A 227,273-nucleotide genomic window follows, 5' to 3' on the forward strand; every position below is an offset into this window, starting at 1 on the left:
ACATAATGGACTGCAATTATTACCCTTCAGGTAACACAACATGAAAGCGCACTTTGATATTGGTTCTGTGAGGTCTTGTCGCTAAATCAAAACTGGTGAGTGCGCTTCCAGGTGTGAGCAGTACGGCATCTGGCACATGTGTCGTAGCGGTCCGGCGGGGTTCCTTGGTGTTCCTTATCCCCGAGCGGGTTCCCGGAATGTGCAAGTCAGTGTTATCGGTATGCACGACATGACGACTCACCATCGTGGCGATACGGTGTGACACCTCGGAAGAGACGAGGATACAACGATGAGAGCATTGGGGTGACCGGTTAATCCCGTGACGCTAACCGATACAGGCGCAGTGCTCTCAATGTTGTGGTGAATGCGCAGGCTGATGCGCGAATTTAGCGTCGACAGTTTCTATCTCCTTCCGGACTCGAGCGGAAAAACTGACTGACTAAGGGTGGAGAATGCCGGAGATCAGCACCGGCCACCACAACCCAATCACGCCTTAGGACCGTGATACGGCAGTACCAGGCAATGCGTGTAGCTTTGGCGGTGGCAGTTGCTCCCACTTCTGACCACCGCCCTTTTTACAGCAGAACGCCATTCCGATGACGTTGCGCTGTAAACCCTGCATCACCCGCCAAGGAAGGCACTCCGTAGTCCTTTGCTTCCAGTTAGCCCGGTTCGTCCGGGCATTTTTTTAAGGTGAAAATCATGAATCAGACAGTCGTTAATGTTCAGAAACAATCTCCTGCCGAAGAGATCCGCCGCGAGAATCTCTATCACACCAAATTGCAATGCCTGGCTGAAGTGCTTAGTAAAAGAGCTGTACTTGATGAGCGAGGTGCTGTTCAGGATGCCAAAGCCATCAACGCCGCATTCGATAAAATTACTTTCTGAGGTAAGCAACCATGGTATCAACAGCATCCCCAGCACCATCCTGCATGGCTATTGAGCAGGAAATTCAGGCCAAAGGCTTAACCGCGCCGCGCGTTACGCGAGACGACATGATCGCAAACATTGCTCACACTGAAATCGTTAAGCACGTTTCTGTTACCGGGCAGGTTCTGCGCTGGGCGATCATTACGACAAAGAATGGCTTTGCGGTTACCGGAAAGCCATCATGTGCAGTCTCAGCTGAAAACGACAATGAGGCGATCGGTAAACAGATTGCTCTGACGAATGCAGAGAACGAGCTGTGGCCGCTAATGGGTTACGCTTTGAAAGAGAAGTTGAGCCAACAGTGAAAGACGAATTCGACGGCTTTTAATGCCGTGACATGTCACAATCAGCCCGCCGATGCGCGGGCTTTGTTATTTCCACGGGTCGTAATCTGTGACCGCTTTCCCCTGCTGGTTCTCCTGCCCGGGAATGCGCAGGCGTTTCGTAACAGGGAAAGCAAACGTCAGCAGCAGCGCGTCACCTTTGCCCGGAGAGCGGCCTAAGCGCTCTTTTATATCTTCCTTCGGCTCAATGACGATCTTGCCGTCTACCCTGACTTTGTACTCTGCCGCAGACAGGTCGTCCGCCGTCTCCTGGTCGTCCAGCGCACCGCCGAGCTTCAGCCACGTCTTGCAGCTGTTGAACATCTCGCCGCGCTTGTTGAGCATCTGCGGGTCAGTAGAGCCGCCGCCGAACGGAATTAACTGCCACGTCCGGCCCCAGCCGTCACCGATTGACTTCAGCCCGGTACCGTAGCCAAAGTCGATAAACACCGCATCAGCCTGGTACTGATCTTCAAAGTCGGCGATACGCTTCGCCATAATCAGATCGTCAGTGGTCTTGTTGCCGGTCCATAGCACTTTGCTGTGCAGACCCTGACGCAGGTATATCACCGCGTCATCCACGCCGGAATAAGCCGGGTCGACGCCGATAATCACCGGAGCGTGCGCCACCTGCCCGGCGGTCACCACGCGCTTCATCGCCTCGTCAGTGAGCCCTGTCGGGATAAACTGGAGTTCGGACGCGTCAGGGAAGATCCCACGCACACGGACCTTCACGAAGTCGCTGTCCTCGCCGTAGTCGTCCACCCATTTCTGGAGTTGCTGTTTGTTCGTGCCTTCTACGGTACGGCTGTCAATCTGCGCACACTTCCAGCGGTGTTTATATTTTCGGAAGCATTCGCGGAAACGGCCAGTGTTACGCGTCGGGTTCCCGAACGCCACCCAGATGATTTCAGTGTCTTCGTCCGTCAGCGCGCCCTCTGCTACCTCCCACACCAGATCTGCAATGTTGGATGCTTCGTCGAATACCACGATGATGCGCTTGCGCTCGTTGTGCAGGCCAGCGAACGCTTCGGTGTTGTGCTCAGACCACGGGATTGCGTCAGCGCGCCAGCGTTTATCGTGGCCCGGATCGTTGCTGTACATCGCCGTGGCGGTGCAGGTGAACCACTCTTTCGTGATAGCCAGATTCGACCACTTTATGATTTCCGGCCAGGTCTTGGTGCGGAGCTGGTTGTCGGTGTTGGCGGTCACCACCACCTTGCAGTCCTCGCAGGTATCCATTCCCCATTTAATCAGCATCGAAATGAATGCAGATTTCCCCACGCCATGACCTGATGCGCGGGCGATCATGATAGGCTGGTAACGAGTGGTTGGGTTCTGAAGGTGATCCCGTATCTCGCGGAATCCCTCCGCTTGCCACTTACGCGGCCCGGTGGCGTGCGCCAGCTCTGTGCCATCTTCGCCCCACGGGAACGCATAAAGCGCATAGCCCAGCGGGTCATACGTGAACGAGGCAATATCCTCGACGAGCTGCTCTTCTGGCGACATGGCTGCTGCTGTCATTCTTCACCACCAGCCTGTTTCTTAACGCGAGCCCGAGCCTTGGCCATCTTGTCTGCTATGGTCATTCTTACGTCGATTTCCAGGCGCTCTTTGAACGCGTTGACGTCGACGTGCTTACCAATCAGCTCGAGGTTCTTCACCTTGTCCGGCCATTTGATTTTTTTGAGGATGGTCTCTATCGAATCCTCTTTCATGTTCATGATGGTTGAGGACAGGTCGAACCCGCTGAGCGTGGTACGCCAGATTTTAGGCCAATCGCGGATCGGTTTCAGGCTGCCGTCATCGTTCAGGATATCCAGCACATCCATCTGGTCGATCTCCACCAGGCGCATGAGGACGTAATCAGCGCTGACGCGGTTTCGCTTGTTGCGCTCCTCCATCAGTTCGGCGATTCGTTTCTGGATTCTTTCGTCGCGCATCATCACGCTGGCTTTGACCGCCGCCGTATTAGGCGAATACCCTGCGTCTATCGCTGCCTGAGACTGGTTTTCTGGTGTCTTAATGTAGGACTGGCAGTAAGCCTCCTGCATCGCTGTAAGAGGCTTATATTGCGTTGATTTGCGTTTGTGGGTTTTTGGTGTCGCGGGCATCATTACCACCTGAGTAATTTTATTACCATTCAGGTAATACTATCACGCCCGCGCAGATGTTACATGACTGGTATCGGATCGTCTTCCTGGCTGCCGGCACGGTTGAGGAAATGTGTAACCACTCCCAGCACCGTTGTGTCGTCCAGCGCTTCACCTTCGATTGACTCACCCTCCGGAACGATAAGCGCCCGCCCCTGCACGATGGCGAACTCAGTGCGGCCGCAATACGATATCAGCACGGTATCACCCGGATGTGGTTTAGTTGCGACGTTGATGATTGCGTATCCAGCCGACGTCTCAACGGTGCGGCAGTTGCCGTCGTAGCCGCACATGCTGGTGATGGTAAGGCGGGATTCTGCGTAGTCTTTTGCCGGAGATGGAAAGCCCATAATGGAACCTCACATAAAAATACTGTACATTTAAACAGTATAATCATGTGAGGATTTAGTCAATACGCCGTGACAGGTCACACCGCAAGTTTCGTTTCATGCCAGCCCTGCGTTACCCAGCAAGCCGAATCACCGGCGCACGGGCAGGACTTCACCGGCAGGCTGTCGCCACATTTGCCGCACTGGTTGGCGCTGATAGCTTTGATGCGACCGCGTACCCGGGCATCATCCTGGCGGATCAGCAGAGCAATGTACTCGCTCATTTCGTATGGCTCACGGCCCGGGCGACGCTCCGCGCAGTTACGCGCCAGCATCTCCATTTCCTGCTCGTCGAGCACCAGCTCCAGCTTGCGTTCACCAGCTTCCGCCTGGCGAGCGCGCTGCGCTGCCTTGCGTTCTGCTGCGGTTTTAGCCATTGCCTTTCTCCTTTTTCGCCAACTTCAGCATCGCATCACCATAGCGTTCGATTCCCATCGCAAACGCGCCCTTCACGTTAATTCCCTGGATGATATCCGCCGGCACCACCACCGGCATCGGCACGCGGATGACCAGCCTGCGGAGTTCGGCTATTTCGTCGGCCTGCTCCATGACTCTGGAGTACAAGTCAGAGGCTTCGCCTTTCCACCATGCCACGTCGGCTTTAAGGCGGCGCAGGCGTCGCTGTTTGAGTTTGCTCACGACTTCACCTCATCCTTCGGCGCTGACGTTTCAAAGACCAGATCATTCCCACCGCATGCAGGGCATTTGACGTTCTCAATCAAGTTACCTTTCACGAATTCCGTGTGCTTGCACTGCTGGCAAGTCATCTTCATTTCAGAGTGGAATGAGTAAGCGGTTTCGCTGTTTGATATGTTATTGCCGTAAATTTTTAAGCCCATCACTTCACCTCCTGCTGCGGTGCTGCTGGATATGCACTGCCTTCCTGACCTGGATCGTTGCTTCCGGTGCATGCATTCCTGTGGTCATTGGCGCGCGGGCAGCGTTTGTTGCCACAGTCAGGGCAGACGACAAATCGCATATCAGTAAGCGTTATTGGTCGGCATGTTCGGCACCAGCAGTCTGGAGCGTTGAGAGCATCACGCTCGGCAAATATTTTCTCAGCGTCGATTTCAATGCCAGAGTTGCGAATGGTTTCCACAGCATCCCGCAACTTGTAAGCCGTCGTTACAGGTTCGGCACCCTGAAGCATGGCGGCGCGGTAGACATCAGGGCGAGATAACATGGAGACGTTATTCCATGTTTTCACATCGATCAGATTAAACGCATCATCCGGCAATACATCCTCAAGATGATTCAGAAGCACATTGACTTCATCAGGCACAGACACCGGAACTGGCGGGGCGGTGTAAACAACACTTTCAATCCAGTGCGCGCCATCCTCATTGCAATTGCACTTCGACTCTAATGGCTCGTCCAAACCCTCTGCGCCACACGCGCTACAGGTAAAAAGTTTGCGGCCCCTTGCTTCGAGCGATGCCAGCGCCAGTTTCATCGCCGCCAGAGACATCGCAGCATCTTCGTTTACGATGCCAGGCACAGCATCTCGCTCTTCTTCGAGCTCCGCGATGGTCTTCAGTAGCCATTCTTTGGTAAGAGTGTTCATGATGCCTCTCCTTTACCGACTGCGGCGCGGTCGATTATTTTTATGAACTCAGCAGCGCCAACATCACCAAGACCAGCGTACTCGCTGATGAACTTCCTCGCCGATGCGATGATTCCGCACTGGTCAGCAATCCGTTTCTCTGCGGCTTCAGCCCTGGCTTCCTGTCTATGCGCCTCCGTCCATCCAGCATTGGAATGTGCCGCCGTTGCTTTCAGATCGTCGATCTGCTTGTCTTTGGCTTCCAGCTCATCCAGCAGCGCCATCACAGTGGCGGGATTGGCTGAGGCGATGAATTCAGCGTTGCACTTAGCCGTTTCATCCCATGCCATGTGGTAATCATGATCCCATTCAGTGTGGATGCACGCAGCAGTTGAATTGGTCATGTCGAGCAATGATTCGTGACCAACATACACCGCATATGAGTGGTAGCCAGAAACCCTATCTTCGCCCTCGCCATATTCGCCGTCAGTCTCGACAACATCAGACCACCACTCGCCTTTTGTCGCCTTCTCCGCCGCTTCACGAAGCGCCTTTTTGTCGATGTTGCTCATTGGGCGGCCTCCGGTCTTTTTCTTGCGCTGAAGCGAGGTACATGTTCCATTTCAACCGCAAATACACCTACGCTCTCGCCGTCAACGAACAGCTCGATATCCAACGGCCAGTCAGATTCCCAGCCGTCATGGTTGTCGAAATAATCAAGGGCGGCATCCTGAGACAAGCATTCCAATTCCCACTTAGAAGTGAGCTCATCGATGTGTCGAGGATCGAGAAAATATGCATCCTCAGGAAACGTGCCTGCATCGCTAACTACGTACTGGATTACGCTCATGACTGCACCCCTTTGCGAAGCTGGGCGGCTATGTCTTCGAGTACGCCATCAGCGAACGAGCGGTCGAAATCATCCACTGGCGCACCAGCCATAAACTCTGTTGACGTCAGGATCATCCGCGCGATATCTGCCGCGTTCTTTGCTGTGTCGTCGATAAAACCAGCATCCCATGCGGCCAGCATCCTGTTAGCAACAAAGTGAGCGCCTTCCTTGTGGGCCTGCGCCCGCACTTCAGCCAGGCATTTGCGGAATTCAGCAACGTATTGTTCGACACTCATTCCCCAGGTTAACGGGCATTCTTCGACGGTTTCGCCTTCGTATTCTTCATCAGGGACTTCTTTGGTAAAGAATTCGCGCTCGATGGCATGGAGCGTGTCAGCGAAGCGGCGTAGGTTTCTCTGACCTTCCGTGATAGAAAATTCAGGAGCCTCGCAGCCAGCGCCCATCTGCTGATATACGGCGGTTTTGAAGGCCTTCAGCCCCGCATTCTCCGCAGCCAGCGCATTACTACGAGCCAGTTGCACATCCAGATGCGTAGCCAGATCGCTTATCAACTGCGATACAGCACCGCCTGATGATTTAAGTTGTGCGGCCTTGTCATGACCGCGCTTTACCAACTCACTCACATTGCATTCCATCTTTACCCCCGCTTACCCGTATAAGTTATTGATTACGTTGATATCAAAAAGGATGGTTATTTAACGCCTATCCCGAACCTTGCGATTAACAGCGCATCCGCGATGGCCTGGCCTTTCGCTTTGGCATCCAGCGCCCTGAGTTCCGGGTAAAGCTGAATGGCCCGGCTACGCGCTGCGTCCTTGTCGCTGCCGATAAGCCCGGCTGACTTCTTCCAGGCCTGCGGCGTTACCAGCGTGTACGGAATGTTGAGCCCCTGGAGGATCCCCTCCGCTACACCAGCTGCATGCCCGAACGTGAACATGCTCGCCGTTCCCTGTCCTGGCATGGCTCCGACCTGCTCAAGGTACGCATGAGTGATTCCGTACTGCCGAAGCCATGCAGATACCGCTGCGCCGTTCACCCTGGACTTTGTGCCGACCTTGATGGTTGGCATTGCCAGGTGGTCGATGTAGCCGCCCTGCTCAGTTACGAGAACCAGCGCGCCGCTGCATCCCGGGTCAATCCCTAAAACTGCCGTCATGATTTACCCCTTAGGTAATTTAAATCCACATTAGAGTTAAAATCAATAGCTATGCGCATATTTTGTTACCTGCAAGGTAATTATGCAGGCGTAAAAAAATGCGCTGCCGCGCCGGTGCTACTGCTTTGCTACTTCCCTTTCCCGTATTGCCTTGAAAACCTTTCCATATCGAAATCAATCGTGGCCCTGTAATCCCTGAACAGGCCGCATTTCCCGTGACGTATTACCTCTCCGCTCCTCTCTGCATCTCTGAAATATTTCTCTACAGTGTTGAGGTGGAGGCCGAGGATTTCTGCTGCCTGCCGGGTAGTTATCCTGCCGCGCTCTTTTGCAGCGGTGATTATCCGCCTGACGGCTGTCTTACGTTCTGAGTACGTGTTTGGTCTTGCCATGGAAACCTCACTATGTGGCCTGGTAGCCCCTGAACCCCTCCGGAATGGTCTTGTCCGGCTCCGGAACGTCGTTGATATCCCTTCGCTGCTGCTGGGCGACTGGCCTTGCCCTGGACTGCTGCACGCTTCTCGCCAGCTTCTGTTGCCACTGGTCGTGGTGGAATGCCTTGCCCTCCGCTTTCCAGTACGTGATGAAGTCTGCCAGCTCGAACGGTGTGATCTCCGTCTTCAGAGCTATGCCCCACAGCGCAGCGCGCTGGATGAACTGTGGATCTGGCTTCCAGTTGTCGTGCATCTGGAATTTTCCAAACTCACCCATTCCGCCAGGCGCAATGTAGCCATTCAGCATCGCGTTGTTCGCATCCGGATCTGGTTCACCGCCAACAGCAGAGTTATCCACAGGTGAATTTTGCTCGCTCCCTGTGTGGGGTTTATCTTTTATATCTTCTCTTCTCTTTATCTCTTCTTTATCTGTCGTGACATTTCGTGACTTGTCGTGACATTGCCGTGACTCATTGCTTTCTTGTTGTCGCATCCGCTGCCTTTCACGCTGCTCTCTTTTTCTCTGAGTTGCTGATTTTGCTCCTGTTTCATCATTGCCACGGTCCTCCTTTTTAGGCTGTCTCCGCTCCCACCCTGTAAGGTATGTTCCATCCAAAACACGGCCCTGCATGGCGTTAATAACAGCGTCTATGTCACACTCAGTCACGTCAAAATGTGACGCTAAGTCCTCGTTCGTGACATCAGCGTGACCTCGCGTGACATTTTGTGACCCGCTAACAAGAAGGTGGACATAAACGGCCTGAACGAGAGCTATCGGTTGACCGGATATTCTCGCTATGGTTCTCCACTTCGGGTCATTAGGCATATCATGCCAAAGACGTAGCCATTGATTAGCCATATGAACCTACTCTTTCTCGAGATCAGTGATTCCACAAAGGCGCAACCCAGCGAAGCAACCAGTATTAACCATGTCGCAGTACATTGTCTGATCTGAAATGTTCAGCCGGTGCCACATAATGAGCATCGCCTTTTCTTCTTCTGACTCTGCTTCAATGCATAATTGAGCACTGGAACCGGAGAAAAAAATCTTCATGCTGCCTCCCGCGCCTTTCTGGCTGCCTTTAATTTATCTGAACGCAACTGCTGCTGGCGTCGAGCCCGCTCGTTGTTGCACTTAACGCATTCACCACTGAGGGTGTAGCGCTCACTGTCATGCCCGTGAATGCACTTCTTGCCGGTGTAGAACCTGGCGAGGCCCATTTCGAGAGCTTCACGCTGAGTTAATCGCTTCATTTGCACCTCTCTTTGAAATTTATCTTTGGTAATTTTGTGCGATGGCCGAAAAAAGATCAACCATATTTGGATCATTATTACCTGAGAGGACTGAATAGATATGAAAAGACCGCCAGAAGGCGGCCTGATGGGGGTTTGAAGGAGGTTTTATTCGTAGAAGAAGATAGCCAGTTCCGGCTTTGTTCTGACCCAGCCGCGTTGTTTGCATGCCTTAAATAACCCATTCATCAATGTCTTACCGGGCATTTTACGACGGCCTGTCAGATGAGTCTGGATGTAGTGGCTGGTCGTTCCGGCCTCGTCAGCAAAGGCATTTCGCTCATCAGGAGTGAGTTGCAACCAGTGTTTTTTGAAGTCGAATTTTTCGTTCTCGCTCATAGCTATTGCCTGATATTAATTTCAGATAACAAATATTCACCCAGAAGGTAATAAAAATCAAGGTTTGTTACCTGTGAGGTGCATTTACCTGTGAGGTAAATTCGCTTTTAATTGAACCACTAACTAATTCATATATGAGGCGATTCACCAGAGCATGAAAAGTATTCAGGATATCCGCAGGCAGAATATTAACGATATCATCGACCGTGACTTTAACGGGGTGCAGACTCGTCTGGCGGAAAAACTGGGAACTCAGGCAAACCTGGTGAACCGCTGGGCCCGCGGGCAGAAGGTTGTTGGCGACACGGTGGCGCGCAAGATTGAGAAGGCAGCGAACAAGCCGTCGAACTGGCTGGACGTCGACCACTCATTATCTGCTGTTGCAATCCCCCAGGAGGAGATCACCGCCTCCGATATCGGCCAGTTGGCGGCGCATAACCTCGAAGCGTGGATGCAGAACAACCGCGACCTGTCCTCCCAGGGTAAGCTGTCGAAGGCGTCCGGCGTTGCCCAGGCGACAATCAACCGCATGCTGAACAATGAGGTTAGCGTTTCCATCTCCACCCTGGAGGCGATCGCCAGCGCGTTCGGGCGCCGGGGATATGAGCTGCTCATCCATCCTCGCGACCCGGCGACCATCCATTACGACCGGGCCCGCTACGCATTGTTACCTGAGAGCGAGAAAAGTAAGATCGAGAGCTACGTCGATTTCGTGATTGTTCAGAACGGTAAAACGCAAGAATAACTTTATAAATTTCAGATACTAAGCCGCCATTGAGCGGCTTTTTTATTGCCCTTAGAATTACCTTACGGGTAATTTTTTATAATCATACCTATTGACTTCAAACCACATAAGGATAATTATTACCTCAACGGTAACACTGAGGTAACGAATTATGCAGTGGAAAATCATCAACGGCTGGTACTGCGTTACGGCGTGCGGGCTGATGAGCACCAAGTGCCGCACTCTGCATGAGGCCATCAACTGGGCGTTTGTCACCAAGATGGCAGTCAAAACTGAAATGGATATGGGGGTGAGCAAGTGAGTGAATTAGCAATCATCGAAATCGCGCCGGACCTGGCGCCAAGCATTTACGTTGAAAACGGTCTGGATAAGTTCCTTGAACAGATCCGTGATGGCGTTAACGAGGTTCCTGACCTGAGCACAGCCAAAGGCCGCGCCCGTATCGCATCCCTCGCCGCCCAGGTATCACGCAGCAAGACGGCAGTTGAAAAGCCAGGCCGTGATTACCTGAAGCGCCTGAAGGAGCAACCAAAAGTGGTCGAAGCAGAACTGCGACGCTTCGTGACCGAATGCGATCAGCTTCGCGACGAAGTTCGCCGCCCACTTACCGAATGGGAAGACGCTGAAAAGGCACGCACCGAAGCATTGCAGCAGCGCCTTGTGGATTTGCGCGCACTGGCTGAAGTGATCGACACCACCGGAAATTACCTGCCATCCACTGATATTCAGGCTCGCATTCTGGAGGCTAAATCCGTGGTGCTGGATGACAGCTGGCAGGAGCGTGCAGCAGAGGCGGGAGTGGCTAAAGACTCAACCATTCAGCAACTGGAAGCGTCGCTGGTAGTAGCGCAAAAGCGCGAGCACGAAGCGGCTGAGCTGGAACGCCTGCGCAAAGAGGCAGAGGAAAAAGCACGTCTAGAACGTGAAGAAGCTATACGCCGCGAAGCAGCAGAACAGGCTAAGCGTGATGCAGAAGCAAAAGCACAGGCCGAGATTGATGCTTCTGCACGCCGTGAAGCTGAAGCCAAGGCTGCAACTGAACGCGCAGAGCGCGAAAAAATTGAAGCCCAGCAGAAAGCAGAGCGTGAAGCAAAAGCCGCTGCGGAAAAAGCTGAGCAGGAAAAGAACGACGCTATCGCAGCGGAGCGCCGCCGTCAGGAAGAAGCGGAAGCAGTTCGACTGGCAGAACAGAAACGCATCGCCGATGAAGAAGCGCGCCGCGCAGCTGACAAAGAGCATCGCCGCACCATCAATCGTCAGGCTATTGCAGACCTGATTGAAAGTGGTCTTCCGCAGGAAATGGCTGAGAAAGCGCTGATAGCCATCGCCAGCGGGAAGGTTTCTGCAATCTCTATCAAGTACTGAGGTGCGTATGAACATCCAGCAGATTAATAACCTGAAAAAAATCATGACCAGCATCGACAGCGACTACCAGCTGAGTCAGTTGCACTACGCGCGCCAGGTGGAGCTGATCGACGCTATCAAGTTCCACCAGCTGCAAAAGCCTTTCTATGAGCTGGAACGCAAAGGCGTGCGCACCGAAATTCTTGAAGAACTGATGATGAGCACGGAATTCGAAGAGGCTCTCGCAGCTTACCAGGCCGCGATGACCAGCATCATCGCGAAGTGGGATCTGGCTGACCAGCTGGACACGGCGAGGACTGCGGCATGATGCCAGGAATTTACTTCGACATCAGCAACGAGGATTACCACGCCGGCGACGGCGTGAGTAAGTCGCAGCTGGATATGGTGGCGTTGAGCCCGGCCCTGTTGCCGTGGCAGAAATCCGCGCCGGTCGACACAGAAAAGCTGAAAGCGCTTGACATGGGTACCGCCCTGCACTGCCTGCTGCTGGAGCCGGAAGAATTCGATAAGCGTTTTATCGTGGCGCCGCAGTTCAACCTGAGAACCAATCAGGGGAAAGCAGATCAGGAAGCCTTCCTTAAAGATGTTGAGAACATGGGCATGACGGTGATGGATGCCGAACAGGGCCGCAAGCTGAAACTTATGCGCGACAGCGCGATGGCACACCCGGCTGCGCGCTGGCTGCTTGAAGCGGAAGGATTCTGCGAAGCATCGCACTACTGGACGGATCCGGAAACCGGAGAGCTGTGCCGCATTCGCCCGGATAAGCGCCTGAAGTATCACCCGGTCCTGCTGGACGTGAAGAAGGTTGCAGACATGGAGCGCTTCGCACGCCACGTCGAGGAATTCCGGTACCACGTTCAGGACGCCATGTACCGCGAAGGCGCACAGCAGACCACCGGAGAGCCGCACGGATTCTTCTTCCTGGCTGTGAGCGAAACCATCGACTGCGGGCGCTACCCGGTTCGTGTGTTTGAACTGGATGCGCCGGACGTAGATGCCGGGCACGCACTGTTCCGCCGGGATCTGAATACCTACCACCAGTGCCGGGAGTCTGGCGAATGGGGTGGATTTGAAATTATTAAACGCCCTGAGTGGGCACGCAAACAGGATATGCACGTATGAGCAACGACATCGCAAACATCAACGCACCAGTAGACACAGCAATCGCTGGAACTGCTGCAACAATTTTCAGCCCTGAGGGTTTGAACCAACTGATGAAGTTCGCCGAAGTAATGGCGCAAAGCCGTGTGACGGTACCGGCTCACCTCGCCGGGAAGCCAGCTGATTGCATGGCTGTAGCAATGCAGGCTGCGCAGTGGGGAATGAACCCATTCGCCGTTGCGCAGAAAACCCATGTTGTGAGCGGCACGCTCGGCTATGAAGCCCAGTTAGTAAACGCGGTTATCTCAACCATGTCTCCAACCAAAGATCGCATCAACTATGAGTGGTTCGGGCCGTGGGAACGCGTGATCGGAAAGTTTGTTGAGAAAACATCCAAAAACGGCAACCCGTATATCGCACCTGGATGGACCCTTAAAGACGAAGAAGGCTGCGGTGTTCGCGTATGGGCAACTATGAAGGGTGAGGATCATCCTCGAGTTCTCGAGTTAATGCTGTCTCAGGCACAGGTAAGAAACTCCACGCTTTGGGCTAGCGATCCGAAACAACAACTCGCATACCTGGCGACAAAGCGCTGGTCACGCCTGCATTGCCCAGACGTCATCATGGGCGTGTACACCCCTGACGAATTGCAGGAAACGGCACCGCGCGTTGAACGCGATATCACGCCGACACCTGCAACCGCGACCGGCATGAACAAGCTGATCAACTCCAAGCCTGAGCAAAAGCAGGAAGAGAAACCAAAGAGCAGCGATGACCGCGATCCAGAAGAGATTCTGTGCGCTTTCACTGACGCAGCGATGAACTACAACACCCTGAAGGATCTGGATAACGCCTACAAATACGTCGCCAAAAAGCTCGCTAACGATGATGAACGCCTGGCTAAAGCTACTGATGTGTACACCATCCGTCGCGATGAGCTGAACGAAGTCCCTATGTAATCACCACCGTGGCGCCACGGCGCCACACCTGCAACCAGGAGAGATAGTTATGAAAGGTGCATTGAGTAAGAAAAAACTCCTTGAGGTGGTGCCACTGTCATGGAGCACGATTGACCGCCTTGAACAGGCTGGCGAATTCCCGTCCCGTTTCTGGATCACCGATCGCCGCTGCGCGTGGGACCAGAGCGAAGTTGAAGCCTGGCTGGATAAACGTAAGGCGGCAAGTCCGGCGACGTTCACCGGAAAAAAGCCGCCAGTTGACCGCCGCGTTTATCGCCCGGTGAGTGCGGCAGCATGACGGCGCTGAAGAAGCATATCGGCAGATGGTCAGATGTATACCTGTATCTGGCCGTGGTCGCCTACCTGATGTGGCTGGCGGCGGTAATCAGTTGAGAGGATCCTGGGAATGAGAAAATTAACCCGCCTTGAAAAATATCACATGAACAAAGCATCGCAGCGCGGAACTGAAAAAGTTGTGGCAGTAACGCCGGAAGCAATGGAGATCGAAAGCCGGGCCATCGAGCGCGAGCGCCGCGGGCACTACAGAATCGCAGCCCGTCTCTGGCTCCAGTGCCTGGACGCTGCCGTCGGTGAAGTTGAGCGCGCCCGCATCGCGGTGCGCCGCCAGCAGTGCATCACCAAAGGGAACCGCACCCCGCATCTGGACTACAGCGGGATCGGATGTCGCGGGGTGGTGTATGACTAATCCGCACGACGGAATAACCGTGGGCAGTGTCACGCTGCCCTATTCCATCATTCGCCGTGGATGGGTAGCACCGAACGGCGACGTTATCAGAAACCCATTAAAGGCTCAGCGCCTGGCTGAGCTGATGAACAGCAAGAAGGTGGCGGCATGAACAAAGCAGCACCAGCAGATTTAAGAAAGTGCCTTGAGGCTGCAAATATGCTCGCCTCGTTCGGCATCCGATTTGTTCCAATGCCAGCAGCCACAGACGCGGAATACGCAATGCTGTCCGCAATGTTTATGGATAAGCTGGAGTCTCTTGCTGTAGAAGCTGAGAAGTCGGAAGGCGGTGCAGCATGACCGGAAAATACACTCTTATCTACGCAGATCCGCCGTGGGTATACCGCGACAAAGCAGCAGACGGCGAGCGTGGCGCCGGATTCAAGTATCCGGTTATGAACGTGCTGGACATCTGCCGCCTGCCTGTGTGGGATTTGGCTGCCGATGATTGCCTTCTGGCTATGTGGTGGGTTCCAACACAGCCGATTGAAGCGTTGAAGGTAATCGAGGCGTGGGGCTTCCGCCTCATGACCATGAAGGGTTTCACCTGGCACAAGACGAACAAGCATAAAGGCACCAGCGCGATCGGCATGGGCCACATGACCCGGGCGAACAGCGAAGACTGTCTGTTTGCGGTGCGCGGGAAACTCCCGGCGCGAATGGACGCTTCGATCTGCCAGCATGTCACGGCGCCGCGCCTGGAGAACTCGCGCAAGCCGGACGTGATCAGAGAGAAACTGGTGCAACTGCTTGGCGATGTGCCGCGCATTGAGCTTTTCGCCCGCCAGTCGTCACATGGCTTTGACGTATGGGGAAACCAGTGCGAAGGTCCGGCGGTGCAACTGCAACCCGGATACGCGCTGGATATAGCCGGTTTGACGCGGGCATTTGAACATGCTCCGTTGACATCAACAGACAACCAGGGCCGGGAGCGTGCAGCATGACTATATCTGACCATGCGGATTTAATCCGTCAACTCGAAGAGTGCCGCGCCGTGATACATCAAAAAACAGCACAGGTGAAATGGTTACAAACTGAAAATAGCCATTTGCATAAGAAGTGTGAAGAGTTGCAAATGGCTGTAGAAATACAGAGGGAGTTTATTAGATCGCGAAATTAACAGATCTGGTTCATCCACCTCTCAAATTTAGACGGGGAGAACGGCACCAGATCGGTGTGCTCCCCGTTAATCCAGGCATCAACCATATCCGCCCACTGCTGCAACATATAGGCACGCTGCCGGGCATACTCCGCTTTGTTATAAACCGCCCGGACTCCTTTCTGCTCGTGCGCCTGTGCCTTCTCTATCCAGTCTGATGGATAATCCGCTTCGTGCAGCAGCGTGCTGGCCGTCCGGCGCAGGTCATGCACAGTGAAATCATGTATTTTCTCGCCGTCTTTGTTTATGGCCTGCACGGTCCGGTCTATCAGCGAGTTCAGCGCGGCATTCGATAATGGCTTGCGGAAGTTGTAGCGCCCGGGCACCAGGTATTCACTGCCACCAGCGCACATTTGCAGGCCGACCAGCAGATCCTGCGCCTGCTTCGGCAGGTAAATCACATGCGCGCGCCTTGCCTTCATTCGGTCGGCGGGGATCGTCCATGTCCAGTTCCTGAAATCGATCTCTGCCCACGTCGCGTAGGTAAATTCGCCTTTTCGCACAAGCGTCAGCAGTACCAGCTTCAGCGCCATCTTCATGGTGCCCATCGCACCGACGTCATCCAGCGCACGGAAGAATATTCCAATTTCCTCAGGCGACAGCGTGCGCTCACGCGGCTTAAACATGGCGATCGATGATGGCTTAATGTCGGCAGCAGGATTGAACAGACCATGCCCGCGGTCGTTGGCGTACCGGTATACGCTGCTGATTATCTCCCTGACCTGAATCGCCGTCGCCCGTCCGCCACGCTCGACGATACGATCGCAAAGGTCGCGCACCATCCTGGTGGTTATCTCAGTCATCATTTTGTTTCCGAGCGCCGGGAGGATATCCCTGTCGATCACTGCCTGCTTCATGGCGCGGGTGCTGTCTGCCAGGGTGACGTGTTTCATGTAGGTGTCGGTATATACCGCGAATGTTTCGGCCCCGGCGATTTGCCTGATACCGTCACGTTTTGCCGCAGCAGGCGACTGGCCTGCCTTCAGCAGCTTTTTGGCGGCAATGAGTTCCTCGCGCGCTTCCGCCAGGCTGATACCGTCACGACCGTACTGGCCGATCACCAGCGTTTCCCGTCGGCCGTTGATGCGGTAGTCGTAGCGGAACGAGACAGAGCCTGACGTAAGCACGGCGACATACAGCCCGTCACGGTCGGAAACCTTATACAGTTTCTCCTGCGGCTTGAGGTTTTTCAGTTTGGTATCGGTAAGCACAGTTCACCCGTAATGCATCCATATTTTTGTCGGTATGAGAGTATACCTTTCGGGTAATACCGTCACCTGTACCGTCGAAAAATGTGGTGTAGAGTGAATAGATATGAGTAGATATAAACAAAAACCCTCTGCAATTACAGAGGGCTAGAGATGATATTGAATAGATATGATGTGCTATGAACTAGCTATACATCATTCCCACTCAATTATTTACGGCGTGCATAACCAATTGACTGATAACAACTTTCCGTAACATGATTTTCACCGTACCGTTTTATATACCGTCACCGGAAATCAGTACCATGAAAAATTCCATGTCACCTGGTCAGCGAATCGTACTGCTTTTCACAGACTCGTCCGGCTTCAGCGGCCCGGTCAGCGTACTCTGCCAGTTGTCGGTTTCGCTCGAGAGATTTGCTGAGCACGTCGGCAAGCAAAACTCCGGTGTCTGCGGCTGACGTCCCAGCGCCGACAGTGGCGTTATACTGCCTGAGCTGCTCACGGATGGCAACGAGCTGTTGCTGCAACCGGCCAGCGCGAGCGGCAGCATCAAGAGCATCATTGCGCGCCTGGTCGATCCTCTGCTGCGCTTCACGTTCATTGGTAGCTTTCTCCTGCTCGTCCTGCTGACGAGCTTTATCATCTTCGGCTTTGCGATCTGCCTTTGCCTGCGCATACCCGGCATCGTACTGGTGGCTGCCGTGTACATTCCAAGAAACCACTCCGACGATGACCAGAGCAGCAAGCATCAACACGATAAGCAACTGTTTCCAGTACGCTTTGACGAATGCCCAGATCATAAAAGTACCTTGCTGGCGGTGATGTACCGCGCGCGCCGGTCGTCGATACCGTTCTGCCCGCCATTGATGATCTGCGTGACGCGCACCAGGTCGCCAGTGTACTTCATGCAGCCTTTGGTTGCGAAGAACCACGCCGCACTGCGGGCCGCATATTCGTCCTGCGCCAGCAGTTCAGGCTGGCTAACCAGCTCAATTTTGAGCCCGTTGCCACAGTCGCGGTAGTTGTTCAGGCCGGTGATCTGGATAAGCCCGCGCCCGCGATAGAACCAGCCGTCAGTCGGGCCATTGTTCCCATTACGTTTGCTGTATACCAGGTTGGCGATCGCACGCTGGCGCTCCAGCGGTAACGATGGCTCACCAGCACGGCGGCCCAGCGCGTTGGCCTGGCCCTGAGTGAGACGCCCGGCACGGACGAATCCTGCCAGCCCGGTTACGCTGTAGTTGAAGTTCTCCTGAAGCCGTGTGAACCCTGTCGATTCATGGCCCACCTGCGCGATAAACATCGCCTGGTGCGCTGGCGCTTCAATGCCAAACTCTTTCATGGCCGCAGTGATATGCAGATACCAACGCGTGGCCAAAACGTCGCTGATGCCAGCTGCACGCTGGAATTGTTTAATGTCCATGCTGGGACCTCGTTATCTTGAAAATTTGCACCACGTTCCCTTTTGTCTTGATGAGAGCAGCCAGGAACACAGCTTTAATGATGACTTCTGACCAGTCGGCGCTGACGTAGTACCCATAGAACGTCCGTATAGGTACGCTGGCTGCCACAACGATCAGCAGATAGGCGAGCCAGCCGCCCCACCAGCGATGGCGTGACCCGTCACGGCGGAACAGAAGGACTCGGATAGCAATGCCGCCGCAGATAGCGGCATTCAGGATGAGAAGCAGTTCAGGACCGGTCATCGTCTTTTCTCCCCGGGATCAGGTCGCGTGGATTTCCAGAACGGTGATACAGCCAGGTACCGATACCAACAGCAACGATTGAAGAAACAAACGCCCCTGCTGAGTAAGCAACCCCTTTCTCAAACATATCTGTGGTGATGCCAGGGAAAGCGGATGCAAAGCCTATGAGAAGTGTTGCTGTCGGTTTGTAGAAGAGAAGGCCGCAGAAGAAGCTGAGGAACGCCAGAAGTAACCGCCGCTTTATGGGATACTCCACCGCTGAGGTAACAAAAATTACCGCACCAGCAAGCGCCCCTAAAGCCACCTCCGGCGGCACACCCGCGACCACAGACATTAGCGCGCTCAGGCTAAGCCCCTGATTCAGCGATTCCGTGGTTAACGAGTGCGACATAGTGACCACCGTTTAATGTGCATAAAGAACCCCCTTAGTTGGTGAGTTCATCATACACAATAAACCATATGTGGTTTAAAAAACCTCAGACAACTCTTAACGAAATTACCCAAAAGGTGATAAAGTAAGGTTTTATATTTTTCGGGCGTAAAAGTGCTTAAGTTATTCGCAAAGTACACATCGATTGGCGTCATTAACACGCTCATTCACTGGGTTGTGTTCGCTATTTGCATATATGCATTTCACACAGGGCAGGCACTTGGTAACTTCGCTGGGTTCGTCGTGGCAGTGTCATTCAGCTTCTTTGCAAATGCCAGATTCACTTTCAAGTCTTCCACCACAACCATGCGCTACATGCTTTACGTTGGATTTATGGGCTCGCTGAGCGCTGCTGTTGGTTGGGCTGCTGATAGGTCCGGAATGGCTCCGATCGTGACCCTTATTCTTTTCTCCGCCATCAGCCTGGTGTGCGGATTTATTTATTCAAAGTTCATTGTCTTTAGGGATGCGAAATGAAAATTTCTCTGGTCGTTCCCGTCTTCAACGAAGAAGACGCAATACCGATTTTTTATAAAACGGTTCGGGAATTTGAAGGGCTTCAGCAGCATGAGGTCGAGATAGTATTCATAAATGACGGCAGCAAAGACGCGACAGAATCAATTATAAACGCGCTTGCTGTTTCAGATCCGCTTGTGGTGCCGCTGTCGTTCACTCGCAACTTTGGAAAAGAGCCAGCTCTATTTGCCGGGCTTGATCGTGCCACCGGAGAAGCGATTATCCCGATTGACGTCGACCTTCAAGACCCCATCGAAGTTATTCCTCACCTGATTGAGAAGTGGCAGGCCGGCGCTGATATGGTTCTGGCTAAACGCTCTGATCGCTCTACAGATGGACGACTGAAGCGCATGACCGCTGAGTGGTTCTATAAGCTGCACAACAAAATCAGCAATCCAAAGATCGAAGAAAACGTTGGCGATTTCCGCCTGATGTCTCGTGAGGTAGTGGAAAACATTAAGCTCATGCCAGAGCGTAACCTCTTTATGAAGGGCGTATTAAGCTGGGTCGGTGGCCGCACTGATGTCGTGGAATATGCCAGGGCAGAGCGCGTGGCGGGTAACACGAAGTTTAACGGCTGGAAGTTGTGGAACCTTGCTCTTGAGGGGATCACCAGTTTCTCTACCTTCCCCCTGCGGATGTGGACTTACATCGGCCTGTTCGTCGCCGGTGCTGCATTCCTGTATGGCGCGTGGATGATTTTGGATACCATCTTTTTTGGGAATGCTGTCCGCGGATATCCTTCCCTGCTTGTTTCAATACTTTTCTTGGGAGGAATACAGTTGATAGGAATTGGAGTCCTCGGTGAGTACATTGGCAGGATTTACGTAGAAGTGAAGAATAGACCTCGTTACGTGCTGAAGGGAAGAAAATGATAAGAAATCTTAAAAATGATAAGTCTATATTTTTAATATCGCTGGCTCTATCATTTGTATATATATTGCCATTTATCATTAATAACAACTATGTTGTAGATGATTGGCTTAGGACTGATACCGGAGTTACTGCTTGGGAGGGTAACGGGAGGCCTCTTTCCTCTGTCATAATGGCTGCGATTAGCATGTTTGGCGGAGGTTTAAATTTCTTTGGGGATGGTGTTTTATATGATGTTTTCCCGCTTACCATTATATTATGCGCTTTTGTGATGATCTTTTGCGGGTATCTTATCTCTGTTGAGCTAAGCCTGAAATCCCCAATTGCTAAAGCAGCATGCATGTTACTACCACTGACTTCAACTTTATTCATTGGTAATATTTATTTCAGGTTTGACTCTTTAATAATGTCATTATCCTGTCTCGGGGCTATTTTACAGGCAAGGATGAGCGCAGAGAGAAGTATTGTCTGCTGGATTAGTTCGGTGGCGATTGGGTTTATTTCAATATCAATATACCAGGCATCTATACCATTCGTTTTATCTTACCTTGCATTAATGTGCTTTATGAGGTTCTGCAATGAAAATAAAAATGATGTTATTAACTTAATCTTAAAGGTATTTTCATCTCTTTTCTTTTCGTTCTTGCTTTATAAATTAATGATGCTGGTATTCTTTGATGGAGATTCCTATACCTCCGGATACACGGACACTCACTCTGAGTTAATACCACTTTCAGTTGATGGATTAAAGATATTTGTAAATAACTTCTCATTGTTTATAAATATGCTTTTCAAGGTTACTGCATTTGCCCCTAGTATTATTTTGTTAACATTGATAATTGTTATGTTGGTAATCTCATCAATAGAAAGAAATAAAACTACTGCATTTTCAGTGCTTGTATTTGTAGCAATAATAGTTCTCGGATTTGCTCCTTATCTAGTTTTGAAAAGCCCTATAGTAGAACCTAGAGTGATGATAGCCGCTGGATTATCATTTTGTGCACTACTAAAGGGTGCGGAAATGATGAGTAAATTAGGTGCTTTATCAAAATCATTGATTGTGGTAATTATTACATTCAATTTTAGCCAAGCATATGGAGTATCGAATGCTTTCAAAATCTATCAGCGTATAGACAGAGTGGTCGCTCAGAATATTGCCTACGACCTAATTGAATGTGGTTATAAAACAGGTGATAAGATAGTAATTTCTGGCTTCCCTTCTTATCCAGATTCTGTCAAGAGAATATACGATGCTATTCCGGTATCGCAATATCTAGTAGGTTCTGCCTTTGCAAACTACAGGTTCAAGTATAGCCTTATGAAACAGTATGGCATATCATCACCTATACCAAAAGATGAAAGGTTTAAAGGAGATGGAGAGATTATAAAAAACAATAGCCTTATTAAATTAATTAAATACGAAGATGGATACAGAATATATATAAATAGAATGTAAAATAACGCCCCCTTAGAGGGGCGTTATTATTTATAGCACTGAGTCATATTGAACCAGAGGTTTAAGACTGATGGTTACATCTGTTTGATTTGTTATCGCTGGAATAACAACACCAGATGGTCCGACCGCAATGTTAGCGATAACACCTGTCGTAGATGACCTCACAACATCTGTCGATGTGCCAGTAGTGCCTGTGTTAGCTAGTTGTACCTGCCTTGCTCCAAATGCATCTCCAGATCCTGCAATGGTTGCCTGCCAAACCCCTCTAAATAAGCTGGCTGGAATTGAAGTAGACGCCGATCCTGCTGGAATAGATATTCTTGTATTGTCGTAGAAAATTATGTCTGAGGCTGACATTGTGCTACGAGAACCAATGCTTAATGCTTGGTTTCCAGAAAATGATATATATGTCCTACCATCCAAAACAAACGATGATAGCAAACCCGCCTGGTTTAATGTGTTTAAATCAACAATGTTTCCATGAGCGATGATTGATTTGGGAATTCCAGAAATTTTATACCCAATTACACGATAGTTAAGCGACAGGTTGTTCAGTTGCTTAACGCTGTTTCCCACCAAACGTATGCGCTGACCTCTGTAAACTTTGTTAGTCCCCGCTCCAGCATTCACAGCTATGCCCTCAGTCGTATTGTTGACTGTGTTGCACTTCATGACAACACTATTGTGGCTGATATCAATATCCTGGAAAACGGCGTAGTTGTCGTCACCAGCACCTGTGCTTATTGCTACCCCATCGTATGCACGGAGTTCACAGTAGTTATTGTGTATCTTGACAAAAGGGTCTGGGTATGTGGCTTGCGTGGCTTCGCCACCACCACCAACATCAATGCATCGTGTATACTTAGCACCGATCAGTAGGCCTGTAGTTTCACTGGCAGGTACATCACGGGAACGGACATAGTTATCAGCGACAATCAGGTTATATGGTTCATAGTTGGGTGCCCAACCTGGTCCACACTTAGCGTAGATACCTACAACCCCATGCTCAAGGCAATGGTTGTTTGCGATGATAGCCTGGCCTCCACCATGGAAGTCAATACACTTGCGGCGGCAGTTACGAATCATATTCTCAGTAATTGTTACATTACGGATTCTTCGGTTTCGACCATGTGTGATACCGTAGCCTGGGTCGTAACTTGCGTTCAGTACATCATCCCCATCAGGGTGACCGATGTCTTCGATGTTATTCGCCATGTAGTTCAGGCGATATCCAGAGAGGACGTAGATGCCTGCACTGTAGCACTTGCGAATACGTGTATTAATAACCATCACGCCATCAGGTACATCTGCATCTGTGGTGTAATCACTTGCACCATAGGCTGCTGCTGTGTTACGGATGCCAATACCTACCGCACCAAAGTTAAACCCAGAGATGTCACAGTCATTGATAAGAATACCACGGCATGCACGTTGAACCTTCACACCGCAAGCCCAGCTACCGATGTTGCCGCCAAGGAACTTGCCCCACGTGTTCTGCCAACCTGAAGCTTGGCTGCCGTCTGCATTGTATTTAGGGAATTGACCTGTAACACCAGCGTATGCTCCGCCAGTATATGCGCTGGTATCAAGGGCATTATTTGGTGCAAGAACTAGAGCAGAATCGTACCCGAATCTGGCTTCTCCTTTCTCTGCATACCCAGTTGTGGTATCAATTGCAGGGAAGATTCCCGGACCCTTGATAGTTAAATCAACAGTAACATGCTCACAGGCTATGAGGCTTAACGCATCAAGGCCATGCGTCTTAACCAGCAATGTTCCATTGTGAATTTTGATACCCTTCTTTCCAACCAATGCAAGGCATGGGCTATAGTTATAAGTACCGTCAGAAAAGTCGGCTTCATTTGGATATTGAATAGCTAGGGCATAATTCTTACTTATTAGAAATGTGCCACCAGCAAGATCAAGATCACCATCAGTTTCGTCTATAAATTTTTGAAGTGCTAATGTGTCATCATCTTCACCATTGCCTATTGCTTCAAAATCGAAAGGACTTTTCCGCTCATTAAGTTTATCTTCTACAGTGCGATCGCCGTAACCAATCTTTGATGAGCCTGTTGGCTTCGCCAGCTCAATAAGAACGTCTGATGCTGATCCTGATGGTGGAAGAACAGGGAATGGATTGCCTGCACTATCAAAGGCGACAATTTTATTAGCCCTTGTAGCTGCATCTGGCAATGAAGGTATTGCCTCAGGAACGCGTAACGTGCGATTTAGATTGTTGTTTGCCAGCGTATCAACATAGTTTTTGGTGGCCGCATCTTGCGGGTCTCTCGGATCGCGTAAATTGCGAATGTAGTTGTTCAGCGCGTCATACCAGTTCGCGATGCTCGATGGCTTGCGAAGAGCCAGGCGGAACAAGCTGTATGCCTGCTGGATCAGCATAGTCAGCTTGTCAAAGGCATCTTCATGTACCTCAGCGAAGAACTTGCCCTGGTTGCGCAGGTCGGTTTCCTGCGTCGGCTCCAGTTCTCTGGCAATGGAAATCTTCCAGCCATTTGTCAACGGAGTGGTGAGAACCACATTACCGCCGCTGTATCCTCCTGCGTTCGTAACCGTATAGTCAGTATCCAGAACCAGGACTGTGATGTTTTCGTTGAGATCTACAACTGATACAGCAAGATCTGTTTTTTTGAATATGCGGAACGTGTACGGGAAGGATGTCGTAACGCCGTTCCCCGTGTAATCGTTATGGTCAACTACGGTTGATACCGTCATGGCCTGTCTCCAGTTAAGCAGCGCCCGGCGCGCGTGCATCATCTGGACAGTTTATTACCTAGCAAACCTTATATGAATTGAATGAATAACAATCAGGAAAGTTATTACCTTTTAGGTAAATGGCAATTCGTGCTGGATAGTATTTCGAACATTTGCTACTGTACATATATACAGTGAATGCATGGAGATTATCAGATGCAACGTCAGTATCATCACCCGCTGGAAAAAGGATTTGCCGAACGAATACACACGCCGGGAGGCGTCCGCTCCCTTGTTGAAGATTCTCACCTGATGACGTTGCTGCGCCAGCTTGGTGAGGATGGGTTTAACGTTGATGGTCCGATGGCTGAGTTGACTGCTCTGGTTAACTATGTCACCAGCTCGCAGATGTCCATGAAAGATCTGCAAATGCATCTTGATTACTGCGTGGAAAAACTGAAGCAGGAAACGACATAAAGTAAAGGCCGCATGCGCGGCCTCGTGACATGTCACAGTAAAGGAAGTTTAAAGATTATTGCGGCAATGATGACGAAGGTCGAGAAGTAAACGACCTTCGCCGACCACTCTCCTAACCACTTTTTCCTGATGGCAATTACAGTCACCCACAAATAGGCAGTACCGCATACAACTACGGAAGCAAACCAGAACAACATCAATCCAATACTGACTAAGATGTCCATCATTGGCCCACCGCCTTCCCGAGATCTGGAGCGCGCCGCGGTGTTGTTTCGCCGGGCTCCCACCAACTCGTTGTGTTAAATTCCCGCTGCGCGCGGTCCCTTACCCGATCGTTGTACCCAGGGTTCGCCATCTCCTGAAGCTGTTGCAGGATCAGGTGATTGGTAATGGCTTTTGCATACCAGAGGTTTGCGAACGGGGTGATCATTCGAGCCGTCTTAAGCGCGTCGGCACCGAATGAAGTTTCTTCCCCCTGCAATGCCTTCTGCGGGTTAGTGATCAGCAGTTTAGTTAACTGTTCTGCAAAGCTGAGCACTGGTCCGCCGATGGTAGCCGCGATACTGGAACCATATTGCGTATGGTCCTGGAAAAGGAAATCGCCGTAGATACCGAATGACCCACCTTTCAGAAGAGCCTGTACCCATGTAGTTGGCTTCGTCATATCCAGTGGATCATTACCGGTCAACAGGCTATTCATCTGGTTTGCAAACATCCCGGCCAGAGTCGTGCCTGCAATGTATGAAGCGAGGAATTTAAGAGCTGGTACCGTGTCCAGATCATTAGCCCGGTTTACCAGCTGGCGGAACCCAGCGAATGGCGTTGTCTTAAAGAGCATGAAACTCTTGATCAGCTGTCCGGCATCGTCTCGGGCATAGGTGTCAAGGCCGGTAGCGGTCGTTACGGCGCTGGTCATCTCGCCGTGCGTGATACCAAGAAGTTTCTGAGCGGCCTCGGCTCTGGCGTTACGTACCATGCGCGTGATGGTCTGCTCTGCTTCTGCGTCGAACGCCTCTTTCATTTTCTTCAGGCGCTCTGGTGGCATATCGCCAAGCGCGGCCAGCGCTGCATCACTACCTGCACGCACCTGCGCGATACGGTCAGCCATGATGTCGGCGATCACTTCATCAGGCACGGCGTAGATCGCATCAGGAGTCATACCCATGTGACCGGAGGTAGTCATTGGCTGTAGGTCTGCCGCTGCCATGATCGCCCAGTCTTCATTGCTCCAGCCTTTGTTAGCAAGGATGGTTTTATCTGACCCTTTTACGTCATCCAGAGTCTTAAATTTGCGGGTCAGTTCGCCAATGTTTTTATACATCAGCAGGCCAAAAGCCGCCTTGTTGGCGCGGTCCATGGCGATCAGACCTGACCATTTCAACGTTTTTTCTGCGAACCAGCCGGTGATTCCGCGCGACAGGTCAAAGCCGCCCATCTTCGATACGACAGCAGCATGCGAGTCCACAAGCAGGCCGAGCTCGGCATTGGCCTTTTTGGCATCACCGCTGAACAGGTTGCGAATGGTGTTTGCAGACAGGCGCATGCCGTCTCGGGTAAAGCCAAGAGCCTGGGCATTGGCGCGCATGATCGCCTGGTCGCTGGTTGCGGTCAGTACGCTGGTGCCGAGCATGGCGCTGGTCATCAGGTTGCGCAGGCCGCCAACCGCCGACGTGAATACGCTCGATGTGGCCGCACCGTTAAGCCCCGCCATTGAGTTAAACATGCGCTCAACCATCTTGCGCTCATCGTTCATCTTGCCGACTTCCTTTCCGCCGGTTACTGCACGCTGATATACGCGGTCCAGAACCAGCGAAAAGTTGCGGGTTGCGTCCGGGCCGAATGCTTTAACGACACCCAGATCGCGGGAGGAGGATTGCAGGTGCGACATCATTACGCCCACCACCGGCTGCTGCGTATAACGCTCCATGTAGGCGAAGTGCGACTGCGCATCCTTGAACGCCATCACCCTGCTCTGGGAACCGCGATTCTTTATCCCGCCGGTGCCCATGAACGCGCCCGGGTCGATTTTGTTGGCGCCATCGGTGGCCTTCGTTTCAAAGATCGCTTCCAGCGCCTGGCGATACTCGATGTCATTCATCGGGCTGCCGTCTGGATTAACGTAGTTGCTGCGATCCTGCGTGTTGTAAACGTCGTCCACCCATGCCTGGCGGGCAAACTCAATCGGAGGCTGACGGCCTGACAGTCGCGCTTTGGCCTGTTCTGCCACCGGCAATGATGCCAGCCATTCATCTCGCCCGGCGTTGCGAATAAAATCAGCGTCGTCCACATACGGCAGATGCCAGTCTTCTCGCAGGCCGATATCGAAACCGTTGTCGTTCATTTCCTGCCGGGCCCGGCTGGTGACGTCATTCCATACCTGGGCGATTTTTTTCGCCTGCGGGTTCCCGGTGTCCTCGCCATATAACTCTTTCAGGATCTGGAGCTGTGCAGACTTTGCCGCCTGCTGGTCGAACAGACTGCGGAAACGCTGCTCACCGAGTGCTTTGCTCTGCTCGAAGAATTTACGGACGTCATCACCGGCTTTGAGCAGTTCAGCACTGAGCTGGCGTGACCAGTCCTGATATGCTCCGGTTGCCAGTTCCTCGGCCGAGGTCACGGCAATATCCTTACCGTCAGTTGTGCGCCGTCCTGCGAAGATAAACTGCTGCAAATTGGCGGGTGTTTGCTGCTCTGGCGGGATATTAGCGTCGAGGGTATCTGTCACCCTGCTGATGGCGATCGCGTTCTGAGCGACGCGCTGACGCTTCTTATAAACGTCATGCACAACGCGCTGTCGCACAAGATCAGCGGCCTCCATGTACGTCTGCGCATCAGGGATGCCAGTCTTGCCTTCCCTGGCATTTTTTTTATGTACCTGGCGCACGGCCTCTTTGATACGGTCCTCAATACCTTTCAGCTCGTCAGCCTTTGGCTGGCGGCCCAGGGTCTGCGCAATGGCTTCAACACATGCCTGTTTCATTATGGATTCCTCAGGAAGCACGCGGCGGCGACTGAATAAACTTTCGATTCGTTCTGCACGGTCTGGATTTGTTCATCAAATTCAGCCAGAACATCGGAGAGTTTCGCCGGTTGCCCGGTGTCGGGGTGCGTAATTGTCAGGTCCGGATTAGTGGTCGCCATATCGCGCGCCGCCATCAGGTCGTAACTGTTGGATGAAATAGCCTGTCCGGTATCGGGATCCACACTGACCTGCCCGCCAGTTTCGTCTGCTGCCGTGAATGCGCTTTCGGCACGCGGAGCAGGAGCCTCTCCAGCCAGTTCTGACGGCGTTTCATACCTGACACCATTCTCTTCGAAAACCTGCTGCATTGCATGGTACTGCTCGCTTGCAGATTCCAGCATGCCAGGCCGGGCCGGACCATCCAGCCCGCGCGCCATCATACCGACGTTAACAGGCTGGCCGTCATTCAGCTGTCGATACGCTTCGTCCATGGCTGCCACATGGCTGTTGATGCTCTCGTTGCTGGCATGCAGCACCGGGGAGGATTCCAGATCGTAATAGAGCCCCTCATTCAGAGTGTGGGCGGCATCGATATCGCTTGGCTTAATAGCAGGAATATCTGTCGTGGCGGCAGGCTCTGTCACTGGTGACTGAGAATCCGAGCGAACCGGTGATCCTGGCGCGTCTGTCACTGGCGCTACTTCGGCCACAGGCGATGGCTCTGCGCTTGCATCAGGTGCGCTCTGCACTTCCGCCGCCGGGATCGGCGCTTCAGTATCTGCTGGAGGCGGCACGTCAGCATTTCGCGCGGCAAGGTGATGGGCACCACCAAAGGCGCCACCCAGCACTGCATCCACCAGAATCGCCTGGCCGTCGAATACCCGGTACTGTTTCGCCATCTCGGTGTAGCCTTTCTCCTCCAGTGTTTCGCCGACGGAGTAACGGTTCAGGCCACCGAACCCGGTGTTTATTGCCACACCTGAGGCAATGCGCGTTGCCAGAGTGGTGCCGATGGCAGCAGGTAAGGCCATGCCCGCTGCGTTGAAAAGGCTCTGCTGAGTTGCCAGGTTGCGCGCCGTCGACTCGTCTACACCCTTCCCTTTGAAATCCTGATAGGACTGTTCATACGTAGAGCTGAATGCCGTAGCTGCGCCGACCGCGGGGCCGCCGACAATGGTCGCACCAATGGCCGGCACGAACTGACCGAGGCCATAAAGAACCTCAGCAGCGGTGCCCTGGCTACCAACATCCGGCTTCACATACCCGCGAGCATCCTGCAACTGTTTGCCAATCGTGTCGTATGTTTCATTCAGCGCTTTATCGGCATCAGGAAACATCACACGGAAGATATTGACCGTTGGCGCCACGTCTGCGGTGAATGCCGGATCGCTGATCAGGCGTTTACTGAATCCGACGGCAGACTGTGCAAGGCCGAGAGTGCCCTCAGCCACGCCGCGCACCGGTGCGGCGATTGAACCCTGGAAGAATGTCGGCTCATAGTCTTCTGGTCGTGCCGGATTGGCCGCTGCTTTATCGTCGGTCCACGCCTGGCCTTCCGGAGCCAGAGAAAATACATCAGACATTATTCGACCCTCACAACGATAGCTTCATTGGTTTTCGGATCCGTCGCCCAGCGCCCGCTGCCGCTTACCAGTCGATACTGGTTGTTGCCAATGTTGACTGGCGTGAAGTTTGATGCGGAGTTTACGTTCAGACCGGCATCTTTCAGCGCCTGCTGTGCAGATGCGGTGTAGCGGTCCTTGAAGGTGGATTTATCCATGCCGAACGGCATTACCACATCGCCACCATTAAAGCCCTTGTACACGCCCCCTGTGGCGTATTGCGCCGCCTTTTCCACTACGTCGGAGTTGGCTGCATCAGTGCGCGTCATGGAGGCATCACCTGACTGATAAGCGATCCCGGCGTAAGCTGCCTTGAAAAGGTTATAACTGAGCTGGCGCGCCTGCGCGTTATTGGCGAATGCATTACCCACCTGATCGTCGAATGCTCGTTTCAGCTTATCTTCGCTCGGCAACTGCACCGGGGTTATACCAGCATCTTTCATTGCCTTCGTTGGATTGAGCAACTGATCGCCAGCGAGGATCACCTTCGATACGTCGTACTTATTCATGGTCGGCTTGTAGCCAATGAACTGACTGTATGCGATCGATGGTTTTTTGTTGTCGTACTGGTTATCCGGCGTCCCCAGCAGCAGCGCGGAATATGCAGTTGCTGCGTTGTTAGGCGCAATGGCAGACGCGACCTGGCGCATTGCCGGAGCGGACAGCGTTTCCCCCATGCTCTGTAACAGGCTGATTGTCTGGTTTACGTCTTTGGTACCGCGTACCTGTTCAGACAGTGCCGCAGCCTCCTCACTGGACAGAATAGGCGCATTGATGCCCAGCGCGCGCAGGCTTTCCTGTGAAGAGAAACGGTTAGCAACCTCAGCTGTGATGTCGTTAGGGTTGTTGCTGGCGATCGGCTTATAGGCTCCAATCTCCACCGCGGCGTTGAACGGGTTGTTCTGCCTCTGGCTGATCACCTTTGAGGCCGCCGCCGATACCTGATCGAATAATTCAGCGCGGGATGCATATCCCTCGCCTGTTTCCTCGGTTCCTGGCTTCAGCTGATTGACGTAGGCTGTGATGCTGCTCGTCGGCATGTTGCGGAATGAGCCAATGTACTGCCCGGCGATCTGCGTATTCCGAAACTCGGTATAGCGGAGATTACCTTCCCGCACCCCATAGGCAACCAGGAAGTCGGTCTGCGTTGGTGCATCAGGGAAATCAACACCGCGCATGTATGCCGCGCTGGCATCGCGAACCCGACTGTCGATACTGGTGCGATATTCCGCCTGCTGCTGCTTGCGAATTTGGTCAGCCTGGCGAAGGAAGGTTGCCTGCGCTTCAGGAGATGCAGCGTCGAATGCAGCATTGCCGGTATATCGCTTGGTGCTGGTCGGAAGCTGTGACAGGCCAATAGCTGCACTGACACCGGTGGCGAGCTGCTGGTCGCTGTATGGCTGGCTCCCGTTCTCATGCTGGATGATTGCAGCACATAGAGCCTTCAGCGTGTCAGGGTTTGATGCGTCAAGCTGCTGATCCGCAGTTACGCCGAGCTGTGCACATACTGCCTGAATGTAAGCATCGGTGTTGTTATTGTCAGATGGCGGCGCCCAGCGGTTGATAATGTCACTGACGGTATCGATGCCCTGGCGCTGATAAGACAGCAGGTTGCGGCCCAGCGCGCGAATGCCATGCTCCGGAGTTTCGAATTTAGCAAATCGACCATCATCACCGGTCTGCCCAACCCACGGATTAGTTTTGCTGTACTCGAGGTTTCCGGGGTTGTTATTGCGAATGCCGCGAGCGCTGTCGCCTGAACCGCCTTCCGATACCGCACGACGTGATCCAACAGCCGTGTCGCTCAGCTCACCATTGCTCTGAATGAACTCGATAGAGTTGTTAGCAGACCACTGAGAGAGAGCCGTATCAGCGACCTTCTCTTTAAATTCGGTCTTTTTCGCCTGAATCTGCTCGGCACTCCAGCCATGCGCGGCGCCATAGGTTTCGATCTGCTGAAAGGTCTGCTGGTTGTACAGCACGTAGTTGGCGTTATCGCCGTACGCAGATGCTGCCAGTTTCCCGTTGTTCGCCAGCGTCGCCTGGAACTGTCCTTCTTCATAGGCGTTAAGCTGGCTGATCTCGTGGCGTCCGGCCTGCGTCGTGAACTGAATGCGCTGCTGCTGTGCTTGCTGAAGGAACCCGGCACGGGCACCTTCTGGCAGGGTCATGGCGATCTGCTCTGCCTGGGAATCAAACTGTTGGGTGTACTCCTGGCCCTTACCCAGTGCATTCTTACCCTGAAGATTCAGCAGACCGGTATCGGGATTCGTCAGCAGATCACTCGATACCTGACTCAGTTGCAGCGATGCATCTTGCGCCTGGGCGACATCCGCCCTCTGCTTGGCCTGCGCGAACATGTCGATCGCCTTTGGCGCGACCTGAGAAATGACGTCGCCGACATTCGGCTGTTCGAACGCCTGAAATCCAGGAGACTGGAATCCGCGGCTTTCAACCTGGCGCCCGCTGACTGTTGGTACTGTTGGCATTTCGATATCTCCTTATCGACCGGTTGGCGTGCCGACGGCTGCGCTGATAGGTGCGGCCTTCTGTGAGAATGGCGACCACGTCCCACCAGCCATTTGATAGGCTCCGTAAGCCTGTAGCGGCGTTGTGAGCAGCGTTGTCATCGCCCCCATATTCCCCTGCTTACGCGCGGATACCGCCTGGGCGTCATAGTTGGCGGACTGCACCTGATAGCCGTAAGCCTCGCGCTGGGCGTTGTTAACGGTCGTCAGAGCATCCAGCGTGCCGAACTGAGCGGTATCTCCGAAGATATCCAGAGCATTACCGGTTGAGAGGTCTGCCCCGGTGGCCCCCATGGTTGCAGCCTGGGTGCCGGCTGCCTGGCGATTACGGCGGCGCACTTCCTCGGCCTGGGCATTGCCACGGTTAATCGAGTCCTGCGCCTGAGCTTCTGCCACATCCGCATTCTGCTCAGCAACAGCGGCAGAATATTTCCCTGTCTCATACTGGTTGTAAGCTGACAGCGCGCCTGCTGCGAGAGTCGCACCGGCTAAGATTGTGGTGGGTTCGCACATTATTTTTTCTCCATGTGGAAGCGATGAAACAGAAGACCGTGAGCGCCGTACGGCTGTGGTTCTTCAATGGTGAATCCCAGCCAGTGCAGCCAGATACGCGCTGTGTGGTTGCGGGCATCTACATAGTTTTCAAGATACGGGTAAACAGCCAGCATTGCATTGACCACTTTCCCGCAGCGGCGCAGGAAAGTGCGTTGGTATTTCTCCAGCGCATCGGTGCCCACCAGCCACGGGATACCGTTGCCGCCGATCATTGATGCCGGGGCCACGCCGAAGATGGTCACCCCTTCCCCGTTGATAAGCCCGGCGCAGGCGAAAGTTGACGTGCGCAGACCGGTTTCCAGAACGCGGCGCGGGCTCCATCCGTTTGTCGCCATAAATTCATCAACGTCAGCCTGGCGGACATGCGGGAGCATAGCTTCGATATGTTCCTGGGTTGCCGGTACGATCTGAGCTTTAATCATCAGAATCCCCCGACCGTCATGCGCGGCAGGACCGCCAGAACAGAAAGCGGCAGTGGGTCGAGCTGGCGCACCTTAACGCGTCCGTTCTTATCCCAGTTGCTGTCGAGCTTCACTTCCACCTTCCCGGTAGCGTCATCAACCGGATCGTCGTAGAACTCAAACTCACGCTGAGGATACTCGTACCATTCTCCGCCCGGAGTGGTTGCCCAGATGCCGCGGCTGGCGTTGACCACCATCGTCACAGTGGGGATCACCTGCTTTTTATCCAGCAGCGTTTCCTGCCCGTTGATATTGATGTCCAGCGTTTCGAATTCAGCGGTGATCGGCAGCCCGATATGCACCACTGCGCCCGGTGATTCCAGCGTGACAGCACCACCGGTTACGGTTTTCTGTGGCTCTACGCTGGCATCGGAGAGGATGTTGACTGTCTGGCCTTCGAGGTGTGACAGACCGCTGAAAGTCTGGCGGGCCATCTGCCAGTTAGTTGTGGCCGCAGTGCGCAGTACCGCGGGTACGTTACGGTTGAAGCGCACAACCACGGCGGTATTACTCGTTACGGAGATAATGTCGCCACGCAATTCTTTCGCCACCACTTCGCCGGTATCAGGATCCGTTTCTGAGTACGGGAACTGGATCTGAGCGCCAACGTCAGTGCCCACGAAATACGCCCCGCCGCTTATCGTCACCGGGTAGTCAACCTGATAGCTCCAGTCACCACTGCCGCCGCTGATGGTCATAGTACGTGTTGAGGTATTGCGTCCGTCATAGCTCAGTCCGCAATCGACAAAGAACGCATCTTCATCACTGGTAAACAGGCGGCTGGACAGGCGCTCTATGTAACGTTTCGTCTGTCCGTTGATGGTGCGGTTAACCACGAAGTAAACAGCGTCCTCGCTTCCTTCGCTGATGGAGCAGGTGCTTTCGTACTTTCCAGTGCTGGACTGCGGTGCCCAGGCAAATACCTGTTGGTCGCGCAGATAGGTCAGCACCAGCAGTTTGCCGTCATCGCGGATGCAGAACGCGCTGCTGTACGGCACGATGCAGAATGACCAGTCGACAATGCTGCGCTTCTGGAACAGGTGGTTTGCCAGTATGGTCAGGTCAGTGCCCTGGTATCCGTCCACGTCGAAGGAGTAAGCCAGATCACGGACCACGCTCCCCTTCTCCTGGATGAACAGCGCGATGTTTGCCACCGCGATCGGCGGCACATTGCTGGAGCCGTTGTTTCCCTGCGAGCTGAACGAAAACGCCGACGGCGTGAGGACCTTATTCTGGTCTCCGGATATCGTATATTCCCCGCCGGATGTCAGCGCGACCAGGTTGCCGACGTCGATAAGATGGCGTATCTCATTCACCTGTCGCCCGGCGTAGGTGTAGATGATGCGATCGTCATCCTGAATAGGGTTATTCTTGCCGAAGTCTTTATAGTCACCGGTCCGGCTCGCCCAGATCGTTTGTGGGTACGCGGTGGACGCGGCGAAATACAGGCGCTGCTGATAGTAAACAACCGTGCTCGGGTAGCCGTTGACACTGTTCCATGCGTACCGTGCCCACTTGTAGCTGCCATTAGCCGATCCGACAACCTGCGACGGGATATAGCTCACCACCGTAGCAGTGGCTGTCAGGCCGTCGCTGGCTACGGCTGTAATGCGCGCAATGCCGAAACCGCTGTGCAGGTATTCCCACTGGATTCCGGTATCACTATCCCCGGTTCCGCCCCATCCATCCCAGGACATGCCTTCCGTGTGAGAAGGCCGCAGGGCCCCGGTCTTGCCGGAAGTATTGGCACGGTAGTAGTTGCTGTCGGCGCGGCGTACATCGTTGATAGCGGTGGTCTTGCTGGTCTCCCATACGGGAACGGAATCAACCGCAGGCTGTTCGAGGTAAAACAATTTACCTACCTGCTCAGATCCGAATATGGCGGAGCTTGCCGTCAGCGTAATAGTACCGGTGCTGGCGCTGGCGTATACCTTCACTGACTCGTCAACGTTGATATCTTCGAACGGTCCGTTTTTGGTGGTGACATCAACGATCTGCCAGTTGTCGTGCGCGTAACGGCGCAACTCCTTCGGCGGATAGGCCGGGTGAACCAGCGTAAGCACGTCTGCGCTCTGCGTGAATTTGATGCGGAACAGGTCAGTCTCAGCATACGGCATCGCCAGTTCGTAGATCACATTGCTGCTGTTCAGCACATACGCGCCGTTTTTGATGACGCGCATATAGTTGTGCCCGAACTCCAGCGCATAAGTCTGGACGGTCGAGAACTGGAAAGGGATAAGGCGGCATTTTCGCGTCGGATATTTGGCTTCGCCGACGAAGCGCGTGCCCGGGCGATTCTCCACCCCGCCATACTGACGGACAATAAAGTTGTCGCACTTGCGCAGCGCCACCTGATACTTCGACATATCGATGCGCCCGTACAGCGACGGGCCAATTTCACCGCCGGCAAAGCTCGGCTGAATCCAACTGAAAGCCATTATGACAACCTCGCTGCGGTGAACTCATCAACTGGCGGCTGCGGCTCCTGGGATTCGTTCTGGCTGTGCGAGCCAGCGCTCAGGATGACGCTGCGGTACATGGTCAGTGCGTTGTTACCGAGATCTGCGCTGCCGGTCAGCGGCATATTGATGGCGGCGGCCAGACGCCAGGACAGCGCTTCCATGAAGATTGCATCGAACATGTTCACGTCGGTGACGCGCGCGATATACTTCAGCCATGCCTGAGGCTGATCGGTGTAGATCAGCTTTCCGGTGCCGTCGGTATCAGCCCCAACCTCATAGTTGATGCGCATGGCCGCCGTGGGATTACGTATGCCGGGCACCATAATTTCGGTGATGCGCAGGCAGTCAGTCGGATACTGGTAGGAATAAGCCCAGTCCGGCGGCGGATTGTTGGTATCGGCCAGCGCCAGGCGTTTGGTGGCAAAGTTCCAGTCGAAGTCCGCCAGCGCAGCATCGCGGCAGGAATCGAAATGCAGGGAGCACTGCCCGGCTTCTTTGCTGGCCTCGGTCAGGCTGTTAATGCTGCGGCTGTTCCCGATATTGCTCAGCGCGCGGTTACAGATCTCGATAACGGAGGCCATTAATCATCCTCCCCGCCGTAGAGAGTTTGGGCGGCAGTTTTGGGCTGCTCACCAGATACCGGGCTGAGTGCCATGTCAGTAATCTGCAAGCTGGCGTTATGCTGCATGCCATCTTCCGTTTCTCGGGTAGAGGTGGAACGAATTATGGCTTTCGCGGTGATCATCACTTCAGTACCAGCGGATTGTGGCGTTGCCTTGAGCTTGGCGAGCGTCTCGTTGTTCAGCTCAATGCAAAGGCCCCATGGATAATCATCGCGAGTCTGGGTTTTACCATCCTCATCCTGATAGGTGTCAGTTCCAGTTTTGAGGTTTACCAGTTCCATAGCGGACTCCTGCAATAAAGGGGCCGAAGCCCCTTGTTTTATTAGCGAGGCTTAGACGCCCAGTTTTTGCCGTTCTTCCGCAATACGCTCTTTGATCGTTTCAACATTCATGTTGCCAGGTTTCTTGTTGAAAAGTTCTTCGTACTGCTGGCGTAGCGCGGCTTCATCTTCACTGAAGGTATTGGCATCTTTACCGCCGGTATCTTCCTGGCCATCATCTTCATCCTGTGGTTCAGGCTGAGAGTCAACCGGCACGATTCCGCGCTTCTTATCTGCCTTCTTATCTGCCTTCTTCTTTGCCGCCTTCGCCGCTGCGTTGATCGGCTCCAGCGCAGATCCTGGCTCGCCGTCATATTCAATTTCTGAGCCTTCAGGCCAGAGGTTGTTATGAATATGGGATAAGCGCAGGACGCGGTATTTTGCTTTTTCCATTGCCATCACCTTAGCCAGTCACTTTGGAACGGATCGGGTAATAAGGAGTGTTGTTGTCAACATCCAGATTAATGCCCGAGGTGAACGCGCCAGCAGTCAGCGGACCGGTGCCGACTGAATAGTTAACGCGCAGATAACGCTGGACGCCCGCCGGAACTTTGGTTGAGAACAGGCGTTTGCCAACTGTCAGTGCAGACAGCGCCAGAGCACCGCTGTCGTAGATAGTGGTCCAGGTGGAGTTGTCAGGGCTGGTCTGCAACTGAACGTTGAGGGTCGCAGCACCAGCAGCGGTTGCAGTGGTGTCAACGGTTGCCCAGAACTCCAGCGGATAACCAACGCCGATATCGCGGCGGGTGCCGTCGATAGGGCCGAGGTCAATCACGTCCGTAGAAGCAGCAGAAGCTGTAACCGCCTGCTTCTCGGAGAACATCAACAGTTTGTCGAGGATCATTTTCTTTCTCCATTTATGGGCCGGTTAAGGCCCATCAGTTAATGACAGGCGTTAAACAACGCGCGCTTCTGTTTCGAGAATCGCATCGGTTTCACGGATTGGGATGCCACGGAACGTGGTCCAGAATTCGCCTTCAGTCTCTTTTACGGACAGAGCCAGAGAGGCTTTATCCAGAGATTGCAGATCCAGCGCCTGGGCAACGGTACGGTTCATGTAGAACACCGCGCGGCCCATTTTCAGGTTAGGGACGCGGTGCAGCGCTTTAACCATCAGGCTGACGATATTTGCAGCTGAACCTGGTACTGACAGATCGCTCACATCGATGTTGGCGATGCGCACAACGTAGCGCCAGTCACGGAGAGCCAGGCCGTTATCCCACTTATAATGGGTGCGGTAACCCTGGTATTTGCCGCCATTGGCATCGGTAAGCGTCTGCTCGCCGAGGTTCTGAGTCTGCAAACCAGCCTTCTGCCCTTTAGGGAAGATGCCGTGCACAGTGTTTTCACCCCAGACCACCAGCCAGATAGAGGTGTTATCTGTACCGGTGCCGCCAGCATCAATGATGTTCTGGCCGTTGCCTGCGGATTTGCTGGAGTAGCGGGATGACAGGCCCATGAACTGCTGCGGATTCACACTGGTGTCGCCGTAGAACAGGGTCTGAGCCATCTGCTGGTTCATTCCTTCGAGGAATGCACGATCTTCAGACAGGCGGAATTCAGCAGTGTTACCGTTAAGATCTGCCAGTGACTTATCTACTTCCGCATAAGCCTCCAGCATGCCGACAGTGTCAGTGACCTGTACGGTAGTTGATTTTGTCGGTTGCACACCGTAGTTCAGCAAACGCCAGGTAGGCTGCGGGAGCCCCGAGCGAACGGTGGTACGGTGACCAGTTGGAAGGTTACCCTCTACGAACATCATATCCGTCAGGATTTCGTTGGTCTGGGAAAGAAGTTCGACAATCTTATCGACCTTTCCGTTTGGATCAGTACGCTTAGCCCAGTCAGCCAGCGTCAGCGCATTTACGCCTTTAACAGCCATGGTTATATCCTCTCTTATTAGCCATAAAGCACTTCGGCCGCACTACGCTGGCCTTGATTACTGCCATCGACCATGCCGTCTTCCGACATGGCTTTACCGATCTTCACGAACGTTTTAACCAGGTCTGGATGGTTACCAAGCCCGGTAGCGTTCAGATATTCTTTCAGTTCCGGCGTGCCGAACTGGTCGAGTGCACGCTGCGCAGCACTGAGGTTTGCGGTCAGTTTGTCGCCGCCGATCTCCTTGTCTGCCTTCACGGTCTCTGCCCAGCCTTCGGTCTGCTTCTGCCAGGCTTCTGCCTGACGCTGCTGCACACCGGCCAGAATTTTTGGATATGCGTCCACCAGCTTTTGCGCCTGCTCGTTGGTCAGGTTCAGATCACGGGCAACGGGTTCGAAGTCCTTCAGCGCTTCGGTATCCAGCTCTACGCCTTCACCAGCGGTAAATTCGTATTTCTCCGGCGCACCTTCCTGCTTCTGCTTTTCGTCATCCGACTCCTCCGCTGGCTTTTCACCATCAGCGGGTTTGTCTTCCTGAGGCTTGTCACCTTCAGCGCCAGACTGTGGCTTATCGCCTTCTGGTTTCGCTGGCTCGCCTGCAGGTGCTGGAGCATCGGCAGCAGGTGCAGATTGCTCAGACGGTGCAGGTGCAGTGCCACCATCAGCAGGTTGCTCATTGCAAAGACGGCGATGCAGCAAACGTTCAAATAAATTCATGGTTACTCCTGTTCACTGGCCTCTGCGGCCATCTTCAGATACTGATCGGGGCAGTGCGTCATGACGCGCTGGAATAGCTCCAGAGCCAGATTGCGCTGCCCTTCGTTGAAAGCCATTGCCAGGGCATCCATCGGCGGTATGGCGGCGAATACGCGCCCACTCTCCAGCACTCTCCACACGACGCGGCGGCCCTGTTCGCTATCCATGACGAACTTGATGTCGTCCTTTTCGCGCTGCTCCAGATCGTGCTTCTTCCGCTCGTTCTGAATGCGCAGTTCTTCTTCGTCAAAGTCAGTCATTGCTGCGCCGCTCCTGCTGCGTTAGTGATTGCTGTCAGTGCGCTTGGATCTGCGGTTTGCGTATCGCTGAGCGTCTTCGCGCCCTGCGCTACGGCCTGACCCATTGCCAGCGCCTGAGCTGCCTGCTGTTGCTTGGCGCGCTCTTCACGAATGCCCTGCACCTGCTCCTGCGGAACGATGACGGTTGGCGATACGCCGGACATTTCGGAGAACGCGTCAATTGCCTGATCCACGTCGAGCTTGTCGAGCGCTTCAGGTTTGAACTGTGCGAGCTGGCCGATAAACCCAACGGTCTGCGACAGGCTGGTGAGCCCGATAGATTTCTGCGCCTGCGCCATAACGGAGATGTATTCGATGCGCAGCGGCATGCCCTGCATAACGTCAGGAGGTGGCGGAAGCATGTTCTTGCGCGCCATGATGGAGAACACGCGGTCGATAAGCGGATTGAGCGCTTCGTCGTTCAGGCGTTCCAGCACCGGGCCGAGCATCAGCAGTTTCTCTTCTTTCATCTCGATCACTGCTTCCACCGGCATTGAGCGGGTGTTGATGTTTTGCAGCATCATGAAGAGGTCGACAAAGTAGGCGCTGTTGATGGTCTGGCGGGTATCCTGAATGTCGGCCAGCAGGTCGGCGGTATTCGGATTTACCAGGTACGCAGGTTTGAAACCGTCCTGACCGCTCAGCACATCGAGATAGGTCACGTCACCAGGCAGCAGAGAAACGCGCTGATTTTTCAGCGACGCCGGCGCGACCATCGGCGGGTTAGTGGCTTTGTCGATCAGCTGAGCTTTACGTTTCTGCTCAACCTGAAGCGCTTTAACCTGTCCGAGTGCCAGCATGCCAGGGCAGGAGGATGCGTAAACGTCCTCGCCGTTAACTTCCCAGCGCGGCGCCAGAATCGGGAATTCATCGAAGCCGGATTCACGCAGCAGCTTGTCGGAGTCGCCTCCTGTCTCGAAATAGACAGAACGATACGGCTTGTTCTTGCTGTCCATCCTCCCGCTGTCGCGGTTGATGTTTGGCGTGATGCAGTGGTTTACTTCGATCCAGTTTTCATACGAGCCGCTTTCCCACTGGCTCTTCACGGACGCGCTGACATTGTCCAGGCCAAACTCTTGCACGAGCTGGCGCACGGTCATGGAGAACTGACGGAAGGATGTGTCGACGCTGCCACGCGGGCTGTTAGCCAGGTAGTAGCTGCCAATCGGGAATGGCATTGTGCGGATCACGTCCTGGTCATCTTCCAGAACAGCCATAGCGGCAGTACCGAAAGTACCCAGACTGGCGTACATGACGGGCAGAGACTGATAAAGATTCGACTTGTTGAACACTTCGTTCATGCGGCGCTGCACGACTTCCAGCCAGACCTTAACCGGGCCGTAATCCATCATGTCAGGGTCAGGCGTTGCCAGCTTGAACCACGGGCGCGCAGGGCTGGTGATGCCGGACATCATGCCGCTGGCGAGAATGCGCTGAGCGAGTGAACCGGTAGGGTCAACAATTTTGGTGTTGCGGCGATCGTCACGGTTAACATCAGACGTCAGGAAGCGGGAACCGCGCGGATTGATAAAGTCGCTCAGGTCGCGCCAGTGCGGCTCGAACGATGTGCGCTCATTCTTCAGCTGTGCGAGCTGCTTCAGCAGCCGCTCTTTTTCGGTTTCCACCATCTCTGCGCGCTCCGTTACTGACCGAGCAGCGTTTTACCGCTGGTATTGGCGGCGGAAGTGTCGCCCTGGGCACCGGTGAGCATGGTCGAGTTACGACCGGCGGCAGCACGGCGGCGGCGCTCTTCATCATCGCGCGCACTGACCACAGCGGCGTCCTGCTCCTGAGGTGCGGCCTGAACTTCTGGTGCCGCTGGCACTGATGGCTTGCTGCCGATACACATAGCGATAACCTCACACACGATTAAATTATTACCAATTTAACCATATACGGATTATTTTACGTAGTGTATTGACATAATGGACTGCAATTATTACCCTTCAGGTAACACAACATGAAAGCGCACTTTGATATTGGTTCTGTGAGGTCTTGTCGCTAAATCAAAACTGGTGAGTGCGCTTCCAGGTGTGAGCAGTACGGCATCTGGCACATGTGTCGTAGCGGTCCGGCGGGGTTCCTTGGTGTTCCTTATCCCCGAGCGGGTTCCCGGAATGTGCAAGTCAGTGTTATCGGTATGCACGACATGACGACTCACCATCGTGGCGATACGGTGTGACACCTCGGAAGAGACGAGGATACAACGATGAGAGCATTGGGGTGACCGGTTAATCCCGTGACGCTAACCGATACAGGCGCAGTGCTCTCAATGTTGTGGTGAATGCGCAGGCTGATGCGCGAATTTAGCGTCGACAGTTTCTATCTCCTTCCGGACTCGAGCGGAAAAACTGACTGACTAAGGGTGGAGAATGCCGGAGATCAGCACCGGCCACCACAACCCAATCACGCCTTAGGACCGTGATACGGCAGTACCAGGCAATGCGTGTAGCTTTGGCGGTGGCAGTTGCTCCCACTTCTGACCACCGCCCTTTTTACAGCAGAACGCCATTCCGATGACGTTGCGCTGTAAACCCTGCATCACCCGCCAAGGAAGGCACTCCGTAGTCCTTTGCTTCCAGTTAGCCCGGTTCGTCCGGGCATTTTTTTAAGGTGAAAATCATGAATCAGACAGTCGTTAATGTTCAGAAACAATCTCCTGCCGAAGAGATCCGCCGCGAGAATCTCTATCACACCAAATTGCAATGCCTGGCTGAAGTGCTTAGTAAAAGAGCTGTACTTGATGAGCGAGGTGCTGTTCAGGATGCCAAAGCCATCAACGCCGCATTCGATAAAATTACTTTCTGAGGTAAGCAACCATGGTATCAACAGCATCCCCAGCACCATCCTGCATGGCTATTGAGCAGGAAATTCAGGCCAAAGGCTTAACCGCGCCGCGCGTTACGCGAGACGACATGATCGCAAACATTGCTCACACTGAAATCGTTAAGCACGTTTCTGTTACCGGGCAGGTTCTGCGCTGGGCGATCATTACGACAAAGAATGGCTTTGCGGTTACCGGAAAGCCATCATGTGCAGTCTCAGCTGAAAACGACAATGAGGCGATCGGTAAACAGATTGCTCTGACGAATGCAGAGAACGAGCTGTGGCCGCTAATGGGTTACGCTTTGAAAGAGAAGTTGAGCCAACAGTGAAAGACGAATTCGACGGCTTTTAATGCCGTGACATGTCACAATCAGCCCGCCGATGCGCGGGCTTTGTTATTTCCACGGGTCGTAATCTGTGACCGCTTTCCCCTGCTGGTTCTCCTGCCCGGGAATGCGCAGGCGTTTCGTAACAGGGAAAGCAAACGTCAGCAGCAGCGCGTCACCTTTGCCCGGAGAGCGGCCTAAGCGCTCTTTTATATCTTCCTTCGGCTCAATGACGATCTTGCCGTCTACCCTGACTTTGTACTCTGCCGCAGACAGGTCGTCCGCCGTCTCCTGGTCGTCCAGCGCACCGCCGAGCTTCAGCCACGTCTTGCAGCTGTTGAACATCTCGCCGCGCTTGTTGAGCATCTGCGGGTCAGTAGAGCCGCCGCCGAACGGAATTAACTGCCACGTCCGGCCCCAGCCGTCACCGATTGACTTCAGCCCGGTACCGTAGCCAAAGTCGATAAACACCGCATCAGCCTGGTACTGATCTTCAAAGTCGGCGATACGCTTCGCCATAATCAGATCGTCAGTGGTCTTGTTGCCGGTCCATAGCACTTTGCTGTGCAGACCCTGACGCAGGTATATCACCGCGTCATCCACGCCGGAATAAGCCGGGTCGACGCCGATAATCACCGGAGCGTGCGCCACCTGCCCGGCGGTCACCACGCGCTTCATCGCCTCGTCAGTGAGCCCTGTCGGGATAAACTGGAGTTCGGACGCGTCAGGGAAGATCCCACGCACACGGACCTTCACGAAGTCGCTGTCCTCGCCGTAGTCGTCCACCCATTTCTGGAGTTGCTGTTTGTTCGTGCCTTCTACGGTACGGCTGTCAATCTGCGCACACTTCCAGCGGTGTTTATATTTTCGGAAGCATTCGCGGAAACGGCCAGTGTTACGCGTCGGGTTCCCGAACGCCACCCAGATGATTTCAGTGTCTTCGTCCGTCAGCGCGCCCTCTGCTACCTCCCACACCAGATCTGCAATGTTGGATGCTTCGTCGAATACCACGATGATGCGCTTGCGCTCGTTGTGCAGGCCAGCGAACGCTTCGGTGTTGTGCTCAGACCACGGGATTGCGTCAGCGCGCCAGCGTTTATCGTGGCCCGGATCGTTGCTGTACATCGCCGTGGCGGTGCAGGTGAACCACTCTTTCGTGATAGCCAGATTCGACCACTTTATGATTTCCGGCCAGGTCTTGGTGCGGAGCTGGTTGTCGGTGTTGGCGGTCACCACCACCTTGCAGTCCTCGCAGGTATCCATTCCCCATTTAATCAGCATCGAAATGAATGCAGATTTCCCCACGCCATGACCTGATGCGCGGGCGATCATGATAGGCTGGTAACGAGTGGTTGGGTTCTGAAGGTGATCCCGTATCTCGCGGAATCCCTCCGCTTGCCACTTACGCGGCCCGGTGGCGTGCGCCAGCTCTGTGCCATCTTCGCCCCACGGGAACGCATAAAGCGCATAGCCCAGCGGGTCATACGTGAACGAGGCAATATCCTCGACGAGCTGCTCTTCTGGCGACATGGCTGCTGCTGTCATTCTTCACCACCAGCCTGTTTCTTAACGCGAGCCCGAGCCTTGGCCATCTTGTCTGCTATGGTCATTCTTACGTCGATTTCCAGGCGCTCTTTGAACGCGTTGACGTCGACGTGCTTACCAATCAGCTCGAGGTTCTTCACCTTGTCCGGCCATTTGATTTTTTTGAGGATGGTCTCTATCGAATCCTCTTTCATGTTCATGATGGTTGAGGACAGGTCGAACCCGCTGAGCGTGGTACGCCAGATTTTAGGCCAATCGCGGATCGGTTTCAGGCTGCCGTCATCGTTCAGGATATCCAGCACATCCATCTGGTCGATCTCCACCAGGCGCATGAGGACGTAATCAGCGCTGACGCGGTTTCGCTTGTTGCGCTCCTCCATCAGTTCGGCGATTCGTTTCTGGATTCTTTCGTCGCGCATCATCACGCTGGCTTTGACCGCCGCCGTATTAGGCGAATACCCTGCGTCTATCGCTGCCTGAGACTGGTTTTCTGGTGTCTTAATGTAGGACTGGCAGTAAGCCTCCTGCATCGCTGTAAGAGGCTTATATTGCGTTGATTTGCGTTTGTGGGTTTTTGGTGTCGCGGGCATCATTACCACCTGAGTAATTTTATTACCATTCAGGTAATACTATCACGCCCGCGCAGATGTTACATGACTGGTATCGGATCGTCTTCCTGGCTGCCGGCACGGTTGAGGAAATGTGTAACCACTCCCAGCACCGTTGTGTCGTCCAGCGCTTCACCTTCGATTGACTCACCCTCCGGAACGATAAGCGCCCGCCCCTGCACGATGGCGAACTCAGTGCGGCCGCAATACGATATCAGCACGGTATCACCCGGATGTGGTTTAGTTGCGACGTTGATGATTGCGTATCCAGCCGACGTCTCAACGGTGCGGCAGTTGCCGTCGTAGCCGCACATGCTGGTGATGGTAAGGCGGGATTCTGCGTAGTCTTTTGCCGGAGATGGAAAGCCCATAATGGAACCTCACATAAAAATACTGTACATTTAAACAGTATAATCATGTGAGGATTTAGTCAATACGCCGTGACAGGTCACACCGCAAGTTTCGTTTCATGCCAGCCCTGCGTTACCCAGCAAGCCGAATCACCGGCGCACGGGCAGGACTTCACCGGCAGGCTGTCGCCACATTTGCCGCACTGGTTGGCGCTGATAGCTTTGATGCGACCGCGTACCCGGGCATCATCCTGGCGGATCAGCAGAGCAATGTACTCGCTCATTTCGTATGGCTCACGGCCCGGGCGACGCTCCGCGCAGTTACGCGCCAGCATCTCCATTTCCTGCTCGTCGAGCACCAGCTCCAGCTTGCGTTCACCAGCTTCCGCCTGGCGAGCGCGCTGCGCTGCCTTGCGTTCTGCTGCGGTTTTAGCCATTGCCTTTCTCCTTTTTCGCCAACTTCAGCATCGCATCACCATAGCGTTCGATTCCCATCGCAAACGCGCCCTTCACGTTAATTCCCTGGATGATATCCGCCGGCACCACCACCGGCATCGGCACGCGGATGACCAGCCTGCGGAGTTCGGCTATTTCGTCGGCCTGCTCCATGACTCTGGAGTACAAGTCAGAGGCTTCGCCTTTCCACCATGCCACGTCGGCTTTAAGGCGGCGCAGGCGTCGCTGTTTGAGTTTGCTCACGACTTCACCTCATCCTTCGGCGCTGACGTTTCAAAGACCAGATCATTCCCACCGCATGCAGGGCATTTGACGTTCTCAATCAAGTTACCTTTCACGAATTCCGTGTGCTTGCACTGCTGGCAAGTCATCTTCATTTCAGAGTGGAATGAGTAAGCGGTTTCGCTGTTTGATATGTTATTGCCGTAAATTTTTAAGCCCATCACTTCACCTCCTGCTGCGGTGCTGCTGGATATGCACTGCCTTCCTGACCTGGATCGTTGCTTCCGGTGCATGCATTCCTGTGGTCATTGGCGCGCGGGCAGCGTTTGTTGCCACAGTCAGGGCAGACGACAAATCGCATATCAGTAAGCGTTATTGGTCGGCATGTTCGGCACCAGCAGTCTGGAGCGTTGAGAGCATCACGCTCGGCAAATATTTTCTCAGCGTCGATTTCAATGCCAGAGTTGCGAATGGTTTCCACAGCATCCCGCAACTTGTAAGCCGTCGTTACAGGTTCGGCACCCTGAAGCATGGCGGCGCGGTAGACATCAGGGCGAGATAACATGGAGACGTTATTCCATGTTTTCACATCGATCAGATTAAACGCATCATCCGGCAATACATCCTCAAGATGATTCAGAAGCACATTGACTTCATCAGGCACAGACACCGGAACTGGCGGGGCGGTGTAAACAACACTTTCAATCCAGTGCGCGCCATCCTCATTGCAATTGCACTTCGACTCTAATGGCTCGTCCAAACCCTCTGCGCCACACGCGCTACAGGTAAAAAGTTTGCGGCCCCTTGCTTCGAGCGATGCCAGCGCCAGTTTCATCGCCGCCAGAGACATCGCAGCATCTTCGTTTACGATGCCAGGCACAGCATCTCGCTCTTCTTCGAGCTCCGCGATGGTCTTCAGTAGCCATTCTTTGGTAAGAGTGTTCATGATGCCTCTCCTTTACCGACTGCGGCGCGGTCGATTATTTTTATGAACTCAGCAGCGCCAACATCACCAAGACCAGCGTACTCGCTGATGAACTTCCTCGCCGATGCGATGATTCCGCACTGGTCAGCAATCCGTTTCTCTGCGGCTTCAGCCCTGGCTTCCTGTCTATGCGCCTCCGTCCATCCAGCATTGGAATGTGCCGCCGTTGCTTTCAGATCGTCGATCTGCTTGTCTTTGGCTTCCAGCTCATCCAGCAGCGCCATCACAGTGGCGGGATTGGCTGAGGCGATGAATTCAGCGTTGCACTTAGCCGTTTCATCCCATGCCATGTGGTAATCATGATCCCATTCAGTGTGGATGCACGCAGCAGTTGAATTGGTCATGTCGAGCAATGATTCGTGACCAACATACACCGCATATGAGTGGTAGCCAGAAACCCTATCTTCGCCCTCGCCATATTCGCCGTCAGTCTCGACAACATCAGACCACCACTCGCCTTTTGTCGCCTTCTCCGCCGCTTCACGAAGCGCCTTTTTGTCGATGTTGCTCATTGGGCGGCCTCCGGTCTTTTTCTTGCGCTGAAGCGAGGTACATGTTCCATTTCAACCGCAAATACACCTACGCTCTCGCCGTCAACGAACAGCTCGATATCCAACGGCCAGTCAGATTCCCAGCCGTCATGGTTGTCGAAATAATCAAGGGCGGCATCCTGAGACAAGCATTCCAATTCCCACTTAGAAGTGAGCTCATCGATGTGTCGAGGATCGAGAAAATATGCATCCTCAGGAAACGTGCCTGCATCGCTAACTACGTACTGGATTACGCTCATGACTGCACCCCTTTGCGAAGCTGGGCGGCTATGTCTTCGAGTACGCCATCAGCGAACGAGCGGTCGAAATCATCCACTGGCGCACCAGCCATAAACTCTGTTGACGTCAGGATCATCCGCGCGATATCTGCCGCGTTCTTTGCTGTGTCGTCGATAAAACCAGCATCCCATGCGGCCAGCATCCTGTTAGCAACAAAGTGAGCGCCTTCCTTGTGGGCCTGCGCCCGCACTTCAGCCAGGCATTTGCGGAATTCAGCAACGTATTGTTCGACACTCATTCCCCAGGTTAACGGGCATTCTTCGACGGTTTCGCCTTCGTATTCTTCATCAGGGACTTCTTTGGTAAAGAATTCGCGCTCGATGGCATGGAGCGTGTCAGCGAAGCGGCGTAGGTTTCTCTGACCTTCCGTGATAGAAAATTCAGGAGCCTCGCAGCCAGCGCCCATCTGCTGATATACGGCGGTTTTGAAGGCCTTCAGCCCCGCATTCTCCGCAGCCAGCGCATTACTACGAGCCAGTTGCACATCCAGATGCGTAGCCAGATCGCTTATCAACTGCGATACAGCACCGCCTGATGATTTAAGTTGTGCGGCCTTGTCATGACCGCGCTTTACCAACTCACTCACATTGCATTCCATCTTTACCCCCGCTTACCCGTATAAGTTATTGATTACGTTGATATCAAAAAGGATGGTTATTTAACGCCTATCCCGAACCTTGCGATTAACAGCGCATCCGCGATGGCCTGGCCTTTCGCTTTGGCATCCAGCGCCCTGAGTTCCGGGTAAAGCTGAATGGCCCGGCTACGCGCTGCGTCCTTGTCGCTGCCGATAAGCCCGGCTGACTTCTTCCAGGCCTGCGGCGTTACCAGCGTGTACGGAATGTTGAGCCCCTGGAGGATCCCCTCCGCTACACCAGCTGCATGCCCGAACGTGAACATGCTCGCCGTTCCCTGTCCTGGCATGGCTCCGACCTGCTCAAGGTACGCATGAGTGATTCCGTACTGCCGAAGCCATGCAGATACCGCTGCGCCGTTCACCCTGGACTTTGTGCCGACCTTGATGGTTGGCATTGCCAGGTGGTCGATGTAGCCGCCCTGCTCAGTTACGAGAACCAGCGCGCCGCTGCATCCCGGGTCAATCCCTAAAACTGCCGTCATGATTTACCCCTTAGGTAATTTAAATCCACATTAGAGTTAAAATCAATAGCTATGCGCATATTTTGTTACCTGCAAGGTAATTATGCAGGCGTAAAAAAATGCGCTGCCGCGCCGGTGCTACTGCTTTGCTACTTCCCTTTCCCGTATTGCCTTGAAAACCTTTCCATATCGAAATCAATCGTGGCCCTGTAATCCCTGAACAGGCCGCATTTCCCGTGACGTATTACCTCTCCGCTCCTCTCTGCATCTCTGAAATATTTCTCTACAGTGTTGAGGTGGAGGCCGAGGATTTCTGCTGCCTGCCGGGTAGTTATCCTGCCGCGCTCTTTTGCAGCGGTGATTATCCGCCTGACGGCTGTCTTACGTTCTGAGTACGTGTTTGGTCTTGCCATGGAAACCTCACTATGTGGCCTGGTAGCCCCTGAACCCCTCCGGAATGGTCTTGTCCGGCTCCGGAACGTCGTTGATATCCCTTCGCTGCTGCTGGGCGACTGGCCTTGCCCTGGACTGCTGCACGCTTCTCGCCAGCTTCTGTTGCCACTGGTCGTGGTGGAATGCCTTGCCCTCCGCTTTCCAGTACGTGATGAAGTCTGCCAGCTCGAACGGTGTGATCTCCGTCTTCAGAGCTATGCCCCACAGCGCAGCGCGCTGGATGAACTGTGGATCTGGCTTCCAGTTGTCGTGCATCTGGAATTTTCCAAACTCACCCATTCCGCCAGGCGCAATGTAGCCATTCAGCATCGCGTTGTTCGCATCCGGATCTGGTTCACCGCCAACAGCAGAGTTATCCACAGGTGAATTTTGCTCGCTCCCTGTGTGGGGTTTATCTTTTATATCTTCTCTTCTCTTTATCTCTTCTTTATCTGTCGTGACATTTCGTGACTTGTCGTGACATTGCCGTGACTCATTGCTTTCTTGTTGTCGCATCCGCTGCCTTTCACGCTGCTCTCTTTTTCTCTGAGTTGCTGATTTTGCTCCTGTTTCATCATTGCCACGGTCCTCCTTTTTAGGCTGTCTCCGCTCCCACCCTGTAAGGTATGTTCCATCCAAAACACGGCCCTGCATGGCGTTAATAACAGCGTCTATGTCACACTCAGTCACGTCAAAATGTGACGCTAAGTCCTCGTTCGTGACATCAGCGTGACCTCGCGTGACATTTTGTGACCCGCTAACAAGAAGGTGGACATAAACGGCCTGAACGAGAGCTATCGGTTGACCGGATATTCTCGCTATGGTTCTCCACTTCGGGTCATTAGGCATATCATGCCAAAGACGTAGCCATTGATTAGCCATATGAACCTACTCTTTCTCGAGATCAGTGATTCCACAAAGGCGCAACCCAGCGAAGCAACCAGTATTAACCATGTCGCAGTACATTGTCTGATCTGAAATGTTCAGCCGGTGCCACATAATGAGCATCGCCTTTTCTTCTTCTGACTCTGCTTCAATGCATAATTGAGCACTGGAACCGGAGAAAAAAATCTTCATGCTGCCTCCCGCGCCTTTCTGGCTGCCTTTAATTTATCTGAACGCAACTGCTGCTGGCGTCGAGCCCGCTCGTTGTTGCACTTAACGCATTCACCACTGAGGGTGTAGCGCTCACTGTCATGCCCGTGAATGCACTTCTTGCCGGTGTAGAACCTGGCGAGGCCCATTTCGAGAGCTTCACGCTGAGTTAATCGCTTCATTTGCACCTCTCTTTGAAATTTATCTTTGGTAATTTTGTGCGATGGCCGAAAAAAGATCAACCATATTTGGATCATTATTACCTGAGAGGACTGAATAGATATGAAAAGACCGCCAGAAGGCGGCCTGATGGGGGTTTGAAGGAGGTTTTATTCGTAGAAGAAGATAGCCAGTTCCGGCTTTGTTCTGACCCAGCCGCGTTGTTTGCATGCCTTAAATAACCCATTCATCAATGTCTTACCGGGCATTTTACGACGGCCTGTCAGATGAGTCTGGATGTAGTGGCTGGTCGTTCCGGCCTCGTCAGCAAAGGCATTTCGCTCATCAGGAGTGAGTTGCAACCAGTGTTTTTTGAAGTCGAATTTTTCGTTCTCGCTCATAGCTATTGCCTGATATTAATTTCAGATAACAAATATTCACCCAGAAGGTAATAAAAATCAAGGTTTGTTACCTGTGAGGTGCATTTACCTGTGAGGTAAATTCGCTTTTAATTGAACCACTAACTAATTCATATATGAGGCGATTCACCAGAGCATGAAAAGTATTCAGGATATCCGCAGGCAGAATATTAACGATATCATCGACCGTGACTTTAACGGGGTGCAGACTCGTCTGGCGGAAAAACTGGGAACTCAGGCAAACCTGGTGAACCGCTGGGCCCGCGGGCAGAAGGTTGTTGGCGACACGGTGGCGCGCAAGATTGAGAAGGCAGCGAACAAGCCGTCGAACTGGCTGGACGTCGACCACTCATTATCTGCTGTTGCAATCCCCCAGGAGGAGATCACCGCCTCCGATATCGGCCAGTTGGCGGCGCATAACCTCGAAGCGTGGATGCAGAACAACCGCGACCTGTCCTCCCAGGGTAAGCTGTCGAAGGCGTCCGGCGTTGCCCAGGCGACAATCAACCGCATGCTGAACAATGAGGTTAGCGTTTCCATCTCCACCCTGGAGGCGATCGCCAGCGCGTTCGGGCGCCGGGGATATGAGCTGCTCATCCATCCTCGCGACCCGGCGACCATCCATTACGACCGGGCCCGCTACGCATTGTTACCTGAGAGCGAGAAAAGTAAGATCGAGAGCTACGTCGATTTCGTGATTGTTCAGAACGGTAAAACGCAAGAATAACTTTATAAATTTCAGATACTAAGCCGCCATTGAGCGGCTTTTTTATTGCCCTTAGAATTACCTTACGGGTAATTTTTTATAATCATACCTATTGACTTCAAACCACATAAGGATAATTATTACCTCAACGGTAACACTGAGGTAACGAATTATGCAGTGGAAAATCATCAACGGCTGGTACTGCGTTACGGCGTGCGGGCTGATGAGCACCAAGTGCCGCACTCTGCATGAGGCCATCAACTGGGCGTTTGTCACCAAGATGGCAGTCAAAACTGAAATGGATATGGGGGTGAGCAAGTGAGTGAATTAGCAATCATCGAAATCGCGCCGGACCTGGCGCCAAGCATTTACGTTGAAAACGGTCTGGATAAGTTCCTTGAACAGATCCGTGATGGCGTTAACGAGGTTCCTGACCTGAGCACAGCCAAAGGCCGCGCCCGTATCGCATCCCTCGCCGCCCAGGTATCACGCAGCAAGACGGCAGTTGAAAAGCCAGGCCGTGATTACCTGAAGCGCCTGAAGGAGCAACCAAAAGTGGTCGAAGCAGAACTGCGACGCTTCGTGACCGAATGCGATCAGCTTCGCGACGAAGTTCGCCGCCCACTTACCGAATGGGAAGACGCTGAAAAGGCACGCACCGAAGCATTGCAGCAGCGCCTTGTGGATTTGCGCGCACTGGCTGAAGTGATCGACACCACCGGAAATTACCTGCCATCCACTGATATTCAGGCTCGCATTCTGGAGGCTAAATCCGTGGTGCTGGATGACAGCTGGCAGGAGCGTGCAGCAGAGGCGGGAGTGGCTAAAGACTCAACCATTCAGCAACTGGAAGCGTCGCTGGTAGTAGCGCAAAAGCGCGAGCACGAAGCGGCTGAGCTGGAACGCCTGCGCAAAGAGGCAGAGGAAAAAGCACGTCTAGAACGTGAAGAAGCTATACGCCGCGAAGCAGCAGAACAGGCTAAGCGTGATGCAGAAGCAAAAGCACAGGCCGAGATTGATGCTTCTGCACGCCGTGAAGCTGAAGCCAAGGCTGCAACTGAACGCGCAGAGCGCGAAAAAATTGAAGCCCAGCAGAAAGCAGAGCGTGAAGCAAAAGCCGCTGCGGAAAAAGCTGAGCAGGAAAAGAACGACGCTATCGCAGCGGAGCGCCGCCGTCAGGAAGAAGCGGAAGCAGTTCGACTGGCAGAACAGAAACGCATCGCCGATGAAGAAGCGCGCCGCGCAGCTGACAAAGAGCATCGCCGCACCATCAATCGTCAGGCTATTGCAGACCTGATTGAAAGTGGTCTTCCGCAGGAAATGGCTGAGAAAGCGCTGATAGCCATCGCCAGCGGGAAGGTTTCTGCAATCTCTATCAAGTACTGAGGTGCGTATGAACATCCAGCAGATTAATAACCTGAAAAAAATCATGACCAGCATCGACAGCGACTACCAGCTGAGTCAGTTGCACTACGCGCGCCAGGTGGAGCTGATCGACGCTATCAAGTTCCACCAGCTGCAAAAGCCTTTCTATGAGCTGGAACGCAAAGGCGTGCGCACCGAAATTCTTGAAGAACTGATGATGAGCACGGAATTCGAAGAGGCTCTCGCAGCTTACCAGGCCGCGATGACCAGCATCATCGCGAAGTGGGATCTGGCTGACCAGCTGGACACGGCGAGGACTGCGGCATGATGCCAGGAATTTACTTCGACATCAGCAACGAGGATTACCACGCCGGCGACGGCGTGAGTAAGTCGCAGCTGGATATGGTGGCGTTGAGCCCGGCCCTGTTGCCGTGGCAGAAATCCGCGCCGGTCGACACAGAAAAGCTGAAAGCGCTTGACATGGGTACCGCCCTGCACTGCCTGCTGCTGGAGCCGGAAGAATTCGATAAGCGTTTTATCGTGGCGCCGCAGTTCAACCTGAGAACCAATCAGGGGAAAGCAGATCAGGAAGCCTTCCTTAAAGATGTTGAGAACATGGGCATGACGGTGATGGATGCCGAACAGGGCCGCAAGCTGAAACTTATGCGCGACAGCGCGATGGCACACCCGGCTGCGCGCTGGCTGCTTGAAGCGGAAGGATTCTGCGAAGCATCGCACTACTGGACGGATCCGGAAACCGGAGAGCTGTGCCGCATTCGCCCGGATAAGCGCCTGAAGTATCACCCGGTCCTGCTGGACGTGAAGAAGGTTGCAGACATGGAGCGCTTCGCACGCCACGTCGAGGAATTCCGGTACCACGTTCAGGACGCCATGTACCGCGAAGGCGCACAGCAGACCACCGGAGAGCCGCACGGATTCTTCTTCCTGGCTGTGAGCGAAACCATCGACTGCGGGCGCTACCCGGTTCGTGTGTTTGAACTGGATGCGCCGGACGTAGATGCCGGGCACGCACTGTTCCGCCGGGATCTGAATACCTACCACCAGTGCCGGGAGTCTGGCGAATGGGGTGGATTTGAAATTATTAAACGCCCTGAGTGGGCACGCAAACAGGATATGCACGTATGAGCAACGACATCGCAAACATCAACGCACCAGTAGACACAGCAATCGCTGGAACTGCTGCAACAATTTTCAGCCCTGAGGGTTTGAACCAACTGATGAAGTTCGCCGAAGTAATGGCGCAAAGCCGTGTGACGGTACCGGCTCACCTCGCCGGGAAGCCAGCTGATTGCATGGCTGTAGCAATGCAGGCTGCGCAGTGGGGAATGAACCCATTCGCCGTTGCGCAGAAAACCCATGTTGTGAGCGGCACGCTCGGCTATGAAGCCCAGTTAGTAAACGCGGTTATCTCAACCATGTCTCCAACCAAAGATCGCATCAACTATGAGTGGTTCGGGCCGTGGGAACGCGTGATCGGAAAGTTTGTTGAGAAAACATCCAAAAACGGCAACCCGTATATCGCACCTGGATGGACCCTTAAAGACGAAGAAGGCTGCGGTGTTCGCGTATGGGCAACTATGAAGGGTGAGGATCATCCTCGAGTTCTCGAGTTAATGCTGTCTCAGGCACAGGTAAGAAACTCCACGCTTTGGGCTAGCGATCCGAAACAACAACTCGCATACCTGGCGACAAAGCGCTGGTCACGCCTGCATTGCCCAGACGTCATCATGGGCGTGTACACCCCTGACGAATTGCAGGAAACGGCACCGCGCGTTGAACGCGATATCACGCCGACACCTGCAACCGCGACCGGCATGAACAAGCTGATCAACTCCAAGCCTGAGCAAAAGCAGGAAGAGAAACCAAAGAGCAGCGATGACCGCGATCCAGAAGAGATTCTGTGCGCTTTCACTGACGCAGCGATGAACTACAACACCCTGAAGGATCTGGATAACGCCTACAAATACGTCGCCAAAAAGCTCGCTAACGATGATGAACGCCTGGCTAAAGCTACTGATGTGTACACCATCCGTCGCGATGAGCTGAACGAAGTCCCTATGTAATCACCACCGTGGCGCCACGGCGCCACACCTGCAACCAGGAGAGATAGTTATGAAAGGTGCATTGAGTAAGAAAAAACTCCTTGAGGTGGTGCCACTGTCATGGAGCACGATTGACCGCCTTGAACAGGCTGGCGAATTCCCGTCCCGTTTCTGGATCACCGATCGCCGCTGCGCGTGGGACCAGAGCGAAGTTGAAGCCTGGCTGGATAAACGTAAGGCGGCAAGTCCGGCGACGTTCACCGGAAAAAAGCCGCCAGTTGACCGCCGCGTTTATCGCCCGGTGAGTGCGGCAGCATGACGGCGCTGAAGAAGCATATCGGCAGATGGTCAGATGTATACCTGTATCTGGCCGTGGTCGCCTACCTGATGTGGCTGGCGGCGGTAATCAGTTGAGAGGATCCTGGGAATGAGAAAATTAACCCGCCTTGAAAAATATCACATGAACAAAGCATCGCAGCGCGGAACTGAAAAAGTTGTGGCAGTAACGCCGGAAGCAATGGAGATCGAAAGCCGGGCCATCGAGCGCGAGCGCCGCGGGCACTACAGAATCGCAGCCCGTCTCTGGCTCCAGTGCCTGGACGCTGCCGTCGGTGAAGTTGAGCGCGCCCGCATCGCGGTGCGCCGCCAGCAGTGCATCACCAAAGGGAACCGCACCCCGCATCTGGACTACAGCGGGATCGGATGTCGCGGGGTGGTGTATGACTAATCCGCACGACGGAATAACCGTGGGCAGTGTCACGCTGCCCTATTCCATCATTCGCCGTGGATGGGTAGCACCGAACGGCGACGTTATCAGAAACCCATTAAAGGCTCAGCGCCTGGCTGAGCTGATGAACAGCAAGAAGGTGGCGGCATGAACAAAGCAGCACCAGCAGATTTAAGAAAGTGCCTTGAGGCTGCAAATATGCTCGCCTCGTTCGGCATCCGATTTGTTCCAATGCCAGCAGCCACAGACGCGGAATACGCAATGCTGTCCGCAATGTTTATGGATAAGCTGGAGTCTCTTGCTGTAGAAGCTGAGAAGTCGGAAGGCGGTGCAGCATGACCGGAAAATACACTCTTATCTACGCAGATCCGCCGTGGGTATACCGCGACAAAGCAGCAGACGGCGAGCGTGGCGCCGGATTCAAGTATCCGGTTATGAACGTGCTGGACATCTGCCGCCTGCCTGTGTGGGATTTGGCTGCCGATGATTGCCTTCTGGCTATGTGGTGGGTTCCAACACAGCCGATTGAAGCGTTGAAGGTAATCGAGGCGTGGGGCTTCCGCCTCATGACCATGAAGGGTTTCACCTGGCACAAGACGAACAAGCATAAAGGCACCAGCGCGATCGGCATGGGCCACATGACCCGGGCGAACAGCGAAGACTGTCTGTTTGCGGTGCGCGGGAAACTCCCGGCGCGAATGGACGCTTCGATCTGCCAGCATGTCACGGCGCCGCGCCTGGAGAACTCGCGCAAGCCGGACGTGATCAGAGAGAAACTGGTGCAACTGCTTGGCGATGTGCCGCGCATTGAGCTTTTCGCCCGCCAGTCGTCACATGGCTTTGACGTATGGGGAAACCAGTGCGAAGGTCCGGCGGTGCAACTGCAACCCGGATACGCGCTGGATATAGCCGGTTTGACGCGGGCATTTGAACATGCTCCGTTGACATCAACAGACAACCAGGGCCGGGAGCGTGCAGCATGACTATATCTGACCATGCGGATTTAATCCGTCAACTCGAAGAGTGCCGCGCCGTGATACATCAAAAAACAGCACAGGTGAAATGGTTACAAACTGAAAATAGCCATTTGCATAAGAAGTGTGAAGAGTTGCAAATGGCTGTAGAAATACAGAGGGAGTTTATTAGATCGCGAAATTAACAGATCTGGTTCATCCACCTCTCAAATTTAGACGGGGAGAACGGCACCAGATCGGTGTGCTCCCCGTTAATCCAGGCATCAACCATATCCGCCCACTGCTGCAACATATAGGCACGCTGCCGGGCATACTCCGCTTTGTTATAAACCGCCCGGACTCCTTTCTGCTCGTGCGCCTGTGCCTTCTCTATCCAGTCTGATGGATAATCCGCTTCGTGCAGCAGCGTGCTGGCCGTCCGGCGCAGGTCATGCACAGTGAAATCATGTATTTTCTCGCCGTCTTTGTTTATGGCCTGCACGGTCCGGTCTATCAGCGAGTTCAGCGCGGCATTCGATAATGGCTTGCGGAAGTTGTAGCGCCCGGGCACCAGGTATTCACTGCCACCAGCGCACATTTGCAGGCCGACCAGCAGATCCTGCGCCTGCTTCGGCAGGTAAATCACATGCGCGCGCCTTGCCTTCATTCGGTCGGCGGGGATCGTCCATGTCCAGTTCCTGAAATCGATCTCTGCCCACGTCGCGTAGGTAAATTCGCCTTTTCGCACAAGCGTCAGCAGTACCAGCTTCAGCGCCATCTTCATGGTGCCCATCGCACCGACGTCATCCAGCGCACGGAAGAATATTCCAATTTCCTCAGGCGACAGCGTGCGCTCACGCGGCTTAAACATGGCGATCGATGATGGCTTAATGTCGGCAGCAGGATTGAACAGACCATGCCCGCGGTCGTTGGCGTACCGGTATACGCTGCTGATTATCTCCCTGACCTGAATCGCCGTCGCCCGTCCGCCACGCTCGACGATACGATCGCAAAGGTCGCGCACCATCCTGGTGGTTATCTCAGTCATCATTTTGTTTCCGAGCGCCGGGAGGATATCCCTGTCGATCACTGCCTGCTTCATGGCGCGGGTGCTGTCTGCCAGGGTGACGTGTTTCATGTAGGTGTCGGTATATACCGCGAATGTTTCGGCCCCGGCGATTTGCCTGATACCGTCACGTTTTGCCGCAGCAGGCGACTGGCCTGCCTTCAGCAGCTTTTTGGCGGCAATGAGTTCCTCGCGCGCTTCCGCCAGGCTGATACCGTCACGACCGTACTGGCCGATCACCAGCGTTTCCCGTCGGCCGTTGATGCGGTAGTCGTAGCGGAACGAGACAGAGCCTGACGTAAGCACGGCGACATACAGCCCGTCACGGTCGGAAACCTTATACAGTTTCTCCTGCGGCTTGAGGTTTTTCAGTTTGGTATCGGTAAGCACAGTTCACCCGTAATGCATCCATATTTTTGTCGGTATGAGAGTATACCTTTCGGGTAATACCGTCACCTGTACCGTCGAAAAATGTGGTGTAGAGTGAATAGATATGAGTAGATATAAACAAAAACCCTCTGCAATTACAGAGGGCTAGAGATGATATTGAATAGATATGATGTGCTATGAACTAGCTATACATCATTCCCACTCAATCGTCGCCGGTGGCTTACCGCTGATGTCATACACCACGCGGGAAATGCCGTTAACTTCGTTGATGATGCGGTTAGACACGCGGCCTAAGAAGTCATACGGCAGATGCGCCCAGTGCGCGGTCATGAAGTCGATGGTTTCCACCGCACGCAGGGAGACAACCCAGTCGTACTTACGGCCATCGCCCATCACGCCGACGGAGCGAACCGGCAGGAACACGGTGAACGCCTGGCTGACCTTGTTGTACAGGTCAGCCTTGTGCAGCTCTTCGATGAAGATCGCGTCCGCGCGACGCAGCAGGTCGCAGTACTCTTTCTTCACTTCACCCAGCACGCGCACGCCGAGGCCCGGACCCGGGAACGGGTGACGGTAGAGCATGTCGTACGGCAGACCCAGCTCCAGGCCGATCTTACGCACTTCATCTTTGAACAGCTCGCGCAGCGGTTCAACCAGGCCCATCTTCATCTCTTTCGGCAGGCCGCCCACGTTGTGGTGAGATTTGATGACGTGCGCTTTACCGGTTGCGGAGGCCGCAGACTCGATCACGTCAGGGTAGATAGTACCCTGCGCCAGCCACTTCACGTCTTCCAGCTTCAGCGCTTCTTCGTCGAACACTTCCACGAACACGCGGCCAATGATTTTACGTTTCGCTTCCGGATCGTTCTCGCCGGCCAGCGCGTCGAGGAAGCGCTGTTCGCCTTCCACGTGAACGATGTTCAGACCAAAGTGGTCGCCAAACATGTCCATTACCTGCTGGGCTTCGTTCAGGCGCAGCAGGCCGTTGTCCACGAAGACGCAGGTCAGGTTTTTACCGATCGCGCGGTGCAGCAGCATCGCGGTGACGGAGGAGTCCACGCCGCCGGAGAGGCCGAGGATCACTTTGTCATCGCCAACCTGCTGGCGGATACGCTCCACGGCGTCGTCGATGATTTTTGCCGGGGTCCACAGGGCTTCACACTGGCAGATGTCACGCACGAAGCGCTCCAGCATACGCATACCCTGACGGGTGTGGGTCACTTCCGGGTGGAACTGCACGCCGTAGAAGCGTTTTTCCTCGTTCGCCATGATGGCGAACGGGCAGCTTTCGGTGCTGGCAACGGTCACGAAGTCGGACGGGATGGCGGTGACTTTGTCGCCGTGGCTCATCCACACGTCCAGCAGCGGCTTGCCGTCTGCGGTCAGGGAGTCTTCGATACCGCGCACCAGCGCGCTGTCGGTGACGACTTCAACCTGCGCGTAGCCAAACTCACGCTCGTTAGAGCCTTCTACGTGGCCGCCCAGCTGCATCGCCATGGTCTGCATGCCGTAGCAGACGCCGAATACCGGTACGCCCGCTTCGAACACGTACTGTGGCGCGCGCGGGCTGTTCTCTTCGGTGGTGCTTTCCGGACCGCCGGAGAGGATGATGCCGCTTGGATTGAACTCGCGAATCTGTGCTTCCGTGACATCCCACGCCCACAGCTCACAGTAAACGCCCAGCTCACGCACGCGGCGCGCCACCAGCTGAGTGTACTGAGAACCGAAGTCCAGGATGAGAATGCGATGTTTATGAATGTTTTCCGTCATTGACGCTAATTCCGAGGCAAGTGAAACAAAACAAAGCGCCCGGCATTGAGCCGGGCGCGGAAATTTATCAGGAGCCCAGACGGTAGTTCGGGGACTCTTTGGTGATCGTCACGTCGTGAACGTGGCTCTCCTGGATACCCGCACCGCTGATGCGTACGAATTCCGCTTTGGTACGCAGCAGGTCGATGGTACCACAGCCGGTCAGACCCATACAGGAGCGCAGGCCGCCCATCTGCTGGTGAATGATCTCTTTCAGGCGGCCTTTATAGGCCACACGGCCTTCGATACCTTCCGGCACCAGTTTGTCTGCGGCGTTATCGGTCTGGAAGTAACGGTCGGAGGAACCCTTGGACATCGCACCGAGGGAGCCCATACCGCGATAGGATTTATAAGAACGGCCCTGGTAGAGTTCGATTTCGCCCGGGGATTCTTCGGTACCGGCCAGCATAGAGCCCACCATCACGGCGGCTGCACCTGCGGCGATCGCTTTGGCGATGTCGCCAGAGAAGCGAATACCGCCGTCAGCGATAACCGGGATACCGGTCCCTTCCAGCGCTTCAACCGCGTCAGAAACCGCGGTGATCTGCGGAACGCCTACGCCGGTAACGATACGGGTGGTACAGATGGAGCCAGGGCCAATACCCACTTTCACCGCGCTGCAACCCGCTTCCGCCAGTGCGCGAGCGCCTGCGCCCGTTGCCACGTTACCGCCGATGATCTGGAGATCCGGGTATTTAGCACGGGTTTCACGGATACGTTGCAGAACGCCTTCGGAGTGGCCGTGGGAGGAGTCAATCAGCAGCACGTCAACGCCCGCAGCAACCAGCGCGTCAACGCGCTCTTCGTTACCTGCACCCGCGCCAACCGCAGCACCGACGCGCAGACGGCCATGCTCGTCTTTACAGGCGTTCGGTTTACGTTCTGCTTTCTGGAAATCTTTAACGGTGATCATGCCGCGCAGATGGAAGCTCGCATCCACAACCAGCGCTTTCTCAACGCGTTTTTCGTGCATTTTCGCCAGCACGACGTCGCGGGTTTCGCCTTCACGCACGGTCACCAGACGCTCTTTTGGCGTCATGTATACGCTGACAGGCTGGTTCAGGTCAGTGACAAAACGCACGTCACGACCGGTGATGATGCCCACCAGCTCGTTATCTTCGGTCACAACCGGGTAGCCCGCGAAGCCGTTACGCTCGGTCAGCGCTTTCACTTCGTGCAGGGTGGTGGTTGGCAGAACGGTCTGAGGGTCGGACACAATACCGGATTCATGTTTCTTCACACGGCGAACTTCTTCCGCCTGGCGCTCGATAGACATGTTTTTGTGGATAAAGCCAATGCCGCCTTCCTGTGCCAGGGCGATAGCCAGACGCGCTTCCGTCACGGTGTCCATTGCTGCGGAGAGCATAGGAATGTTCAGACGAATGGTTTTCGTCAACTGCGTGCTGAGGTCGGCAGTATTCGGCAGAACGGTGGAATGAGCGGGAACGAGGAGGACGTCGTCAAACGTCAGTGCTTCTTTAGCGATACGTAGCATGGGCAATATCTCTGACCTGGGTGGTTAAATATTGCCGTGGCATTATACAGAGCGTAACCGATTGCATCTACACTTTTTTAAAAAAAATGCTTGCGCTCCCCTCTCAGCAGGTTACTATCGACTGAATAACTTGCTGATTTAGAATTTGATCCCGCTCACATGTTATCCTCTCAATCCCCCTCAATTTATACTGTCAGCCGCCTTAATCAGACGGTGCGTTTGCTGCTTGAGCAGGAAATGGGGCAGGTCTGGATCAGCGGTGAAATCTCTAACTTCACGCAGCCCGCTTCCGGCCACTGGTACTTTACGCTAAAAGACGACACCGCCCAGGTGCGCTGTGCCATGTTCCGCAACAGCAACCGTCGCGTGACGTTCCGTCCCCAGCACGGCCAGCAGGTTCTGGTGCGCGCCAATATTACCCTGTATGAGCCGCGCGGTGATTATCAGATTATCGTCGAGAGCATGCAGCCCGCCGGTGAAGGCTTGCTGCAACAGAAGTACGAGCAGCTTAAAGCCATGCTTTCGGCTGAGGGGTTGTTTGACCAGCAGTTCAAAAAGCCCCTGCCCTCTCCTGCCCACTGCGTAGGGGTTATCACCTCGAAAACCGGTGCGGCCCTGCACGATATTTTGCACGTGCTGAAGCGTCGTGACCCTTCCCTGCCCGTCATTATCTACCCGACTGCCGTTCAGGGTGACGATGCGCCGGGGCAGATCGTACGCGCCATTGAACTGGCGAATGCGCGTCAGGAGTGTGATGTCCTTATCGTCGGGCGCGGCGGCGGCTCGCTGGAAGACCTGTGGAGCTTTAACGACGAGCGCGTGGCGCGGGCGATCTTTGCCAGCCTTATTCCTGTCGTGAGTGCCGTCGGTCACGAAACGGACGTGACGATTGCGGATTTTGTCGCGGATTTACGCGCCCCCACGCCGTCTGCGGCGGCAGAGGTGGTCAGCCGTAACCAGCAGGAGCTACTGCGTCAGATCCAGAACGCGCAGCAGCGCCTGGAGATGGCGATGGACTATTTCCTCGCTAACCGCACCCGCCGCTTTACCCAGCTTCACCATCGTCTGCAACAGCAGCATCCTCAGTTGCGTCTTGCGCGCCAGCAAACCGTGCTGGAGCGTCTGCGTCAGCGCATGAACTTCGCGATAGATACCCAGCTTAAGCGCGCGGTATCCCGTCAGCAGCGCGTCACGCAGCGTCTGAATCAGCAAAACCCGCAGCCGACCATCTACCGTGCGCAAACGCGGATCCAGCAGCTCGAGTATCGCCTTGCGGAAAATATTCGTTCACGCCTGAGCACCACCCGCGAGCGTTTTGGCAATGCGGTCACCCATCTGGAGGCCGTCAGCCCGCTCTCCACGCTGGCGCGCGGCTACAGCGTGACCACCGCGACGGACGGCAAAGTGCTGAAACAAACGAAACAGGTAAAAGCCGGGGATGTGCTCACCACCCGTCTTTCAGACGGCTGGGTTGAGAGTGAAGTCAAAGAGATCAAACCGGTGAAAAAAACGCGTCAGCGTAAAAGCGGATAAATCTTCGCCGGTTACAAACTATACTGCTGCTATTGCCTTTTTTAATAAGGAGAGCAGCATGCCTCATCTACATAGCGTCATCCCTCCGTATATTCTTCGTCGTATTATCGAAAGCGGGTCAGAGCCCCAGCAGCGCTGCGCCCGTCAGACATTAACCCACGTGCAAACCCTGATGGCGCATATGCCGGGTAAGCCCGCCGCGCCGCACGTCAATAAAGCCGGTCAGCTTGAGCGTGACATCTACGATGCAAAACAGACCCAGGAGCTGCCGGGTACCCAGGTGCGCTATGAAGGCCAGCCGTCCAACGGCGATGTGGCGGTGGATGAAGCGTACGATTATCTGGGCATCACCCATGATTTCTTCTGGAAGGAATATCAGCGCGATTCGCTAGATAACAAAGGGCTGATCCTCACCGGCACCGTGCACTATGGCCGGGAGTATCAAAACGCCTTCTGGAACGGTCAGCAGATGGTCTTTGGCGATGGCGACGGGGAAATCTTCAACCGCTTCACCATTGCCATCGACGTGGTGGCGCATGAGCTGAGCCACGGCGTGACGGAGACCGAAGCCGGACTGATTTACTTTGAACAGTCAGGCGCGCTGAACGAGTCGTTATCCGACGTGTTTGGTTCGCTGGTGAAGCAATACCATCTTAAGCAGACTGCCGATCGGGCAGACTGGCTGATTGGCGAGGGACTGCTGGCGGAAGGCATCAACGGGAAAGGGCTGCGCTCTATGTCTGAACCGGGCACCGCTTATAACGATCCCCTGCTCGGCAAAGATCCGCAGCCCGGGCATATGAAAGATTTCATTAAGACGCGCGAGGATAACGGCGGCGTACACCTCAACTCCGGCATCCCCAACCGGGCATTTTACCTGGCCGCGACGGCGATCGGCGGTTACGCCTGGGAAAAAGCCGGTTATGCCTGGTACGACACGGTGTGCGATCGCAATCTGGCGCAGGATGCCGATTTTGACGCTTTCGCAAAACTGACGATCGCCCACGGCGATAAGCGCTCCGGTAGTGACGTTGGGGCGGCAATTAAACAAGCCTGGGAACAGGTGGGAGTACTGTAATGCAGGTACCGGAACTGACGGATGACGCCGTGGTTGAGCTGGCCCGGGAAGGCGGCGTCGCCTTTATTCCTAAGCTGAGCGGTCAGCGCACTATCGCCCTCTCCACGCTCAACGAGGCGCAGCGTCAGCGCGTGGTGAATATTCTGGAACAGGCTATCCCGCGCGGGCAGCCGCCGGGACAGGCGTCGTCCCCGGGCAGCGGCGATCAGCGCTATTTTCGCATTCAGATCATCTGGACCCGGCACAATCAGGCGCAGTATACCGATATTATCGTGCTGGTTCCGGAGCAGGAAGCGCCGGAATCGCTGATCGAACTGTGGCAAAAAGGCGAAGGCTGCGTGTGCGATTAAGCCTCGGCCCTGACGAACTCGACGCGTTTTTTTGAGATCAGTCCGTGGCCGTTCTGACAGAAGTAATCCACCGCGCCGCAGGCTTTGAGTACCTGAAGCGGCTGGTGACAGTCAGGGCAGCGCGCTTCGAGGGGAATATCTTTATTGCAGCTGTCGCAGTGCGCGATACCGTTTTGCGGCTCGAGCTCTGCGTGGCAGCCAGGACAGGTAATGGACATGCTCTCTCCCGTTAAGTTGGGCCGGGGCAGGATAACCGCCCCGGCAGTCTGAGAATTATCAGGCTTCAGTAGCCGGTTTAGTCTGCGCATTTTCCAGCATGCGACGTACCGGAACAATGAGGACGATCAGCACCGCAGCGCAAATCAGCAGCGCGATGGAGCAACGGGCAAAGAGGTCCGGCAGCATGTCCAGCTGGTCGGCCTTCACGTGCCCACCAATGAGGCCCGCCGCCAGGTTACCCAGCGCACTGGCGCAGAACCACAGGCCCATCATCTGGCCGCGCATTCTTTCCGGTGCCAGCAGGGTCATGGTTGCCAGGCCGATTGGACTCAGGCACAGTTCCCCGAGCGTCAGCATCAGGATACTGCCCACCAGCCAGAATGGCGATACGCCTGCTCCACCGTTGCTCAGCACGTTCTGTGCCGCCAGCATCATCAGCCCAAAGCCCCCTGCCGCACACAAAATACCGATAACGAACTTGGTGATGCTGCTCGGGCGAATATTATTGCTCGCCAGCTTCGGCCATGCCCAGCTAAATACCGGGGCCAGCAGAATGATGAACAGGGCATTAATCGACTGGAACCATACCGCCGGGATTTCAAAATCACCGATCATGCGGTTAGTGTAGTCGTTGGCGAACAGGTTGAAGGAGGTTGGCTTCTGCTCGAACGCGGACCAGAAGAACGCGGCGGAGACCAGCAGAATAAAGCACACCAGCAGCCTGGCGCGTTCTTTGCGGTTCAGACCGGCGAAGATGAACAGGTAGATAAAGTAGAGCGCAACGGAGGCGGCGATCACATACACCAGCACGCTGGCGACCGCGACCGGATTGATCACAATCACGCCCTGGGCAATCAACGTAACGATGATTGCAACACCCACCGCCAGCGCCAGCAGCCAGGCACCTACGCCGTTACGTTTCACCACCGGGCTGTTCCAGGTAGAGTCCAGACCCACTTCAGCGTCATAGCGCTTCATGGCCGGAACGGCAAACACGCGGAAGATGATCAGCGCCACCAGCATCCCGATACCGCCGATACCAAAGCCCCAGTGCCAGCCGTGCGTTTTGATCAGCCAGCCGGAAATCAGCGGGGCAATGAACGAGCCCATGTTGATACCCATATAGAACAGCGAGAAACCGCCGTCACGACGCGCATCGCCCTTTTTGTACAAGGTACCGACCATGACCGAGATACAGGTCTTAAACAGGCCGGAGCCGAGCACGATGAACATCAGGCCGATGAAGAACAGGTTGTCGCCCATGATCGCCGACAGCGCGATCGACAGATGACCAAGCGCAATCAGAATCGAACCGTACCAGACGGCACGCTGCTGGCCGAGCCAGTTATCCGCCAGCCAGCCGCCCGGCAGCGCGGCCAGGTACATGGTTCCGGCAAAGATACCGACAATCGCCGAGGCGTTTTCGCGCGCCAGGCCCATCCCGCCGTCATAGACGGTGGCAGCCATAAACAGGATCAGCAGCGGGCGAATACCGTAAAACGAGAAACGCTCCCACATCTCGGTGAAGAACAGCGAACCGAGCGGATAAGGATGGCCGAAGAAGGTTCGGCTCTCTTTTTGATTAACAGAGGATTGCATAATTCTCCCGAAAAGGTATGTGTCGTGCTTGTAAACACCAGCATGTACGCCGAACGGTTACGTATCCGATCGATTTTTTACATGCGGCGAAAAGTTGGTTAACCATTTGATAACCAGGCGCTAGTTTTGTCTAGTACCGAACCCTGGACTTTAAGACGAAAATTCGACGATTGTCTACTTTCTTAGATATAAACATGGTTAAAAGTGAATAGTGATTGACATCACAGAGACTTAATAATGGCCTGCCGCCAAGCATAAAAAACCCGCGACAGGCGCGGGTTTCAGTGGGAAGAGCAAGGCTTATTTGCTTTTCTTAATGTGCTTAATCAAACGCTTACGCTTACGCATCTGGTTCGGCGTCAGGGTGTTGCGTTTATTCGCAAACGGGTTTTCCCCTTCCTTAAACTGAATACGGATAGGCGTACCCATTACGTCCAGCGACTTGCGGAAGTAGTTCATCAGGTAGCGTTTGTAGGAATCCGGCAGATCTTTCACCTGGTTGCCGTGGATCACCACGATAGGCGGATTATAGCCACCGGCGTGGGCATATTTCAGCTTCACGCGACGTCCGCGCACCAGCGGCGGCTGGTGATCTTCAGCAGCCATATTCATGATACGGGTCAGCATGGCGGTGCTCTGGCGGCGGGTAGAGCTGTCGTAGGCTTCACGAACGGATTCGAACAGGTTACCAACGCCGCTGCCGTGCAGGGCAGAGATAAAGTGTACGCGGGCAAAGTCGATAAAGCCCAGACGGAAGTCCAGGGTCTCTTTCACCTGTTCACGCACCTCGTTGCTCAGGCCGTCCCACTTGTTGACGACGATAACCAGTGAGCGCCCACTATTGAGGATAAAGCCGAGCAGAGAGAGATCCTGATCGGAGATACCTTCACGTGCGTCAATCACCAGCAGCACTACGTTCGCGTCTTCAATCGCCTGAAGGGTTTTGATCACCGAGAATTTTTCCACCACATCGGTGATTTTCCCGCGCTTACGCACGCCAGCGGTGTCGATAAGGACATACTCACGTTCATCGCGCTGCATTGGAATATAAATGCTGTCACGCGTTGTGCCCGGCATGTCGTAAACCACCACGCGTTCTTCACCCAGAATACGGTTAGTAAGCGTAGACTTACCTACGTTAGGGCGACCAACGATAGCCAGCTTAATAGGCAGATCCTGCGGGTTGAAGTCGTCTTCCGGCTCTTCCTCGCCTTCTTCTCCGGCTTCAAACTGCGCCCAGTATTCGGCGTCTTCGTCCACCTCTTCCGGCGGATTCACTTCATCCACCCACGGCAGCAGTACAGTTTCCAGCAGGCTGGTCACGCCGCGGCCATGCGAAGCCGCGATAGGATAAATATCGCCCAGGCCTAAAGACCAGAAATCCGCAACGGCCTGATCGGCATCGATACCGTCAGTTTTGTTCGCCACCAGGAAGGTTGGCTTTTCGCGTGAACGCAGATGTTTGGCAATAGCAGAGTCCGCAGGCATCAGGCCAGCGCGCGCATCCACCATAAACAGAACCACGTCCGCTTCTTCGATAGCCAGCAGAGACTGCTCTGCCATGCGGGTTTCTACGCCGTCTTCCGTACCGTCAATACCCCCGGTATCGATACAGATGAACTCGCGTCCTTCCACCTCTGCACGACCGTACTTACGGTCACGCGTCAGCCCCGGGAAATCCGCAACCAGCGCATCACGGGTGCGTGTTAAACGGTTAAAAAGAGTGGATTTTCCAACGTTAGGGCGCCCGACAAGCGCGACCACAGGTACCATGTTTGAAGCCTCATAAAATTCAAAATAACGTCGCTTTCGCGGCGTTTTTAAAAATGTCAAAACGGCTCCTGAGTGAACAGGAGCCGTTTAGTATACTACAACCGCCGTGTAATTAACGCGTGATCGCGTACAGCGTGCCGTCTTTTGCCTGAATCAGCAGTTTGCCGTCAGCCACAACCGGATCGGTCAGGAAGCCTGAGCCGTCCACTTTCTGCTGCGCCACGAAGCGGCCATTCTCTGGATCGATCCAGTGCATATAGCCTTCGCTGTCGCCCACCACCAGGCTGCCGTTATACAGTGCCGGTGCGGTCAGCAGACGGTGCAGCAGATCGCTCTGCGTCCACAGCGTCACGCCACCTTCGGTGCTCAGCGCCAGCAGACGGTCGTTCTGATCCACCATATAAATACGGTTGCCGTCGACGATGAAATCGTTCACGGAGCCCAGCTCACGTTTCCACATGATCTGGCCGCTACGCAGGTCCAGCGCCGTCAGGTTGCCGTTATACGCCAGCGCGTAAACCACACCGTCAACGATAACTGGCGTCGTGTCCACGTCGCTCAGACGGTCAATTTCAGTTGAACCGGTCGCCTGAGAGATACGCTGCTGCCAGATCATCTGACCCTGCTGCATCAACACCGCACTGACGCGGCCGTTGTCACCGCCCACAATAGCGGCGCCGAAGGCGGTCGCCGGAGCAGATTCACCGCGCAGAGACAGCGCTGGCATATCCAGGTTAACGGTCCATTTTACCAGACCGTCGGCTTCGTTCAGCGCCTGAAGCTGGCCGTTGCTGGTATGGATCAGCACCAGCCCGTCGCTCACGACCGGACGAGACAAGGATTCACCGGCAACGACGGTCTGCCATGCAACAGAACCGTCGCTGGCATTGAGCGCGTAAACCTGCGCTTTTTCGCTGCCCACGTACACGTGACCACCGGCAACGGTCAGGCCGCCAGAAAGCAGTGCAGGCTTACGGGAGAACCAGCCGTCTTTTTCCGCCAGGTTAATGGACCACACTTCTTTTCCGTCATCCGCGTTCAGCGCTTTGACGGTGCCTTTGCGATCGGCTGCATAGACCACGCCGTCAGCAAACGCCGGGTGCAGGTTGGAATAAAAATCGCCAATACCATCTCCCACGGAGGTATCCCAGGCGGTGGATGGCGTGAACTGGTTTTCAACCGTCGGCAGCGGGGACATTTTCACAACGTCTTCTTCGCCACTGAACAGTGAACAACCGCTCAATAACGTAACAGAAAGCAGTCCTGGCAGAAGTAATTTACGCAATTGCATTGGGTCCCTCTCAGACGGACAAATTATTTATTTTCATCTGCATCATTTCGCTCAGCGCAGGTGAAGCTTTGCTATCCACGCCAGCTTGCCACGCTTTGCGCGCGCCCGCTTTGTCACCTTTGCTCAGCAGTGCTTCACCGCGGAGATCGGCAACGATGGCGGCAAAGCCTTCGCCTTTGATGGTATCAAGCGTTTTCAGCGCGTCGTCAGCTTTTTTCTGCTGAACCTGAATACGTGCCAGGCGCAGATTAATTACCGCTTTCAGATTTTCGTCACTGGCAGCAGCAAGCCCCTGAGACAGCTGCGCAGCGGCTTTGTCCAGTTCGTTTTTATCAACATACTGCTGAGCCACTTCCAGCGCAGCCAGTGCGCCGTAGGTGTTTTTGTTGTCAGCGGCAAATTTTTCCGCGGCCGCCAGGGTTTGCGGCCGATCGGCACTGATTGCGCTAACGGTATTTTCGTAGTTCAGGGACGAACCGCGAGCAGAGTCAGCCTGATGATTGTTCCAGTAACGCCAGCCTACCAGCGCACCTACACCTAAAATAACCCCAACAACCAATGCCTTGCCGTTTTCGGCAAAGAAGCGTTTAACCGCATCCACCTGGTCGTGTTCGTTCTCGTAAATTTCCACGCAGTCCTTCTCCTTAGCCTAATAGAGTGCGCAAGTGTGCCGCAACGCCGTCCTGCGTTACCGTAGTTTGCTCACCAGAGCGCAGGTCTTTCACTACCACTTCGCCGTTGGCCACTTCGGACTCACCCAGCACCAGTGCGATACTTGCGCCCCACTTATCGGCACGAGCAAACTGTTTTTTAAAGTTGCCGCCGCCGTGGTTGGTCATCAGCTTAACGTCCGGCAGCGCATCGCGCACGCGTTCGGCAAGCTGCATTGCCGCAGACTGCGTATCCGCACCTGAGGCCACCAGGTATATATCGACAACAGGATCGGCTTTAAATTCCGGATTAACTGCCTGAACCAGCAAAACAAGTCGCTCAAGGCCCATCGCGAAGCCAACGGCCGGTGCTGCACGACCACCCAGTTGCTCAACCAGACCGTCATAACGACCGCCGGCACACACGGTGCCCTGTGAACCGAGGCTTGAGGTGACCCACTCAAATACGGTGCGGTTGTAGTAGTCCAGACCGCGAACCAGACGCTGGTTAACGGTATAGGCAATGCCCGCCGCTTCAAGCAGCTTGCACAGGCCGGCAAAGTGTTCGCGGGAATCTTCGTCCAGGTAGTCACCCAGTGCAGGCGCATCGTTCAGCAGCGCCTGTACGTCAGGATTTTTGGAATCGAGTACGCGCAGCGGGTTGCTGTACATACGACGCTTACAATCGTCGTCCAGCTTCTCTTTATGCTGTTCCAGGAATGCCACCAGCGCATCGCGATAGTTCGCACGCGCTTCCAGAGAACCGATTGAGTTCAGCTCCAGTGAAACATGCTCAGAAATACCGAGCGCACGCCACCAGCGGGCTGTCAGCATAATCAGTTCAGCGTCGATATCTGGCCCTTGCAGACCAAACACTTCCACGCCAAGCTGGTTGAACTGACGATAGCGGCCTTTCTGCGGACGTTCGTGGCGGAACATCGGGCCGATATACCACAGGCGCTGCTCCTGATTGTACAGGAGACCATGTTCGATGCCGGCGCGTACGCAACCCGCCGTCCCCTCAGGACGCAGGGTCAGGCTGTCGCCGTTGCGGTCCTCAAAGGTATACATCTCTTTTTCAACCACGTCGGTCACTTCACCGATCGCGCGTTTGAATAACGGGGTCTGCTCTACAATCGGCAAACGAATTTCGCTGTAACCGTAGCTGCCGAGCACCTGCTTCAGTGTGCCTTCAATGCGCTGCCAGATGGCGGTTTCGCCAGGCAGATAATCGTTCATGCCGCGGATGGCTTGAATGTTTTTTGCCACGTTTATTCTCTTTCTATATACAAAAAAGAACCCAAAGAATGGGCTCAATCATACATGGGAAGCAGCCTGCTTCCCATCACGTTATTTTTCAACCTGCTGAACGCTGATGCGCTGCGCTTCGTCCATCATCGTCGCTTTTGCGCGAATGCGGGCTTCGAGCTGGTCGATCATGTCACTATTATCCAGACGATCTTTACGAACGCCATCTTCATAGAGACCACTTTTCTTGTTACCGCCGGTCACGCCCAGCGTGGACACCAGCGCTTCACCCGGACCGTTCACCACGCAACCGATGATGGACACGTCCATCGGGGTGATGATGTCTTCCAGACGCTGCTCCAGGGCGTTCACGGTGCCGATCACGTCAAATTCCTGACGTGAACAGGTTGGGCAGGCAATGAAGTTGATCCCACGTGCGCGGATACGCAGTGATTTCAGGATATCAAAACCGACTTTGATTTCTTCCACCGGATCGGCGGCCAGAGAGACGCGTAACGTGTCGCCGATGCCTTCAGAGAGCAGCAGGCCAAGGCCAATCGCCGATTTTACTGAACCGCTGCGCAGACCGCCCGCCTCGGTGATCCCAAGATGCAGCGGCTGATCGATCTGTTTCGCCAGCAGGCGATACGATTCAACGGCCAGGAAAACGTCAGAGGCTTTTACGCTCACTTTGAACTGATCGAAGTTAAGGCGATCCAGATGATCGACGTGACGCATGGCGGATTCGAGCAGCGCCTGCGGCGTTGGCTCGCCATACTTTTCCTGGAGATCTTTTTCCAGAGAGCCGGCGTTCACGCCGATACGGATTGGAATGTTTTTGTCGCGGGCGCAGTCAACCACCATGCGAATGCGTTCTTCATTACCGATGTTACCTGGGTTAATGCGCAGGCAATCGACACCGTATTCAGCGACTTTCAGCGCGATACGGTAATCGAAGTGAATATCGGCAACCAGCGGCACGCTCACCTGCTGTTTGATCAGTTTGAACGCCTCAGCGGCGTCCATGGTCGGCACAGATACGCGGACAATGTCCGCGCCTACGCGCTCTAACGCTTTGATTTGATTGACCGTCGCTTCCACGTCCGTGGTGCGCGTATTGGTCATCGACTGGACGGCGATAGGCGCCCCATCGCCGATTGGCACGTTCCCAACGTAAATCCGTTTCGATTTTCTACGTTGAATAGGAGCCTGGTTATGCATGTAAAATCTCCCGCATTGCCCGTCTGTTACTGTGCTGCTGATTGTTCGGCATTAACGGTAAGACGCGCAACCTGGTTAGTTCTGATAAAGCGGCTCAGATCGACAGGTTTTCCTTGATACTGGATCTGTACCGCTGCCGGTGCGCCGATTTTAAGCTTGTAAGGTGCCTGGCCCGTTAGATTTAACGTGCCATCTTTGCGTTGCAGGCCGCTGAACAGCTTTTTACCTGTTGCGTCAGTCACTTCCAGCCAGCAATCCGCCGTAAAATTCATCACCAGCGCATTTGGGTCAACGGCAGGTGCCGCCGTACCAGCCGGGTCAGTTGGCAGCGACGCCGCGGTGTTGTCAGCCTGTGCCGTTGCCGCAGGTGCGGTATCAACATTTGCCTGTGAAGGCGATACCACCGCATTCTGATCCTGAGCCTGGGTTGCTGGCGCGGTATTCGCCGTCGCCTCTGGCGCTGGAGCAGCTTCGGTTGCAGGCGCGTTCGTTGCCGCCGTCTGCGGTTCGCTGGAGGTCGCTGTCCCTTCCGTGCTCAGCGGCACGCTTTGTGCGCCGTTGGATTGATTAAGCTCAGCGGAGGACTGATCGGCCATGGTGGTGATCTCTTCCTGCTGCGCTTTGTGGTTTTGCCACCACCATGCGCCCGTCAGGCCGACAACCACAAACAGAACCAGCCAGGTAAAGCTCATCAGCCAGCCATCGCGTTTTTTACGACGCTTACCCAGCGAGAAGCTTTGCATCGGCGCCACTTTTGCTGCACGTACCGGCGCCTGCTTCTCCATCATCGGCAGTAATTCGTCTTCAGGGATATGAACCAGTTTGGCGTAAGAACGGATATAGCCGCGCAGAAACGTTGAAGCCAGATCGGCAGGAGCCTTATCTTCTTCAATGTCGCGAACGGTGGACACCTTCAGGCACAGGCGTTCTGCAACGGCTTGCTGGCTGAGTCCGAGTTGTTCACGGGCGTTGCGAAGACGAACGCCAGTGGAGAGTGCTGCATTTTGATCGTGAGTGGCTTCAGTATTCATTCGCTACAACTACTGGTACGTGAAAATAAGGGTTCAGGTGCCGGTGAGTCACAATGCCACCCGCACCGCGAAACTTCAGGTCAGTTAACCTGGAACAAACAGTATAAGACTGTCGGGCCGCAGATGACAGCGCTGGCGGGCCTTCACGCTAAACTGTTGTTACGTCGTTACATACTGCCCGAAAGTCGTATGAAACGCACCGTAATTATTAATCAGTTGTAATGATTGTGGCTGATTATTCAGTAAATTAATGCTTCACGGCGCAAAAAATGCGCCGTGTCTGCATAATAATCAGACGGTTTTAACCGCGATTGACTCACCCTGCATGCGCTTACGCAGCGTACGTTTAGTACGGTCAATAACGTCACCCGCCAGCTGACCACAGGCTGCGTCAATATCATCACCACGCGTTTTACGCACGATGGTGGTGAAACCATACTCCATCAGCACTTTGGAGAAGCGATCGATACGGCTGTTTGAGCTACGGCCATACGGCGCGCCCGGGAACGGGTTCCATGGGATCAGGTTGATCTTGCAAGGCGTATCTTTCAGCAGTGCTGCCAGCTCGTGAGCATGCTCGGTACCGTCGTTGACATGATCCAGCATCACGTATTCGATGGTCACGCGGCCCTGGTTGGCGTTGGATTTCTCCAGGTAACGGCGCACGCCGGCCAGGAAGGTTTCGATATTGTACTTTTTGTTGATCGGCACAATTTCGTCACGGATGGCGTCGTTTGGCGCGTGAAGGGAGATTGCCAGCGCGACGTCAATCATGTCGCCCAGTTTGTCCAGCGCAGGCACAACGCCGGAAGTAGAGAGCGTCACGCGGCGCTTGGACAGACCAAAACCGAAGTCGTCGAGCATGATTTCCATCGCCGGCACGACGTTGGTCAGGTTCAGCAGCGGTTCACCCATCCCCATCATCACCACGTTGGTGATGGGACGCGTACCGGTGACTTTCGCCGCGCCCACGATTTTCGCGGCACGCCAGACCTGACCAATGATTTCCGACACGCGCAGGTTACGGTTAAAGCCCTGCTGCGCCGTTGAGCAGAATTTGCACTCCAGCGCACAGCCCACCTGAGAAGAGACGCACAGCGTGGCGCGATCGTCTTCCGGGATATACACGGTTTCAACGCGCTGATCGCCAACGGCAATGGCCCACTTGATGGTGCCATCCGAGGAGCGTTGCTCTTCCACCACTTCCGGCGCGCGGATTTCCGCCACTTCTTTAAGCTTATTGCGCAGCACTTTGTTGATGTCCGTCATGTCATCAAAGTTGTCGCTGCAATAGTGGTACATCCATTTCATGACCTGATCGGCACGAAACGGCTTCTCGCCCATCTCTTTAAAGAACTCGCGCATCTGCTGACGGTTCAGGTCCAGCAGGTTAATTTTTCCATTTTTATTGGGAACCGCAGGAATGGCGACTTCGGAGGTATTCACTAATTCAGACATAATATTTTCCGGCCTCGTTGTTACACGTTGTGGCCCTTGGTGGGTTGAAAAGAAACGCCCCGGTAAGCAGTCTGCTCGTCCGGGGCGTTGCATTGTACAAAGTCTGGCGCAGGGATGCCACGTTTGCACGCGGCATTTACGAAATAATTAGCGAGTGCGCGGGCACACTTCGCCTTCAGCGAAGAAGAATGCGATTTCGCGCGCAGCAGATTCAACGGAGTCGGAACCGTGGGTGCCGTTCTCGGTGAAGCTGTCTGCATAGTCGGCGCGCAGAGTACCGGCCAGCGCGTTGTCCGGGTTGGTTGCACCCAGCAGGTCACGGTGACGCTGTACCGCGTTTTCGCCTTCCAGTACGGATACCACGATTGGGCCAGAAGTCATGAACTCGACCAGACCGTCAAAGAATGGGCGACCTTCGTGCTCAGCGTAGAAACCGCGAGCCTGCTCAACGGTCAGGTGCAGCATTTTGGTGCCAACGATCTTAAACCCTGCTGATTCAAAGCGAGCGAAGATGCTGCCAATAACGTTTTTTGCCACCGCGTTTGGTTTGATGATGGAAAAAGTACGTTCAATAGCCATTGATAACCTCTGTAAAATGTTCTGTTGTTTTTGCATACCTGAGTATGGTGTGGCGCGGATTATAAAGAGCAATAGCGCCATTGCCTATGGTTATGCATAACATTTTTTTAAAATGAGACGAAGATTAGCAACAGCCCGTATTTCGCATACCGTATTGATGGTGAAAACAGAGCGGACACTGCTTTTGATCAGGCGTAAATGACCAGAAATGACGGTGGCACGCCAGGCAAACGGCTTCATATGCCGGTATGGCCACGCTTTTCGCTGTCCCCTCTGTTTGCGTCACTTTTATCGCCCCATGCTGGCACACTGCTTCGCAGCCGCCGCAGCCGGTACAGCGCCCGGTGTCCACGACCAGTTCAGCGTTCTCGAACCGAATCGCGTTTTCCGTACAGCTCCGCCAGCACGCGCCGCACAGTACGCACGTTCCGGCGTCGAGGGTGATATCTGCCTCGCTAAACGCAGAAAACGCCCTGCGCAGTTCACGCTGACCGGGCACGACGCTACAGGCCCGGACATCCTCGCGGGGTACGTGCATCAGCGCGCGGCGGGCGATATTCACCTCGCTGGCGGGTATCAGTTTAAACGCCCACGCCGCTTCACCGCGTCGACGAAGCGCAAGATTGAGCCGGGCAATCGCCAGCAGCCAGTCAGGGTACTGCTCCGCGTCGATACTGATAAAACGAACGTGGTGCTGCACGTGCCAGCGCAGCAGCTCATTCACCCCGGGCGCGCGTTCAGTAAAAGGCCCAACCAGCGTATCGCCATACAGAAAGCGTTTTCGCGGCGTGATGCCGGCGATCGCCTCCGTAGGGCAGACAAACAGGCAGTCACCGCATTCAATACAGCGGCTCTCATCAACCGAGATGCCTGCGTCCGTAAAAGAAAAAGCCTGCGCAGGACAAACGTCCGCACAGGCGCAGCAGGAAGCGTGGCGAAAACGGCGACGGACGCACGCATGCGTCACGTCCATCGCCGGGGCAAACGTTAATCCGCCCATCAGCCAATACTGAAGAAAACGAAGCGCAGCATCAGCTCACCCACAATCAGCAAGGCGCTGCCCAGCAGCATTGTGCCGCGCGCCACTCTTAAGCCGCCCGCAGCAAAGCACAGCAGACCCGCAACAGAAACGCACCAGCTCAGCAGATGCACGGTGCGCAGTTGCTCCAGCATCCGTAGCGGAGCGTGAGGGAACGTCACTACGGCGTTGTCCATGGCAGTGATGTCCGCCAGCCAGACGGGCTGCATCACCAGACGCACAAGCACCAGCAGCGTGACAATGCCCACCGCCGCACGGACGTTGATGCGGGCATGCGGCGCACAGGCCATGCAGGCTGAGCCGATGATCCCCACCGAGCCGATAAACAGCACCAGCGTGTTAATGTGCTGCCACGTCACCACGGACGCATGCATGTAGATCTGCGCCATGCAGAACACGTCGACCAGACCCACCAGACCTGCCACAACCAGCAGCGGCTTCCAGCCCGGCTTTTTGACAAACATCAGCAGCACGGCGAAACCAAGCGCCGCAAGGTAAAGGCTGGCAAAGATGATCTCACGGCTTAGCCAGGAGCTGGAGACGTGGCGCAGCGCGTTAAGCGCATTAAGCGGATAGCCCATGTGCAGCGCTGAGGCGAGCAGCCCAAGGCTTGCCAGCATAAACGCGCCGACAGCAGGAAGCAGCGCGCTACGTTGCGAAGCGTACGCGCCCCCGAACGCCAGCCAGAGCGTAACGCCAACCGATCCTTGCAGGAACAGCGTAAAAATCAGCAGCGGTAACTCATGCATGACGTTTCCCCTCTTTCTCTGCGCCCTGATGCGCTTTGATCACCAGGTTTGGTTTGGTGATGGAGGAATCAGGTAACCCTTTCACATCACAGACCGCACCATACTTCGCCCGCAGTTCATCAATCGGCCCGAATTTAATCGCTTCGAGTGGACAGGTTGCCACGCAGACGGGCTGTTCTCCCTTCGCCTGGAGATCCACGCAGAAATCACATTTGGACATCTGCCCGGTCTGCTCGTTGAGCTGGGGCGCGCCGTAAGGGCAAGACCACGCGCAGTACCCGCAACCCACGCACTTATCCGTATCAACACGCACAATGCCGTCCCCCGGACGCTTATGCATCGCGGTGGTCGGACAGTTTTTGGTGCAGATTGGGTCTGCACAGTGGTTACAGGAAATAGAGAGCGTGTAGGCAAAAACGTTATTGCTGACGCCGCCCTGCCCGGTCGGGATAAAGCTCCCGCCGTTCACTTCATAAACACGACGGAAACGACGTCCGACCTCAAGGTTGTTTTTATCTTTGCATGCCACCTGGCAGGCCTTGCAGCCCGAGCAGCGAGAAGAGTCGATATAAAAACCCAGCTGTTTGTCGCTCACCGGCGCGTAGTGTTTAAACTGACTCATGCTTTAGCTACCTCCACCAGCATGGTTTGATGGGAATTCCCTTTCGCAAGCGCGGTAATACGGGCAGAACTGAGCACGTTCGCGCAGCCGCCCTTATCGATACCCTGCGCGTCCGGCTGCCACCAGGCACCAGCCTGCATGGCGACAACGCCTGGAATAATGCGCGGTGTGACCTCCGCCGGGATCTCGCAAATGCCGCGAGCGTTATGAATACGCACGGTATCCCCCTGCGCAATGCCGCGCTTCTGCGCATCCTGTGGGTTGATCCACAGCTTTTGCTGTTGGGCCTCAATTAACCACGGGTTGGCGTACTGGGTGGAGTTAGCGCGGTTTTTCCCCTTCCAGGTGATCAACTGAAGCGGGAAGCGTTTCGCCAGCTCGTCTTCCGGCCCTTCATGGGCAGGCACGTAGTGCGACAGCGCCGGAATTTCCGGATGTTGCATGTCGTACAGACGCTTCGAGAAGATCTCAATTTTACCGGAGGGCGTCGGGAACGGATGATTCTGCGGATCGCGAATGTTGTCTTCAAAGGCGACGAAAGGCGCGCTTTTGAAGAGGTGCTGGCGCGTTTTCTGAAGCGTCGCGAAGTCCGGCAGGTTTTCGTCTGGCATGGCGAGCCGCGTCTGTTCCCAGATGTGCTCAATCCACGCTTTTTCATCACGGCCTTCGCTGAATGCAGGTTCGACGCCAAGCTTAGCAGCAACTTCCCGCAGCCAGTCGTAATCTGAACGGCGTTCGAATTCGGATTCAATCAGCTTCTCTGACAGGATGAGATAGCTTGCGGTGCCCCAGGTTTCGCCGATATTCCAGCGTTCCATGAAGCTGGTTTCCGGCAGGAGAAGGTCGGCGTACCTGGCGCTCGGCGTCATAAACAGATCGCTTGCGACGATGAACTCGATTTTCGACTCATCTTCCAGAACACGGGTTGCCTGATGCAGATCCGGGTTCTGATTAGCCAGATAATTGCCCGCCAGCGAGAACAGGATGCGGATATTGCTGTCCAGCTTCGCGGCATCTTTAAGGCCGTCTTCCGCCGTTACCTTAGAAGCATCATCGGCGGCCTGCACCCAGTTCATTACCGATATTTTGGCCTTCACCGGGTTTTCCGGCATTTCGGGGCCTGCGGCAAATTTCCGGTTTGCGCAGCCGCCATAGCCTGCCGCCCAGCCGCCCTTCACCCCGACGTTACCCGTCAGCGTGGCCAGCAACGTCGAGCCGCGTGCGGTGCGCTCGCCGCAGTTATGGCGCTGCGGCCCCCAGCCCTGGATCAGCGCGGCGGGTTTGGTGGTTGCGTAGTCGCGCGCCAGTTGACGAATGGTTTGCGCAGGCACGTGGGTGATTTTCTCTGCCCACTCGGGCGTTTTCGCCACGCCATCTTTTGCGCCGCTCAGATAAGCCATCAGGGATTCATTAGCCGGAACGCTTTCTGGCATGGCGTCTTCGTCAAAGCCCAGGGTATAGCGCTGAATAAAGTCGCGATCGTGCAGGTTCTCCGTGACGATCACGTACATCATCGCGTCCATCAGGGCGTTGTCTGTTGTGGGGAGCAGCGGGATCCACTGGTCGGCCAGGGAGGAAACCGTATCGGAATAGCGCGGATCGACAACGATAAAGCGCGTGCCGTTTTGCTTCATCTTCTGATAGAAGTGGTTGCTGTGCCCGAAGATCGTTTCCGTCGGGTTATGCCCCCAGAGAATGACCAGCTTGGTGTCCAGCAGCGTGTCCAGAGAGCTACCGCTGGCGGCGGTGCCGTAGGTATACGGCGTGGCTGCCGCCGTGTTACCCATACTGACCGAGTGATAGCTTTCGAGATAGCCGCCGGTTAAGTTCAGCAGACGACGAACCATCTTATCGCCGGAGAACGTCCCGCCGGAAACCGCCGTACCCACATGAACATAGCGTGAAGCCGCACCGTATTTTTGCGTAATGGTTTTTAAATGATTCGCAATAAGCGTGGTGGCTTCATCCCAGGTAATACGCTCGAATTTTCCTTCACCACGTTTACCCACTCGTTTCATTGGATATTTTAGCCGATCGGGATGATAAACAAATTTCCGATAAGCCCGACCACGAACACAGGCGCGCATCACCGGCATTTGCGGATCCAGCGCGTTATCCGGACGCGTTGAAATTCGGGTCACGACGCCTTCACTGACGTGAGCACGAATATCGCACTTACCGCCGCAGTCAAACGTGCTACAGGTTTGCACCACTTTTTCTTCAGGCGTAGCGTCCGATACCGCCGCGCCCTGTGCCTGTGCTTTGCCCGTTTTGATGACAAACGGCAGGGCGGCGAGCGCCGATCCTGCCTGAATAAACTGACGCCGGGATATGGCGGGAATAATCCCCTCTCCCTGATGTTTATTTTTTTTCATTGCTCGTTCCTGAAAATAAAAACGCATTCTCGTTTTTTTTCAGGAACGAATATTGATAATTATCAAGCTAACTCTTCAGGAGTAACACTTAGCGATCTAATTCAAAATTCACCGTCGCCGTTTGTCCTGTTTCATCTAATACAATTAATTGATATTTACCCGGCAAATATAATTGTAATGAATAATTCTTTTGATGGCCGTCTAGGGGCTCGCCGTTCAAAAACCACCATCGCTGCCCCTCCCCGCCGCTGGTTGAAACGAAGAGGGTCATATTTTTCTCGCCCGGAAGACGTTTAATGACCGCCCCTTCCCTGACGCCTGACAACATCAGCGGTGCTGCATTATGGTTATCCAGCGGGGGGCAAACCCCGGAACGGGCGGGGAGACGAGCAGCCCGTTTTTCGGCAGCTGGCAGCCAGGGCTCCAGCGGCAATGGCCAGACATCCAGCACTTTCTCTGTGGCATCCGGACAATCCGCCGCGACGCGTTTTCCTTCTTTATCCAGCCAGACCGGAAAACGGATCCCGCGAATGCCTTCCTGTTCCGGCAACAGCAGCGTAGGCGGTTCACTGCCTTCAAGCAGCCAGGTTGACAGCCGACGCCGACAGTTCTCGCTCCCTTCAGGCAGGAACTGGCCGCCTGGCCAGCAAATCACGCCCCGCCCAACGCTGGCAGGACGCGGATCGCGCGGCAGACGCGCTTCATCCACCATTGAGCGTGACTGAAGCATGTTATTCACCTGATTAAGGAGCGGAACCGCGCTGGCGAAACCAAACTGCCCCGCAACGGGCGTACCGTCCGGACGTCCAGTCCAGATACCGATGACATAGCGGGCATTCACCCCGATGGCCCAGGCATCACGGTAGCCGTAGCTGGTGCCCGTTTTCCAGGCCAGCGGCGCAACCTGGGGCAGCGCGCTGTCCGGCAGGGGCTGCGCTTCGTTGGCAAGTATGCGACGAATAATCCACGCCGCGCCCTGCGACAGCAGCGGACGTTCGATCAGCGGATCGCCAGGCTGTAAACGCAGTCGGCCCGCCTTACCCTGACGCGCAAAAGCGCTGTAGGCGGCAGCGATATCAGCCAGGCGCGCCCCGGCGCCTCCCAGAATCAGGGAGAGATTGGGCTGCGCACCCGCAGGGAGAATGAGCGGTAATCCCGCGTTGCTCAGCATGCCTGCAAAGCGTTTTGGACCGTACGCTTCCAGTACCTGCACCGCAGGCAGGTTGAGGGAACGCACCAGGGCTTCACTCATGCTGACCGGCCCGTGAAAGCCACTGTCAAAGTTGCCGGGACGATAATCTCCCGTTTTTCTTGGGACATCCTGAAGCAGCGAGGCGGGATGGATGAGCCCCTCGTCCAGCGCCATGCCATAGATGAATGGCTTGAGAACCGATCCCGGGGATCGGATCGCATTGACCATATCTACGTGGCTAAAACGGCTGTCATCGTTGATATCTACCGAACCAACCCAGCCACGTACTTTCATAGACGTATGATCCACAACGATCATCGCCAGCGAACTGCGGGCGGGCAGGCGCGATTTCCAGTTCATTGCCAGCTCTTCAAGCTGTCTTTGCAGGGCTGCATCCAGCGTGGTGACTATTTTTGTGTCACGACTTTTACTGAGCATCATGCGTGAAAAGAGCGGCGCCAGCTGCGGCATCTGCCGGGGAGCCAGCCACACCGGTTCTTCACGGGACTCTTTCACCTGTTTCTCTGACCAGACGCCCTGAGTCAACATGCGGTCGAGCACTTTGTTACGCGCCGCTTCCGCACGCGCCGGCCAGCGGTCCGGGCGCAGACGGCTTGGCGCCTGCGGCAGCACTGCCAGCAGCGCCGCGTCGGAATAGCTCAGCCGTGAGGGCGGCTTTCCAAGATAAGTCCAGCTTGCAGCGCCCACGCCCTGCAACGTGCCGCCAAACGGGGCACGGTTTAGATACAGCGTAAGAATGTCACGCTTGGAGAGATGCCACTCCAGCTGCATCGCCCGCCACAGCTGGCGAATTTTGCCGCCAAAGGTGCGCGGATGCGGATCAAGCAGGCGCGCCACCTGCATGGTCAGCGTGCTCCCGCCTGACACGACTCTCCCGGAAGTGAGATCCTGCCAGGCGGCACGCAGTACAGAAAGCGGATTGACGCCAGAGTGGTTCCAGAACCAGCGATCTTCATACTGGATCAGCGCCTCCAGATAGCGTGGGGAAACGTCTTCAATGGTAACCGGATAGCGCCAGATGCCTTCGCTGTCGGCAAAACGCCATAGCGGGACGCCCTGCTCATCCACGACCACTCGCGCAGGGTTGACCTCTTTCAGGGGCAACGGCCAGACGCGGTCAGCGACGACAACCAGCCCTCCTAAAACGAGAAGCGCTCCCGCCAGCCACAGCCAGCGGGAGCGAATCAGGCGCGTTATCCGCATTTTACGGTACAACGATCAGCGGGCCACTGGCCGCCCCCGTTGCTCGCCACTGCGGAACGTACATGGACTCGACCATCGGAACAGGCACCTGATAGGTTCCCGGCGTAACGGCACGTGCCAGATAGATCAGCGTGACCGGCTGACCTTCGTTGACCGGCACGGCGGCCACAAAGCGATCGTCGCGGAATTCCATGTGCTGGATATCAGACTGCTGCATCTGATTAAGCAGGTTTTGCACCTCACTGCCACTGTCCGGAAGGCTGGCGCTGCTGCTCGCCAGATTCTGATTTTCCAGCTCCAGACCTGCCGGGAGCAGATCCACCACCAGGGCATCCGGCACGTTCTGGCTGGCCTTCACCTCCAGCCACACCAGAACCAGTTCCCCGCTCTTCACCGATGAGAGCGATTTCGTGCTGCCGTCCAGGGACAGTATATGACGCTGGATGCTCAGAACCTTCGAAGATGGCTGCGGGGCATATTCCGGATAACCGGTACTGTCGAGGCGCACCCACAGCGGCGCGGCGCCGATGTTGGTGACCTGCAAACCGTCAAGCTGAGCACCGTTCACGTTTTGAACCTGCGATTTTTCACTGTTCAGCGTCTGATCGGAGAGGCTGGTGGTGGCCTGCCAGGCGCCGCTGAGGTTTTGCAGCGAACGTCCGGCAAGAAACAGGGCGTTACTTTCCTGCGTGGAGAGCCAGCGCTGGCTAAATGCCTGCTCAGACAAGCCGTTCAGTAGCGTATTTTGCGCCTCCGGCAGTAGCTTATTCTCTTCAAGGAGGGCGAGCATCAGGGCGTTATCGCGAAGCTGGCTGCCATAATCCGCAATCCAGGTTTTGCTCTCTTTGCGCGGCGTTTTCATCGCCTGATCCATCGCCTGCTGGCTGCGCGGCCCGTCGCCCATCAGCTTCAGCGCCACGCCCAGCTGCATCAGCGGGAGCCCGGAAGCAGCCTGGGCCTGACGATCCCAGATTTCACGCAATGCCCCAAGCGGCGCTTTTTGCTGGCGCGCCAGCACCAGCGCAGCATAGGCCTGCACGGCGAATTTGCTGGCCTGGGTGTCGTCACTGTAGCGGATGGACATCATGCCCGGATCCTGCAAATAGCGCAGCAGGCGGTTATTGGCTTTATTGACCGCGTCAGCGGGAACGCTGTAGCCCTGTTCTCCCGCACGAACCAGGAAATCCGTCACATAAGCGGTCAGCCAGTACTCTTCCGGACCATTTCTATCCCACAGCGCAAAACCACCGTCGTCACGCTGCATTTGCAGCAGGCGGGAGATCCCGATATCAATGGCGGCGCGGCGTTTATCATCAGTGTCGCCCTTGATGCCCAGCGCCGCCAGCTGCGCGGCGTTAGTGTAGAGCGACAGGAACAGGCCGCTGGTGGTTTGTTCCAGACAGCCGTACGGATACGCCTGTAGCTCACGAATATAGCGCGCCAGGTTCAGCGGCGGTTTGCCGCTCAGCAGCAGTTGCCCCTGTAAAGTGGCAGTCGATAAGCCGCTGCTGTGCTGCACCGGCGCGGTCCATGACTCGCCGGGATTGAGCATGGCGCCGGTATTCACCGTTTGCGCCGGGTATGCGGGACGCACGCCTATCTTCCAGCTCTTGTGCTGAGGGACAAACGTTTCACCCGGCAGCTGAAGCCCGGTAACAAGCGCGATGACTTCCCCTTCACCGTAACCGTCCTGCGCGCGCACCGGAATGTACAGCGTGCTGCGCGCGCCGGGCTCTAGCTGAACCGGACGCGGCGGCGCGCTACTTTCAATCGCCAGCTTGCCCGTAGAGGTTAATACGACATTGAGCGTTTGTGGCTTGTCAGTCAGGTTCGTCAGATCCAGCGTCAGCCTTGAGGTATCCCCGCTCGCCAGGAACCGCGGCGTGTTAAGCTCGGTGATAACCGGCGCAGCCACTACGACTTTGCTTTCGCTGCTGCCGAAATCGTCTTCCGTCCAGGCCTGCGCCATCAGACGCAGTTCGCCGTTGAAATCACCAATCGGCAGCGTGATAGTGCCTTCGCCATTGGCATCAAGCGTTACCGGCTGCGCCTGCTGGGCAATGATGGTGACATGGTTCACCGGTGGCTTACCGCCGCGTTTCAGTTCATCACCATCCCCCCCAAAGCGCAGTGCGGCCATGCGGCCCTGGCCCTCAATAACCTGGCCGTAAACATCATAGATATCCGCGCCATAGCGCTTCTGGCCGAAGAAAGCTTCCCACGGATCCGGCGTAACGTAGTCGGTGATGTTCAGCACGCCGCTATCCACAGCCGAGACCAGCACATTGACTTTCTGCGGCACAGCCCCCTCTTTCACGCTGGCCTTCACCTTCACTGAGAGCGTCTGGTTCGGGCGCATTTTTTGCGGGTTCTCAAGGGCAATGTTGAGACGACGATTTTCGTCGCCCATCGGCAGGTGCAGCAATCCAACCGCGCGCTTCGGCGTGGCGGATTTGGATTTATCGCCGGGACGAACCACCAGCGTGCTGAGATAGAGATCGTGACGCTTCCAGGCTTTATCCACCGGAACAGAGAGATCCAGACCGTTTGCCGGCACGTCGATCTCTTTCCACCACAGCGGTCCTTCGCTGGATTCGATCATCGCATAGCCCTTGCCTGCTGCCGGGGCCGCAATGTGCAGGTTAATGGTATCGCCCGGCTGATAAGCGGGTTTATCCAGCTTCAGCGTTACGCGGTCTGGACGTGCAGCCCCCGTGCCATCGCTGTTATCCTGCCAGCTGTAACCGGCCCAGAAGCGCACGCTGCTGACCATGTCATCAGGCGCTTTCACTTCCAGACGGTATGAGCCCCACTCCACCGGGAAGGTGACTTTACCGGTTTCATCGGCCTTGAGGTTAAGCTCCTGCTCGCCCTCAACCAGATCTTTTTGATCGAACTGCGACTGCCAGCCCTCACTCTCAGACCAGTTCCAGAAGTAGTCACGGCGCTCACGGATAAGACGCACCTGCAAGCCGGATGCCGCTTTTTTCGCCCCGCTGGCATCGGCATAGACAATGTCAAAGCTGGCGTTGCTGTTCTCATCGACGATCGGCTGGTTGACGGTGGTATCGGTACGGTAGTCATAAACGGCCTTGCTGGCGAACTGTGGGCGGATCCCCGGGAGTTCAGCCGCAGGCCAGATAGCCTGCTCAGCGCGCCGTGTCACCGGACGCCCGCCTGATTCCAGCAGGCTGGCCTGCAAAATCAGTTGCAGCGGCGAGTGCGTATCTTTCCACTGGCTTTCGGTGGTTACCTGCCCGCGTCCCTTTTCGTCCAGCGTAAGCTGCACTTCATCCAGGCTGCGGCTCAGGTTTTCCTCGGCAATATCACCAAACTGGAAGCCAGGCAGTGCAGGAACGGCGTCGCGTAGCGGGCGCAGGAAAAGCTGTCCTTGCAGAGCATTGCCGTTAGCCGGTGCGCCATACAGGTAATAGCCCACAACGTTAAAGTCCACATTATCCTGCGGGGAAACCGGTGTTTTTTGCCCGGTCAGATTCAGCGCCATACGCTCAGGCATAAAATCTTCGACGTGGAAATCCCACATGCGCTGCTGGTTATCGCCCGTATTCGCACGAATATGCCACATGCCGGTCTGGGCGCCGCTATCAAGCGGATAGTTGAAGCGATAGAGACCGTTCTCGGGTTGCACAACGACCGTACGTGCTACCTGTCCGTCCGGACGCAGCACGTCAAGTTTTACCGGCTGATCGGGAAGCGGTTTTCCGTCGCTGTCGCGCAGAAGGCCGTTAAGGATCACCGTTTCACCCGGACGATAGAGATCGCGCGGGCCAAACATAAAGAACTGCTTGCTGTACCCGGGCTTGCCGGCGATATCAAATTCTGCCAGATCCAGCGCCGGAAGCTTGAGGTCAAGAAGCGTGGTCTGGCCGTCTTTGCTGGCCAGGATCAGTGCGGCTTCTTTATCGGTTTTCAGTTTTGCATGACCGTCGGCGTCGCTGTTCGCCTCGGCAAGGGTCTGCCCTTTATCGTTCAGCAGGGTAACGGTCACGCCTGACTGCGCCGCACCGTTTTCAAGACTCTGGGTGAAGATGTCCAGGCGGTTATGATAACGATGAGCGGACAGCCCAATATCACTTAAGGTAAAGAGCGTCGCGGCGTTACTGTAATTATAGTGACCGGCCTGATTCATCACGGCGATATAGACGCCAGACTGCTGGAGCGGCTTAATCTCTTTGAGCGGCAAAAGCAGTTTTTCACGCGTGTTGCGCGCCGGGTTGAGGTCGAAACGGCCGGTATAGACCAGTTCCGCCATCTTCAGCAGGTTGTCGGATTCCCAGTTGGTCAGCGAGTTACGGTACTCCCACTGGCTGACAAACGAGGCCAGCGACTCCGGCTTCACGCGGTAGAAGTTGACGTCCACGTTGCTGACGTTAAGCGCCATCACCGGCAACCCTTCCACCACTTTGCCCGGCAGCAGCGAACCGCGGCTGGCGAATCCGACCGTCGGCTCAATATCCCGTGTCGTAAGCGCCTTTTCATAGTTCTTATCGAAGGTTGCGTTATTCAGTGCCTGTAGGCCATGCTCAACGGTGACGACCAGATTACGATTCGGCTCCAGGTGGCGCAGGCGCAGCTCCTTAAGATTGGCCGCCAATTCCCATGCACCGTCCACCTTCCCGCTTTTCTTATCCACCACGTGCACCGTTTTGGCGAAATCCTGATCGGGTTTCAGAGGTACAGAGAAGGTCAGAACCAGCGTCGCGGCGCCGTCGAGTTGCACTTCAGAAGCATCCAGCAGCGTCAACGCCTTGCCCTGACTCTGCGCGGCCAGCTTAGCCAGCTTTTCAGGATCAGCTTTTTCCGGGGCTTTCTGTTGTGATGCCGTAGACGCTGCGGGCGCAGCGGCCTGAGGTTTATCGTCGCTGTTATCACAGCCGACAAGCGTAAAGGTGGTGAGCAGCGCGAGAGAGAGCGCGGCTAAGCGAAACGGTTTCATCCTGTGTCCCTGGCCTGAGGGGGCCTGTTGGTCGTCGTCCGGATAAGTATTATCCGCAAGTTTCGTTAATACAAAAAGTCCAATTTTATAATCTGGAAAGCGCCTCGCAGAATTGCATCGCGCTCACCTGTGGGGATTGGAAGCGCGATCACACGGCGTAACGTAACATGTTACCTTTCACGTCATTTGTTTTTAAAACAAGAAGATAGCTGGATAAACTCGCGCTGAGCCTGCTAGTTTTATGCCCATGACGCACCCCGAGTGCGCGGTTCAATAAGAGAGAAAGCCATGAAACGAGCCGTGAACGCCCTACAAAATTTCGGAAAATCACTTTACGGACCAGTACTTATCTTACCCATCGTCGGCCTGTTTATCGCCTTTGGCAATGTACTGGGTAACGGCAATCTGGCCGAGTACCTGCCGTTTCTCGGCCATCCGCTGATCCAGAATGTGGGCCAGCTGATCGCCAAATCTGCCGTGTCGGTGCTGGTCAACCTGGCGCTGGTGTTTGCCGTCGGGATCCCCATTGGGCTGGCAACACGAGACAAAGGCTACGCGGCGCTGATTGGGCTGGTGACCTTCATCGTATTCATTAACGCGATGAACGTGACGCTACAGCTTCAGGGTGAACTGGCTCCGGCTGAGCAGATGAAAGCCGCCGGACAAAGCATGGTGCTGGGCGTCCAGGTGCTGGAGATGGGCGTTTTCGCCGGGATCCTGACCGGGGCGCTCTCCGGTTATCTGTACAACAAATATTCTGGCGTACAGTTTAACGGCGCGATGGCGATTTACTCCGGCCACTGCTTTGTGGCGATTGTCATGCTGCCCGTCTCTATGCTGCTCGGCGTGGTCATGAGCGAACTCTGGCCTTACGCGCAGCATGGGATTAGCGCCCTGGCGCTGGCTATTAAAGGCTCTGGCCCGTTCGGGGTGGCGATCTACGGTTTCCTTGAGCGCATTCTGGTACCGACGGGCCTGCATCATCTGGTCTATACGCCGTTCCTTTATACCGAACTGGGCGGCACGCAGGAGGTGTGCGGCACGGCTTACCAGGGCGCGCGCAATATCTACTTCGCCGAGATGGCCTGCCCGGACGTCAAACAGCTCAGCAGCACCGTGGTGTGGGATGCGCGCGGCATCAGCAAGATGTTTGGCCTGCCCGCCGCCGCGCTGGCGATGTACATGACCGCGAAGCCAGAGCGTAAGGCGATTGCGAAGGCCATTCTGATCCCGGCGGCGCTGACCTCGCTTCTGGTCGGCGTAACCGAGCCGATTGAATTCTCCTTCCTGTTTGTCGCCCCGCTGCTGTTCGTGGTGCATGCGGTGCTGACCGGCATCGGCATGATGCTGTTCTCGCTGTTTGGCGTCCACGCTATCGGCGCCAACGGAATTATCGATTTCATCCTCTATAACCTGCCGCTCGGCACGGAGAAGTCCAACTGGCCAATGTACATCGTGGTGGGGCTGATCATGTTTGCCCTCTACTTCGTGGTGTTCCGCTTCCTGATCCTGCGTTTCAACATGAAAACGCCGGGCCGTGAAGATGAGGATCGCGAGACGCGCCTCTACAGCAAGCAGGAGTACCAGGCGAAGGGGAATAACGACGGGCTGGGCGAATCCATCGTGGTGGGTCTGGGCGGCCGGGAAAATATTGAAGTCGTTGATAACTGCTACACCCGCTTACGCGTCACGGTGAAGGACGTCGACATCATCGACGAACCGCGCCTGAAAGCGACCGGCGCGAAAGGGGTTATCAAACAAGGTAACAACGTTCAGGTGGTCTACGGGCTGCATGTCAAAAAAATGCGAGAAGCCGTTGAGACGTTTCTCTGAAAGGAGCTAAAAATGTTTACACCCCCCTTTATTCTGTCAATTGCCGGCGGCGGCAGCACCTATACGCCGGGTATTGTGAAAAGCCTGATGGTACGCCTGGATGATTTCCCTCTTGCAGAGATCCGCCTGTACGACATCGACGAGGCGCGTCAGAAGACCATTGCGCCCGTGGTGGAGAAGGTCATTCGCGACCACAGCCAGAGCATCAAATTCACCGTCACCAGCGACCCGGAAGTGGCCTTCAGCGGCGCACACTTTGTTTTTGCCCAGATGCGCGTCGGGCAGTACAAAATGCGCGAGCAGGATGAAAAAATTCCGCTGCGCCACGGCGTGGTCGGCCAGGAAACCTGCGGCCCAGGAGGGCTGGCGTATGGCCTGCGCACGATCCTGCCGATGGTGGAGCTTATCGATCTGGTCGATCGCTACGCACATGAGAAAGCGTGGATCGTGAACTACTCCAACCCGGCGGCGATTGTTGCGGAGGGCGTGCGTCGCCTGCGCCCCAACGCACGGGTGCTGAACATCTGCGATATGCCGGTCGCGGCGATGCGTAATATGGGGGCCATACTGGGCGTGGATCGTCGCAGGCTGGAGGTGGACTATTTTGGTCTCAACCACTTCGGCTGGTTTACCCGCGTGCTGGTGGACGGCGAGGACAAATTACCGGAGCTGCGTAAACATATCGCGAAGTTTGGCCTGCTGACGGAAGATGCTGCAAAAACCGACCCGCAGCACTCGGATCCGTCGTGGGTGAAAACCTGGCGCAACATCAAGCCGATTATGGATAACTTCCCGGAGTATCTGCCGAACCCGTATCTACAGTACTACCTGATGCCGAACCAGATTGTGGAGCATCAGAACCCCGACTATACCCGGGCCAACGAAGTGATGAACGGGCGTGAGAAAAAGCTGTTCGCCGCTGCCGAAGAGTACCAGCGCACCGGAATTTTACCGGATGCCTTCCACGTAGGTGTCCACGGTGAGTTCATCGTCGATGTCGCCTGCTCGCTGGCGTTCAACCTGCGCCAGCGTCACCTGGTGATGGTGGAAAACCGCGGGGCGATTACCAACCTGCCTTATGATGCGGTGGTGGAAGTGCCTGCCTATATTACCTCCGAAGGACCAGAGCCCGTCCGCGTGGGTCAGGTGCCGCTGTTCCACCAGACGCTTTTACAGCAGCAGCTGGCCTCTGAACAACTGCTGGTTGAGGCGACCATCGAAGGCAGCTATGAGAAAGCGTTGCAGGCATTCACCCTCAACCGCACCGTGCCGACCATGGAACACGCGAAAGCGATCCTGGATGAGATGATCGAAGCCAACCGCGACTACTGGCCTGCACTGCAAAAGGCCTGGCAGGACGGCGAAGCGGTGAAAAAATAGGGGCTTGCTCGCGAGTTGAACGTGGTTAGCTTGTCGGTGTCAGAAAAAACACCGACAATCCTTTTTTACGGAAAAGAATGGAGGCAACCATGTCCACCTCATATTTTGTCGCTGCCGACTGGCTGATTGAGCACGGCGACGATCCGGAAGTTCAGATTATTGATGCGCGCATGGCCCCTCCGGGGCAAGAGCATCGTGACGTTCCCGGTGAGTACCGCGCAGGGCATCTGCCAGGCGCGGTATTTTTTGATATCGAAGCGCTTTCCGATCACACCTCTCCCCTGCCACACATGCTGCCGCGTCCGGAAGCGTTTTCCGTGGCGATGCGCGAGCTGGGCATCAGCAAAGACAAACATCTTGTTGTTTACGATGAAGGCAATCTGTTCTCCGCGCCGCGCGCGTGGTGGATGCTGAAAAACTTCGGCGTGGAAAAAGTGTCGATTCTGGCGGGTGGGCTTGCGGGCTGGAAACGCGATGAGCTGCCGCTCCAGCAGGGTGACGTCACGCTGCCGGAAGGCGATTTCGACGCGTCCTTTGACGCACACGTGGTGAAGCGTCTGACCGACGTGCTGGTCGTCAGCCACGAAAAGACGGCGCAAATCGTCGATGCGCGCCCAGCACCACGCTTTAACGCTGAAGCGGATGAACCACGTCCGGGGCTGAGGCGAGGCCATATTCCGGGTGCGCTGAACGTGCCCTGGGGTGATCTGGTGTTTGAAGGCGAGCTGAAAACCACCGATGAATTGCGTGCCGTTTTTGAACGTCAGGGCGTGGATCTGCATCGTCCGATTATTGCCAGCTGCGGCTCCGGCGTGACGGCCTGCGTGGTGATTCTGGCGCTGGCAACCCTTGGCGCGAATGACGTGACGCTGTATGACGGCGCCTGGAGCGAATGGGGCGCGCGGGACGATCTGCCGGTTGAACCGGCGAATTAATGGATAACCGCCTGGCAACGCTGTTAACGCGCGGGTCCTCACTGACCCGCGCGGAGTATCGCGTCCTCGCCCACCTCACGGAGCATCCGCTGCTGGTGGGCAACATCACGGTGCGCGAGCTGGCGCTGGCGACATTTGTCTCCACCGCGACGATTATGCGCCTGTGTCAGAAGCTCGGATTCAGCGGCTTTAGCGAGTTTATCTGGCACTGCAAGCAGCTGCTTTCAGACACGCCGCACATCACCGCGCAGCCTGAGCAGCATGCGGAATTGCCGGCGCTGTTCGCTCAGTTTATTGCCAACTATCAACACACCTTTCAGTGGGTCACCCAGGCCAAACGCCAGCAGTTTGCCGGCCTGCTGCGCCAGAAAGAGAGCTTCTTTCTCTACGGCGCCGGGTTTTCGTATCTTTTTGCCGAGTACCTGACCAAGAAGTTGCAGGTGCTGGGCAAAACGGCGTTCATCTCCGGGCCGGGGGACAGCCGGAATATTTTTCTCAGTAACGCCGCGCGTTATCAGGTGTTTATTGCCGTCTCCCGCAGCGGCGAAACGGAGCAGGTACTGGATAAAGCGCGGATAGCCAAAAACGTCGGCATGACGGTCGTCGCCTTTACCCGAGCCTCCGCCAATACGCTGGCGGGCATGGCGGATCTGCATTTCGCGCTGTATGACGAGGCGGTGCATTTCGCTGCCGAAGCCGCGGGCGTGACGTCGTTTGAGTCGAATCTGGTGCTGCTGATGGATTTACTGCTACTGGAGGCAACGGGGTGAGGCTCACCCCGCCGTAATTAAATAATGCGGTTGGTTTTAAGATCGCGAAGGAAGCCGCCCCAGCGACGCTCGTAGAACGGGGTGATGTGCTCGGTAATAAAGTGGCTGATCCCTTTCTCGCCCTTCTTCACCTGACAGATATCGATCGGCTCATCGCCCGGCAGCGTGTCGGTCGCTACGCTTCCCGCCGCCTGAATGATGTCTTCAATATCGCCGTCCGCTTCAATACCAATCAGCAGCACGGGCTGTTCATCAGCCCCCTCTTTGATGGAGCAGAGGAAAGCGCGTTTCACCGGCTTGATGGTACTAAACAGCGTGGTCAGGGAGTCAATCATCTGCGCGGGCGGCTCGGCCACTTCAGAGAGCAGCAGCGTTTCTCCCCCTTCCAGCACCTCCTGGGTGCTGAGCGGGTTGCCCTCCTCACCAATCAGGTGGCTGATTTCGCGCGGGGTGAACTCTTTCCCTGTCGGCAGTTTGGCGTTGAGGAAAAGCGTCTGCCCCAGCGTCATTTCGAACAGCGTGCGCACCGGCATCACCACGAACGCCTGTTCGTCTTCTACCGCTTCCTGCAAGGCTTCCAGTGAGGTAAAGAACGGGATCACCGAGGTGCCGTCATCTTTCTCCCAGTGCAGCAGATCCAGCGCGCTGTCTTCGACAACCTGCTCACCTTCCGCCGCCGTTCCCGGCACCCAGACGGTGGATTCCAGCAGCGTGCGGAAAAAGGCCGGACGGTGGGCGGGCTCGGTCGCCGCCTGCTCCAGCAGGGTCTCTAATTCGTTTTTAGTATCTGACATAGTTTCGCTACTTCAAAGATACGCCGGGTGGCGCTTCGCTTACCCGGCCTACAAAACCGTAGGCTCGCACAAGCGCAGCGCCACCCCGCAAAAAAGATCACTCAGCCGTCAGCAGGTTCGCCACGGTACGCACGCCCAGACCGGTCGCACCCGCAGACCACTGTTCAACCGCCGCTTTACGGTAGGTTGCAGAGCAGTCGATGTGCAGCCAGCCTTCATGATAGTTCTCAACAAAGTGCGACAGGAAGCCCGCTGCGGTGCTTGCACCCGCCGGATACGCCGTGCTCGCGGTGTTGTTCAGCTCGGCAAAGTTAGACGGCAGCTGGCTGCGGTGGAACTCGGCCAGCGGCAGGCGCCAGAACGGCTCGTTTTCCGCCGCGGCGCTTGCCAGCAGGCGAGCGGCCAGCTTGTCGTCGAAGCTGAACAGCGCGTGGTAGTCGTTACCCAGGGCCGTTTTCGCCGCGCCGGTCAGGGTCGCCATGTCGATTATGAGCTCTGGTTTCTGGGCAGAGGCGTCGATCAGGCCATCGGCCAGCACCAGACGGCCTTCGGCATCGGTGTTCATCACTTCGACATTTTTACCGTTGCGGTAGCGAATGATGTCGCCCAGCTTGAAGGCGTTACCGCTCACCATGTTATCCGCGCAGCACAGGTACAGCTTGACGCGCTTGTTCAGGCCACGAGTGATGGCGAACGCCAGCGCGCCGGTGATGGTTGCCGCGCCGCCCATGTCGGACTTCATGGAGTCCATGAATGCGCTCTGCTTCAGGCTATAGCCGCCGGTGTCGAAGGTAATGCCTTTCCCGACCAGGCAGGCAAAGACCGGCGCTTCTTTATTGCCGGTTGGGTTGTAATCCAGCGCCAGCAGGACCGGAGGACGTTCGGAGCCGCGGCCCACGGTATGAATGCCCATGTAGTTCTGCTCGCGCAGATCTTCGCCTTTGGTGATGCGGTAGGACATGTTATCCCCCGCCACGCCGGACAGCAGGTCAACGGCGCGCTGCGCCAGCTGCTCAGGGCCAAGCTCTTCCGCCGGGGCGTTAATGGTGTCGCGCACCCAGTCGATAATTTTCAGGCGGCTTTCCAGCTCTTTCTGACCGGCTTCATCGAGGTTCGCCCACTCAATTTTACGGGTGCCTTTCGGGCCTTTGTATCCCGCCCAGAACGCCCAGCTGCGGTCAGTATCCCAGCCTTCACCTTCCAGCGACACATGCTTAATGCCCAGGCCGTCAATTTTACGCGCGGCGCGCTGGATCAGACCTAAATCATCGTTGCCCGTCAGGTGCAGGGTGATACCGTCGTTGTTGATGCTGTAGGTGGCTTTTTCGCCCCAGCGCGCGTCAGCAGGCTGTGTGGCGAGCGTAATCTTCATCGCTTCGGTCATTTTATTTATCCTTATTAGCAACTAGCAAACGGGCCGCCTGAAGGCAGCCCGTTTTGTTATTTATTCTGCTTCATCTAACCAGACTAACAGAATCGCCTCCAGAATTTTTTCATTGGATGCGTTAGGATCGTCGTCGAAATCCTCTAAATCGCAGATCCACTGGTGCATGTCGGTGAATCGTACGGTTTTCGGATCGAGATCCGGGTTCGCGTCGTAGAGCGCTTCGCCGATTTCACGGCTGTCTGTCCACTTCAGTCCCATATTAGTGCTCGCGTGCGTGGTTAATGGTGTAGCGCGGGAACTCCACGACCAGATCTTCATCGGTCACCGCGGCCTGGCAGCTCAGGCGGCTGTCTGGCTCCAGACCCCATGCTTTATCCAGCATGTCGTCTTCGTCTTCGGTGCTCTCGGCGAGAGAGTCGAAACCTTCACGCACGATGCAGTGGCAGGTGGTGCAGGCACAGGATTTTTCACAGGCGTGTTCCACTTCGATACCTGCACGCAGGGCAACATCGAGAATGGTTTCACCGGTCTTCGCTTCCAGAACAGCACCATCCGGACAGAGGTCCGCATGAGGCAAAATAACAATCTTTGGCATATTAAACCTCGTCCACGGACTGGCCTTTCAGCGCGACGCGGACAGATTTGTCCATGCGGCGAGCGGCGAAGTCCTGGGTTTGTTTATCAACGTTTTTAATGGCTTCTTCTATTGCGTCAGCGTCATTGCCTTCGGCGACTGCGCGTAAGCGCGCGGCAGCCTCGTCAATCACCTGGCGCTCGGCGGCGCTTAGCAGCGCGGCATCAGCAGCGAGCGCCCCGTTCAGGCTTTCCAGCACGCGTGCGGCTTCAACTTTCTGTTCAGCCAGCATACGCGCCTTCACGTCCTGCTCGGCGTAGCTCATTGAATCCTGGATCATGGAGGCGATTTCGCCATCGGTCAGGCCGTAGGACGGCTTCACCTGAATGGACGATTCCACGCCGGTGGATTTTTCCATCGCCGTCACGCTCAGCAGGCCGTCGGCGTCCACCTGGAAGGTCACGCGAATATGCGCCCCGCCAGCAGGCAGCGCCGGGATACCGCGCAGCGCAAAGCGCGCCAGAGAGCGGCAGTCCTGCACCAGTTCGCGCTCGCCCTGCATCACGTGGATGGACATTGCGGTCTGGCCGTCTTTGAAGGTGGTGAACTCCTGTGCGCGTGCCACCGGAATGGTGGTGTTACGCGGGATCACTTTCTCCACCAGGCCGCCCATGGTTTCTAAACCGAGAGACAGCGGGATGACGTCCAGCAGCAGCATTTCGCTGTCCGGCTTGTTGCCAACCAGAATATCGGCCTGGATAGCGGCGCCGACGGCAACCACTTTATCCGGGTCGATGGAGGTCAGCGGCGTGCGGCCAAAGAATTCGCCCACGCGCTCGCGCACCAGCGGCACGCGCGTTGAGCCGCCTACCATGACCACTTCCAGCACCTCGTCAGCCTCCACGCCCGCATCCTTCAATGCGCGACGGCAGGCCAGCAGGGTGCGTTTAACCAGAGGCGCAATCAGCTCGCTGAACCGATCGCGGGTGATTTCACCCTGCCAGCCTGCGACATTCACGCTGACCGACTGTGTATCGCTCAGCGCAATTTTGGCGTCGATGGCCGCATCCAGCAGTTCGCGCTGAACGCGCGCATCGCTGCGATCGCTGATGCCCGCCTGCTCGCGGATGTAGTCCGCCAGCAGATGGTCGAAATCATCGCCGCCGAGCGCGGAATCCCCGCCGGTCGCCAGCACTTCGAACACCCCGCGGCTCAGGCGCAGGATAGAAATATCAAAGGTGCCGCCGCCCAGATCGTAGACCGCAATCACCCCTTCCTGACCGGAGTCGAGGCCGTAGGCAATCGCCGCCGCCGTCGGTTCGTTCAGCAGGCGCAGCACGTGCAGGCCCGCCAGACGCGCGGCGTCTTTGGTGCCCTGACGCTGTGCGTCGTCAAAATAGGCCGGAACGGTGATCACTACGCCGTCCAGATCGCCGCCGAGCGTCGCCGTCGCGCGCGCCGCCAGCGCTTTGAGGATGTCAGCGGAAACACGAATTGGGTTCAGCAGGCCGGCCGCCGTGGCAATCATCGGCAGGCCGTTTTCACTGGCCTGAAGCTGATACGGCAGGTGCGGGTAGCGGGTCTGGATATCTGCCAGCGAGCGGCCCATCATTCGCTTTACGGAACTGATGGTATTGGCCGGATCGCGCGCGGCGTTGGCGCGGGCGTCGTAGCCAACCGCGTGCCCCTGCGGCTGATAGTGGACCACGGAAGGCAGCAGATGGCGGCCCTGCTCGTCAGCCAGCGTTTCCGCCTGGCCGCTGCGCACGGTCGCCACGAGGGAATTGGTGGTGCCCAGGTCAATACCGACCGCCAGACGACGCTGGTGCGGTGCGGCGCTTAAGCCAGGCTCACTAATTTGTAATAAGGCCATAATTGCTTCCGAAATTAAAAATCGAGCAGCTTTTCTTCGAGTTGTTCAGCACTGCTTCGCAGTTTATCGAGAAAACGGAGTTTGCGCACAGTGTCTGCCGCGACGTCCCAGGTCTCGTTGTTCAGTTGCTCCATCATCTGCTGATGGCGGGTATCGAACATGCCCTTCACGCGCGTGATAAAACGTTCCAGACGCGCTTCATCTTTGGCCTGTTCAATCTCATCCAGCTCTTCGCGCAGCTCCAGCTGTTCCATCAGAAAGGCGGTGTCACGCACGGTATGCTGTTCGCTCGCCAGATCGAAGCCGTGGAGCGAAAGCAGATATTCGGCACGCGTCAGCGGATGACGCAGCGTTTGCCAGGCCTGATTGATGGTCGCGGAGTGCGATACCGCAGCCAGCTGCTCTGCCTGCGTCCCGCTGGCGAATTTATCCGGATGGTACTGACGCTGTAGATCCTGGAAACGGATCGTCAGTGCCTGAAGATCGATCGGGTATTGAGCGGGTAGTCCGAAGAGAGTGAAGTAATCCATAACAATCTCAGGGGTAGCCTGTTAGAACAAACCCCACGCGCAGCAAAGCCACGGTGGGGTTTCGGATGACGCGCGGTTAAACGTGGAAGCTTTCGCCGCAACCACACTCGTCTTTGACGTTCGGGTTCGTGAATTTGAACCCTTCGTTCAGGCCTTCTTTTACGAAGTCCAGCTGAGTGCCGTTGAGAAATTGCAGGCTTTTGCCATCGACCACCACCTTCACGCCCTTGTCTTCAAACACGGTGTCATCAGACGCCGGCTCGTCAACAAACTCCAGTACGTAAGCCATACCAGAACAGCCGGAGGTACGTACGCCCAGTCGCAGGCCAAAGCCTTTACCACGGTTCGCCAGAAAAGAGCTTACTCGCGCGGCAGCGCTGTCGCTAAGGGTAATCGACATACTCAAACCTCAATTATTTTGCTTCACGTTTGCTTTTGTAATCCGCAATGGCGGCTTTGATCGCGTCTTCTGCCAGAATAGAACAGTGAATTTTCACCGGTGGCAGTTCGAGTTCTTCAGCAATATCCGTGTTCTTGATTGCCTGTGCTTCGTCCAGAGACTTGCCCTTCACCCATTCGGTGACCAGGGAGCTGGAGGCAATAGCAGAACCGCAGCCGTAGGTCTTGAAGCGCGCGTCTTCAATGATACCTTCATTGTTGACTTTAATCTGCAACTTCATCACGTCGCCACATGCTGGCGCACCAACCATGCCGCTGCCGACAGAGTCGTCGCTGTTGTCAAAAGAGCCAACGTTGCGCGGGTTCTCGTAATGATCGATAACTTTTTCGCTGTATGCCATGATTGAATTCTCCTTATGTACCGATTAGTGATGTGACCATTCAATGCTGTTCAGGTCCACGCCCTGCTTGAACATTTCCCACAGTGGAGAAAGGTCGCGCAGACGGCCGATGGAGTTACGAACCAGCTTGATGGTGTAGTCAATCTCTTCTTCGGTAGTGAAACGACCTAAAGAGAAACGGATTGAGCTGTGTGCCAGCTCGTCAGTCATGCCCAGCGCACGCAGCACGTAGGATGGCTCCAGGCTTGCAGACGTACAGGCAGAACCGGAAGAAACGGCCAGGTCTTTCAGCGCCATGATCAGCGATTCACCTTCAACATAGTTGAAGCTGACGTTGAGGATGTTTGGCGCGCCCTGCTCGAGATCGCCGTTCAGATACACTTCTTCCATATCTTTCACGCCGTCCCACAGACGGTTACGCAGCGTACGCAGGCGTGCCATCTCGGTTTCCATCTCTTCTTTCGCGATACGGTACGCTTCGCCCATGCCCACGATCTGGTGAACAGGCAGCGTACCGGAACGCATGCCGCGCTCATGACCGCCGCCGTGCATCTGTGCTTCGATGCGGATGCGTGGCTTACGACGAACGTACAGCGCGCCGATACCTTTTGGGCCATAGATTTTGTGGCCGGAGAAGGACATCAGGTCCACCTTCAGCTGGCTCAGATCGATAGGCAGTTTGCCCACGCTCTGGGTCGCATCCACGTGGTAGATGATACCGCGCGCGCGGCACATTTCGCCGATGGTCGCGATGTCCTGTACAACGCCGATTTCGTTGTTAACGTGCATGATGGAAACCAGAATGGTGTCGTCACGCATCGCCGCTTCGAGCTCTTTCAGGTCGATGATCCCGTTGCTCTGCGGCGCCAGGTAAGTCACCTCGAACCCTTCACGCTCCAGCTGACGGCAGGTGTCCAGCACGGCTTTGTGTTCGGTTTTGCTGGTGATGATGTGCTTGCCTTTTTTCTGATAGAAGTTGGCCGCACCTTTGATCGCCAGGTTGTCGGATTCGGTCGCACCGGAGGTGAAAACAATTTCACGCGGGTCGGCGCCAACCAGGTCAGCAATCTGATTACGAGCGATATCTACCGCCTCTTCAGCATGCCAGCCAAAACGGTGTGAACGGGAAGCTGGGTTACCAAAGTTTCCGTCCAGGGTCAGACACTGCATCATTTTCTCGGCAACACGCGGGTCCACCGGCGTGGTTGCGGAGTAGTCGAGATAAATCGGTAATTTCATTGCTCTATAAACTCCGTACATCGCTTCAATGCAAGGAATCAGGCAACCGGCTGGATGTACGACCGAGTACGCGGGGTGTGACCACCCCGGCCTGATTCTGAATACTTATCTTTTTAATTACGCGCGCAGTTTAACGTCGATGGCGTCCTGCGAACGGGTGCTGCGTTGTGAATCCTGACTGTGCTGACGACCAGAAACGTCCAGAACTTCCTGGTTATTCACCAGTTCACCCAGGGTGATGTTGTTCAGGAAGCCGGTCAGACGGTCGCTCAGATCGCGCCACAGCGCGTGGGTCAGGCATTTATCGCCGCCCTGACAGCCGCCTTTACCCTGGCAACGGGTTGCATCAACGGATTCATCCACCGCGCTAATCACTTCGCCAACCGCAATACTGCCCGCGTCTTTACCCAGCAGATAACCGCCGCCCGGGCCACGAACGCTGGACACCAGTCCATTTTTACGCAGTCTGGAGAACAGCTGTTCCAGGTAAGAGAGGGAGATCCCTTGTCGTTCAGAAATATCAGCCAACGGAACCGGGCCCGCTTCGGAGTTGAGCGCAACGTCCAGCATCGCGGTCACGGCATAACGCCCTTTAGATGTCAGTCTCATGTCTTACTTAACCTCAAACTCGCCCCTGCCCGGGGTTTTTTATTGTAAAATGGGGGTATTGCATAGCAGGGCCAAGTCTGACATTCCTGACTAAATTGGTCAACTATTTACTTGACTGTTTTAGTCAGGTATTTAACCTTCTGTGCCGTATTTTTTGCCCGGCGGCGCTGTGCTTGCACGGGCCTACGGGCTTTGTAGACCGGGTAAGCGAAGCGCCCCCCGGCGAACACACGGCACTACTCTTTATTCTTCTGTTCAATCGACGCCAGGATCCCGCGCAGGATGTTCAGCTCCTGGCTTTCCGGGCGGGCGCGGGTGAACATACGGCGCAGCTTGTTCATTACCTGGCCCGGGTGGCCTTCACGGATGAAGCCGGTATAGAGCAGTGTCTGCTCCAGGTGGCCGTAGAAACGCTCCAGGTCGTCCACCAGTGGGTAGGCCGTCTCTTCTTTAGGTTCGACCTGTTTCTCCTGCGTCGCCAGCCATGCCATGCGCACTTCGTAGGCGATTACCTGTACCGCCATCGCCAGGTTAAGTGAGCTGTATTCCGGGTTGGCGGCAATCGCCACGTGGTAGTGGCACTTCTGAAGTTCCTCGTTGGTCAGGCCAACGCGTTCACGACCAAACACCAGCGCAACCGGCGCCTGCTCCGCTTCTGAGACGCTTTTCAGGCCGCATTCGCGCGGATCCAGCATCGGCCACGGGAGCGTACGGGAGCGCGCACTGGTGCCCACCACCAGGCTGCAACCGGCCAGGGCTTCATCCAGCGTGTCCACGATCTGCGCATTACCGATCACGTCGCTGGCGCCGGCCGCCAGGGCAATAGCCTGAGAGTCTGGTTTCACCAGCGGATTAACCAGCCACAGGTTCGTTAAGCCCATGGTTTTCATAGCGCGGGCCACAGAGCCCATGTTGCCGGTGTGCGATGTTTCGACCAGCACGATTCGAATGTTTTGCAGCATAATTTTTAGATGTCTGGGTTCAGTGTCTGAAGAATATTCGGGCATATTATCATAAACGAGAGACATAATCCGATCCCGCTGCTATACTCTGCGCCGATTTTCCTGTTCTTTAACATCCAGTGAGAGAGACCGATGCATCCGATGCTGACCATCGCCGTGCGCGCAGCGCGCAAGGCGGGTAATGTAATTGCCAAACACTACGAAACTCCAGACTCCGTAGAAACCAGCCAGAAAGGCAGCAATGATTTCGTGACTAACGTCGATAAAGCCGCAGAAGCGATTATTATCGAAACGATCCGCAAATCTTACCCGCAGCACACCATCATCACCGAAGAAAGCGGTGAACATGAAGGTACCGATCAGGATGTTCAATGGGTTATCGATCCACTGGATGGCACCACCAACTTCGTTAAACGCCTGCCACACTTCTCAGTTTCTATCGCAGTACGCATCAAAGGCCGTACTGAAGTCGCCGTTGTCTACGATCCAATGCGTAACGAACTGTTCACCGCTACCCGCGGCCAGGGCGCGCAGCTGAACGGCTACCGTCTGCGTTGCAGCAATGCACGCGATCTGGACGGCACTATTCTGGCGACCGGCTTCCCGTTTAAGGCGAAGCAGCACGCAACCACCTATATGAATATCCTGGGCAAACTGTTCACCGAATGCGCGGACTTCCGTCGCACCGGCTCTGCTGCACTGGATCTGGCCTACGTGGCGACCGGTCGCGTTGACGGTTACTTCGAGCTGTCCCTGAAGCCGTGGGACTTTGCAGCGGGCGAACTGATCGCACGTGAAGCAGGCGCTATCGTGTGCGACTTCACCGGCGGTCATAACTATATGTCTACCGGCAACATCGTTGCAGGTAACCCGCGCGTCGTTAAAGCCATGCTGGCAAACATGCGTGATGAACTGAGTGATGCGCTGAAGCGTTAAGCCCGGTAACTGCCCCCAGCGGTTATTTTTCCGTACTGTCTGTGCGTATATAAATCCCCGACGTTCAACATCGGGGATTTTTTATTAGTGGTTCTTTTACCCCTAAATAAACGTCAGTATTTTCTCTGTAATTTGATTTATAGCAGATTGCCTTTTCAATTTTATCATTACGATACTTCCTGACTAAGCGCCTCACTCAGGAAAAATAAATGAGCAACCTTATTTATTTAACGCTTGAGGGCGATATTCAGGGAAGGATTTCTGCTGACTGTGGTTCTCAGGCTTCAGTCGGCAACCGATATCAGCTGGGGCATGAAGATGAAATCTTTGTTTTCAGCCTGAAGCAGGAAGCGGGCTGTATCGGTGGCCGGTTTCACCATCGCGGACTGCAATTCTGTAAGATCCTGGATAAAAGCTCTCCGTTAATGAGTAACGCCATTAATAACAATGAACGTCTCAAGCTTACGTTTAATATTTACCGCATCAATCGGTACGGCCAAATGGAGAAGTATTATCTTATCGAATTACGTGGTGCAACAATACGGTCCATTCACCTGAATTACAGGATGAATGATATGGACTATGAATACATCTCGGTTGATTATGATTATATTCTGAGTCGCCATCTTATTGCCGGTACCGAATTTGATTATCTGCTGACGCCTGAAAATTATAACCGTCTCTTTCCGGTGGTGCAGAAGACAGTCCTCCCCGAAGAGCGGCCTGAACGTAAGGTGACGCTGGTGCTGGGGATATTCTTTGACGGCACTGGCAATAACGCGGTGAACACCCGGAACATGCTTGAGGCTCTGACGGCGCAGCACTTTGATATCAACAGCCCGGATGCGGCAACCATTCTCGCCAGAAATGCATCGGAGAAGATGGGGATAAGTGGGATCGGGGCGGGGAGTTATCTGGGATATTATACAAACATTTATTGGTTGAATGAGTTGTATGAGAAAAAATTTCCGCCAGACAGTCACTACATACAAGATGTTATCTATGTCGAGGGTATTGGTACCCGGGCAGGTGAACCCGACAATCCGATAGGTCTGGGACTGGGCACAGCAGAGACCGGAATTATTGCCAAAACTGACGATGCGGTGACACAACTGGAAGTCGGGATAAAGAAAGCGCTTTCTCAATTAAACGGTAAGTTTGTTGTCGATACCCTGCTGTTTGATATCTTCGGTTTCAGCCGAGGTGCGGCGGCGGCCCGTCATTTCGCCAACCGTGTCCAGGCGGAAGACCGCGCCATAATCGAAACAATCTCGGCTGGGATGAAAGAATATAATTATCGCGGCGCACCAGCGGGTAAAACCCGCTTCCTCGGTATCATGGACACCGTGGCGGCCGTCGGTACGGTAATGAATGGCCTCAATCCACACAGCGCCGACACCGGAAATGTCAACATCCGCCTGCGTCCCGGCGTGGCGGGAAAAGTATTTCACATCATCGCCCAACACGAGTGTCGCTTTAACTTCGCACTTAATAGCGTTGCCCCTGCCTGGCCGGAACTTACACTTCCCGGCGCCCATTCCGATATAGGCGGCGGCTATCTGCCTCAGTTGCGGGAAGACCTCTTTCTTACTAGACCGTTAGTGGAAACCCTGCCACACAACCAGCCCGGCACACAGTCGCACGTTTACCAGCAGACGATGGCGCAGCTGCGCGTGCTGGAGCGTTCACCGGTTGTCATGCCCGTCATTCGAACCAATGCTATCACCCCGGACGTATGGGAAGATGATTTCGCCCCGCCTGACCGCTACAGCCAGCCGCAGAAACGGATCTTTTCCGCTCTGACGCTACGCCATCGGACGGTCCTTTTTGACTGGTCAAAGGTGGCGCTGCGGGTAATGGTCGATGCGGCAGTAGAGGCAGGAGCGTTATTTACTGACGTAGACAGCATCAGAACGCACGCCTTACCTGATGAACTGAGGCCGTTGTGCGATTACGCACGATTAATGGGTAAAGCAGCCCGTCAGCACAGAAGCGTAAACGGCTTCACACCCGACGAGGTGGATATAATTACCCGGAAATATATCCACTGTTCAGCCCACTGGAACGCAGTGGAGCTTAAACAGTCCGGTGAAATACAGGGTGGCGCTTCAGCGTGCGAAACCGTCGGCTTTGTTAATCGGCCAGATGAAAACTGGATAAGAACGATTTACAACATGGATGGAAAAAAACGATGAAAACACATAACGCACTGACAATTCTACTGCTGCTGGCAATGACGGGCTGCAACCCGCACAAGCCTCATCCTTTACAATCAAAACAGGCCGCCAGTGGTGACTGGATTCTGCCTTATGGCGAATGGAGTTTTTCTTTTATCACGCCCTACGAGCTGCCAGCAAAAGCGCTTCATGCCCGGGTGATCGACACGGATGGTTACTTGTATACCTTTAATACCCTTGACTCCACTTCTCGCGATTCCGAATCCGTGGGCAAATGGACTGATGTGGCCTATGGAGGTAGTGTCAATTTCAACAAAGTCAAAAAGCCCCCTCAGTACATTGTCTTCTGCTGGGAGTCCTACATTGACCAGCAAACCTATGAAACCAGCGCCGTGTTCGGACCGGACACCTGGCTTCGCATGAAAACCCCTGCCGATCATACCTATCGATCTGGCGCTCCCGTCTGGTACGACAATATGACCTTCGGCCTGTCCCCCGGCGGCAAAGTCAAGGTCTGGCTTCCGGATGTCGCCGGACGCCCCAGCCTGCCCCTCAAGCCGTTGAAGATGTGGACTCACGCCGGCAAGGACCTGACTCTTTGCAAAGACTACGTTGTTCCCGGCGGTACGTTTAACGTCATCAAGTCAACGCAGGATTTCATTAAAGGCAAAACTTACCCTTACGGTAATTGGGATTAACGATAAGAGACAGCTCCGTGGCAGAGGGGAAGCAGACCGCACGTCGTTAAAACGGCCGCAGCCCCCTTCCCACCGGCACCGCGCTCATCCACATCGTGACCGCAGCCACCAGCAGAATCAACCCGCCCGCCAGCGCAAGCGTCGTCCAGCCAACCTGTCGCCACAGCACCGGCGTTTTATTGCCGCTGAGTTTTACCGCGAGCTGACGGAAGCTGTGCACCAGCAACGCTAACGAAGAGATAGTCAGAGACGTTCCCGCCGCCATCGCCAGCGCCGAGAGCATCCCCCAGCCAAATACCCCAATCACTTTGCTGAACAACAGCACCATGATCGCTCCCGAGCACGGGCGCATCCCCATAGAGAGCACAATCATCAGCCGCGCGCGCCAGTCGTCGCCGCTCTGTAATTGCGCCTGCGTCGGCAGATGCTGATGCCCACATCCGCAGTTTTCATGGTGAACGTGATGAGGCGTAAAGGCTCTGAATTTCGGTTTTTGCAGCAACGTGCGCAACTTTTTCAGCGCACGCCAGCAGAGGATCAGCCCCAGCACGCCCACCAGCGCGTAACTCCCCTTCTCCAGCCAGAAGCTGCTCATATGCAGCTGACGGGCCGGCAGCTGCAACAGCGAAAGGACTATCACCACGAGCGCAATCGCCACAACGCCCTGAAGTAAAGAGGATGCCAGCGTCAGGCCAATGCTTGATTTCAGCTTCGACGGATGGGTGGCAAGCCAGGTGGTGATGACGATTTTGCCGTGCCCCGGCCCCAGCGCGTGCAGCACGCCATAGATAAAGCTGAACGCCAGAAGAGAACCGCCCGCTTTGGTCGGGTTCTCCGCCACGGCCTTCAGCAGCCCGCTCATCTGCTGGTTGACTTCACGCTGCCAGATAATGCTTTTTATTATCACCTGCGGCCAGGCCTGCCACAGCCAGAGCGCGCCGCAGATGGCTAACAGTAAAAAGAGCGCCAGAGGCCAGAGGTGCAGCCAGCGACGCGGCTTGCTGACGGGAGAGGAGATTACTGACATTGCAACGTCACCTCCTGCGCAAACTGTTTTCCTAATTCCATGTCTTCTGGGGGCGCATCTTCTTTATCAAGGGAAACGGCAAAATTCAGCGTCTCTTCGCTGGGCGTCGGCGTGTGCACGGCAATTTTGCAGTTTTTTTGCAAATTTTCCGGCAGCTGCACGTCGCTGTCCTGGGCGTAATGCATATCGACGTAGTAGGTTGGATCAAACGTAGAGAACGTGTACTTCTGCCCTGCCAGCGGCTGAGGGTGCGCCAGCGGAAGGATAAACGTCAGCACCGCCTGATGACCGTCGCGGGTCATGCCGTACTCCGTGGGACGATTAAGAAACTTCACCTTTTGTCCGTTGTGCCAGAACTCGGTGAAGTAGTGCTGACCCAGCACGTTGGCCATCACTTCTGCCGCCAGCTTTTTCCAGATCTCGTCGCCGGGCTTTGCGTTGCCGGCATCGTACAGCAGATCGGCGGAGGTGATTTCATCCATCGTCCAGCGCATTTTCAGGCCGCTGAGCTGCGTGCCGTCCGTCACCAGCTCGGTTTTCAGGCTGATAAAACTGTGAGGATGGGCGCCGGCGGCGAAAGTGAAAACCGCCAAAAATAACGCTACCGCGCTTTGTTTAACTATTTGCATCTGTTCCTCACGTCAAAAATTCTGTGATGTTCGCCAGCAATCCTGAGTGAAAGGCCTGCCGGCGCGCTTTTCAGCGCCCATCCTTTAGCTATTCTTATCAAACATTCACACTGGATACCCGACAGATGATGATGACGACGCTTGAAATTCCATCTGTGCTTTCCAGTTCGCAGCGCCGCTGCCAGGTGCTTTTGATGCTTTACCTGCCCGATGCTGCCGTCACCGCACAGAGCATAATCGCTGCCAACGGCGTGGACGACGCCCTGGCACGGCAAGATATAGCCGAGACGCGCGATGAAATCCAGCGCTATCATCGGCTTGATATCGTCACGCACCATGATGGCTGCTACCGAATTGAGGGTTCCGCCCTGAACCAGCGCTTGTGCCTGCTACACTGGCTGCGCAGGGCGCTCCGGTTGTGTCCGCATTTTGTCTCGCAACAGTTTACCCCGGCCTTAAAAACCGCGCTTAAACAGCACGGTATCGCCCGCCCTCTTTATGACGATGCGAATCTTCGGGCGCTTATCAGCTTTTGTTCGCGCAAGCTTCAGCGTCAGTTTGAGGCCCGCGACGTGCAGTTTTTACAGCTCTATCTGCAATACTGTCTGATTCAGCATCATCTGGGCAATACGCCACAGTTTTCTCCCGTTCAGCGCAGCTGGACGCAGTCGAGAGGGGAGTACTTTACGGCGCAGGAAATTGTTCGCCACTGGAAACGGCGCGTTCCACAGGGCACGCACGGCGATGAACAGCTGTTTCTGGCGCTGCTATTTATGATGCTCCGCACACCCGATCCGGTGCTGGATAAACATCAGCAGGATCAACGCCTGCGTCGCGCCATCGTGCGTATGATTGCCCGTTTCCGGACGCAAACCGGCATGAACTTCAGCGATGAGCAGGGGCTGACCGATCAGCTTTATGTTCATCTGGCTCAGGCGCTGGACCGCTCCTTATTTGACATTGGCATCGACAACAGCCTGCCGGAAGAGATCCACCGCCTTTACCCCCGGCTGCTGCGCACTACCAAAGAAGCGCTGTCTGAGCTGGAAGCCGAATTTGGCCTGCGATTCTCCGGTGAAGAGAGGGCTCTGGTGGCGGTGATTTTCGGTGCCTGGCTGATGCAAGAAACCGATCTGCATGAAAAACAGGTGGTGCTGTTAACGGGGGAAGATAAAGCCTGTGAGGAACTGATTGAGCAGCAGCTTCGCGAACTGACGCTGCTGCCGCTCAATATTCGATATCTCAGCCTGGAAGCGTTTAAGAAAGAGGGCGCTCCTCGCGAGGCAGCGCTGGTCATTACTCCCTATCCAACCGCCCTGCCGCTGTTCTCGCCGCCGCTCATTCATGCCGTTGAGACCCTGAACTCGCAGCAGCAGGAACATATTCGCGTTATGCTCGAATCATAGTCACGCGCGAGCAGCCACCTTCGGGCGGATGACGATGGCCGGTAAGGCCACCAGCGCCATCACCCAGAACACCCCGTGCCCTAGATGCTGATAGAGGAAACCGGCGAAGACGGTCATCACGGCGATACTGCCCCCCATCGCCACCGCTGAATAGACCGCCTGGAGACGAATAACGTCCCCGCCCTCTCGCGCCGCGATGTAGCGCATCGCCGCCAGATGGCACACGGTGAAGGTTCCGCAGTGCAGAATTTGCGCCACAATCAGCCACGGCAGCTCCGTCGTCCAGCCCATGATGCCCCAGCGCGCCACGCCGCAGACGGCGGAAAGCAGCAGCAGATCCCGCGCACCGAAACGGCTGAACAGTTTTTTGCTGAGCGCAAAGATAATCACTTCAGCCACTACGCCAAGCGACCATAAATAGCCGACGGCGGAGGCGGAATATCCCGCGCCCTGCCAGTAGATGGCGCTGAAGCCGTAATAGGCTGCATGCGCGCCCTGAAGCAGGCAAACGCAGGCCAAAAAACGCCAGCTTTGCGCCACAAGGCTTCGCCAGGCGGGCCAACCCGCGCTTTCCTGATGACGGCTTTCCCCTTGCGGCATTACCGACGGGCGCAGCAGCATCCCCAGAAGCATGGAGGCGATTCCGATACTCAGCAATGCCAGGATCGCGCGGTAATCGTAGAGGCTGACCAGTTTGCCCACCAGCGCAGAGCCGATGACGAAGGCAATCGATCCCCACAGGCGCACGCGGCCATAGTCCATGGTGATCTGCTTTTGCCAGGTGTTCGCCAGCGCATCCGTCAGCGGCACCAGCGGGGAGAAAAACAGGTTAAAGCCAACCATCACCACCATCAGCCAGGCAAACTGGTGGCTGACCCAGAAACAGGCCGCGAAGACCAGCGTCAGCAGGGCCAGAACGCGCACCGCTTTAATCAGTAAGGAGGGATCGCTGACGCGGGGGGCAATCAGCAGGCTACCGAGGAAACGCGCCACCAGCCCTGCGCCCAGCAGGATACCGATGGTTTCAGGCGTCAGACCAATTCCCTTGAGCCAGACGCTCCAGAAAGGCAAAAAAATACCGTAGCTAAAGAAATAGGTGAAATAGCTGAGCGCCAGCCAGCGCGTGGAATGCAAGACCATGAATCCCTCCCGAAATGGAGGCGATAGTCTGGCGTTTATCCTGTACTTTAGCAAGTCGTTAGCGCGCTATAAATTTACGAAAAATTAACATCATGCACAGCCGGTCGGCGTATGGCGAGAGCGGTAAAACTGTATTACGTTTAAAGGACATCGCCTGAAGAGGTCGTTTGCCATGAACAGCTTACGTTATTTTGATTTCGGCTCCTCCCGTTCGCTCCTGCTTTTAATTGCCCGCATTGCCATCGTGGTTCTGTTTATTATTTTCGGTTATCCAAAGCTGACGGGGTTTAGCGGCACCGTTCAGTACATGACGTCGCTCGGTGCGCCCATGCCCATGCTGGCGGCCATTATTGCCGTCGTGATGGAGATTCCCGCCGCGATACTGATTGTGCTTGGCTTTTTCACCCGCCCTCTCGCGGTCATCTTTGTCTTCTATACGCTGGGGACGGCGGTGATTGGTCATCACTACTGGGATATGACCGGGGATGCGGTCCTGCCCAATATGATTAACTTCTACAAAAATGTGAGTATCGCGGGCGCCTTTATTTTGCTGGCGATTACAGGGCCGGGGGCCATCTCCCTCGACAGACGTTAGCCCACAAAAAAGGCCGCATAAGCGGCCTTTTTCAGTTCTGCAACGCAGGAAATTAAGCGTACACCGGGAAGCGTGCGCAGATCTCCAGAACTTTACCCTTAACGCGCTCGATAACCGCGTCGTCATTGATGTTGTCCAGAACGTCACACATCCAGCCCGCCAGCTCTTTCACTTCCGCTTCTTTGAAGCCGCGGCGCGTCACGGCCGGAGAACCGATACGGATACCGGAAGTCACGAACGGGCTCTTCGGATCGTTTGGCACGCTGTTTTTGTTCACGGTGATGTTGGCGCGGCCCAGGGCAGCGTCAGCTTCTTTACCGGTCAGGTTCTTATCAACCAGGTCCAGCAGGAACAGGTGGTTTTCCGTCCCGCCAGAAACTACTTTGTAGCCACGGTTCAGGAACACTTCCACCATCGCTTTAGCGTTCTTAGCAACCTGCTGCTGATAAACCTTAAACTCTGGCTCCATCGCTTCTTTCAGCGCCACCGCTTTAGCCGCGATAACGTGCATCAGCGGGCCGCCCTGCGCGCTTGGGAACACGGCAGAGTTCAGTTTTTTGTACAGCTCTTCGTCACCGCCTTTCGCCAGGATCAGGCCACCGCGTGGACCCGCCAGGGTTTTGTGGGTGGTGGTGGTCACAACGTGAGCGTGTGGAACCGGGTTCGGATAAACGCCTGCGGCAATCAGGCCGGCAACGTGCGCCATGTCGACAAACAGGTACGCGCCGATGCTGTCTGCGATTTCACGCATTTTGGCCCAGTCAACGATGCCGGAGTAAGCAGAGAAACCACCGATGATCATTTTCGGCTTGTGCTCTTTAGCCTGCTTCGCCATGTCTTCGTAGTCAATTTTACCGGACTCATCAATACCGTAAGGAATGATGTTGTACAGTTTACCGGAGAAGTTAACCGGGGAGCCGTGAGTCAGGTGGCCGCCCTGTGCCAGGTTCATACCCAGAACGGTATCGCCCGGCTGCAACAGCGCGGTGTAAACAGCGAAGTTAGCCTGAGAGCCAGAGTGCGGCTGGACGTTTGCGTAGTCAGCGCCAAAGAGTGCTTTCGCACGGTCAATTGCCAGCTGCTCAACGATATCAACGTACTCGCAGCCGCCGTAGTAGCGCTTGCCCGGGTAACCTTCAGCATATTTGTTGGTCAGCTGAGAGCCCTGCGCCTGCATAACGCGCGGACTGGTGTAGTTTTCGGAGGCGATCAGTTCGATGTGCTCTTCCTGACGTACTTTTTCCTGCTCCATAGCCTGCCACAGTTCGGCATCATAATCGGCAATGTTCATTTCACGCTTTAACATCCGCATCTCCTGACTCAGCTAACAAGTAAATTTTTGGCCTGAAAAGGCAGTCCTGTTGGACGACGGGCAACAGTATAACTGAATAGTTCTGCGATAACAGGTCTTGACAAACGATTTTACGCAAACGTTTACCTTCACGCCACGCAAGGGTTTGAGCGATAAAGCTCTCGCCATTTTCAACGGATTTCTTTTCAGCTTTGTGATGCATATTTTTCACGATGCAAAGAACCATTTACATTGCATGGGTATTTTTATAAGATGCATCTAAAATACATCATTAAAGTAACATCAGAAGGAAGCTGCTATGCTCGACGCTCAAACCATCGCTACCGTGAAGGCCACGATCCCCCTGCTGGTTGAAACGGGTCCTAAGCTGACCGCCCATTTCTACGATCGCATGTTCGCGCATAATCCTGAGCTCAAAGAAATTTTTAACATGAGCAACCAGCGTAACGGCGATCAGCGTGAAGCGCTGTTTAACGCTATCGCCGCCTATGCCAGCAACATCGAAAACCTGCCGGCTCTTCTGCCTGCGGTGGAAAAAATTGCCCAGAAGCACACCAGCTTTCAGATCAAACCTGAACAGTACAACATCGTCGGCAGCCACCTGCTGGCCACGCTGGACGAAATGTTCAGCCCGGGCCAGGAGGTGCTGGACGCGTGGGGTAAAGCCTACGGCGTGCTGGCAAACGTGTTTATCAACCGTGAAGCGCAGATCTACAGCGAAAACGCCAGCAAGAGCGGCGGCTGGGAAGGCACTCGTGCCTTCCGTATCGTTGAGAAAACCCCGCGCAGCGCGCTTATCACCAGTTTTGAATTTGAGCCGGTTGACGGCCAGCCGGTGGCGGATTATCAGCCTGGACAGTATCTGGGCGTCTGGCTGAAGCCGGAAGGCTTCCCGCATCAGGAGATCCGCCAGTACTCCCTGACCCGCAAGCCAAACGGCAAAGGCTATCGCATTGCGGTTAAACGTGAGGAAGGCGGTCAGGTATCGACCTGGCTGCATAACGTCGCTAACGTGGGCGATATCGTTCATCTGGCCGCGCCGGCAGGTGACTTCTTTATGGCGGTGGAACCCGGCACGCCGGTGACGCTGATCTCCGCGGGCGTGGGTCAAACGCCAATGCTGGCGATGCTGGATACGCTGGCAAAATCCAGCCACAGCGCGCAGGTCAACTGGTTCCACGCGGCCGAAAACGGTGATGTCCACGCCTTCGCGGATGAAGTGAAAACGCTGGCGGCCAGTCTGCCGCACTTTACCGCGCATACCTGGTACCGTTTGCCAACGGAAGCCGACCGCGCAGCGGCACGTTTTGACAGCGAAGGGCTGATGAATTTAGGGCAGCATGAAGGGGCGTTCAGCGCACCGGGAATGCAGTTCTACGTTTGCGGACCGGTGGCGTTTATGCAGTATGCCGCGAAGCAGCTGGTAGACCTGGGTGTGGACAAGGACAACATTCATTACGAATGCTTCGGCCCGCATAAGGTGCTGTAATCGCCCGGCGGCGCTTCGCTTGTACGGGCCTACGAAGGGTTTTGTAGGCCGGGTAAGCGCAGCGCCACCCGGCAAGCGTGTTAAATCGCCGCGTCGTCTTCTTCGCCGGTACGGATACGGATCACGCGCGCCACGTCAAAGACGAAGATTTTCCCGTCGCCAATTTTGCCGGTCTGTGCCGTGCGGATAATGGTATCTACACAGGTATCGACGATGTCATCGCTCACCACGATCTCGATTTTCACCTTCGGCAGAAAGTCCACCATGTACTCAGCGCCACGGTACAGCTCGGTGTGGCCCTTCTGACGACCAAAACCTTTCACTTCAGTTACGGTCATCCCGGTGATGCCCACTTCAGCCAGCGCTTCACGTACATCATCCAGTTTGAAAGGTTTAATAATCGCATCAATTTTTTTCATGGTCGGTCCTTAAACTCTTGCCTGTAAGCTGCCTCGTAATCGGTTGCTCACAGTATCATATTCAGGCGGATTTTGCGGTACTACTCTTTAAAATCGTTCGCTTCCAGCTCGTGGCGTGAGAGGAGTTTATAGAACTCGGTACGGTTACGCCCGGCCATGCGCGCCGCGTGGGTCACGTTGCCTTTGGTGATTTGCAGCAGCTTGCGCAGATAGTTCAGCTCGAACTGATTTCGCGCTTCCGCAAACGTCGGTAAGGCCGTGTTTTCCCCTTCCAGCGCCTGCTCCACCAGCGCATCGCTGATCACGGGCGATGAGGTCAGCGCCACGCACTGCTCAATCACGTTCACCAGCTGACGCACGTTGCCCGGCCAGCTTGCCGTCATCAGGCGCTTCATCGCATCGGTGGAGAACGCGCGCACAAACGGTTTGTGGCGGTCTGCGGCCTGGCGCAAAAGATGGTTTGCCAGCAGCGGAATATCTTCCGCCCGCTCGGCCAGCGCCGGAATTTTCAGGTTGACGACATTCAGTCGGTAGTAGAGATCTTCGCGGAACTCGTTGCGCGCCATCGCCTTGGGTAAATCACGGTGGGTGGCGGAAATAATACGCACGTTGATGTCGATATCGCGGTTGCTGCCGAGCGGACGCACTTTTCGCTCCTGCAACACGCGCAGCAGTTTGACCTGCAACGGCGCGGGCATATCGCCAATTTCATCGAGAAACAGCGTGCCGCCCTCAGCCGCCTGGAATAGCCCTTCACGGCTGCTCACCGCGCCGGTAAAGGCGCCGCGGGCGTGACCAAAGAGCTCAGACTCAAGCAGCTGTTCCGGCAACGCGCCACAGTTGATGGCGATAAAAGCATTTTTACTGCGCGGGCTGGCGTTGTGGATCGCCTGGGCGAGGATCTCTTTCCCGGTCCCGCTCTGGCCGTTGATCAGCACGCTAACGTCTGATTGCGCCACCATCCGCGCCTGTTCCAGCAGGCGCAGCATAACCGGGCTACGCGTCACGATGGATTCACGCCAGGCGTCGTCGCCGGAGGGCGCCGCGTGCTCAAGGGCGCTGTCGATCGCTTTGTAGAGGGCGTCTTTATCCACCGGTTTGGTGAGGAAGCTGAACACGCCCTGCTGCGTCGCGGCCACCGCATCCGGAATGGATCCGTGTGCGGTGAGGATAATCACTGGCATCCCGGGCTGCTGCTTCTGGATCTCCGCGAACAGTTGCAGGCCGTCCATTTCATCCATGCGTAAATCGCTGATCACCAGATCGATTTTTTCACGGCTGAGCACTTTCAGCCCCTCCTGCCCGCTTTCAGCGGTGACCACGCTGTAGCCTTCGCTGACCAGACGCATCCCCAACAGCTTTAATAAACCGGGATCGTCATCCACCAGTAACAGATGGGCAGGTTTACGGCTTGTCATGGCTTCACATCCTCTTGTTTCGGCGTCTCACCGTCTGGCATCGTGGCAGAGTTACCTTTCGACCCGTCGGGCAGATAGCTGCCTGCCGGCTTACGCGTCGAGAGCTGTCTCTCGATATCGGTCAGATTCTCAAGCTTGCGCGTGGTGGTATCAAGCTGCTCGCGCAGCGACTCCTGCTGCTGGCGCAGCGCATCAAGCTCGCTGTCGCTCGACTGCTGCAATTTGCTGTAGCGGAAACGCTCTTCAGACAGCTGTAATTGCAGGGTTTGTCCGTCCCGCCAGAGCTGATAGACCGGGCGCACCTGCGAGGGAATATTGATTACGTAAGTATCGAGCCGCGTCACGTTGGCGCGGCGTTCGACGGGGGTGATTCTGGCATCGGCCATTACGATCCCACGTTTAAACGCGTCCTGCCAGGTGTCGTCCACCAGCATCGCCGCCTGCGCACGGGCCTCGGCGGGGGCCAGACGCTGGGCGCAGTCTATTCCCCGCAGCCAGAACAGCGGGTTGGATTCGACATCGTGCCCCGACAGGCTCCAGATATCATCGCAACGTGTTGAAAGGAAGTCGGCCAGCTGTTTTTGCGGCCATTTATCTTCCTGTTTGTGGCTAATTGCACTTTTTGGTGCATGGGTGACACAGCCTGCCAGCAGCAGGCAGGGCAGGCTCAGGCGCATATTTTTGCTGGAAAACACCGCGCGCAGTGCGCGATAAAAGACGTGTGACATACTCACCAGGTTGTTATTCATTTCATTGATTTTTCCGGCTCAAGAGGCAGTTCGATACGAAAACAGACATCGGCGCGTTCATCACTCACGATGTTAAGCTCACCCTGCATGCGTCGTATGCAGTCGCGGGCAATACTCAGCCCCAGACCACTTCCTTTTACCGCACCTTTTCGCTGATGACTTCCCTGGAAGAAGGGTTCAAAGATCATCGTTTTTTCATCATCCGGAATCGGGCTTCCCGTATTCGCTACGTCAATAAATACCCGCGAACCGTTGTTATTGCTTCTGATATAAATGGTACCGGATTCAGTACCATAGTGCACCGCATTGGAATAAAGATTATCCAGCACGCTCATCAACAGCATCGGTTCTGCAAGACAGGCTGGCGCATTGAGATCCACCTGGGTATGCATCATTTTAGCTCTTGCTGGCAGGCTATGGGCGGAGATAACCATATCCACCAGCGGTTCTATTTCAACGCTCTCGAGCACCACAGCACCATCCGCCAGCTTGCGGTTATAGTCCAGCAATTGTTCGATAAGTTTCTGTAAATTGCGGCTGCTGGCATCCAGGATCGCCACGATCTCTTTTTGCTCAGGCGTTAACGGCCCCGCCACTTCGTCGGCCAGCAGCTCCGTACCTTCACGCATGCTGGCCAGCGGTGTTTTGAGTTCGTGTGAGATATGGCGCAGAAACTGGTGACGCTGGGATTCCAGCCACGCCAGACGCTCTGAAAGCCAGATAATGCGCTGGCCGACCGAGCGCAGCTCGCGCGGGCCTTTAAAAACGACGGTATCCCCGAGGGATTTGCCCTCTCCGAGGCGGTTAATCATCCGCTGGATCCCCTTCACGGGGCCGATGATCATGCGGGTAAAGAGCAGCACCAGCCCCAGGCTGACCAGAAACAGCACCAGCGCCTGCCAGCCAAAGAACTGGCCGCGCTCGGCAATCTCCTGCTGGAGCTGCTGCCCGCGGGAAAAGATTACCGTACGGGTGGACTGAACCATCTCCGTGTTGGCATTCGCGAAGGCTTCAAGCCGTGCAGCGGCGGCGGCATCAGGACCGCTGTTTTTGCACTGGAGCTGCGCCAGATCGTTCAGATCCTGACGCAGCGCCTGATAGAGTTTGTCATCCGGCAGCACCCCGGCATGGGCGTCCAGCATTTCGCTGTAGCGTTTACGCTGATTCTGATACACCCTTTCCAGCGTGCGGTCGTCCAGCACACAGTACTGGCGATAGCTACGCTCCATCTCCAGCGCGGCGTTGGTCATCGCCTCGCTACGGCGGGCATCAATAAGCGTGGTGCGGTTAGTCAACGCCGCCTGGGCACTTAACGCGTTCAGGCTTTGCCAGGCCTGCCAGGCCAGCACCAGCAAAGGTAGCAGGATCAGCAGGAAGGCCATCATAACGAGCTGTCGCAGGGAGCGAGGGAAAGCGGGCCAGCGTTTCAACACATTACTCTCTTCATCCGGGTTTGAAGAGAGCGTAACTGAGTCTGCCCTTCAGATACAACAAAGCCGGGTAAAAACCCGGCTTTGTCATGGAATAAGGCGGTGCCTAACTCGACGTTTCGCCCTGGCCTGATAAAGCATTGCAATAATCAGTAGTTGGACGGCAGGCACCTTTTTGTGCGTCATTCGAAGTTTATGTAGCACGTCCCGAAGGGGCTGACATAAGAAGGTGAATGAGCCACTGACTACTGTAATGCAACTCGCGTGCCAGAATGCAAAACAATCGATTATCTTTATGATTAAAAAAGATTTTATTACATAAGTGTATTGAAAGCGGCGTAAATGATTTCCAGCCTAAGTGTCGCTATTAAGCAACACCTTAACGGGAACTTGTCATGTCATATATAAATCAATAAGTTAAATGTCTCTTTTTGGAGACACTCAAACCGGAGGATTGTCGCGATTTTGCGACAGGTATAAAAAAGCCCGGTGGCGCTCACGCTTACCGGGCCTACAGGTAGTACGCTAAACCTTAACCCAACTGTTTACGCGCGTTGCGGAAAATGCGCATCCACGGGCTATCCTCGCCCCAGTTTTCCGGGTGCCAGGAGTTGCTCACGGTACGGAAGACTCGCTCCGGGTGCGGCATCATGATCGTTACGCGACCGCTTTCGCTGGTGACCGCAGTAATACCATTTGCCGAACCGTTCGGGTTAGCCGGATAGGTTTCGGTGACCTTACCGAAGTTATCAACGAAGCGCAGCGCCACCAGCCCTTTGCTTTCAAGCTGAGCCAGATGCGCCGCATCGCGCACTTCAACCTGACCTTCACCGTGCGACACCGCGATTGGCATCTGAGACCCCACCATCCCCTGCAACAGCAGAGACGGGCTTTGGGTCACTTCTACCAGGCTGAAGCGCGCTTCGAAGCGGTCAGACTGGTTGCGCACAAAGCGCGGCCAGGCTTCACTGCCCGGGATCAGCTCGCGCAGGTTAGACATCATCTGGCAGCCGTTACAGACGCCCAGCGCCAGCGTCTGCGGGCGATGGAAAAAGGTCTCGAACTCGTCACGCACGCGGCTGTTGAACAGGATGGACTTCGCCCAGCCTTCGCCCGCGCCCAGCACGTCGCCGTAGGAGAAACCGCCGCAGGCCACCAGCGCCTGGAAATCATCCAGACCGGTACGTCCCGCCAGCAGGTCGCTCATGTGAACATCAATGGCGTCGAAGCCCGCCCGGTGGAAGGCCGCCGCCATCTCAACGTGGGAGTTAACGCCCTGCTCGCGCAGCACGGCCACTTTCGGACGCGCGCCGGTCGCAATGTACGGTGCGGCAATGTCTTCGTTGATGTCGAAGGAGAGCTTCACGTTCAGGCCTGGATCCTGATCATTGGCCTTCGCGTTATGTTCCTGATCGGCGCATTCCGGATTGTCGCGCAGGCGCTGCATCTGCCAGGTGGTTTCCGCCCACCACATACGCAGCGTGGTACGGCTTTCGCTGAACACCGCGTGGCCGTCGGCTTCAATCACGAAGCGGTCACCCTGCACTGCTTTCCCCAGGTAGTGCACGCAGTCTGCCAGACCGTGCTTCGCAAGGAGAGCTTCCACCGCCTCGCGGTCTGCGGCGCGGACCTGAATCACCGCGCCCAGCTCTTCGTTAAACAGCGCTGCCAGGCGGTCTTCGCCAAGAGCGCCAATGTTCGCTTCCACGCCGCAGTGGCCGGTGAAGGCCATCTCTGCCAGGGTGACCAGCAGGCCACCGTCGGAGCGGTCGTGGTAGGCCAGCAGCTTGCGCTGTGCCACCAGCGCCTGGATCGCGTCGTAGAAGCCTTTTAGCTGGGCGACGTCACGCACGTCGGCTGGCTTATCGCCGAGCTGACGGTAAACCTGCGCCAGCGCGGTTGCGCCCAGTGCGTTATGGCCTTTGCCGAGGTCAATCAGCAGCAGGGCGTTATCTTCGGTCGCCAGCTGCGGCGTAACGGTCTGGCGTACGTCTTCCACGCGGGCAAACGCGGTGATCACCAGCGACAGCGGAGAGGTCATCTCGCGCTGCTCGTTACCCTCCTGCCAGCGGGTTTTCATCGACATGGAGTCTTTACCCACCGGAATGGTCAGGCCGAGTGCAGGACACAGCTCTTCGCCCACCGCTTTCACCGCTTCATACAGGCCTGCATCTTCACCCGGGTGACCGGCAGCGGCCATCCAGTTCGCGGAAAGCTTGATGCGTTTAATATCACCAATCTGCGTGGCGGCAATGTTGGTCAGCGCTTCACCAACGGCCAGTCGCGCAGAGGCGGCGAAGTCCAGCAGCGCCACCGGCGTACGTTCGCCCAGCGCCATCGCTTCGCCGTAGTAGCTGTCGAGGCTCGCGGTGGTCACGGCGCAGTTAGCGACCGGGATCTGCCACGGGCCGACCATCTGATCGCGCGACACCATACCGGTTACGGTACGGTCGCCGATGGTGACCAGGAACGTTTTCTCTGCCACGGCCGGGAGGTGCAGTACGCGATTCACCGCGTCCGCAACGGTAATGCCCTGGCGGTCCAGCGCTTTGCCCGCCGCTTTGCGGGTGGTGACGTCGCGGGTCATCTTCGGCGTTTTGCCGAGCAGCACGTCCAGCGGCAGATCGATCGGCTGGTTGTCAAAGTGGGTATCGCTCAAGGAGAGGTGCTGCTCTTCGGTCGCTTCACCGATGACGGCATAGGGCGCGCGCTCGCGGCGGCACAGCTCGTCAAACAGCGGCAGCTGATCGGCGGCCACCGCCAGCACGTAGCGCTCCTGGGATTCGTTACACCAGATTTCCAGCGGGCTCATGCCCGGCTCGTCGCTCAGGATGTCGCGCAGGTTGAAACGGCCGCCGCGACCCCCGTCGCTCACCAGCTCCGGCATGGCGTTGGACAGGCCGCCCGCGCCCACGTCGTGGATGAACAGAATCGGGTTGGCGTCACCGAGCTGCCAGCAGCGGTCGATGACTTCCTGACAGCGACGCTCCATCTCCGGGTTGTCGCGCTGCACGGAGGCGAAATCGAGATCCGCATCAGACTGGCCGGAAGCCATAGACGAGGCTGCACCACCGCCCAGACCGATGTTCATGGCCGGACCGCCGAGCACGATCAGCTTCGCGCCGACGACGATCTCACCTTTCTGCACGTGATCGGCGCGAATGTTGCCGATCCCGCCCGCCAGCATGATCGGTTTGTGGTAGCCGCGCAGCTCTTCGCCGTTGTGGCTGTCCACTTTCTCTTCATAGGTACGGAAGTAGCCGTTCAGCGCCGGACGACCAAATTCGTTGTTGAATGCCGCGCCGCCCAGCGGGCCTTCGGTCATGATATCCAGCGCGGTCACGATGCGCTCTGGCTTGCCGAAATCTTCTTCCCACGGCTGTTCAAAGCCCGGGATACGCAGGTTGGAAACGGAGAAACCGACCAGACCCGCTTTTGGTTTAGCGCCGCGACCCGTTGCACCTTCGTCACGGATTTCACCGCCGGAACCGGTCGCCGCACCCGGCCACGGCGAGATTGCCGTCGGGTGGTTGTGGGTTTCCACTTTCATCAGGATATGCGCAGGCTCCTGATGGAAGTCATAACGCCCCGCTTCGCGGTCGGCGAAGAAGCGGCCCACCTCGGAACCTTCCATTACCGCGGCGTTGTCCTTATAGGCAGACAGCACATGGTCAGGGGTTTGCTCCATGGTGTTTTTGATCATTTTGAACAGCGACTTCGGCTGCAGTTCGCCGTCGATAATCCAGTCGGCGTTGAAAATCTTGTGACGGCAGTGCTCAGAGTTGGCCTGCGCGAACATATACAGTTCGATGTCGTTCGGGTTGCGGTTCAGCTTAACGAATGCATCCTGAAGGTAGTCAATTTCATCTTCTGCGAGTGCCAGACCCAGACGCAGGTTTGCGTCGATCAGCGCCTGACGCCCCTGCCCCAGCAGGTCTACGCTCTGTACCGGCGCAGGCTGATGGTGGGAAAACAGCTTCTGCGCCTCATCCAGAGAGGCAAACACGCTCTCCATCATGCGGTCGTGCAGCTCTGCCGCAACGGCCTGCCACTGCGCGTCGCTCAGGGTCGACGCTTCCACATAGTACGCTACGCCGCGCTCCAGACGGTTAATCTGGCTCAGGCCGCAGTTGTGGGCGATATCCGTTGCTTTGGAAGACCAGGGGGAGATGGTGCCCGGACGTGGCGTGGCAAGGATCAGTTTGCCGGTCGGCGTATGGCTGCTCAGGCTTGGGCCATATTTAAGCAGGCGTTCCAGCTGTACGCGCTCCTCTGCATTCAGAGGGGCATTCAGGTCAGCAAAATGGACATACTCAGCGTAAATATTGCTTACCGGAAGGTCGGCCGCCTGAAAACGTGCCAGCAGTTTGTTAATACGGAAGGCAGACAGTGCAGGCGAACCACGCAGAATTTCCATCATAAGTCTCTCGTCTTCGAAGCGCCGGGGCGCTTACAGTGTGCGCAAGGGGGGAAAACGGGCGTCATTATAGAGAATCCTGAGCGCCGACGAAACCGTTTGCGTCGAAATAAAATCATCCATTATGTTTAACAATAGATGTGACCTGTCTCTCTAATTGGTTGCCAACTGGCGCTACTTTGCGCAAAATGCCGCTCAATCAATGGCAAACCCTATTCATAACATGACTACAGCACACTGAGGCATCCGGCGTCGCAGAGAATTAACTAATTGAAAAAATTAAAGATTAATTATCTGCTCATCGGCATTGTTACGTTGCTGCTGGCAGTGGCCCTCTGGCCTTCTATCCCCTGGTTCGGCAAAGCCGAGAACCGTATCGCCGCCATTCAGGAGCGGGGGGAGCTGCGCGTCAGTACCCTCTCTTCCCCGCTTATTTATGACGATATCAACGGTAAAACCATTGGGCTTGATTACGAACTCGCACGGCTGTTTGCAGACTATCTGGGCGTAAAGCTGAAGGTCACCGTGCGACAAAACATTAACCAGCTGTTTGACGACCTGGATCATAACCGCGCCGATATCCTTGCCGCCGGACTGGTATACAACACCGAGCGGAGCAAAAACTATCAGCCGGGCCCAACCTATTATTCCGTGTCGCAGCAGGTGGTTTACCGTGTGGGTAGCCTGCGCCCGCGCTCGCTGGCCGACATCACCGACCAGCAGTTAACCATCGCCCCCGGCCACGTGGTGATTGACGATCTGCGGGAATTAAAAGAGAAAAAATACCCGAACCTCAGCTGGAAGGTTGACCCGAAACTGGGCACCAACGCATTGCTGGAGCAGGTGAAGGATAAAAAGCTGGCCTATACCATTGCTGATTCGGTAGCGATCAGCCTCTTCCAGCGCGTTCATCCTGAAATCGCCGTGGCGCTGGATGTGACCGACGAACAGCCGGTAACCTGGTTTACCCCGCTAGACGACGATCAGACCGTTTCTGCGGCCATGCTCGATTTCTTTAATTCCATCAATGAAGACGGCACCCTGGCGCGTCTGGAAGAGAAATATCTCGGTCACGGTGACGATTTTGATTACGTGGACACCCGCACCTTCCTGCGCGCCGTGGACAGCGTGCTGCCGGAGCTGCAACCGCTGTTTGAGAAATACGCACAGGAAATTGACTGGAAGCTGCTGGCGGCGATTTCCTACCAGGAATCACACTGGGATGCTCAGGCCACCTCCCCGACGGGCGTGCGCGGGTTGATGATGCTGACCAAAAATACCGCCCAGAGCCTCGGCATCAGCGACCGGACCGATGCGGAACAGAGCATCAGCGGCGGCGCGCAGTATTTGCAGGATATGATGGCAAAAGTGCCGGAGACGGTCCCGGAAGGGGAGCGGATCTGGTTTGCGCTGGCCGCCTATAACATGGGCTATGCGCATATGCTCGACGCGCGCGCGCTGACGGCGAAAACAAAAGGTAATCCGGACAGCTGGTCTGATGTAAAACAGCGCCTGCCGCTGCTTAGCCAGAAACAGTGGTATAAAAAACTGACGTACGGCTATGCGCGCGGACATGAAGCGTATGCCTACGTGGAGAATATTCGTAAATATCAGATAAGCCTGGTGGGGTATTTGCTGGAGAAAGAAAAAGAGGCAACCGAGGCACAACAGCTGGCTGAAAGCTATCCGGTGGTCGCACCGGACGAGCTTAATCACCCTGCGGCTTCAATTCTGCCTTTTGTTGCTTTTTCTGCTGCCGACGCATTCGAAAAAAGTCACTTAACAGACCCGAACATTCTGGTGCAAGTACCCCACCGATAGTTTTCACCTGGTGGTTCATCCCCGGATGCCCAAGCACGTCCATCAGCGAGCCGGCAGCACCCGTCTTTTCATCCCGCGCGCCAAATACCAGCGTGCCGATTCGGCTGTGCACCATTGCCCCGGAGCACATCACGCACGGTTCAAGGGTGACGTAGAGGGTGGTATCAAGCAGGCGATAGTTTTGCAGCACCAGTCCGCCCTGACGAAGCGCCATGATTTCAGCATGCGCGGTGGGATCGTGGCGGCCAATAGGACGGTTCCACCCTTCTCCAATCACCTGATTGTTATGGACCAGCACCGCGCCCACGGGCACTTCGCCCTCTTCCCAGGCGCGCTGAGCCAGCGCCAGCGCGTGGCGCATCCAGTATTCATGATTGTGTTCAGGGTTGGACAAGGGCTGATACTCCAGTCGAAAAGCGGGCGGCATTATACACAGCCGTTATAGATAAGACTATTCGAGTTGCTGAAGTTCACCCAGAGGCGTGACGCGCCAGCGGTGCTGGCAAAAATAGAGCAGCGGGTTGTCCTGCTTGCTGTCGCTGTAGCCGCTGTACAGACGCAGCGGCGTGCCGATGCGTTTTTCCAGCTGAACCACTTTTTCATGCCCCAGGCAGCGCATCGTCAGGACCCAACCGCCGTAGCCGCGTGAAATTTGCGTAGCGATAAGATTTACGCGCTGTAGCCAGGGGGTATCAAAATAGACCTGCTCTACCAGCGTCTGCGGGGAGCCGGTAATCAGCCAGATATCGGCGTCGTTGGCGTCGAGGTAGCTGGTGAGGCGCGCCTGTACCACGGGAAACGCGGCCACGTGCCCGCGAAACCAGTGGGCAAAATCCTGCTCAAGCTGCTTAAGACGCGCTTCGCTATGACCAAACGTACATCCCCAGAGCAGCAGGCTCATCGGCCAGCGCGCTGCACGGCCTTTCACCAGCAGCGCGATGCCAATAACGGGTAACAGGGGCAATACCAGCAGCGCGTTAAGGGGCTGGCGCCGCAGCAGGTAGCGCATAAACGTGCCGAACATATCCTGCTGGTGCAGCGTTCCATCCAGATCGAAAAAAACAACGCGACGCTCGTGATTGGCCAAACCTTACTCCTCTGGGTCGTTGAATCCTAACAGCCAGGTAAACAGGAACCCGGCGATCACCGCTACCAGATAGCCTAACAGATAGAGCATGACTTTTCCGGTCACGATGGTTAATGCCAGCGGTAAACCGGAGATCCCAAAGGTGATAACGGTCGCCACTTTCCAGTAGCTGATCAGCGCCCCACCCACCGCACCGCCGAGGCAGGCGGCCAGGAACGGTTTACCCAGCGGCAGCGTAACGCCGAAAATCAGCGGCTCGCCGATACCGAGTAACCCGACCGGCAGCGCCCCTTTAATGACCTTTTTCAGACGTGCGTTGCGGGTTTTTATCAGTATCGCGATGGCCGCACCGACCTGCCCAACGCCCGCCATCGACAGGATCGGCAGCAGCGCGTTATAGCCGTGCGCCTGCACCAGTTCGACGTGAATCGGCACCATCCCCTGATGCAGACCGGTCAGGACTAACGGCAGGAAGGTTCCGGACAGTACGGCGCCTACCAGCAACCCGCCGCGATCGATAGCCAGTGACGCGCCGTGGGCGATGGCTTCCGAGATCCAGCCGCCCAGCGGTTGCAGAGCCACAATCGCCACGCTCCCGGTAATCAGCGTGGTCAGCAATGGGTTGAGGATCAGCTCAATCGAGCCGGGCAGTACCGCGCGCAGCTTTTTCTCGATCCAGCACATCAGGATCACCACCAGCAGCACGGCAATCACCCCACCTCGGCCAGGCTGAAGCGCCTCGCCAAACAGCGTAATTTGAGCCAGCTGCGGGCTGGAGAGGATCCCGGCCATCACGCCGCCCATCGCCAGCGAGCCGCCGAACACTTTGGCGGTATTCACCCCCACCAGAATGTTCATGATGGCAAACACCGCGCTGCCGAAAATGGCGAGAATGCCCAGCAGGTTCGGATACTGCGTGGCAAAATCCCCGACAATATCCGGACGCTTAAGGATATTGATAATCCCGGTGATCAGCCCCGACGCGATAAACGCCGGGATCAGCGGAATAAAGACGTTGGCCAGCTGGCGCAGCGCGTCGCTCATAGGGGCTTTATACCTGGCTTTCGCCTGCGCTTTGGTGCGTTCCGCGTCGTCAACGGCGTGAACCGTTTCCCCGCCCGTCATCAGAGCGCGCATGGCGTCAACCACCTGCGCCGCTTTGCCCGGGCCGACAATCAGCTGATGCTGTTGCCCCTGCTTAACGTACCCGCTCACGCCGGGAAGCTGCTTCAGGCGCGTGACATCGAGCTTGTCGTCGTTATGCACCTCGACGCGCACGCGCGTCATGCAGTTTTCCAGACGCTGAATATTGTTTTCCCCACCGATCCCGAGCAGGATGTCGCTGGCGAGCGCTGCTGTTTTGTCCATACACGCCTCTTATTCGTGTTCTAATGCCGCCCGTAAAAACCCGTGATGGGCATCGAGTCTGGCTCTGGCCGCGGCTGCATCCAGCCCGGTTAATATCATCAGAATGGCCGGTTTGACGTCGTGATCGGTCTGCTGAAGCACCTTTTCCGCCTCTTCACGCGCGGCGCCCGTCGCTTCCATCACCATGCGGCACGCTCTGTCCACCAGCTTGACGTTGGTCGCCTGCATGTCCACCATCAGGTTTTGGTAGACCTTGCCGAATTTCACCATCGCGCCGGTGGAGATCATATTGAGCACCAGCTTCTGCGCGGTACCCGACTTCAGACGCGTCGAGCCGGTTAACGCCTCGGGCCCAACGACAGGCGAGATGGCAATGTCCGCTACCTGCGCTATCGGCGAGCCGGGGTTGCAGGAGATGGCGACCGTGGTGCACCCGATCTTCCGGGCATATTCCAGCCCGCCAATGACGTACGGCGTACGCCCGGAAGCCGCCAGCCCGACCACCAGATCCTGCGCGGTCAGGTTCAGCGTCCTGAGGTCATCTTCCCCAAGCTGTTTATTATCTTCTGCTCCTTCCACCGCTTTCAGCAGCGCGCCAGGGCCGCCGGCAATCAGGCCCACAACCAGGCCGTGCGGAACGCCAAAGGTCGGCGGACACTCCGAGGCATCGAGCACGCCGAGGCGTCCGCTGGTTCCCGCCCCCATATAAATAATGCGTCCTCCGGCTTTCAGCGCGTCGGCAGCGGCGTCCACGGCTTTTGCTACCTCAGGCAATGTCTCTTTGACTGCCAGCGCGACGAGGGTATCCTGTTGATTAAAGCGGTTTACCAGCTCAAGCGTGGAGAGCGCGTCAAGATCCATGGTTTGCGGGTTACGCGTTTCAGAAACAAGAGAGCCTAGATTCATGTAATGTACCTCTGGAATTTTTAATTCATAATAAACGCACTATAATGGAATATAAAATTCATTCAGGCGAGCAAAATCCGTATTTGCGCAGGCAATCACATTTTCGCCAGGAGATCGTATGAACTGTTTAATTCGCATTCGTCAGCGCTACGCAGGCTTTGCCCAGAGTGACAAAAAGCTCGCGGATTTTTTACTCTCTCAGCCCGATCGCGCGCGGCACCTTAGCTCGCAGCAGCTGGCAGGCGAAGCCGGAGTGAGCCAGTCAAGCGTAGTGAAGTTTGCCCAGAAGATTGGGTTTAAGGGCTTTCCGGCGCTGAAGCTGGCCATCAGCGAAGCGCTGGTGAGCAACCCTAACCCGCAGTCTATGCCGGTGCATAACCAGATCCGCGGCGACGATCCGATGCGTCTGGTCGGTGAAAAGCTGATCAAAGAGAACGTGGCGGCAATGCACGCCACGCTGGACGTGAACACCGAAGAGAAGCTGCTGGAAAGCGTCGCCATGCTTCGCGACGCACGGCGCATTGTGTTGACCGGGATTGGGGCATCCGGGCTGGTGGCGCGTAACTTTGGCTGGAAGCTGACTAAAATCGGCTATAACGCCATCGTTGAGCAGGATATGCACGCGCTGCTGGCAACCGTTCAGGCGATGGATCCTGACGATGTGCTGCTGGCCATCTCCTATTCCGGCGAGCGCCGCGAGATAAATATGGCCACCGACGAAGCCCTGCGCGTGGGGGGGAAAATTTTGGCCATTACCGGCTTTAGCCCCAATGCGCTCCAGCAGCGGGCAACGCGCTGTCTGTATACCATTGCCGAGGAACAGGCCACTCGCAGCGCGGCTATTTCCTCAACAAGTGCGCAAATGATGTTAACGGATCTGCTGTTTATGGCGCTGGTTCAGCAGGATCTGGAGCGTGCGCCAGAGCGGATTCGCCACAGCGAAGAGCTGGTAAAAAAACTGGTCTGAGCACAAAATGCGCGTATAATGCCCGCCCTGTTTGTGATGTTTCTGAGAATTTCCCGATGGCGCTGTTAATCACTAAAAAATGCATCAACTGCGATATGTGCGAACCCGAATGCCCTAACCAGGCGATTTCGATGGGCGACAGCATTTATGAGATTAACAGCGACCGCTGCACCGAGTGCATCGGCCACTATGAAACGCCGACCTGCCAGAAGGTGTGCCCAATCCCCAATACGATCTTAAAAGATCCGGCACACGTCGAGAACGAAGAACAGCTGTGGGATAAGTTTGTCCTGATGCACCATGCGGACAAAATTTAACTCTCGATAATTACCGTTGCACAGGCATAGTGGCGTTCATCTGCCAGCGTTACGTGCATGTGCGCCACGCCCAGCGTTTCCGCCAGCTTAAGCGCCTCGCCCCATAAGCGCAGACGTGGTTTACCCAGCTCATCGTTAAAGACTTCAAACTGGTTAAACGCCAGGCCGTTACGAATGCCCGTGCCGAACGCTTTCGCCGCCGCCTCTTTTACCGCAAAACGCTTTGCCAGAAAGCGCACCGGCTGTTGATGCGCCTCCCAGATGGCCCATTCATTATCGCTCAGCACGCGTCTTGCCAGGCGATCGCCGCTGCGGGCGATCACCGCTTCGATGCGGGCTATTTCAACGATATCGGTACCTAAGCCCAGAATGGCCATTACTGACGTGCTTCCAGCATCAGGCGCTTCATCTCTGAAACCGCCTCTTTCAGGCCGCTCATTACCGCCCGGCCAATAATCGCGTGGCCGATGTTCAGCTCGTGCATTTCCGGCAGAGCAGCAATGGCCTTCACGTTGTGATAGGTCAGGCCGTGTCCGGCGTTAACCTTCAGGCCCAGACTGGCCGCGTAGGTTGCCGCTTTGGCAATACGCTCCAGCTCTTTAGCCTGTTCAGCGTCATTTTCAGCATCAGCATAGCAGCCGGTGTGAATTTCAATGTACGGCGCGCCCGCGTCGGCCGCGGCTTTAATCTGGCTGAAATCGGCGTCGATAAACAGGGAAACCAGGATACCGGCATCCGCCAGGCGTTTGCAGGCGTCGCGCATTTTGTCGAGCTGCCCCGCCACGTCCAGACCGCCTTCGGTCGTCACTTCCTGACGCTTTTCCGGCACCAGACAGCAGAAGTGCGGCTTCGTATCGCAGGCAATGGTCAGCATCTCTTCCGTTACCGCCATCTCCAGGTTCATGCGGGTATCCAGCGTCTGGCGCAGGATGCGCACGTCGCGATCGGTGATGTGGCGACGATCTTCACGCAGGTGGACGGTAATGCCGTCGGCGCCAGCCTGTTCAGCGATAAATGCCGCCTGAACCGGATCCGGATACGCGGTGCCGCGCGCGTTGCGCAGAGTGGCGATGTGGTCGATGTTGACGCCTAACAATAATTCAGCCATGACAATCCTCGGTTTTCTTTCTGATGCTGTGGTCTAAGGTTTCGGCATAAACTGCCTGAATAATTCGCGGCTCTTTAAGGGCTTGCCACCAAGATACGGCTTGAGCGCAATTCGGGTAAAGCGTTTTGCGGCGCGCAGAGTGTCGGCGTCCGGGAACTCGCGTTCATACAGTGCTCTGAGCTGGCGTCCGGTAAAGGTGCTGTTATCAACGACGACGCTGGCAATAAAGCCCTTTTCCTCACGATAGCGATAGGTCATGGTATCTTCTACCTCGTCCCCACTCCCCGCACAGTGCAGAAAATCGACGCCGTATCCAAGATGCCCGAGCAGCGCCAGCTCGAAACGACGCAGCGTAGGCTCAGGGGTGCCGGTTGCGCCAGCGAGCGACTGAATACAGTGCAGGTAATCGAAGAATAGTTCAGAGAAGCGGGTCTCATGTTCGAGCACCCGTGAGATGAGTTCGTTGACGTACAAACCGCTGTAGAGCGTAATGCCAGAAAGAGGAAGCGCCAGGGAGACGGCTTCAGCACTGCGCAGGGTTTTGACTTCCCCTCGCCCGCCAAAGCGAACCAGCAGCGGGGTAAAAGGCTGTAAGGCACCTTTGAGATTAGAACGTTTGGAACGTGCGCCTTTGGCAACAAGGCGCACGCGACCGGACTCTTCCGTGAAGACGTCCAGCATCAGGCTGGTTTCGCTCCAGGGACGACTATGCAGGACAAAGGCGCGCTGCCATCCATCCATATGCTCGCCGTCTTTGTTTACTGGTCTTCGCCGTAACCGAGGCTGCGCAGCGCACGCTCATCATCGGCCCAGCCAGATTTCACTTTCACCCACAGTTCCAGGTGAACCGGTGCTTCAAACATGTCCTGCATGTCTTTACGGGCTTCGATTCCGATAGTTTTGATCTTGGCGCCTTTATTGCCGATCACCATCTTCTTCTGACCTTCACGCTCAACGAGGATCAGACCATTGATGTCGTAACCGCCGCGCTCGTTCGACTGGAAACGCTCGATCTCAACCGTGACCGAGTACGGCAGCTCTGCGCCCAGGAAACGCATCAGCTTCTCGCGGATGATTTCAGAGGCCATAAAGCGCTGCGAGCGATCGGTGATGTAATCTTCCGGGAAGTGATGAGTCGCTTCTGGCAAGTGCTTACGTACGATGCCGGCAATGGTATCAACGTTCAGACCCGTTTCCGCAGACAGCGGAACGATGTCCAGGAAGTTCATCTGGCTGCCCAGCCACTGTAGGTGTGGCAGCAGATCGGCTTTTTCCTGCACGTTGTCCACTTTATTGACCGCGAGGATCACCGGCGTTTTGCCGTCGCGCAGCTTGTTCAGGACCATTTCGTCATCCGGCGTCCAGCGGGTGCCTTCCACAACGAAAATCACCAGCTCTACGTCGCCAATGGAGCTGCTCGCCGCCTTGTTCATCAGACGGTTGATGGCGCGCTTCTCCTCCATGTGCAGGCCCGGGGTATCGACGTAAATCGCCTGATACGCGCCTTCAGTATGGATACCAACGATGCGGTGACGCGTGGTCTGCGCCTTACGCGAGGTGATAGAAATCTTCTGCCCAAGCAGATTATTCAGCAGGGTGGATTTGCCAACGTTCGGACGTCCGACGATGGCAATAAATCCGCAATAGGTTGTGTCGATGCTCATTCCAGCTCCAGCATTTTTAACGCCTGTTCGGCGGCAGCCTGTTCAGCCTTACGACGGCTTGAACCCGTGCCGACCACCGGTTCACTCAGGCCACTGACCTGGCAATGGATGGTAAATTCCTGATCGTGCGCTTCGCCACGCACCTGCACCACCAGATAGGATGGCAGCGGGAGGTGACGACCCTGCAAATATTCTTGCAGACGCGTTTTCGGATCTTTTTGCTTATCGCCCGGGCTGATTTCGTCCAGACGGGTCTGATACCAGTTCAGGATCAGCTTTTCTACGGTCTGGATATCGCTGTCCAGGAACACGCCACCGATTAAGGCCTCGACCGTATCGGCAAGAATGGATTCACGACGGAACCCACCACTTTTCAGCTCACCTGGCCCCAGACGCAGACATTCACCCAGCTCAAACTCGCGTGCGATTTCAGCGAGGGTGTTGCCGCGCACCAGCGTGGCGCGCATGCGGCTCATATCACCTTCGTCCACACGCGGAAAACGATGATAAAGCGCATTCGCAATCACGAAGCTTAAAATAGAGTCGCCCAAAAACTCGAGACGCTCATTATGTTTGCTGCTGGCACTGCGATGGGTTAATGCCTGTTGCAACAACTCCTGATGATGAAAAGTGTAGCCCAGCTTCCGTTGAAGCCGATTAATTACGATGGGGTTCATGCGATACCAATAAATAAATGCGTCAAAAATGCAGCACACGAAACCGACCTGAGAAAACCAACGCGGTTTCGTGTGCCGTGGCACCCTTGCAGGGCCAACCTTAAACTTCGGGGGAATATTCTATACACAACGACAGGGGATGTCGTTAGTTCAAAGAGATTTATCGCTGAAATAATTCACGTAGCGGCTAATAAAAGCCGCTACGCGTTATTTTTCACGAAAATTAATGGATTCCGCCAATACGATTCAGGCGAACGCCGGTCGGCCACTCGCCTTCCTGCTTCTCGAAGCTCATCCAGATAGCGGTTGCTTTACCGACCAGATTCGCTTCCGGCACGAAGCCCCAGTAACGGCTGTCCGCGGAGTTATCGCGGTTATCACCCATCATGAAGTAGTGTCCCGGCGGCACAATCCAGGTCGCCAGCTGCTGGCCCGGCTGCTGGTAGTACATTGCCAGCTGGTCCTGCGCGATTGGTACGGTCAGAATGCGGTGAGTGACATCGCCCAGCGTCTCTTTGCGCTCAACCAGACGAATGCCGTTCTCTTTGGTTTCACCTTTTGGCACCTGGAAGAAACCGCTGGTCGCTTCACCGCCGTTACGACGGGCGAAGGTCTGCACAAAATCACTTGGCTCGACGTTGGAGTAAGTGATTGGCAGCGCATTTTCGCATGCAGTACCAGAGCGACAGCCAGGCTGAACGGTGACCTCTTTCGCCACCGGATCGTAGGTCACTTTATCGCCCGGTAAACCTACCGCGCGCTTAATATAGTCCAGGCGCGGATCGTCGGGATATTTAAACACCACGATGTCGCCACGTTTCGGATGACCCGTTTCGATCAGCGTTTTCTGGTAAATCGGATCTTTAATGCCATAGGCAAACTTCTCAACCAGGATAAAATCACCGATCAGCAGCGTTGGCATCATCGATCCTGACGGGATCTGGAACGGTTCATAGATAAATGAACGCACCACCAGCACAATCGCCAGCACCGGGAATACCGATGCCCCCGTTTCCAGCCAGCCCGGTTTAGGGCCAACTTTTTTTAGGGTCTTCGCGTCCAGCGCATCGTCAGTGGCTGCCTGCGCGGCAGCCTGACGTTCACGGCGTTTTGGGGCGAAGATAAACTTATCCAGGCACCACAGCAGGCCTGTCACCAGGGTAGCGATGACCAGGATCAGGGCAAACATGTTCGCCATGCCAACTCCTTAAGGTTATTTACCGTTACCGTCTTTACCAACATGAAGGATGGCAAGGAATGCTTCCTGCGGCAGCTCTACGTTACCGACCTGCTTCATACGCTTCTTACCTTCTTTCTGCTTCTGCAACAGCTTTTTCTTACGGCTGACGTCACCGCCATAGCATTTCGCCAGAACGTTTTTACGCAGCTGCTTCACGGTTGAGCGGGCAATGATGTGGTTACCGATGGCCGCCTGAATCGCAATGTCAAACTGCTGACGCGGGATCAGATCTTTCATCTTCTCAACCAGCTCGCGACCGCGGTACGGTGCGTTATCGTTGTGGGTGATGAGCGCCAGGGCATCAACGCGTTCGCCGTTGATCAGCACGTCCACGCGGACCATGTTCGAGGCCTGGAAGCGTTTGAAGTTGTAGTCCAGCGACGCATAGCCGCGGGAGGTGGACTTCAGACGGTCGAAGAAGTCGAGCACCACTTCCGCCATCGGAATTTCATAGGTCAGCGCCACCTGGTTACCGTGGTAAACCATGTTGGTCTGCACGCCACGCTTCTCGATACACAGGGTGATCACGTTGCCGAGGAACTCCTGCGGCAGCAGCATGTGACACTCTGCGATAGGCTCACGCAGTTCCTGAATGTTATTCAGCGGCGGGAGCTTGGACGGGCTATCAACGTAGATCACCTCTTTCGACGTGGTTTCTACTTCGTAAACAACCGTCGGGGCGGTGGTGATCAGGTCCAGATCGTATTCACGCTCCAGACGTTCCTGAATGATTTCCATGTGCAGCAGGCCGAGGAAGCCACAGCGGAAGCCGAAGCCCAGCGCCGTTGAGCTTTCTGGCTCGTAGAACAGGGAGGCATCGTTGAGGCTCAGCTTACCGAGCGCATCGCGGAAGTTTTCGTAATCATCGGAACTGACCGGGAACAGACCCGCATAGACCTGCGGTTTCACTTTCTTGAAGCCGGGCAGCGCTTTATCTGCCGGGTTACGTGCACCGGTCAGGGTATCACCCACCGGCGCGCCGAGGATGTCTTTAATGGCACAGACCAGCCAACCCACTTCGCCGCATTTCAGCTCGGTACGGTCAACCTGTTTTGGCGTGAAGATGCCCAGACGGTCAGCGTTGTAAACCTGTCCGGTGCTCATGACCTTGATTTTGTCGCCTTTACGCATGGTGCCGTTTTTAATACGCACCAGCGAGACAACGCCGAGGTAGTTATCAAACCAGGAGTCGATGATCAGCGCCTGCAACGGCGCATCCGGGTCGCCTTCCGGCGGCGGAATGTCACGCACCAGACGTTCCAGTACGTCCGGAACGCCAACGCCGGTTTTTGCCGAGCAACGTACGGCATCGGTCGCATCAATACCGACGATATCTTCAATCTCTTCCGCTACGCGCTCAGGATCGGCGGCTGGCAGGTCGATTTTATTCAGAACCGGCACCACTTCGAGATCCATTTCCATGGCGGTGTAGCAGTTTGCCAGCGTCTGGGCCTCTACGCCCTGCCCGGCATCCACCACCAGCAGCGCGCCTTCGCAGGCCGCCAGCGAGCGTGATACTTCATAAGAGAAGTCAACGTGCCCTGGGGTGTCGATAAAGTTCAGCTGGTAGGTTTCACCATCGGAAGCCTTATAGTCGAGCGTTACGCTCTGCGCTTTGATGGTAATACCGCGTTCGCGTTCCAGGTCCATGGAGTCCAGAACCTGGGCTGCCATTTCACGATCAGACAGGCCACCGCAAATCTGGATAATACGGTCAGACAGCGTCGACTTACCGTGGTCAATGTGAGCTATGATCGAAAAGTTACGTATGTTCTTCATATAGTTAAATAATTATGCCTTACGAATTCCTGGAGGCCGCTGTTCTTAGCCTGACGTTTTTCAGTGCGAAAACGCAGCATTCTACACTACATCCTCGTCTGCTGGAAATGCACTTAGAGCCAGGTATAGCGCGAAGAGTCGGCGTTTTCTTTATTGCGGTGTAAATAATAATAAAGCCCGGCAGATCACCGGGCCTCAGAAGAGAGCGTCTCAACACGAAGTTGGTCGGGTGCCAGCGCAACGCTGAGGATGACGGGCTGCCAGGCTTCCCGGGCGGTAAGCCTGGGGGAGAGGCCTTTAGCAAGCCAGAATCCGCCCACGCCGCCTAAAGCGGCTCCGCACATGGCAGCCAAATCTGTGCCAAACAGCATCTGGAAAACCCCGCCCATCACGAACAAACCTGCCAGCGGAGAAAGGTAAACCAGCATGGCCGAGGTGAGCAGGCTACCTTCAGCGATGCCCAGCTCCACTTTCTGCCCTGCCACCAGCGGCTGGTCACTAGGCACCGCAATAGTATGTGACGTCTGCGGCCCCAGCTTATTCAACACGCGGCTACCACAACCGGCTCGGGAGGCGCAGCTGCTGCATGATGCTTTAACATCACAGCTGACGAGCGCTACGCCATCCTGCCAGGAAACGACCGTGGCCCACTCTTTAATCATTGTGCCGCCCTGAATTTGATGCTGTCTGAAATGCGTTTTGCCGTTGGCGGCGGTAATTCACCGACAATGGTGATTTCCGCGTTATCGCGCACCGTGGTGCTAACCGTCCGGCGACCGGTACGGAGCATCTGTTCGGAACTGTTCGCCGTTGCGCGATTGATGTTCACCGAGAAGCTAAACAGACCATCGGAGTAGAGTCGTGACTCAACCGGCGTTTCGATGGTAGGCAGCTGGCGACGGCTGCTGGAAACTTCGCTGAACCCTTGCGGGATCCAGGAAGGTACCCAGTTGAAATTAACAGAATCGCCGGCAGGAACGGAAAGCAAAGGCGGCAGACTGGCTTTGGCCAGATTTTGCATGCTGTTGCCAACCTGGCTGTTCACGTCGAAGGAGATCACGCGGAACTGTTCAAGCGTTTCACCGTCGCGATCGAGCAGATCAACGCGCATCGGCAGCTTCGTCTCTGCGTCAATCCAGACGATATAGCTGTAACGTGTGCCATCCCGCGCCACAACGCGGATCACTTCGCACAGTCTGTCGGCAATACGTGTTCGCCCCACAGAGATAAAATCATAGTAGGGAGCGAGACGTTTAAAATCGGTATAAATGAGCGACGGCAGAGAATCAACGATGTAGTCGCCATTGAGCGTAAACGGCTCAAGGCCAGGCTCGAAATAGCTGATTTCGTTCCCACGCTGGACCACTTCCCGACGCGGGCCATCCATCTGTAAAAGCTGGGCGAGCGGCTGATTATCAAGGCGGGCGTGGCGATAGCGTAACGATTCGACACCCTGCTTATTGATGCTGATAAATGCCAACTCATAATTGAGTGACTGGCTGGCCAGATTCATTTGCTGCAACAACGCCCCGGATGAAACATCAGCCGAGGCGTTAGCAGAGAAGAACAGGCTACCCGCCATCAAAGACATGGCGAACCAAAGTTGCTTCATTACTGCGATTGCGTTCCTAAAGTTTGGTTTCCTGGCACCTGCACAGCAGCCTGCTGGGTTTGGGCCTGCTCAAACTGAAGCTGCTCGGAGTGCAGACGACGCTGCAACTCGTAATCCTGCAACATCGCATTAATGCGACGACGCTGCTCCTGTACCTGCTGTTGCTGTCCGCCGCTTGCGGAGGCATCTGCCGGTACGCCCAGGCTCACCGGGCTGGCTTTGCCCATCATCGGCAGCGTATTGAACACTGGCGCTTCAGGCTGCTGGCTGGCTTCAGACTGAGTATTATAGTGCTGGACCCCAACGATAACTGCAAGCGATACGCACGCAGCGACACCCATCTGGGTGAGCTGGCTCGCCCACGGACGCACCTTGTGCCAGAACGGCATTTTCTGCCACTGGTGAGGTGCAGGCTGCGCTTCAGGAATCAGCGGCGTGGTCTGATGAACAGGTTCGTTCTCAATGGCCGCCATAACGCGAGCTGAGATATCGAAATGGAGAACCTCGCTGGTATCACCGCGCATCGTGTCGCGGATGAGGTGATAGTTCTCCCAGGTCTGTTGCATTTCGGGAGAATGAGACAGCTCATCAAGCAGCTCACTATCCAGCGTTTCACCATCCATTAAAGCGGAAAGTTTTTCTTTCTGCATGCCTAATACCTTTTCCAGTATCCCGCTATCGTCAACGCCTGATAAGCGGTTGAACTTTATTATCAATGGCTTCTCGCGCACGGAAAATTCGTGAACGAACCGTGCCGACCGGACAATCCATGATGGCGGCTATCTCTTCATAGCTTAGGCCATCCAGCTCCCGTAACGTAATTGCCATGCGTAAATCTTCCGGGAGCGACTCGATCGTGCGAAAAACGATTTGTCTCAGTTCTTCTGACAACATTAAGTTCTCAGGGTTCGAAATTTCTTTCAGCGCGCCGCCACTTTCGAAGTTTTCCGCGTCGATAGCATCGACATCACTTGAAGGCGGACGACGCCCCTGAGCAACCAAATAATTTTTAGCCGTATTGACTGCAATGCGATACAGCCAGGTATAAAAAGCACTATCCCCCCGGAATGAATCCAGCGCGCGATAGGCCTTAATAAAAGACTCTTGTACGACATCAGGCACATCGCCTGACGGTACATAGCGGGAAACCAGACTCGCTACCTTATGCTGGTAGCGCACCACCAGTAGGTTAAAAGCTTTCTGATCTCCCTTCTGGACCCGTTCAACCAGGACCTGGTCCGTTAACTGCTCGCTCATCCGAGGTAATGTCTCCCCAAACCAAATTCCACGCGTTATCGAAACGCCACTCTACCAACATTGCACTTTGAGCAAGCACCGAGTTAGAGCGTCTGTTCTTCAATAAGTTCCGTAACGCCTTTGTTTTTGTTCATCGCGCCGCAGACCGTTCATTTTCTCTCATTATAAGTCTGTTCACGATACGCACCCGCTTTCTGACAAGAATCATCAACTTTATCGTCAGAAGAGTAACGCAACACAGGCTTTATTTCACCACAAAATCTGAAGCTAACGATCTGCTTCGCAAAATATTTCCCGTCATTTAGCGATGATTTAACTTCTGGCCTTTCGTTTAGTCATTGCAACACGCATCAAAAAAAACGTGCGATAACTCGCATCAGAATGCTATTCTCCCGACACCATGTTTAGTAAATTAAACAAACATCATGAACACGACGCCTGAACTTCATTGTGATGTACTGATCATCGGTAGCGGTGCTGCCGGCCTTTCCCTTGCGCTGCGCCTGGCAGAACATCAGAACGTCATCGTGCTGAGTAAAGGGCCGATGAGCGAAGGTTCCACCTTCTATGCACAAGGCGGCATTGCCGCCGTGTTTGATGAAACGGACAGCATTGCCTCACATGTAGAAGATACTCTGATTGCCGGTGCCGGGATCGTGGATGAGCATGCCGCAGAATTTGTCGCCAGCAATGCCCGCCACTGCGTGCAATGGCTTATCGACCAGGGCGTGCTGTTTGATACACACGTTCAGCCCAATGGTGAAGAGAGTTATCACCTGACCCGTGAAGGCGGGCACAGCCACCGCCGTATTCTGCACGCTGCTGATGCGACCGGAAAGGCGGTTGAAACTACGCTGGTCAGCAAAGCCCTCAGCCATCCCAATATTCAGGTGCTGGAGCGCAGCAACGCCGTCGACCTGATTATTTCCGACAAGATTGGCCTGCCCGGCACGCGCCGCGTTGTCGGCGCATGGGTGTGGAACCGGAATAAAGAGAAGGTGGAAACCTGCCAGGCAAAAGCCGTTGTGCTGGCGACCGGCGGAGCCTCCAAGGTTTACCAATACACGACGAACCCGGATATCGCGTCCGGAGACGGTATCGCCATGGCCTGGCGCGCCGGCTGCCGCGTGGCGAATCTGGAGTTTAATCAGTTCCATCCCACCGCCCTGTTCCATCCGCAGGCGCGAAACTTTCTGCTGACGGAAGCGCTGCGCGGTGAAGGCGCCTATCTTAAGCGCCCGGACGGCTCCAGGTTTATGCCGGAGTTCGACCCCAGAGGTGAACTGGCGCCGCGGGATATCGTGGCCCGCGCCATCGACCACGAAATGAAGCGGCTTGGCGTGGACTGCATGTATCTGGACATTAGCCATAAGCCGGCAGAATTTATTCGCCAGCACTTCCCGATGATTTACGAAAAGCTGCTGAGTCTGGGTATCGATTTAACCCGCGATCCGGTACCAATTGTGCCTGCCGCCCACTATACCTGTGGCGGCGTGATGGTTGACGATCACGGTCGTACCGACGTGGATGGCCTCTATGCCATCGGCGAGGTCAGTTATACCGGGCTGCATGGCGCCAACCGCATGGCATCAAACTCGCTGCTGGAGTGTCTGGTATACGGGTGGTCTGCTGCGGAAGATATTGCCAAACGCATGCCCTACGCGCGTGCGACAGCGTGCCTGCCGGCGTGGGATGAAAGCCGGGTGGATAACCCTGACGAACGGGTGGTTATCCAGCATAACTGGCACGAGCTGCGGCTGCTCATGTGGGATTATGTCGGGATTGTACGTACAACGAAGCGTCTGGAGCGCGCGTTACGCCGCATTATGATGTTGCAGCAGGAAATTGATGACTATTACGCCAATTTCCGCGTTTCCAATAACCTGCTGGAGCTTCGCAACCTGGTGCAGGTTGCCGAGCTGATTGTGCGCTGCGCAATGATGCGCAAAGAGAGTCGTGGTCTGCATTATACGCTGGACTATCCCGACACGCTGGAAACATCCGGCCCGTCGGTGCTGACGCCGCAGGTTCACATAAACAGGTAAAAGGCCTGGGTCAGGGCAGTGTAGTCTTCGGAATAACGCTGGTCTGGCCCGCGAATGACCATCCTGTCGATAAAGCACTCCCCCTCTTTCGGCGAGAGCGCCAGCAGCACGCGGTGCGGTAAGCGCCCTTCCGTATCGGAGATATCGGTACGAAGACGCAACTTCCAGCCGATCTCACGAGCGATCTCAATAAAGGTGTTGCCCGTGCTTTCAGGCAGGACCACGCAGAAAAATCCCTCTTCCGAGATAAGTTCCGCCGCACTGGTCAGGAGTGACGGGTGATCGAGCGAACGGGTGTAACGCGCCTGCTCGCGTTCCGGCGTTCCACACTCCACGCCGGGCACGAAATACGGCGGGTTGCTGACGATCAAATCGTAACGCGCGGTCTGCTCTGGTGCCCAGGTCAGGACATCTGCACATTCCACCCTGACGCGTTCTGCCCACGGGGATTCAGCAGCGTTTTCACGCGCCTGCTGCGCCGCCTGAGGATCAAGCTCAACGGCATCGATCGTGACGTGTTCTTCCGTTCGCTGCGCCAGCATTAACGCCTGGAGCCCGGTGCCCGTCCCGATATCCAGAATGCGTTTTACACCTGCGACAGGCGCCCATGCACCCAGTAAAATACCGTCTGTACCGACTTTCATCGCACAACGATTGTGCGCCACAAAAAACTGTTTAAACGTAAAACCATCGCGGCGCAGCTGCGCTTTGAGTTGAGACATGTCAGGGCAACCTTCTGTGTGAAACTGGAGTAGCATAGGGGAAAGCGAAGTGGCCGAAAAGCGATATCCATACAAACAGATGAAGATTACAGCCGTAACGTCTATAATCAGCGCCCCACACAGAGGTAGAACATGACTGTAACGACTTTTTCCGAACTTGAACTCGATGAAAGCCTGCTCAATGCTCTTGAGAGCAAAGGCTTTACACGCCCGACCGCCATTCAGGCCGCGGCCATTCCGCCTGCGCTTGAGGGCCGCGATGTGCTCGGTTCTGCGCCAACCGGCACGGGGAAGACAGCAGCCTACTTGCTGCCTGTGTTGCAGCATTTGCTCGATTTTCCGCGTAAAAAATCAGGCCCGCCGCGTATTTTGATCCTGACCCCGACCCGTGAGCTGGCGATGCAGGTTGCCGAACACGCGCGTGAGCTGGCGGCGAACACCCATCTGGATATCGCTACCATCACCGGCGGCGTAGCGTATATGAACCACGCGGAAGTGTTCAGCGAAAACCAGGATATCGTTGTTGCGACGACAGGCCGTCTGCTGCAATACATTAAAGAAGAGAACTTCGACTGCCGCGCGGTGGAAACGCTCATTCTCGATGAAGCTGACCGCATGCTGGACATGGGCTTTGCCCAGGATATCGAACACATCGCGGGTGAAACGCGCTGGCGTAACCAGACCATGCTGTTCTCGGCAACCCTTGAAGGGGATGCCATCAAAGATTTCGCCGAACGTCTGCTGGAAGATCCGGTGGAAGTGTCCGCCACGCCATCCACGCGCGAGCGTAAGAAGATCCACCAGTGGTACTACCGCGCAGATAATCTTGAGCATAAGGTTGAGTTGCTGAAACACCTGCTGAAGCAGGAAGATGCAACCCGTACCATCGTCTTCGTTCGCAAACGCGAGCGCGTGCATGAGCTGGCAGAAATGCTGCGCAACGCCGGCATCAACAACTGCTATCTCGAAGGTGAAATGGCGCAGGTTAAGCGTACCGAAGGGATTAAGCGTCTGACCGATGGCCGCGTGAATGTGCTGGTTGCCACCGACGTTGCCGCGCGCGGGATCGACATCCCTGACGTAAGCCACGTGATCAACTTTGATATGCCACGCAGCGGTGATACTTATCTCCACCGCATTGGCCGTACCGGCCGTGCGGGCCGTAAAGGTATTGCTATCTCTCTGGTGGAAGCGCACGACCATCTGCTGCTTCAGAAAATTGGCCGCTACGTTGATGAGCCGCTTAAAGCTCGCGTTATCGACGGACTTCGTCCGACCACACGTGCACCGAGTGAAAAAATGACGGGTAAACCGTCCAAGAAAGCGCTCGCAAAACGTGCCGAGAGAAAAGAGAAAGAAAAAGAGAAACCGCGCGTTAAGCAGCGCCACCGCGATACCAAAAACATTGGTAAGCGCCGTAAGCCAAGCTCTGCTGCGCCAGAGACAAAAACTGAAGAGTAAAAAAAAGCCGGGACATTCCCGGCTTCTTTATTCCCCCCCGTGGCTGAAACCTTACAGGCTTTCAGTAAAGGTACGTGCGATAACGTCGCGCTGCTGTTCCGGGGTCAGAGAGTTGAAGCGTACCGCATAGCCAGACACGCGGATGGTCAGCTGCGGGTATTTTTCCGGGTGCTCAACGGCGTCCATCAGGGTTTCGCGACGCAGAACGTTAACGTTCAGGTGCTGACCGCCTTCCACGCGGACTTCTGGCTTCACTTCCATTGGAATTTCACGGTATTCAATTTCGCCCAGCTTGCTCACCGGAACGATTTCGTCTTCCGCAAAACCTGCTTTCGCTACGACACAGCGCGCTTCGTTTTTCTCGCTGTCCAGCAGCCAGAAAGAGTTCAGCAGATCGTCGTTTGCTGCTTTAGTAATCTGGATACCTGTAATCATGTGTTGCCTCCCTTAGGCTACATTAACTGATGCTGGCCTTTCGCGGCCAATTGGTAAAACCATTGTTTCTTGTGTGTATATATAACATTCAGACCCCGGTGATTTATTGATTTAAATCAACAAAACCACTAACCACACAAAGAGTGTGGTCTGAATTTATTGTTTCAGATCAATTTCTTCGTCTTACCCATTCAACTTATCCCGCATCTTTTCCAAAATAAATTTAGCAACTTAGCCCACTTTTCAGCGTGCTATTTTGCTCACCGGGCTTTAGCAGGTAAGCTAGGCAGAGAATGAAATTCGCAGGAGAGCGAGATGACGACACCTTTAACCTGGCATGACGTGCTGGCAGAAGAGAAGCAGCAGCCCTACTTTATCAATACCCTCAGCACCGTTGCGGCTGAACGGCAGGCTGGCCAGACGATTTATCCGCCGCAGAAAGATGTGTTTAACGCCTTTCGCTATACCGAACTGAGCGACGTGAAGGTGGTTATTCTGGGGCAGGATCCCTACCACGGCCCTGGTCAGGCTCACGGACTGGCGTTCTCCGTGCGTCCGGGCGTGGCTATCCCCCCTTCTCTGCTGAATATGTATAAAGAGCTTGAAGGTACGATCCCTGGCTTTACTCGCCCTAATCACGGCTATCTGGAAAGCTGGGCGCGCCAGGGCGTGCTGTTGCTGAACACCGTGTTGACGGTTCGTGCAGGCCAGGCGCACTCCCACGCCAGCCTCGGCTGGGAAACCTTTACCGATAAGGTCATCAGCCTGATTAATGAGCACCGTGAAAGCGTCGTATTTTTACTCTGGGGTTCGCATGCACAAAAGAAAGGGGCGATTATCGATCGTCAGCGCCATCACGTACTGAAAGCACCGCACCCGTCGCCGCTGTCTGCACACCGCGGTTTCTTTGGCAGTAATCATTTTGTTCTGACGAATGAATGGCTGGAAAAGCGTGGCGAAAAGCCAATTGACTGGATGCCTGTATTACCGGCAGAGAGTGAGTAGTTTGAGTCTGAATGCCCGATGGACCGGGCATTCAATCAGCACAAAGGCTTATGCTTTATTCTGACGCCACCATTCCGCCAGCAGTACGCCGGTCGCAACGGATACGTTCAGGCTTTCAACGTTGCCTGTACCGTCGATAGAGACGCTCAGGTCAGCGCTGGAGAGTGCCGCATCAGACAGACCATCACGCTCCTGACCTAACACCAGCACCATTTTGCGTGGCAGCGTCGCTTTAAACAGCGGCGTTGCGGCACGGCTTGAGGTGGTGACAATGGTGTAGCCCGCTTTACGGAACTGCTCGAGGGCTTCCAGCACGCTGTCGCCGGTGATCGGCTGAACGTGCTCTGCACCGCCTTCCGCGGTACGGATTGCCGCACCGGACTCCAGCAGCGCGGCATCCTGTAACAGCACGCCTTTCACGCCAAAGTGCGCGCAGCTACGCATCATCGCACCCAGGTTATGCGGGTTACCTACATCTTCCAGCGCCAGCACGCAGTCATCGGCATCCGCCTGGCTGACCCACTGCTGCACGGTAGTACCGTTACGTTTTTTGATCAGGAAGCAGACGCCGCCGTGGTGTTCAGTACCGGACGCTTTAGTCAGCTCGGCATCGTCAACCACGTGGTAGGCTTTGCGGTTCGCCGCCATCCAGCGCAGCGCTTCTTTAAAGCGCGGGGTCACGCTCTGGATAAACCATGCGCGAACGATACACTCCGGGCGGCTCTGGAACAGGGCCTGACAGGCGTTCTCGCCGTATACACGGGTCTCTTCCGCACGCTGACGACGCAGCACTTCCGGATCGATAAAGCTTTTTCCGCTGATACCGCCGTGATCGGCCTTTTCAGTCGCCTCTTCACCCGGCGCGCGCGAAACGGTACGCCATGGCGATCCACCGTCGCGGACAACATCGTCGCGTTTGCGATCGTCACGCTTACGGTCATCACGTTTGCGGTCATCGCCGCGGTTATTTCTGTCATCGCGGGCGGGGCGACGGCCACCGTCTGCACGAGAAGACGCTGGACGCCCGCCACCCTTTCCGGTACGCGGATTTTGGGTGCGTTTATCAGAGTCATCATCACTGCGGACATACATCACTTTGACCTTGCCGCTTTTGTTTTTCATTTCGTCGTTCATGCTTTTCTCCACCAGCGCTGCGCGAAGCGCGCAGATTACCCGATGTGCAAGCTCATAGCCATAATTTCGTACAAAAGCCTGTGACTATTGTTCCCATTGAATAAAACGCGTTGTCGTTTCATACAGGCTCACTGATAATATGTAACATATCAGAAACATTATCGGCGTTCTGCCGTTGTTCCACGGCTCTATCAGAGGTTAGTTATGAATACCGTATGTGCCAACTGTCAGGCTTTAAACCGCATTCCGGACGATCGGATGGATGACGGTGCGAAATGCGGGCGTTGTGGCCACGAATTATTTGATGGCGATGTCATTAACGCGACGGGTGCTACGCTGGACAAACTCCTCAAGGACGATCTGCCTGTTGTGGTCGATTTCTGGGCGCCGTGGTGCGGCCCTTGCCGCAACTTTGCGCCAATTTTCGAAGACGTGGCGGAAGAGCGCAGCGGGAAAATGCGTTTTGTGAAAGTGAATACCGAAGCCGAACGTGAGCTCAGCGCCCGTTTTCGCATTCGCAGCATTCCCACCATTATGATTTTCAAAAATGGTGAAGTGATCGACATGCTCAACGGTGCCGTGCCAAAAGCGCCTTTCGACAGCTGGTTAAACGAATCCCTGTAACATTCACGGGGCACATCTTGTGCCCCGTTCTCTCCTCTGCGAAAATGGGGTTTTTCCTGCCTTTTCGCCCATGACTGATAACGCTGTACTTCAATTACGCGCCGAGCGCCTTGCGCGCGCCACCCGCCCGTTTCTGGCCCGAGGCAATCGTATTCGCCGCTGCCAGCGCTGCCTTTTACCGCTGAAGGTGTGCCTGTGCGAAACGCTTGCGCCGAGCGAGGCGAAAAGTCGCTTTTGTCTGGTCATGTTTGATACCGAACCGATGAAGCCCAGCAATACGGGGCGCCTGATCGCCGATATTCTGCCAGACACAGCGGCGTTCCAGTGGTCGCGCACTGAGCCACCTCAGGCACTGCTCGACCTGGTGGCCAGCCCGGACTATCAGCCAATGGTCGTTTTCCCTGCATCGTATGCAGGCGAACATCGTCAGGTGCTTTCGGCGCCGCCATCCGGTAAACCGCCGCTGTTTATTATGCTCGACGGCACCTGGACGGAAGCCAGAAAGATGTTTCGCAAAAGCCCGTATCTTGATGCGCTGCCGGTAATTTCCGTCGATCTGTCGCGCGTTTCGGCCTATCGCCTGCGCGAAGCCCATGCCGACGGCCAGTACTGCACCGCGGAGGTCGCGATTGCGCTACTGGATCTGGCGGGCGATACCCAGGCAGCCGGCGCGCTGGGCAGTCACTTCTCCTGCTTCCGCGAACGTTATCTTGCGGGAAAAACCGTTCATAAGGGTAGCGTCACAGCAACTGAGACAGAAAGCGTTTAAAATCATCAGGTCGCTTGCATTCACGGGAGGCCTGCATGAGCCAGAGAGGGTTAGAAGCGCTACTTCGTCCGAAATCCATTGCCGTTATTGGCGCCTCAATGAAACCGGACCGCGCAGGGTATCTGATGATGCGCAATCTGCTGGCTGGCGGGTTTAATGGCCCGGTCATGCCCGTTACGCCCGCCTATAAGGCGGTTCAGGGGGTGCTGGCGTGGCCGGACGTGCAAAGTTTACCGTTCGTTCCCGACCTCGCCGTGCTCTGTACGCATGCGAAACGAAACCTCGAACTGCTTGAGTCGCTCGGCCAGAAAGGCTGTAAAACCTGTATTATTCTCTCGTCGCCTCCTCAGCAGCAGCCTGAGCTGCTGGCCTGCGCCAGCCGCTACCAGATGCGTATTCTTGGTCCAAACAGCCTGGGTCTGCTTGCGCCCTGGCAAGGGCTGAATGCCAGCTTCTCCCCGGTTCCGATCCGTAAAGGTAAGCTGGCCTTTATTTCGCAGTCGGCTGCGGTATCCAATACGATCCTCGACTGGGCACAACAGCGTGAGATGGGCTTTTCCTACTTCATCGCCCTGGGTGACAGCCTGGACATTGACGTTGATGAACTGCTGGATTTCCTGGCGCGTGACAGCAAAACCAGCGCGATCCTGCTCTATCTTGAACACCTGAGCGACGCCCGTCGTTTTGTGTCGGCGTCACGTAGCGCATCGCGTAATAAACCGATTCTGGTCATCAAAAGCGGGCGCAGCCCGGCGGCGCAGCGCCTGCTGCATTCCCATTCGGGGATGGATCCCGCCTGGGATGCCGCGATCCAGCGCGCCGGTCTGCTGCGGGTTCAGGATACGCACGAGCTTTTTTCTGCCGTCGAAACGTTGAGCCACATGCGCCCCCTGCGCGGTGAAAAGCTGATGATCGTCAGCAACGGCGCCGCTCCCGCCGCACTGGCGCTGGACGAACTGTGGCTGCGCAACGGCAAGCTGGCAACGCTGGGCGAAGCGACGCTTCAGCGCCTGCGGGAGGTGCTGCCGGGCAGCGTTACTCCCGGTAATCCGCTCGATTTACGCGATGATGCCACAAGCGAGCGCTACATCAGGGCGATCTCCCTCCTGCTCGACAGTCAGGATTTCGATGCGCTGATGATCATTCATTCACCCAGCGCCGCTGCGCCCGGCAGTGAAAGCGCACGCGCGCTGATTGAGGCTGTCCGAAACCATCCGCGCGGCAAATACGTCACCCTGCTGACTAACTGGTGCGGCGAGTTCTCTTCACAGGAAGCGCGCCGTCTGTTCAGTGAAGCCGGGCTGCCAACCTACCGCACGCCGGAGGGCACCATTACCGCGTTTATGCATATGGTTGAATACCGCCGCAACCAGAAGCAGCTGCGTGAAACGCCAGCCCTGCCGGGCAACCTCACAGCAAATTCGGTGGACGTGCACAGGCTATTGCAGCAGGCCATCGAAGAGGGTGCCACGTCGCTTGATACGCATGAAGTGCAACCCATTCTTGGCAGCTATGGGATGCAAACGCTGCCCACCTGGATTGCCGGCGACAGCGCCGAGGCGGTACATATCGCTGAGCAGATTGGCTATCCGGTCGCGCTGAAGCTGCGCTCCCCCGATATTCCGCACAAATCAGATGTGCAGGGCGTCATGCTGTATCTGCGCACCGCGACAGAAGTGCAACAGGCCGCGGATGCCATTATCGATCGCGTTAAAATGACGTGGCCACAGGCCAGGATCCACGGCCTGCTGGTGCAGAGCATGGCTAACCGAGCGGGCGCGCAGGAGCTGCGCGTGGTGGTCGAACACGATCCGGTTTTTGGTCCGCTCATTATGCTGGGTGAAGGCGGCGTTGAATGGCGGCCAGAAGAACAGGCGGCTGTCGCGCTTCCGCCACTAAACATGAACCTGGCGCGTTATTTAATTATTCAGGCCATTAAAAGTAAAAAAATCCGCGGGAGAAGCGCTCTGAGGCCGCTTGATATCGCCGGATTAAGCCAGTTTCTGGTGAAGGTCTCTAACCTCATTGTTGACTGTGCGGAGATCCAGCGCCTGGATATCCACCCGCTCCTCGCTTCCGGAAATGAATTTACGGCCCTCGACGTGACGCTGGAAATTGCGCCATTTGTCGGTGATCGGGAAAGCCGTCTCGCCATTCGTCCTTATCCGCTTCATCTGGAAGAGTGGGTGGAGATGAAAAATGGAGAGCGGGCGCTGTTTCGCCCTATCCTGCCGGAAGACGAGCCGCTGCTGCAAGCGTTCATCTCGCAGGTGACGAAGGAAGACTTATACTATCGCTATTTCAGCGAAATCAACGAATTTACCCACGACGATTTAGCCAATATGACCCAGATCGACTACGATCGAGAAATGGCGATTGTGGCGGTTCGCCGTTCCGGAGAGGGAGAGGAGATCCTCGGCGTGACGCGCGCCATTTCCGACCCGGATAACGTAGATGCGGAGTTTGCCGTGCTGGTGCGTTCCGATCTTAAAGGTTTGGGGTTAGGCAGACGGCTGCTCGAAAAACTCATTGGATATACGCGCGATCACGGATTGTCACGCCTGAACGGCATTACTATGCCAAATAATCGGGGTATGGTGACCCTGGCGCGGAAGCTCGGTTTTGACGTTGATATCCAGCTGGATGAAGGCATTGTCTCCCTGTCCCTCAGCCTGACATCAACGGATAAACACGAGTAAGCTTCTGGAAATGTTACCCACTTTTCTCATCACTGGGGTATCATTGTCCGCTTATGTTGTTTGCCTGGTACAGACAACCCTTCAATGAACAGAGAAGAAACGCACTGTGATGTTGTCAAAATTTAAGCGTAATAAACATCAACAACACCTTGCTCAACTACCGAAGATTTCTCAGTCAGTTGATGATGTAGAGTTCTTTTATGCTCCCGCTCGTTTCCGGGAGACGCTTCTGGAAAAGATTGCCAGCGCGACGCGACGTATCTGCATTGTGGCGCTCTATCTTGAACAGGATGAAGGTGGGCGTGCTGTCCTGAACGCGCTCTATGAAGCGAAACGTCAACGTCCGGAACTGGACGTTCGTGTGCTGGTTGACTGGCACCGCGCGCAGCGTGGCCGTATTGGCGCGGCCGCCTCGAACACTAACGCTGACTGGTATTGCCGCACGGCCCAGGAGAACCCGGGGATCGATATTCCGGTGTATGGTGTGCCCGTGAATACCCGTGAAGCGCTTGGCGTTCTTCATTTCAAAGGATTTATCATCGATGACAGCGTCCTTTACAGCGGCGCCAGCCTGAATGATGTTTATCTCCATCAGCTCGATAAATACCGTTACGATCGCTACCATCTGATCCGCAATCCACAGATGGCCGACATCATGTTCAACTGGGTAGATAAAAACCTGGTTCATGGCCGCGGTGTCCACCGTCTTGACGATCCTCATCGCCCGAAAAGCCCGGAAATTAAAAACGACGTTCGCTCCTTCCGCCAGGAGCTGCGCGATGCGGTTTATCGTTTCCAGGGTGACGCCAGTAATGAAGAGCTGTCCGTTACGCCGCTGGTAGGCCTGGGAAAAACCAGCCTGCTGAACAAGACGATTTTCCATTTGATGCCGTGCGCGGAGCATAAGCTCACCATCTGCACGCCATACTTCAACCTTCCCGCCGTTCTGGTGCGCAATATTATTCAGCTGCTGCGCGAGGGTAAAAAGGTGGAGATCATCGTCGGGGATAAAACGGCAAACGACTTTTTCATTCCGGAAGATCAGCCTTTCAAGATCATCGGCGCACTGCCTTATCTTTATGAGATTAACCTGCGTCGCTTCCTGAGCCGTTTACAGTACTACGTGAACACGGACCAGCTGGTCGTGCGTCTCTGGAAAGATGAAGATAACAGCTATCATCTCAAAGGGATGTGGGTCGATGATGAGTGGATGCTGCTGACCGGTAATAACCTGAACCCGCGCGCCTGGCGTCTGGATCTGGAGAATGCCATCCTGATTCACGATCCTCAGCATGCATTAGCCGCGAAACGCGATCGTGAGCTGGAGCTTATACGCACACATACCACAGTGGTTCGTCATTACCGCGATCTGCAAAGCATCGCGGATTATCCGGTGAAAGTTCGCAAGCTGATTCGCCGTTTACGTCGGATCCGTATCGATCGCCTCATTAGCCGTATTCTGTAATTCCCGGGCCCTGTCACTGACGGGGCTTTTTTATGGAGCCTGTTAATGCGTACCCCTTTCCTGATGATCCCTCTTTTCCTGACCGGTTGCAGCCATATGGCGAATGATAGCTGGTCGGGTCAGGACAAAGCTCAACACTTTCTGGCGTCTGCAATGTTGTCCGCTGCGGGCAATGAGTATGCGCTGCACCAGGGGTATAGCCGGGATCGAAGTGCCACAATGGGCCTGATGTTCTCCATAAGCCTGGGGGCATCGAAAGAGCTTTGGGATAGCCGCCCCTCAGGAAGCGGCTGGAGCTGGAAAGATTTTGCGTGGGACGTAGCCGGCGCAACAACCGGCTACGCCGTCTGGCAGATGGCACATTATTAAAGGCGGATACCTTTTCCTTTGCGATGCAGCATCAGCGAGACAATAAACGCCAGCGCTCCCATTACGGTGACATACCAGAAAAAGGTCGTTTCACTGCCCCACGACTTAAGTGATAGCGCGACATACTCCGCCGAACCGCCGAACAGGGCATTCGCGACCGCATATGACAGGCCTACACCCAGCGCCCTCACCTGTGCGGGAAACATTTCCGCCTTCAAAATGCCGCTGATTGCCGTGTAAAAACTGATAATGATGAGTGCCACCATGATCAGCGCGAAAGCGGCATACGGCGACGTTGTCTGCTGTAGCGCAGTCAAAAGCGGAACGGTACCCAGGGTGAGCATGCCGCCAAAGATCAGCATGGAGGTGCGGCGACCTATTTTGTCCGACAGCGCGCCGACAATCGGCTGGATAAGCATAAAGACGAGTAACGCCACTGTCATGACGACACTCGCAACGTTTGCATGCATGCCCGTGGTGTTAACCAGATATTTTTGCATGTAGGTGGTGAAGGTATAGAAACTTAGCGAGCCCGCGGCGGTAAAACCTAACACCATCAAAAATGCTTTGCGGTTTCGCCAGAGCCCCTTCATCGAGCCCGCCTCTTTCAGCGCCCTGACCTCCTGTTGAGAGGTTTCATCAAGATGACGGCGTAGCCACAGGGCGACAACCGCCAGGGCAGCGCCCATAGCAAACGGGATGCGCCAGCCCCAGGCGCGCAAATCTTCATCGCTAAGGATTTGTTGCAGGATCACCACAACCAGTAACGCCAGCAACTGTCCGCCAATGAGGGTCACATACTGGAATGATGCATAGAAACCCTTTCGGCCTTCAACCGCCACTTCGCTCATGTATGTCGCACTGGTGCCGTATTCGCCACCGACTGACAGCCCCTGGAACAGACGAGCCAGCAGCAGCAATGCGGGTGCCCATGTTCCGATAGTGTCATATCCGGGCAGGCAGGCTATCACCAGAGAGCCGACGCACATCATGCATACGGAGATGAGCATGGAGGTCTTGCGCCCTTTTCTGTCTGCGATCCTGCCGAATAGCCATCCACCGATAGGGCGCATCAGGAACCCGGCGGCAAAAACGCCTGCGGTTTGCAGAAGCTGAGTGGTGGTATTCCCGGACGGGAAAAAGATATGCGCAAAGTAGAGTGAACAGAATGAATAGACGTAAAAGTCAAACCACTCTACGAGGTTCCCCGATGAGGCCCCAACGATTGCCCAAACCCGACGACGGGTATCCTTATTTGCCAAATTGGTGTTATCCGTATCTGCACTGGCTACGGTTTCTGTCATTTTAAAATCCCCTGTCTCACATTGCGGGCCATTGCCCACAAACAGTAAAACCGGATTTAAAACGAATCGTTAGGTAAATAAAATGTTTCTAATATGTTTCATTACGTTTTGTGAACTCGATCAGGTATCGAATTATTAGCGGACGTAGTAATTATCCCCACTTCTGCTGATGCGCCTTTTTTCGCTGCAAATAATCTTCATCTGCCCGAATTTTATCCCACCACTTTTTGAAGACCGCGGCGGCTTCTGCTTTTACGGGATCGCAATCCAGCGGTTTGACCTGGCGCTTCTCATCGTACTTTTTACCGCCTTTATGATTGGCATATCGCCTGGCGCGCGTATAGCCCATCTGAATGAATTTACGCGCCATATCCATACCCACAAAGTCGTTTTGCTGACGATATTCTTCAAACAGGGCGTATATTTCTTTTGCCGATCGCGCTGCAACTTCAGCATTTTTGTATCGCCAGTGCGGAAGTATCTCGCTTTTGTAAGGTTCCACCATGAGCACACCCTGCTCTCCCCGCCCCACCTGATACAACTCTGGATGGTCACGGAAATTAATGTTGGCAAAATCTTGTTGGTAATCAAAGGGACGTATCAAAGCAGCACCATTGTTAAAAGCGTTTTAACAATTGTAGGCACGGTCAGGCGGTGCCGCCACCCGGCATTTTCCGGCGCATAAAGCAAAAAACCCCGCACCTTACGGTACGGGGTTTCTTTAATTGATGCCTGGCAGTTCCCTACTCTCACATGGGGAGACCCCACACTACCATCGGCGCTACGGCGTTTCACTTCTGAGTTCGGCATGGGGTCAGGTGGGACCACCGCGCTAAAGCCGCCAGGCAAATTCTGTTCATCTGTATCAGGCTGAAAATCGTGTCTCTTCGCCAAAACATCTTCGGCGTTGTAAGGTTAAGCCTCACGGTTCATTAGTATCGGTTAGCTCAACGCATCGCTGCGCTTACACACCCGACCTATCAACGTCGTCGTCTTCAACGTTCCTTCAGGAGACTTAAAGTCTCAGGGAGAACTCATCTCGGGGCAAGTTTCGTGCTTAGATGCTTTCAGCACTTATCTCTTCCGCATTTAGCTACCGGGCAGTGCCATTGGCATGACAACCCGAACACCAGTGATGCGTCCACTCCGGTCCTCTCGTACTAGGAGCAGCCCCCCTCAATTCTCCAGCGCCCACGGCAGATAGGGACCGAACTGTCTCACGACGTTCTAAACCCAGCTCGCGTACCACTTTAAATGGCGAACAGCCATACCCTTGGGACCTACTTCAGCCCCAGGATGTGATGAGCCGACATCGAGGTGCCAAACACCGCCGTCGATATGAACTCTTGGGCGGTATCAGCCTGTTATCCCCGGAGTACCTTTTATCCGTTGAGCGATGGCCCTTCCATTCAGAACCACCGGATCACTATGACCTGCTTTCGCACCTGCTCGCGCCGTCACGCTCGCAGTCAAGCTGGCTTATGCCATTGCACTAACCTCCTGATGTCCGACCAGGATTAGCCAACCTTCGTGCTCCTCCGTTACTCTTTGGGAGGAGACCGCCCCAGTCAAACTACCCACCAGACACTGTCCGCAACCCGGATTACGGGTCTACGTTAGAACACCAGCCATTAAAGGGTGGTATTTCAAGGTTGGCTCCACGCAGACTGGCGTCCACGCTTCAAAGCCTCCCACCTATCCTACACATCAAGGACCAGTGTTCAGTGTCAAGCTATAGTAAAGGTTCACGGGGTCTTTCCGTCTTGCCGCGGGTACACTGCATCTTCACAGCGAGTTCAATTTCACTGAGTCTCGGGTGGAGACAGCCTGGCCATCATTACGCCATTCGTGCAGGTCGGAACTTACCCGACAAGGAATTTCGCTACCTTAGGACCGTTATAGTTACGGCCGCCGTTTACCGGGGCTTCGATCAAGAGCTTCGCGTTGCCGCTAACCCCATCAATTAACCTTCCGGCACCGGGCAGGCGTCACACCGTATACGTCCACTTTCGTGTTTGCACAGTGCTGTGTTTTTAATAAACAGTTGCAGCCAGCTGGTATCTTCGACTGATTTCAGCTCCGTCCGCAGGGACTTCACCTACATATCAGCGTGCCTTCTCCCGAAGTTACGGCACCATTTTGCCTAGTTCCTTCACCCGAGTTCTCTCAAGCGCCTTGGTATTCTCTACCTGACCACCTGTGTCGGTTTGGGGTACGATTTCGTGTTACCTGATGCTTAGAGGCTTTTCCTGGAAGCAGGGCATTTATCACTTCAGCACCGTAGTGCCTCGTCATCACACCTCAGCGTTAAAAGGTACCGGATTTACCTGGAACCTCCGCCTACATGCTTAAACCGGGACAACCGTCGCCCGGCTGACATAGCCTTCTCCGTCCCCCCTTCGCAGTAACACCAAGTACAGGAATATTAACCTGTTTCCCATCGACTACGCCTTTCGGCCTCGCCTTAGGGGTCGACTCACCCTGCCCCGATTAACGTTGGACAGGAACCCTTGGTCTTCCGGCGAGCGGGCTTTTCACCCGCTTTATCGTTACTTATGTCAGCATTCGCACTTCTGATACCTCCAGCAACCCTCACAGGCCACCTTCAACGGCTTACAGAACGCTCCCCTACCCAACAACACATAGTGTCGCTGCCGCAGCTTCGGTGCATGGTTTAGCCCCGTTACATCTTCCGCGCAGGCCGACTCGACCAGTGAGCTATTACGCTTTCTTTAAATGATGGCTGCTTCTAAGCCAACATCCTGGCTGTCTGTGCCTTCCCACATCGTTTCCCACTTAACCATGACTTTGGGACCTTAGCTGGCGGTCTGGGTTGTTTCCCTCTTCACGACGGACGTTAGCACCCGCCGTGTGTCTCCCGTGATAACATTCTTCGGTATTCGTAGTTTGCATCGGGTTGGTAAGCCGGGATGGCCCCCTAGCCGAAACAGTGCTCTACCCCCGAAGATGAATTCACGAGGCGCTACCTAAATAGCTTTCGGGGAGAACCAGCTATCTCCCGGTTTGATTGGCCTTTCACCCCCAGCCACAGGTCATCCGCTAATTTTTCAACATTAGTCGGTTCGGTCCTCCAGTTAGTGTTACCCAACCTTCAACCTGCCCATGGCTAGATCACCGGGTTTCGGGTCTATACCCTGCAACTTAACGCCCAGTTAAGACTCGGTTTCCCTTCGGCTCCCCTATACGGTTAACCTTGCTACAGAATATAAGTCGCTGACCCATTATACAAAAGGTACGCAGTCACCCCATAAAGAGGCTCCCACTGCTTGTACGTACACGGTTTCAGGTTCTTTTTCACTCCCCTCGCCGGGGTTCTTTTCGCCTTTCCCTCACGGTACTGGTTCACTATCGGTCAGTCAGGAGTATTTAGCCTTGGAGGATGGTCCCCCCATATTCAGACAGGATACCACGTGTCCCGCCCTACTCTTCGAGTTCACAACAAGTGTGTTTTCGTGTACGGGACTATCACCCTGTACCGTCGGACTTTCCAGACCGTTCCACTAACACACAAGCTGATTCAGACTCCGGGCTGCTCCCCGTTCGCTCGCCGCTACTGGGGGAATCTCGGTTGATTTCTTTTCCTCGGGGTACTTAGATGTTTCAGTTCCCCCGGTTCGCCTCGTTAACCTATGTATTCAGTTAACGATAGTGCAACGGATTGCACTGGGTTTCCCCATTCGGACATCGACGGGTCAAAGGTTCATATCACCTCGCCGTCGCTTTTCGCAGATTAGCACGTCCTTCATCGCCTCTGACTGCCAGGGCATCCACCGTGTACGCTTAGTCGCTTAACCTCACAACCCGAAGATGTTTCACTTCTGATTGCGAAAATTTGAGAGACTCGGACACACATGAGCTGTGTGTCGTTTCAATTTTCAGCTTGATCCAGATTTTTAAAGAGCAAATATCTCAAACATGACTCGTAAGTCAGTTTTGAGATATGACGGCAGGTGACTTTCACTCACGAACCAGCAAGTGGCGTCCCCTAGGGGATTCGAACCCCTGTTACCGCCGTGAAAGGGCGGTGTCCTGGGCCTCTAGACGAAGGGGACGTACAGTCTCAATCGCAAGACGCCTTGCTATTTACTTTTCATCAGACAATCTGTGTGAGCACTACAAAGGCAGGTTCTTTAAGGTAAGGAGGTGATCCAACCGCAGGTTCCCCTACGGTTACCTTGTTACGACTTCACCCCAGTCATGAATCACAAAGTGGTAAGCGCCCTCCCGAAGGTTAAGCTACCTACTTCTTTTGCAACCCACTCCCATGGTGTGACGGGCGGTGTGTACAAGGCCCGGGAACGTATTCACCGTGGCATTCTGATCCACGATTACTAGCGATTCCGACTTCATGGAGTCGAGTTGCAGACTCCAATCCGGACTACGACGCACTTTATGAGGTCCGCTTGCTCTCGCGAGGTCGCTTCTCTTTGTATGCGCCATTGTAGCACGTGTGTAGCCCTACTCGTAAGGGCCATGATGACTTGACGTCATCCCCACCTTCCTCCAGTTTATCACTGGCAGTCTCCTTTGAGTTCCCGGCCTAACCGCTGGCAACAAAGGATAAGGGTTGCGCTCGTTGCGGGACTTAACCCAACATTTCACAACACGAGCTGACGACAGCCATGCAGCACCTGTCTCAGAGTTCCCGAAGGCACCAAAGCATCTCTGCTAAGTTCTCTGGATGTCAAGAGTAGGTAAGGTTCTTCGCGTTGCATCGAATTAAACCACATGCTCCACCGCTTGTGCGGGCCCCCGTCAATTCATTTGAGTTTTAACCTTGCGGCCGTACTCCCCAGGCGGTCGACTTAACGCGTTAGCTCCGGAAGCCACGCCTCAAGGGCACAACCTCCAAGTCGACATCGTTTACGGCGTGGACTACCAGGGTATCTAATCCTGTTTGCTCCCCACGCTTTCGCACCTGAGCGTCAGTCTTTGTCCAGGGGGCCGCCTTCGCCACCGGTATTCCTCCAGATCTCTACGCATTTCACCGCTACACCTGGAATTCTACCCCCCTCTACAAGACTCTAGCCTGCCAGTTTCGAATGCAGTTCCCAGGTTGAGCCCGGGGATTTCACATCCGACTTGACAGACCGCCTGCGTGCGCTTTACGCCCAGTAATTCCGATTAACGCTTGCACCCTCCGTATTACCGCGGCTGCTGGCACGGAGTTAGCCGGTGCTTCTTCTGCGGGTAACGTCAATTGCTGAGGTTATTAACCTCAACACCTTCCTCCCCGCTGAAAGTACTTTACAACCCGAAGGCCTTCTTCATACACGCGGCATGGCTGCATCAGGCTTGCGCCCATTGTGCAATATTCCCCACTGCTGCCTCCCGTAGGAGTCTGGACCGTGTCTCAGTTCCAGTGTGGCTGGTCATCCTCTCAGACCAGCTAGGGATCGTCGCCTAGGTGAGCCGTTACCCCACCTACTAGCTAATCCCATCTGGGCACATCCGATGGCAAGAGGCCCGAAGGTCCCCCTCTTTGGTCTTGCGACGTTATGCGGTATTAGCTACCGTTTCCAGTAGTTATCCCCCTCCATCAGGCAGTTTCCCAGACATTACTCACCCGTCCGCCACTCGTCAGCGAAGCAGCAAGCTGCTTCCTGTTACCGTTCGACTTGCATGTGTTAGGCCTGCCGCCAGCGTTCAATCTGAGCCATGATCAAACTCTTCAATTTAAAAGTTTGATGCTCAATGAATTAAACTTCGTAATGAATTACGTGTTCACTCGTTGAGACTTGGTATTCATTTATCGTCTTGCGACGTTAAGAATCCATGTCACTTTGAGTGCCCACACAGATTGTCTGATAAATTGTTAAAGAGCAGTGCCGCTACGTTTTCGCTGCGGCGCGGGGTGTGCATATTACGCTTTCCCGCTTCAGAGTCAAGCGTTTGTTTTGCTTTTCTCTGCTGACCCGGCGGCTTGCGTGCCGTTGTTCCGTGTCAGTGGAGGCGCATTATAGGGAGTAATTCTGAACCTGCAAGCGTAAAGTGAAAATTATTTACTGACCGCTCACTTTCCAGGCAAATCACTCTTCAGACCTCAATTTTCGCCTGGTTTTTAAACAAAAACGAGCCGCAAGCGGCCCGTTTTTGCGTTTTGTGACTTACTGCACTGCCACAATGCGATCGTCGTTGGCTTCCAGACGGATAACTTTGCCCGGAATCAGCTCCCCGGAGAGAATTTGCTGCGCCAGCGGGTTTTCGATCTGCTGTTGGATAGCACGTTTTAACGGACGCGCGCCATAAACAGGATCGTAACCATTCTCGCTCAGCAGTTTCAGCGCATCATCCGAGATGTGGATTTCATACCCACGGTCTTCCAGACGCTTGTACAGACGCTGCAACTGGATCTGTGCAATCGACGCGATGTGTTTCTCACCCAGCGGATGGAACACGACCACTTCATCAATACGGTTGATGAACTCCGGACGGAAGTTTTGGCTGACCACGCCCAGCACCAGATCTTTCATATGGCTGTAATCCAGCTCACCGAAGCGTTCCTGAATCAAATCGGAACCCAGGTTCGAGGTCATGATCACCACCGTGTTACGGAAGTCGACCGTTCTCCCCTGCCCGTCCGTCAGGCGTCCATCATCCAGTACCTGCAACAGGATGTTAAACACGTCAGGGTGTGCCTTTTCCACTTCATCCAGCAGGATGACGGAATAAGGACGACGGCGAACCGCTTCCGTCAGGTAACCGCCCTCTTCATAACCGACATATCCCGGAGGCGCACCGACCAGACGCGAGACGGAGTGTTTCTCCATAAACTCGGACATATCGATACGCACCATTGCGTCATCGCTGTCGAACATAAAGTTAGCCAGCGCTTTACACAGCTCGGTTTTACCGACACCGGTTGGCCCCAGGAACAGGAACGAGCCGATTGGACGATTCGGATCGGACAGCCCTGCACGGCTACGACGAATGGCGTTAGATACCGCTTCGACCGCTTCGTTCTGGCCAATAACGCGCTGATGCAGATCCTGCTCCATACGCAGCAGTTTCTCGCGTTCGCTTTCCATCATGCGAGCCACAGGAATACCCGTCCAGCGCGCCAGCACTTCGGCTATCTCGGCATCCGTCACTTTATTACGCAACAGACGCATGGTTTTGCCTTCCGACTGCGTGGCGATCTCAAGCTGTTTTTCCAGCTCAGGGATCTTGCCGTACTGTAGCTCGGACATCCGCGCCAGGTCCCCTACGCGACGCGCCTGCTCAATGGCAATTTTCGCCTGCTCCAGTTCAGCCTTGATTGTCTGGGTGCCAGAGAGGGAGGCTTTCTCAGCTTTCCACTCTTCTTCCAGCTCAGAATACTGACGCTCTTTCTCATCCAGCTCTTCGTTGAGCATATCGAGGCGTTTCTTACTCGCTTCATCAGACTCTTTGTTCAGCGCCTGCTGTTCCAGCTTGAGCTGGATAATGCGGCGATCGAGTCGGTCTAACTCTTCCGGCTTCGAGTCAATCTGCATGCGGATACTGGACGCGGCTTCATCGATAAGGTCGATGGCTTTATCCGGCAGCTGACGATCGGCGATATAACGATGCGAAAGCGTCGCCGCCGCAACGATGGCCGGGTCAGTGATCTGCACGTGATGGTGCAGTTCATAGCGCTCTTTCAGACCGCGCAAAATAGCGATGGTATCTTCAACGCTTGGTTCAGCGACAAACACCTTCTGGAAACGACGCTCCAGCGCGGCATCTTTTTCAATGTACTGACGATACTCGTCCAGCGTGGTGGCACCGACGCAGTGAAGTTCACCACGCGCCAGCGCAGGTTTCAGCATGTTCCCGGCATCCATTGCGCCGTCAGCTTTACCGGCCCCAACCATGGTATGCAGTTCGTCAATAAACAGGATGACGTTACCTTCCTGTTTCGCCAGATCGTTCAACACGCCTTTCAGACGCTCTTCGAACTCGCCGCGATATTTCGCCCCGGCCACCAGCGCGCCCATATCCAGAGCCAGCACCCGGCGGCCTTTCAGCCCTTCAGGCACTTCACCATTAACGATACGTTGCGCCAGCCCTTCAACGATGGCGGTTTTACCGACGCCGGGCTCACCAATCAGTACCGGGTTGTTTTTGGTACGACGTTGCAGTACCTGGATAGTCCGGCGAATTTCTTCGTCACGGCCGATCACCGGGTCAAGCTTGCCCTGCTCGGCACGTTCGGTCAGGTCGACCGTAAATTTCTTCAAGGCCTGACGTTGGTCTTCGGCTCCCTGATCGTTCACGCTTTCACCTCCGCGCATTTTCTCAATCGCCTGGGTCACATTGGCGGTGGTTGCACCGGCGGATTTCAGCAGGTCGGTCAAGGTACCGCGTGATTCAAGCGCCGCCAGAACAAACAGCTCTGACGAAATAAAGTTGTCCCCACGTTTTTGCGCCAGCTTGTCGCAAAGGTTCAGCACGCGCACCAGATCCTGCGACGGCTGGACGTCGCCACCAGTACCTTCTACCTGTGGTAAACGGCTCAGCGCCTGATCGATGGCGGTGCGTAACTGGCCGGCATTAATGCCAGCGGACGTTAATAAAGGACGTACCGATCCCCCTTCCTGATTCAGCAAGGCGCTCATTAAATGAAGAGGTTCGATAAACTGGTTGTCGTGCCCCAGTGCGAGGGACTGGGCATCGGCGAGAGCAAGCTGGAATTTATTAGTAAGACGATCCAGACGCATAACTCCTCCCATAACAGGTCAAATTTGCTACTGGAGATTAAATGAGGTCATCCCTCAATTATTCAAGGTTAATAACCTGAATTATGTGAAAAGAAAACGGCGCGTGCCGGATCGTCTTGATTCTTTAGGTTATATCAGCCAAATGAAACTTGCCATACGACCTGTCGTCTTGTCGCGGCGATAGGAGAAAAAATCACCCTTTTCGGTGAAGGTACAGCGATCGCCGCCGAAGATCTGCGTCACCCCAACGTTATTCAAACGTTGACGGGCCAACTGATAAATATCGGCCAGATATTTGTCACCGGAAGCCACAAACGCGTCAACCGCTTGCGGATCTTTTTCCATAAAGGCTTCGCGCACTTCAGGGCCTACCTCAAACGCCTGCGGGCCAATCGCCGGGCCAAGCCAGGCAATGATATTCGCGGGAGTGTCCCGGAAGCAGGCGACGGTCTCTTCCAGCACGCCTTCGCACAGCCCGCGCCATCCGGCATGGGCAGCAGCCACTTCAGTTCCCGCCTGATTGCAGAACAGCACAGGCAGGCAATCGGCGGTCATCACCGCGCAAACCGTTCCCGGCGTATTGCTGTACGAGGCATCGGCGCGTTTAGACGCGTAAGGCTCACCCGACAGCGTCAGCACCGCTTTACCATGCACCTGCTCAAGCCAGACCGGTTTTGAAGGAAGGTATCCCGCAGCAAAAAGGCGCTTACGGTTCTCTTCGACGTGTTCCGGGTTATCGCCACAGTGCGCGCCGAGGTTCAGAGACTCCCATGCGCCCTGGCTCACGCCACCGATACGGGTCGAACTACAGGCGGCCACGCCTTCAGGCAGCGGCCACTCCGGGACAATCAGCTTGGTCATAACCAGTCCACGTGATCCTTATGTTCTTCGAAATCTGCGCGCATCGCGTCGATAAGTTCCACCATATCCTGTGGGATCGGCGCATGCCATTCCATCTGAATTCCGGTAATGGGGTGGTAAAGACGCAGCATCGTCGCATGCAGCGCCTGACGATCGAATTTACGCAGCACGGAGATGAATTCATCCGACGCCCCTTTTGGTGGACGCGGACGACCGCCGTAAACCGGGTCACCCACCAGCGGATGGGTAATATGCGCCATGTGCACGCGGATCTGGTGGGTACGCCCGGTTTCCAGACGCAGACGCAGGCGCGTATGAATGCGGAAATGCTCCATGATGCGGTAGTGGGTCACCGCCGGTTTACCCATCGGGTGCACGGACATATGCGTGCGTTTGGTTGGGTGGCGGCTAATCGGCTCTTCCACCGTGCCGCCAGAGGTCATATGACCAATGGCCACCGCCTCATACTCACGCGTGATTTCGCGCAGCTGTAAAGATTCCACCAGGCGAGTCTGCGCGGGAATCGTCTTCGCCACCACCATCAGACCCGTAGTGTCTTTATCCAGACGGTGAACGATACCGGCACGCGGTACGTCAGCAATCGGCGGATAATAATGAAGGAGTGCGTTAAGAACCGTACCGTCAGGATTGCCCGCGCCCGGATGAACAACAAAATCGCGCGGCTTGTTGATGACCAGAATATCGTCATCTTCGTAGACGATCTCCAGGGGGATATCCTGCGGCTCGAAGCGAATTTCCTCTTCGATTTCAGCATTGATGGCGACAGCTTCCCCACCAAACACTTTCTCTTTAGGTTTGTCCCAGATCTTGCCGTTTACCAGCACGCGCTGGTCAAGGATCCATTCTTTTATGCGTGAACGCGAATAATCAGGGAACAATTCGGCCAAAGCCTGATCTAAGCGTTGACCGAGCTGATTTTCGGAGACTGTTGCGGTGAGTTCTACTCGTTGTGCCATAAACTGCTTCTTCGTTTAACGTTGGGTTTTACGGCTTTGCCGTTTAATATAGTGTGCTATTGTAGCTGGTCTTAATCGGGAGCAGGAACTGAGTTTCTCCCGGACAAACATTTGAGGAAAGTCAAAACGTCATGACGCGCATGAAATATCTGGTGGCAGCGGCCACGTTGAGCCTGGCTTTGGTGGGCTGCTCCGGTTCGAATGAACAGGTCCCTGACAATCCGCCGAATGAAATCTATGCGACTGCACAACAAAAGTTGCAGGACGGTAACTGGAAACAGGCGATAACGCAACTGGAAGCGTTGGATAATCGCTATCCGTTTGGTCCGTATTCGCAGCAGGTACAGTTAGATCTTATCTACGCCTACTACAAAAACGCCGATCTGCCGCTGGCTCAGGCAACCATCGATCGTTTCATGCGTCTGAACCCTACCCATCCTAACATCGATTACGTGATGTACATGCGCGGCCTGACTAACATGGCGCTGGATGACAGTGCATTGCAGGGCTTCTTCGGGGTGGATCGCTCTGACCGTGACCCGCAACATGCGCGTGATGCTTTCAATGACTTCTCCAAACTGGTGCGTAGCTACCCGAACAGCCAGTACATTACCGATGCCACTAAGCGTCTGGTGTTCCTGAAAAATCGTCTGGCGAAATACGAGTACTCCGTTGCGGAATACTACACCCGTCGCGGCGCATGGGTTGCCGTGGTTAATCGTGTAGAAGGCATGCTACGTGATTATCCGGATACACAGGCGACGCGTGATGGCCTGAAGCTGATGGAGAATGCTTATCGCCAGATGCAGATGACGGCTCAGGCTGACAAAGTGGCGAAAATTATTGCCGCGAACAGCAGCAATACCTGATACCGCTACAACGTAAAACGGCAGCCCGCAGGCTGCCGTTTTTTCATTCATTCAGACTCCCGCTGAAGCGGTTTAGCCTCAACACATCCAGTCAACTATGACCGCAATTGCTGGCTTCGACAAGGTAAATCTCACCTCTTCCTGCCCTGCCTCACAAAAAAGATTCCCTGACAAAAACCGACAAAATAACGTGATCTAAATCACACATTTTGACATTAGGTCGGGTATGCTGGAATCACCAAGACGGAAAGACAAGAGGTAAAATTTATGACAATGAACATTACCAGTAAACAAATGGAAATTACTCCGGCAATCCGCCAGCACGTCGCAGACCGTCTCGCCAAACTGGATAAATGGCAAACACATTTGATTAACCCACATATCATCCTGTCCAAGGAGCCGCAGGGTTTCATCGCTGATGCAACTATCAATACTCCAAACGGCCATCTGGTCGCCAGCGCAAAACACGAGGATATGTACACCGCAATTAACGATTTGATCAACAAGCTGGAACGGCAGCTCAATAAAGTGCAACACAAAGGTGAAGCCCGTCGCGCCACAACGTCGGTGAAAGACGCCAGCTTCGCGGAAGAAGTTGAAGAAGAGTAATCCTCTAAAATTGAGTGTACCGACAACGCGCCTCCGGGCGCGTTTTTTATTGACAGGATCAAAACAGTACAGGTACTTTAACCTATCAATTTCAGGACGACCTTATGAAACAGACGCCGTTTTTCTTCGCATTCTTTTTTACCTTCCCCTGACCGGGAGGCGTTTCGTCGTGTGATAAAGAATGCGAAGACGAACAACAAGGCCTCCCACACCGGGAGGCCTTTTTTATTGATAACGATAAATTGAGACAGACAACACTATGACACCGGAAAACCCGCTCCTGGATTTGCGCGTAAAGATCAGCGCTCTCGATGAAAAATTACTGGCTCTGCTGGCAGAACGCCGCGCCCTCGCCGTTGAAGTGGGCAAAGCCAAGCTGGATTCCCATCGGCCGGTACGCGATATCGATCGCGAACGTGATTTACTGGAACGGTTGATTCAGCTCGGTAAAGCGCATCATCTGGATGCCCACTACATCACCCGCCTTTTCCAGCTCATCATCGAAGATTCCGTTCTGACGCAGCAAGCCTTGCTCCAGCAGCATCTGAACAAAACTAACCCGCACTCTGCGCGCATCGCATTTCTCGGCCCGAAAGGCTCCTATTCTCACCTGGCGGCTCGCCAGTACGCCGCCCGCCATTTCGAAGAGTTTATTGAGAGTGGTTGTGCGAAATTTGCAGACATTTTCAACCAGGTCGAAACCGGCCAGGCGGATTACGCCGTGGTGCCTATCGAGAACACCAGTTCCGGCGCCATCAACGATGTTTACGATCTGCTCCAGCACACCAGCCTGTCGCTGGTCGGTGAGCTGACTATCCCTATCGATCACTGCGTGCTGGTCGCTGGCTCAACGGACCTGAGTCAGATCGAAACGGTTTACAGCCACCCGCAGCCGTTCCAGCAGTGCAGCCAGTTCCTGAACCGTTATCCGCACTGGAAAATTGAGTACACCGAGAGCACCTCGGCGGCGATGGAAAAAGTGGCGCAGGCAAACTCCCCTGCCGTCGCGGCACTCGGTAGCGAAGCGGGCGGCGCGCTGTATGGCTTACAGGTGCTGGAGCGCAATCTGGCTAACCAGACGCAGAATATCACCCGTTTCGTGGTTCTGGCCCGCAAGGCCATCAACGTGTCCGATCAGGTACCGGCGAAAACCACCCTGCTGATGGCGACCGGACAGCAGGCGGGCGCGCTGGTTGAAGCGCTGCTGGTGCTGCGTAATCACAACCTGATCATGACGAAGCTGGAGTCCCGCCCAATCCACGGCAATCCGTGGGAAGAGATGTTCTATCTCGACGTTCAGGCCAACCTGGAATCTGCATCCATGCAGAAAGCCCTGCGCGAGCTGGGCGAGATCACCCGCTCCATGAAAGTGCTGGGATGCTATCCGAGCGAAAACGTGGTCCCGGTCGATCCGGCTTAACGTTCGATAAAGCGGCTTTTCTTCATCCCTGCCACATTTACGGGCAGGGTGAAGATAGCCCCGGAAAGCGGGAATTTTGCCAGTTCCTCCGCCTCCATGTTTTCCCGCGTGGTGGTGATAAACAGCGTTTTCATATCGTCGCCGCCAAAGCAGACCATTGTCGGGCAACGTACCGGCAGCCGGTGCTCTTCCAGCTGTTCTCCCTGCGGGGAAAACCGCGCTATACGCCAGCCGTCAAACAGCGCGCTCCAGTAGCAGCCTTCCTCATCCATTGCCGCACCGTCGGGAATACCTTCTCCCTCGCTAAAACGGCGAAATTCTTCGCGCGTTCCGGGTTCAGCCTGCTCATCAAGCGGCGTACGGTAGATCACGCCGTTCGGCGTATCAGAGGTAAACATCCACCGTTTGTCAGGGCTAAACGCTAAACCGTTATGCCCCTGAATATCGCACTGGATCACTTTCGGCGTCAGGTCGTTGTCGATACGCATCAGCATGGCGCCGTTATAATCTCCCGGCTCCCAGAAGGTGCCCGCGTAAAACCGTCCCAGATGGTCGGTGCCACCGTCATTAAAGCGTGCAAGCAGCGGATTAGACGGGTTATCGCAAACCTTACGCTGGAGGAGGCCGTGTTTATCGGCCAGCCAGATGGCGTTACGCATCGCCACGATAAATCCGCCGCGTTCACGCAGGGCAAAACACCCGACTTCTTCATGGAATGAGAGCACCGAGTGTTCCGCGGTGGGCAGATGATACCGATGGATCTCCCCTTCCAGAATATCTGCCCAGTAGAGCGCATTTTCTTCTGCACTCCACGTCGGGCATTCGGGCAGATGCCCGGTATAGTTCAACAGCAGCTGCGGTTCAGCCATAACAGATCCCCAAAATGAAAAAAGCCAGCATTGCTGGCTTTCAGTATATACATCATCCGATTACTGGCGACTGTCATTTGCCTGGCGCAACAGCGTGCGGCTTTCGCTCTGGAATCGCGTGGCGTAATCACCGAACCAGTGCTCCACTTTACGGAAACTGTCGATAAAGGCCTGTTTATCGCCCTGCTCCAGCAAGGTGATCGCTTCGCCAAAACGCTGATAATAACGTTTGATCAGTGCCAGGTTGTTTTCAGACGACATAATGATGTCGGCATAAAGCTGCGGATCCTGCGCAAACAGTCGCCCGACCATCGCCAGCTCGAGACGATAGATTGGCGAGGAAAGCGCTAGCAATTGTTCAAGCTGAACGTTCTCTTCCGCCAGGTGCAGCCCGTAGGCGAAAGTGGCAAAGTGGCGCAGCGCCTGAATAAACGCCATGTTCTGGTCATGCTCTACCGCGCTAATGCGGTGTAAACGCGCCCCCCAGACCTGAATTTGTTCCAGGAACCACTGGTAGGCTTCCGGCTGCCGTCCGTCACAGTAAACCACGACCTGTTTCGCCAGGCTGCCGCTGTCCGGGCCAAACATCGGATGTAACCCAAGCACAGGGCCGGTGTGTGCCGCCAGCATGGCCTGTAGCGGACCATTTTTAACGGAGGCCAAATCCACCAGTATGCAATCTTCCGGCAGGGGAGGAAGTTTACCGATGATCTGCTCCGTCACGTGGATCGGCACGCTGACGATAACCATACCGGCGTCTTTCATCCGCTCCGCCGCGTGCGGCCAGTCCTCTTTCTCCAGAATGCGCACCTGATAGCCAGAGAGCGTCAGCATTTTTTCAAACAGACGCCCCATCTGCCCGCCGCCACCGACGATAACCACCGGACGCAGCGACGGACAAAGGGTTTTGAAGCCCTTGTCGTTTTCGCTGGAATAGGACTCGCGCATCACGCGGCGCAGGACGTCTTCAATCAAATCAGGTGAAACGCCCAGAGCCTGCGCCTCTTTACGGCGGGAGGCGAGCATAGAGGCCTCGCGCTCCGGAACGTAAATCGGCAGGCCGTATTTGCTTTTCACTTCCCCGACCTCAGCAACCAGCGCCATGCGGCGCGCCAGAAGATCCAGCAGCGCCTTATCCACTTCATCAATTTGATCGCGTAATGCGGTCAATTCAGCAACCATAACTACCCTCTTAAGCCAGACGCGTCGCCAGCTGGCCGTTCAAATCTTTGTGGATCTCACGCAGCAGCGCATCGGTGGTTTCCCAGCTGATACAGGCATCCGTAACGGAGACGCCGGGCTTCATCGCGCTGCGCGGCTGTTCCGATGACTGATTGCCTTCATGAATATTACTTTCAATCATCAAGCCGATAATTGAACGGTTGCCATCTTTAATCTGTGCAATCACAGACTCTGCAACCGCTGGCTGGCGACGGTAATCTTTATTCGAATTACCATGACTGCAATCTACCATTAGCGCCGGACGCAGTCCTGCCTGATCCATCTCTTTTTCACACTGCGCAACGTCCGCCGGGCTGTAGTTCGGGGCTTTACCGCCGCGGAGGATCACGTGACCGTCCGGGTTGCCCTGGGTTTGCAGCAGGCATACCTGGCCCGCCTGGTTGATCCCAACAAATCGGTGCGGCATTGCGGCGGCGCGCATGGCGTTAATCGCCGTCGCCAGGCTACCGTCGGTACCGTTTTTAAAACCAACCGGCATAGACAGACCAGACGCCATCTCGCGGTGGGTTTGTGATTCGGTGGTGCGCGCGCCAATCGCGGACCAGCTAAACAGATCGCCAAGGTACTGCGGGCTGTTCGGATCCAGCGCTTCGGTTGCCAGCGGCAGGCCCATGCTGACCAGTTCCACCAGCAGGCGACGCGCAATTTTCAGCCCTGCTTCCACGTCAAACGAGCCATCCATGTGCGGATCGTTGATCAATCCTTTCCAGCCAACCGTCGTGCGTGGCTTTTCAAAATAGACGCGCATCACCAGGTAGAGGCTATCGCTGACCTCCTCCGCTAATGCTTTAAATCGACGTGCGTACTCAATGGCGGTTTCAGGATCGTGAATAGAGCAAGGGCCGCATACCACCAGCAGACGCGGATCGCGGCCAGCGATAATGTCAGAAATGGTCTGGCGAGAATGCTCAATCTGAGCTTCCTGCGCGGCGCTCAGCGGAAACTCCGCCTTCAGTTGATCCGGGGTAATTAAAACCTGTTCGTCAGTGATATGTACGTTGTTCAGCGCGTCTTTTTGCATGATTGCGATCCTGTAAAACTCGTTTGCGATAGTGGTTTTCCTCAAGGAGGTGACACAACGATACCATAACAAGTAAAGATTTCAATCCAAAATACGTACACTTTAATTTACAGAAGCCATTTTAATGCCAAAAACTCAGGTTGAAAACGTAAACATAAAATTACACATGCGCATTTACTGCCCGTCTACGCTCACGCAAGGAACACTATCCAGGCGCTGACCGTTAGCTTAATAACTCTCTGATGAATCGAAGGGAAACTTGCGTGGCACATGTATTCAGGCAACAAAGAATGAATGAAATTATGAATTCCAGCAGACTTAATCGAAACTGGCTTTATTCTCGGGAATATAGTTCGTCCTAAGATTTAGCTTAGGTCAATACAGGGATATTTCTGACATAATGACGGCTTTAAGAAACAATGGTATTCTGCCGGAAATTCTTAAGGACATCTATTTCCGGGGCGGTTTGGCGGATTCTGATGAGAAATACATTCTTGATCGCTTTGCTTCACCTCCCCCTGGCGCTAATGCTGTTCATTTTAGTGAGTCCTGCAAGGGCAGGCTCGTTTACGGAAACGGATAAATCGGTACGTTCGATTGTTTCCGGTATTGTGAGCTACACCCGATGGCCAGCACTGTCCGGCCAGCCGAAGCTCTGTATTTATGCCTCTTCCCGTTACAGACAGGCGCTCAGCAGTGAAAATGTAAATAACCCGTTGCCCTATTCCCCTGTCATTGTGCATAGCGATCGGGAAGTGCTCGCGGCAAGGTGTGATGCCCTCTATTTCGGGAGTGAGTCGCCGGCAACTCAACAGGAAATAATAAATCAATATCAAGGCCATGCGTTGCTATTAATGTCAGAGCAAAATCCTGAATGCGTTATTGGCAGCGCATTTTGTCTGATAATAGAGTCCGACCAGGTCAGGTTTTCCGTCAATCTGGACGCGCTGGCGCGCAGTGGCGTAAGAGTCAATCCGGATGTATTAATGCTCGCGCGGAATAAGAAGCATGAATAAGGATGTCATATCAACACCGCGTCCAACGTTTAAAAGAACGTTGCGGCGAATCAGCATGATAAGCGTCGTTATAACGATGACGTTTATATGGCTGCTGCTGTGTTTCGCTTCCGTGGTGACATTAAAGCAATACGCGCAAAAAAACCTCGAACTCACCGGCGCCACCATGAGCCACAGCCTTGAAGCCTCTCTGGTGTTCAACGATGCCGTGGCGGCAAACGAAACGCTCGCGACCCTCGGTAAGCAGGGGCAGTTTGCCGTGGCGGAAGTGCTTAACGCGCATCATAAACGGTTTGCTTGGTGGTCATGGAACCCGGCGGATAATACCGACACGCTGGGCGCGCTGGTCAGCCGCTGGTTGTTCCCTCTTCCTGTCGCACAGCCCATCATGCATAACGGCAATGTGATTGGCGAAATTCGACTGACCGCACGAGACAGCCTGATTAGCCACTTTATCTGGCTGTCATTTGCGGTTCTCACCGGCTGCATTCTTATTGCCTCAGCCGTCGCATTGACCATCACCCGCTCGCTCCATCATGGCATGGTCGCTGAAATGCAAAACATTACTGACGTTGTGCATGATGTCCGCACCAACCGCAACTTCTCTCGCCGGGTAACGGAAGGCCGGATTGAAGAGTTCCACCAGTTTGGAGAAGACTTCAACAGCCTGCTGGATGAAATGGAGGAGTGGCAGCTCAAGCTACAGGCCAAAAACGCGCAGCTGTTGCGTACCGCTATGCACGATCCGCTCACGGGGCTGGCAAACCGCGCCGCGTTTCGCAACAACATTGCGGCCTTGATGAATGACGATTCGGCAAAAACCAATTCTGCCCTGCTCTTCCTGGACGGTGATAACTTCAAGTTTATCAACGATACCTGGGGTCATGCCGCGGGTGACTGCGTCCTGATCGAAGCCGCAAAAAGGATGGTCGAGTTTGGCGAAAAGCGTCATCAGTCTTACCGTCTCGGCGGCGACGAGTTTGCCATGATCCTGTACGGCGTCCATACCGAGCGTGAGGTGGAATATATTTGCGCCGCGCTGTCGCAGCAATTTATTCGTCCGTTTGATCTGCATAACGGGCACACAGCATCAATGTCACTCAGCATTGGCTTTGCTCTGGCGTGGGAAAATGGCTCCGTTGAGGCATTACTGGAGCAAGCCGATCGCAATATGTATCTGGTCAAGAACCAGCGTTCGAAAACAATATCCTGAAAGGAAGACGATATGTTAAAGCGATACTTTGCGCCGTTGTTACTGGCATCTCTGGCTATGTCCGGGTGCCAGACGCCGGACGGTAAATTCACACCAGCGCAAATTGCGGCCATGAAGTCCTACGGCTTTAACGAACTGAACGGCGACTGGTCTCTGGGCCTGTCGGATAAGATCCTGTTTGATAAAAATGACGCCAGACTGCGGCCGGAAAGTGAAACGCAGATCCAGACTATGGCCTCACGTCTGGCGGCAACCGGTCTGAATCACGCCCGGATGGACGGACATACGGATAACTATGGTGAAGAGCGCTACAACGAAGCGCTTTCGTTAAAACGCGCCAACGTCGTGGCGGATGCCTGGGCGAAGGGCGCGAACATCCCGCGCAGCAACCTCACCACGCGGGGCTTAGGTAAAAAATACCCGGTCAGCAGTAACCGCACTGCGCAAGGGCGCGCTGAAAACCGCCGGGTTGCGGTGGTCATCAGCACGCCATAAGGCTATTTAAAAGATGATCCGGCGAGCGACACGCCTGAAGCCGCTCGCCAGCGCAGCCAGTCAATCGCAATGAACACCGCCAGGCTGACGCCCATCACCGGCAACGCCAGCCCCAGCAGAACGCTTATCAGCAAGGTCACTCCCCTTCCCCACAGCGGCAATGCCAGCCAGCTTTGACAGAGCGTCTGGACCGGGTTCGCGGCTGACGTTGCAGGCCGACGCATCCACCACATCCGGTATCCCAGGATAATCAGCACGCACAGCGCAACACCAAACGCGATGAGCACCAGCTGATTTGCCAGACCAAACAGGATCCCCATATGGAAATCTACGCCCCAGCGGGTGAGTTTCGCCATCAGTGGAAAATCCTCGAAGCGAGTGCCGTCCAGCACCTTCAGAGAGTGGGGATCCACGGCAACGGCATCAACCTGCGTCGGCCAGCTGCGATCGATTTCCGTCACCGTCCAGGCCTGGTCAGCCCTTTTTGCCGGGCGGATCTCAACTTTGTTCGCATCAATCCCCGACTGACGAGCAGCCTGCAACACGCTGTCAAAAAGCGACAGCTCGACCGGCATGTCAGGCATCGTCATTGCACCGTGATGGCCACGGTGTTCGGCGTGTTCATCCATCATTTCCGGCGCACCGGAAAGCTGGGTATTAACCTGCGGCGTCAGCCAGTTCATCTCTGCCCGCAGCTTATCAACGTTACCCCCGGCCCATTGTGACCAGGTTAAACCGGTGGCTGAGAACAGCAGCATTCCCGCCAGCAGCGTCCAGCCTAACATCACATGCAGGCGACGACGATTCTGGAAACGGTTGTTAATGCGGCGCTTTGGTCGGGTATAGAACCACAGCGCGATACCGCCCAGGGCAGCAACCCACATCCAGGAGGCGGCTAACTCGCTATAGAGCCGCCCGAGGTTGCCCAGCATCAGCGAGGTATGCAGATAATCGATAGTCTGACGCAGCGGTAAAATCCCGCTGGTGCCGTACACGGTCATATCCCCTCGAACCTCAAGGCTGGCGGGATCAATAAAAACAGCCCGATGCTCGGAGGGACCAAGCTTCGGGTCGGCAAACATCACGCGGGTCGTTTCGCCCTTTTCCAGCCCCGGACGAACGGCATGTAAACGCAGCGCTGAACCCACGGCGTTTTCTGCCACGGCAATTTGTTCAGCAAGAGGCTGCGCATCACCCACGGCATCCGTGTGGAGTGCGTTACGGTACAGCGCATTTTCAAGCTGCGGCGTTGCCACATACAGCGTACCGGTCAGCGCGGCGAAGAAGATAAACGGACCGACAAACAGCCCGATGTAGAAATGGAGGCGACGCAGCAGGTTTCCCCATGCCGCGCGCGGAGTGCAGGTAGTCATACTTTTCCTTTTTAAGGCAAAAAGTGAGTGATTTTGTTTTAAAGGGAGAAAGCAGACCGCCGCGGCGGCGCGCGGGTATCAGGATAAAGCCAGGGGAAGAAGTGCCAGTGGCTGACCGCCTGACGTGGCGGCTTCAGCCGCAGCCGCTGCAACACCACGCTGAGCAGAACGATAAGCGCCAGCATCACGCCCGGCACGTGCGCCAGCAGTACGCAGTAGCCGCACGCCTCCGCATGGTCAACCGGCATCGTGTGTGGCATATCGCCGTGATGCTCGTCCATCGACATCATGCTCATATCATGGTGCATGCCAGGCATCGCGCTCATGGGATCTTTTTGCAGCGAGACGGAGATCAGCGGCGCCACGACGATCAGCAGGATCGCAAACAGCGCGGTCAATGCCGCTGCGCGTTTCCAGCTATGCTGATGCAGTACGTTATCCACTTACCCTCCATCCAAGAGGCGCATATTGTAAATGATTTATAACGGAAGGGTTAACGCGAGAGGTGCGATGGGATAAAAAAAGGGCCAGCCTTTCGGCCAGCCCTTTCTAACAGGATGTCGCTTAAGCGAATCTTAGTTCAGACGCTCTTTAATACGAGCAGACTTACCAGTACGCTCACGCAGGTAGTACAGTTTAGCTTTACGTACAGCACCACGACGTTTAACAGCAATGCTGTCAACTACCGGAGAGTGAGTCTGGAAGACACGCTCAACGCCTTCGCCGTTGGAAATTTTACGAACAGTGAATGCAGAGTGCAGACCGCGGTTACGAATAGCGATAACCACGCCCTCGAATGCCTGCAGACGTTTTTTGGAACCTTCAACAACCCATACTTTCACTTCCACGGTGTCACCTGGACGGAAGGAAGGTACGTCCTGCTTCATCTGCTCTTGTTCAAGTTGCTTAATAATGTTGCTCATAATTTAATCTCTTATCCTGGGTAAACTGATATTCGGGAGCGTATTACGCATTCCCATCATGTTCATGCTGCTGGTGCGCGTGTTCAGTTTTGAACTCGGCCAGCAACTTTGCTTGCTCTTCAGTCAGAGCCAGGTTTTCCAGAAGTTCAGGTCTTCTAAGCCAGGTTCGGCCCAGCGACTGCTTCAAACGCCAGCGACGTATCTCGGCATGGTTTCCTGACAGTAACACTGCCGGTACTTCCATCCCTTCTAACACTTCAGGACGAGTATAGTGTGGACAGTCCAGCAATCCATCGGCAAAGGAATCTTCCGTTGCCGAAGCTTCATGGCCCAGAACACCCGGAATAAACCGGGCAACGGAGTCAATCAGCGTCATTGCAGGTAACTCACCACCGCTGAGAACGTAATCGCCGATAGACCATTCTTCGTCAATCTCGGTTTGAATTACGCGCTCATCTATCCCTTCGTAACGACCACAGACCAGAATCAGCTTTTGATTCGTCGCCAGTTCGCTCACGCCCGCTTGATCAAGCTTGCGTCCCTGAGGTGACAGATAAATCACCTTCGCGCCTTCACCTGCCGCGGCTTTTGCTGTGTGAATGGCGTCCCGTAAGGGTTGCACCATCATCAACATCCCCGGTCCGCCGCCGTAAGGACGATCGTCCACGGTACGGTGCCGGTCATGCGTGAAGTCACGCGGACTCCAGCTCTGGATGCTCAGCAGGCCATTCTTTACTGCCCGGCCAGTTACCCCGTAATCGGTAATCGCGCGGAACATTTCAGGAAACAGGCTAATTATGCCAATCCACATAGCGCCGTCTTTTACCGTTTATCCGGAGAATTAAAAACCAGGATCCCAATCTACTTCAATGGTTTGAGTAGCGAGATCGACTTTCTTGATAACCTGTCCATCGAGGAACGGGACCAACCGCTCCTTGATGCCAAATGCATCTTTCAGGTTTGCCTTAATGACGAGAACGTCATTTGACCCGGTTTCCATCATGTCGATGACTTTCCCCAGGCTGTAGCCTTCAGTGGTCACTACCTGGCAACCCATAAGGTCTTTCCAGTAGTAGTCGCCCTCTTCCAGCTGCGGCAACTGCGACGAATCCACGACAATTTCACAATTAGTCAGCGCATTCGCGGCATCACGATCGTCAATGCCTTTCAGCTTGATGATGATGTCCTGATTGTGGTGACGCCAGCTTTCCAGCTCGACCTCTTCCCACTTACCGGCTTTCTGGATAAACCAGGGCTGGTAATTAAAAATGCTATCAGCGTCTTCAGTGGAGGAAAACACTCTGAGCCAACCACGGATACCGTAGCAAGAACCCATTTTTCCCAATACGATCGGTTCAACAGGTGCTTTATTGCTCATCATGACCACCGTGACAGATTAAGCTGCTTTGTTTGCTGCTTTGATCAGCGTAGCAACGCGATCGGAAACAGTAGCGCCCTGGCCAACCCAGTGAGCGATACGATCCAGATCCAGACGGGTTTCTTCTTCTGCGCCAGAGGCCAGTGGGTTGAAGAAACCAACGCGCTCAATGAAGCGACCGTTGCGTGCATTACGGCTGTCAGTCACAACAACCTGGTAGAACGGACGCTTTTTAGCGCCGTGACGTGCTAAACGAATAGTTACCATAACATCCTCTTGTGTGAATAAAACAACCGGGCCCCATCGAGGAACGGAGCCCGGGTGTCATATTAAAAGCCCGAAAATTTTACTGATTTTTGGGGAAAATGCAATCAGCAGTTGATCAGTCTGCTGTAAAAGGCCGATTAACGCCCAGGGAATCCTGGTGGCATCATGCCTTTCATGCCGCGCATCATCTTCGCCATGCCGCCTTTCTTCATTTTCTTCATCATGCGCTGCATGTCGTCAAACTGTTTGAGAAGGCGGTTAACGTCCTGCACCTGCATGCCGCAGCCGGCTGCGATACGGCGTTTACGCGACCCTTTGATGATTTCTGGCTTCGCACGTTCTTTCAGCGTCATCGAGTTGATGATGGCTTCCATACGCACCAGCACTTTGTCGTCCATCTGGGATTTAACGTTGTCCGGGATCTGCCCCATGCCCGGCAGCTTGCCCATCAGGCTGGCCATGCCGCCCATGTTTTTCATCTGACGCAGCTGCTCAAGGAAGTCGGTCAGATCGAAGCCGTCGCCTTTTTTCAGCTTGCTGGCGAGTTTTTCCGCCTGCGCGCGGTCGACCTTGCTCTCAATATCTTCGATCAGCGACAGCACGTCGCCCATGCCGAGGATACGGGAAGCAATACGATCCGGGTGGAACGGCTCCAGCGCTTCGGTTTTCTCGCCCACGCCGAGGAATTTGATCGGCTTACCGGTGATGTGACGAATAGACAGCGCCGCACCGCCGCGGGCGTCACCGTCCACTTTGGTCAGCACCACGCCGGTTAACGGCAGAGCTTCGTTAAACGCTTTCGCGGTGTTCGCCGCATCCTGACCGGTCATGGCGTCAACGACAAACAGGGTCTCTACCGGGTTGATAGAGGCGTGCACCTGTTTGATCTCGTCCATCATCGCTTCGTCAACGTGCAGACGACCGGCGGTATCCACCAGCAGCACGTCGTAGAATTTCAGCTTCGCCTCTTTCAGCGCGGCATTCACGATGTCGACAGGCTTCTGCGCCACGTCGGACGGGAAGAAGTCCACGCCAACCTGCTCAGCCAGCGTTTCCAGCTGTTTGATCGCCGCCGGGCGATAGACGTCCGCCGAAACCACCAGCACCTTTTTCTTGTGCTTTTCGCGCAGGAATTTCCCCAGCTTACCGACGCTGGTGGTTTTACCTGCACCTTGCAGACCCGCCATCAGCACCACGGCAGGCGGCTGGGCCGCCAGGTTAAGCACCTGGTTCTCTTCGCCCATCGCCGAAACCAGTTCGTTACGAACGATTTTGACGAACTCCTGACCCGGGGTCAGGCTCTTGTTAACTTCATGACCAACCGCTTTCTCTTTCACACGGTTGATAAAATCACGGACGACCGGCAACGCAACGTCTGCTTCCAGCAGCGCCATGCGCACTTCGCGCAGCGTTTCCTTGATGTTCTCTTCGGTGAGGCGTCCACGGCCGCTGATGTTGCGCAGCGTGCGCGACAAACGATCGGTTAAATTATCAAACATTGTCTCTCGCCTGGGGTAGAAACGTTAGGTCGCCTGGGCGACACATACACAGAATTTTGCCGGAGTATAACATGAAGGCGCCTTTGTTGTTATGCAACGGTTGGAGCAGGCGTCACGTAACGTTATACTGCTTCTCTTTCTTATTAAGACAACTGTCGACGCCTATATGCCTGTTTTCGCACTGATCGCCCTTGTTGCCTACTCTGTCAGCCTCGCGCTGATCATTCCTGGCCTGCTGCAAAAAAACAGCGGCTGGCGGCGCATGGCTATTCTTTCGGCGGTGATCGCATTGATTAGCCACGCGTTTGCGCTGGAATCACGCATCATTCCCGGCGACGGCAGCGTGCAAAACCTGAGCGTACTGAACGTCGGCTCGCTGGTCAGCCTGATGATCTGTACGGTCATGACCATTGTCGCGTCTAAAAACCGCGGCTGGCTGCTGCTGCCGATAATCTACGCCTTTGCGCTGATCAACCTGGCGTTAGCCACGTTCATGCCTAATGAGTTTATTACCCATCTGGAAGCCACGCCGGGGATGCTGGTGCATATTGGCCTGTCGCTTTTCGCCTACGCGACGCTGATCATTGCCGCCCTTTACGCCATGCAGCTCGCCTGGATTGACTACCAGCTGAAAAATAAAAAGCTGGCGTTTAACCACGAAATGCCGCCGCTGATGGTGATTGAGCGTAAGATGTTCCACATCACCCAGGTCGGCGTGGTTCTGCTGACGCTGACGCTGTGCACGGGTTTGTTTTATATGAAGAACCTGTTCAGCGTGGAGAATATCGATAAAGCAGTTCTCTCCATCATTGCGTGGTTTGTCTATATTGTCCTGTTATGGGGCCATTATCATGAAGGCTGGCGCGGTCGTCGCGTGGTCTGGTTCAACGTTGCGGGTGCCGGCATTCTCACGCTTGCCTATTTTGGTAGCCGCTTCATACAGCAATTTGCTGGCTAAGTAACAAAAGGAGTTCCCCCTGGAACACATCTCTACCACCACGCTGATCGTCATTCTGGTCATCATGGTGGTCATCTCCGCTTATTTCTCTGGCTCTGAAACCGGCATGATGACGCTGAACCGCTACCGGTTGCGTCATCGGGCCAAGCAGGGTAACCGTGCCGCGCGCCGTGTCGAAAAGCTGCTGCGTAAGCCAGACCGCCTGATTAGCCTGGTGCTTATCGGTAACAACCTGGTCAACATTCTCGCCTCTGCGCTGGGCACCATCGTCGGGATGCGTCTGTACGGCAACGCCGGCGTGGCGATTGCCACAGGGGTGCTCACGTTTGTGGTGCTGGTGTTTGCGGAAGTGCTGCCCAAAACCATCGCGGCGCTTTATCCGGAGAAGGTCGCCTACCCGAGCAGTTTCCTGCTAGCGCCGCTGCTTATTCTGATGATGCCGCTGGTCTGGCTACTGAATATGGTGACCCGCGTCCTGATGCGCATGGTCGGTATCAAGGCCGACGTCACCATCAGCAGCGCGCTGAGTAAAGACGAGCTGCGTACCATCGTGAACGAATCCCGTTCGCAGATCTCCCGCCGCAATCAGGACATGCTCCTGTCGGTTCTGGATCTGGAAAAGGTCAGCGTTGACGACATCATGGTGCCGCGAAACGAAATCGTCGGAATCGATATTAACGATGACTGGAAGGCGATCGTCCGCCAGCTGACGCACTCCCCGCACGGGCGCATCGTGCTCTATCGCGATTCCCTCGACGATGCCATCAGCATGCTGCGCGTGCGCGAGGCCTATCGCCTGATGACCGAGAAAAACGAGTTCACCAAAGAGGTAATGCTGCGCGCCGCCGACGAAATTTACTACGTACCGGAAGGCACGCCGCTCAGCACGCAGCTGGTGAAGTTCCAGCGCAACAAGAAGAAAGTCGGCCTGGTGGTGGATGAATACGGCGACATTCAGGGGCTGGTAACGGTGGAAGATATTCTGGAAGAGATTGTCGGGGACTTTACCACGTCGATGTCACCTTCCCTTGCAGAAGAGGTTACCCCGCAAAACGACGGGTCAGTGCTTATCGACGGCAGCGCCAACATTCGTGAAATCAATAAAGCGTTCAACTGGCATTTACCGGAAGACGAAGCGCGGACGATGAACGGCATGATTCTGGAAGCGCTGGAAGAGATCCCGGCGGCAGGTACGCGTGTGCGTATTGAACAGTATGATATTGATATTCTGGACGTTCAGGACAACATGATTAAGCAGGTGAAAGTCCTGCCCGTTACGCCACTTCGGGAAAGTATTGCCGAATAGAAGGTAGGCCGGGTGAGGCGAATGCCGCCACCCGGCACTACAGGTAGCAAATTAGGCTTTCGCTTTCGCCACGGTGACCATCGCAGCGCGAATAGTACGACCGTTCAGGGTATACCCTTTCTGCATCACGCCCAGCACGTTACCCGCGGTAACGTCTTCTGACTCGACCATCGCAATGGCCTGGTGAACGTTTGGATCCAGCGGAACATCCGTATCGGCAATCACTTCAACACCGAACTTACGCACCACATCCAGCATGGATTTCAGCGTCAGTTCGATGCCTTCAATCATCGCCGCGTTATCCGGATTAGCTTTATCCGCCACTTCCAGCGCGCGATCCAGGCTGTCGATCACCGGCAGCAGTTCGTTGACGAATTTCTCCAGCGCAAATTTGTGCGCCTTTTCAACGTCCAGCTCGGTACGACGGCGCAGGTTTTCCATTTCCGCTTTGATGCGCAGTACGCCATCGCGTTCGCGATTCTGCGCTTCTACCAGCTGAGCTTCCAGGTTGGCAATTTTTTCATCGCGCGGGTCCACCTGCTCAGCAGACGCGTCTGGCTCTACTGCCTCAACTTCATCGTGCTGTTCCGTGATAATTTCTTCAGGGGCTTGCCCCTCAGGCGTTTTCTGTTCTTTACTACTCATGAATTTCTCCGCGTTTTTCTGCATTCATCTCGCTAACTTCGCTTATTATGGGGATCAGTTTCCTGGATTCAAGGGAACAAGGCAGATTGTCATCATTCATCAGGCACAAGGACCTCCAGAACATGAATAATCATTTCAGGTGTATTGGGATCGTCGGCCATCCGCGTCACCCTACCGCATTGACGACACATGAAATGTTGTATCGCTGGCTGAGTGGTAAAGGCTATGAAGTGATGGTCGAGCAGCAGATCGCCCAGGAGTTGCAGCTTAAAAGCGTCAGAACCGGCACGCTGGCGGAAATTGGCCAGCAGGCAGATCTCGCCGTGGTGGTCGGCGGCGACGGTAATATGCTGGGCGCGGCGCGAACGCTGGCTCGCTATGATATTAAGGTGATTGGTATTAACCGTGGCAATCTCGGTTTCCTGACCGACCTCGACCCGGACAATGCGCAGCAGCAGCTGGCGGACGTGCTGGAAGGCCACTATATCAGTGAAAAACGGTTTTTGCTGGAAGCCCAGGTGTGTCAGCAGGACTGCCAGAAGCGCATCAGCACCGCCATTAACGAGGTGGTTCTCCACCCCGGTAAAGTGGCGCACATGATCGAGTTTGAAGTCTATATCGACGAAATCTTCGCGTTCTCGCAGCGGTCTGACGGGCTGATTATTTCAACACCAACGGGCTCAACCGCCTACTCGCTTTCAGCCGGAGGCCCAATCCTGACGCCATCGCTGGATGCGATAACCCTGGTGCCGATGTTCCCGCACACGCTCTCGGCGCGTCCGCTGGTGATAAACGGCGACAGCACCATCCGCCTGCGTTTCTCCCATCGCCGCAGCGACCTGGAGATCAGCTGCGACAGCCAGATTGCGCTTCCTATTCAGGAAGGTGAAGATGTACTCATTCGCCGCTGCGATTACCACCTGAACCTCATTCACCCGAAAGATTACAGCTATTTCAATACATTAAGCTCTAAACTCGGCTGGTCAAAAAAATTGTTCTGATTTTGCATCCAGCGCTTTACTGTATATAAAACCAGTTTATACTGTATACAAACACAGTTATGGTTTTTCATACAGGAAAACAATTATGCTGGCACAACTGACCATCAGCAACTTTGCCATTGTTCGTGAGCTTGAGATCGACTTCCATAGCGGAATGACGGCGATTACCGGTGAAACCGGCGCAGGTAAATCCATTGCCATTGATGCCCTCGGCTTGTGCCTCGGCGGTCGTGCAGAGGGCGATATGGTGCGCACAGGCGCAGCCCGTGCAGACCTGTGCGCCCGCTTCTCGTTAAAAGACACGCCTGCCGCCCTGCGCTGGCTGGAAACAAACCAGCTGGAAGACGGACGTGAGTGTTTACTTCGCCGCGTCATTAGCTGTGATGGCCGCTCCCGTGGTTTTATCAACGGCACGGCGGTCCCTCTTTCCCAGCTTCGCGAGCTGGGCCAGTTGCTCATCCAGATCCATGGTCAGCATGCGCATCAGCAGTTAATCAAACCCGAACAACAGAAAGCCCTGCTTGATGGCTACGCAGGTGAGTATGCGCTTACTCAACTGATGGCGGAGCACTATCGTCAGTGGCATCAAAGCTGCCGCGAACTTGCGCAGCATCAGCAGCAAAGCCAGGAGCGTACCGCCCGCGCCGAGCTGCTGGAGTATCAGCTGAAAGAGCTGAACGAATTTAACCCGCAGGCGGGGGAATTTGAGCAAATCGACGAGGAGTACAAGCGTCTGGCCAACAGCGGTCAGCTGCTTTCCACCAGCCAGAATGCCCTGAACATGCTGGCAGATGGCGAGGACGTGAACTTGCAGAGCCAGCTGTACAACGTTCGCCAGCTTGTTACCGAGCTGACCGGCATGGACAATAAGCTGTCTGGCGTACTGGAGATGCTCGAAGAGGCCGCGATTCAGATTTCAGAGGCCGGGGATGAACTGCGCCACTACTGTGAACGGCTGGATCTCGACCCGAACCGTCTGTTCGAACTTGAGCAACGTATCTCCCGTCAGATTTCACTGGCGCGTAAGCATCACGTTACTCCGGAAGAACTGCCGAATTACTATCAGTCTCTGCTGGAAGAACAACAACAGCTGGACGATCAGGCCGATTCCCTCGAAACCCTGTCTCTGGCGGTAAATCTGCATCACCAGCAGGCGCTGGAAACGGCGAAACGGCTGCACGATGTGCGCCAGCACTATGCGCTGGAGCTTAGCCAGCACATTACCGACAGCATGCATACCCTGGCGATGCCGCACGGGGTGTTCACCATTGACGTTCGCTTTGAAGAAAATCACCTGACGGCGGAAGGCGCAGACCGCATTGAATTCCGCGTCACCACCAACCCGGGCCAGCCTTTACAGGCGATTTCGAAAGTGGCTTCCGGCGGTGAACTGTCGCGCATCGCCCTGGCCATTCAGGTGATCACCGCCCGTAAAATGGAAACCCCGGCGCTGATTTTCGATGAAGTGGATGTGGGTATCAGCGGCCCGACGGCGGCCGTTGTCGGCAAACTGCTGCGTCAGCTGGGTGAATCGACGCAGGTCATGTGTGTGACACACCTGCCTCAGGTAGCCGGCTGTGGTCATCATCACTTTATCGTCAGTAAAGAAACTGACGGCGAAATGACGGAAACACACATGAAGCCGCTGGATAAACGCGCACGCTTGCAGGAACTGGCACGCCTGCTCGGGGGCAGTGAAGTCACGCGCAATACGCTCGCGAATGCGAAAGAACTGCTCGCGGCATAAACTTTTTCGGGATCTCAGGGTCATACAGAACAACAAAAACGCCGCCAGACCGGTTTCAAAGTGGGGCAAGGTCTATTATCATCGGCATATTACATATGAGCCGCGTACTGCTCGGGCCCGAAAAGGAATCAAATCACTATGCGCTGTAAAACGCTGACCGCTGCCGCAGCGGTTCTTCTGATGTTGACCGCAGGCTGTTCCACTCTGGAGAAAGTGGTTTACCGTCCTGACATCAACCAGGGGAACTACCTTACCCCTAACGATGTGTCCAAAATCCGTGTGGGAATGACACAACAGCAGGTCGCTTATGCACTGGGAACCCCGATGATGTCCGATCCGTTCGGTACAAATACCTGGTTCTATGTATTCCGCCAGCAGCCTGGTCATGAAGACGTGAGCCAGCAAACCCTGACGCTGACCTTCAGCAGTGCTGGTGTGCTGACCAATATCGACAACAAGCCTGCCCTGACCAAATAATCAGGCGTCAGCAACGCAAAAAGGTGCTCATTGAGCACCTTTTTTGTGTATGTTTATTTGCGCAGAATTGAAGCCCCGGAAAGCGCAGCGCCACCGGGGAAAAGAAAGCGCTACTTACCGGATTTCTCCGCTCGCTGCCGACGCAGCTCTTTCGGGTCGGCAATCAGAGGGCGATAAATCTCAACCCTGTCACCCTCTTTTAGTATATCCCCAAGCTTAACCGGACGGCTGTAGATGCCGACTTTATTCTTCGCCAGATCAATGTCGCTGCGTAGCTCAAGAATGCCGGAAGCGCGGATAGCCGCCTCAACGGTGGCACCTTCTTCAAGCGTCACGCGCTGCAAATACTGCTTCTCCGGCAGCGCATACACCACCTCAACAGCAATCTTATGCGACACTGTAAACCTCTTTGGCGCGCGTGGTAAACGCCTGCACCATATTCGAGGCCAGCTCTTTGAAGATACGGCCAAACGCCAGTTCGATCAGCTTATTGGTAAATTCAAAATCCAGATGGAACTCAATGCGGCAGGCGTCTGCGCTCAGCGGCGTAAACTTCCACCCGCCCATCAGTTTTTTAAACGGACCATCCACCAGATGCATCAAAATACTCTGATTACTCGTCAGGGTATTGCGCGTGGTGAACGTTTTGCTGATCCCCGCTTTGGAGACATCCACGGCCGCAGTCATCTGGGTCGGGCCGGATTCCAGCACCCGGCTACCGGTGCATCCCGGTATAAATTCCGGATAGGACTGAACGTCGTTCACTAACTGATACATTTGTTCCGCGCTGTAGGGAACAAGCGCAGTACGGCTAATCTGAGGCATAGCATTTTCCATGGTCACACAACAGACAAATAATAACATTTATCACCTGTTAAAAAAACGCTAAGCCTTATCTCGTGCTAAGATAGCGCGTTAGACCTCACAGGACGCAATGAGGTGACTTTTTAAAATCAGATTACCGACGGCTTTACGACACTTATGACGAAGAAAAAAGCACATAAACCTGGTTCGGCGACCATTGCGCTCAACAAGCGTGCTCGCCACGAGTATTTCATCGAAGAAGAATTCGAGGCCGGCCTTGCGTTGCAGGGCTGGGAAGTAAAATCGCTGCGTGCCGGGAAAGCCAACATTGGCGACAGCTATGTGATCCTGAAAGACGGTGAGGCCTTTCTGTTCGGCGCGAACTTTACGCCGCTGACCGTCGCCTCTTCACATTACGTCTGCGATCCAACCCGCACCCGCAAGCTGCTGCTGAACAAGCGCGAACTGGAATCCCTCTACGGACGCATCAACCGTGAAGGCTTTACCGTGGTTGCGCTCTCTTTGTACTGGAAAAACGCCTGGTGCAAAGTGAAAATCGGCGTTGCGAAAGGTAAGAAACAGCACGACAAGCGTACTGACCTGAAAGCACGCGAGTGGCAGCTCGACAAAGCACGTATTATGAAAAACGCAGGACGTTGATTCTGAGCACTTATTGTACTATTCAATAAGTTAGCGTTTCGGGCTGGTATCGAGGAAGTAAAATCTGGTATACTGAGTTCAACACTATTGGGGCTGATTCTGGATTCGACGGGATTTGCGAAACCCAAGGTGCATGCCGAGGGGCGGTTTGCCTCGTTAAAAGCCGCAAAAAAATAGTCGCAAACGACGAAAACTACGCTTTAGCAGCTTAATAACCTGCTAAGAGCCCTCTCTCCCTAGCTTCCGCTCTTAAGACGGGGATCAAAGAGAGGTCAAACCCAAAAGAGATCGCGTGGAAGCCCTGCCTGGGGTTGAAGCGTTAAAACTAATCAGGCTAGTTCGTTAGTGGCGTGTTTGTCCGCAGCTGACGTGCGAATGTAAAGACAAACTAAGCATGTAGTACCGAGGATGTAGAAATTTCGGACGCGGGTTCAACTCCCGCCAGCTCCACCAAAATTCTCCATCGGTGATTACCAGAGTCATCCGATGAAGTCCTAAGAGCCCGCATGGTGCAAGCCCTGCGGGCTTTTTTGTGTCTACCCCCACCCGCCCAGCGCCCCCTCACACGCCAGTGCCAGCATCATCAGTGCTGCCTCATCCTCCTGCATTGATAAAATCTCCATACCCACCGGCACCCCTTTGCGGCTCACGCCGCACGGCAACGTTATTGCCGGCAGACCGCTGATGGCGGCCAGCTCCGGCGCGCAGTCTGACGCCGCTGTCAGAGGCCTATATCGCCGGGCTGCGCGACTACAGCGTTGAGGAGATGCGCCAGCTCGCGGTAACCGGCGATACCGCTGCTGGTCAACACAGGGACTGCTGGATTCGGTGCTGCCGGGACACGGCGGCGAAATTGCGCCGGTCAACGGTTTTGGCATTTCACAGGATCGGGATTTCGCTCCCGCTATCGTGAGTCCGCACGGTTTTTCCGTCGAATGGCTGCGTCTTTCTGAGGATCACGTTGTGGGCCGACACCCGTGCCCGGATATTCAGGTCATCATGGTCTTTAAAGGCCAGCTGGAGGTCACATGGGATGAGGCGATCCTGCAACAGGCGAGAGAACACAATCGCTGTCTCGATCCCGATGGCTACGTGGCCGATGCCGACATCCTGCCCGCCACGGCCCGTCGGGCCGGTGCAATACTGGAGAAATGGCAGGCGGATGCCTGACTGGTTTTATTACCGTAACCACGATACTGGCGCAGGCTGTTCACTGCGCCATTGTGATTGCCTACATACCGTCCCTCACCAGACCTTCTCCACGGTCAAACATTATCCGACCATCGCCTTCTCCAGAACGGTAATATTTTTCCCTGCAACGTTTTCCACCGTGAAATTATCGGCATACAGCAAAATGAGTTTCAGTCCTCTGCCGCTTTCAGCCAAAAGACAGCCGTCGAACGTCACGTCTTCACGCCCCGCCGCGAGACGTTCAGCAGGAAAGGCATCGCCATCGTCCGTAAAACGCAGCGTCGCGCCCGAGCGGGTAGCGATGAACTCCACGGTGAAGCAACGTTCCGGGTCCTCATGTAGCGCATGGCGAATAATATTGGTTGCCGTTTCACAGGCGGCGAGATCGAGCGCAAAGCGCCAGTCATCGCTGACGGACAGCGAAGCCATCTGACGTTCAAGCCACGCCGCGAGCGGCGAGACTGAGGTTAACGAGGCGGGAAGCGTGATGTCGTTAGCCACGGTCAACTCACTGATTAAGCTGCGCAAGTGCCGTAGCGCGATCCGGGCAGATGCGAAATATGCGATCCATACGGGTCAGGGTGAACATGTTGCGTATACCGGGGTTCAGCGCGCACAGCACCATGTCACCTTTACCGTTCATCATTTTGAGCAGCGATACAAGCGCGCCCAAACCGCTACTGTCGATGAAATCGATTTTGCTGAAGTCGACAATCAGGGCTTTACGATCCTCACCGAGCTCCCGGGTGACGGCATCTTTAAAGGCCGCCGCCACCGAGGCGTCAAGTCTTCGCACCGAGGGCGTCATGATATTCACGCCGGGATGCCTTTCTGTATCAATATTCATTGTCTTTCTCCAGTACGCTCAATAATTAACAGGGAAACATCGTCGGCCATTGCCTGGGGTTCCCGGCGTTCCCCACTGCGCCAGTGAACAAGGTGCTGCGCAAACTGCGGTAAGAGCTGTTCCAGCGCTAGCGTGGCATCACGCTGAAGCCGATGCTGCAATCGCGCCTGCCCAAACTGTTCGTTATCAGGGTTCTCACACTCGGTAATACCATCACTGAACAGGCAAAGTCGTTCGCCCGGTGCCAGCGAGAAGTTCACGTCTGTCCAGCTCAGATCCGGCATCAATCCTACCGGCGCGCCGCCTTCACCGACCGTCCTGATCTCGCCGCCAGGGTTCACAATAAAGGGAGTGGGATGCCCGGCCTGGCAAAGCTTGCCTTCACCTGTCGACAGGTCGATAACACCGTAAATCATGGTGAAATAGCTCATTATCTCCACCTCTTCGCTGCAAAATCGCCCGTTCAGGATCCGAACGACGTCCGCAGGAGAGGCAACATCGCTATCGTCCGCAAACAGAAATCGCTCCACCGCCCTGCCATGCAGAAACTGACGGGCCACGGCAAGCGACATCATCGCCGCGCCGACGCCGTGCCCGGATACATCCACGCAGTAGAATCCCAGGTGATTGTCCAGCGGGAAGACATTGAAAATATCGCCAGACACCCAGGCTGACGGCAGGAAAATCCAGTCGGCAAAATAATCCCGGTAGCGCAGCTGATGCGCGGGCAGCACCGACTGCTGGATCCGTGCCGCCACCTCAAGGTCTTGCTCTATCTGCCTTAGCGCCTCGCTGAGGCGCGCATTACGCGCAGCAAGCGTGGCTTCAAGGGACAAAACCCGTGCCCCCGCGTGCAGTCGCGCCCGCAGCTCACTCTGCTCGACCGGCTTATTGAGAAAATCATCCGCCCCGGCGTCAAACCCCACCGTCAGATCGCCCGGCTCTTCTCGCGCGGTAAGCAAAATTAAATAAACATAATGTCCAAACTGACGGCTGCGAACCTCCCGGCACAATGTCAGGCCATCCATTTCCGGCATATCCCAGTCGCTAATCACCAGACTGACGGGCTGGTTTTCAAGGATCTCAAGCGCGGCGACGCCGTTCTCCGCCTCGTAGACGATGTACCCCCACTGCGTCAGCATTCGGCTGAGCAGGCGACGATAAACCCGTGAATCTTCAACTATCAGGACGTGCTGTGACACCCTACGCCCTCCTAAAGCGGTAAGAACCAGATGACGCTGACGGTGCCTTCCCGGAATTTGCCGCTGCCGCTCTGGTGGCCGGGGTAACGGGTGCCGGAATAGTTAGCGTACTGAACGGAGAATGAACCTGGCGTATAGCCCGCGTAGCCAAAGCTATAGCTATAGTCGCCGTTCCAGGGCTGTTGCTGGCTGCTGTCCGGGAACCAGAACGCCGTGGCGCGCACGAAGAAGTGCTGCTTAAAGGTATAACCGCATCCGCCCAACACCACGTTCTTGTTTTTGCGGATATCGTTGCTGTCCAGATCGTAATAGCGCGGAACCCAGCTGTATCCCACCTGGCAAATGATGGAGTCGCCTTTGTTGATCAGGAGCGTATTCTCCACGGGCTTCGGCAGTGAAAATTTATACGCCAGCGTCACGGCTCCCTGCTCAAAATAGGTGTGACGACGGGTTCCTGACGTCCAGAAGCGGTTATCCCCGTAATTGCTGTACACCAGGCTGACCGTGTTGGCATGCCAGTCGTCATAGCCAAAGCTGTAACGAAAATCAGCCGTATAGCGGCTGGTGTCCGTCACCGGCAACCGCGATGTCACGTTGGCAAACCAGTAACTGTAGGGTGAGTATTGCAGGCTGAGATTGAGCGTCTGGTTGTATTTACGTTTCTGCTCCGCGCTGTCCGAGCTGTTCGGGATGGTTATCCACTGCTCTTTCAGTCCGGAACTAAAGCTCAGCGCGCCAGAGAAGACGTCTTCATTCCCCGAGAACAGGCGACCCCAGCGGCTGGTGAACACGCCAGCCTGCACCGGCTCGCCGTTCTTGTCACGTAGCGATTCCGCATCGTCCTTCGGCGCAGCCTCTGTGCCGGTGGCAACGCACAACAGCGCACAGGTCAGCAACAATTTATCCCGCATCTGCCCTTCCTTAGTTAGGTATCCAGCGCGCGGCGACGTTATATTTCGCCATCAGCCACAGCACGCCCAGCGTCACCGCGTGGATGAAGGTATTCACAACCCAGTCCTGGCGCCACAGATCGAACGTGACGAACTGGCTTACCAGGAATACGACGTAGACGTGCAAAATAAAGGTGTAAAGCGAATGCTGACCAAGCGGGATGAGAAACCAGCCCGCCAGGCGATACAGCGGCTGCCAGCACCAGGTCAGCAGCAGATAGACCGTCACCATCAGGCTGATATCGTTCACGACCCTGACGGGTCCCAGGCCATTTTTTGCCGCCCAGGTATGATAAAACGCGTTAAAGTTCTCGGGTGAAAGGCTGTGCATGAGCAGCGCGGGGGGCATAAACGGGTTGGTATGATTCTGGGCGATAAAGCCAAGCACCAGCGCAATCATTACCAGCGCCACGAGCACCGCCTTACCGGCGGGGGTGCGGGCAAAAGAGATTAAATCTTCTTTGTACCAGCCGCTGCACATTCCCAGCACAAAAATGAACTGCCAGGCCAGCAGCGGAAACGCGAATTCAAACTGAGACGGCGTCACGCGCACCGGCCATATCTGCCAGCAACCGTAAACGAGCAACGATAACCCCAGCAGCCAGTAGACGTATCCTCTCTGGAGCATTCCCAAAAACAGCGGACTTAACAGCAGAAGAAAAATATAGAGCCCGAGGATTTGCGTTTGATGAGGACCAATTTGCAGGTAGAGGACAATGTTAAACCAGGTTTCTTTAATTTGCGGTGTCACCGGATACAATGCCCAGGTTGTACCTGAGTAACGATCGGTAAAATGGGTAACCTCAAAAACGTTAATAAACGGAAGATACCCTAACAGCAAAAATGAAAGAATAATGATGATATTTACGCGATATATTTTCCATGCGCGCAGATATAACCCCCAGGATATCGTCAACAATACCGCTTTTTGCAATCTTGCACGGTTTAACATTCCCAGCATAAATCCGGAAAGGATCACAAACCCTTCAGCACCGGTGACCAGACCAAACCTTTCCCAGGTGAATATATTAAATATCGACATCACTTCCGTGTGCGCCACCACCATCATTACTAACGCGATACCGCGCATAAAATCAATACGTAAATCACGTTTATCCGACAGGACGTAACGCCATGCTGTTGGTTTTTCAGTATCTTTTCTTATAAGCACAGGCGCAATCTGGCTCATGGGGCGTCGCGTTCTCCATGCTAAAAAGTTTCTTGTATTTTATTTAGATAGCGTAAAGAAAAGCATCTGGCAATTTTTGACAACGCTTCCGATATTATTAAGCGTAGTTAACGATTATTTAAGCATGCCTGAAAGATCGGTTTTTTACGCCTCTGGAATTATTTTATCCACCATCTACACTTACTTTACTTTTTGTTTTAGCGGACGTTATTTTCTGTTTTGCGCTCCCTGTCGGTAACGGGTCAGTTATTAATAGCCATCGTGGAATCAGGATATCCTTCTCTATGGATTTTTATTTTTCCCGTTTTGAACATCGCCAGCCGCCTGAACCGCTTAAGACACCGCGCTGGGTAATGCTAACATGGCAGATATTAGCGGTTGCCGCGCTGATTTTAGGCGCTAATTATCTTTACTGGCGCTGGACAGCCTCCTTAAATACCGACGCGCTGTGGTATGCCATTCCGCTGGTATTGGCGGAAACGCTGGCCTGGATCGGCACCGTGCTGTTCACCATTAACCTGTGGAAAGAGGACGATCCGCCGCAAAACCCACCCCCGGTTGAGATCAATGACTGCCTGCGCCCCGAAGACGCGGAAGCATCCAGACCCCTGAAGGTCGATCTCTTTATCGCAACCTATTCAGAAGACGTGGAGCTGGTCAGGCTTTCTATTCGGGACGCCATGAAGATGGTCTACCCGGTTCCGCTGGACTATAAAGTGCACGTGCTTGACGACGGTCGACGGCCAGAAATGAAAGCCGTCTGCGATCAGGAAGGCGCCAACTACATCTCCCGCCAGACCAATATTGGCTTCAAGGCCGGTAATTTGCGAAACGGACTTGAGCAAACTGACGGAGATTTCCTGATCATTTGCGATGCCGATACCCGGGTCTTCCCCACCCTGCTCAGCCACACGCTGGGCTACTTTCGCGATCCTGACGTCGCCTGGGTCCAGACGCCACAGTGGTTTTTCGACCTGCCGGAAGGGGAAAACCTGGCGCGCTGGCTTGGGCGAAAAGCGGGCAAACCGGGATACGGTTTGGGATGGCTTGCGCAGAAGTTCATCGGGACGGTGACCATTGGCCGTGACCCCTTTTTTAACGATCCGCGCATGTTTTATGACGTGATTTTGCGCCGGCGAAACTGGGCCAACGCCGCTTTCTGCTGCGGTGCGGCGTCTGTACACAGGCGCGAAGCGGTAATGCAGGCCGCGCTGCGCAGCTATGTCTGGACGGTGGAAGAGGAGGTTGAGCGGCACACGCGGGATATACGCGATCCCGTCATGCGTGAAACCCTCCAGGATGCCATGCGCCCTCACGTGGCTTTCGACACAGAGCTCACGCCCTATAAGTTTCACGTTTCGGAAGATATTTATACCTCCATCCTGCTCCACGGCGATGCCGCCCGCCGCTGGCGCTCGGTAATGCACCCGCGGATCGAATCGAAAATGCTCTCTCCGCAGGACATGCTGACGTGGATGATCCAACGCTTCAAATACGCCGCGGGTTCACTGGATATTTTGTTCCACGACAATATTTTCAGCCGCCGCCGTTTTAAGCTTTCTCTGCCACAGACCCTGATGTATGCCACCACCTTCTGGTCCTATCTGGCCTGCGTGTGGAACACCATTTTCCTGATATCGCCCATTGTTTACCTGTTTACCGGCATTCCGCCTGTTTCAGCCTGGTCAGAGCCCTTTTATCTTCATTTTTTACCCTTTTTCATCATGTCGGAGCTGGCTTTTATGTTCGGCACCTGGGGGATTTCAGCCTGGGACGGCAGAGCGTCATATCTCTCCTTTTTCTCAATGAACCTGCGTGCGCTCGATACGGTACTGCGCGGTGAGCAGATCAAATTCCACGTCACGCCGAAAGAGCGGCAGACGGGCAGGTTTCTCTATCTGGTGAAACCGCAAATCGCCATCGTCGTGCTCACCCTGGCCGGGCTGATTTGGGGCGGTATACAGGTCGCTCGCGGGCAGGTTGACGATCCCTCCGGCTACGTCATCAACATTTTCTGGGGCGCAGTCAACATTGCCGCCATGCTGCCGCTGATCTTCGCCGCCATGTGGACCCCGGCTGAGGAAGAGGTGAGCGAATGAGAAAACGCGACGCGCTTTTGTCAGCCCGCAGCTACCTCACGATCCTGCTCGGCTTTCTGCTGGGATTCGCCATCGTCGTCTGGGTTGAAAAACAGATGCCAACACGCGTTGAAGGCAGCGCGGGGATGTCGCTGAGTAACGATTTCCCGCCCCTGCCCGCGCCGCGTGAGCTGACATTCGAAGAGGCCATCTGGGGGCGGGTAGCCTGGCAGTATTATGTGAACAATACGCAGCCGAATGGTCTGGCCAACGCGCACGACGGCGAGCCCTGGCTCAGCCTGTGGAGCACCGGCAGCTATCTGTTTGCCGCTGTAGCCGCCAGGCAGCTCAGCATTCTTACTCCCGACGAATTTGATGAACGCATCGCGGCCGCACTGGCTGCTCTCGCCCGTCTTCCGCTCAACCCGCAGGGGCTGCCCGCCGCCTATTACCATGCCGACACGCTGGAAGCCCTGGGTAAACCGGACGCCTCGGCTATCGGCTTGGGCCGCCTGCTTAACGCCCTGCAAACGTTGCTGTGGCGCTACCCCCAGCATGCCGCCGACGTGCGCAATCTTTTAGATCGCTGGAAGTTGGGCGCCCTGATTGCCCACAACACCAGCAGCCAGGCCGCGGTCCCGCTCCACCACTGGGCGCTGGCGACGGACGAGCCGCGAAACAGCTTCGGCTATCGCCTGTATGCCAGCCATACGCTTCGGCTGATCGACAGCGCGGCGGGGCTGGCGGTGACGAACCCGCCGGAAGGGCAGCAGATGATCGACATCGACGGAATAATGGTGCCTGATGAAGGGCTACGCACCCCGTGGGGTCGGCAGCCTTCGCTTATCAGCCTTCCCTATTTATTAACGGGCCTTGAGCTGGGTTTCGACGCGCAGAGCGCCGAAATTGCCTGGCGCATAATGCAAATCCAGCAGCGACGTCACGGCCTGCGGGTCCGCAAGCCGCCGATCAGCACCGATTACGCCGAGCCCGCGCCGGATTACGTCAACGATCTGCCCGATCGCCAGCCGCTGCAAAATAGCGCTCTGCTTGACGCCACGCCGGAGCAAACGGCGATAACCTCGACCCGCACCGCCTTTGCCTGGTACGCCCTGTTCCGCAACGGCTGGAGCGAAGCGCTGCGCCAGCAGGTGCAGAAGCTACAGGTGCCGGGTAAGGGCTGGCAGCGCGGGCTTAACCTTAACAGCAGCGTGAACGAGATCGTTGACGCCGATACCAATGCGGTCGTCCTTGAGAGCCTGGCGTACATTGCTCACGGTCAGATGCTTTGTCTGGCCTGCCCTGGCCCCGCCACTCCCCCCACATCTTCAGCAGGAGCGAAGCCATGAAGCTGAAATCAATACTCTTCTTTCCTCTTCTGGCCGGGCTTGTGGCAGGCTGGCTCTCACTCTCTGCGGCCCAGGCAGCGACCGGCCTTCCCGCCTCGGATTACCCGCCGCGTAGCGGGGAACTCACGCCTCGGGAGATGACCATTGCCAAAAACGCCTGGCAATATTTCGTTGTGAACTACCAGCCCACTACCGGCCTGGTGAATGCCGTCAATAAATTTCCCTCAACCACCATGTGGGACAGCGCCTCCTATATGGCCGCGATGACGGCCGCAAGGGAGCTGGGGATTATTGATAAAGCCGAATTCGATCGCAGAATGCTGAAATTACTCGCCACCCTGAACAAACTGGATTTGTTCCGCAACGAACTGCCCAACAAAGCCTATAACACCATCACCGCCCAGAAGGTTAACTACCAGAACAAACCTGGCGAGATTGGCTTCTCGGCGCTGGACATCGGCAGGATGCTGATCTGGCTGAAGGTCATTAAGGAGCGCTATCCGGAATACAGCAACAGCATTGATAACGTGATGCTGGGATGGAATTTCACCAACGTCATCACCCCCTGCGGGATGATGTATGGCGCCTACCTGGAAAATGGCCAGCCAAAGTACGTGCAGGAAGGGCGGCTGGGCTATGAAGAGTACGGTGCTGCGGGCTTTGCGCTGTGGGGCTTTGGCACCTGTCAGTCGAGCCAGCCCCAGCCCTACGAGCTGGCTGAGATCTACTGCGTTATGGTGCCCTATGACTCGCGCGATCCGCGCCTCACCAGCCAGCATAACTACGTCGTCACCGAATCCTATGTGCTTTACGGCCTGGAATTTGGTTTCGACAAGCCGACGGACAGGGAGAACAGCCCACGCGATTACTCTCATCCGTGGATGAAAAACTTTGCCGACAGGGTTTACCAGGCTCAGGAGAACCGCTACGCCATCACCGGTATTTTATCCGCTCGCTCTGAGCATCAACTCGATAAGTCCCCCTACTTTGTCTACGACACCGTTTTTAGCGACGGCTTCAACTGGAACACCATTACCGATAAAGGCGTGTACGTTCCCAACACGGCCGCCGTCTCGCTGAAAGCGGCGCTCGGGATGTGGGTTCTCTGGAATTCGCCTTATACCGACCGCCTGCTGGACGCCATTGAAAACGCCAACGAGGCGGACAAAGGATACTACGAAGGGCTGTACGAAAACGGCGACGGCCCCATTAAAGAGTTCACCGCCAATAACAACGGGATCATGCTTGAAGCCCTGTTGTTCAAGAAAGAGGGCAAGCTGTTGCAGTTCAACAGCGATAATCCCAAAGATCGCCACTTCGCCCCTTCCCTGTGGGAGAAAAAGCTGGTGGACCTCTTTGAACCCAATAATGCCTCGCGCAACCGCCCGTTCCTGAACAGTACGCCAGCGGTGAAGACATGGTGTGAACAGACCGGAACCACCCTGCGCACCAAACCCGCTTGCCAGGCCTGTCAGTGTGCCACCTGTAATACGGACGAGCCTGTAAAACTGCCGCCGGTGACCGCACAATGCTTAAGACCTTAGCCCGCGGGCTGGCTGCCGCCGTCCTCATTCTTATTATCGCCTTCGTCCTGTTCCGCCAGGAGGGCGCAGGGTGGCGCTGGCTGACCAAAGGTGGCTGGCACACCACCGCACGCGTCAGTAGCCTGACGCCTCAGGAGCGGGAGTGGGCGCGTATCGCCTGGCGCTATTTTGACAATAACACCCAGCCTCAGACAGGGCTGGTCAACGGCAGCGATAAACAGCCGCGCGTTACGCTGTGGCAAATGGGCGATACGCTTATCGCCCTGCTGGCTGCCCGCGAGCTTGATCTTATCCAGGCGGACGAATTCGACGCCCGGCTGACGCGCCTGCTCGGAACCCTCAATCGCCTGACGCTGACCGAAACCCGCACCCCCGGCAGACTCTATTCCAGCCGAACGGCGTCGCCCATCGATTTCACAGGAAAACCGGCGCCGCGCGGCTGGTCGGCAAAAGATATGGCCCGTCTGATGCTGGCGCTGCGGCTCGCAGCCGAGCGTGCCCCTGAGTACCGTGAATATCTGGATAAAATCATCCTGCGCTGGAACTTCTGTCCGGTGATGGATAAGGACGGGGAGCTGTGGTCTGCGTCCGTGCAAAACGGGCAGCCGGTGGTGCGCGACGAGCTGCGGCTGGGTGAAAGCGAATATGCCGCCAGCGCGTTTCGGCTGTGGGGGTTTTCATCGGATAAGGCATTCTCTCCGCCTTCTCAGAACATCATTCTGTACCAGCGTAGCCTCGCCGTTGACGCGCGCGATCCCAGAACGACCTGGCAGCCGTCGCTGCTCTCCACCCTCCCCGCCATGCTGCCGGGGCTGGAGTTTGGCTGGCAACCCCCCGGCGTGACGTCCGATATTCACAAAACGCTGCGCGCGCGGGCCGAAGCCGTATGGCTTAGCCAGAAAACGCGCTGGGAGCGTGAGCGCGCGCTCACCGCACGCGCCGATTTTTACCTCTCTCAGGCCCCCTGGCACGTAGAGGACACCGTCTGGGGAAATGGCTATGTCTGGAACACCCTGGGCGACGACGGAAAAAGCTATCCCCGCCTGGCACAGGTGAGCACGAAGGCCGTCTTTGTGCTCTGGGCGCTGTGGGAGACCGATTACACTGACGCGTTGATGGCCGTTACCCGGCACCTGAATAACCCGAAACAGGGCTGGTTTGAGGGCCGCGTTGAGGCAACCGGCGATATCAACCCCACGCTCACCCTCTCGACGAACGCCATGGTGCTGGAAGCGCTGCTGTACAAACACAACGCCGGGCCGCTGTTTGAAAATGGCCTGGTGGAAAACGATGGCTATTTTGCCCGCCGTACGTCGGATCCCTTCAACCCGCCCGGCCTCTGCCTGCCGGGCGAACGCGCCGCGAGGGCCGCACCATGAAATTTTATCGCGATCTTTTTGACGCCAGCCTGAACCGCGTTCTGCCGGAGAATGATAAACGGCGCTTTTTGCAGGCTTTCTGGGAGACGTTTATCCATATGTCCCCCGAAACGGAGCAGCATTTTGCCCGGGGCCAGGGGCGGGATGGCCAGCAGACGATCTTCAAGTGCTTTTTCGCCATGCTAGCCGTTGACGGTGCGCTTTTCGTGCCGGATTTTCTGGAACGCCTGGCGCGGGAGCAGACTGATGAAGGGTTACGCCTGCCGCCGCGCTTTTTCGGACTCTGGCGGGAGGCCATGCTCAGGACGGTGCGCGCCTGCGATCCCCTTTGCGACGAAGAGATCCTTACGGCCTGGGCGATGGCGATTGCGCCCGGGCTGGAGTATCTGCGGCGCCAGGCGGAGCTGCACTATCAGGCCGGAGGCGAGTAACCATGCGATCCACATCCCGGTTCGATCTCAACGCGCTGCCTGTAGGGGTAATGATTTACGATCCCGCCGAGCGTCTGCTGGCCTGGAATGACCAGATAACGCGCTTTTACCCGGTCATCACCCCCTGGCTGAGCGCCGGCGCTTCGCTTGAAAGCCTGGCGGAGAAATTCATTGATGCAGGCTATAACATCGACCCCACCCGCCGCCGGACCCTGCGGGAAGCGATCGTTCGAAACTGCCGCCAGTCGAGCCATCGTGAGGTGCGGCAGTCGGGAAACCGGCGGCTCTACGTGCAGCATCAGCGTCTTGCGGATGGCGGCATTCTCAGCCTGCATACCGATATTACCGAACTTGACGACGCCCAGCGTTCGCGCCACCAGCTGCACGATGATTTTTTACTGACCGCAGAGTCCATTCAGATCGGCATCTGGAACTGGCAGGTCTCTCAAGACAGCCTGGAGGTAAACGATACCCTGCTGGCGATGGTGGGTCAGTCGCGTACGCACCTGCACTACCCGCTGCGCTTTTTACTTAACCTGGTCCATGAAGAGGATCGCGCCGTGCTGCGCAACGCGATGATCGCCTCCAGACAGGAGCATATGCCGGTTTTTGAATGTGAGATTCGCGTACAGCACGCGTCCCAGGGCTGGCGCTGGATGCTGATCTCGGGGCAGGTGGTCACCCTCAGCATGCAGCAGCAGGCCGAACGGGTGATCGGCACCCTACAGGACATTACCCGCCGCAAGGAGGCCGAGCTGCTGGCCATTGAAGCGGCGAAAGTCGCCCAGGAGGCCAACGAGGCGAAAAGTGCATTTCTGGCGAACATGAGCCACGAAATTCGCACCCCGATGAACGGCATTCTGGGCATGACACAGCTCTGCCTCGATACGCATCTCAACCCCGAACAGCGGGAATACCTGTCTCTGGTGATGAGTTCAGCGCAGTCACTGATGCATATCATCAATGACATTCTCGATTTCTCCCGCATTGAGTCAGGTAAGATGACCGTCGATACAGAGCCGCTGGAGATCCGTCCCTTTGTGCAGTCGCTGATCCGCCCGCACATGCCCGCCGCCAGCGAAAAGGGCATCGAACTGCTGGTGGATATCGCACCTGAAGTGCCGGACGTGCTCATCGTTGATGGTCCCCGGCTACGTCAAATTCTGACTAACCTTTTGGGCAACGCGCTGAAGTTCACCCATCAGGGTGAGGTTATGCTGGCAATAGAGCCTGCACAACGTGAAGGTCAGTGGCGTTTTCGCCTTCGCGACAGCGGCATTGGCATCCCGGTGGAGAAACAAAAAGCCATTTTCGAGGCGTTTAGCCAGGCCGATAGCTCAACCACCCGCCGCTACGGCGGTACTGGCCTCGGGCTGACCATTTCAGCCCGTCTGGTGAGCCTGATGGGCGGAGAGCTGACGGTTCAGAGCGAGCCGGGGGCAGGCAGCGAATTTGCGTTTACTCTGCCGCTGGAGAGCCAGCTGGCTGCTTCCACTCCCGGTGCTCCTGTAGCCCGCTTTAACGGCGAATCGGTCCTGGTGGTCGACGACAACAGCACCAACCTGCGACTGCTGGACACGATGCTTCGCCAGATGGGTCTGACGCCGACCTGTGTTAACAACGCAGGGGAAGCGTTAAGCCTGATCGCAAAAGGGGGATGCTGGCCGCTGATCCTGCTGGATGCGCAGATGCCGGATATGGACGGCGTATCGCTGGCCCTTGAGCTCTCCGTTATGCCGCAGGCCGGGCAAAGCCACATCATTATGCTCAGTTCCATGAGCCGTCATTTCGACGCCAACATGCTGAAGCGCATCGGGATCGCCCATTATCTGCATAAGCCGGTTGCCCAACGTGAACTCTATCAAACCATAGCCAGCGTCCTTGCGCCCGCCCCCCTTGCCTCCCCCGCGGCTGTGCCCGCTTCTGCGCCCGTTACGGCGCAGGCCAGTCTGCGTATCCTGCTGGCTGAGGACAACCTGGTGAATCAGAAAGTGGCCAGACGCCTGCTGGAGCAGCTCGGGCACCGTTGCGAAGTGGTATCCAATGGCCGGGAGGCCCTCGAACGCTGGCGTGAACAGCCGTGGGATTTGATGCTGGTTGACCTGCAAATGCCAGAAATGGACGGTGAAACGGCCATTCGCCTGCTTCGTGAAGAAACGCTCGCGAGGGGGCGTAACCATCAGCCCACCGTCGCGATGACCGCCCATGCCATGCAGGGCGACAAGGCGCGCTGTCTGGCAATGGGCTTCGACGGCTATATTGCCAAGCCGGTAAGTCAGGAGGCGCTCAGGGAGGAGATAGCCCGTGTTGTCGCCGGAGAAGAAAAGGGTCTGCCGGATGAGGCACAGCTGTTAAAACAGTGCGCGGACGATCCTGAACTGGTTAATGAGCTGCTGGCGCTGTTCGGCAACGGTCTTGACGAGGCGGTGGCAGCCATAGCGCTGAATATTGCGCATGATGACCGCGAGGCCCTGCGGCGGGCCGCTCATAAGCTTCGCGGCGAAGCCGTCACCCTCGGTTTCATTCGTCTTTCAGAAGTGCTTCAGCAAATGGAGAGTCAGGCGGTCTCGCTGAACCAGACGGGGCTGAGCGTTTTACATGGCGAGCTTATCGAGGAGGCCAGACGCTCTGCGGCCTGGCTGCGCCGTAGAGCTCAGGAGGTTAAAGATGATCAGGCTTCTTCTGCTGCTGGCAATTAGCCCTCTGCTGGCCCAGGCCAGCCAGCCCGTCACCTGGTCACTGGCCGGAATGTGGCGCGTGCATGACGCCAACCTCAGCACCTTTGATGGCGCCAGCGCACCTGACCGCGACTGGCGATCGGTTGCGGTTCCGGCCAACTGGTACAGCGCCGGATACGATAATCAGGGTGCCCTCTGGTATCGGCACGAATTTACCCTGCCCCGGCGCGCGCCCGATACCATGGCCACCCTGGTCTTTGATGGCGTGGACTATTTTGCCGACGTCACGCTCAACGGCAGGCATCTTGCCCATCACGAGGGGTATTTTCAGCGCTTCTCCGTAGACATAAGCGATGCTTTGCAGCGACACAATAAGCTCGCCGTGCGGGTGGACAGCCCCTGGGAAGATCCGAAAACAATCTGGCCGCTGCACAAAACGATGGTTAAAGGCGTACTTAATCAGCACGATACTCGCCCTGGCGGGGCGTGGGCAGAGAATGGCCAGGACGCCAACTCAGGTGGGATTTGGGCACCGGTGAAGCTACACCTGAGTCGCGGCGTAACTATCGACGAGGTGATCCTGCGTCCGGACTGGCGTGAAGGGCTGAAAAAACCAGCGCTGCACGCCGAGATCCGCTATCGGGCGTTGTCTGCCGGTGACGTCACGCTGCGCCTGTCAGCAACCCCTGATAATTTCATCGGCGAGCGCACAGAGCAGGCGTTTTCGGTTCAGATTGCGAAAACGGACGGTAAGCCGCGGTCGCTCAGCGTCACGCTGCCCGTAAAAGACGCGAAGCTCTGGTGGCCAGTGGGCTATGGCAGGCCAAATCTCTACCGGGTGCGTGCGACCCTGGCGGACGAACAGGGGGTGATGGATACCGCGGTGACCCGAACCGGCCTGCGCAAGATGGAGGAGCAGCCGGACAACAGGGGCTGGCTGATCAATGACAGGCGCCTGTTTATCAAGGGGAGCAACTACATCGGTTCCCCCTGGCTTAGCACCATGACGCGCAAGAAATATCGCCGCGACTTCAGGCTGGTGCAGGCGATGAACGCCAATGCGATACGCGTTCACGCGCATGTGGCAGGCCGGGCGCTTTACGATGTGGCTGACGAGATGGGGCTGATGATCTGGCAGGATGTCCCCCTGCAATGGGGTTACAACAACAGCGACGCCTTTGCGGACAATGCCGCGCGGCAGACCCGCGAGATGGTTGAACAATTTGGCAATTCCCCGGCCATTATCGTCTGGGGCGGTCATAACGAGCCGCCGTGGAATTCACCGTGGATGGAAAAACGCTTCCCCGACTGGAATAAAACCCTGAACCAGAACCTGACGAAACGCGTGGGAGACGCGCTTGCGCAAGACACCTCGCGCATTGTGCATCGTTTTTCCGCGGTGGAAGAACACTACTGGGCCGGCTGGTACTTCGGCACCATGCGCGATTTGCTCGGCCCCGCCAAAACCGCGATCATCACGGAGTTTGGCGCTCAGGCGCTACCGCGACTCTCAACCCTGAAGACCATCATTCCCGCCCGCCTGATGTGGCCGAAAAGCACCGCCGCCGACGATCCCGGCTGGACGCACTGGAAATATCATAACTTCCAGCCCTTCCAGACCTTTAAATTTGCCAATATTCCGCGGGGTAATACCATTCAGGAGATGATTGCCAACACCCAGCGTTACCAGGCGGAGCTGGTGGCAATGGCGGCAGAGAGCTATCGCCGGCAGCGCTATCAGCCGGTTACCGCCCTCTTCCACTTTATGTTTGTAGAAACCTGGCCCTCCATCAACTGGGGCGTCGTGGATTATCGGCGTAAGCCGAAAGCGGGCTACTACGCGCTGCAAAAAGCTTATCAGCCCATTCTGCCGTCGATTGAACCCGTGACGGCGGTGTGGCGTCAGGGGAGCGAAGCAACGGTTCGCCTGTGGGCGATCAATGACACCTGGTCTGCCTGTGAGGCGTGTCGTCTGAGGTGGCAGGTGAAGCAACATGGTCGGGTGCTGGCTAAAGGCAATACAACCCTTACGCTTCCCCCCGATTCGGGCAGCAGGATCAAGGACATCACCGTCACACCGACCACCAGGCATAACGTTACCATTGAGTATGAGATTTCGGATCGCGCCGGTAAAACCGTGGGTTCCAACCAGCGTATTGAGAGGGTGGAAAGCCCTCCTGAGCCATGAATGCTGGCTACCCGGCGCTGCTATTGATACCCGGCATGCCCGCCTGCATTTTGAGCGTGTTAACGAACCAGCGCCCGGCCGGGCCGGGCGGATGTTCTTCCTGGTGCACCGCCTGCATGGAAAAACCGGTCCCGACGTCGGGCTGCATCTGCACGTTCAGCGTAACCAGTTTTCCCGCTGCGAGATCTTCCTCGACCATTGGCAGCGGCATATAACCCCATCCTAGCCCGGCACGCAGGAAGGCGTGCTTCGCGCCCATATCCGCCAAATGCCAGGTCTTCGACGACATGACGCCAAAGCTTCGGCCCACAGTGAGAGCGGAGCGATCGGTCAGCACCAGCTGGACGTGTTCCTGTAAGAGTGAACGAAGGATCGGGCCAGACGCGGTCGCCAGAGGATGCTCAGGGGAGACAACGGCCACCGCAGGCACGCTGAGAAGGAATTCTGAGGTGCATCCCGCCGGAAGATGCGGCAGCGATCCGGTTATCGCCACCCGGCAGTGACCGTCCAGCAAAGGCTGGAGCACCGCCCCCAGCGCCTCCACATACAAACGCAGCGGCGTATCAGGAAATGCCTGATGAAACGCCTGCACCGCAGCGGTGAGCTGCGCAACGGGAAACATCACGTCGACGGACACCACCAGCTCAGGCTCAAGTCCTTCCGCTAAGGTGCGCGCCTTAGCCTTAAAGGCATCCATCCCGGCAGCGGCAAGACGTGCCGCTTCCAGCATGGCGACGCCCGCTTCCGTCAGTTTCGGATAGCGCCCGGAACGATCGAATAATGGAAACCCGACCTGCGCCTCAAGATTGGCCAGCGTCGCGCTGACAACCGACTGCGCGCGCCGCAGCCTGCGCCCGGCGGCGGAAAAACTGCCCTCATCAACGGCGGCAATGAATGTGCGCAGTTGATCAACAGACATACCGTCCAGCATGTATCGCTCCAGAAGATGGATTCCATCTAATTATATAGGCTATTCAGATAGGTTAAAGATTACTACTCTCTGTGCATGTTCACTACGCATCATTGAAGGATATTCAGCATGAAAACAACAACGGTAGGCATTATCGGCGCTGGCGCAATCGGGCAAGCCTTTGCAGGACAGCTGGTTAAAGCGGGCATAAACGCTATTCTGAGTAACAGCCGCGGGCCGGAAAGCCTGGCTGCGGTGGTCGATAGACTGGGACACGGGGCGCGCGCCGGCACCGTACAACAGGCCGCTGACGCCGATATCGTTTTTGTCTGCACAAACTGGGACAAAACCGAAGCCGCGTTAAGGGGTATTCACTGGGATGGGCGTATCCTGATTGACGCGACCAACCCGGTCATACTGCCAGGCTTTACGCTGGCTGAACTGGGCGGGAAAAACTCGAGCCAGGTTGTGACCCAGTGGGCGCCGGGTGCACGCGTCGTGAAAGCCTTTAATACCCTGCTTGCAGGGGTGCTGGCTCAGGATCCGGCGCAGGCGGGTGGTCGTCGTGTCGTCTTTCTCTCCGGAGACCATCCAGACGCGAAGGCGGACGTCAGCGCGCTGGCAGCGCAGCTCGGTTTCGCACCTATCGATTTAGGCAGCCTGGAGGTCGGCGGTACGCTTCAGCAATTCCCCGGCGGGCCTCTTCCGGCGGTAAACCTGGTGCAACTGGCATAACGAAAGGCACGATATACATGACGCAGCGTACTTCCGCAGAGACGTTTGAAGAGTACCTTCCCGGCGAACTGCTCAGGGAGCATCGGGCGCAATCCTCCCGGGATGTCTTTGTGCAAATTCTGGCGCGAAGGCACGTTCAGGAAAACGTCATTATTCCGGCGGTACCGGAGCCTTTTATCGTCTGGATCCTCTCAGGTAATGCCGTCGTTGAGGAGCGCTCTCCCGGGGAAGCGTGGTTATCAAACCGCGTTGCCGCAGGTGATTTTTTTCTCACGACGGCGGACTACCCAAGCGAAATGCGCTGGCGCGCCGAGCCAGAGACACCGTTCGTCGTCATGCATGTTTACATCGGCGTGGCGATGATGCAGGAGTGTGAATTGCGGGAGGTTTCCGGCGCGCGCGACGAAACGCTGTCCGTCCTGCTGGAGCAGATACGCCGCGAGCTGTATTTGCAAAATCCACCAAGCGGCCCGTTTATCCAGGGGATTGCACAGGCGCTGGCGGTACACCTTATTCGCACCTACGGCACCCGTGCGAAACGACACCGTGGGGGCTTGCAGGCGTTTAAACTGCACCGGGTCTTCACGGCAATGCGTGACGGGTTAGCCCAGCCGTTTGACCTGGCACGGCTGGCTAAGCTGTCCGATCTGAGCGAATACCATTTTAGCCGCGCCTTTAAACAGTCTACCGGGCTTTCGCCTTCCCACTATTTTATCCGGCTACGCATGGAGGAAGCACGGCGCATGCTGTCGGAATCCACTGATTCCGTTATCACTATTGCCCTGAACGTGGGTTACACCAGCCCCAGCCACTTTGCAGCCGTCTTCCTCAGGCATAACGGCGTGACGCCCTCGCACTATCGCAAGACGATGGTGCGTAGCAAAAGCCCGACAGTTTGAGCAAAAGCCCGCGCGAAGCCAGCGCCTGAAAAATCCATTATTGAACCGTACTTCAGACGTTCTTTCTGAAGCGTTGAAATTAACTCTCAAGAGGATCACCTATGGAACTCAAAGGTAAAGTCGCGCTCATCACCGGTGCTTCAAGCGGAATTGGCGCCGCCACGGCCAAAAAATTAGCGCAACAGGGCGTCAGGGTGGGTCTCGCCGCCCGCCGTCTGGATCGCCTTCAGGCGCTGGTATCTGACATTGAGGCTGCTGGCGGTGAAGCCATCGCGCTGGCGATGGATGTCACTGACCCGGCCTCGGTGAATGAAGGGGTGGCGGCACTGCACAAACGCTATGGGCATATTGATATCGCCTTCAATAACGCCGGGCTGATGCCGATTTCGGATATCGCCAGCCTCCGGGTTGACGAGTGGCACCGTATGGTAGACGTCAACGTAAAAGGCTTGTTTAACACCGTAGCGGCCATACTGCCGATTATGCAGTCGCAGCGGTCTGGTCACATCATCAATACCTCGTCGATCGCCGGACGCAAAACCTTCCCCGGACTTGGGGTGTACTGTGCGACGAAGCATGCCGTTGCCGCCTTCTCGGATATTTTGCGTATGGAGCTGGCGCCGCAGTTCAACATTCGCGTCACCTCGCTTCAGCCGGGTGCCGTTGAAAGTGAATTATTCGAGCATATCAGTGACGAAAATTATCGTGCACAGATGGAACAGCTGAAGGAGAAGATGACGTTCCTGAAAGCCGATGATATCGCCGACTCGATTCTTTACGTGTTGCAGGCACCGGAACATGTGGACGTGGCAGAGCTGTTTATTATGCCGACCGAACAGCCGTGGTAAGAGGGTGAAGCGGGTCAGGCTGATGCCTGACCCGCTACGTTAGTTTGCGGATGCCGTCGGTCTGATGGTGATTTCGGTGGTATCGACACTCTCAGGCGCCTCGATGATATGGCGCACGGCGCGGGCGATATCAGCCGGTTTGAGGGCAATAGCCCGGTACGCATCCATCACCGCCATGGTTTCTTCGTGCGTAATGGTCGAGGCCAGTTCGCTTTCCACTACCCCAGGGTTAACGCAGGTCACGCGGATGTTCGAACTTTCCTGACGCAAACCATCGGAAATGGCCCGGACCGCAAATTTGGTCGCACAATAAACGGCGGCCGTGGGCACAACGGACAAGGCACCGATCGAGCCAATATTAATGATCTGCCCCGAGTTCTGGGCTTCCATAATTGGCAGAACCGCGCCAATTCCCCACAGTACGCCCTTGATATTCACGTCAATGGTGCGCTCCCACTCATCCTGCTTGCCTGCGGAAAGCGGAGAGAGGGGCATAATGCCCGCGTTGTTAATCAGTACGTCAATGCGGCCCCACTTTTCCCGTGCTGCCTGAACGAAGGCAGCCATCGACTGGCGGCGGGTTACGTCTAATTCCTGCGCCTCTGCCTCCCCTCCTGCGCTGCGGATTTCTTCAGCCAGAGCGTGGATGCGATCCAGCCTGCGTGCTCCGAGGAATACTTTTGCGCCTGCCTTGCCCAGCTCTCTGGCAATACCTTCTCCAATACCGCTGGAGGCACCGGTAATTAAGATCACTTTGTTCATGTTTTACTCCTTCAGTTGAGTTCAAAGCAATCATAGAGTCTCAACATTGTTTCTTGTATCCTGCCTTTACTGGACTCACTGGTTAGCGATGTTAAACAATGAAAATTGATCTTAATTTGTTACCGCTTTTTCTGGCGGTCGCCGAGGAGCGCAGCTTTAGCGCGGCCGCCGGGCGGCTGGGCATCACCCGTTCCGCTGTCAGCCAGGGGATAAGACGTCTCGAAGATGGGTTTCAGACCCTGCTGGTGATGCGCACCACGCGCTCGGTAAGCCTTACCGAAGCGGGTGAACGGTTGCATAAATCGTTGCAGGGGCCCATCGCCAACATTGAAGCGGCCTTTGATGATGTCACGTCAGACAGCACACCGCGCGGACAGCTCAGGATCGCGGTCACCTCAATTGCGGAAGCGTTTCTTTCTGGCCCCCTGCTCGCCTCGTTTGCGGCAGCGCATCCTGCGGTATCGCTTGATGTCTTCGTATCAGATGAGGAATTCGATATCGTGGCGGCGGGCTATGACGCAGGGGTGAGGCTGGGCGAAGTTATCGAAAAAGACATGATCGCCGTTCCCCTTACGGGCCAGCAGCGTGAACGGGTGGTGGCTTCACCTTCCTATCTGGCGACGCACAGCGCACCGGCGCATCCCCGAGAGCTGGTCGCTCATCGGTGTATCGGCTGGCGCCCTTCCCCGGACGTTGCCCCCTATCGCTGGGAATTTGAAGAAGCAGGCGTCCCTTTCGATGTGGCCATTGAACCACAAATCACCACTAACGATCTGCGTCTTATGCTCAGTCTCGCACTGGCCGGCGGTGGAATTACCTTTGCCACGGAGGATACCTTCGCGCCTTACATTGAATCAGGACAGCTGGTTTCTTTACTGGATGCGTTTCTTCCGTCTTTTCCTGGCTTCTATCTCTATTTTCCCCAACGCCACAATATGGCCCCCAAGCTCAGAGCCCTGATCGAGCACATCCGCCAGTGGCGCCAGCTCCCCGCCACGCAACCTGCTCAGCGATAAACGGTTCCAACCCTGGATGCAGATTTTCCTCAATCTACCGCGTCCCTTTGATGAGCATCAACGACAGCACAGCGCTACCATGGAAAATGACAAAGGACACGATGGGCAGGACTTTACACAAGGATGGAACCGTAAAAATGCACAGACCAATGGTCGTTATCCTCTTTATTCTTTTGACATTAGCCGCCCTCGTGGAAATCGGCCTAATTTCTTTCGGCTAAACCCGGTTACTTCTGAAAGGCCACATTTGTGGCCATTTATTTATTAAACATGAGAAGAAATCACTTTATTTTTTGAGTAGCAGAAATTAAAGGACCCATAAAAATATATTTTATAAATGAGATAATTTTAAATATATCATACACCAGATAATTTACCCTAACTTAAACCGCAATTAAGCAGCAATTAAACCTAACCAAAATTATATATATATCGCACATTTTAATTATTATTATCGCCCTGCCAGCCCCGTTTTAAGGGTTGCACCTTTTACGCCAAAACCCTTTCGCCACGCGCCCTTGTAGCGAACGAAATATATTCATGCTATCAATTAATTTCCCCTGCAATAACCGCGCTGGGTTTACGAACGCTTAATTTGCATATTCAGACATTTATAGCTATATCATTTTCATAACGAAATAAATCAATACCTGCACAAATAATAAGGCTTATAAATCGCAAATATATAAATAAACAACAGTTTCCTGACTAAATAATTAGCTTTGCCCTGAGGTTGCCACTTTTAATCCTGGCGGGCATCGGTCGCGCTAAAGAAAGTGACGGTAAATTCTGTTTTTAAACAGTATTTTCGCCGGGAGCGCGCTCATCCCTTCAGAAACGATGGCCTTGTTTGACACGCCGTAACCAATAACTCTGCTGGAGTAATAACTGTATGAGCCAAATATCTGTTATATCTAAATTAACTGGCGTGGAAACGACCACGGAAGGGACACAGATAACACTCGATCACTCATCTGTCGTTAAGCTTAACGTGGATCGAGCCGACATCGCAGGTTACTCCCGCAGCGGAAACGATCTGGTGATCACCCTCAACTCGGGCGAAGTGATTACCCTGAAGAATTTCTACGTCACTGATGCGCAGGGCGTAAGCCAGCTGGTACTTGAGGAGAGTGACGGCGCGCTGTGGTGGATTGAAGATCCAACCGGTGCCGCGACCTATGAATCCATCGCCTCCACCGATGCATTACTGGCGGCGTCAGGGAGCGATGCCGGCGGCGCCGCAGCGTGGCCCTGGGTGCTGGGTGGCCTGGCCGTCGCAGGGGGAATTGCCATCGCGGCGGGAACCGGCGGTGGAGGGGGCGGAGATGACGATAACAACAACCCGAATCCTGGCAATCCGGGAAATCCTTCCGAACCTGATACTACGCCTCCGAATGCCCCCACCAATCTTCAGGTCTCACCTGACGGAAAAACCGTAACCGGTACGGCTGAGCCGGGCAGCACGATTACCCTGAAAGATGCCAATGGCAACACCATCGGAACGGGCAAGGTCGGCAGCGACGGTAAATTCACTATCGATCTCGGTACGCCGCTCACCAACGGGGAGCAGATCACCGCCACCGCCACCGATCCGTCCGGCAATACCAGCCAGGGCGGTCAGGTCACGGCACCGGATCTCACCGCGCCGGATGCGCCTGCTAATCTGGAAGTCTCACCTGACGGCAAAACCGTGACAGGTACGGCTGAGCCGGGCAGCACCGTGACCCTGAAAGATGCCGACGGCAACACCATCGGTACGGGCAAGGCGGGCAGCGACGGTAAATTCACTATCGATCTGGGTACGCCGCTGACCAACGGAGAGCAGATCACCGCCACCGCCACCGATCCGTCCGGCAATACCAGCCAGGGCGGTCAGGTCACGGCACCGGATCTCACCGCGCCGGATGCACCTGCCAATCTGGAGGTTTCACCTGACGGCAAAACCGTGACCGGTACGGCTGAGCCGGGCAGCACCGTGACCCTGAAAGATGCCAATGGCAACACCATCGGTACGGGCAAGGCGGGCAGCGACGGTAAATTCACTATCGATCTCGGTACGCCGCTCACCAACGGGGAGCAGATCACCGCCACCGCCACCGATCCGTCCGGCAATACCAGCCAGGGCGGCCAGGTCACCGCGCCGGATCTCACCGCGCCGGATGCGCCTGCCAATCTGGAGGTTTCACCTGACGGCAAAACCGTGACCGGTACGGCTGAGCCGGGCAGCACCGTGACCCTGAAAGATGCCGACGGCAACACTATCGGTACGGGCAAGGCGGGCAGCGACGGTAAATTCACTATCGATCTGGGTACGCCGCTCACCAACGGGGAGCAGATCACCGCCACCGCCACCGATCCGTCCGGCAACACCAGCCAGGGCGGTCAGGTCACGGCGCCGGATCTCACCGCGCCGGATGCGCCGCAGATTGTCACCGTCAGTGATAACGTGGGCACCGACGCGGGCCCGCTGAGCAACGGACAGCGCACGGACGATGCACGCCCGACGTTCAGCGGCATCAGCGAAGCTGGCACCGTCATTACCTTCTATGACAACGGCAAGCCGATCGGTACCGCCACGGCCGATGCCAGCGGTAAATGGAGCTTTACCCCGTCGACCAACCTGTCTGAAGGAAACCACGCTATTACCACCACCGCGACCGATGCCGCAGGCAATACCAGCCCGGCGTCCACGGCGGTGACTTTCGTGGTGGATACGGTCGCGCCGGGTGCCCCGGCGATCGTCAGCATAACCGATGACGTTGCGCCCAATACCGGCACGCTCGGAAGCGGAAGCACCACGAACGATCCGCGCCCGCAGCTCACCGGTACGGCGGAAGCGGGCTCTACGGTCACCATCTATGACAACGGCATTGCCATTGGCACCGCGGTTGTGGGCAGCAACGGAAGCTGGAGCTTTACGCCGTCGGTAAACCTGAGCGAAGGCAGCCACCAGCTTACCGTACGCGCCACCGACGTCGCCGGTAACACCGGTCCGGCCTCGCCGGCCTTTACCGTAACGGTGGATGTCACCACCCCGCCGGCACCAACAGGGTTTATCGTTAATGACGATACCGGAGGACTGAAAGGCGCGATTACCGCCGGACAGGTTACCGACGAGTCACAGCCGCGTCTGACGGGCCGCGGAGAGCCGGGCAGCACGATTACGGTTTACGATAACGGCGTTGCGATTGGCAGCACCACCGTTCTGCCGAACGGTACCTGGAGCATCACGCCGACAACGCCGCTGGCAGAGGGTGCACACTCAATTACCCTGCGCGAAACCGATGCGGCAGGCAACCAGAGCGGCCTGTCTCAGCCGATCAACTTCACCGTCGACCTTACGCCGCCAGACATGCCGGAGGCGACGCTCAATTCCACAGGCACGCAAATCACCGGTACCGCCGAGCCGGGCAGTAAAATTGTCATCACCAACAACGCTGGGGTGCAAATCGGGACCGCCACTGCCGACAGCAACGGCAACTACGTCGCCAACCTCAACCCTGCACAAGTGAACGGCGAGATCATCTCCGTGGTCGCCTCCGATGCCGCAGGCAACCAGAGTTCTCCGGCGCTGGTTAACGCTGCGGATATCACCCCGCCTGCCGCACCGGGTAACCTTGTGGTGGCAGAAGACGGGGCAAGCGTCAGCGGAACCGCCGAGCCAAACAGCACGATTATCATTAAAGCGCCAGACGGTACGACCATCGGCCAGGCCACCGCCGGCCCGGATGGCACCTTCACTATCCCGATTTCGCCAGCCCAGACCAACGGCGAGGCCCTTGAAGTGACGGCTACCGACGGCAGCGGCAACACCAGTCCGTCCGGCTTTGCCGACGCGCCAGACAGCACGCCGCCGCAGGCGCCGGAAAATGTGGTTATCTCTGCCGACGGCACCACGGTGACCGGTACAGCCGAGCCGGGCAGCACCGTGACCATTCGTGAAAATGGCGTGAAGGTCGGGGAAGCGATTGCCGACGATCAGGGTAATTTCAGCGTTGATCTGATCCCGCCGAAAGCCAACGGCGAAGCCCTGACCGCCGATGCCACCGATACCGCCGGCAACACCGGCCCGACCGCGCCGTTTGACGCGCCGGACATCACCGCAGCGCAAACCCCGGTCATCACCGGCGTGGTAGACGATGCGCCAGGCGATACCGGTCCCGTCAGCCAGAACGGTCTCACCAACGACAGCACGCCAACCATCAACGGAACGGGCGAGCCAGGCACCACCATCACCCTTTACAGCGGCACTACCGTCATTGGCACCGGTACGGTTGGGCCTGACGGCCAGTGGTCCATCACGCTGGCTACCGCGCTGCCGGACGGCGGGCACGTGCTGACGGCGACCGCGGTTGATGCCGACAACAACCTCAGCGGGACATCGAACACCTGGAGCATCACGGTGGATACCGCCGTTCCGGGCGCCCCGGCCATTACGCAGGTCGTTGATGACGTACCGGGCACTACGGGGGCGCTGGACAGCGATGGCATCACCAACGACACGCTTCCTACCGTGAACGGTACCGGCGAGCCGGGAACCACCGTAACGATCCGTCTGGATGGGCAGGATATTGGTACAGCACTCGTTAACAGCGCCGGCGCGTGGACCTTTACGCCTGCCACGCCATTAGTGAACGGCCAGCATACCTTCACCGTCGTTGCGAGCGATGCGGCAGGTAATACCAGCGCGCCTTCTGGCGGCTTTACCTTTACCGTCGATACGACTCCGCCACTGGCGGCCACCATTGACACCGTCTCCGATAATATTGGTCCAGTACAGGTTCCGCTTAACAGCGGGGATACTACCGACGATACGCTGCCGCAGTTGCAGGGTACCGCACCGGCAGGCACCACCATCACTATCTATGACGGCACCACCCTGCTCGGCACGGCCGTGCTCGACGGCAGCGGCGGCTGGAGCTTTACGCCAACCACGCCGCTGACGGAGGGTCCGCATTCGCTGACGGTCCACGCGACGGATGAGGCGGGTAACACCACCATCTCGCCACCGTTTGAGCTGGCGATCGACACGACCGCGCCTGCAACGCCGGATATTCCTGACATTACCGTCAACCCGGACGGCGGCACGCCGGGTACTGCCCTGAATCCGGGGGAGACTACCCGCGATACCACGCCAACCCTGAGCGGCTCGGGCACGCCGGGGGATACCGTGAACATTTACGATGGCGCCACCAAAATTGGTGAAGCCGAGATCGACGGCGACGGCAACTGGACCTGGACACCAACTACCCCGCTGCCTGACGGCACCTACGATCTCTCCCTGACGGTGACCAATCAGGACAGCGCCGGGAACGAAAGCGCGCCGTCCACGCCGGTGACCATTACCATTGACAGCGACGCCCCTGCCGCGCCGGGTGTTCCGGTGGTGACGGACAGCGTGAGCCAGATCACCGGTCCGGTGGCCGATGGCGGATCAACCAACGATCCGCGTCCGGTACTGAGCGGCACCGGTACGCCAAACGACGTCATTACCATCTATGACCAGGTGGGTACAGGCGCGCCGCAGGCCGTAGGCAGCGTTACGGTAGACGGTAACGGCAACTGGACCTGGCGTCCGGAGAGCAACATCGGCGAAGGAACGCACGAATACACGGCGACCGCCACCGATGAATCCGGCAATGAATCTTTGCCATCAGCCGGTATCACGATAACGGTAGATACCCTTGATCCGACTACCCCGGCCATCAGCGACATCGCTGGCGCGCAGAACGGCGGGTCTACTAACGACACTACGCCAACCCTGAGCGGCACCGGCACCACCGGCGAAACGGTGATCATCTACAACAACGGCGTGGAAGTGGATCGCGTTGATGTCGTCAACGGTCAATGGTTCTACACCCTGCCGACGCAAACCGATGGCCCGCTGAACATCACCGTTGCCGCGGTGGACGATGCGGGTAACCTCAGCCCGGTCAGCCCGGTCTTTAGCGTGACGGTCGATACCCAGACGCCAACCGTGCCGCAAATTGACGCCGTCTCTGACAGCCAGCTGGCGAACAGCGTGCTTTACACCCGTGACGGCACCCCAACCCTTACCGGGATCGGCGAGCCGGGTTCGAACGTAACGGTCACCGTTGACGGCGTCGCCTCTCCGGTCGTGGTGGTGGTTCAGCCGAACGGGACATGGTCCTGGACCGCCGACCCTGCGCTTGCGGAAGGGCCGCACACCTTCTCGGTCGCCGCGAGTGATGCAGCGGGGAATACCTCCGTCAGCTCCGGCGATCTCAGCGTGACGGTGGATACGCTGCCGCCTGCAACGCCAACGAATATCGATATCGCCGAGCAGGGTACGCCGCTGACCGGTACGGCGGAAGATGGCACCACCGTGACGGTACGTGACGCTAACGGCAATATCATTGGAACCGGCGTTGCGACGGGAGGTACCTTCACCATCGCCCTCTCGCCGGCCCAGCTGGATGCCACCACGCTGACGCTGATCGCCACGGACGCAGCAGGAAACGCCAGCCCGTCAACCACCTTTGACGTGCCGGAGTCCACGCTCGATCTGCCTGCGGTACCGGTGATTACGGCAATCAACGATGACGTCGATCCCGTCACGGGCGACGTGAAAGATAAAACCACCAATGACACCACGCCTACCCTCACCGGCACCGCCGATCCGGGCAGCGTGATCGCCATTTATCAGGATGGATCGCTGCTTCCGGTGACCACTGTCGTTGCGGATACCAACGGCAACTGGAGCTACACGCCGCTCCTGCCGCTGACGGAAGGGCCACATACCTTTGCCGTGACCGCCACGAATACCACCACCGGCGAGACCAGCGGGCAGTCGCCGATCGCGACCGTCACCGTCGACCTCACCGCCCCGACAGCGCCAGCCATCGGTGCGGTGACCGATGACGTGGGTCCGGTTACTGGCCCTATCGCCGACGGGCAGAGCACCAACGACAACCGTCCTACCCTCACCGGGACAGGCACGGCTGGGGACACCATTACGATTTACAATAACGGCGACCCGCTGGGCACCGTTCTTGTCGGGCCAACCGGCACCTGGAGCTATACGCCGCCTGCGCTGGATGACGGCAGTCACACCCTGACCGTCACCGCCACCGACCCGGCAGGGAATGAAAGCACCCCATCGGCAGGGATCACCATCGTTGTCGATACCGTCTCCACCACGCCGGTGATAACCAGCGTGACGGATAACGCGGGCAATGCCGCAACGCCTGTACCAAGCGGCGATCCGACCAACGACACCACGCCAACCCTGACCGGCACCGCAGAGCCGAACAGCGTCGTCGCCATATTTGATGGCACCACGCAGATTGGTACCGTAGCAGCAGACAGTACCGGCGCCTGGACCTTTACCCCGGAAACCGCCCTCGGCGAAGGGACGCATGACTTTACCGTCAGAGCGACGGATCCGCAGGGCAACGTTAGCCAGCCGTCCGGCGTCTGGAGCGTCAATATCGATCTGACGGCGCCACAGGTGCCGACGATCGATTCGGTCAGCGATAACGCCCCGGGTGGCGTAACCGGCCCGCTAACCGCCGGGCAGATCACGAATGACACCACGCCAACCCTTAGCGGCACCGGCCAGGCGGGCACCACCATTCACGTGCTTAATAACGGCGTGGAGATTGGTACCACCACGGTCGACAGCAGCGGCAACTGGACCTTTACGCCGGATCCGGTCCTGACGGACGGGACGTATAACCTGCGCGTTAACGCCAGCGATGACGTCGGAAACGTCTCCGCCAACTCCCCAGTGTTCGCCTTTACGGTGGATACCGCTGGCCCTGCGGCTCCGGTCGTCACGACGGTGATAGACGACGTGGGCCCGGGAACGGGAACCCTCGCCAGCAACGGGGCCACCAACGACACCCGTCCAACCTTCAACGGTACGGGGGAAGTGGGCGCAACGGTACACGTTATTGTTGATGACGTGGAAATTGGCACGGCGGTCGTCAACGCCCAGGGTACCTGGAGCTTCACGCCGACCACCGCGCTGAGTGAAGGGCCACACACCATTACCTTCAACGCCACCGACGCCGCAGGCAATACCGGCGACACCTCGCCGCCGTTCAACCTGACGGTGGATACGTCGGTACCCGTTGCACCGGTCTTTACGCCAGCCACCGATAACGTTGGCACCGTACTGGGCCCGATCGCTTCGGGGCAAAGCACAGACGATACCACGCCAACGCTGAACGGTACCGCGGCGGCCAACGCGACCATTACCATTTATGAGAATGGTCAGCAGGTGGGCACCGCCGTGGCGGATGCCAACGGCGTATGGAGCTTCACCCCCGGCACGCTGGCAAACGGCAGCCACACCTGGACCGCCACGGCAACCGACGCCGCGGGCAACGTCAGCCCTGCCTCACCGGGCTTCACGCTGGTTGTGGATACGACCGTGCCTGTCGCGCCCGTTATCACGCAGGCGATTGACGATGTTGGCACCATCACCGGGGCGATCGGTTCCGGCCAGACCACTAACGATCCTCTTCCGCGCCTGGTGGGGACCAGCGAGCCGCTGGCAACCGTGAATATCTATGAGGGCAACACGCTGGTGGGCACCGGTACTGCCGATGCCAACGGCAACTGGACTATCGATATCACCGTGCCGCTGGACAACGGGCCGCATACCTTTACGGCAGAAGCCACGGATCAGGCGGGCAACACCAGCGCGCCATCCGGCTACTTCAGCCTGACCATTGATACCACGCCGCCAGCGCTGCCGGTGCTGACCAGCATCACCGATGACGTTGGTAACGCTGCGACGCCTGTCGCCAACGGCGGGTTAACCAATGATGCCCGACCAACGCTCACCGGTACGGCAGAAGCCGGCGCGACGATCACCATCTTTGATAATGGAGTACAGATTGGCACCGCTGTCGCCACCGGCGGCGCGTGGAGCTTTACGCCGTCTACCCCGCTGGCTGACGGGCCGCACAATCTGACCTTCTCCGCCACCGACGGCGTGGGCAACGCCAGCGCGCAGACCGGCGGCTACACCATCAATGTGGATGCCACCGCCCCTGTCGCGCCGGCCATCACCTCGATTGTGGATGATGTGGGAACCGTCACCGGCCCTGTCACCGGCACCAACCCAACCAACGATACGCGTCCAACGTTAAGCGGCACGGCGGAAGCCAATTCCACCGTACGTATTTACGACGGTGCGACGCTGGTGGGTACGGTCACCGCGGATGCCAACGGCAACTGGACGCTGCCGCAAACCAGCACCACGCTGACGGAAGGCGCGCATAACTTCACCGCCACCGCCACCGACGCCGCGGGCAATACCAGCGTGGCATCACCGATTATCACGATTAACGTTGACCTGACGCCGCCACCAGCCCCGGCGGGCCTGGCGGTGATCACCAACGGTACGCAGGTGACCGGTACGGCGGAAGCGGGAAGCACCGTCACCATCACCAGCAGCACCGGAACCGTTCTTGGAACGGCCGTCGCTGACGGTAGCGGGAACTTTAGCGCCACCATCACCCCTGCGCAGACCGCCGGCGAATCCCTGATCGTCTTTGCTACCGATAAGGCCGGTAACGCGGGTATCACCACCTCCGTGATAGCTCCAGTCACGGCGATCCCGAACGCGCCGGTTATCGCCACCATCGACGATAACGTCGGGACGGTGACGGGCAACCTGACCAACGGAAAAACCACCGATGACACCACGCCAACCCTGAGCGGTACGGCGCAGCCGAACGCGACCATCACCCTGTATAACAACGGGGTGCTGATGGGCACGGTCACCGCGAATGCCAGCGGCAACTGGAGCTTCACCACGCCGGTACTGAGTGAAGGCCCGCATGCCTTTACCGCCACGGCGAGCAACGGCTCGGGCACCAGCCCGATTTCCACGCCGACGACCGTGATTGTCGATCTCACTGCGCCAACGGCCCCGACCGGGACCTTCAACGCAGACGGCAGCGTACTGACCGGGAGCGCCGAAGCGGGCAGCACCGTCACCATCCGCCTGGCGGATAATTCAACGGTCACCGCCACGGCGGACAGCAACGGCAGCTGGAGCTACACCTTCCTCAATAAACAGACGGAAGGCCAGACGCTGCAAATCACCGCCACCGATGCGGCAGGCAACGTCTCGCTGCCTGGCTCAGCCCTTGCGCCGGTGGTGCCGCTGTCGGCCAGCACCAACGCTGAGGAGCTGGCGCTGACGACCACCGCCACGGTGACCAACTCGCAGTACAGCGACTACGGTTTCCTGCTGGTGGGCGCCGTGGGTAACGTGCTGACGCTGCTCGGCAACGACACCGCGCAGGTAGGTTTCACCGTCGGCAGCGGCGGCACGGCGGATATTGCCGTGAACGCCAACGCCACGGGTGCCGTGCTCTCCCTGCTCAACACCCTTGAGCTGGTGGTGCAGCGCTTTGACGCCGTCAACAATACCTGGACCACCGTGGTGGATACCGGACAGCCGCAGTTCGCTGACCTGTTGACCCTCGGCGCGGCGGGGGTGTCGCTCAACCTGACCGGCCTGGCGAATGGCCAGTATCGCGTCCTGAGCTACAACACCAACCTGCTGGCAACCGGCTCCTACACCAGCCTCGACGTGGCGGTGAAAGAGACCAGCGCGGGTACCGTGTCCGGCGACACCAGCCTTGCGGGTAACGTGATCACCGACGTTGACCCGACCGCTGGCAGCGACAACGCCCCGGCGGGCACCACCGTCACCGCGGTCACTAACGCCCAGGGCACCACCACCAGCGTCACGGCTGACGGCACGGTGATTCAGGGGCAGTACGGCACGCTGACCATCAACCTGGACGGCAGCTATACCTATAACCTGACCAACACCAGCGCCTCGGTCATTGGCCGCACGGAGAGCTTTACCTACACCATCACCCACAACGGCACCAGCGCCTCGGCAAATCTGGTTCTTTCGCTGGGCGAAGGCGCCACCAGCAGCGGGATCGTGGCCGTGGACGATACCGCCTCGCTGACCTTCGACACGACCGTTGAGGCCATTAACAACGGTCCGTCGTCGCAGGGCGGCTTTACCCTGGTGGGCATTAACCTTGGCAATACGCTGGGGCTGAACCTGCTGGACGATCTGGCCAACCCGATCATCTATAACGTGGAAGAAGGCACCACCCGCACCATGACCGTTCAGGCCTCCGTGGGCGGCGTGGCGCTGGCCTCGGTGTTCGACCTCTACATCTATAAGTTCAACAATGCGACGCAGACCTTCGAGCAGATGCGCGTTGAACCGGGCTGGCTGCGCGCGCCGCTGCTGGGCGGCACCTCGCCGCAGCTGACGCTGAACCTGCCCGCCGGCGAGTACCTGTTCCTGCTGAATACGGCGGCGGGGATCACCGCGCTGACGGCCTACACGCTGAACGTCTTGCAGGATCATGTCTACAGCGTGGCAAGCGTGAGCGAGTCCACCACCGGAGATGTGCTGTCCGACGATATCGCACCGGCGGGTACCGTGGTCTCCGACGTTAACGGCGTGACGGTGAACGGCAATGGTCTGACGGAGATTACCGGCGAGTACGGTACGCTGCGGATCAACGCGGCCGGGGAGTACACCTACACCCTGAAGAGCGGGGTCGGTGCTGACAGCATCAGCACGCCGGATACCTTCGTTTATACCATCACCGCGCCGAACGGCTCGAAAGACACGGCATCGCTGAACATCACCCCAACCGCGCGGCCAATGGACGCGGTAAACGATGTCAGCACGGCGATGGACGTGAACTCGGTACACCGCACCGCCGCCTACTCGGATACCACCGTCGGCTCGGCGAGCTGGAACGCCGCGCTGCTTACCTCAACCCAGGGTACCGGCACCGGAACCTTCGTGGTGGATCCTAATACCGCGCTGCATAACGTGGTGCTGTCGTTTAACGTCGCCTCGCTGCTGACGCTTACCGGGTTAACGGTGGACTGGACGCTGACCAACGGCACCACCACCATCCGATCCGGCTCGTTCAACGGCGGGCTGCTGCTGGGCGGCAGGGCGACCATCAACCTGACGGGACTCGATCTGGAGGCGGGAACCTATACGCTGAACTATACCGGCAAAATGGGGCCGCTGGGGGTGGGGAATATCACCGTTACCCCAAGCGTTACCGGCACCAGCTACTCGCTGTCGCAGTTCGACGCCACGGGCACCCACACCGTTGACGGCAATATCTTCGACGGCACCGGCTCCGCGGGCGCAATGGACCAGCTGCACTCGGTGGATACCCGCCTCAGCATTACCGGCTACGACGGCGTGACCACCACGCTGGATCCGTACACCGGCAGCACGCAGGTGAACATTACGGGCCACTACGGCACGCTGGCGATTGCCGCAGACGGCAGCTACACCTACACGCTCAACCCGGGGATATCGTTCTCTACCATTACCAGCAAGGAGGTCTTTAACTACACCCTGACCGATGCCAACGGTAGTAAGGATACTGCATCGCTCACCATCAACATGGCGCCGAAATTTGTCAGTTCGGAGCATAACGATCTCATCAGCGGCACGGCCTATGGCGACACGCTGATTTATCAGGTGTTGAACAATACGGCGGGTAACGCAACGGGGGGCAACATCACCAGCGCTGGCGGTGACCACTGGACGAACTTCTCCCTGGCGCAGGGAGACAAGATCGACATTGGCGATCTGCTGGTGGGCTGGAACGGTAGCGCGTCGACGCTTGGGAACTATGTCTCTGTTTCACAAAGCGGTGGCAATACTGTGATCTCCATCGACCGTGACGGCACGGGAGCCGCCTACACTAAATCTACGCTCGTTACGCTTGATAACGTTCAGACCACCTACGACGAGCTTGTAAACCAGCAGCACATCATTACCTGATAGCACGTGCAATAAATGACCCGGGCGCGCAGCGCCCGGGCATAAACAATAAAGCAGTACTCTTTTATTAGGGACAAGACATGGGAAAGAAGATGCCTTACTGGTGGCTCTCGTGCTGCCTGATATCTGTGCCCGCTATCGCGGCAAACCCTGCGGCGATGATTAATACCGGACAATTACGCGAAACACAGGAACTCCCCTCGTTAAACGGTCGCGTGGCGCCCGTTGCCGGCAAGGCCGCCCCCGGCACGCTTCAGCTGGATGAAGCCGTTAACCGCGCCGTGACCTGGCATCCGGCCATCAGTGAAGCCGTCGGCAAGCTCTATCAGCAGAGCGAAAATGTGGACGTCGCCAAATCGAAATATTACCCACAAATCAACGCTGGCATGGATAACGGCTATACCCACGACGGCGACGATAATGGCTTTACCCCCTCGCTGGTGCTTTCCCTTTCGCAGATGCTCTATGACTTTGGCAAAGTCGCCAGCCAGGTGCGCGCTGAAAACGCAGGCGTCGCCCAGCAGCAGGCTAACGTGCTGGTAAGCATCGACACCATCGCCCACGATACGGCCATCGCCATGGTGCAGGTGCAAACCTGGCAGCAGATGGTCGAGACGGCCAAAGAACAGCTGGACGCCCTGACCTCCATCGGCTCGCTGACGAAGCTGCGTAATGACGAAGGCGCCACGTCACTCTCTGACGTGGTGCAGACCGACGCCCGTATCGAAGGCGCGCGCGCGCAGCTGATGCAGTATCAGGCCAGCCTCGACAGCTCGCGCGCCACGCTGATGAGCATGCTGGGCTGGGACAGCCTGAACGCGGTCAGCAATGAGTTTCCGCAGAGCCTGGCCCGCAGCTGCGACATCGCCGAGCCGGACGATCGTCTGGTACCCTCGGTGTTAGCCGCCTGGGCGCAGGCCAACGTCGCGCAGGCTAACCTTGACTACGCCAACGCGCAGATGACCCCTACCGTCTCGCTGGAGCCGGAGGTTCGCCACTATCTGAACGACCGTTACTCCGGCAACGAAACCCGCGACCGCACCCAGTACTCCGCGTGGGTAAAGGTGCAGATGCCGCTCTATCAGGGCGGCGGCCTCACCGCCCGGCGTAACGCCGCCGGACACGCGGTGGAATCCGCCCAGTCCACTATTCAGCGCACCCGTCTTGAGGTGCGGCAAAAGCTGCTGGAGGCGCGCAGCCAGGTGATGAGCCTCATGAGCACGCTTCAGATCCAGGGCCGTCAGGAAGCGCTCAGCGCCCGCACCCGCGAGCTGTATCAGCAGCAGTATCTCGATCTCGGTTCCCGCCCGCTGCTCGACGTGCTCAACGCCGAGCAGGAGGTTTACCAGGCGCGCTTTACCCAGCAGCAAACCGCCGGACAGCTGCATCAGCTTCAGCTGAACTGCCTCTACCAAACCGGACGCCTGCGTCACGCGTTCGATCTTGAAAACCGCACCATCCAGACCGTGGAGATCCAGCCATGAAGCAACGCGATATCCCGCAGGGTGAAAACATGACGGATGAGGCGCTGGAGCAGTGGGCGCAGGCGTTTGGCTATGTGGCGACGCGCTATCGCGTTGCCTGCTCGCCAGGCTCGCTCGTCGCGGGCGCGCCGTGGCTGAAAGGCAAACCGATGGTGCCCGCGCTGACTCAGCTCGCCCGTGAAGCCGGGCTGACCTTCCAGCTGCTGACGGCCGACCAGCAGTCCATCAACAGCTGGCGTCTGCCGGTGGTGGTGGAGCTGAACGACGGCAAAATCGGCGTGATCGACAATTTCGACGGCGAGGATACGCTGGAGGTCAGCTTTTTCGACGACAGCACGCACACCAACCGCCTGTCGATGAGCGCGATGCTGCCCGCCATCCGCCACGTTATTGCCCTGCGTCCGCTGGCGGCGCTGAAGGACAGTCGCGTGGATGCCTATATCTCAAAATATCGCCCGGACTGGCTCTACCGGCTGGTGATGCGCGACCTGCGCCCTTACAGCTGGGTAATGCTGGCGGCGCTCTTTATCAACGTGCTCTCCCTTTCCGGCATTGTGTTTTCCATGCAGGTGTACGACCGGGTGATCCCCGCCCAGTCCTACCCGACGCTCTACGTGCTGACCATTGGGGTACTGATCGCAACCCTGTTTGGCTTTGTGTTGCGCGTGGCGCGCGGGCACATTATGGATCTGCTGGGCAAGCGCTCGGATTTGCGCGTGTCGGATCGCGTGTTTGGCCACGCGCTGCGGCTGCGCCACAGCGCCATTCCGCGATCGACGGGAAGCTTTATCTCCCAGCTGCGCGAGCTGGAGCAGATCCGCGAGATGGTCACCTCCTCCACTATTTCCACCATCGTCGATCTGCCGTTCTTTATCCTGTTCGTGATCGTGCTGGCGATCATCGCCCCGCAGCTGGCGTGGATCGCCCCGGTCGCGGCGCTGATCATGGTCCTGCCCGGCCTGCTGCTGCAAAAGAAGCTGGCGGAGCTGGCGAAGCAGTCGGCGCATGAATCCACCCTGCGCAACGCGGTGCTGGTGGAGAGCGTGCAGGGGCTGGAGGACATCAAGCTGATGCAGGCGGAGAACCGCTTTTTGCAGCAGTGGAACAGCTATATCCAGATCACCGCCGAATCCGGTCTGCGCACCCGCGAGCTGACCCAGAACCTGATCAGCTGGGGGATGACCATCCAGAGCCTGGTCTATGCCGGGGTGATCGTGGTGGGCGCGCCGATGGTGATCGACGGCACCTTAACCACCGGTTCGGTGGTGGCCGCCTCGATGCTGGCCTCGCGGATGATCGCCCCGATGGCGACGCTGTGCGGCGTGCTGGCCCGCTGGCAGCAGGTTAAGGCGGCCAAAGAGGGGCTGGACAGCATTATGCAGCTGCCGACCGAGAACCAGCGCGAAGAGACGCCGATCCGCCAGGACGTGCTGCGCGGTCACTATCTTTTCGAGCAGGCGCAGTTCCGCTATCACCCGGAAGATCCGCGCATGGCGCTGCGCATTAACCGCCTGGAGATCAAAGCGGGCGAAAAAGTGGCGATCCTCGGGCGCAACGGTGCGGGGAAATCAACCCTGCTACAGGCGATGGCGGGTGGAATGGATCTGGCGGGCGGCGAGCTGCGGCTCGACAACCTCAGCCTGCCGCATCTGGACGTGGCGGACGTGCGGCGAAACGTCGGCTTTATGACTCAGAACGCGCGGCTGTTTTACGGCACCCTGCGCGAAAACATCACGCTCGGCATGCCCCGCGCCACCGACGAAGAGATCTTCGAGGTGCTGGAGATGTGCGGCGCGGCCAGCTTTGTGCAGAAGCTGCCAAAGGGGCTGGATTACCCGATTATGGAGAACGGCGTCGGGCTGTCCGGCGGGCAGCGGCAGTCCATCCTGCTGGCGCGGATGCTGCTGCGCGACCCGAATATCGTGCTGATGGACGAACCGACCGCCTCCCTGGATGAACACACCGAGCGGGAATTTATTCAGCGTCTCGGGGCGTGGCTTGGCAACCGTACGCTGGTGGTTGCTACCCACCGCGTGCCGGTGCTGGAGCTGGTGGAGCGCGTGGTGGTGCTTAAAGACGGCATGCTGGTGATGGACGCGCCAAAAGCGCAGGCGCTGAACAACAGCCGTATGCAGCAACAGCAGCAGGCAACCGGACGGGAGTGGAAAAATGAAAATCAGTCAGCGTGACGTCGCCGCAGTAGAAGATCTGGATAACGCGCTCGATTCCGAAAGCGGTTATACCGGCGCCCGGCGCATCGTTTTCTTCTCCCTGGTGATGTTTGTGGTGCTCGGCATCTGGGCGTGGTTCGGGGTGCTGGACGAAGTCTCAACCGGCACCGGAAAAGTGATCCCCAGCTCGCGCGAGCAGGTATTGCAGTCGCTGGATGGGGGGATCCTCACCGAGCTGAACGTGCACGAAGGCGATCAGGTGCAGGCCGGACAGGTGCTGGCGCGGCTGGATCCTACCCGCTCGGAATCTAACGTTGGCGAAAGCGCGGCGCGCTACCGCGCGTCGCTGGCCTCCAGCGCGCGTCTGTACGCCGAGGTCAACGACCTCCCGCTGAAATTCCCCCCTTCGCTGGCGAAATGGACCGACCTGACCGCCGCCGAAACGCGGCTCTACAATTCGCGGCGCGCCCAGCTGGAGGATACGCAACGTGAACTCCGCTCCGCGTTAGCGCTGGCCAATAAAGAGCTGGCGATCACCCAGCGGCTGGTAAAAACCGGGGCCGCCAGCCACGTGGAGGTGCTGCGCCTGCAACGGCAGAAAAGCGACCTGGAGCTGAAGCTCACCGACGTGCGTTCTCAGTATTACGTGCAGGCCCGTGAAGCGCTGTCGAAGGCCAACGCTGAGGTGGACATGGTGTCAGCGATCCTGAAAGGTCGGGAGGATTCCGTTACCCGCCTGACGGTGAAGTCGCCGGTGCGCGGGATCGTGAAAAACATCAAGGTGACCACCATCGGCGGCGTCATACCGCCCAACGGTGAGCTGATGGAAATTGTGCCGGTGGACGATCACCTGCTGATTGAAACCCGCCTCTCGCCGCGCGACATCGCCTTTATCCACCCTAATCAGGAGGCGCTGGTGAAAATCACCGCCTACGATTACGCGATTTACGGCGGGCTGCACGGGGTGGTGGAAACCATTTCGCCGGACACCATTCAGGACGAAGCGAAGCCGGAGGTGTTCTATTACCGCGTATTCATTCGCACCAGCCAGGATTATCTGGTGAACAAGGCGGGCAGGCATTTTTCGATTGTGCCGGGGATGATTGCGACGGTGGATATTAAGACCGGGGAGAAAACGGTGCTGGATTATATGATTAAGCCGTTTAACCGGGCGAAAGAGGCGCTGAGGGAACGGTAATTAAACGCCGGGCGGCGGCTACGATCTTCCCCCTCACCCTCTCCCCAAAGGGGCGAGGGGATGATTCGCTGCTCGCATTAATTTGTGGCGATTCCTCCGCCCCGTGGGAAAGGGCCGGAGGGAGGGCATCATGCCGCACCCACATCGCAATACGTCTTTTCTGGAACCCGCCTCGAAGAAACCGCTTTTAATGACGCCTTCCGCTTTCCTTCAGCCTGCATCAGGGTAACATAGCTGCCACTCAAAACGCACTTGCGCACTGTGCAAGAGTGCATTACTATCCACATAGCTTCATGGACTGGAGCTCGTAAGCACTATGATTAATCATTTTCGTGATCAATGGCTTAAGGATTTTTTCCTGTATGGGAAATCCAGCAATGTTATCCCTTCAAGCCTTGAATCAGCCTTAGCGAGGAAGCTGGATATGATCAACGCTGCCACCTCGCACCGGGATCTGAGATCCCCGCCAGGCAATATGTATGAATCGCTGAATCCCCCGCTTGCAGGGTACTCGGCGATTCGCGTGAACAGGCAATACAGGTTGGTATTCAGGTGGTCAGAGGGCAAAGCAGACGATCTCTACCTCTCTCCGCACAAGTACACGCCATACAAATGAGGCATTACCTATGACTCTTCAACAGGCTCTACGCAAACCCACCACGCCGGGCGACGTGTTGCAGTATGAATATCTTGAGCCGCTCAATCTGAAAATTAGCGATCTTGCGGAAATGCTTAACGTGCACCGTAACACCATCAGTGCTCTCGTTAATAATAATCGTAAACTGACGGCCGATATGGCATTCAGACTGGCCAAGGCGTTTGATACCACCATTGAATTCTGGTTGAACCTACAGCTAAACGTCGACGTCTGGGAAGCGCAAACCAATTCCCGGACTCAGGAGGAGTTGAGCCGTATAAAGACGGTCGCGGAAATTATGGCAAAAAGGAAATCAGGCCAGCCGGATGTGGCCTGAGCGGTCGTTTACCCCGGTACGATATTGACCGCACCGGGTTTCACGCGTATTTACAGGGAGATTTTCAGGCGTCGAACCGCTTCTTTCAGCTGTTCATCCGTTGGGGTGACGAATGACATGCGCAGCGTTGTCTGGTCCGGTTCGTTGCAGTAGAAGAACTCACCCGGCACAAACACCACGCCGTTGCTCAACGTTTTTTCCAGCCATTTCGTCGTATTCATGCCGTTGTTCATTTTTGCCCACAGGAACATCCCGCCCTTCGGCTTGTGGAACGACATCACGTCGCCCAGCTCGGCTTCCAGTTCCGTTGCAAACGTCTGGTATTTCTGGCGATAGGCCTCGCGGATCATTTTAATCTGGTTCGCCAGACGCCCGGTTTTCAGATACTCGTAGGTCATCAGCTGCGACAGCGTGCTGGTGTGCAGATCGGTAGTTTGCTTGAGGTTCACTACCGCGCGCTTCAGCCATTCCGGCACCAGCACCCAGCCCACGCGGGTGCCCGGCGCGAGGATTTTGGAGAAGGTGGAGGTGTACACCACGTTATCCTCATTGCCGATATCTTTCGCATGGGCAATCAGCGGGCGGAACGCTTCGTCGGTGTAATTGATCTCGCTGTACGGGTCGTCTTCGATAATCACGAAGTCGTAGCGCTTCGATAATTCCACCAGCTGTTTACGGCGCGCTTCGGAGAGCGTCACGCCGCCGGGGTTACCGAAGGTTGGCACGATATAGATCGCCTTGATGGTTTTCTTCGCCACCAGCGCTTCCAGCTCATCCACTTTCATGCCGTCGCCGTCGGTGCCGACGGATTCAAAATTCGCCTGTGCCAGGCCAAAGACCTGCAACGCGGCGAGGTAGGTAGGACGCTCAACGACGACCGTATCGCCTGGGTTAATTAACGCACGCGCCAGCACGTCCAGAGACTGTTGCGAGCCCGAGGTGATGACCACGTCATCGACTTTACAGGCGATGCCGCGTCCTTCGCAGATACGCTGGATCTCTTCGCGCAGCCCCGGGACGCCTTCCGTCAGGCCGTACTGGAACGCTTCGCCAAAATGCTGAGACAGCACGGCATCAGCAGCGATTTTTAAACCTTTGTGATCGAACAGGTCCGGGTTGGGAATACCGCCACCCAGCGAAATCACGCCTGCCATTTTGCTATGTTTTAATAATTCACGAATGGCAGAGGATTGCAGGCCCTGCGCGCTGCTGGCGAGTTTGTTTGCAGACATTCTTTGCTTACCTTCTTTTTTTATAGTGTGCCCAATCTTAGCAGAATATGCGCAATAAATTCCGTTAGCTTAGGCAGCGGACGCAAATCCTGACGCCACAGTAAATGCACCGGCCTCGGCGCGGGTGTGAATGCCTCCAGCACACGCACCAGCCTGCCGCTCGCCAGCTCTTCCGCCACCAGCACTTCCGGTTGCAGCAACAGTCCAGCCCCGGCTCGCGCCGCCATGCGTAACCCGTAACCGTCATTGCACCTTAAGACGGCATCCCGCTTCCAGCGCACTTCGCCTTCAACCCCCGGCAGCCGCCACTCGTTGCGCGCCGTCCATACCGTGTGCGACAGGCACAGATGATCCACCAGATCGGCTGGCGTTTGCGGCGTACCGTGGCGCGCCAGATAATCCGGCGCGGCGCAGATCGTCATGTTGTAGGGACACAGGTATTTCGCCACCAGATCGTCATGACGTATCTCACCGATGCGAATGGCCAGATCGACCCCTTCTTCTACCAGATCGACCATTCGATTGGTGAGATCCAGCTCGATGCGCACTTCCGGGTAGCGCTGTAAAAACGAGGCGGTCAGGGGCGCGATAACGCAGCCGCCAAACGATGTGGGGGCCGTCACGCGCAGGGTGCCGGCAGGTGCGACACGCAGACGTTCAACCGCGTTTTCGGCAATCGAGACCTGCTCCAGCACGCGCCTTGTCTCTTCGTAATAAACGCGTCCGGCATCCGTCAGGCTCTGGCGGCGGGTGTTGCGCTCCAGCAGCCGCGTGCCGAGCTGCGATTCCAGCTGTGCAATATACTTCCCGACCATCACCGCCGACATCTCCAGCCGCGACGCCGCGCCGGTAAAGCTGCCGCTCTCTACCACCGCGATAAACGTCTCCATTCCGCGAAGCTTATCCATATTCCAAACCCTTGGTTAGTAATCATCTAACTTTAGCCCAGTTTATCTGACTTTTTATTTATTAAAGAATGAGGGCTTACAACATGAGGAGTCGGATATGAAAATCGTCATTATTGGTGCCAGCGGTACGGTCGGTCGTGCAGTCGCAGAAGAGTTAAGCCAACGCCACGAGACGATCCGCGTGGGTCGCACGCAGGGCGATCGTCAGGTAGATATCACCTCTCAGGCGAGCGTACAGGCGTTGTTCGAAAAAATCGGCCCGGTGGATGCGATCGTCTCCGCAACCGGAGGGGTGCACTTCGGCCCGCTCGCAACTATGACCGACGGCGAGTTCAACCAGGGCTTGCAGGATAAGCTGCTGGGGCAGGTTCGTCTGGCGCTGACCGGTCAGCACTACCTGAACGAAGGCGGTTCGATTACGCTGATAAGCGGGATTGTGGCGCACGAGCCGATTGCACAGGGCGTCAACGCCACCACGGTAAACGCGGCGCTGGAAGGGTTTGTCCGCGCCGCGGCCTGCGAACTGCCGCGCGGTATTCGCATTAACCTGATCAGCCCGACGGTGCTGACGGAATCCGCCGAAGCGTATGAGGGCTTCTTCCCCGGCTTTGAAAGCGTTCCCGCCGCGAGCGTGGTGCAGGCCTACCGCCGCAGCGTGGAAGGGGTACAGAGCGGTCGGGTATATAAAGTCGGTTATTAAGCCTTACGGGCGGCGATGAGCACCAGCATCGGGCGCTCCGCCTCTTCAGCCAGCGCGGGCCAGGCGTCAACCTGCGCCTGCGTTGGCCCCCACTCATTGACTTCACTTATCGTTAATCCCGCCTTGACCAGCGCGTTGAGGACCGTACCCAGCGTGCGGTGATATTTGATGACCCCCTCTGCCAGCCAGTTGCTGACGCGCTTGCCTTCGTCCTGATAATGGTTAACGCCCCAGAAACGCTCGCCGTTGTCATCGGTGAGCCAGCCCTGACGGGTGGCGCAGGTGTAAATCGGGTGCTCCATCGAGAAGACCAGGCTGCCGCCGGGTTTGAGCGCACGCTGGACGTTGGCGAATAATATGTCCAGTTGCGGCAGATAGTGCAGCGCCAGCGAGCTGTAGACCAGATCGAGACTGTTTTCGCGAA

At 55.9% G+C, this 227,273-nt stretch carries 226 protein-coding genes, 1 tRNA gene, 3 rRNA genes, 1 other RNA gene and 1 other annotated feature (1 of these 232 running past the window's edge); of the genes, 89 read left to right on the plus strand and 142 right to left on the minus strand.

Annotation, left to right across the window (positions count from 1 at the left end):
• Positions 1-702: 702 nt before the first annotated feature.
• Positions 703-888, plus strand: a complete 186-nt coding sequence (locus DBR02_RS03445) for a hypothetical protein (RefSeq protein ID WP_107533498.1) — start codon at positions 703-705, stop codon at positions 886-888.
• A gap of 44 nt (positions 889-932) precedes the next feature.
• Positions 933-1,235, plus strand: coding sequence for a Gp49 family protein (locus tag DBR02_RS03450; protein WP_063162238.1), 303 nt, complete (start codon positions 933-935; stop codon positions 1,233-1,235).
• A 66-nt stretch (positions 1,236-1,301) separates the two neighbouring features.
• Here DBR02_RS03450 and DBR02_RS03455 read toward each other — a convergent pair whose 3' ends face one another.
• The 15 genes from DBR02_RS03455 to DBR02_RS03535 form a co-directional block, all read right to left on the minus strand.
• A complete protein-coding gene (locus DBR02_RS03455) occupies positions 1,302-2,777 on the minus strand; it encodes a terminase (protein WP_107533499.1) in 1,476 nt (491 codons plus the stop codon).
• Positions 2,774-3,370, minus strand: a complete 597-nt coding sequence (locus DBR02_RS03460; protein WP_233157679.1) for a terminase small subunit — start codon at positions 3,368-3,370, stop codon at positions 2,774-2,776. Before DBR02_RS03460 ends, DBR02_RS03455 begins: the two co-directional genes overlap by 4 nt.
• Positions 3,371-3,426: 56 nt before the next feature.
• Entirely contained in the window at positions 3,427-3,756 is a 330-nt protein-coding gene (locus DBR02_RS03465) for a hypothetical protein (RefSeq protein WP_048982102.1), read from the minus strand.
• A 77-nt stretch (positions 3,757-3,833) separates the two neighbouring features.
• Positions 3,834-4,172 carry a hypothetical protein gene (locus tag DBR02_RS03470; RefSeq protein WP_048982104.1) on the minus strand — a complete coding sequence of 113 codons (339 nt, stop codon included), beginning with the start codon at positions 4,170-4,172 and terminating at the stop codon, positions 3,834-3,836.
• Positions 4,165-4,434: a hypothetical protein gene (locus DBR02_RS03475; protein ID WP_048982107.1), complete on the minus strand. Its 270-nt coding sequence runs from the start codon at positions 4,432-4,434 to the stop codon at positions 4,165-4,167. The genes DBR02_RS03470 and DBR02_RS03475 overlap by 8 nt, the downstream gene beginning before the upstream one ends.
• Before the next feature lie 199 nt (positions 4,435-4,633).
• Positions 4,634-5,359, minus strand: a complete 726-nt coding sequence (locus DBR02_RS03485; protein WP_107533501.1) for a hypothetical protein — start codon at positions 5,357-5,359, stop codon at positions 4,634-4,636.
• Positions 5,356-5,910 (minus strand): ead/Ea22-like family protein, encoded by a 555-nt coding sequence (locus DBR02_RS03490; protein ID WP_063843640.1) that lies wholly within the window; start codon positions 5,908-5,910, stop codon positions 5,356-5,358. The genes DBR02_RS03485 and DBR02_RS03490 overlap by 4 nt, the downstream gene beginning before the upstream one ends.
• Positions 5,907-6,188, minus strand: coding sequence for a hypothetical protein (locus DBR02_RS03495; protein WP_063843641.1), 282 nt, complete (start codon positions 6,186-6,188; stop codon positions 5,907-5,909). The genes DBR02_RS03490 and DBR02_RS03495 overlap by 4 nt, the downstream gene beginning before the upstream one ends.
• Positions 6,185-6,826, minus strand: coding sequence for a hypothetical protein (locus tag DBR02_RS03500; protein WP_047050268.1), 642 nt, complete (start codon positions 6,824-6,826; stop codon positions 6,185-6,187). The genes DBR02_RS03495 and DBR02_RS03500 overlap by 4 nt, the downstream gene beginning before the upstream one ends.
• Before the next feature lie 56 nt (positions 6,827-6,882).
• A complete protein-coding gene (locus tag DBR02_RS03505; protein WP_063153767.1) occupies positions 6,883-7,347 on the minus strand; it encodes a crossover junction endodeoxyribonuclease RuvC in 465 nt (154 codons plus the stop codon).
• A gap of 128 nt (positions 7,348-7,475) precedes the next feature.
• Positions 7,476-7,739: a DUF977 family protein gene (locus tag DBR02_RS03510; RefSeq protein WP_045891224.1), complete on the minus strand. Its 264-nt coding sequence runs from the start codon at positions 7,737-7,739 to the stop codon at positions 7,476-7,478.
• A gap of 10 nt (positions 7,740-7,749) precedes the next feature.
• The gene (locus tag DBR02_RS27235; protein ID WP_063153766.1) at positions 7,750-8,640 is read right to left on the minus strand and encodes a DnaT-like ssDNA-binding domain-containing protein; all 891 of its coding nucleotides are present in this window, start codon (positions 8,638-8,640) and stop codon (positions 7,750-7,752) included.
• Between the two features lie 6 nt (positions 8,641-8,646).
• Positions 8,647-8,835 (minus strand): hypothetical protein, encoded by a 189-nt coding sequence (locus tag DBR02_RS03525; protein ID WP_047050271.1) that lies wholly within the window; start codon positions 8,833-8,835, stop codon positions 8,647-8,649.
• Complete coding sequence (locus tag DBR02_RS03530) at positions 8,832-9,035, minus strand: hypothetical protein (protein ID WP_047050345.1); 204 nt, start codon at positions 9,033-9,035, stop codon at positions 8,832-8,834. Before DBR02_RS03530 ends, DBR02_RS03525 begins: the two co-directional genes overlap by 4 nt.
• Positions 9,036-9,182: 147 nt before the next feature.
• Positions 9,183-9,413: a hypothetical protein gene (locus tag DBR02_RS03535; protein WP_032634928.1), complete on the minus strand. Its 231-nt coding sequence runs from the start codon at positions 9,411-9,413 to the stop codon at positions 9,183-9,185.
• 154 nt (positions 9,414-9,567) lie between these two features.
• Here DBR02_RS03535 and DBR02_RS03540 point away from each other — a divergent pair, with 154 nt between their 5' ends.
• The 12 genes from DBR02_RS03540 to DBR02_RS03590 all read left to right on the plus strand — a co-directional run bounded on the left by DBR02_RS03540 (position 9,568) and on the right by DBR02_RS03590 (position 15,451).
• Positions 9,568-10,158: a helix-turn-helix transcriptional regulator gene (locus DBR02_RS03540; RefSeq protein WP_047050275.1), complete on the plus strand. Its 591-nt coding sequence runs from the start codon at positions 9,568-9,570 to the stop codon at positions 10,156-10,158.
• 151 nt (positions 10,159-10,309) lie between these two features.
• Positions 10,310-10,459 (plus strand): hypothetical protein, encoded by a 150-nt coding sequence (locus DBR02_RS26775; RefSeq protein ID WP_162843058.1) that lies wholly within the window; start codon positions 10,310-10,312, stop codon positions 10,457-10,459.
• Positions 10,456-11,523 (plus strand): hypothetical protein, encoded by a 1,068-nt coding sequence (locus DBR02_RS03545; RefSeq protein ID WP_047050277.1) that lies wholly within the window; start codon positions 10,456-10,458, stop codon positions 11,521-11,523. Before DBR02_RS26775 ends, DBR02_RS03545 begins: the two co-directional genes overlap by 4 nt.
• Before the next feature lie 7 nt (positions 11,524-11,530).
• Positions 11,531-11,830, plus strand: coding sequence for a hypothetical protein (locus DBR02_RS03550; protein WP_063153764.1), 300 nt, complete (start codon positions 11,531-11,533; stop codon positions 11,828-11,830).
• Positions 11,827-12,648 carry a PD-(D/E)XK nuclease-like domain-containing protein gene (locus tag DBR02_RS03555; protein ID WP_063153763.1) on the plus strand — a complete coding sequence of 274 codons (822 nt, stop codon included), beginning with the start codon at positions 11,827-11,829 and terminating at the stop codon, positions 12,646-12,648. The genes DBR02_RS03550 and DBR02_RS03555 overlap by 4 nt, the downstream gene beginning before the upstream one ends.
• Positions 12,645-13,586, plus strand: a complete 942-nt coding sequence (locus DBR02_RS03560) for a RecT family recombinase (protein WP_047050283.1) — start codon at positions 12,645-12,647, stop codon at positions 13,584-13,586. Before DBR02_RS03555 ends, DBR02_RS03560 begins: the two co-directional genes overlap by 4 nt.
• 49 nt (positions 13,587-13,635) lie before the next feature.
• Positions 13,636-13,884, plus strand: coding sequence for a helix-turn-helix transcriptional regulator (locus DBR02_RS03565; protein ID WP_107533502.1), 249 nt, complete (start codon positions 13,636-13,638; stop codon positions 13,882-13,884).
• 108 nt (positions 13,885-13,992) lie between these two features.
• Positions 13,993-14,292 (plus strand): PerC family transcriptional regulator, encoded by a 300-nt coding sequence (locus DBR02_RS03570; RefSeq protein WP_040117969.1) that lies wholly within the window; start codon positions 13,993-13,995, stop codon positions 14,290-14,292.
• The gene (locus DBR02_RS03575) at positions 14,285-14,443 is read left to right on the plus strand and encodes a DUF1317 family protein (protein WP_107533503.1); all 159 of its coding nucleotides are present in this window, start codon (positions 14,285-14,287) and stop codon (positions 14,441-14,443) included. Before DBR02_RS03570 ends, DBR02_RS03575 begins: the two co-directional genes overlap by 8 nt.
• Positions 14,440-14,631, plus strand: a complete 192-nt coding sequence (locus tag DBR02_RS03580; protein ID WP_045891207.1) for a DUF1382 family protein — start codon at positions 14,440-14,442, stop codon at positions 14,629-14,631. Before DBR02_RS03575 ends, DBR02_RS03580 begins: the two co-directional genes overlap by 4 nt.
• The gene (locus DBR02_RS03585; protein ID WP_107533504.1) at positions 14,628-15,275 is read left to right on the plus strand and encodes an MT-A70 family methyltransferase; all 648 of its coding nucleotides are present in this window, start codon (positions 14,628-14,630) and stop codon (positions 15,273-15,275) included. Before DBR02_RS03580 ends, DBR02_RS03585 begins: the two co-directional genes overlap by 4 nt.
• A complete protein-coding gene (locus DBR02_RS03590; protein WP_063149221.1) occupies positions 15,272-15,451 on the plus strand; it encodes a hypothetical protein in 180 nt (59 codons plus the stop codon). The genes DBR02_RS03585 and DBR02_RS03590 overlap by 4 nt, the downstream gene beginning before the upstream one ends.
• On the opposite strand, the gene DBR02_RS03595 is transcribed toward DBR02_RS03590, so the two are convergent.
• The 5 genes from DBR02_RS03595 to DBR02_RS03615 form a co-directional block, all read right to left on the minus strand.
• Positions 15,448-16,701: a tyrosine-type recombinase/integrase gene (locus tag DBR02_RS03595; protein ID WP_107533505.1), complete on the minus strand. Its 1,254-nt coding sequence runs from the start codon at positions 16,699-16,701 to the stop codon at positions 15,448-15,450. The two genes, DBR02_RS03590 and DBR02_RS03595, sit on opposite strands and share 4 nt — an antisense overlap.
• A 317-nt stretch (positions 16,702-17,018) precedes the next feature.
• Positions 17,019-17,501: a DUF2514 domain-containing protein gene (locus DBR02_RS03600; protein WP_107533487.1), complete on the minus strand. Its 483-nt coding sequence runs from the start codon at positions 17,499-17,501 to the stop codon at positions 17,019-17,021.
• Entirely contained in the window at positions 17,498-18,124 is a 627-nt protein-coding gene (locus DBR02_RS03605) for a glycoside hydrolase family 19 protein (protein WP_107533488.1), read from the minus strand. The genes DBR02_RS03600 and DBR02_RS03605 overlap by 4 nt, the downstream gene beginning before the upstream one ends.
• Positions 18,114-18,407, minus strand: a complete 294-nt coding sequence (locus DBR02_RS03610; protein WP_047052275.1) for a phage holin family protein — start codon at positions 18,405-18,407, stop codon at positions 18,114-18,116. The genes DBR02_RS03605 and DBR02_RS03610 overlap by 11 nt, the downstream gene beginning before the upstream one ends.
• Entirely contained in the window at positions 18,394-18,798 is a 405-nt protein-coding gene (locus DBR02_RS03615) for a putative holin (protein ID WP_077579864.1), read from the minus strand. The genes DBR02_RS03610 and DBR02_RS03615 overlap by 14 nt, the downstream gene beginning before the upstream one ends.
• 153 nt (positions 18,799-18,951) lie before the next feature.
• Here DBR02_RS03615 and DBR02_RS03620 point away from each other — a divergent pair, with 153 nt between their 5' ends.
• From DBR02_RS03620 to DBR02_RS03630, 3 genes are read left to right on the plus strand one after another with little or no spacing between them, the layout of a single operon-like run.
• Complete coding sequence (locus DBR02_RS03620; protein ID WP_047052272.1) at positions 18,952-19,314, plus strand: GtrA family protein; 363 nt, start codon at positions 18,952-18,954, stop codon at positions 19,312-19,314.
• Entirely contained in the window at positions 19,311-20,228 is a 918-nt protein-coding gene (locus DBR02_RS03625; RefSeq protein WP_107533489.1) for a glycosyltransferase family 2 protein, read from the plus strand. Before DBR02_RS03620 ends, DBR02_RS03625 begins: the two co-directional genes overlap by 4 nt.
• Positions 20,225-21,682 (plus strand): glucosyltransferase domain-containing protein, encoded by a 1,458-nt coding sequence (locus tag DBR02_RS03630; RefSeq protein WP_107533490.1) that lies wholly within the window; start codon positions 20,225-20,227, stop codon positions 21,680-21,682. The genes DBR02_RS03625 and DBR02_RS03630 overlap by 4 nt, the downstream gene beginning before the upstream one ends.
• 30 nt (positions 21,683-21,712) lie before the next feature.
• Here the strand turns inward: DBR02_RS03630 and DBR02_RS03635 are convergent, their stop codons facing one another.
• The gene (locus tag DBR02_RS03635) at positions 21,713-24,418 is read right to left on the minus strand and encodes a right-handed parallel beta-helix repeat-containing protein (RefSeq protein ID WP_059585504.1); all 2,706 of its coding nucleotides are present in this window, start codon (positions 24,416-24,418) and stop codon (positions 21,713-21,715) included.
• Between the two features lie 195 nt (positions 24,419-24,613).
• Here DBR02_RS03635 and DBR02_RS03640 point away from each other — a divergent pair, with 195 nt between their 5' ends.
• On the plus strand, positions 24,614-24,874 hold the full coding sequence (locus tag DBR02_RS03640) for a hypothetical protein (protein WP_032671830.1): 261 nt from the start codon (positions 24,614-24,616) through the stop codon (positions 24,872-24,874).
• A 223-nt stretch (positions 24,875-25,097) separates the two neighbouring features.
• Here the strand turns inward: DBR02_RS03640 and DBR02_RS03650 are convergent, their stop codons facing one another.
• From DBR02_RS03650 to DBR02_RS03720, 15 genes are read right to left on the minus strand one after another with little or no spacing between them, the layout of a single operon-like run.
• Positions 25,098-27,854, minus strand: coding sequence for a hypothetical protein (locus DBR02_RS03650; RefSeq protein ID WP_107533492.1), 2,757 nt, complete (start codon positions 27,852-27,854; stop codon positions 25,098-25,100).
• Entirely contained in the window at positions 27,854-29,419 is a 1,566-nt protein-coding gene (locus DBR02_RS03655) for a hypothetical protein (RefSeq protein ID WP_107533493.1), read from the minus strand. The genes DBR02_RS03650 and DBR02_RS03655 overlap by 1 nt, the downstream gene beginning before the upstream one ends.
• Positions 29,419-31,947: a hypothetical protein gene (locus DBR02_RS03660; protein WP_107533494.1), complete on the minus strand. Its 2,529-nt coding sequence runs from the start codon at positions 31,945-31,947 to the stop codon at positions 29,419-29,421. The genes DBR02_RS03655 and DBR02_RS03660 overlap by 1 nt, the downstream gene beginning before the upstream one ends.
• Positions 31,948-31,959: 12 nt before the next feature.
• Complete coding sequence (locus tag DBR02_RS03665) at positions 31,960-32,499, minus strand: virion core protein, T7 gp14 family (protein ID WP_032671835.1); 540 nt, start codon at positions 32,497-32,499, stop codon at positions 31,960-31,962.
• Positions 32,499-32,963: a hypothetical protein gene (locus tag DBR02_RS03670; RefSeq protein ID WP_107533495.1), complete on the minus strand. Its 465-nt coding sequence runs from the start codon at positions 32,961-32,963 to the stop codon at positions 32,499-32,501. The genes DBR02_RS03665 and DBR02_RS03670 overlap by 1 nt, the downstream gene beginning before the upstream one ends.
• Entirely contained in the window at positions 32,963-35,440 is a 2,478-nt protein-coding gene (locus DBR02_RS03675; RefSeq protein ID WP_107533496.1) for a hypothetical protein, read from the minus strand. The genes DBR02_RS03670 and DBR02_RS03675 overlap by 1 nt, the downstream gene beginning before the upstream one ends.
• The gene (locus tag DBR02_RS03680) at positions 35,440-36,045 is read right to left on the minus strand and encodes a hypothetical protein (RefSeq protein WP_040117947.1); all 606 of its coding nucleotides are present in this window, start codon (positions 36,043-36,045) and stop codon (positions 35,440-35,442) included. Before DBR02_RS03680 ends, DBR02_RS03675 begins: the two co-directional genes overlap by 1 nt.
• Positions 36,045-36,368, minus strand: a complete 324-nt coding sequence (gp10, locus tag DBR02_RS03685; RefSeq protein ID WP_045342894.1) for a capsid staple protein — start codon at positions 36,366-36,368, stop codon at positions 36,045-36,047. The genes DBR02_RS03680 and gp10 overlap by 1 nt, the downstream gene beginning before the upstream one ends.
• A 51-nt stretch (positions 36,369-36,419) precedes the next feature.
• Positions 36,420-36,806, minus strand: a complete 387-nt coding sequence (locus DBR02_RS03690) for a hypothetical protein (RefSeq protein ID WP_063921810.1) — start codon at positions 36,804-36,806, stop codon at positions 36,420-36,422.
• Positions 36,807-36,810: 4 nt separating this feature from the next.
• Entirely contained in the window at positions 36,811-37,251 is a 441-nt protein-coding gene (locus DBR02_RS03695; protein WP_032634949.1) for a Bbp16 family capsid cement protein, read from the minus strand.
• Between the two features lie 51 nt (positions 37,252-37,302).
• Positions 37,303-38,289 carry a major capsid protein gene (locus tag DBR02_RS03700; protein WP_045342886.1) on the minus strand — a complete coding sequence of 329 codons (987 nt, stop codon included), beginning with the start codon at positions 38,287-38,289 and terminating at the stop codon, positions 37,303-37,305.
• Positions 38,290-38,306: 17 nt separating this feature from the next.
• Entirely contained in the window at positions 38,307-39,005 is a 699-nt protein-coding gene (locus tag DBR02_RS03705) for a peptidase (protein WP_063928596.1), read from the minus strand.
• A 2-nt stretch (positions 39,006-39,007) separates the two neighbouring features.
• Positions 39,008-39,304: a Bbp19 family protein gene (locus tag DBR02_RS03710; RefSeq protein WP_032636545.1), complete on the minus strand. Its 297-nt coding sequence runs from the start codon at positions 39,302-39,304 to the stop codon at positions 39,008-39,010.
• A complete protein-coding gene (locus DBR02_RS03715; RefSeq protein WP_107533497.1) occupies positions 39,301-40,971 on the minus strand; it encodes a portal protein in 1,671 nt (556 codons plus the stop codon). Before DBR02_RS03715 ends, DBR02_RS03710 begins: the two co-directional genes overlap by 4 nt.
• A 14-nt stretch (positions 40,972-40,985) precedes the next feature.
• Positions 40,986-41,192, minus strand: a complete 207-nt coding sequence (locus tag DBR02_RS03720) for a hypothetical protein (protein ID WP_032636549.1) — start codon at positions 41,190-41,192, stop codon at positions 40,986-40,988.
• Between the two features lie 773 nt (positions 41,193-41,965).
• Between DBR02_RS03720 and DBR02_RS03725 the strand changes: the two genes are divergently transcribed.
• Positions 41,966-42,151 carry a hypothetical protein gene (locus DBR02_RS03725; protein ID WP_107533498.1) on the plus strand — a complete coding sequence of 62 codons (186 nt, stop codon included), beginning with the start codon at positions 41,966-41,968 and terminating at the stop codon, positions 42,149-42,151.
• A 44-nt stretch (positions 42,152-42,195) separates the two neighbouring features.
• A complete protein-coding gene (locus DBR02_RS03730; protein ID WP_063162238.1) occupies positions 42,196-42,498 on the plus strand; it encodes a Gp49 family protein in 303 nt (100 codons plus the stop codon).
• Between the two features lie 66 nt (positions 42,499-42,564).
• Here DBR02_RS03730 and DBR02_RS03735 read toward each other — a convergent pair whose 3' ends face one another.
• The 16 genes from DBR02_RS03735 to DBR02_RS03815 form a co-directional block, all read right to left on the minus strand.
• Positions 42,565-44,040 carry a terminase gene (locus DBR02_RS03735; RefSeq protein WP_107533499.1) on the minus strand — a complete coding sequence of 492 codons (1,476 nt, stop codon included), beginning with the start codon at positions 44,038-44,040 and terminating at the stop codon, positions 42,565-42,567.
• Entirely contained in the window at positions 44,037-44,633 is a 597-nt protein-coding gene (locus tag DBR02_RS03740; RefSeq protein WP_233157679.1) for a terminase small subunit, read from the minus strand. The genes DBR02_RS03735 and DBR02_RS03740 overlap by 4 nt, the downstream gene beginning before the upstream one ends.
• Positions 44,634-44,689: 56 nt before the next feature.
• Complete coding sequence (locus tag DBR02_RS03745) at positions 44,690-45,019, minus strand: hypothetical protein (RefSeq protein ID WP_048982102.1); 330 nt, start codon at positions 45,017-45,019, stop codon at positions 44,690-44,692.
• A gap of 77 nt (positions 45,020-45,096) precedes the next feature.
• Entirely contained in the window at positions 45,097-45,435 is a 339-nt protein-coding gene (locus DBR02_RS03750; RefSeq protein WP_048982104.1) for a hypothetical protein, read from the minus strand.
• The gene (locus DBR02_RS03755; RefSeq protein ID WP_048982107.1) at positions 45,428-45,697 is read right to left on the minus strand and encodes a hypothetical protein; all 270 of its coding nucleotides are present in this window, start codon (positions 45,695-45,697) and stop codon (positions 45,428-45,430) included. The genes DBR02_RS03750 and DBR02_RS03755 overlap by 8 nt, the downstream gene beginning before the upstream one ends.
• Positions 45,698-45,896: 199 nt before the next feature.
• Positions 45,897-46,622: a hypothetical protein gene (locus DBR02_RS03765; protein ID WP_107533501.1), complete on the minus strand. Its 726-nt coding sequence runs from the start codon at positions 46,620-46,622 to the stop codon at positions 45,897-45,899.
• The gene (locus DBR02_RS03770; RefSeq protein WP_063843640.1) at positions 46,619-47,173 is read right to left on the minus strand and encodes an ead/Ea22-like family protein; all 555 of its coding nucleotides are present in this window, start codon (positions 47,171-47,173) and stop codon (positions 46,619-46,621) included. Before DBR02_RS03770 ends, DBR02_RS03765 begins: the two co-directional genes overlap by 4 nt.
• Positions 47,170-47,451 carry a hypothetical protein gene (locus DBR02_RS03775; protein ID WP_063843641.1) on the minus strand — a complete coding sequence of 94 codons (282 nt, stop codon included), beginning with the start codon at positions 47,449-47,451 and terminating at the stop codon, positions 47,170-47,172. The genes DBR02_RS03770 and DBR02_RS03775 overlap by 4 nt, the downstream gene beginning before the upstream one ends.
• Positions 47,448-48,089 (minus strand): hypothetical protein, encoded by a 642-nt coding sequence (locus DBR02_RS03780; RefSeq protein ID WP_047050268.1) that lies wholly within the window; start codon positions 48,087-48,089, stop codon positions 47,448-47,450. The genes DBR02_RS03775 and DBR02_RS03780 overlap by 4 nt, the downstream gene beginning before the upstream one ends.
• Positions 48,090-48,145: 56 nt before the next feature.
• Complete coding sequence (locus tag DBR02_RS03785) at positions 48,146-48,610, minus strand: crossover junction endodeoxyribonuclease RuvC (RefSeq protein ID WP_063153767.1); 465 nt, start codon at positions 48,608-48,610, stop codon at positions 48,146-48,148.
• 128 nt (positions 48,611-48,738) lie between these two features.
• Positions 48,739-49,002 (minus strand): DUF977 family protein, encoded by a 264-nt coding sequence (locus DBR02_RS03790; protein ID WP_045891224.1) that lies wholly within the window; start codon positions 49,000-49,002, stop codon positions 48,739-48,741.
• A gap of 10 nt (positions 49,003-49,012) precedes the next feature.
• A complete protein-coding gene (locus DBR02_RS03795) occupies positions 49,013-49,402 on the minus strand; it encodes a DnaT-like ssDNA-binding domain-containing protein (protein ID WP_237765693.1) in 390 nt (129 codons plus the stop codon).
• 56 nt (positions 49,403-49,458) lie between these two features.
• Positions 49,459-49,605, minus strand: a complete 147-nt coding sequence (locus DBR02_RS26925; protein ID WP_227788524.1) for a hypothetical protein — start codon at positions 49,603-49,605, stop codon at positions 49,459-49,461.
• 304 nt (positions 49,606-49,909) lie between these two features.
• A complete protein-coding gene (locus DBR02_RS03805) occupies positions 49,910-50,098 on the minus strand; it encodes a hypothetical protein (protein WP_047050271.1) in 189 nt (62 codons plus the stop codon).
• A complete protein-coding gene (locus tag DBR02_RS03810; RefSeq protein WP_047050345.1) occupies positions 50,095-50,298 on the minus strand; it encodes a hypothetical protein in 204 nt (67 codons plus the stop codon). Before DBR02_RS03810 ends, DBR02_RS03805 begins: the two co-directional genes overlap by 4 nt.
• A gap of 147 nt (positions 50,299-50,445) precedes the next feature.
• The gene (locus tag DBR02_RS03815; RefSeq protein WP_032634928.1) at positions 50,446-50,676 is read right to left on the minus strand and encodes a hypothetical protein; all 231 of its coding nucleotides are present in this window, start codon (positions 50,674-50,676) and stop codon (positions 50,446-50,448) included.
• Positions 50,677-50,830: 154 nt separating this feature from the next.
• Here DBR02_RS03815 and DBR02_RS03820 point away from each other — a divergent pair, with 154 nt between their 5' ends.
• The 12 genes from DBR02_RS03820 (at position 50,831) to DBR02_RS03870 (ending at position 56,714) form a co-directional block, all read left to right on the plus strand.
• Positions 50,831-51,421, plus strand: coding sequence for a helix-turn-helix transcriptional regulator (locus DBR02_RS03820; protein ID WP_047050275.1), 591 nt, complete (start codon positions 50,831-50,833; stop codon positions 51,419-51,421).
• A 151-nt stretch (positions 51,422-51,572) separates the two neighbouring features.
• Complete coding sequence (locus DBR02_RS26780) at positions 51,573-51,722, plus strand: hypothetical protein (protein WP_162843058.1); 150 nt, start codon at positions 51,573-51,575, stop codon at positions 51,720-51,722.
• Positions 51,719-52,786 carry a hypothetical protein gene (locus DBR02_RS03825; protein WP_047050277.1) on the plus strand — a complete coding sequence of 356 codons (1,068 nt, stop codon included), beginning with the start codon at positions 51,719-51,721 and terminating at the stop codon, positions 52,784-52,786. Before DBR02_RS26780 ends, DBR02_RS03825 begins: the two co-directional genes overlap by 4 nt.
• Before the next feature lie 7 nt (positions 52,787-52,793).
• Positions 52,794-53,093 (plus strand): hypothetical protein, encoded by a 300-nt coding sequence (locus DBR02_RS03830; RefSeq protein WP_063153764.1) that lies wholly within the window; start codon positions 52,794-52,796, stop codon positions 53,091-53,093.
• Entirely contained in the window at positions 53,090-53,911 is an 822-nt protein-coding gene (locus tag DBR02_RS03835) for a PD-(D/E)XK nuclease-like domain-containing protein (protein ID WP_063153763.1), read from the plus strand. The genes DBR02_RS03830 and DBR02_RS03835 overlap by 4 nt, the downstream gene beginning before the upstream one ends.
• Entirely contained in the window at positions 53,908-54,849 is a 942-nt protein-coding gene (locus tag DBR02_RS03840; RefSeq protein WP_047050283.1) for a RecT family recombinase, read from the plus strand. Before DBR02_RS03835 ends, DBR02_RS03840 begins: the two co-directional genes overlap by 4 nt.
• A gap of 49 nt (positions 54,850-54,898) precedes the next feature.
• Positions 54,899-55,147 carry a helix-turn-helix transcriptional regulator gene (locus DBR02_RS03845; RefSeq protein WP_107533502.1) on the plus strand — a complete coding sequence of 83 codons (249 nt, stop codon included), beginning with the start codon at positions 54,899-54,901 and terminating at the stop codon, positions 55,145-55,147.
• A 108-nt stretch (positions 55,148-55,255) separates the two neighbouring features.
• The gene (locus DBR02_RS03850) at positions 55,256-55,555 is read left to right on the plus strand and encodes a PerC family transcriptional regulator (RefSeq protein ID WP_040117969.1); all 300 of its coding nucleotides are present in this window, start codon (positions 55,256-55,258) and stop codon (positions 55,553-55,555) included.
• Positions 55,548-55,706: a DUF1317 family protein gene (locus DBR02_RS03855; RefSeq protein ID WP_107533503.1), complete on the plus strand. Its 159-nt coding sequence runs from the start codon at positions 55,548-55,550 to the stop codon at positions 55,704-55,706. The genes DBR02_RS03850 and DBR02_RS03855 overlap by 8 nt, the downstream gene beginning before the upstream one ends.
• Positions 55,703-55,894: a DUF1382 family protein gene (locus tag DBR02_RS03860; RefSeq protein WP_045891207.1), complete on the plus strand. Its 192-nt coding sequence runs from the start codon at positions 55,703-55,705 to the stop codon at positions 55,892-55,894. Before DBR02_RS03855 ends, DBR02_RS03860 begins: the two co-directional genes overlap by 4 nt.
• A complete protein-coding gene (locus DBR02_RS03865; protein ID WP_107533504.1) occupies positions 55,891-56,538 on the plus strand; it encodes an MT-A70 family methyltransferase in 648 nt (215 codons plus the stop codon). Before DBR02_RS03860 ends, DBR02_RS03865 begins: the two co-directional genes overlap by 4 nt.
• The gene (locus DBR02_RS03870) at positions 56,535-56,714 is read left to right on the plus strand and encodes a hypothetical protein (protein ID WP_063149221.1); all 180 of its coding nucleotides are present in this window, start codon (positions 56,535-56,537) and stop codon (positions 56,712-56,714) included. Before DBR02_RS03865 ends, DBR02_RS03870 begins: the two co-directional genes overlap by 4 nt.
• Here the strand turns inward: DBR02_RS03870 and DBR02_RS03875 are convergent.
• The 3 genes from DBR02_RS03875 to guaB form a co-directional block, all read right to left on the minus strand.
• Positions 56,711-57,964 (minus strand): tyrosine-type recombinase/integrase, encoded by a 1,254-nt coding sequence (locus DBR02_RS03875; RefSeq protein ID WP_107533505.1) that lies wholly within the window; start codon positions 57,962-57,964, stop codon positions 56,711-56,713. The genes DBR02_RS03870 and DBR02_RS03875 overlap by 4 nt on opposite strands.
• A gap of 192 nt (positions 57,965-58,156) precedes the next feature.
• The gene (gene guaA / locus DBR02_RS03880; RefSeq protein ID WP_063450503.1) at positions 58,157-59,734 is read right to left on the minus strand and encodes a glutamine-hydrolyzing GMP synthase; all 1,578 of its coding nucleotides are present in this window, start codon (positions 59,732-59,734) and stop codon (positions 58,157-58,159) included.
• 67 nt (positions 59,735-59,801) lie between these two features.
• Positions 59,802-61,268: an IMP dehydrogenase gene (gene guaB, locus DBR02_RS03885; protein ID WP_039270203.1), complete on the minus strand. Its 1,467-nt coding sequence runs from the start codon at positions 61,266-61,268 to the stop codon at positions 59,802-59,804.
• A 159-nt stretch (positions 61,269-61,427) separates the two neighbouring features.
• Here guaB and xseA point away from each other — a divergent pair, with 159 nt between their 5' ends.
• The 3 genes from xseA to DBR02_RS03900 are packed head-to-tail and all read left to right on the plus strand — an operon-like array spanning position 61,428 to position 64,229.
• Complete coding sequence (gene xseA, locus DBR02_RS03890) at positions 61,428-62,801, plus strand: exodeoxyribonuclease VII large subunit (protein WP_107533506.1); 1,374 nt, start codon at positions 61,428-61,430, stop codon at positions 62,799-62,801.
• 58 nt (positions 62,802-62,859) lie between these two features.
• Complete coding sequence (locus tag DBR02_RS03895) at positions 62,860-63,879, plus strand: M4 family metallopeptidase (protein ID WP_107533507.1); 1,020 nt, start codon at positions 62,860-62,862, stop codon at positions 63,877-63,879.
• Complete coding sequence (locus tag DBR02_RS03900; protein ID WP_003860606.1) at positions 63,879-64,229, plus strand: protealysin inhibitor emfourin; 351 nt, start codon at positions 63,879-63,881, stop codon at positions 64,227-64,229. Before DBR02_RS03895 ends, DBR02_RS03900 begins: the two co-directional genes overlap by 1 nt.
• Here DBR02_RS03900 and DBR02_RS03905 read toward each other — a convergent pair.
• From DBR02_RS03905 to DBR02_RS03980, 16 genes are all read right to left on the minus strand, one after another.
• Positions 64,226-64,447: a zinc ribbon domain-containing protein gene (locus tag DBR02_RS03905; RefSeq protein ID WP_107533508.1), complete on the minus strand. Its 222-nt coding sequence runs from the start codon at positions 64,445-64,447 to the stop codon at positions 64,226-64,228. The two genes, DBR02_RS03900 and DBR02_RS03905, sit on opposite strands and share 4 nt — an antisense overlap.
• Before the next feature lie 58 nt (positions 64,448-64,505).
• Complete coding sequence (locus DBR02_RS03910; protein WP_107533509.1) at positions 64,506-66,047, minus strand: peptide MFS transporter; 1,542 nt, start codon at positions 66,045-66,047, stop codon at positions 64,506-64,508.
• Between the two features lie 300 nt (positions 66,048-66,347).
• A complete protein-coding gene (gene der / locus DBR02_RS03915) occupies positions 66,348-67,820 on the minus strand; it encodes a ribosome biogenesis GTPase Der (RefSeq protein ID WP_022648998.1) in 1,473 nt (490 codons plus the stop codon).
• A gap of 112 nt (positions 67,821-67,932) precedes the next feature.
• The gene (bamB, locus tag DBR02_RS03920; RefSeq protein WP_107533510.1) at positions 67,933-69,111 is read right to left on the minus strand and encodes an outer membrane protein assembly factor BamB; all 1,179 of its coding nucleotides are present in this window, start codon (positions 69,109-69,111) and stop codon (positions 67,933-67,935) included.
• Between the two features lie 10 nt (positions 69,112-69,121).
• Positions 69,122-69,742, minus strand: coding sequence for a YfgM family protein (locus tag DBR02_RS03925; RefSeq protein ID WP_063450510.1), 621 nt, complete (start codon positions 69,740-69,742; stop codon positions 69,122-69,124).
• Between the two features lie 13 nt (positions 69,743-69,755).
• Positions 69,756-71,030 (minus strand): histidine--tRNA ligase, encoded by a 1,275-nt coding sequence (gene hisS, locus DBR02_RS03930; protein ID WP_107533511.1) that lies wholly within the window; start codon positions 71,028-71,030, stop codon positions 69,756-69,758.
• An 81-nt stretch (positions 71,031-71,111) separates the two neighbouring features.
• Complete coding sequence (gene ispG, locus DBR02_RS03935) at positions 71,112-72,230, minus strand: flavodoxin-dependent (E)-4-hydroxy-3-methylbut-2-enyl-diphosphate synthase (protein WP_003860619.1); 1,119 nt, start codon at positions 72,228-72,230, stop codon at positions 71,112-71,114.
• 26 nt (positions 72,231-72,256) lie between these two features.
• Positions 72,257-73,261 carry a cytoskeleton protein RodZ gene (gene rodZ, locus DBR02_RS03940; RefSeq protein WP_107533512.1) on the minus strand — a complete coding sequence of 335 codons (1,005 nt, stop codon included), beginning with the start codon at positions 73,259-73,261 and terminating at the stop codon, positions 72,257-72,259.
• Between the two features lie 291 nt (positions 73,262-73,552).
• Positions 73,553-74,719, minus strand: a complete 1,167-nt coding sequence (locus DBR02_RS03945) for a bifunctional tRNA (adenosine(37)-C2)-methyltransferase TrmG/ribosomal RNA large subunit methyltransferase RlmN (RefSeq protein ID WP_107533513.1) — start codon at positions 74,717-74,719, stop codon at positions 73,553-73,555.
• Positions 74,720-74,866: 147 nt separating this feature from the next.
• Positions 74,867-75,298, minus strand: a complete 432-nt coding sequence (gene ndk, locus DBR02_RS03950; protein ID WP_003860625.1) for a nucleoside-diphosphate kinase — start codon at positions 75,296-75,298, stop codon at positions 74,867-74,869.
• 124 nt (positions 75,299-75,422) lie between these two features.
• Positions 75,423-76,298: a 4Fe-4S binding protein gene (locus tag DBR02_RS03955; RefSeq protein WP_107533514.1), complete on the minus strand. Its 876-nt coding sequence runs from the start codon at positions 76,296-76,298 to the stop codon at positions 75,423-75,425.
• Positions 76,298-77,086: a dimethyl sulfoxide reductase anchor subunit family protein gene (locus DBR02_RS03960; RefSeq protein WP_107533515.1), complete on the minus strand. Its 789-nt coding sequence runs from the start codon at positions 77,084-77,086 to the stop codon at positions 76,298-76,300. Before DBR02_RS03960 ends, DBR02_RS03955 begins: the two co-directional genes overlap by 1 nt.
• On the minus strand, positions 77,079-77,708 hold the full coding sequence (locus DBR02_RS03965; protein WP_022649006.1) for a DMSO/selenate family reductase complex B subunit: 630 nt from the start codon (positions 77,706-77,708) through the stop codon (positions 77,079-77,081). Before DBR02_RS03965 ends, DBR02_RS03960 begins: the two co-directional genes overlap by 8 nt.
• On the minus strand, positions 77,705-80,083 hold the full coding sequence (locus DBR02_RS03970) for a DMSO/selenate family reductase complex A subunit (protein ID WP_305765384.1): 2,379 nt from the start codon (positions 80,081-80,083) through the stop codon (positions 77,705-77,707). Before DBR02_RS03970 ends, DBR02_RS03965 begins: the two co-directional genes overlap by 4 nt.
• An 88-nt stretch (positions 80,084-80,171) precedes the next feature.
• A complete protein-coding gene (gene pbpC / locus DBR02_RS03975; RefSeq protein WP_107533517.1) occupies positions 80,172-82,499 on the minus strand; it encodes a peptidoglycan glycosyltransferase PbpC in 2,328 nt (775 codons plus the stop codon).
• Position 82,500: 1 nt separating this feature from the next.
• Positions 82,501-87,456, minus strand: a complete 4,956-nt coding sequence (locus tag DBR02_RS03980) for an alpha-2-macroglobulin family protein (RefSeq protein ID WP_107533518.1) — start codon at positions 87,454-87,456, stop codon at positions 82,501-82,503.
• Between the two features lie 288 nt (positions 87,457-87,744).
• Here DBR02_RS03980 and DBR02_RS03985 point away from each other — a divergent pair, with 288 nt between their 5' ends.
• The 4 genes from DBR02_RS03985 (at position 87,745) to DBR02_RS04000 (ending at position 92,374) form a co-directional block, all read left to right on the plus strand.
• Positions 87,745-89,289 carry a PTS transporter subunit EIIC gene (locus DBR02_RS03985; protein ID WP_107533519.1) on the plus strand — a complete coding sequence of 515 codons (1,545 nt, stop codon included), beginning with the start codon at positions 87,745-87,747 and terminating at the stop codon, positions 89,287-89,289.
• Positions 89,290-89,301: 12 nt separating this feature from the next.
• Complete coding sequence (locus DBR02_RS03990) at positions 89,302-90,669, plus strand: 6-phospho-alpha-glucosidase (protein ID WP_107533520.1); 1,368 nt, start codon at positions 89,302-89,304, stop codon at positions 90,667-90,669.
• 89 nt (positions 90,670-90,758) lie between these two features.
• Positions 90,759-91,604, plus strand: coding sequence for a 3-mercaptopyruvate sulfurtransferase (gene sseA / locus DBR02_RS03995; RefSeq protein ID WP_063868000.1), 846 nt, complete (start codon positions 90,759-90,761; stop codon positions 91,602-91,604).
• The gene (locus tag DBR02_RS04000) at positions 91,604-92,374 is read left to right on the plus strand and encodes a MurR/RpiR family transcriptional regulator (RefSeq protein ID WP_107533521.1); all 771 of its coding nucleotides are present in this window, start codon (positions 91,604-91,606) and stop codon (positions 92,372-92,374) included. Before sseA ends, DBR02_RS04000 begins: the two co-directional genes overlap by 1 nt.
• Positions 92,375-92,391: 17 nt before the next feature.
• Here DBR02_RS04000 and sseB read toward each other — a convergent pair whose 3' ends face one another.
• The 11 genes from sseB to trmJ form a co-directional block, all read right to left on the minus strand.
• On the minus strand, positions 92,392-93,168 hold the full coding sequence (sseB, locus tag DBR02_RS04005; protein WP_107533522.1) for an enhanced serine sensitivity protein SseB: 777 nt from the start codon (positions 93,166-93,168) through the stop codon (positions 92,392-92,394).
• Positions 93,169-93,265: 97 nt separating this feature from the next.
• Complete coding sequence (gene pepB, locus DBR02_RS04010) at positions 93,266-94,552, minus strand: aminopeptidase PepB (RefSeq protein WP_107533523.1); 1,287 nt, start codon at positions 94,550-94,552, stop codon at positions 93,266-93,268.
• 60 nt (positions 94,553-94,612) lie between these two features.
• Positions 94,613-94,813, minus strand: a complete 201-nt coding sequence (gene iscX, locus DBR02_RS04015; RefSeq protein ID WP_003860650.1) for a Fe-S cluster assembly protein IscX — start codon at positions 94,811-94,813, stop codon at positions 94,613-94,615.
• 1 nt (position 94,814) lies between these two features.
• Entirely contained in the window at positions 94,815-95,150 is a 336-nt protein-coding gene (gene fdx, locus DBR02_RS04020) for an ISC system 2Fe-2S type ferredoxin (protein WP_003860652.1), read from the minus strand.
• Between the two features lies 1 nt (position 95,151).
• Positions 95,152-97,002, minus strand: coding sequence for a Fe-S protein assembly chaperone HscA (hscA, locus tag DBR02_RS04025; protein ID WP_107533524.1), 1,851 nt, complete (start codon positions 97,000-97,002; stop codon positions 95,152-95,154).
• Between the two features lie 14 nt (positions 97,003-97,016).
• Complete coding sequence (gene hscB, locus DBR02_RS04030) at positions 97,017-97,532, minus strand: co-chaperone HscB (RefSeq protein ID WP_107533525.1); 516 nt, start codon at positions 97,530-97,532, stop codon at positions 97,017-97,019.
• 76 nt (positions 97,533-97,608) lie between these two features.
• The gene (gene iscA / locus DBR02_RS04035; RefSeq protein WP_003860659.1) at positions 97,609-97,932 is read right to left on the minus strand and encodes an iron-sulfur cluster assembly protein IscA; all 324 of its coding nucleotides are present in this window, start codon (positions 97,930-97,932) and stop codon (positions 97,609-97,611) included.
• A gap of 13 nt (positions 97,933-97,945) precedes the next feature.
• Positions 97,946-98,332, minus strand: coding sequence for a Fe-S cluster assembly scaffold IscU (iscU, locus tag DBR02_RS04040; protein ID WP_015703172.1), 387 nt, complete (start codon positions 98,330-98,332; stop codon positions 97,946-97,948).
• Between the two features lie 24 nt (positions 98,333-98,356).
• Complete coding sequence (gene iscS, locus DBR02_RS04045; protein ID WP_003860663.1) at positions 98,357-99,571, minus strand: cysteine desulfurase; 1,215 nt, start codon at positions 99,569-99,571, stop codon at positions 98,357-98,359.
• A 117-nt stretch (positions 99,572-99,688) separates the two neighbouring features.
• Complete coding sequence (gene iscR / locus DBR02_RS04050) at positions 99,689-100,180, minus strand: Fe-S cluster assembly transcriptional regulator IscR (protein WP_022649018.1); 492 nt, start codon at positions 100,178-100,180, stop codon at positions 99,689-99,691.
• A gap of 236 nt (positions 100,181-100,416) precedes the next feature.
• Positions 100,417-101,142, minus strand: coding sequence for a tRNA (cytosine(32)/uridine(32)-2'-O)-methyltransferase TrmJ (gene trmJ / locus DBR02_RS04055; protein WP_107533526.1), 726 nt, complete (start codon positions 101,140-101,142; stop codon positions 100,417-100,419).
• Positions 101,143-101,274: 132 nt separating this feature from the next.
• Between trmJ and suhB the strand changes: the two genes are divergently transcribed.
• The 3 genes from suhB (at position 101,275) to DBR02_RS04070 (ending at position 104,953) form a co-directional block, all read left to right on the plus strand.
• Positions 101,275-102,078, plus strand: coding sequence for an inositol-1-monophosphatase (suhB, locus tag DBR02_RS04060; protein ID WP_003860668.1), 804 nt, complete (start codon positions 101,275-101,277; stop codon positions 102,076-102,078).
• A gap of 209 nt (positions 102,079-102,287) precedes the next feature.
• Entirely contained in the window at positions 102,288-104,273 is a 1,986-nt protein-coding gene (tssD, locus tag DBR02_RS04065; RefSeq protein WP_107533527.1) for a type VI secretion system tube protein TssD, read from the plus strand.
• Positions 104,270-104,953 carry a DUF2931 family protein gene (locus DBR02_RS04070; RefSeq protein WP_107533528.1) on the plus strand — a complete coding sequence of 228 codons (684 nt, stop codon included), beginning with the start codon at positions 104,270-104,272 and terminating at the stop codon, positions 104,951-104,953. The genes tssD and DBR02_RS04070 overlap by 4 nt, the downstream gene beginning before the upstream one ends.
• Positions 104,954-104,999: 46 nt before the next feature.
• Here the strand turns inward: DBR02_RS04070 and DBR02_RS04075 are convergent, their stop codons facing one another.
• Positions 105,000-105,980 carry a nickel/cobalt transporter gene (locus DBR02_RS04075; RefSeq protein ID WP_107533529.1) on the minus strand — a complete coding sequence of 327 codons (981 nt, stop codon included), beginning with the start codon at positions 105,978-105,980 and terminating at the stop codon, positions 105,000-105,002.
• Positions 105,971-106,609 (minus strand): DUF1007 family protein, encoded by a 639-nt coding sequence (locus tag DBR02_RS04080; RefSeq protein WP_107533530.1) that lies wholly within the window; start codon positions 106,607-106,609, stop codon positions 105,971-105,973. The genes DBR02_RS04075 and DBR02_RS04080 overlap by 10 nt, the downstream gene beginning before the upstream one ends.
• 128 nt (positions 106,610-106,737) lie before the next feature.
• Between DBR02_RS04080 and csiE the strand changes: the two genes are divergently transcribed.
• The gene (gene csiE / locus DBR02_RS04085) at positions 106,738-108,015 is read left to right on the plus strand and encodes a stationary phase inducible protein CsiE (protein ID WP_107535612.1); all 1,278 of its coding nucleotides are present in this window, start codon (positions 106,738-106,740) and stop codon (positions 108,013-108,015) included.
• Here the strand turns inward: csiE and DBR02_RS04090 are convergent, their stop codons facing one another.
• On the minus strand, positions 108,016-109,155 hold the full coding sequence (locus DBR02_RS04090; protein ID WP_107533531.1) for a 3-phenylpropionate MFS transporter: 1,140 nt from the start codon (positions 109,153-109,155) through the stop codon (positions 108,016-108,018).
• Between the two features lie 172 nt (positions 109,156-109,327).
• On the opposite strand from DBR02_RS04090, the gene DBR02_RS04095 reads away from it, so the two are divergent.
• On the plus strand, positions 109,328-109,750 hold the full coding sequence (locus tag DBR02_RS04095) for a DoxX family protein (RefSeq protein WP_038416512.1): 423 nt from the start codon (positions 109,328-109,330) through the stop codon (positions 109,748-109,750).
• 52 nt (positions 109,751-109,802) lie between these two features.
• Here DBR02_RS04095 and glyA read toward each other — a convergent pair whose 3' ends face one another.
• Together glyA and DBR02_RS04105 are read right to left on the minus strand one after the other, a co-directional pair.
• Positions 109,803-111,056 carry a serine hydroxymethyltransferase gene (gene glyA / locus DBR02_RS04100; protein WP_063450529.1) on the minus strand — a complete coding sequence of 418 codons (1,254 nt, stop codon included), beginning with the start codon at positions 111,054-111,056 and terminating at the stop codon, positions 109,803-109,805.
• Positions 111,043-111,273 (minus strand): hypothetical protein, encoded by a 231-nt coding sequence (locus DBR02_RS04105; protein ID WP_139158016.1) that lies wholly within the window; start codon positions 111,271-111,273, stop codon positions 111,043-111,045. The genes glyA and DBR02_RS04105 overlap by 14 nt, the downstream gene beginning before the upstream one ends.
• Before the next feature lie 87 nt (positions 111,274-111,360).
• Here DBR02_RS04105 and hmpA point away from each other — a divergent pair, with 87 nt between their 5' ends.
• Entirely contained in the window at positions 111,361-112,551 is a 1,191-nt protein-coding gene (gene hmpA, locus DBR02_RS04110; RefSeq protein WP_063867981.1) for an NO-inducible flavohemoprotein, read from the plus strand.
• A gap of 80 nt (positions 112,552-112,631) precedes the next feature.
• On the opposite strand, the gene glnB is transcribed toward hmpA, so the two are convergent.
• From glnB to purL, 5 genes are all read right to left on the minus strand, one after another.
• Positions 112,632-112,970 carry a nitrogen regulatory protein P-II gene (gene glnB / locus DBR02_RS04115; RefSeq protein ID WP_003860685.1) on the minus strand — a complete coding sequence of 113 codons (339 nt, stop codon included), beginning with the start codon at positions 112,968-112,970 and terminating at the stop codon, positions 112,632-112,634.
• An 80-nt stretch (positions 112,971-113,050) separates the two neighbouring features.
• Positions 113,051-114,388 carry a two-component system response regulator GlrR gene (gene glrR, locus DBR02_RS04120; protein WP_063450531.1) on the minus strand — a complete coding sequence of 446 codons (1,338 nt, stop codon included), beginning with the start codon at positions 114,386-114,388 and terminating at the stop codon, positions 113,051-113,053.
• Entirely contained in the window at positions 114,385-115,137 is a 753-nt protein-coding gene (qseG, locus tag DBR02_RS04125; RefSeq protein ID WP_107533532.1) for a two-component system QseEF-associated lipoprotein QseG, read from the minus strand. The genes glrR and qseG overlap by 4 nt, the downstream gene beginning before the upstream one ends.
• Positions 115,134-116,567 carry a two component system sensor histidine kinase QseE/GlrK gene (gene qseE, locus DBR02_RS04130; RefSeq protein ID WP_107535613.1) on the minus strand — a complete coding sequence of 478 codons (1,434 nt, stop codon included), beginning with the start codon at positions 116,565-116,567 and terminating at the stop codon, positions 115,134-115,136. Before qseE ends, qseG begins: the two co-directional genes overlap by 4 nt.
• 532 nt (positions 116,568-117,099) lie before the next feature.
• Entirely contained in the window at positions 117,100-120,987 is a 3,888-nt protein-coding gene (gene purL / locus DBR02_RS04135; protein ID WP_107533533.1) for a phosphoribosylformylglycinamidine synthase, read from the minus strand.
• Between the two features lie 267 nt (positions 120,988-121,254).
• On the opposite strand from purL, the gene mltF reads away from it, so the two are divergent.
• Positions 121,255-122,805: a membrane-bound lytic murein transglycosylase MltF gene (gene mltF / locus DBR02_RS04145; protein ID WP_107533534.1), complete on the plus strand. Its 1,551-nt coding sequence runs from the start codon at positions 121,255-121,257 to the stop codon at positions 122,803-122,805.
• Here the strand turns inward: mltF and tadA are convergent.
• From tadA to murQ, 4 genes are read right to left on the minus strand one after another with little or no spacing between them, the layout of a single operon-like run.
• A complete protein-coding gene (tadA, locus tag DBR02_RS04150) occupies positions 122,693-123,232 on the minus strand; it encodes a tRNA adenosine(34) deaminase TadA (RefSeq protein ID WP_022651606.1) in 540 nt (179 codons plus the stop codon). The genes mltF and tadA overlap by 113 nt on opposite strands.
• 24 nt (positions 123,233-123,256) lie before the next feature.
• Positions 123,257-123,892, minus strand: a complete 636-nt coding sequence (gene yfhb, locus DBR02_RS04155) for a phosphatidylglycerophosphatase C (RefSeq protein WP_107533535.1) — start codon at positions 123,890-123,892, stop codon at positions 123,257-123,259.
• Between the two features lie 3 nt (positions 123,893-123,895).
• Positions 123,896-125,260, minus strand: a complete 1,365-nt coding sequence (locus DBR02_RS04160) for a PTS transporter subunit EIIC (RefSeq protein ID WP_107533536.1) — start codon at positions 125,258-125,260, stop codon at positions 123,896-123,898.
• Positions 125,261-125,269: 9 nt separating this feature from the next.
• Positions 125,270-126,166, minus strand: a complete 897-nt coding sequence (gene murQ, locus DBR02_RS04165) for an N-acetylmuramic acid 6-phosphate etherase (RefSeq protein ID WP_063450539.1) — start codon at positions 126,164-126,166, stop codon at positions 125,270-125,272.
• A gap of 118 nt (positions 126,167-126,284) precedes the next feature.
• On the opposite strand from murQ, the gene DBR02_RS04170 reads away from it, so the two are divergent.
• The gene (locus tag DBR02_RS04170; protein ID WP_063450540.1) at positions 126,285-127,133 is read left to right on the plus strand and encodes a MurR/RpiR family transcriptional regulator; all 849 of its coding nucleotides are present in this window, start codon (positions 126,285-126,287) and stop codon (positions 127,131-127,133) included.
• Between the two features lie 56 nt (positions 127,134-127,189).
• Complete coding sequence (locus DBR02_RS04175; protein WP_023300734.1) at positions 127,190-127,450, plus strand: YfhL family 4Fe-4S dicluster ferredoxin; 261 nt, start codon at positions 127,190-127,192, stop codon at positions 127,448-127,450.
• Here the strand turns inward: DBR02_RS04175 and acpS are convergent.
• From acpS to rpoE, 11 genes are all read right to left on the minus strand, one after another.
• Entirely contained in the window at positions 127,447-127,827 is a 381-nt protein-coding gene (gene acpS, locus DBR02_RS04180) for a holo-ACP synthase (RefSeq protein WP_063867967.1), read from the minus strand. The genes DBR02_RS04175 and acpS overlap by 4 nt on opposite strands.
• Positions 127,827-128,558, minus strand: a complete 732-nt coding sequence (gene pdxJ / locus DBR02_RS04185) for a pyridoxine 5'-phosphate synthase (RefSeq protein ID WP_107533537.1) — start codon at positions 128,556-128,558, stop codon at positions 127,827-127,829. Before pdxJ ends, acpS begins: the two co-directional genes overlap by 1 nt.
• Positions 128,559-128,591: 33 nt before the next feature.
• On the minus strand, positions 128,592-129,299 hold the full coding sequence (gene recO / locus DBR02_RS04190; RefSeq protein WP_107533538.1) for a DNA repair protein RecO: 708 nt from the start codon (positions 129,297-129,299) through the stop codon (positions 128,592-128,594).
• A 17-nt stretch (positions 129,300-129,316) separates the two neighbouring features.
• Positions 129,317-130,222 carry a GTPase Era gene (era, locus tag DBR02_RS04195; protein ID WP_107533539.1) on the minus strand — a complete coding sequence of 302 codons (906 nt, stop codon included), beginning with the start codon at positions 130,220-130,222 and terminating at the stop codon, positions 129,317-129,319.
• The gene (gene rnc / locus DBR02_RS04200) at positions 130,219-130,899 is read right to left on the minus strand and encodes a ribonuclease III (RefSeq protein WP_003860711.1); all 681 of its coding nucleotides are present in this window, start codon (positions 130,897-130,899) and stop codon (positions 130,219-130,221) included. Before rnc ends, era begins: the two co-directional genes overlap by 4 nt.
• A 223-nt stretch (positions 130,900-131,122) precedes the next feature.
• Positions 131,123-132,097, minus strand: coding sequence for a signal peptidase I (gene lepB, locus DBR02_RS04210; RefSeq protein WP_063867958.1), 975 nt, complete (start codon positions 132,095-132,097; stop codon positions 131,123-131,125).
• 15 nt (positions 132,098-132,112) lie between these two features.
• The gene (gene lepA, locus DBR02_RS04215; protein ID WP_003860714.1) at positions 132,113-133,918 is read right to left on the minus strand and encodes a translation elongation factor 4; all 1,806 of its coding nucleotides are present in this window, start codon (positions 133,916-133,918) and stop codon (positions 132,113-132,115) included.
• 185 nt (positions 133,919-134,103) lie between these two features.
• Positions 134,104-134,580: a SoxR-reducing system protein RseC gene (rseC, locus tag DBR02_RS04220; protein ID WP_063450543.1), complete on the minus strand. Its 477-nt coding sequence runs from the start codon at positions 134,578-134,580 to the stop codon at positions 134,104-134,106.
• Positions 134,577-135,530 (minus strand): sigma-E factor regulatory protein RseB, encoded by a 954-nt coding sequence (rseB, locus tag DBR02_RS04225; protein ID WP_003860717.1) that lies wholly within the window; start codon positions 135,528-135,530, stop codon positions 134,577-134,579. The genes rseC and rseB overlap by 4 nt, the downstream gene beginning before the upstream one ends.
• On the minus strand, positions 135,530-136,180 hold the full coding sequence (rseA, locus tag DBR02_RS04230; RefSeq protein ID WP_063450544.1) for an anti-sigma-E factor RseA: 651 nt from the start codon (positions 136,178-136,180) through the stop codon (positions 135,530-135,532). The genes rseB and rseA overlap by 1 nt, the downstream gene beginning before the upstream one ends.
• A 31-nt stretch (positions 136,181-136,211) precedes the next feature.
• Positions 136,212-136,787: an RNA polymerase sigma factor RpoE gene (gene rpoE / locus DBR02_RS04235; protein ID WP_006176728.1), complete on the minus strand. Its 576-nt coding sequence runs from the start codon at positions 136,785-136,787 to the stop codon at positions 136,212-136,214.
• 425 nt (positions 136,788-137,212) lie between these two features.
• On the opposite strand from rpoE, the gene nadB reads away from it, so the two are divergent.
• Positions 137,213-138,832, plus strand: a complete 1,620-nt coding sequence (gene nadB, locus DBR02_RS04240) for an L-aspartate oxidase (RefSeq protein ID WP_107533540.1) — start codon at positions 137,213-137,215, stop codon at positions 138,830-138,832.
• On the opposite strand, the gene trmN is transcribed toward nadB, so the two are convergent.
• Entirely contained in the window at positions 138,817-139,554 is a 738-nt protein-coding gene (gene trmN / locus DBR02_RS04245; protein WP_107533541.1) for a tRNA(1)(Val) (adenine(37)-N(6))-methyltransferase TrmN, read from the minus strand. The genes nadB and trmN overlap by 16 nt on opposite strands.
• 132 nt (positions 139,555-139,686) lie before the next feature.
• Here trmN and srmB point away from each other — a divergent pair, with 132 nt between their 5' ends.
• Entirely contained in the window at positions 139,687-141,015 is a 1,329-nt protein-coding gene (gene srmB, locus DBR02_RS04250) for an ATP-dependent RNA helicase SrmB (RefSeq protein WP_063450547.1), read from the plus strand.
• Between the two features lie 51 nt (positions 141,016-141,066).
• Here the strand turns inward: srmB and grcA are convergent, their stop codons facing one another.
• Entirely contained in the window at positions 141,067-141,450 is a 384-nt protein-coding gene (gene grcA, locus DBR02_RS04255) for an autonomous glycyl radical cofactor GrcA (RefSeq protein ID WP_008502190.1), read from the minus strand.
• 315 nt (positions 141,451-141,765) lie between these two features.
• Here grcA and ung point away from each other — a divergent pair, with 315 nt between their 5' ends.
• Positions 141,766-142,455, plus strand: a complete 690-nt coding sequence (ung, locus tag DBR02_RS04260; protein WP_107533542.1) for a uracil-DNA glycosylase — start codon at positions 141,766-141,768, stop codon at positions 142,453-142,455.
• 48 nt (positions 142,456-142,503) lie between these two features.
• Here the strand turns inward: ung and DBR02_RS04265 are convergent, their stop codons facing one another.
• Positions 142,504-143,589 (minus strand): tRNA/rRNA methyltransferase, encoded by a 1,086-nt coding sequence (locus DBR02_RS04265; protein WP_017383555.1) that lies wholly within the window; start codon positions 143,587-143,589, stop codon positions 142,504-142,506.
• A 204-nt stretch (positions 143,590-143,793) separates the two neighbouring features.
• On the opposite strand from DBR02_RS04265, the gene trxC reads away from it, so the two are divergent.
• The 5 genes from trxC to DBR02_RS04295 all read left to right on the plus strand — a co-directional run bounded on the left by trxC (position 143,794) and on the right by DBR02_RS04295 (position 149,515).
• A complete protein-coding gene (gene trxC / locus DBR02_RS04275) occupies positions 143,794-144,213 on the plus strand; it encodes a thioredoxin TrxC (protein ID WP_003860733.1) in 420 nt (139 codons plus the stop codon).
• Between the two features lie 70 nt (positions 144,214-144,283).
• On the plus strand, positions 144,284-144,982 hold the full coding sequence (gene tapT / locus DBR02_RS04280) for a tRNA-uridine aminocarboxypropyltransferase (RefSeq protein ID WP_063867948.1): 699 nt from the start codon (positions 144,284-144,286) through the stop codon (positions 144,980-144,982).
• Positions 144,983-145,017: 35 nt separating this feature from the next.
• On the plus strand, positions 145,018-147,681 hold the full coding sequence (locus DBR02_RS04285) for a bifunctional acetate--CoA ligase family protein/GNAT family N-acetyltransferase (protein ID WP_107533543.1): 2,664 nt from the start codon (positions 145,018-145,020) through the stop codon (positions 147,679-147,681).
• Positions 147,682-147,790: 109 nt separating this feature from the next.
• Positions 147,791-149,146 (plus strand): CDP-diacylglycerol--serine O-phosphatidyltransferase, encoded by a 1,356-nt coding sequence (gene pssA, locus DBR02_RS04290; RefSeq protein WP_063450550.1) that lies wholly within the window; start codon positions 147,791-147,793, stop codon positions 149,144-149,146.
• Positions 149,147-149,191: 45 nt separating this feature from the next.
• Entirely contained in the window at positions 149,192-149,515 is a 324-nt protein-coding gene (locus DBR02_RS04295; protein WP_107533544.1) for a YfiM family lipoprotein, read from the plus strand.
• On the opposite strand, the gene DBR02_RS04300 is transcribed toward DBR02_RS04295, so the two are convergent.
• The 9 genes from DBR02_RS04300 to rluD all read right to left on the minus strand — a co-directional run bounded on the left by DBR02_RS04300 (position 149,512) and on the right by rluD (position 161,359).
• The gene (locus DBR02_RS04300) at positions 149,512-150,819 is read right to left on the minus strand and encodes an MFS transporter (protein WP_107533545.1); all 1,308 of its coding nucleotides are present in this window, start codon (positions 150,817-150,819) and stop codon (positions 149,512-149,514) included. The genes DBR02_RS04295 and DBR02_RS04300 overlap by 4 nt on opposite strands.
• 151 nt (positions 150,820-150,970) lie before the next feature.
• Positions 150,971-151,423 (minus strand): DUF4385 domain-containing protein, encoded by a 453-nt coding sequence (locus DBR02_RS04305; protein ID WP_063450553.1) that lies wholly within the window; start codon positions 151,421-151,423, stop codon positions 150,971-150,973.
• Positions 151,424-151,549: 126 nt separating this feature from the next.
• Positions 151,550-151,665 (minus strand): 5S ribosomal RNA (rrf, locus tag DBR02_RS04310).
• Positions 151,666-151,730: 65 nt separating this feature from the next.
• Positions 151,731-154,634: ribosomal RNA gene (locus DBR02_RS04315) — 23S ribosomal RNA — on the minus strand.
• Between the two features lie 182 nt (positions 154,635-154,816).
• A tRNA-Glu gene (locus tag DBR02_RS04320) sits at positions 154,817-154,892 on the minus strand.
• 84 nt (positions 154,893-154,976) lie between these two features.
• Positions 154,977-156,518, minus strand: a 16S ribosomal RNA gene (locus DBR02_RS04325).
• Together the 16S, 23S and 5S rRNA genes with 1 tRNA gene alongside form the textbook arrangement of a ribosomal RNA operon.
• 429 nt (positions 156,519-156,947) lie before the next feature.
• The gene (gene clpB, locus DBR02_RS04330) at positions 156,948-159,521 is read right to left on the minus strand and encodes an ATP-dependent chaperone ClpB (protein WP_107533546.1); all 2,574 of its coding nucleotides are present in this window, start codon (positions 159,519-159,521) and stop codon (positions 156,948-156,950) included.
• A gap of 129 nt (positions 159,522-159,650) precedes the next feature.
• A complete protein-coding gene (gene yfiH, locus DBR02_RS04335; RefSeq protein WP_107533547.1) occupies positions 159,651-160,382 on the minus strand; it encodes a purine nucleoside phosphorylase YfiH in 732 nt (243 codons plus the stop codon).
• A complete protein-coding gene (rluD, locus tag DBR02_RS04340) occupies positions 160,379-161,359 on the minus strand; it encodes a 23S rRNA pseudouridine(1911/1915/1917) synthase RluD (protein ID WP_063450040.1) in 981 nt (326 codons plus the stop codon). Before rluD ends, yfiH begins: the two co-directional genes overlap by 4 nt.
• A 131-nt stretch (positions 161,360-161,490) precedes the next feature.
• Here rluD and bamD point away from each other — a divergent pair, with 131 nt between their 5' ends.
• The 4 genes from bamD to pheA all read left to right on the plus strand — a co-directional run bounded on the left by bamD (position 161,491) and on the right by pheA (position 164,257).
• Positions 161,491-162,228, plus strand: coding sequence for an outer membrane protein assembly factor BamD (gene bamD, locus DBR02_RS04345; RefSeq protein ID WP_063450041.1), 738 nt, complete (start codon positions 161,491-161,493; stop codon positions 162,226-162,228).
• 267 nt (positions 162,229-162,495) lie between these two features.
• Positions 162,496-162,837, plus strand: coding sequence for a ribosome-associated translation inhibitor RaiA (gene raiA / locus DBR02_RS04350; protein ID WP_008502470.1), 342 nt, complete (start codon positions 162,496-162,498; stop codon positions 162,835-162,837).
• A 103-nt stretch (positions 162,838-162,940) separates the two neighbouring features.
• Positions 162,941-163,066, plus strand: a sequence feature (Phe leader region).
• The gene (gene pheL, locus DBR02_RS04355; protein ID WP_100229775.1) at positions 162,942-162,989 is read left to right on the plus strand and encodes a pheA operon leader peptide PheL; all 48 of its coding nucleotides are present in this window, start codon (positions 162,942-162,944) and stop codon (positions 162,987-162,989) included. It overlaps the preceding feature by 48 nt.
• A 30-nt stretch (positions 163,067-163,096) precedes the next feature.
• Entirely contained in the window at positions 163,097-164,257 is a 1,161-nt protein-coding gene (gene pheA / locus DBR02_RS04360; protein WP_063865216.1) for a bifunctional chorismate mutase/prephenate dehydratase, read from the plus strand.
• On the opposite strand, the gene DBR02_RS04365 is transcribed toward pheA, so the two are convergent.
• The 3 genes from DBR02_RS04365 to aroF are packed head-to-tail and all read right to left on the minus strand — an operon-like array spanning position 164,254 to position 167,389.
• Complete coding sequence (locus DBR02_RS04365; protein ID WP_107533548.1) at positions 164,254-165,126, minus strand: SMP-30/gluconolactonase/LRE family protein; 873 nt, start codon at positions 165,124-165,126, stop codon at positions 164,254-164,256. The genes pheA and DBR02_RS04365 overlap by 4 nt on opposite strands.
• Before the next feature lie 60 nt (positions 165,127-165,186).
• Entirely contained in the window at positions 165,187-166,308 is a 1,122-nt protein-coding gene (gene tyrA / locus DBR02_RS04370) for a bifunctional chorismate mutase/prephenate dehydrogenase (protein ID WP_063450044.1), read from the minus strand.
• A 10-nt stretch (positions 166,309-166,318) separates the two neighbouring features.
• Positions 166,319-167,389: a 3-deoxy-7-phosphoheptulonate synthase AroF gene (gene aroF, locus DBR02_RS04375; protein WP_107533549.1), complete on the minus strand. Its 1,071-nt coding sequence runs from the start codon at positions 167,387-167,389 to the stop codon at positions 166,319-166,321.
• A 479-nt stretch (positions 167,390-167,868) separates the two neighbouring features.
• On the opposite strand from aroF, the gene DBR02_RS04380 reads away from it, so the two are divergent.
• The 3 genes from DBR02_RS04380 to DBR02_RS04390 are packed head-to-tail and all read left to right on the plus strand — an operon-like array spanning position 167,869 to position 170,113.
• Positions 167,869-168,405, plus strand: coding sequence for a YfiR family protein (locus DBR02_RS04380; protein WP_107533550.1), 537 nt, complete (start codon positions 167,869-167,871; stop codon positions 168,403-168,405).
• A complete protein-coding gene (gene dgcN, locus DBR02_RS04385; protein ID WP_107533551.1) occupies positions 168,398-169,618 on the plus strand; it encodes a diguanylate cyclase DgcN in 1,221 nt (406 codons plus the stop codon). The genes DBR02_RS04380 and dgcN overlap by 8 nt, the downstream gene beginning before the upstream one ends.
• A gap of 12 nt (positions 169,619-169,630) precedes the next feature.
• On the plus strand, positions 169,631-170,113 hold the full coding sequence (locus DBR02_RS04390) for an OmpA family protein (protein WP_063450047.1): 483 nt from the start codon (positions 169,631-169,633) through the stop codon (positions 170,111-170,113).
• 2 nt (positions 170,114-170,115) lie between these two features.
• Here the strand turns inward: DBR02_RS04390 and DBR02_RS04395 are convergent, their stop codons facing one another.
• The 7 genes from DBR02_RS04395 to ffh form a co-directional block, all read right to left on the minus strand.
• On the minus strand, positions 170,116-171,486 hold the full coding sequence (locus DBR02_RS04395; protein WP_107533552.1) for a PepSY-associated TM helix domain-containing protein: 1,371 nt from the start codon (positions 171,484-171,486) through the stop codon (positions 170,116-170,118).
• Positions 171,487-171,524: 38 nt separating this feature from the next.
• Positions 171,525-171,929, minus strand: coding sequence for a DUF2946 domain-containing protein (locus DBR02_RS04400; RefSeq protein WP_107533553.1), 405 nt, complete (start codon positions 171,927-171,929; stop codon positions 171,525-171,527).
• Positions 171,930-172,061: 132 nt separating this feature from the next.
• Entirely contained in the window at positions 172,062-172,409 is a 348-nt protein-coding gene (gene rplS / locus DBR02_RS04405) for a 50S ribosomal protein L19 (RefSeq protein WP_002914145.1), read from the minus strand.
• A 43-nt stretch (positions 172,410-172,452) separates the two neighbouring features.
• A complete protein-coding gene (gene trmD / locus DBR02_RS04410; RefSeq protein ID WP_014832949.1) occupies positions 172,453-173,220 on the minus strand; it encodes a tRNA (guanosine(37)-N1)-methyltransferase TrmD in 768 nt (255 codons plus the stop codon).
• A gap of 30 nt (positions 173,221-173,250) precedes the next feature.
• A complete protein-coding gene (gene rimM, locus DBR02_RS04415) occupies positions 173,251-173,790 on the minus strand; it encodes a ribosome maturation factor RimM (RefSeq protein ID WP_006811638.1) in 540 nt (179 codons plus the stop codon).
• 15 nt (positions 173,791-173,805) lie between these two features.
• A complete protein-coding gene (gene rpsP / locus DBR02_RS04420; protein ID WP_022649067.1) occupies positions 173,806-174,054 on the minus strand; it encodes a 30S ribosomal protein S16 in 249 nt (82 codons plus the stop codon).
• Between the two features lie 137 nt (positions 174,055-174,191).
• Positions 174,192-175,553, minus strand: a complete 1,362-nt coding sequence (gene ffh / locus DBR02_RS04425; RefSeq protein WP_003863132.1) for a signal recognition particle protein — start codon at positions 175,551-175,553, stop codon at positions 174,192-174,194.
• A gap of 166 nt (positions 175,554-175,719) precedes the next feature.
• Between ffh and DBR02_RS04430 the strand changes: the two genes are divergently transcribed.
• Both DBR02_RS04430 and DBR02_RS04435 read left to right on the plus strand, forming a co-directional pair.
• Positions 175,720-176,511, plus strand: coding sequence for a cytochrome C assembly family protein (locus DBR02_RS04430; protein WP_107535614.1), 792 nt, complete (start codon positions 175,720-175,722; stop codon positions 176,509-176,511).
• Positions 176,512-176,530: 19 nt separating this feature from the next.
• The gene (locus DBR02_RS04435) at positions 176,531-177,817 is read left to right on the plus strand and encodes an HlyC/CorC family transporter (protein ID WP_063450050.1); all 1,287 of its coding nucleotides are present in this window, start codon (positions 176,531-176,533) and stop codon (positions 177,815-177,817) included.
• Between the two features lie 51 nt (positions 177,818-177,868).
• Here the strand turns inward: DBR02_RS04435 and grpE are convergent, their stop codons facing one another.
• The gene (gene grpE, locus DBR02_RS04440) at positions 177,869-178,462 is read right to left on the minus strand and encodes a nucleotide exchange factor GrpE (RefSeq protein WP_063865224.1); all 594 of its coding nucleotides are present in this window, start codon (positions 178,460-178,462) and stop codon (positions 177,869-177,871) included.
• A gap of 122 nt (positions 178,463-178,584) precedes the next feature.
• Between grpE and nadK the strand changes: the two genes are divergently transcribed.
• The 3 genes from nadK to bamE all read left to right on the plus strand — a co-directional run bounded on the left by nadK (position 178,585) and on the right by bamE (position 181,687).
• A complete protein-coding gene (gene nadK / locus DBR02_RS04445; protein ID WP_063450052.1) occupies positions 178,585-179,463 on the plus strand; it encodes an NAD(+) kinase in 879 nt (292 codons plus the stop codon).
• Positions 179,464-179,548: 85 nt separating this feature from the next.
• Entirely contained in the window at positions 179,549-181,210 is a 1,662-nt protein-coding gene (gene recN / locus DBR02_RS04450; RefSeq protein WP_107533554.1) for a DNA repair protein RecN, read from the plus strand.
• Positions 181,211-181,348: 138 nt separating this feature from the next.
• The gene (gene bamE / locus DBR02_RS04460) at positions 181,349-181,687 is read left to right on the plus strand and encodes an outer membrane protein assembly factor BamE (RefSeq protein ID WP_063450054.1); all 339 of its coding nucleotides are present in this window, start codon (positions 181,349-181,351) and stop codon (positions 181,685-181,687) included.
• Positions 181,688-181,797: 110 nt separating this feature from the next.
• On the opposite strand, the gene DBR02_RS04465 is transcribed toward bamE, so the two are convergent.
• Positions 181,798-182,085: an RnfH family protein gene (locus DBR02_RS04465; RefSeq protein WP_107533556.1), complete on the minus strand. Its 288-nt coding sequence runs from the start codon at positions 182,083-182,085 to the stop codon at positions 181,798-181,800.
• Complete coding sequence (locus tag DBR02_RS04470; protein ID WP_003863117.1) at positions 182,075-182,512, minus strand: type II toxin-antitoxin system RatA family toxin; 438 nt, start codon at positions 182,510-182,512, stop codon at positions 182,075-182,077. Before DBR02_RS04470 ends, DBR02_RS04465 begins: the two co-directional genes overlap by 11 nt.
• A gap of 156 nt (positions 182,513-182,668) precedes the next feature.
• Here DBR02_RS04470 and smpB point away from each other — a divergent pair, with 156 nt between their 5' ends.
• From smpB to DBR02_RS04490, 3 genes are all read left to right on the plus strand, one after another.
• A complete protein-coding gene (gene smpB, locus DBR02_RS04475) occupies positions 182,669-183,151 on the plus strand; it encodes an SsrA-binding protein SmpB (RefSeq protein WP_003863115.1) in 483 nt (160 codons plus the stop codon).
• A gap of 89 nt (positions 183,152-183,240) precedes the next feature.
• Positions 183,241-183,604, plus strand: a transfer-messenger RNA (tmRNA) gene (ssrA, locus tag DBR02_RS04480).
• Positions 183,605-183,979: 375 nt separating this feature from the next.
• Positions 183,980-184,321 carry a hypothetical protein gene (locus DBR02_RS04490; protein WP_233157764.1) on the plus strand — a complete coding sequence of 114 codons (342 nt, stop codon included), beginning with the start codon at positions 183,980-183,982 and terminating at the stop codon, positions 184,319-184,321.
• Positions 184,322-184,423: 102 nt separating this feature from the next.
• Here DBR02_RS04490 and DBR02_RS04495 read toward each other — a convergent pair whose 3' ends face one another.
• The 5 genes from DBR02_RS04495 to opgC are packed head-to-tail and all read right to left on the minus strand — an operon-like array spanning position 184,424 to position 188,530.
• Positions 184,424-184,843, minus strand: coding sequence for an ATP-binding protein (locus DBR02_RS04495; RefSeq protein WP_107535615.1), 420 nt, complete (start codon positions 184,841-184,843; stop codon positions 184,424-184,426).
• Positions 184,844-184,850: 7 nt separating this feature from the next.
• Entirely contained in the window at positions 184,851-185,189 is a 339-nt protein-coding gene (locus DBR02_RS04500) for an STAS domain-containing protein (protein WP_063450057.1), read from the minus strand.
• Positions 185,186-186,391 carry a PP2C family protein-serine/threonine phosphatase gene (locus DBR02_RS04505; protein WP_107533557.1) on the minus strand — a complete coding sequence of 402 codons (1,206 nt, stop codon included), beginning with the start codon at positions 186,389-186,391 and terminating at the stop codon, positions 185,186-185,188. Before DBR02_RS04505 ends, DBR02_RS04500 begins: the two co-directional genes overlap by 4 nt.
• Positions 186,392-186,402: 11 nt before the next feature.
• Positions 186,403-187,302 carry a hypothetical protein gene (locus tag DBR02_RS04510; protein ID WP_107533558.1) on the minus strand — a complete coding sequence of 300 codons (900 nt, stop codon included), beginning with the start codon at positions 187,300-187,302 and terminating at the stop codon, positions 186,403-186,405.
• A gap of 10 nt (positions 187,303-187,312) precedes the next feature.
• The gene (gene opgC / locus DBR02_RS04515) at positions 187,313-188,530 is read right to left on the minus strand and encodes an OpgC domain-containing protein (protein WP_107533559.1); all 1,218 of its coding nucleotides are present in this window, start codon (positions 188,528-188,530) and stop codon (positions 187,313-187,315) included.
• Between the two features lie 284 nt (positions 188,531-188,814).
• On the opposite strand from opgC, the gene DBR02_RS04520 reads away from it, so the two are divergent.
• From DBR02_RS04520 to DBR02_RS04550, 7 genes are read left to right on the plus strand one after another with little or no spacing between them, the layout of a single operon-like run.
• Positions 188,815-190,629, plus strand: coding sequence for a glycosyltransferase (locus DBR02_RS04520; RefSeq protein ID WP_107533560.1), 1,815 nt, complete (start codon positions 188,815-188,817; stop codon positions 190,627-190,629).
• Positions 190,626-191,957 (plus strand): DUF3131 domain-containing protein, encoded by a 1,332-nt coding sequence (locus tag DBR02_RS04525; protein WP_107533561.1) that lies wholly within the window; start codon positions 190,626-190,628, stop codon positions 191,955-191,957. Before DBR02_RS04520 ends, DBR02_RS04525 begins: the two co-directional genes overlap by 4 nt.
• A complete protein-coding gene (locus tag DBR02_RS04530; RefSeq protein ID WP_107533562.1) occupies positions 191,954-193,501 on the plus strand; it encodes a DUF3131 domain-containing protein in 1,548 nt (515 codons plus the stop codon). Before DBR02_RS04525 ends, DBR02_RS04530 begins: the two co-directional genes overlap by 4 nt.
• A complete protein-coding gene (locus tag DBR02_RS04535; protein WP_107533563.1) occupies positions 193,486-194,880 on the plus strand; it encodes a DUF3131 domain-containing protein in 1,395 nt (464 codons plus the stop codon). Before DBR02_RS04530 ends, DBR02_RS04535 begins: the two co-directional genes overlap by 16 nt.
• Positions 194,877-195,311, plus strand: coding sequence for a globin (locus DBR02_RS04540; protein ID WP_107533564.1), 435 nt, complete (start codon positions 194,877-194,879; stop codon positions 195,309-195,311). Before DBR02_RS04535 ends, DBR02_RS04540 begins: the two co-directional genes overlap by 4 nt.
• A 2-nt stretch (positions 195,312-195,313) precedes the next feature.
• Positions 195,314-198,010: a response regulator gene (locus tag DBR02_RS04545; RefSeq protein ID WP_107533565.1), complete on the plus strand. Its 2,697-nt coding sequence runs from the start codon at positions 195,314-195,316 to the stop codon at positions 198,008-198,010.
• Positions 197,979-200,177 (plus strand): glycoside hydrolase family 2 protein, encoded by a 2,199-nt coding sequence (locus DBR02_RS04550; protein ID WP_107533566.1) that lies wholly within the window; start codon positions 197,979-197,981, stop codon positions 200,175-200,177. Before DBR02_RS04545 ends, DBR02_RS04550 begins: the two co-directional genes overlap by 32 nt.
• A gap of 7 nt (positions 200,178-200,184) precedes the next feature.
• Here DBR02_RS04550 and DBR02_RS04555 read toward each other — a convergent pair whose 3' ends face one another.
• The gene (locus tag DBR02_RS04555; protein WP_233157763.1) at positions 200,185-201,096 is read right to left on the minus strand and encodes a LysR family transcriptional regulator; all 912 of its coding nucleotides are present in this window, start codon (positions 201,094-201,096) and stop codon (positions 200,185-200,187) included.
• A 120-nt stretch (positions 201,097-201,216) separates the two neighbouring features.
• On the opposite strand from DBR02_RS04555, the gene DBR02_RS04560 reads away from it, so the two are divergent.
• From DBR02_RS04560 to DBR02_RS04570, 3 genes are all read left to right on the plus strand, one after another.
• Positions 201,217-201,822 carry an NADPH-dependent F420 reductase gene (locus tag DBR02_RS04560; RefSeq protein ID WP_107533568.1) on the plus strand — a complete coding sequence of 202 codons (606 nt, stop codon included), beginning with the start codon at positions 201,217-201,219 and terminating at the stop codon, positions 201,820-201,822.
• Positions 201,823-201,839: 17 nt separating this feature from the next.
• Positions 201,840-202,721, plus strand: a complete 882-nt coding sequence (locus DBR02_RS04565; protein WP_107533569.1) for a helix-turn-helix domain-containing protein — start codon at positions 201,840-201,842, stop codon at positions 202,719-202,721.
• A gap of 101 nt (positions 202,722-202,822) precedes the next feature.
• Positions 202,823-203,569, plus strand: coding sequence for an SDR family oxidoreductase (locus DBR02_RS04570; RefSeq protein WP_107533570.1), 747 nt, complete (start codon positions 202,823-202,825; stop codon positions 203,567-203,569).
• A gap of 39 nt (positions 203,570-203,608) precedes the next feature.
• On the opposite strand, the gene DBR02_RS04575 is transcribed toward DBR02_RS04570, so the two are convergent.
• Positions 203,609-204,331: an SDR family oxidoreductase gene (locus DBR02_RS04575; RefSeq protein ID WP_102751118.1), complete on the minus strand. Its 723-nt coding sequence runs from the start codon at positions 204,329-204,331 to the stop codon at positions 203,609-203,611.
• 98 nt (positions 204,332-204,429) lie between these two features.
• Between DBR02_RS04575 and DBR02_RS04580 the strand changes: the two genes are divergently transcribed.
• The 7 genes from DBR02_RS04580 (at position 204,430) to DBR02_RS04610 (ending at position 224,009) form a co-directional block, all read left to right on the plus strand.
• Entirely contained in the window at positions 204,430-205,347 is a 918-nt protein-coding gene (locus tag DBR02_RS04580) for a LysR family transcriptional regulator (RefSeq protein WP_102751119.1), read from the plus strand.
• A gap of 892 nt (positions 205,348-206,239) precedes the next feature.
• A complete protein-coding gene (locus DBR02_RS04585; protein ID WP_107533571.1) occupies positions 206,240-218,182 on the plus strand; it encodes a BapA/Bap/LapF family large adhesin in 11,943 nt (3,980 codons plus the stop codon).
• An 80-nt stretch (positions 218,183-218,262) separates the two neighbouring features.
• Positions 218,263-219,666: a TolC family outer membrane protein gene (locus tag DBR02_RS04590; RefSeq protein ID WP_063865314.1), complete on the plus strand. Its 1,404-nt coding sequence runs from the start codon at positions 218,263-218,265 to the stop codon at positions 219,664-219,666.
• Positions 219,663-221,855, plus strand: a complete 2,193-nt coding sequence (locus tag DBR02_RS04595) for a type I secretion system permease/ATPase (RefSeq protein ID WP_063451807.1) — start codon at positions 219,663-219,665, stop codon at positions 221,853-221,855. Before DBR02_RS04590 ends, DBR02_RS04595 begins: the two co-directional genes overlap by 4 nt.
• Positions 221,836-223,035 (plus strand): HlyD family efflux transporter periplasmic adaptor subunit, encoded by a 1,200-nt coding sequence (locus DBR02_RS04600; protein WP_063451808.1) that lies wholly within the window; start codon positions 221,836-221,838, stop codon positions 223,033-223,035. Before DBR02_RS04595 ends, DBR02_RS04600 begins: the two co-directional genes overlap by 20 nt.
• 316 nt (positions 223,036-223,351) lie before the next feature.
• Complete coding sequence (locus DBR02_RS04605) at positions 223,352-223,651, plus strand: type II toxin-antitoxin system RelE/ParE family toxin (RefSeq protein WP_107533572.1); 300 nt, start codon at positions 223,352-223,354, stop codon at positions 223,649-223,651.
• A gap of 10 nt (positions 223,652-223,661) precedes the next feature.
• A complete protein-coding gene (locus DBR02_RS04610; RefSeq protein ID WP_107533573.1) occupies positions 223,662-224,009 on the plus strand; it encodes a HigA family addiction module antitoxin in 348 nt (115 codons plus the stop codon).
• A gap of 50 nt (positions 224,010-224,059) precedes the next feature.
• On the opposite strand, the gene DBR02_RS04615 is transcribed toward DBR02_RS04610, so the two are convergent.
• Positions 224,060-225,241 (minus strand): aminotransferase-like domain-containing protein, encoded by a 1,182-nt coding sequence (locus DBR02_RS04615; protein WP_107533574.1) that lies wholly within the window; start codon positions 225,239-225,241, stop codon positions 224,060-224,062.
• A 20-nt stretch (positions 225,242-225,261) separates the two neighbouring features.
• Positions 225,262-226,149 carry a LysR family transcriptional regulator gene (locus tag DBR02_RS04620; RefSeq protein ID WP_107533575.1) on the minus strand — a complete coding sequence of 296 codons (888 nt, stop codon included), beginning with the start codon at positions 226,147-226,149 and terminating at the stop codon, positions 225,262-225,264.
• Positions 226,150-226,246: 97 nt separating this feature from the next.
• Here DBR02_RS04620 and DBR02_RS04625 point away from each other — a divergent pair, with 97 nt between their 5' ends.
• Positions 226,247-226,849 (plus strand): short chain dehydrogenase, encoded by a 603-nt coding sequence (locus DBR02_RS04625; protein ID WP_107533576.1) that lies wholly within the window; start codon positions 226,247-226,249, stop codon positions 226,847-226,849.
• Here DBR02_RS04625 and DBR02_RS04630 read toward each other — a convergent pair.
• On the minus strand, positions 226,846-227,273 hold the 3' portion of the coding sequence (locus tag DBR02_RS04630) for a class I SAM-dependent methyltransferase (RefSeq protein ID WP_107533577.1). 304 nt of this gene lie beyond the right edge of the window; the window shows 428 of its 732 coding nt (coding positions 305-732); the start codon falls outside the window, past its right edge; the stop codon is at positions 226,846-226,848. The genes DBR02_RS04625 and DBR02_RS04630 overlap by 4 nt on opposite strands.

This window comes from Enterobacter cloacae complex sp. (genome assembly GCF_900322725.1).
Taxonomy (GTDB): Bacteria; Pseudomonadota; Gammaproteobacteria; order Enterobacterales; family Enterobacteriaceae; genus Enterobacter; species Enterobacter quasihormaechei.

Excerpts from the sequence above, each read along its gene's own strand:
- DBR02_RS03445 (WP_107533498.1), top strand. The coding sequence starts at position 703 with ATGAATCAGACAGTCGTTAATGTTCAGAAACAATCTCCTGCCGAAGAG.
- DBR02_RS03450 (WP_063162238.1), top strand. The coding sequence starts at position 933 with ATGGCTATTGAGCAGGAAATTCAGGCCAAAGGCTTAACCGCGCCGCGC.
- DBR02_RS03455 (WP_107533499.1), bottom strand. The coding sequence starts at position 2,777 with ATGACAGCAGCAGCCATGTCGCCAGAAGAGCAGCTCGTCGAGGATATT.
- DBR02_RS03460 (WP_233157679.1), bottom strand. The coding sequence starts at position 3,370 with ATGATGCCCGCGACACCAAAAACCCACAAACGCAAATCAACGCAATAT.
- DBR02_RS03465 (WP_048982102.1), bottom strand. The coding sequence starts at position 3,756 with ATGGGCTTTCCATCTCCGGCAAAAGACTACGCAGAATCCCGCCTTACC.
- DBR02_RS03470 (WP_048982104.1), bottom strand. The coding sequence starts at position 4,172 with ATGGCTAAAACCGCAGCAGAACGCAAGGCAGCGCAGCGCGCTCGCCAG.
- DBR02_RS03485 (WP_107533501.1), bottom strand. The coding sequence starts at position 5,359 with ATGAACACTCTTACCAAAGAATGGCTACTGAAGACCATCGCGGAGCTC.
- DBR02_RS03490 (WP_063843640.1), bottom strand. The coding sequence starts at position 5,910 with ATGAGCAACATCGACAAAAAGGCGCTTCGTGAAGCGGCGGAGAAGGCG.
- DBR02_RS03495 (WP_063843641.1), bottom strand. The coding sequence starts at position 6,188 with ATGAGCGTAATCCAGTACGTAGTTAGCGATGCAGGCACGTTTCCTGAG.
- DBR02_RS03500 (WP_047050268.1), bottom strand. The coding sequence starts at position 6,826 with ATGGAATGCAATGTGAGTGAGTTGGTAAAGCGCGGTCATGACAAGGCC.
- DBR02_RS03505 (WP_063153767.1), bottom strand. The coding sequence starts at position 7,347 with ATGACGGCAGTTTTAGGGATTGACCCGGGATGCAGCGGCGCGCTGGTT.
- DBR02_RS03510 (WP_045891224.1), bottom strand. The coding sequence starts at position 7,739 with ATGGCAAGACCAAACACGTACTCAGAACGTAAGACAGCCGTCAGGCGG.
- DBR02_RS27235 (WP_063153766.1), bottom strand. The coding sequence starts at position 8,640 with ATGGCTAATCAATGGCTACGTCTTTGGCATGATATGCCTAATGACCCG.
- DBR02_RS03525 (WP_047050271.1), bottom strand. The coding sequence starts at position 8,835 with ATGAAGATTTTTTTCTCCGGTTCCAGTGCTCAATTATGCATTGAAGCA.
- DBR02_RS03530 (WP_047050345.1), bottom strand. The coding sequence starts at position 9,035 with ATGAAGCGATTAACTCAGCGTGAAGCTCTCGAAATGGGCCTCGCCAGG.
- DBR02_RS03535 (WP_032634928.1), bottom strand. The coding sequence starts at position 9,413 with ATGAGCGAGAACGAAAAATTCGACTTCAAAAAACACTGGTTGCAACTC.
- DBR02_RS03540 (WP_047050275.1), top strand. The coding sequence starts at position 9,568 with ATGAAAAGTATTCAGGATATCCGCAGGCAGAATATTAACGATATCATC.
- DBR02_RS26775 (WP_162843058.1), top strand. The coding sequence starts at position 10,310 with ATGCAGTGGAAAATCATCAACGGCTGGTACTGCGTTACGGCGTGCGGG.
- DBR02_RS03550 (WP_063153764.1), top strand. The coding sequence starts at position 11,531 with ATGAACATCCAGCAGATTAATAACCTGAAAAAAATCATGACCAGCATC.
- DBR02_RS03555 (WP_063153763.1), top strand. The coding sequence starts at position 11,827 with ATGATGCCAGGAATTTACTTCGACATCAGCAACGAGGATTACCACGCC.
- DBR02_RS03560 (WP_047050283.1), top strand. The coding sequence starts at position 12,645 with ATGAGCAACGACATCGCAAACATCAACGCACCAGTAGACACAGCAATC.
- DBR02_RS03565 (WP_107533502.1), top strand. The coding sequence starts at position 13,636 with ATGAAAGGTGCATTGAGTAAGAAAAAACTCCTTGAGGTGGTGCCACTG.
- DBR02_RS03570 (WP_040117969.1), top strand. The coding sequence starts at position 13,993 with ATGAGAAAATTAACCCGCCTTGAAAAATATCACATGAACAAAGCATCG.
- DBR02_RS03575 (WP_107533503.1), top strand. The coding sequence starts at position 14,285 with ATGACTAATCCGCACGACGGAATAACCGTGGGCAGTGTCACGCTGCCC.
- DBR02_RS03580 (WP_045891207.1), top strand. The coding sequence starts at position 14,440 with ATGAACAAAGCAGCACCAGCAGATTTAAGAAAGTGCCTTGAGGCTGCA.
- DBR02_RS03585 (WP_107533504.1), top strand. The coding sequence starts at position 14,628 with ATGACCGGAAAATACACTCTTATCTACGCAGATCCGCCGTGGGTATAC.
- DBR02_RS03590 (WP_063149221.1), top strand. The coding sequence starts at position 15,272 with ATGACTATATCTGACCATGCGGATTTAATCCGTCAACTCGAAGAGTGC.
- DBR02_RS03600 (WP_107533487.1), bottom strand. The coding sequence starts at position 17,501 with ATGATCTGGGCATTCGTCAAAGCGTACTGGAAACAGTTGCTTATCGTG.
- DBR02_RS03605 (WP_107533488.1), bottom strand. The coding sequence starts at position 18,124 with ATGGACATTAAACAATTCCAGCGTGCAGCTGGCATCAGCGACGTTTTG.
- DBR02_RS03610 (WP_047052275.1), bottom strand. The coding sequence starts at position 18,407 with ATGACCGGTCCTGAACTGCTTCTCATCCTGAATGCCGCTATCTGCGGC.
- DBR02_RS03615 (WP_077579864.1), bottom strand. The coding sequence starts at position 18,798 with ATGTCGCACTCGTTAACCACGGAATCGCTGAATCAGGGGCTTAGCCTG.
- DBR02_RS03625 (WP_107533489.1), top strand. The coding sequence starts at position 19,311 with ATGAAAATTTCTCTGGTCGTTCCCGTCTTCAACGAAGAAGACGCAATA.
- DBR02_RS03630 (WP_107533490.1), top strand. The coding sequence starts at position 20,225 with ATGATAAGAAATCTTAAAAATGATAAGTCTATATTTTTAATATCGCTG.
- DBR02_RS03635 (WP_059585504.1), bottom strand. The coding sequence starts at position 24,418 with ATGACGGTATCAACCGTAGTTGACCATAACGATTACACGGGGAACGGC.
- DBR02_RS03640 (WP_032671830.1), top strand. The coding sequence starts at position 24,614 with ATGCAACGTCAGTATCATCACCCGCTGGAAAAAGGATTTGCCGAACGA.
- DBR02_RS03650 (WP_107533492.1), bottom strand. The coding sequence starts at position 27,854 with ATGAAACAGGCATGTGTTGAAGCCATTGCGCAGACCCTGGGCCGCCAG.
- DBR02_RS03655 (WP_107533493.1), bottom strand. The coding sequence starts at position 29,419 with ATGTCTGATGTATTTTCTCTGGCTCCGGAAGGCCAGGCGTGGACCGAC.
- DBR02_RS03660 (WP_107533494.1), bottom strand. The coding sequence starts at position 31,947 with ATGCCAACAGTACCAACAGTCAGCGGGCGCCAGGTTGAAAGCCGCGGA.
- DBR02_RS03665 (WP_032671835.1), bottom strand. The coding sequence starts at position 32,499 with ATGTGCGAACCCACCACAATCTTAGCCGGTGCGACTCTCGCAGCAGGC.
- DBR02_RS03670 (WP_107533495.1), bottom strand. The coding sequence starts at position 32,963 with ATGATTAAAGCTCAGATCGTACCGGCAACCCAGGAACATATCGAAGCT.
- DBR02_RS03675 (WP_107533496.1), bottom strand. The coding sequence starts at position 35,440 with ATGGCTTTCAGTTGGATTCAGCCGAGCTTTGCCGGCGGTGAAATTGGC.
- DBR02_RS03680 (WP_040117947.1), bottom strand. The coding sequence starts at position 36,045 with ATGGCCTCCGTTATCGAGATCTGTAACCGCGCGCTGAGCAATATCGGG.
- gp10 (WP_045342894.1), bottom strand. The coding sequence starts at position 36,368 with ATGGAACTGGTAAACCTCAAAACTGGAACTGACACCTATCAGGATGAG.
- DBR02_RS03690 (WP_063921810.1), bottom strand. The coding sequence starts at position 36,806 with ATGGCAATGGAAAAAGCAAAATACCGCGTCCTGCGCTTATCCCATATT.
- DBR02_RS03695 (WP_032634949.1), bottom strand. The coding sequence starts at position 37,251 with ATGATCCTCGACAAACTGTTGATGTTCTCCGAGAAGCAGGCGGTTACA.
- DBR02_RS03700 (WP_045342886.1), bottom strand. The coding sequence starts at position 38,289 with ATGGCTGTTAAAGGCGTAAATGCGCTGACGCTGGCTGACTGGGCTAAG.
- DBR02_RS03705 (WP_063928596.1), bottom strand. The coding sequence starts at position 39,005 with ATGAATTTATTTGAACGTTTGCTGCATCGCCGTCTTTGCAATGAGCAA.
- DBR02_RS03710 (WP_032636545.1), bottom strand. The coding sequence starts at position 39,304 with ATGACTGACTTTGACGAAGAAGAACTGCGCATTCAGAACGAGCGGAAG.
- DBR02_RS03715 (WP_107533497.1), bottom strand. The coding sequence starts at position 40,971 with ATGGTGGAAACCGAAAAAGAGCGGCTGCTGAAGCAGCTCGCACAGCTG.
- DBR02_RS03720 (WP_032636549.1), bottom strand. The coding sequence starts at position 41,192 with ATGTGTATCGGCAGCAAGCCATCAGTGCCAGCGGCACCAGAAGTTCAG.
- DBR02_RS03725 (WP_107533498.1), top strand. The coding sequence starts at position 41,966 with ATGAATCAGACAGTCGTTAATGTTCAGAAACAATCTCCTGCCGAAGAG.
- DBR02_RS03730 (WP_063162238.1), top strand. The coding sequence starts at position 42,196 with ATGGCTATTGAGCAGGAAATTCAGGCCAAAGGCTTAACCGCGCCGCGC.
- DBR02_RS03735 (WP_107533499.1), bottom strand. The coding sequence starts at position 44,040 with ATGACAGCAGCAGCCATGTCGCCAGAAGAGCAGCTCGTCGAGGATATT.
- DBR02_RS03740 (WP_233157679.1), bottom strand. The coding sequence starts at position 44,633 with ATGATGCCCGCGACACCAAAAACCCACAAACGCAAATCAACGCAATAT.
- DBR02_RS03745 (WP_048982102.1), bottom strand. The coding sequence starts at position 45,019 with ATGGGCTTTCCATCTCCGGCAAAAGACTACGCAGAATCCCGCCTTACC.
- DBR02_RS03750 (WP_048982104.1), bottom strand. The coding sequence starts at position 45,435 with ATGGCTAAAACCGCAGCAGAACGCAAGGCAGCGCAGCGCGCTCGCCAG.
- DBR02_RS03765 (WP_107533501.1), bottom strand. The coding sequence starts at position 46,622 with ATGAACACTCTTACCAAAGAATGGCTACTGAAGACCATCGCGGAGCTC.
- DBR02_RS03770 (WP_063843640.1), bottom strand. The coding sequence starts at position 47,173 with ATGAGCAACATCGACAAAAAGGCGCTTCGTGAAGCGGCGGAGAAGGCG.
- DBR02_RS03775 (WP_063843641.1), bottom strand. The coding sequence starts at position 47,451 with ATGAGCGTAATCCAGTACGTAGTTAGCGATGCAGGCACGTTTCCTGAG.
- DBR02_RS03780 (WP_047050268.1), bottom strand. The coding sequence starts at position 48,089 with ATGGAATGCAATGTGAGTGAGTTGGTAAAGCGCGGTCATGACAAGGCC.
- DBR02_RS03785 (WP_063153767.1), bottom strand. The coding sequence starts at position 48,610 with ATGACGGCAGTTTTAGGGATTGACCCGGGATGCAGCGGCGCGCTGGTT.
- DBR02_RS03790 (WP_045891224.1), bottom strand. The coding sequence starts at position 49,002 with ATGGCAAGACCAAACACGTACTCAGAACGTAAGACAGCCGTCAGGCGG.
- DBR02_RS03805 (WP_047050271.1), bottom strand. The coding sequence starts at position 50,098 with ATGAAGATTTTTTTCTCCGGTTCCAGTGCTCAATTATGCATTGAAGCA.
- DBR02_RS03810 (WP_047050345.1), bottom strand. The coding sequence starts at position 50,298 with ATGAAGCGATTAACTCAGCGTGAAGCTCTCGAAATGGGCCTCGCCAGG.
- DBR02_RS03815 (WP_032634928.1), bottom strand. The coding sequence starts at position 50,676 with ATGAGCGAGAACGAAAAATTCGACTTCAAAAAACACTGGTTGCAACTC.
- DBR02_RS03820 (WP_047050275.1), top strand. The coding sequence starts at position 50,831 with ATGAAAAGTATTCAGGATATCCGCAGGCAGAATATTAACGATATCATC.
- DBR02_RS26780 (WP_162843058.1), top strand. The coding sequence starts at position 51,573 with ATGCAGTGGAAAATCATCAACGGCTGGTACTGCGTTACGGCGTGCGGG.
- DBR02_RS03830 (WP_063153764.1), top strand. The coding sequence starts at position 52,794 with ATGAACATCCAGCAGATTAATAACCTGAAAAAAATCATGACCAGCATC.
- DBR02_RS03835 (WP_063153763.1), top strand. The coding sequence starts at position 53,090 with ATGATGCCAGGAATTTACTTCGACATCAGCAACGAGGATTACCACGCC.
- DBR02_RS03840 (WP_047050283.1), top strand. The coding sequence starts at position 53,908 with ATGAGCAACGACATCGCAAACATCAACGCACCAGTAGACACAGCAATC.
- DBR02_RS03845 (WP_107533502.1), top strand. The coding sequence starts at position 54,899 with ATGAAAGGTGCATTGAGTAAGAAAAAACTCCTTGAGGTGGTGCCACTG.
- DBR02_RS03850 (WP_040117969.1), top strand. The coding sequence starts at position 55,256 with ATGAGAAAATTAACCCGCCTTGAAAAATATCACATGAACAAAGCATCG.
- DBR02_RS03855 (WP_107533503.1), top strand. The coding sequence starts at position 55,548 with ATGACTAATCCGCACGACGGAATAACCGTGGGCAGTGTCACGCTGCCC.
- DBR02_RS03860 (WP_045891207.1), top strand. The coding sequence starts at position 55,703 with ATGAACAAAGCAGCACCAGCAGATTTAAGAAAGTGCCTTGAGGCTGCA.
- DBR02_RS03865 (WP_107533504.1), top strand. The coding sequence starts at position 55,891 with ATGACCGGAAAATACACTCTTATCTACGCAGATCCGCCGTGGGTATAC.
- DBR02_RS03870 (WP_063149221.1), top strand. The coding sequence starts at position 56,535 with ATGACTATATCTGACCATGCGGATTTAATCCGTCAACTCGAAGAGTGC.
- guaA (WP_063450503.1), bottom strand. The coding sequence starts at position 59,734 with ATGACGGAAAACATTCATAAACATCGCATTCTCATCCTGGACTTCGGT.
- guaB (WP_039270203.1), bottom strand. The coding sequence starts at position 61,268 with ATGCTACGTATCGCTAAAGAAGCACTGACGTTTGACGACGTCCTCCTC.
- xseA (WP_107533506.1), top strand. The coding sequence starts at position 61,428 with ATGTTATCCTCTCAATCCCCCTCAATTTATACTGTCAGCCGCCTTAAT.
- DBR02_RS03895 (WP_107533507.1), top strand. The coding sequence starts at position 62,860 with ATGCCTCATCTACATAGCGTCATCCCTCCGTATATTCTTCGTCGTATT.
- DBR02_RS03900 (WP_003860606.1), top strand. The coding sequence starts at position 63,879 with ATGCAGGTACCGGAACTGACGGATGACGCCGTGGTTGAGCTGGCCCGG.
- DBR02_RS03905 (WP_107533508.1), bottom strand. The coding sequence starts at position 64,447 with ATGTCCATTACCTGTCCTGGCTGCCACGCAGAGCTCGAGCCGCAAAAC.
- DBR02_RS03910 (WP_107533509.1), bottom strand. The coding sequence starts at position 66,047 with ATGCAATCCTCTGTTAATCAAAAAGAGAGCCGAACCTTCTTCGGCCAT.
- der (WP_022648998.1), bottom strand. The coding sequence starts at position 67,820 with ATGGTACCTGTGGTCGCGCTTGTCGGGCGCCCTAACGTTGGAAAATCC.
- bamB (WP_107533510.1), bottom strand. The coding sequence starts at position 69,111 with ATGCAATTGCGTAAATTACTTCTGCCAGGACTGCTTTCTGTTACGTTA.
- ispG (WP_003860619.1), bottom strand. The coding sequence starts at position 72,230 with ATGCATAACCAGGCTCCTATTCAACGTAGAAAATCGAAACGGATTTAC.
- rodZ (WP_107533512.1), bottom strand. The coding sequence starts at position 73,261 with ATGAATACTGAAGCCACTCACGATCAAAATGCAGCACTCTCCACTGGC.
- DBR02_RS03945 (WP_107533513.1), bottom strand. The coding sequence starts at position 74,719 with ATGTCTGAATTAGTGAATACCTCCGAAGTCGCCATTCCTGCGGTTCCC.
- ndk (WP_003860625.1), bottom strand. The coding sequence starts at position 75,298 with ATGGCTATTGAACGTACTTTTTCCATCATCAAACCAAACGCGGTGGCA.
- DBR02_RS03955 (WP_107533514.1), bottom strand. The coding sequence starts at position 76,298 with ATGGGCGGATTAACGTTTGCCCCGGCGATGGACGTGACGCATGCGTGC.
- DBR02_RS03960 (WP_107533515.1), bottom strand. The coding sequence starts at position 77,086 with ATGCATGAGTTACCGCTGCTGATTTTTACGCTGTTCCTGCAAGGATCG.
- DBR02_RS03965 (WP_022649006.1), bottom strand. The coding sequence starts at position 77,708 with ATGAGTCAGTTTAAACACTACGCGCCGGTGAGCGACAAACAGCTGGGT.
- DBR02_RS03970 (WP_305765384.1), bottom strand. The coding sequence starts at position 80,083 with ATGAAAAAAAATAAACATCAGGGAGAGGGGATTATTCCCGCCATATCC.
- pbpC (WP_107533517.1), bottom strand. The coding sequence starts at position 82,499 with ATGCGGATAACGCGCCTGATTCGCTCCCGCTGGCTGTGGCTGGCGGGA.
- DBR02_RS03980 (WP_107533518.1), bottom strand. The coding sequence starts at position 87,456 with ATGAAACCGTTTCGCTTAGCCGCGCTCTCTCTCGCGCTGCTCACCACC.
- DBR02_RS03985 (WP_107533519.1), top strand. The coding sequence starts at position 87,745 with ATGAAACGAGCCGTGAACGCCCTACAAAATTTCGGAAAATCACTTTAC.
- DBR02_RS03990 (WP_107533520.1), top strand. The coding sequence starts at position 89,302 with ATGTTTACACCCCCCTTTATTCTGTCAATTGCCGGCGGCGGCAGCACC.
- sseA (WP_063868000.1), top strand. The coding sequence starts at position 90,759 with ATGTCCACCTCATATTTTGTCGCTGCCGACTGGCTGATTGAGCACGGC.
- DBR02_RS04000 (WP_107533521.1), top strand. The coding sequence starts at position 91,604 with ATGGATAACCGCCTGGCAACGCTGTTAACGCGCGGGTCCTCACTGACC.
- sseB (WP_107533522.1), bottom strand. The coding sequence starts at position 93,168 with ATGTCAGATACTAAAAACGAATTAGAGACCCTGCTGGAGCAGGCGGCG.
- pepB (WP_107533523.1), bottom strand. The coding sequence starts at position 94,552 with ATGACCGAAGCGATGAAGATTACGCTCGCCACACAGCCTGCTGACGCG.
- iscX (WP_003860650.1), bottom strand. The coding sequence starts at position 94,813 with ATGGGACTGAAGTGGACAGACAGCCGTGAAATCGGCGAAGCGCTCTAC.
- fdx (WP_003860652.1), bottom strand. The coding sequence starts at position 95,150 with ATGCCAAAGATTGTTATTTTGCCTCATGCGGACCTCTGTCCGGATGGT.
- hscA (WP_107533524.1), bottom strand. The coding sequence starts at position 97,002 with ATGGCCTTATTACAAATTAGTGAGCCTGGCTTAAGCGCCGCACCGCAC.
- hscB (WP_107533525.1), bottom strand. The coding sequence starts at position 97,532 with ATGGATTACTTCACTCTCTTCGGACTACCCGCTCAATACCCGATCGAT.
- iscA (WP_003860659.1), bottom strand. The coding sequence starts at position 97,932 with ATGTCGATTACCCTTAGCGACAGCGCTGCCGCGCGAGTAAGCTCTTTT.
- iscU (WP_015703172.1), bottom strand. The coding sequence starts at position 98,332 with ATGGCATACAGCGAAAAAGTTATCGATCATTACGAGAACCCGCGCAAC.
- iscS (WP_003860663.1), bottom strand. The coding sequence starts at position 99,571 with ATGAAATTACCGATTTATCTCGACTACTCCGCAACCACGCCGGTGGAC.
- iscR (WP_022649018.1), bottom strand. The coding sequence starts at position 100,180 with ATGAGACTGACATCTAAAGGGCGTTATGCCGTGACCGCGATGCTGGAC.
- trmJ (WP_107533526.1), bottom strand. The coding sequence starts at position 101,142 with ATGCTGCAAAACATTCGAATCGTGCTGGTCGAAACATCGCACACCGGC.
- suhB (WP_003860668.1), top strand. The coding sequence starts at position 101,275 with ATGCATCCGATGCTGACCATCGCCGTGCGCGCAGCGCGCAAGGCGGGT.
- tssD (WP_107533527.1), top strand. The coding sequence starts at position 102,288 with ATGAGCAACCTTATTTATTTAACGCTTGAGGGCGATATTCAGGGAAGG.
- DBR02_RS04070 (WP_107533528.1), top strand. The coding sequence starts at position 104,270 with ATGAAAACACATAACGCACTGACAATTCTACTGCTGCTGGCAATGACG.
- DBR02_RS04075 (WP_107533529.1), bottom strand. The coding sequence starts at position 105,980 with ATGTCAGTAATCTCCTCTCCCGTCAGCAAGCCGCGTCGCTGGCTGCAC.
- DBR02_RS04080 (WP_107533530.1), bottom strand. The coding sequence starts at position 106,609 with ATGCAAATAGTTAAACAAAGCGCGGTAGCGTTATTTTTGGCGGTTTTC.
- csiE (WP_107535612.1), top strand. The coding sequence starts at position 106,738 with ATGATGACGACGCTTGAAATTCCATCTGTGCTTTCCAGTTCGCAGCGC.
- DBR02_RS04090 (WP_107533531.1), bottom strand. The coding sequence starts at position 109,155 with ATGGTCTTGCATTCCACGCGCTGGCTGGCGCTCAGCTATTTCACCTAT.
- DBR02_RS04095 (WP_038416512.1), top strand. The coding sequence starts at position 109,328 with ATGAACAGCTTACGTTATTTTGATTTCGGCTCCTCCCGTTCGCTCCTG.
- glyA (WP_063450529.1), bottom strand. The coding sequence starts at position 111,056 with ATGTTAAAGCGTGAAATGAACATTGCCGATTATGATGCCGAACTGTGG.
- hmpA (WP_063867981.1), top strand. The coding sequence starts at position 111,361 with ATGCTCGACGCTCAAACCATCGCTACCGTGAAGGCCACGATCCCCCTG.
- glnB (WP_003860685.1), bottom strand. The coding sequence starts at position 112,970 with ATGAAAAAAATTGATGCGATTATTAAACCTTTCAAACTGGATGATGTA.
- glrR (WP_063450531.1), bottom strand. The coding sequence starts at position 114,388 with ATGACAAGCCGTAAACCTGCCCATCTGTTACTGGTGGATGACGATCCC.
- qseG (WP_107533532.1), bottom strand. The coding sequence starts at position 115,137 with ATGAATAACAACCTGGTGAGTATGTCACACGTCTTTTATCGCGCACTG.
- purL (WP_107533533.1), bottom strand. The coding sequence starts at position 120,987 with ATGATGGAAATTCTGCGTGGTTCGCCTGCACTGTCTGCCTTCCGTATT.
- tadA (WP_022651606.1), bottom strand. The coding sequence starts at position 123,232 with ATGCCGCCCGCTTTTCGACTGGAGTATCAGCCCTTGTCCAACCCTGAA.
- DBR02_RS04160 (WP_107533536.1), bottom strand. The coding sequence starts at position 125,260 with ATGGACAAAACAGCAGCGCTCGCCAGCGACATCCTGCTCGGGATCGGT.
- murQ (WP_063450539.1), bottom strand. The coding sequence starts at position 126,166 with ATGAATCTAGGCTCTCTTGTTTCTGAAACGCGTAACCCGCAAACCATG.
- DBR02_RS04170 (WP_063450540.1), top strand. The coding sequence starts at position 126,285 with ATGAACTGTTTAATTCGCATTCGTCAGCGCTACGCAGGCTTTGCCCAG.
- DBR02_RS04175 (WP_023300734.1), top strand. The coding sequence starts at position 127,190 with ATGGCGCTGTTAATCACTAAAAAATGCATCAACTGCGATATGTGCGAA.
- acpS (WP_063867967.1), bottom strand. The coding sequence starts at position 127,827 with ATGGCCATTCTGGGCTTAGGTACCGATATCGTTGAAATAGCCCGCATC.
- pdxJ (WP_107533537.1), bottom strand. The coding sequence starts at position 128,558 with ATGGCTGAATTATTGTTAGGCGTCAACATCGACCACATCGCCACTCTG.
- recO (WP_107533538.1), bottom strand. The coding sequence starts at position 129,299 with ATGGATGGATGGCAGCGCGCCTTTGTCCTGCATAGTCGTCCCTGGAGC.
- era (WP_107533539.1), bottom strand. The coding sequence starts at position 130,222 with ATGAGCATCGACACAACCTATTGCGGATTTATTGCCATCGTCGGACGT.
- rnc (WP_003860711.1), bottom strand. The coding sequence starts at position 130,899 with ATGAACCCCATCGTAATTAATCGGCTTCAACGGAAGCTGGGCTACACT.
- lepB (WP_063867958.1), bottom strand. The coding sequence starts at position 132,097 with ATGGCGAACATGTTTGCCCTGATCCTGGTCATCGCTACCCTGGTGACA.
- lepA (WP_003860714.1), bottom strand. The coding sequence starts at position 133,918 with ATGAAGAACATACGTAACTTTTCGATCATAGCTCACATTGACCACGGT.
- rseC (WP_063450543.1), bottom strand. The coding sequence starts at position 134,580 with ATGATTAAAGAGTGGGCCACGGTCGTTTCCTGGCAGGATGGCGTAGCG.
- rseB (WP_003860717.1), bottom strand. The coding sequence starts at position 135,530 with ATGAAGCAACTTTGGTTCGCCATGTCTTTGATGGCGGGTAGCCTGTTC.
- rseA (WP_063450544.1), bottom strand. The coding sequence starts at position 136,180 with ATGCAGAAAGAAAAACTTTCCGCTTTAATGGATGGTGAAACGCTGGAT.
- rpoE (WP_006176728.1), bottom strand. The coding sequence starts at position 136,787 with ATGAGCGAGCAGTTAACGGACCAGGTCCTGGTTGAACGGGTCCAGAAG.
- nadB (WP_107533540.1), top strand. The coding sequence starts at position 137,213 with ATGAACACGACGCCTGAACTTCATTGTGATGTACTGATCATCGGTAGC.
- trmN (WP_107533541.1), bottom strand. The coding sequence starts at position 139,554 with ATGTCTCAACTCAAAGCGCAGCTGCGCCGCGATGGTTTTACGTTTAAA.
- srmB (WP_063450547.1), top strand. The coding sequence starts at position 139,687 with ATGACTGTAACGACTTTTTCCGAACTTGAACTCGATGAAAGCCTGCTC.
- grcA (WP_008502190.1), bottom strand. The coding sequence starts at position 141,450 with ATGATTACAGGTATCCAGATTACTAAAGCAGCAAACGACGATCTGCTG.
- ung (WP_107533542.1), top strand. The coding sequence starts at position 141,766 with ATGACGACACCTTTAACCTGGCATGACGTGCTGGCAGAAGAGAAGCAG.
- DBR02_RS04265 (WP_017383555.1), bottom strand. The coding sequence starts at position 143,589 with ATGAACGACGAAATGAAAAACAAAAGCGGCAAGGTCAAAGTGATGTAT.
- trxC (WP_003860733.1), top strand. The coding sequence starts at position 143,794 with ATGAATACCGTATGTGCCAACTGTCAGGCTTTAAACCGCATTCCGGAC.
- tapT (WP_063867948.1), top strand. The coding sequence starts at position 144,284 with ATGACTGATAACGCTGTACTTCAATTACGCGCCGAGCGCCTTGCGCGC.
- DBR02_RS04285 (WP_107533543.1), top strand. The coding sequence starts at position 145,018 with ATGAGCCAGAGAGGGTTAGAAGCGCTACTTCGTCCGAAATCCATTGCC.
- pssA (WP_063450550.1), top strand. The coding sequence starts at position 147,791 with ATGTTGTCAAAATTTAAGCGTAATAAACATCAACAACACCTTGCTCAA.
- DBR02_RS04295 (WP_107533544.1), top strand. The coding sequence starts at position 149,192 with ATGCGTACCCCTTTCCTGATGATCCCTCTTTTCCTGACCGGTTGCAGC.
- DBR02_RS04300 (WP_107533545.1), bottom strand. The coding sequence starts at position 150,819 with ATGACAGAAACCGTAGCCAGTGCAGATACGGATAACACCAATTTGGCA.
- clpB (WP_107533546.1), bottom strand. The coding sequence starts at position 159,521 with ATGCGTCTGGATCGTCTTACTAATAAATTCCAGCTTGCTCTCGCCGAT.
- yfiH (WP_107533547.1), bottom strand. The coding sequence starts at position 160,382 with ATGACCAAGCTGATTGTCCCGGAGTGGCCGCTGCCTGAAGGCGTGGCC.
- rluD (WP_063450040.1), bottom strand. The coding sequence starts at position 161,359 with ATGGCACAACGAGTAGAACTCACCGCAACAGTCTCCGAAAATCAGCTC.
- bamD (WP_063450041.1), top strand. The coding sequence starts at position 161,491 with ATGACGCGCATGAAATATCTGGTGGCAGCGGCCACGTTGAGCCTGGCT.
- raiA (WP_008502470.1), top strand. The coding sequence starts at position 162,496 with ATGACAATGAACATTACCAGTAAACAAATGGAAATTACTCCGGCAATC.
- pheA (WP_063865216.1), top strand. The coding sequence starts at position 163,097 with ATGACACCGGAAAACCCGCTCCTGGATTTGCGCGTAAAGATCAGCGCT.
- DBR02_RS04365 (WP_107533548.1), bottom strand. The coding sequence starts at position 165,126 with ATGGCTGAACCGCAGCTGCTGTTGAACTATACCGGGCATCTGCCCGAA.
- tyrA (WP_063450044.1), bottom strand. The coding sequence starts at position 166,308 with ATGGTTGCTGAATTGACCGCATTACGCGATCAAATTGATGAAGTGGAT.
- aroF (WP_107533549.1), bottom strand. The coding sequence starts at position 167,389 with ATGCAAAAAGACGCGCTGAACAACGTACATATCACTGACGAACAGGTT.
- DBR02_RS04380 (WP_107533550.1), top strand. The coding sequence starts at position 167,869 with ATGAGAAATACATTCTTGATCGCTTTGCTTCACCTCCCCCTGGCGCTA.
- dgcN (WP_107533551.1), top strand. The coding sequence starts at position 168,398 with ATGAATAAGGATGTCATATCAACACCGCGTCCAACGTTTAAAAGAACG.
- DBR02_RS04390 (WP_063450047.1), top strand. The coding sequence starts at position 169,631 with ATGTTAAAGCGATACTTTGCGCCGTTGTTACTGGCATCTCTGGCTATG.
- DBR02_RS04395 (WP_107533552.1), bottom strand. The coding sequence starts at position 171,486 with ATGACTACCTGCACTCCGCGCGCGGCATGGGGAAACCTGCTGCGTCGC.
- rplS (WP_002914145.1), bottom strand. The coding sequence starts at position 172,409 with ATGAGCAACATTATTAAGCAACTTGAACAAGAGCAGATGAAGCAGGAC.
- trmD (WP_014832949.1), bottom strand. The coding sequence starts at position 173,220 with ATGTGGATTGGCATAATTAGCCTGTTTCCTGAAATGTTCCGCGCGATT.
- rimM (WP_006811638.1), bottom strand. The coding sequence starts at position 173,790 with ATGATGAGCAATAAAGCACCTGTTGAACCGATCGTATTGGGAAAAATG.
- rpsP (WP_022649067.1), bottom strand. The coding sequence starts at position 174,054 with ATGGTAACTATTCGTTTAGCACGTCACGGCGCTAAAAAGCGTCCGTTC.
- ffh (WP_003863132.1), bottom strand. The coding sequence starts at position 175,553 with ATGTTTGATAATTTAACCGATCGTTTGTCGCGCACGCTGCGCAACATC.
- DBR02_RS04430 (WP_107535614.1), top strand. The coding sequence starts at position 175,720 with ATGCCTGTTTTCGCACTGATCGCCCTTGTTGCCTACTCTGTCAGCCTC.
- grpE (WP_063865224.1), bottom strand. The coding sequence starts at position 178,462 with ATGAGTAGTAAAGAACAGAAAACGCCTGAGGGGCAAGCCCCTGAAGAA.
- nadK (WP_063450052.1), top strand. The coding sequence starts at position 178,585 with ATGAATAATCATTTCAGGTGTATTGGGATCGTCGGCCATCCGCGTCAC.
- recN (WP_107533554.1), top strand. The coding sequence starts at position 179,549 with ATGCTGGCACAACTGACCATCAGCAACTTTGCCATTGTTCGTGAGCTT.
- bamE (WP_063450054.1), top strand. The coding sequence starts at position 181,349 with ATGCGCTGTAAAACGCTGACCGCTGCCGCAGCGGTTCTTCTGATGTTG.
- DBR02_RS04470 (WP_003863117.1), bottom strand. The coding sequence starts at position 182,512 with ATGCCTCAGATTAGCCGTACTGCGCTTGTTCCCTACAGCGCGGAACAA.
- smpB (WP_003863115.1), top strand. The coding sequence starts at position 182,669 with ATGACGAAGAAAAAAGCACATAAACCTGGTTCGGCGACCATTGCGCTC.
- DBR02_RS04500 (WP_063450057.1), bottom strand. The coding sequence starts at position 185,189 with ATGAATATTGATACAGAAAGGCATCCCGGCGTGAATATCATGACGCCC.
- DBR02_RS04510 (WP_107533558.1), bottom strand. The coding sequence starts at position 187,302 with ATGCGGGATAAATTGTTGCTGACCTGTGCGCTGTTGTGCGTTGCCACC.
- opgC (WP_107533559.1), bottom strand. The coding sequence starts at position 188,530 with ATGAGCCAGATTGCGCCTGTGCTTATAAGAAAAGATACTGAAAAACCA.
- DBR02_RS04520 (WP_107533560.1), top strand. The coding sequence starts at position 188,815 with ATGGATTTTTATTTTTCCCGTTTTGAACATCGCCAGCCGCCTGAACCG.
- DBR02_RS04525 (WP_107533561.1), top strand. The coding sequence starts at position 190,626 with ATGAGAAAACGCGACGCGCTTTTGTCAGCCCGCAGCTACCTCACGATC.
- DBR02_RS04530 (WP_107533562.1), top strand. The coding sequence starts at position 191,954 with ATGAAGCTGAAATCAATACTCTTCTTTCCTCTTCTGGCCGGGCTTGTG.
- DBR02_RS04535 (WP_107533563.1), top strand. The coding sequence starts at position 193,486 with ATGCTTAAGACCTTAGCCCGCGGGCTGGCTGCCGCCGTCCTCATTCTT.
- DBR02_RS04540 (WP_107533564.1), top strand. The coding sequence starts at position 194,877 with ATGAAATTTTATCGCGATCTTTTTGACGCCAGCCTGAACCGCGTTCTG.
- DBR02_RS04545 (WP_107533565.1), top strand. The coding sequence starts at position 195,314 with ATGCGATCCACATCCCGGTTCGATCTCAACGCGCTGCCTGTAGGGGTA.
- DBR02_RS04550 (WP_107533566.1), top strand. The coding sequence starts at position 197,979 with ATGATCAGGCTTCTTCTGCTGCTGGCAATTAGCCCTCTGCTGGCCCAG.
- DBR02_RS04555 (WP_233157763.1), bottom strand. The coding sequence starts at position 201,096 with ATGTCTGTTGATCAACTGCGCACATTCATTGCCGCCGTTGATGAGGGC.
- DBR02_RS04560 (WP_107533568.1), top strand. The coding sequence starts at position 201,217 with ATGAAAACAACAACGGTAGGCATTATCGGCGCTGGCGCAATCGGGCAA.
- DBR02_RS04565 (WP_107533569.1), top strand. The coding sequence starts at position 201,840 with ATGACGCAGCGTACTTCCGCAGAGACGTTTGAAGAGTACCTTCCCGGC.
- DBR02_RS04570 (WP_107533570.1), top strand. The coding sequence starts at position 202,823 with ATGGAACTCAAAGGTAAAGTCGCGCTCATCACCGGTGCTTCAAGCGGA.
- DBR02_RS04575 (WP_102751118.1), bottom strand. The coding sequence starts at position 204,331 with ATGAACAAAGTGATCTTAATTACCGGTGCCTCCAGCGGTATTGGAGAA.
- DBR02_RS04580 (WP_102751119.1), top strand. The coding sequence starts at position 204,430 with ATGAAAATTGATCTTAATTTGTTACCGCTTTTTCTGGCGGTCGCCGAG.
- DBR02_RS04585 (WP_107533571.1), top strand. The coding sequence starts at position 206,240 with ATGAGCCAAATATCTGTTATATCTAAATTAACTGGCGTGGAAACGACC.
- DBR02_RS04590 (WP_063865314.1), top strand. The coding sequence starts at position 218,263 with ATGGGAAAGAAGATGCCTTACTGGTGGCTCTCGTGCTGCCTGATATCT.
- DBR02_RS04595 (WP_063451807.1), top strand. The coding sequence starts at position 219,663 with ATGAAGCAACGCGATATCCCGCAGGGTGAAAACATGACGGATGAGGCG.
- DBR02_RS04600 (WP_063451808.1), top strand. The coding sequence starts at position 221,836 with ATGAAAATCAGTCAGCGTGACGTCGCCGCAGTAGAAGATCTGGATAAC.
- DBR02_RS04605 (WP_107533572.1), top strand. The coding sequence starts at position 223,352 with ATGATTAATCATTTTCGTGATCAATGGCTTAAGGATTTTTTCCTGTAT.
- DBR02_RS04610 (WP_107533573.1), top strand. The coding sequence starts at position 223,662 with ATGACTCTTCAACAGGCTCTACGCAAACCCACCACGCCGGGCGACGTG.
- DBR02_RS04615 (WP_107533574.1), bottom strand. The coding sequence starts at position 225,241 with ATGTCTGCAAACAAACTCGCCAGCAGCGCGCAGGGCCTGCAATCCTCT.
- DBR02_RS04620 (WP_107533575.1), bottom strand. The coding sequence starts at position 226,149 with ATGGATAAGCTTCGCGGAATGGAGACGTTTATCGCGGTGGTAGAGAGC.
- DBR02_RS04625 (WP_107533576.1), top strand. The coding sequence starts at position 226,247 with ATGAAAATCGTCATTATTGGTGCCAGCGGTACGGTCGGTCGTGCAGTC.